We start from the raw sequence: 230686 nt of genomic DNA on the forward strand, positions 1-230686 counted from the left end.
TCAAGACTACCTTTTAGGAGGCAGTTTTGGCACGTGGCGATTTGAGCGATGCAGAGTGGCGGATCATCGAGCCACTTTTACCGAGGGAACGCGGGCGCAAGTCGCGCCCGTTGCATGATAATCGGTGCTTTTTGAACGGGATGCTTCACGTGCTGCGGGTCGGTTGTCCGTGGCGCGATATGCATGAGCGATACGGCAAGTGGAATTCAGTTTACGTGCGTTTCCGACGTTGGGCCGAGCAAGGCGTCTGGGATGCCTTACTCGAGACGCTCGTCGAGCTGGGCCTGACAGACGATTGGCAGCATATGATCGATAGCACGACAGTCCGGGGCCATTCACAGGCTGCCGGCGCTAGGGGGGGACTCATAAGGAGGCTTTTGGTCGATCACGCGGCGGCTTTACGACGAAAGTCCACGCCCGCGCAGACGGTCAAGGACGCCCTCTTGGCTTTATCCTGACAGGCGGCGAAGCCTCCGATTACAGTGCCGTTCCTGGCTTGCTCGCGCTGCCAGTGGGTCGGCCCCGCCGCATGCTTGCCGATAAGGGATACGATGCGGACGCCATCCGCGAGGAACTTCTGCTGCATGGCACTCGTCCGATCATTCCGCCGCGATCAACCCGGAAGAACCCGCCACCTTGCGACTACCGCGCTTACAAGGATCGCAATCGCATCGAACGCATGTTCAACCGAATGAAGCAGTTCCGTCGCATTGCCACGCGCTACGACAAAACCAAAACATCATACGCTGCTTTCCTCGCTATCGCCGCCGCTAAGATCTGGTTGCCATACTTTGTCAACATCGCCTAGTCAATCTTGATATCGCATCAGAGATTTCGCAGGATTCTTCAGGTCAATTGACCTTCTTATGTTACCTTCCAAATACCGCAGGACCGCAGTTTGTTTTTTGCCGCATGGATCCGTCCGACTGGTCATTGCGTTTCACGCCCCTGCCAGAAAAGCCAATGCCACTGCAATGGTTTAGCCCAAATGGCACTTATGCGCTTGCACCCTATTTGGGCTCGCTTGGTCGAACACCAACCAAGGATGAGATCAACAAGGCGTGTCGTCGGCATAAGGGCACCCTCGAACTCTGGCAAATAGATCAGCCCAAGCTGCTCACGCGTATCGAGACTAGAAAGGGAGTGCCGCCAGAGTTTGTTCAAAAGGTCGTCTGGGATGCCGATGGCTCCGGCTTCTGGACACAATTCGATCACTGGAAGAATCGCGAGAGAAGAGAGACCGAGTTCCGATGGCTCGGGCTTGATGGCACTTACTCTCCCGTCTTCAGCTTCGAACGCTTTAGTGGCAGGCTATCTCCCCCCGTTCATGAAATTGTTGATGTGTCGGATCTCCGACAGGTCGAAATACGCGTGTACTCAAATTCCGTCTATATTCGGCGGGATTGGCGGGAGGGCGAATCTTCATCCAAGCTGATCTACGAAAGTGAAGACGGCTTTCGTGAGAATACCGCTGTTTATCCGCCAGAAGCGCTAGTCAAACGCTTCCTAGCAAAATCCGAGTATCGGCATGTTGTCTCAGTCGAAGAGTTCTCGGAAGCTCCCATCGCGAACGCACTGCGAGCACTAGCCGATGACGTTCACGAGCGTTTGGCCGAACTTATTCAAGGGGATGTATTCGAGGTATCGTTCAAAGTCGGAAAGCGAACGATCACAGAAACGGCATTCTTCGAACGCTTGATAAAGGAGCCGTTGCCCGTCGTTCCGAACCTTCGATGTCTGCTGGTCAATTATCTTGCAGTTCAGCCTGCTGTCATAGAGGCGAAAAGAATTGGTCAGATATGGGGACCGGAGAACCAGGGAGCCCTTGCTCCCGCCATGCAGGCACTTTTGCTTCTTGACCCTAGCGCTCATGTCGTCTTTCGCGATTATCTCGCCAAACGGGATGGGGAGCACGAAGTCCATTCGACCGATGTCATCATGAAGCGCTACATCGAGAAATTCGGATGGCGCGACACGGCTATGATCTCTTTCGGCATCTACTTCGCACTGATTCGGCATAGAGACGGACGGATAGCGATGCGTGGCGAGCTTCTTGATGAATACGGCCTCCTTCGCGCGACTGCAAATATGAAAGAGCCGCACGAATTTGCCGCCCTGATCTCACAAGAGGTAGACCAATTCCTTACAAAGCCCGGACTGAGGCGCGGGTCCAAGGATGATCTTTATCGTGTACTCCAGCCCAGCCTGGAGACAACTGAATATGGTCGACGGGTGCTCTCGATTATTTCGGCTGAAATCGGGCTGACCTTCGAGAGAAGGACAGAAGAGCGTGGTTGGGATCCGGACCTTTTGAAGGCGATAGTTCAGCAAAGGGCTCACCGACAGCCCACTACCGTTTCGTGGTGGGGGCGGTTAGTTCAGAAGCTTACAACTTTGGTTCCGATGTCGCCTTTTTGATCCGTGGAGATCGGGCCCTGAAGACTTCGGAATTTTGAAGCTTCCTGAATCCACCCAAAATGATGCGAGAGCAGGAAATCCGAATTGCGACTCGCTTGTGGAGGCCATTTGCCCACGTTGCCGGGACGCGACGCACTTCGCGATAGCGTCTCCAAAATCCATCTTTCCAATGCTCGGGTACTGCTAGTCCGTTTCCCATGCGGCTGTCGACCGGGACCACACCTCGGACCTAATCGAATAGCCGTTTGTCTGGCAAAGGCGGCTGCTGCAACAACGCCGCCATCAGAGACGATATTGTCCAGAGAACGCCTATCACGCCGGACACAAAGCATAGTTGAGAGATGCCTGCCAAGAAATTAGCCCTGTTCGGCGCAATGAATTCGTACAGCCAGGGAATACCCGCGCCGACAAAGGGGGTTGCGATCCAGGCCAGCCATCTGACGCCGAGCCGAGCGGCGACATATTCAATTGGCGCGAAAATGAACACGGACATCCCGATTGCAGGCACCACGAGAAATAGGGCCACTACCCAGACCAGACCGCCACCTGCCAACGGAACGAGCACCAAGCCAAATAGCAATATGAGGGCTACTCGCCCGAAAAGTCCGCCAAGCGTCATGTTCGATCACCTCTCCTGCATCACTATTATCCCAGGTGGAGTTGCAATCGCATTTCGTGCACGCGTAAAATGCGAACGATCCGGCGAATGTTAGGGAGATCATAAGGCGTATGGGACTGTTCGACTTTCTAAAGCGCAGGAGAATGCCAGCTACAATCGAAGACGCCATTGCCTCTCAGGCAGCGGATTTTGTGAATGCGTTCTCTCGCCCCGGAGCACCCATCGATGGACCGAAACTCGATTACTCAGAAGACTCGTTGAACCTGGTGGATCAGGTCCTACAGGACTTCTACCAAAACCAGGCACAGCTCCCTGACGACCTGCATTTCGTAGCCTCTGCTTATGTTTTCGAGACTGCGCGACGTCGGTTTGGCGGACGCTATCTTCGCGGCGATCAAGACAACCCATTCGTGCTGGTTGTCGGCGAACCGGATTGTCGTATCGGCGTAATGGTAATGGGAAAAATCAGAGGCCGGACTACGAATGGACCGGAAGACAATATTCCATTCTTCTTTGCAGGGATCGCTCCGCTGGTTGAAAGGCGTAAGGACGCAACGCTCGAATAGGGAGCACTGCGCCACCCGATTTCGTGCCGACCGTGAAACGGATGTCAGCGAAGTTTCACAACACTCATCCCGCACGTACGCATCGGCACATAGCCGCTCGTCGCGACACATCTCATGGTTTTATGACTCTTCAAGGTTTCAGGTGTTAGCAATGAGGACCTGAACCTTTGATTGAGTGAAAAGATGAAACACATCGTATTCCTGCGTGTCCTTTCCTTCCTTGCGATATTCGCCATGTCGTGGACTTCTGCCTCAGCTGACCAGCTAGCCGATGAATTCAGAGCTTCCAAACTCAGTATCTACGGTACGGATTTTGGATACCTCGACAGGGAGAGCGTTAACGCAATGAAATCCAAGCAGTTGATGGTGAGCATTGGCGGCAAGTGGGTGATGCTTGACCAAATTGATGTAAATCAGGATAAGATTGAGAAGGCATGCAAAGAAAATGCGATAATATTTACAGTATTGGACGAATATTCTTTCTCTCGATGCTGGAGCAAAGAAGAAATTTCCGATGTATATGTAAACAAGGCAGGTAGTTTCTATAGCATAAGAGGAGCTTATAAAGCACGTATTGATGGTAGGATTGCTGCATTGGACGCTACCGGCAAATCCGTTCCCTCAAGAATAAAAGAACAAGCCGTTTCATCAATTTTGCGCTACGCAGACCGGGAAAGCGTTATGGTCCCGTACAGTCCAAACGTCTTATTGGAAATCAGCATGAGCGATGGCTTCCCACTACTTTACGGAAGGTGTTCAAAGTAGGCTGCGGCAACTGCTTTTCCCATGCGGCGAATGGTATTTTTCAAGGCGACTTCCATCCTTTGAAACGATTTCCCGATGGCGACGCCTTCACCATCGACCGCGAGGCGAGGTGCGGCGGACCTTGTGCATCCCTTTGTAATCCGACCGCCAAGTGAAACGCGGGTTCGACTTAAGTAGAACGGTGAGTGCGAAAAATTCTGGGAGCGTTTTGTGCGGAAAGTCGCAATGGGACGATGATCATCGTTGAAGGAACGTCCGATCTTCCCTTCGACCGCAGGCTTGTTGCAAAGGTATATGCTCCCGGCAAAGAAGTGCGAGAGGTTGCCGCCATCAAAGACAGGCCTCATCCGCCGTCTCTCGCGCTCACCTCGAACTAAGGATTTCTTTTAGTCGGAATGGACAAATTCAATCTGGAAGACGGTACCCTGGTTGAGATCAGTTGCCGAGCCACTTAGCCACGGCATCCGTGGCACGTCAAAATCCGAGAGGACGGTCTCTTCACCGAGCCTACTGCCCCACTTTCGATCCCAACCCATTTTGCCCAACCCGGGGCTCCATTCCGGCCAGTAACCGCTGAATATTGGCGCGGTGACGGGCGATCACGTATAGGCCACCTGCGACCACCAGTAGCCGGTAAGGTAGCGGTTGCTCGACTATGAAGACGACCACAACTGCGGTTAAAGCCGCGAAGATCGAGCTGAGAGAAACGATTCGAGAAGTCGCCAGCACAACAACCCAAACCGCCGCAGCACCTAAACCAACGGGCAAAGACATCGCCAACAATAGGCCCAGCCCCGTTGCAGCGGATTTGCCGCCAGTAAAATTCAACCAGATCGACCGCCCGTGTCCCAACAAGACCGCCAGGCCCGATAGGCAAACAGCCCACGGCACCAAGGTTTCCAAATCAAGCGTTGTCGGTGGCAGGACGAATGGCAACGTGGACAACCAAGGATAAAACCAGCGAGCAAAGAGAATTGCGGCGACGCCTTTCAGCACATCAACGAGAAGCACGACGAAGGCAGGCCATTTGCCCAGAGTTCGGAGTACATTCGTTGCCCCTGTGGATTTGGAACCATGCTCTCGGATATCGATTCCCCGAAGCAATTTCCCCAGGAGGTAGCCGGTCGGAACGGAACCCAAGAGATAAGCGATTATCAAACCAAGGGAACTTCCGATCCAAAACGTCATCAGGCCCACCTTCCCTCTAAGATTATCGCCATTTTGTTCCCCTTGTAGGCGCAAATTCCTCTGGCCAGCATCAAAGTCAAGCGCGTACGCCGCCGAAAAATAACCGCTGTGGGCTGTGTCTGTTGATTCAGGATGGCGATTGAGATCGGGAGGCGTTTCGTCCGACCAGACGGCTCAAAAGCAGCCAAACTAAAGCAAAAAGATAACCAATGGTTATGACTGCTGTTTCCAGCAGTACTGGAAGCAGCAAGAAACCATCGCCAGGACCTGGCTCCTCGTCGGCGGCTAACTTGGGCATTCCAACCAGGTAGAAGGTGTATACCGACACCAGTACCCAGAAAAACGCGAGCGTATGCGGCAGCCACTTCCGGCGCTCGGCAGCCCGAGCACGACGAAATGCCGCAATGGGCACGAGGATGTTCAGAACAAGAATCAGCGGCAGCGCTATAAGGGGCGGCAGAAGTGTGGGGTAATCTGGGTCATAGTACACAATTTTCTCCCTGCGGCTGCTCGTCCAGCTTGAGCTGTGCCACACGTAAGACAACGGTTCAACCTGCCTATCGTAGGCTCTGTCACTTCGGATCGAAGGCAAAGTGGAGAAAGTTATCCCATTGTTTACAGAGCGCTCGGTAGCAGCTTGGAGGCTCTCGCCTTTGTGCACCGTTCCGCCGGAAAGCAGTTCGTGAAAGGCACTATCGAGATCAATGAAACGCCCGTCGACGCCGCGAAGCACGAACTTTGGGAAGAGAGTGGGCTTGCCCCACTCTCTTGGCTGGCAGGCTCGACGAGGAACGAGACCCTTATTCGAGCTTGCGTAATGGCGGAGGGAAAGGTCCTCATCGGCGACGTCCTACCAAACTATGGCGACTGGTTCCGTTTCCATGGCTGAGGTTTTGCATGCTTCCAATAGATCGATGAGGCAATACGCTCTCAAATCGTCGGCACTGAATTTGTTGCGATAGTGATCCAAGCAGTCAGTAAACGGGGAAATCAAGTTCGCCGCGTCTTCTGGAGAAATCAAGATATGATCCCGAGCATCGTCGATTGAAGATATTATACTCCGGATGATCCTTGTAGTATCGACATTGCGAGCATGTGCGGTCACTTCGGCCAGGACTGTTTCGAACATGGTTCCCGATTTGTCATCGCCTACGAACGAACCGCAATAAATATTGATCCCGCCCATGATTGGCCTTCCAGATTGTGTAGTTGCATTAAGGCTTGGCAGGCTGCGGATCCGCTATTATCAAAGAGCAAGAATGAAGCCCGATCCGCTTTCGGCCAGCTACTGCTGCGGCTACCCCCTCATCGCATCCAACACGCCTCAGTCGGATGATTAGGACAGCGCCCATTCCATCAACGCGTTCTGTGCATGAAGTAGGAATTCCTTGGCCGGGCGGCTTTGGCAGGCTCGGTGTAACATGGCATCGGCCGCCACTTCCTTACCCCGCGCGACTGGAGGGCACGGCAGAAAGATCGCATCTTTTCGTCCGCTGTCGAGAAGAGAAGCCGTCACCTGGTAAGGCAAAAACTCGTTCTCTGTCCCGTCACTGGGCCAGGAATCTGTGACGATCACGTCGGCTTCCGAGACGTCGCGTATATCGGTGCTAGTCTGGAAATTCTCGTTCAGCAGGTCGGGATCGGTAACGTGCCAGCGTTCTGGATAAACCTGCGTGACGTGAATAGGCATGACCTTCGATGCCTCGACCCAAGATCGAAAGATGTTGGCATCCGCAGCAACTCCGACAACCTTCAGACCGTCCAATGTTCCTCTGACACTCTTGATATAGGCAAGATCGCCGAGCGTCTCACAGGGATGATTGGTCTTTGTTCGAGCATTGATGACAGGCGCTTCGGCTATGAAAGCAAGCTCTCGCAATGTGGCAAGCTCCTTCGTCCGGATGACAAGAAGGTCGAACCAGTTGTCGAGGTATCCAGCAAGATCGACGGTGATTTCGCGGACATTGAAGCTGATTGGAGACTGAACGCATATCCCGCCCATCGCCTTCGCGCCAAGATCGAACGCGGTCGTATTTCGCCATCCTGTGTCATCGACGACAACGCCAACACGCTTTCCCAGCAACGACTGTGGCATGGTGCGCTCGTGCCAATGCGTCGTAAGCTGGCCTGCTCGATCAATAACCACAAGGATGACGTGCAGCGGCAAGGAGTGTAGTTCAAGAAAATCCCTGTTCAGTGTAAGTTTCATAGTACTTCCGGGATGGAATTCGACGGGTTCCGAGTAATGGAGGTTCGGCGGCTACCTTAGGGAGTTTTATGCGCTGCGCAATGACCCCACCTTGCGTGTTCGGTCAAAGACTTAGCCTCCGCCCGGATTACGGCGATGGCGTTACCCCGTTTCGTCATGGTAGGCCTGCGTTGGTTCGGCAGGGCGAACCACAAGGAGACAGCTGCAATGAAGTGCCTTCGCATCTATGCCACTCCGGATGGCGAGTCACATTTCGACGAAGTTGAGTTGCCGACAACGAAGGTGTCGGTACATCCCGATGCCGTGCCGTTCGACGTTACGGCCAGTTACCCGGCGTCCCGCGTCCGCCTTACCCACATCCCCGCAGGCATGCGAGAGGTTGCTTGGCACAATGTCCCCGAGCCGGTGCTTACGGTTAGGCTGGATGGGTCGGTTGAATACGAGACGAGCGACGGAGAGGTGCGCCACGTACAGGCGGGCAGCTTTGTGTTGGTAGAGGATACGCACGGCAAGGGCCATCTGTCGCGCCATTCCCCAGCGGCGCAGACTGTCATCTGGATTTCGCTACCCAACGGACTTCAGTTGCCGCCCGCATAATCTGTCTGCCTGCTCGCGGCTCATGTCACTCGGTTGAATGATCACTCCTGGAGCAAGGTAGCCAAGAACGCTAGCACCACGGTCGGTGGCATCCGCTCCAGAATTCCTGAAGAATCTTGTACCTGCAATTGCGGCGCTGGACCTTCCGAGACGTCGTGGCGATGACCTTACGCTGCTAGCCCCATCTTTTGGCCAAATGGCCAAGGCAGAACCTCATCCCAAATAGAATGGGGAGCGTTTCCCTAAAGGGAAAGAGGACCAAGCCTGAATCAAACCAGCTTCGCCAAGCTATGTCGCATCGGGCTGAGGTAGCGGCCGACTGATCCACAGGTGATTTCCTCTCAAAGGTATTGAGCCTCGCGAGCACAGCTTTCGACCCGACGAAGGCTTCAGCTGAGCGCACTCGCGGCGGGCCATTGTTGGTGTTCAATTAGGCCGGGCCGTAACGATCCATATTGCGGCGGCAAGGCGTGTGCTGACTTGGTCGCCGAGACTCTCCAGAGCTTTTCGCAGCTTGGGCTCCACCGTAGACTGGATGGCCGGGTTCTCCCGGACAATTTTACCAAGCGGCCCTACTTTGAGCAGTACCCGCGTCATTGCTTCCACGTCACCACTGGTGACGAGTTCTTTGTGAGGTCTGACCTCAACGGCGTCGAACCCGGCGGTAGCGAGGACAGTTTGAACATACTGTGGGTCAGAAAGACTGAACGGTCTCTCGTCGGCGGCTTTAGGAAACCCCGCTGCCTCAAGCGGAAAGTGATCTAATTCGTTCTCGTGCAGAGCCTGCCAACAACAAAAGGCGAGCCGACCGTCAGGCTTCAGAATCCGGCGAAAATTCGAGAACGCAGCAACTGGGTCATTGAACGACATCACGCCAAAACGAGAAAATACGGCGTCGACGCTGTGAGACGGTAAATCAAGGATCTGAGCATCGGATTTGATCAGCGTCACATGACCAAGATGCGCGGTCCTTCGCGCGGCGACTTCGAGCAGCCGCCCAGCGATATCCACACCCAAAACGTGGCCGTTGCCCCCAACGCGCTCTGCCAGTTGCAGAAGTGTTTGCCCAGTGCCGCAGCCGACATCGAGCACCGTCTCGCCGTGAACCAGTTGCAACTCCTGCATGGCTATCAGCCCGAGCGAGGAAAACTGGCGATCAACGAGCTCGTATTCTTCAGCCCATGCCTTTGCGTGCAAATATTGGGGATCGGGTTCGATGGCGTTGTTATCCGTCATACCTGCATCCACATTTTCGTCGACGCTATCTTCAACGGCATGGCCATTTCAGCGGTAGAGCGTCGAGTTGCAGAACCAAGGAGAGTTGTCCTACCCAAGTTGAACAGGATTGCAAAGACTGCGGATGGCGCAATACCGAGAGTTTATCGCCTCCTCAGCCGACAGACATCTTCATTCCAGCGTCGCTATGAGGGCCACGATTGTTGAGTTCCGCGAGGTTTTGACCTTGAATGCCATTTTACGCCGACGCGCCTAGACAGATACAACGCCTTGAAAAGATAGATAGTTCGAATTCTCGGTAGGGTCGTTGCCAAACGCAAAACTGGGTTAAATCACCACGGAAATCAAAACGCACCGATATACGATAGCAGCTCCTCCGATTCTGACTAAATTGCGAACTGTCGTTTTGCCAGAGCATGTTTTGCAGCATTTGCTGCCCATCTGTCAGATAGGTCCTGACCTTCGATTTCGACCTCTGCGATCGGTGTCACGCGGATCAACGGAACCGAGCCGAAGGGCAACCCTTCGATCTGAGCACTATCATGGCTGAGAATGATCTGGGTCATTGGGCTGTGCTCGTCTGTCAGACGACAAAACAGAATTGCGCCGTATTTTTTTACGTCCCCTGCCACACCATAGCCATCCGCCACAAGATCTCCGATGCTGATCAGCAAACGCGCCCAATCATTGATTTTCTTGTCGTCCACCGTTGTGACATCGAACTCCATGAACAGTTCACATTCCACGCCATTTTCCTGTTCTGTTACCCCTGCCCACGGCGTGGAAAGCCCGTCGGTAGCAAGCGTTAAGCTTGAGCGAGTCCTAACGGCAATAACCCGGTGATGCGGTCCGAACCATTTCGTCTGGTTGTGGATATTGACTTCGCCTCGTTCAGCAGCAAAGTCGTTGGCCACTTCGCCACGCGCCTTCCAGAAATTAAGCCTCGCGACGGCGGCGGCCTCGTAAACCGGGCTATCAGGACCGCGCGGCACGATCGCTTCGTCGAATATTGTCTCGACCGTTACGCGTGCCCGCAAGAACGGCATTTTCTTCTTCGTCCAACGGACGATGACCTTGTTGAAAGGCTGTGTTTGCGATGTTTCGAGCTTCTCGACAACGTCCCTAATGATCTTGTGTGGAGCCGTGTAAACGGCAGCACCTTTGATGTTCTTGTAGGTGCCCGACTGCGAGGAAAATCCAGCTTGTGTCGTGGTAGCGACCCATTCTCCAATGACCGCCTCAGGTGGTGCCCTGTCTAAGATAGGGCGTAAATCCCTTATCGCATCAGAAATCGTATATCGCATCACACTGTTCCCGAATTTACTGCCTGTACTTTCTTTTTTGCCCGAAGGTTTTCACCATCCGAGCGCAGCTCTCATCAGCCTACGAGACGGTAGAGCGTCTGCAGTGAATTTGCTACTAACGGTACATGCGAAAAGAGCCCAACGTCACTCTCCTGCCCCTAGCGGAATTCGAACGCCAACGTTGGCTGCTGGAACTCCGTCTGAAGGCCGACCTCGGGGAGGAGGAACGAGCAGATGAAGTCACCGGCTCGCTCTATCATTTTACCGACGAACGCGGCCTGAGAGGAATAATTGAGGGCGAAAGCTTTTGGTGTACGGACTATCGACATTTGAACGATCCAACGGAACTCTTCCATGGGGTTGATGCGGCAATTTCGCTAGCCAAGTCGCTTCCTTGGCCGAGAACAGCGCAAACTGCCGAATTTCTGGATGTGCTTCTCGACCTGTTCAAAAGCGAAAACCTCGCCGCTGGTCATCTGCGATTTTTCATATGCAGCTTCAGTGAGCACCGTGATTATTTAGATCAATGGCGAGCATATGGTGATAATGGGCGCGGATTCGCGATTGGGCTGTCACCAAAGCTTTTTGCCGTCGAGGAGCGGATAGGACCGGCCAATGAAAGGGTCTTCGTAGGGCCTGTGCGCTATGAGCCAAAGGCGGTTCGCCGCCGTTACGCCCAATCACTACAACACGCGCTAGATACAATCGTTGCCGCCGCAGAGTCCGAATGGTTTCGTCAGCTGCCGCAGCCAGCTCGCCTCCTCTTCTATCGCGAGATTTCACTCGAACTCGCCGCAACAGCCTGGATATGGAACTCATTGACATCGAAACACGACGCCTACCAAGCCGAGCATGAGGTTCGCCTTGTGATGCTGGGCACGCCCGACGCGCTAAATCCATATATAAAAGCGAGAACGCGGGGCACCGAGACAATTCCCTATGTTCCATATCGAATGCCGCTCAAGGAAGACGGCTCCCTCATGGAAATTGTTATCGGGCCAACGGCCGATAATGATGCAGAACGGAGAATTAAGGAGATGCTCAGACACCTAAAGGTCGAAGGCGATGTGAGAATAATTCGGTCTACGATACCATACCGTTCCTTCTAATGGTTCGCGCCAATCGCCCCCTATAGGTGACGATACTTGCCGTTGTTGCGTAGATCGCGACCGGCTCTTCTGCAGCAGCTCTCGTCTTGGTATGACAGATCCCACAAACAAGAGAAACCTGAATGCCCTACGACTTTCTCGTCACCGGCCCTGAAGACGCCAAGATCACGATCGTTCTCGCTCATGGTGCGGGCGGTGCAATGGACACGACGTGGATGGAAAATATGTCCAAAGCGCTTTCCGAGAAAGGGCTACGGATCGTCCGGTTCGAGTTCGATTACATGTCGGAACGACGGTCTACCGGAAAACGGTCGCCGCCCCCTCGCGCCGAACTTTTGAGGCAGGAATACGAAGCCGTGACAGACGAACTCGCTTGGCAGGGAACGCTTGTGATCGCGGGGAAATCCATGGGCGGACGTGTGGCCAGCATGATCGCGGACAACCTCCGCGCCACCGGAAAGATCTCCGGACTGCTCTGCCTAGGCTACCCGTTTCATCCGATTGGAAAGCCGGACAGTTTGCGGACCGCTCATCTCGCAGAAATGAAGACACCTACCCTCATCTGCCAGGGGACGCGTGACCTATTCGGATCGCGAGAGGAGGTCTCCGGCTACAAACTGTCTAAAATGATCGAAGTTCTCTGGCTGGAAGATGGAGATCACGACTTTCGGCCGAGAAAGGCCGTCTCCGGACGGACGGCTGCAGCGCATGTCACGACTGTCGCCGATCACATAGCTGAATGGGTCTCTCAGCTACATTAGGCCCCGGAAACCCGTGTCGGAACGATGGAGCTTGGCCTTGACGGGTGATCGAGTAGCCGCACTTTACACTCGGGCAGCCGAAGGTAGCAGCCAATGAGGTCCCGTATGCCAAAACGTGCTAAGATGGAACCAAGTAAAATTGCATGGCCTGACGTAGAGGTCGGAGACTGGAGCGGCGAGTTTGCAAAACGCCCGTCCGGCTCCATCGGTCAGCACATTCAGCCCGGCCCCCCTCCAATGTCCGTAGAATTCACCTATCTCATCGTCGGTGCAGTTGTGCTCTCGCCACGCACAAAAATGCGGTGGCCTGCAGCCGTGTCGTTCTGGGTACGCACGCCATTTACCCCAGAGCGAGTTGAGGCTGGTTTTATGTTTAAGTCGGAGAACATACCCTCCTTCAACCTCGGGCTTGAGGTGACACGGCAGCAGTTCACTGAGACGGCGTGGCTCTTTAAGGAGAAACTGCTGAACAACTTGCATTTCACTGTTGGCCAAGGGCGCGACGACCATTGGCCAATTACCAGCTGGGGTGCCAGCTTTGAGTTATAGCTTGTTCGCAACGGCTGTTCGGCGGCATTGTCAGATATCGCATTCCGCCCATCTCCTTCTCAAAGCGCTGATTCAACCCGTGAAAAATGTGCCGTCGGCTGCTATAATCAGAGGCGGGCATCTTCTACTGGGAGGCAGCCACGTCCGGGAGAAAAGAACAAGGCCGCTCTAATATCGTCCCCATCCGAGGGTATCGCCTTCGCGCGAAACAGGGACGGCAATTTCGTGTCCTTCAGCGAGCCAATCGCCAGGTCACCTTGATGGCGGCGGCCGTTATTATCCTGTTCTTTGTGGCTATCGCAGTGCAAGCCGTACTCTCCTAATTTCCAGGTCTAGGACAGATCTAGGCTGTGAACTCATAAATCGTATTGGCCGCGATCGTTGACAGAATGAGCCAGTCTCCTCAATAGCTCAGATGGAGCCAATAGTTCGGCTCCGTTTCGAGGATTTTCATCAGCTCCAAGTATCTCGACCTTGCTTCAGAATCATCCGGTGCTGCGTTCCTCCACAGCGTGAAGTTGGCTGGCCTGAGAAGCTGGTCGCCCTCATAGTCGCGTATTTCGATGCTCGGCAAAGACGTTAAGATCGCGGCGATCATACGATCTGGTCCATGGCGTACGGCGTCCCATGCTGGATGTTCAAAACCTTCGATGGTTTCAACTACGATATTCAGGCTCATCTTTGTTTCCTGCTGCTGCATCCGCAGCATAAGCTGGTTCAACGTCCGTAAGGAAGAAGGCTTTCCTGTCGCTGTGAATTATAATCCAGGCTCCGCATGAACAGATATGACCTGACCGATTTCGAATGGCGCGTGATCGAGCCACTGTTGCCCCACAAGCCGCGTGGTGTGCCTCGTGTTGACGACCAAAAAGTCTTGAACGGCATTTTCTGGGTTTTGCGATCCGGTGCACCATGGCGCGACATGCCGGAACGATATGGCCCCTAGCCCACGATTCTCAATCTACTGAAACCATCTTCTCAAAAAGCTTTTGATCGAACTGGGTACGGGCTGACTTCCACGCGCCTTTTCCTGTTCAAACGGAACAACCGAAGGCGCAGATTCGACGGTTCTGTAGTATCCATATTCAGATGGCTCACCGTCATCAAAAGGTGACCAGCCGTATTCGGCCCGAAGCAATTCATCGACGACATAACTATTCACCATTGTATCGTCAGCAAGTATGCCGCTCGTTACGTGGCGGAAGAAACGTCGTTCGTCACCGTCTTCGAAACCTTCATCAATAATCTCCTGATCTGTTAAAATGGCCGGTTGCCATTTTTCTTCGACGGCGAGCGGTGTGCCGTTTTCGACGTGCCCTTCATGTACCGTGTACAATTTGCGTCGGAGTAGTTCCCCATGCGCAAAAGCGGAATATCCATACGAGCCACCAGAATCGTAAAGACAGAAGAAGATCATCCTATCGACGGTAGGGAACTCTCTCGAAAGCACATGGTAGGAAGTGAGGTCATTTTCGAATAAAAGATCATCAGCGACCGCCGCGTTCATAATACAAGTATGTTCATCCCCGAGATTTACGATGAAATCTCCCTTGTTTCTGGGGTCAAATCTCGGTTTTGTATCCGGATAGAACTTCCCTTCTATTTTCTCCAAACGGAGCGCAAAAGCTCTATTCAACATTGAAACGTCGAAATCCTTTATAGGATCGAAAATAACTCCACTTACTGCAATACCCATGTCATCTCCCTGCGCTTCGGAGCAACGTTGACCACCCGATCTTTTCTATAAACGACTTACGGAAGAGATCGGTAAACCGTATGTAGCTTTGCTCAGAAGCAAACGAGACAGTTAGCACCGGGGTTTGACGGGGACCTGGGCACGAAAACGGTGCGCCGGTCAGGGCCAGATCGCGTTGAGCAGCTCGGCGAAATGATGCCCACCCAAAGCCAACTGCTGAGCCTGAATGTCCGCAATTTTTTGAGCATACGGGCTCGCTTTTGCATCGACCGGCCAATGGTGCGGTCCGGTTTCTGGCTCGACTTTTAAGACTTCTAAATTTGCTCTAGCGGCATCGATCGTCTGCGATGCCCATATGGCGGCCCAGTCGTTCAGCGATCCCACGGTTGGAGCAATATCGGATGCAGGTACGGATTTTGCCCTCGTAATTGTTGCGTCCGAAACGTCATCCCAGATCGAATGAAGGTTTTTTGATGCGACGAACATAAAGTTCCCTCCCCGCGTGAACGCTGGATCAGAATCGTCGCCTGACGTCGCGGGCGTTTCGTGTCCATCACCGTCAAGATAAATCGCGCCGACGTGCAGCGGCTGATGAAGATCTCCGACCAGATGTGCGAGCATCAACAAACCTTCGCGTTGATCCATGCTATCGGCGAATGGTTTAGGCGCACGGTTTCCTTGGAGGACCGCAATCGCCGCGTCAATCGCCTGGACTACGTCGTGATCGTTGGTTCCCGGCTCACCCAACTTATAGGCCGGGTTCACGGATGAGATATCGACGTCAGCGAAGTGGTATTGATCGTGGCATGGGTTTCCATCGCTCCAGGGGGTACAGTTGTCCCAGTTCTTTTCGGCGAAGGCGACCATCTGCTGCTCTGCATCAGCGGTCCAGAAAACGGAACAACCTTCGGCGTAACGCTGGTCCTCGACGTAATGCAGTGAACCCTTCGAGCCCTTGATGTCCTTTACGCAATCAAGCCACGGCCCGGCCTGTTCCAAACTCATCCCGATGAGGGATGCGACCATTGCCCTGGCGTGCGGATTGAGATTCGAGTCTGCAATCGCTCCGACGGCCTGATGCCCCTTGGCCCCCCAGGCGAACGCATGTGCAGGCAAGATCACCAAAAGCAATGCGAATATGGAGGTAAGTGGGCGCATGTCAGGTCCTCTTCAATGTGTCACGAGGAGATCTAGCCAGACTTTCTCAACGCTCGTATGAAAATCTCGAAACTCGATAGCCACTTTTGCGAGCATACTTCGATTATGTGGTTTTGGGAAATGGTCCAGACCACCGAAGTGCAAAGACTAGAATTTTAGCGAATCCCTTATCGGGACAGCAATTCCGGTTTGCTAGGTCAAAAATACAACCTCATCTTGGTACTCCCGTGTCGATTGAAGTTATCGAAGAGACTGTAAACGAACGCAGCGCATCGGCGCGCGATCGCTACAACGCGTGGTTCAGCCAAGTCGATCGCGAGACACTGAGCGACGCCAAGAAGAAGATCATGCGTACTCGTGCGAGGATGACTAAAGCGATGTTCGAAATGTTCGAAATCGCGGAAGCTTTCAGAGCTGAAAGCGGCATCCCAGCACAGCATATAGATACCTGGCTGCACGAGGAATGCGGCCTTGAACACGACCAGATTTCGGTCGCTCAGGCGCACAAGAAAATGTCCGAGGAGGCCCAGGCGACTATCCGCGTTCGTTGCGTTCCTTTCGAAACATTGAAGGCGCTAAGCCGGGCGGGTGGCAAGACACAAAGAGAAGCTCTCCTTAGGATTGAGGACGGTCAAGTCATTGATGCCACGGAAATTCGGCTAATCTCGAAGAAATTGGCAAACCGCGCGGCTTCCGACTGGAGAGAAAACTTCAAGCTTCGCAAAAGGATGGTCGACCGGGCGGTCCGCCAACAAGGAACGCTTGCGATAAGGGAACTGGAAGATGTCGTTGGGCGCCTTCATGATCGCCTATCGGAATATGTCAACAAACGCAACCGGCGCGCTTCCGCCGAAGGGAACGAGGGTCTAAGAGGCGGTGGCCCAGATATTACATGGATTATACAGGATGCTCGGGACGCGTGTGATTTGTTTACGGCGCTCTTTCCTGGACCTTATGGAGCCGAAGAAGATATCGGAACTCTGCTCATCGACGATTTCGAGAACGGTGTGAAGTCAGCCTGTTTCTATGCCCTGGATGATTTAGCCAACGGTGACTTCTATGTGGAAGACGGCATCCTAAAACTCGGATGCGAGATCAGTCCCGGCACAGTCACTACTTTCCTCTCCCGGAACAAAGCGCACGGCAACCAGCTTACCCGCTTTAGTGTTAGACCGGTAAAGACGCTCCAGGCCATCGAGTTGTGCGCCGGTGCGGGCGGAGAAGCAATCGGCTTGTGCGCCTCCGGCTTCGAGCCGGTGCTGCTCGTCGATAATGGTCTGCGTGCAAGCCAGACGCTGAAGGCTAATCGGCCAGACTGGAACGTCAGCCGCCTAAACCTGAAGACCTGCAATATCGAGGAAGAGTTTGCGAAGTACAATGGCAAGGTTGACCTAGTTTCGGGCGGGGTGCCCTGCCAGCCCCTTTCCAGAGCCGGATCGCGGGAAGGCGAATTGGACAAGCGCAATCTGTTTAACGAGGCCATCGAAATTGTCGGTGCCGTGCGACCACGCGCATTCTTTTTCGAGAATGTGACCGGCTTAAATGACGATGACCACATTAAAATGCGGCTTGGAAACTACAGTCAGCTGAAAGATCTTGGCTATTTTATCAGCACGTTTGTAATCAACGCGCTGGATTGGGGACTTCCGCAGAACCGCGAACGGGTCATCACCTACGGTTTTGCAAGAAGCCACGATTTTGCTGCCTTCGATGTGCCCACGCCGGTCGACGGACTCTCGCAAGCAACATTTGAGACGGTTGCAGATGTTCTGTTCCCCTATTTATCAGGTGCACCCTGGTGCAAGCCAGACGGCGAGGAATTCAGCGAAGAGGCACAGGAGCAGTACGATCGCTGGGCGAACGCGTGGCTTGGCGAATATAAGGCCAGGCACACGCCCACTGTTGTGAACTGGCCGATCCGCCGCAAACCAATATTGAAGCAGTGGGAAGAACGAGGGATTGCGTTCAACGACCTTAGGCCAAGTCCCCCACGCCCCGGCGAAATAACGAAAGCCGATATCAAAAAGCCTTTGGTGCCAATCACGATATCGCTGCTCAAACGACTACAGGGTATTCCCGACGATTGGGAGTTTGCGCCCGATGCAGGCTTGGCGGCACAAGCGCGCTTGATAGGGAATGCATTCCCGCCAGTGCTTGCGAGAATGATCGGTCATCGGATCCATGCTGTTCTTTCCGGTGAAGAAATCAGTCTCGACGAGGCAATGAAAGACCAGGTTCGAAAACCAATGGCGAGAGCAGCGCCGGACGGAACGGTGCAATTTCCCAATGATCCCCGCCGACAAAAGGCAGAGGAGTCTCGCCAACGTCTGAGGGAGCGAAACCGAGCGATAGCGGAAGAATATTACGCCAGCTTCGAACTTAGTGATAAAGATCGATACCATCTGGACGATGGCGACGACGACCATCCTGACGATTCGAGCGTCGAGCAACTCGAACGCGTCGGAGCAAGCATGAGAAGGGCGTTCGAACGAAAGCGGACCGAAGCCGATATTAAATTCGACGCTTCAGGCTTGGAGAGTATTCGAGCCCGTAATGCTTAGCGATCAAGGCTCCGATTTCCCAGGTTGAACGCGCAGGCGCTTCGCCGACCGCCATGTCGTCGACGTAGAGCTTCGCCGTCTTCCCAAATTCCATCCTGTATTGGCGCTTTTCGCGGTCTCTGAACGCGAAGCTTTCGACGCCATTGGCATCTCGTTGGGCTGCAATGTGCGCGCCGAATTTAGTCGACGTCACTTCCTTGATGATCTTGTAGGCTTTGGCGAACTCGACGTTCTCGGTACGACATTGCTGAGGCACGTTTTCAGGAATAGGTGTTTCGACGATTTTCTCCGCGAGACAATCGATGATCGCGCGCAGCGACAGGTCTCCAAGTTCGATTCTTACGCTGTCGTCGGCGTGTTCGAGGCAAAGCCAGTCATTGTCACCGAAGTAAATCGGCGTGGCCTTGCAAATATCCATCTCGGCCCGGGTCCATCTGGCCTCCTTTGATCTTGCGACTGTCCTGGTCGGAAAGCTGACGGTCACGGGGCTTTCCCGTCCCTCGTATCGGTCGATGAAACGGATAACGGTACAATCGCTGATATCGCACACGTCAATTTCCAACCCCCTTGCCCGAAGAACTGGCGCGAGCGCTTCAAGCTCCTTGAGCCTTGGAGCGAGGTAAGCCTCTGCGTCTTTCGCCCGCCTGGCTTCCACTCGACTTTTGAGATTTTCAAGCACCCTGGTCATCCGCAGTCTCCAGTTTCTTGGAATGCCCGAAGAGTGAGAGGATTGAATGCAAGGAACTACCGAAGTCGGCATACCCGTCGCACGACAGCAGCTGTTAACCATAAACTAAGAAATCTATTAAAATTCTTGGTAAATGTCCCGAAATGGTGCAGTTTTGACGCATTGTAAGCGCTCGGAGGGCGTCGACGTGTCAGAGATACGAATATCCCGTTAACTCTCGGGAGACGACGCAAAAGCCGGATTCCGGCCACCAAGGGTATTTGCCGCCCCCTCCCGGCTCGATCATCAAAATGATCCCTCGGTTGGAGCTTTCAATGACGCGCTTCAAATTCGACTTCATGATTGATCTGAATGGCGACGACATGCTGTTTCGACAGCACTCGATATCGTCAGATGTTTCTTAGCCAATCCCTGAGAATCTTGCAGTCCGAACCCTGTCCGAACCCTGTCCGAACCCTGTCCGGCAGCGGTTTTTCGGCTGGGCACCCTGACGCGGTCGGTTTTTTGAGCCATGTAATTGCTCAGGCGAAGAAAAGATCGTGAGAAGATGATGGCAAAAATCAAAAATGCAAACACAGACAAAATCGCGCCTATGCTGCTGACCGCAACAGAGACTGCGGCACGTCAGTCACCGAAGTTGGCGATGAATCGAATAGAAGACCTCTTCGATGGCCGGACCTGGCAGCCACTTGGCGCGCCGGAAGATGTCTACATCGATAATAGATCGGCCTTCATAAGCAATGCCGTCGAAGAGCTGGTCTCGGCGCTGAGCTCTTAACCCTTCGCAAAATTGAACTGGAGTTTGCTGTGCGTACACAGAACCCTTTCGCATGCCGTTTTTTCGGCGACCGTCGCACTTCCTGTGAGGCGTCGCTCGCCGATATCGATTATCAAGACCTCCAAGCGCTCCTCAAACCTTTGATCGCTGAAGCTTTCCCCTCCTCACAGCGTGTCGAAATTTGGCAGAAGCTTTGTGCCGCTTTCGAGGCGGAACAAGCTGCGGCGCGACGCTGCTCAACACTTAGAGATTTGCGGCGGAACCTTACTGGTCTGTCCGGCCGTCGGATCGACAAATGGCGGCGCGAATTCTGCGGCACTTCGCAGATTGTCATCTCGCGCGGGCTCACTGCCCGTCTTGGAAATTCGGCTGCTGTGGCGGTGAAATTAGCACCGGTGTGGCGATGCTAGGCCACGAGCATGAAACTCGCTCTCGCGTAGTGCCAACCGGCTAACCCGCGCGAGCCTCCCCTTTATCCCGTCTGCCGAGCTCTTGGGTCACCCAGAGCTATGGCGAAGCTATGCCTTCAATTGTGGAAACTCAACTCATGGTTACCTCCGACGCAAGCAAGCGCTTTTCCACTTATCTCGTTGCAAAAAAATCCTCGCCCAGAAATGTCGAGCACGACCGACCCGTCTTCGATTCCAGCAAAGTCTGGGAGAGCACAGGCTATCAGATCATTGAGAACACCTGGGCTCCGATTGCTGCAGAACGCAAGTTTGCCAAGCTTAGCTCCATTCCGTTCGTCGTTCTGAAGGAAACTAGAGCTGCCACTCCCCGTCACGCGTCCTCGCGTCGCTAGTCGGAGGCAGCTCTATGTCCAGCCTAATTTTCGGGAAAGAAGTCGCACGCATGCTTCGCCGCAAAACGGCACGGCTCGGCTTTCTTGACGATCGTCCTTCGCTCCACGGCAAGCGCTATGTCCCTCCGCCCATCGTGGCCCGGAGGGACCTACAATGTCGCCCCGGCGGACCGAGGCGGGTTGTTGGTTCTTCTTTGAAAAACCTCCGCAAGGCGTGAGCCAGCCACACGGAACGCCGAAACGTCGTGAAATCGGTTTGTTCGCAGAAGCGTCACGCGGGCGCAGTCGTGTCCGTGAGCGGAAACTTACCTCCTACATGCGTGAAACGGAGTTCCGAATGCGTCCCGAACACTTCATCAAGCAGCATATGCTTAACCGCCAAAACGGCATCGAGGTAGATTTCAGTATTCCTGACGCAACTGTTTGGGCAAATCCGACGTCGCCGCGCGGCTACGCGCCTGTACTGCCGTCGCTTGGCAACCGTAAGCCATCGCCGAAGTCGCCCTTCAACTATCGTGGCAATCAGCCGAGCCTCGACGGCCAACGCATCATGTATTTCGAGAGCTCCGTCGAGCTGAAGGCTGGGCGCATCTTTCGCGCATCACGCGACGTCCAGGAGTTGCGGGAGCAGTGGCCAACGGTTGACTACCTCGGCCACGACGGCCAGCGGCATAAACATACGTTCGACTACTGGGTTCGGCGCGCAGATGGCAAGCGGGTCGCGATCGCTGCCAAACCGTTCGAGAGACTTCTGGAGCTCGGCACCTTACGCATTCTCAGACAAATCCAGCGGATGGGCATTCCCCAGTATGCTGACTCTGTCAGCGTCGTCACAGAAGCGTTCGCGAATGACGACGACGACGCCAATGCCGGTTGGATCCTCGTATCCCGTGAGAATTACAATGAGGGCGAGTACCTCGCTGCACGGGAGCTTGTAACCAACATCACGGGTGCCGTCCGCTTCTGGGACCTACTTCGTGGGGCTCCCATCCCCGGCCATCGCCGAACGGCAATCTGGAACCTTATCGACGAGGGGCTTCTGCAGCCCCTCGAACGGGGTCGCATCACTGACGTCTCACTTCTCGTCCCTGCTAAGACCAACGAGGTCACGCCATGAACCAGCTCGTCTCACCAACCAGCGGTTTCCGCAGATCCATTCCGATTTATTACTATGGTCAGAATGATCGCATCACAATCGACGACCGTCGACACATGACCGTCGTCACCCAGAACACCGACGGAACAGTCCTTGAGGACGCCAACGGTCGTCACGAACGTTTCACGCGCGAACAGATCTATCTGATGACGGTGGAGCGGCGCATCAAAGTCGATCGCGATTACCACAGCCGCGAGAAGTCCGTCTTTGCCCTGAAGTACGGAAACTTGAAAATCTCGGACTTCGCGGACCACAAGGTTCAGAAGGCACTGTGGGATGAAAGCCTGATCCAGGAGTACATTCGGTTCGAGGAGATCGGGAAGAAGCATCCAGTCCTTCAGGTAAAGGGTTTCAAGCAGCGCAAGGTCTCCTTGGGCACTAAGTGTCTGAAGTTTCTTCTGCCTGTCCTGAAATCCATCGTTGTCGAACGGTGGAGCGAGGCAAACAGCGGAAAAGAGCTGTCCTATAAGCTTCCGAGCCCGCGACACTTCCGACGGCTCCATGATGTATACATCGAGAGCAACTGCGATCCGCTCGCACTCGTAAGTCTCAAGACCGGTCCGAAATCGCGCACGCTCTGCCATCCAGACGACCTTAAGCTCTGGCTGGAATACGCCCACAGTTATGCAGACCGGAAACGTCCGTCGATGCGAGAATGCTACCTGGCTCTCGAAGCTCGGATCGAGGAACTGAACGAGGACCGCTCGCGCACCGGACAGCGTCTTCACCATAGGCCATCGCGAAAATGCTTCGAGAAGCTCATCAAGGAAATGGGCGCGTACTACCTGATGGCGAAACGCCACGGCGAGGAGTATGCGCGACGGAAGTACGCGATCGTCCACGGCGGCCTGATGATCGAGCGCCCTGGCCAGATCGTCGAGATGGACGAGTGGAAGGTCAACCTCGCAGTTCTCCTCACCCATTTGCGCGTGTGGAACCAGCTCTCGGAAAAGGAGCGGGAGGCGGTAAGTCGCGCCCGGCTCTGGCTCACCGTCGCAATTGATCGCGCGACTAAATGTATCCTGGCCATGCATTTCAGCCGCCACGCCCCATCCTCACGGTCTTCGCTCGCTGCTCTGGAAATGGTTGTCACCGATAAGACACTGATCTCGTCGGTCGTCGGCGCGGGCGATCCCTGGGAATACGGGCTCAAACCTGAGACGATCTCCACCGATGTAGGGGCAGCCTTCACAAGCACAGAATTCCGCGCGGCCGTCGCAGCGCTCCGCTGCACGCAGGTGTTTCCGCCAAGTGGAAAGCCAGCAGCGCGCGGAACAATCGAGTCCTTCTTCCGGACCTGCGAACTTCGCTTTATGCACTACTTCGAAGGCCGGACTTTCGCGAATATCCTCGAAAGGGGCAAAGTAGACCCCCACGGTTACGCGGCCATGAACCTGGACGAATTCAATCGCGTCTTCGTCCGGGCAATCATCGACATCTATCACAATACGCCGCACTGGGGGCTAGGGTACGAAACTCCTGCAAATGCATGGCGTCGTCTTTCACGCGACTGCGCCATCATGCAGCCACTCAACCCGGATGAACGTTGCAGGATCTTCGGCACCGAGCTTGAGCGCACCATCACCGACAAGGGCGTCGCATCGACGGGAATCCACTACGACCACACGAATCTTCAGCGACTTCGTTTCGAGCAACAGGCGATTCCGGGCGCTCCAGCGCCGAAGGTCAAGATCCGCGTCAGCCGTCTCGATCTAAGTTCCGTATTTTTCAAGTACGGTAATGAGTGGGTCGAGGCGAAGGCTGTCATCGGCATCCCCACTGGAACCACCCTTTTCGAATGGGTTGCTGCTCGCAAGGACTGGCTGGGGAAAAACAACGCAAACACGAACGCGAAACTGTCGACGTTGCTGGCAGCCGTTCGCGACGTGCGCGCGGCCGGTTCGACCGCCGCCCTTTCCGCCGGTCTGGGCGTCGATAAGCTCGTAGCCGCCAATTACGATCAGATCGAGCGCGAATACTTCAAGACTGCAATCGTCGACGATCTCGACGGTCAGGTCCACGAGTTGGTGGCGCTCGCAATCCCACACAATCCGCTCGAAGTCGGGGTCGAGGCCTTCGACCACATCTTCGCAAGCGAAAACGTGATGTCCGAGCCGGAGACGGTGCACATGCCCGAAGACAGCTCGGCGTTCGTGGCGATCAATCCGGACGACGACGGCATCTTTTTCGAAGATCTATAAGGAGTACACACCTTGTCTAACAGCAATTATTCCGAGCATTTTCGCGAAGCTGCCCAGGCAGTGTTCGACAGCCTTGGTCCGGAGCGTCAGCGCCGGGTCGAGATCATTGGCCGCATGAATGCCTCCTATATCGGTACTCCGCGTGACCCGCTTCTTGACTTGATGTTCGATGATCTGCTCGAAAACGTGGCGTCCGCACTTTTCGGCAAGGCAGCGAAGCGCCGGGCCATCTTCATTGTCGGAGAAAGTGGCTCCGGGAAGACTACCGCAGTAGAGCGACATATCGCGAAGCGCCCTGAGTTCGCCCCGCGCATCGCGGCCGACGGTCAGACGGTGCGCCCGCTCGTCGGCTTCGAGGCGCCGAAGCCTTTGACTCTGAAGGGAGTGGCCCGAGCGGGCCTGGGGGCACTGCACTATCCGATCAACACCAGTCGCGTCACAGAGCAGGAGTTGTTCGATCTGTGGAAAGAACAATTGCGTGAAAATCGCGTCCTCTTTCTTTGGATCGACGAAATGCAACATGTTCTGCGCGGTAACACGACCAAGGAAATTCAGAACGTTGCGGACGTTTTGAAGAGCCTGGTACAAATCGACGGTTGGCCACTGCATCTCATCTTGAGTGGTGTGCCCGCTCTGGCCCAATTCGTCCATCAATTCGCAGATACTGACAGACAGCTCAAAGAGCGAAGCAATCTCGTCGAATTGCGGACGATGTCCTATCCGGCGGATGCCGCTATCGTCCGGAAGATCGTCACGAAGATTGTCACGGGTGACGCAAGCCTCACTGCCAAAGGACTCGATCCCAGTGATTTCATCCCTCGCCTGATGCACGCATGCAATGGTGCCTTCGGCTCCACGATCCAGTTAATTCGAGCCGCGTGTGTATATGCGCTTCGAACTGGATCGGCTTCGGTCGATCTCGATCACTTCGCGATCACCTATGCTCTTGCGAGCGGCTGCCGCCTGGAGGGGAACGTTTTCCTCTCGGAGAATTGGCAAAATATCGTTCCAGACAACTCGCTCGGCGACCTGCTTGCTAACGCCGCGCTGAATCGGGCGGAAGTGGCAGCCAAAGCCACCTCAAAAGCAACTGGCCGGAAAAAGGCGAACTAGTTTGGCTCATATTCTCATCATAAACGATTCCGAACCTTTGTTGAATTTCGTCTCCCGTTATGCACACTTCCGTGGTGTTCCCATGAATGATTTCATGCAGCACACGGGGACGCGAGTTTGGCGGAACAAGGATTTCGATCTATCAGTAGCACGGCTTGCAAGGATCAGTGGAAACGATCCTCAAGTCCTGACAGCGCATGCATTTCGTCTTCAACCCAGCAGACATCACGCTTTTCTGGGCGAAGTCGTCGATCCAAAAATGATCTATCGAAAAGCAGCGCGATACTGCTCCCATTGTGTGATCGAGGACTCATGCGTTTCTGGATCGAAGAAGTTGAGCCACGTGCATTGCAGGGCAGCATGGCTCAATCCGTTTCTGACGGTGTGCCCGCAACACCGTATTGCGATCTCGACAATTTCCGCAGATTACATCGACGACAGGCGTCCAGACTTCACGCGAGCCCTAATGGAAAATTGGGCGGAGGTGGTCGATGCTGCAAACAATGCGGTTGCGGCACCGTCGTCGGAATCTGATCGATATTTCCATGATCGGCTGAACGGGCAAGCCGTGCATAGTCGGGTTCTTGATGATCTCCCCTACTATGGTGCCCTTGAGATTTGCGAAATCGTAGGGGCAATGGAGCTTGAGCGGCCGCCTCGCGGCCGCCGTCAGAATATGGCGGCGGCCGCGAGAGAGACCGTTCAACGTGGGTTCGAACTACTTCAGTCCGGCTACTCAGGCTTGCGCAGTTGGCTTGAAGCCATCGATCTTCGGGGCATCAAGTGGAGCAATCCAGTGTTTGGAATACAGCTCTATGGCCCCCTATACGGCTATCTGAAATACCGTGTGAGCGATCCTGAGTTTGCACCTATCGTGGCGTTCGTCCGTGATCACGCTATCCGCGCTCGAAAGGTTGGCCCGGAAAATGACTTTCTCGGCCAAAAAGGCTTTGGACGGTTCCATAGCACTCGCAGTGCTTCTGCACGGCACGGAATTCCCAAAAACACAATTTTCAGGAAGCTGAAGGTTGCCGGTCTGCATACCGAAACGGGAGGGGGTAGTGGTGTTCGGACCTTGATCGACGCAAAGCAGATGGACGAGTTTGCAGCGCGGCTGAAAGATTCCGTCTCGAAAACCTACGTCAAGAGGCGCTTAGGCGTATCGGAACAGACGATTGATCGGTTGCGGGAAGCGGGCCTCCTTGCCGTAACAAAGTTAGCCAGCGATCCCAACGGGAGAAACTACTATTCGTCCGCGCAGCTCGAAACGCTCATCGGCCGTCTGGAGGAGCGCGCGCGAGTAGGTGGCAATGTAAATGCCACAATCCCTCTCTTAAAGGGCGCGCATTTTCTGAGCTTCGATAGGATGATTGTGCACGCACTAAAAGGCGATCTTACACTGGGGATCAAAAAGGAGGCTCACGAGGCGACCGTCCTTTCCCACTTTCTGGTCGACACACAAGAGCTTGCCCGGCTAGCTCCCAAAAGTGTCGCACCCGCTCATCACTATTCTTGCTATGCGACCTTCAATAGGATGGCGGTTTCGGCCGACACGGTTCGTTCACTTGGTGAGCTCGGAGTATTGAAGACCGTCGAGTACACGGAACAGCGAGTAGTGCATACTGCCTATTCAATGGCATCCGTTCGAGCATTCTTGCTCCATCACGTCGCCTTTCGGAGACTGGCGGGGTCTAAGTCGAACTGGGAAACGACGGAGCGACGGGTTTCTGGCATTACGCCAGCCTTCGATTTCGGCGGCGTCGAGCGGATTTATCGAAGGTCGGACCTAGGCTTCAATTAGTCAATTTCCGCTACAAACACAGCTCTCATAACCCGCTTCGGCGGGTTTTTTGTGCTCTCTGCTCTGAGCTCCAAAACTGACAATGACTCTTTTTAGGCGCCAAGTGGGCCATTCTTTCGGTTGCAGCCGAATTGGCCCTCTGAAATCACTGGCTTTTCTGAGAAAAAGTGACTTTTCTGACGAACCCATGCAATTGGCTGGCACGCGGATTTCACCGTTGCGTACGGCCCAGACATGCCCTTCGACAAGCGCTCGCTCTTTAATCTGAAGAGCGATCTTGCCTTTGCTCGATACCGGATCTCCTCCTCTGAAAGAGGCGATCCCTGCGGCGGCCGGCCAATTGGGATAAACAATTCCCTTTATAATCTATAAAAATAGTTTGTTATTTCTATCAATCACCCCGCCCTCTTCGCTAGGCTTTGCTCATTGCACTCAGGGAACCGCCGGAAATCGTGATCCGGCCAAGGGGACGAATATGAACTTCAAGCAACTGATCGCTGCGGCCGCATTCGGTCTCGCTAGCATTTCGACGGCCGTCACTGTAAACGCGGCCGACAAGAAAGTGACCGTCGGCTATCAGACCGACGCCTTGCCTTCCTCGGTGGCCATCGCCAACGGTGACTTCGCCAAAGCGACCGGATACCAGATCGACTTCCGCAAGTTCAATTCCGGCGCGGAGATCTTTGCAGCCATTGCGTCTGGCGATGTGCAGATCGGCTATGTGGGCTCGAGCCCGTTCGCCGCGACGGCATCGCGCGGCCTCGAAATCAAGGCCTTCTACCTCTCATCGATCTCGGGCATCGATGAGGCGCTTGTGGTGCGCAACGGCTCCGGCATCAACACGCTCGCCGACCTGAAGGGCAAGAAGCTCGCGGCGGCGCCGGTTTCGACCGACCACTACCAACTCCTTGCCCTCATCAAGTCGCTAGGTCTCACGGAGAAAGATGTGCAGGTCTTCGCCGTCCCCCAGCCGGAAATCGTCGCCAGCTACAATCGCGGCGATATCGACGGCGGCTTTGTCTGGGATCCGGCGCTGACCGAGCTGAAGAAGAACGGCAAGGTGCTCGTCACCTCCAAGGATGTCGCCGATAAGGGCGCTCCGACCTTTTCCGCATGGGTGGCAACGTCGAAATTCGCCGCCGACAACCCGCAGTTCCTGAAAGCCTACACCTCCGTCATCAGCAAGTACTATGCCTCATTCGCAGCGGATAAGGCCGTATGGGGACCGGATAGCGACAATGCAAAGGCGCTCGCCAAGCTTCTTGGCGGTACGGCGGATCAGCAGGCGGCGGCCTTGAAGAACCTCACGCTGCTGACACCCGATGTGCAGGCATCCACAGACTGGCTCGGCGGCGGCGAGAAGTCGGGCGCGGCCAAGATTTTGAAGGACACCGCGACCTTTCTGAAAAGCCAGGGCAAGGTCTCCGAAGTTCTGCCGAATTACGGTGCCTTCGTCACCGCCGATGCACTTGTAAACGCCAGCAACTGATCCTCCCTGACGCTGGCGCACATGTTGCGCCGGCGTCGAACCTTTGAGAGAAGACATGCTTCAAGTCGATCATGCCAGCGTATTCTTCGTAGCGCGCGACGGGCGAGCCGTCCATGCGCTCGATCGCGTCTCCTTCAACATTCCCGAACGCGGCATCGTCGTTGCCTTGGGAGCTTCGGGCTGCGGCAAATCCACCCTGCTCAATGCGATCGCCGGGTTCCTGCCGCTCTCGGAAGGAGCAATCACCCTCGATGGCCGACCGGTCTCCGGTCCCGGCTCGGATCGCGGTGTCGTCTTCCAGAAGGATTCGCTGCTGCCGTGGAAATCCGTCGTCGACAATGTCGGGCTCGGGCTGCAGTTCGCTGGGCTGGGGCGGCGGGAACGGCGCGAACGTGCCTTCGAATTGCTGCGGCTCGTCGGGCTGACCGAGTTTGCAAATGCATCACCTTACGAGCTCTCGGGCGGCATGCGCCAGCGCGTCGGCATCGCCCGCGCGCTGGCGACCGATCCGGATATCCTGCTGATGGACGAACCCTTCGGCGCACTCGACAGCCTGACGCGGGAACAGATGCAGGAACTGCTCGTCTCCGTCTGGGCGAAAACCGACAAACGGATCTTCTTCATAACCCATTCGATCGCGGAGGCACTGTTTCTGGGCACCGAGGTTCTGGTGATGTCGCCGCGACCGGGCCGCGTCGTTGCCCGCTTTGATCTTGATTTCGTCCGTCACTTTGCCGCCGGCAGCGACGCGAAGTCGATCGTCTCATCTCCCGAATTTGCCGATCTCAGAGAGGAAATTCGCACGATCCTCCACAATGCTGAAAATTTCAGGAGCGCGGCATGAGCGACATTACCGGAACACGCGCCATCGCAGCTCAACCACAAGAAACGAAAGCAAAGCTCGTCCAAATGCCGGGGTTCGGCGTCGGCACCAAGCCGACGATCGCGATCAGCATAGCAACGGGAGCCGCCTTGATTGGCATATGGTGGCTCGTCTCGAAGCTCGGCCTGGTCTCCCATCTTTTCCTACCGCGGCCCGACGAAGTGTTGACGCAGGTCGGTGTCGTCTATCGCGATGGCTATGCGGGTGCTTCGCTGTCCGAGCACATAGTCGCAAGCCTCTTTCGGATCGTTGTCGCGGCAACCATCGCGATCGCGGTCGGTATTCCGGTCGGCCTGCTGATGGGGCTCAGCCGCTGGGCCAAGGGCGTTCTCGACACGCCGATCGAGTTCTATTGGCCCCTGCCCCCTTTATCCTATCTGCCGTTGATGATTATCTGGCTCGGTATCGGCGAGACCTCCAAGATCACCCTGCTTGTGCTCGCCATGTTCGCGCCGATCTGCCTTTCCGCTCAGGCAGGCGTCCGCTCGCTTCCGCTTGAGCGCGTCAATGCGGCGCGTTCGCTGGGTGCAAGCCGGCTGCAGCTCTTTTTCTCCATCGTGCTGCCCTCTGCTTTGCCGGAAATCCTGACCGGTGTCAGGATCGCGTTCGGCATCGGCTGGGGTACGCTGGTGGCCGCCGAACTTATCGCCTCGACGCGCGGCATCGGTTTCATGATCATGTCGGCATCGCAATTCCTTGCCACCGATGTCGTCTTCGTCGGTATCGGCATCATCGCGATCTGCGCTTTTACATTCACGGCGGCGATCCGCATTCTCGAGACGGTTCTCGTTCCGTGGAAGGGCAAACTCTGAACCCGCGTGATCGAGGTGGGGCACGCTCCGGTCTCATCAAGGAACTCTATCGAAGTCATGCAGGCACAGTCATGAGCAGCAACAGCGAATTTCTCTGGTACATTCCCAACGACACCAAGCCTGGCCATCGGGGCGATTCTACAGTCGTGAACCATAATAGTCTGGAAACGCTGACGAGCCACGCCCAAGCTCTGGAGGAACATGGATGGAAAGGCGCGCTGATCGGCACCGGCTGGGGCCGGCCCGACACATTCACCGTCGCCGCAGCTCTTGCCGCCCGCACCACCACTTTCGAGCCACTGATCGCAATTCGCCCCGGCTACTGGCAACCCGCCCAATTCGCCTCCGCCGCTGCTACGCTGGATAACCTGAGCGGCGGCCGTGTACGCGTCAACATCGTGTCGGGCAAGGATAATCTCGCCGCTTATGGCGACAGCGAGGGCGACCAGGCGCATCGATATGCCCGCACCCGGGAATTCATGCGGCTGGTTCGCAGGCTCTGGACCGAAGAAAACGTCACCTATGAGGGCGAGCACTTTCGCGTCGGCAACTCCACTACGGCGCCGCGAATCCAGCACCATGGCGAGCGCCGGCACCCCAAGCTCTATTTCGGCGGCGCTTCCGAAGCTGCAGAAGGCGTTTCCGCCACGGAAGCGGACGTCCAGCTCTTCTGGGGCGAGCCGCTGGACGGTGTCCGCGAGCGGATCGAGCGCCTGAAGTCGTTGAGCAAAAAGCTCGATCGCGATCTTGCTCCGCTGGAGTTCGGATTGCGGATCACCACGCTGGTACGCGACACCACGGAACAGGCATGGGCCGATGCCGAGGCAAAGGTCGCTGATATGGCCAGGAACAACGGAGCCGGCTGGCATGATCATCGGCAATCCATTGCCGAGGGACAGAGGCGATTGTTCGATCTGAACGCGCGCGGTGACGTCCTCGACGACAATCTCTACACAGCGCCGGGCAAAGTCGGTGGTGGCGGAGCCGGCACCACCTGGCTGGTGGGATCAGCGGCTGAAGTTGCCCGTTCTCTGCGTAAATACCGAGATCTGGGCGTCACTCATTTTATTCTCTCGGATACGCCCTATCTCTCGGAAATCAGGCGACAAGGGGATCAATTACTGCCCCTTCTGCGCAACTGATCGGCTAAACCGAAGTTAGCTATACCCACAGAACATCGACAGCACCCGGCTTTCCAAGCCGGGCTTCGCGGCAGCCATCTCGGCTCCTTCCCATTGAGGCATGCAGCTTTTGAAATGAACGGCCAAGGCCGGATTTTTCTCATTTAGGAACAAAAAATCGCGGCCGATCAGGCCGCGATTTCAGATTTTCAGATCGACCAATTGCTCATTGGCCGTTGCGCCTAAGCAAGATTAAAACTCTTCCCAGGACGCCGTTGCCGCCGCCGCTCCACCGGAGCCTCCGAAGGAGCCGGCAATCCTTGCCCGAAGCGAACGCGCCGGCGAAGCGGCGGGGCTGGACTGCTCCGTCACAACGGCTGGCCGAACCTGGCTGCGGCCGCCTTGAAGCGCGAACTGACCGAGGAGGTCATTCAAGGCCGTCACTTCCTTGCCGAGGCTGTAGCTCGCGGCAGTGGATTCCTCGACCATGGCGGCATTCTGCTGCGTTCCCTGATCGATGGTGTTGACGGCGGTGTTGATCTCCTGCAGCCCGGTCGCCTGTTCGCGCGCGGCTTCGACGATCGCGCGGACATTGCCGTCGATCTCTTCCACCTCTTTGACGATCTCCTGCAGCGACTGCCCCGTTCTCGTGACGAGATTGACGCCGCTGACGACCTGCTGTCCGGAGGTTGAAATCAGCGCCTTGATCTCCTTCGCCGCCGTGGCAGAACGCTGGGCAAGTTCGCGCACTTCTTGGGCAACAACGGCAAAACCCTTGCCCGCTTCACCGGCGCGCGCCGCTTCTACCCCGGCGTTGAGCGCGAGCAGGTTCGTCTGGAAAGCAATTTCGTCGATGACGCCGATGATGTTGGAAATTTCGCCCGACGATTTCGAGATTGCTTCCATGGCGGCGATCGCCTCGCGCATGACCTCGCCGGATTTCTCGGCGCCGATGCGCGCGCGGCCGACCAGCGAGCTTGCCTCTTCCGCTCGCCGGGTGGAATCCTTGACCGTCGTGGTGATCTCCTCAAGCGCTGCGGCGGTCTCTTCGACGGAGGCTGCCTGCTGCTCGGTGCGCTTGGAAAGGTCGTCGGCGGCCGAGCGGATCTGGCTGGCCCCTGCTGCAATAGCCTGGCCGCCCTGGCCAACGGCACGCAACGTTTCCTCGAGCTTTGCCATCGATGCGTTGAAATTCGTCCTCAGCTGGTCGAGATGAGCCACGAAGGACTTCTCAATACGATAGACCAGGTTGCCGTTCGAAAGCTCGGCCAGACCGCTCGCCAGGCTGTCGACGGCGAATTGCGCATCTGCAGCGTCCTTGGCCTTCTGCGCTTCGCGCTCGAGCCTTTCCTTCTCCGAAAGGCTCCGGCCGGCGGCGGTTTCCTGCTCCAGCCGGATGCGCTCGATCGCGTTGTCACGGAAGACCGAAACGGCCGCGGCCATCTGGCCGACTTCGTCTCGGCGTCCGATGCCCGCGATCTGCTCGTCTGTGTTGCCATTGGCCAGAGACACCATACGGGCGCGCAGCCGCTCGATGGGAGCGGTGATGCCACGAGCGGACACGAGAATTGCGATCAGAATCGCCGCGGCAAAGACGATTGCGAGCCCAATCAGCGTCTCTGTAATGGTGCTTGATGCATGCTCGTCGAGCAGGTCGCTCTTGGCACCGATGCTCTTATTGAACGTATCGAGCCACTCGCGAATCGCGACAACCTCGGCATTGATCTGCGGGTCTGCCTGCTTCAGGAGCTTGGTGGCTGTGTCATTGTCATCGACCATTCCAGCTTTTACGGCCCGGTCTGTTAACACAATAATGTCATTGGCCTTCGCCGCCAATTTATCCACGGCGTCCGCTTCCGACGGCATCAACTGCCTGACGTTCGCCAGACGCTGTGAAAGAACTTTCTTGTTCTCCTCATAGTCTTTCGAAAACGTCGCCATCTCCGGATCTTTCGAGCTGTAAATCAGGATCTGATAGGCGTTGTAGCTCAAAGCAGTCACCCGCTGGCTAGCTCTGGACATCTCCACCGCCGCCATCTCATCCGTCGAAATAAATTTCGAATAGGTGGCGACGCTGTCCTTATATTGGCTCGATATAAAGAAGACGCCTGCGATCCCGATCAGGCAGATCGGAATCATGATGGAGAGCACCTTCGTCCTGATTTTGGCATTCTGCAGAAATGACATGATGTGCCTGCTCTTGGTGAAGAGCCGACAATCGCGTGCACGCCGCAATGAGCGCCCGCGCCGATGATTGCCTGCCGTGGGATCGGGAGCATCGCAGATGAAGAGCGTCCTGCTCACCGCTGACAGCGCTGCAATGCGACAACAACACAATAGCCTGACAAAAAAGTTAATATGATTAAATATTACATAAATTCATTTATGACAAAAATTGAATATTAAAAGAAACAAATAAACAATAATCACTAATTGTGCTAACTTAAATTCGCAATCATTGCGCTAGATATCCGGATAATCCGATAAAATACTATAATACTAGAGGTTACATTCCGCAACAACAACACAAATGTAGATATTTATACTACATTAAAACTCAATATAACTTTACTTTTCCACTCACCCATTGAGAGGCAGGATCGCTCAACTTGCGCCTTCGCATAGCCGAGCACTCTCTTCCGCGTTCGACGATCGCGCCGAAGATTAGCCACAACTCTCAATAATGGCCTGTTGACATAAATTTAGCCTAAGCTATGTTTTCTTGACGAGCTGGAGAAGCCCCATGACAGACTCGCTTGTCCGACAGACCCTGTCGGAACGTACGGATACGCAGATCAGAGAAGTTTTGGCGGGACGGCGCAAAGGTTTTCGGTCTGCCCTTCTCTTTGCTGGTCCGGCGGTCATTGCCTCGATCGCCTATATGGATCCCGGTAATTTCGCCACGAATATCCAGGCTGGCTCCGGCTATGGCTATTCCCTGCTATGGGTGGTGCTGGCGGCAAACCTCATCGCTATGCTCTTTCAGGCACTCTCGGCAAAACTTGGCATCGTCACCGGCCGCAATCTTGCCGAGCTCTGTCGCGACCAGTTTTCGGCGCCCGTTCGCTACGCGATGTGGGCCGTCAGCGAAGTCGCGGCAATGGCGACGGATCTTGCCGAATTCCTGGGCGGCGCAATCGGCCTGTCTCTGCTGTTCCACATGCCGCTCATCGCCGGCATGACAGTTACGGCAGTAGTGACCTACGGCATCCTTTTGATGGAAAAACGCGGGTTTCGACCGATGGAACTGATCATCGGCGCACTCGTCGCGATCATAAGCCTTTGCTACATCGCGGAGATGTTTATCGCGCCGGTCGCCTGGGGACAGGCAGCCATCGGTACGATCCTGCCATCGATCCCTGATTCCACGGCATTGACGATCGCTGTCGGCATCATCGGTGCTACCGTCATGCCGCATGCCGTTTACCTGCATTCCGGCCTCACCCAGCATCGCGCGCCCGGGCGGAACGACAATGAGCGGCGTAAGCTCGTGCTCTTTTCCAATTGGGAATGCGTGATTGCGCTTGCCGTCGCAGGCGTGGTCAACATGGCCATGGTGATCATGGCTTCAGCCGCCTTCCATGCCGGCCATTCCGACGTTGCAGAGATCGAGAGCGCCTATCATACCCTCACCCCCCTGCTCGGCGGAGCCGCCGCAACCATCTTCCTCATCTCGTTGATGGCCTCCGGCATCTCATCGTCGGCGGTCGGCACCATGGCCGGGCAGATGATCATGCAGGGCTTCGTCGGTTTCCGCATTCCGGTCTGGATGCGCCGGTTGGTGACCATGCTGCCGGCATTCGTCGTGGTTCCCATGGGCGTTAACACCACCCAAGCGCTTGTCTATAGCCAGGTCGTCCTATCCTTCGCGCTGCCGATTCCGATGGTCGCGCTCGTTCTGTTCACCCGCAATCGCGCCATCATGGGCAATTTCGCCAACGGCCGGCTGACAGATATCGCCGCCATCGTCGGGACGATCGTTATCCTGTGCCTGAACGCGATCCTGCTCCTGCAGACGTTCGGCATCCCGATCCCGGGTCTTAGCAACGGCTGATCCATGTCGCGCATTGGGGTTTCATAACGGTGTTGCATTATTTATAGGCGAGGCTAAATATCATCACGCGACTCTTAATCTTGTGAAGGTATACCGCCTTGGCGAAATCCCCTGCCCCCCCTGAAAGCCGTCTTGCTTCGACAGAGGTCGAGACGCATGTGGAGGCGTTTCAGAAAAGCCGTGATGATCGACGTACGGAACTCATGGAGGATTATGTCGAGCTCATCGCCGATCTGATAGAACATGCCGGCGAGGCGCGCCAGACCGATATCGCACAACGACTGGGGGTAACCCAGCCTACGGTCGCCAAGATGCTCAAGCGGCTGGCTGAGGAAAACCTGATCACCCAGCGCCCTTATCGCGGGGTCTTCCTGACGGACGAAGGTCACCGCCTGGCCATGGCCACGCGCCGCCGCCACCAGGTTGTGGAGGCCGTTCTCTGCCGTCTCGGCGTCGATGCCGACACGGCAAGAAATGACGCCGAGGGCATCGAACATCATGTCAGCGAGAAAACGCTGGAAGCCTTCGAGCGCTTTTTGAAAACCTGACGCCGAGGCATCAGAGGTGAAGCGCCATTTTTGGCACATTTCCAGCAAGAATGAATTGAAAATAGCGCGCCGGCAACTGTCTGGCTTGACCGATCAGCCCCTATCAACGCAAGCTTTACAAATCTTCGCTAAGCAGAATTTAGCGAACCGCCGGTCGAGTGTTTGGCATACTGATTTTATTGCCGGCGTAGGGAATCATGATGAACGCCCAGGAATTCAGTTCCACCATATTCGACCTCGCCCCCGTTGCCATGTGGCTGGAGGACTTCAGCGGCGTCAAAGAGCAGTTCGATCTCTGGCGGAGCGAAGGGGTAACGGATTTACGTTCCTTCCTGCTTGCAGATTTGCAGCGCGTCGCAGCCTGCTCGCAGAAGATCAGCGTTCTCGCCGTCAATGCGAAGACGCTGGAACTGTTCGAGGCGCAATCCTTCGAGACGCTGGTTGGGGGACTCTGCAATATCTTCCGTGGCGAGATGCTCCAAAGCCATGTGAACGAGCTGGTCGCGCTTTGGGAAGGAAGGACGGAATTCTCGGGTACGGCGATCAATTATACGCTGGGCGGCCGCAGACTGGACATTCAGCTTCGCGGCGTCGTCCTGCCAGGGCACGAAGCCTCTTGGGACCGGTTGCTGCTGACCACCGAGGACGTGACCGCACGCGAGGAAGCGAGACGACAGGAAGAGCGCCAGCGGCGCTACGCGGAAGGAATGTTCGAGCATTCGCCCGTGTCCCTATGGGTCGAGGATTTCAGTCGCATCAAGATCTTGCTCGACGGAATCCGCCACCGGGGCATCGTCGATTTCCAGGTCTTCCTCGATGTGCATCCAGAGTTCGTCCAGCAATGCATGAGCGAGATCAGCGTGCTCGATGTCAACCAGGCGACACTCGACCTGTTCTGCGCGCCGGATCGGCAAACGCTGCACCAGCGCATCGGCGAAGTGTTTCGCGACGATATGGAGAAGCATTTTCGCGGACAGTTGGTGGAACTTTGGAACGAACGGCTCTTCCATCAGCGCGAAGTGCTGAACTATGCGCTCGATGGGTCCGAACGCCACGTCCTGCTGCAATTTTCCGTCTTCCCCGGCCACGAACATGACTGGTCGCTGGTGCAGGTGGCGCTGACCGATATTACCGCCCGGAAGAAAGCGGAAGCCTATCTCGAATATCTCGGCAAGCACGATGTCCTGACCAGGCTCTATAATCGCGCCTTCTACATGGACGAGATCAACAGGCTGGAACGCAAATCCCTGCGGCCGGTTTCGGCCATCATCATCGATCTCAACGGCCTGAAGGAGGCCAACGACGAGAGCGGGCACGATGCCGGCGATTCTTTGCTGCGCCGTATGGGAGAGGTGCTGAACAGCGTGGTATCCCAGCCAAATCACGCGGCCCGGATCGGTGGTGATGAATTTGCCGTATTGATGCCTGGCGCAGATGAAATCGCAGCCTCCGCCATGGTCGATACCATCAACGAGCTGCTGAAAATCAACAATCAGTTCTATTCCAGTTCTCCGCTAAGCGTTGCCATCGGCGTCGCGACCAGCCATCAGGGGGAAACCATCGAAGCCATGGTCAAGCGGGCGGATCTTGGAATGTATGAGCACAAGAAAGCCCATTATGCCGCAACCGCCAGCGTCGGTACGCTTCACGCAAAGCATGGTGTCTGACGGCTGAGCCCTATATTTCTGTCGCTACGGCTGACTGAACAGGCCATCCCGGAGCGTATGCCAAGCGGGAACAAAAGCTGCGGCTTCTCATTTGGCTTTCCGGAAAAGATGGAGTTTTGAAATGGAAGATCAAGCGACCAACGTCGTCATCACCACTCGAACCGCACTGGATCAGGCCTCCGCACTTGCGGTTCACTATGGCTTTACAATCCTCGGCGCGATCACTCTCCTAATCGGCGGCTGGATCCTCTCCAGCATCGTCAGCCGCTCGGCCTATCGCGTCATCTCTCGCATCCGTGGCATTGACGAAACACTGGCAAGTTTCTTTCAGAATGTCTTGCATTACAGCTTGCTTATCCTGGTGTTCATTACCGTCCTCGGGCAGTTCGGCGTCCAGACAACCTCCATCATCGCGGCTTTCGGCGCTGCCGGCCTCGCAATCGGCCTGGCGCTCCAGAGAACGCTTCAGAATATTGCCGCCGGTATCATGCTATTGATATTGCGGCCGTTTCAGGTCGGCGAATATATCGAAACGACCAATGCCACAGGCTTCATCAAGGAGATTGGGCTCTTTGCAACGGAGATGAGGACCGCGGACGGCCTCTATCTCATGGCGCCGAACTCGACGCTTTGGAACACGCCTATCCTCAATCACAGCCGCGAGCCCGATCGCCGGCAGGAACTTTCGATTACCATCGGCAACAGTGCTGACCTGGAGCTTGCGCGCAAGACCATTCTCGACGTGATCAAAGCGGATGAGCGCGTCAAAAGTGACCCAGCGCCCGTCGTCTATCCGGACGATCTCTCAGCCGACCAGGCCGTGTTGAAGATCGAATATTGGACGGCAACCTCGTCGTGGACGGACGCCCGTCGTGACGTCATCTCAAAGCTGCTGACCCGGCTTGCCGAGGCCAGTATCCCGATCAAGTAACGGGCACACCCACGGGTTCATGCTGACAGCCGTTTGAAATGCGATAAGGCCTCACGTCCCGCCCTACCATCTGACACGATAGTCGACACGCAGATTACCGGCCGGCACCAGCGTCTGCGGATCCGTGAGGGAGACGGAAAAATTGAGGTGCGGCGAAAGCGGCCGCTGGAACGAGATCGTGCTGGAGAACATGCTGCCGGTATGTTTGAGGTTGCCGCTGGCAGATAAGGATGTCCCGGCCCAGGGAACGGCAACCGTCGCGGCCTGCGTTGCCGTAATTTGGGTCGGTTCGTTTCTTCTGCCCTGTCGTTCTGTCACTCCACTCGAAGCCCGGCCTTTTTCAGAAGCGGGAGCACCCGATCGCAGAAATAGGGCAGTTCCTGCGTGTAGTTGACGAATGACAGAGCGATGCCGGCATAGCCTTGTTCGGCGATCGCAATCATCTCGTCCGCAATTCTTTGTGGCGTACCGATCAATGGGTAGCTTCCCGCCCCTCCGGCAAAGCGCTGCCGATAGCGGTCATAGGCGTCACGATCATGAGATTGCGAGAATTCCTTCTTGCCGGCCATATGCTGCTCGACGGCGGCGTGGTCAGCCATGGCGACGGCATAGCGGGTGTAGTAGTCCTCTGCCTCCGCCTGCGTTTCGCGGCAGACGACGTGGCACACGGTGTAGACTCCGACCTGCCTTCCGTTCTTTTCCGCCCGCTCGCCGATATCGGCGACATGCTTTCCAGCCTCGGCGATCTCGGTAAAGGTCGTGAAGAGATAGTCGCAATGACCTGCGGCGAAATCGCGGCCGGGACCACCAAATGCTGCGTTCATTGTCACGGGACGCGGCGCCTGCAGGCTGGCCGGCCGGCTGACGGCTTCCTCCAAATTGTAGTAGGTTCCGGCATAGTCCAGCGGCTCGTCGGAGGCATAAAGCCTTTCGACGATCTCAAGCCATTCCGCCGCCTGGTCATAACCCTTTTCGACCAAAGGCACGCCGAACATGCCGAACTCCTTCGGGTTCCAGCCGCAAACGATATTGAGCCCTGCCCGTCCCTGGCTGATGTGATCGACCGTGGCGAGCGACTTGGCCGCATAGAGCGGATGGACGAGCGGCACATGCACCGTCATGAACAGGCCGATACGATCGGTCGCCGCCGAAAGGGCTGCGGCCCAGGTGAAGGTTTCGAACGACCATTCGCGCACGCGGTTCTTGCCGCCAAATCCGCGCCAGCGGGCGATCGGCAGGAAGAATTCGAGACCTGCACGGTCGGCGATCTGTGCCGCCGTCAAATTATCCTGCCAGCCGGCCGTCCAGCGCTCCGGCACGTCGGTGATCGCCAGTCCACCATCCGCATTGGCGGAAAAAACACCGAGCTTCAGCCGGTTCGGTCCCTTCAGCGGATGCGTCTTCATGGTGGCTTGCTCCTCCCCGAGTTCACCCTGCCTTTTGCTGCATCAGAGATGCAGCAACACGATACGAGAATGTGTGACGCTCGCGAGAAAGAATTTCAAGCTTAAAATTTATCAATCGGCACTAGGCTGCCGACGATTGAGGCGTAACCTCTCTGAGAAGCCAATTCTGAAACAATGTCGCCGTTTCGTTCGTCTGCTTCTTTTCCGGCATGACGATATAATAGCTGTTCTCGGTCGGCATCGGCAGATCGAAAAGCGGCAGAAGCGTGCCTGCGCTCAGTTCCTCCTCGATCAGATAGGTGGGCAAAAGCGCAACGCCAAGCCCAGCTATGGCTGCGGCAATGATCATGGAGAACTGGTCGAAGCGCGCGCCGGGATAGGCATTCTCGCTTGGCAGGTCCTGCAGATCGAACCATTGAGCCCAGAGCTTCGGACGTGTCGTCAGATGAAGCAGCGGCGCTTCCGCCAACTCCTCCGGCGAGTGCATATCAAGCCGCCCGGCAAGCGCCCGGCTGGCGACGGGAAGAACGGTCTCGTTGCAAAGGAAGGTCGCGACAGCGCCGGCCCAAGCCGGTAAGCCGTAGTGAATGGCAAGATCGAAATTATCCTCATCGAAGCTGAAAGGCTTGGAGCGCGATTCCACCGTAACGGCGACATCCTGGTGTTCGTCGAGAAACCGGCCGAGACGCGGCACCAGCCAGCGCGTGCCGAAAGTCGGCAAGGTTGCAACCTTCAGCGACAGCTTCATCTGGCCGGCCGCAACGGCGCCGATCATCAGCCGCTCAGAACGCAGCAGCAGATCCTTGACCTCCGGCAGCAGCCGAAGGCCGGCTTCCGAAAGCACGACGCGCTGCCTCACGCGCTCGAAAAGCTTCAACCCGGTCTGCTGCTCCAGATCGCTGATCTGACGGCTGACGGCGCTTTGCGTCAGATTGAGTTCTTCGGCGGCGCGCGAAAAGTTCTGATGGCGCGCGGCACATTCGAACGCCTGAAGATTGACGATGTCGGGGATGAGGCGGCGACGCATAGTCATTCCATTTCAGCATCAAGTTAGAATTTTCTGTCACAAGACCTGCCGAAAATCAAGGTATATTCTGCGTTATAGGAATGATGTAGCCTTTCAGGAAGAGATTACCATGAAGTCCGATCACATCTCGACCAGCGATATACGCAGCGCCTTTTCGGCCGCTATGTCCGCCATGTATCGTGAAGAAGTACCCGCCTATGGCACGCTCATGGAGCTGGTTGGTCGCGTCAACGACGAAACGCTGGCTGCTCGGCCGGCCTTGAAAGAGCGCCTGCAGGCGACCGACTATCTCGATCGCATTTCCGAGGAACGGCATGGCGCGATCCGGCTCGGAACGGCGGCGGAGCTTGCAATGATGGCGCGCGTCTTCGCCGTCATGGGCATGTATCCCGTTGGCTATTACGATCTTTCGACGGCGGGCGTGCCGGTACACTCCACGGCATTCCGTCCGATCGGCGATGCCGAGTTGAAGCGCAATCCTTTCCGCGTCTTCACTTCGCTGCTGCGGCTCGACCTGATTGCCGATGAAGATCTGCGCGAGGCATCCGCACAGATTCTCTCGAAGCGCCAGATCTTCACCGAAGGCGCGATCGCCCTCACCGAAAAGGCCGAACGTAATGGCGGTCTCGGCAAGGAGGATGCTCAGCATTTCGTCAACGAAGTGCTTGAGACCTTCCGCTGGCACGATGAAGCAAACGTCGATGCCGCCATGTATCATCGTCTGCACGATGCTCATCGCCTGATCGCCGATGTCGTGTCGTTCAAGGGGCCGCACATCAACCATCTGACGCCGCGCACGCTCGACATCGACCAGGTTCAGTCGCTGATGCCCGAATACGGCATTGCGCCCAAGGCCGTCGTCGAGGGCCCGCCGACGCGCGCCTGCCCGATCCTGCTGCGCCAGACTTCGTTCAAGGCGCTCGAAGAGCCCGTCTCCTTCCGCAATGCCGACGGCGTCTGGGAAACCGCGTCGCATACCGCACGCTTCGGCGAAATCGAGCAGCGCGGCATCGCCCTGACGCCCAAGGGCCGTGCGCTCTATGACAAGCTGCTGGACAACTCGCGCAAGATCGTGCGGCCTGCGGCCGACGGATCGAACGCGCGCGATTATGAGGCCGCGCTTGCCCAGAGCTTTGCCGAGTTCCCCGATGACTGGTCGGCTATCCGCGCCGAGAGCCTCGGCTATTTCACCTATTCGCTGACGGCCAAGGGCAAGGCCGCAGCAACGACCCGCGGCGATATCGAAGCGCTGATCAATCAGGGGCTCGTTCAGTTCGACCCCATCGTCTACGAGGACTTCCTTCCCGTCAGCGCCGCAGGTATCTTCCAGTCCAACCTTGGTGACGGCGCCCAGCAGGAGTTTGTCGCAAGCCCGAACCAGAAGCGCTTCGAAACCGATCTGGGAATGAAGGTGCTGAACGAATTCGACCATTATGCCGGCATCGAGCAGGCATCGATCGACGCCTGCCTGCAGGCGCTGTCCAAACAAGACGCAGCCGAGTGATGCGACGCGGCCCGAGCGCCGCTCGCACCTTCGATCAAAGACAAGTGGAGTTTCAAAAGATGAACATCGCAGCAAAGAACATTTCCGTCGCAGCCGAAGCTGCCGCCATCCTCGAAAAGCTCGGCGTCGACAAAGCGCTCTACACACAAGGCGACATGCCGTCCTATTCTCCGGTTACCGGCGAGAAGATCGGCAACCTCAAGACCGTTTCGGCAGCTGAAGCGGCCGAGCGGATCGAGAAGGCGCATGCCGCATACCGCGCCTGGCGTCTCGTGCCCGCTCCCAAGCGCGGCGAACTGGTCCGTCTGCTCGGCGAAGAGCTGCGCGCTGCCAAGGACGATCTCGGCCGCCTCGTCTCGATCGAAGCCGGCAAGATCCGCTCCGAAGGCCTCGGCGAAGTCCAGGAAATGATCGATATCTGCGATTTCGCCGTCGGTCTCTCTCGCCAGCTCTACGGCCTGACGATCGCCACCGAACGTCCGGGCCACCGCATGATGGAAACCTGGCACCCGCTTGGCGTTGTCGGCATCATCTCTGCCTTCAACTTCCCGGTCGCCGTCTGGTCGTGGAATGCAGCGCTCGCGCTGATCTGCGGCGATTCCATCGTCTGGAAGCCCTCTGAAAAGACACCGCTGACGGCGCTGGCCTCGCAGGCAATTCTCGACCGTGCTCTTGCCCGCTTCGGCGATGCGCCGGAAGGTCTGTCGCAGCTGCTGATCGGCGACCGCGCCATCGGCGAAGTTCTGGTCGATCACCCCAAGGTGCCGCTCGTCTCGGCAACAGGCTCGACCCGCATGGGCCGCGATGTCGGACCGCGGCTCGCCAAGCGCTTCGCACGCGCCATCCTCGAACTCGGCGGCAACAATGCCGGCATCGTCTGCCCGTCCGCCGATCTCGACATGGCACTGCGCGCCATCGCTTTCGGCGCCATGGGCACAGCCGGCCAGCGTTGCACGACGCTGCGCCGCCTCTTCGTTCACAAGAGCGTCTACGATCAGCTCGTGCCGCGCCTGAAGAAGGCGTACCAGAGCGTCTCCGTCGGCGATCCCCTGCAATCTTCCGCGCTCGTTGGCCCGCTGATCGACAAGGCAGCATTCAACGACATGCAGAAGGCGATTGCGGAAGCAAAGTCGCATGACGGCACGGTGACCGGCGGCGAGCGCGTCGATGTCGGCCATGCCGATGGCTTCTACGTCAAGCCGGCACTTGTGGAAATGCCGAAGCAGGCCGGCCCGGTCTTCGAAGAGACCTTCGCGCCCATCCTCTACGTCATACCCTATGACGACTTCGATGCAGTCCTTGAGGATCACAATGCGGTAGCCGCCGGCCTGTCCTCGTCGATCTTCACCCGCGACATGCAGGAATCCGAGCGCTTCCTCGCGGCAGATGGCTCCGACTGCGGTATCGCCAACGTCAACATCGGCACGTCGGGCGCTGAAATCGGCGGCGCATTCGGCGGCGAGAAAGAAACCGGTGGCGGCCGTGAATCCGGCTCGGACGCCTGGAGGGCGTACATGCGCCGGGCGACCAACACCGTCAACTATTCCAAGGCCCTGCCGCTGGCTCAGGGCGTTTCCTTCGACATCGAGTAAGCTCCATGACGATCGCCACCACCATCGAGGAAGCGGGTTTTAAGCCCACTTCGCGCATCGCCTCCATCGGCGTGTCGACAATCCTGCAGATCGGCGCACGCGCCAACGCGATGAAGCGCGAAGGCCTGCCCGTCATCATCCTTGGCGCCGGCGAACCGGATTTCGATACGCCTGACAATGTCAAGGAAGCTGCGAAGGCCGCCATCGACCGCGGAGAGACGAAGTACACGGCTCTCGACGGCTCGCCCGAACTCAAGAAGGCGATCGCCGGCAAGTTCCTGCGCGAGAACGGCATCGACTACGCCGTCGACGAGATTACGGTCGCCGCCGGCGCAAAGCAGATCCTGTTCAATGCATTTATGGCGTCGATCAATCCGGGCGACGAGGTCATCATCCCTACGCCGTACTGGACTTCCTATTCCGATATCGTCGAGATCTGCGGCGGCGTGCCCGTGCTTATCCCGTGTGACGCCGCGGCCGGCTTCCGTCTCAAGGCGGACCAGCTTGAAAAGGCCATCACCCCGAAGACGCGCTGGCTGTTGCTCAACTCGCCGTCGAATCCATCGGGCGCGGCCTATTCGGAAGCAGATTATCTGCCGCTGATCGAGGTCTTGCTGCGTCATCCGCATGTCTGGCTGATGGTCGACGACATGTATGAGCACATCGTTTATGACGGCTTCCGTTTCACGACGCCCGTTGCAATCGAGCCGCGGCTCAGGAGCCGAGCACTGACCGTCAATGGCGTCTCCAAGGCCTATGCCATGACCGGCTGGCGCATCGGCTACGCCGGTGGCCCGAAGGCGCTGATCAAAGCCATGGCCGTCATCCAGAGCCAGGCAACCTCGTGCCCCTGCTCGGTTAGTCAGGCAGCCGCCATCGCAGCACTGAATGGCCCGCAGGATTTCCTCAAGGAACGCACTGCAAGCTTCCAGAAGCGTCGCGACCTCGTCGTCAGCCGACTCAACGCCATCGAAGGCCTGGATTGCCTCGTGCCGGAAGGCGCCTTCTACACGTTCTCGGGTTGCGCAGGCGTTCTCGGCACGACGACGCCATCCGGAAAGACCATCGCCACGGATGCGGATTTCTGTGCCTATTTGCTTGATGAAGCGCATGTCGCCGTCGTACCCGGCTCTGCCTTCGGATTGTCACCGTATTTCCGCATTTCCTATGCGACATCGGAAGCCGATCTCGTCGAAGCTCTCGATCGCATCGAAAGGGCCTGCGCAGCTCTCCGACGCTAGGGCAATTCCCGTCAAAGCGCAAAGCGGTTATGCGTCCGGAATTGCGCGAAAACAAAGAGATAGAGTATTTCCATAATTCTGTTTAGAAAACGGAATGCTCTAGTCATAGCGTAGAACGCCGGAAGCCTTCGTACCATGATACCACGCCTCGTTTCGGCGAAAGACAGTTTGCAACACCAGATCGGCGCCTTCGCGCGTCGGCTGGCTGCACTCGGCTTTTGCGGCGACGTGGAGATGGATGAAGGTGCCCGGACGGTCGCTTCAACCGACAACTCCATCTATCAGCTTAAGCCCGCCGCCATTCTTTATCCGCGCGGCGCCGACGACCTGAAGATCATTGCAGCAGCAATGTCGGAGCCCGCTTTCTCCGACATCACGATTGCACCCCGCGGCGGCGGCACAGGAACGAACGGACAATCGCTGACCTCAGGCGTCGTTGTCGACTGCTCCAGACATATGAACCGGATTGTGGAGATCGATCCAGTTCGAAAGATCGCCCGCGTCGAGGCTGGTGTCGTCAAGGATCAGCTGAACAAGGCGCTCAAGCCGTATGGGCTATTCTTTGCGCCTGAGCTTTCCACTTCCAACCGCGCCACGATCGGCGGCATGATCTCCACGGATGCCTGCGGCCAGGGTTCGTGCCTGTACGGCAAAACGAGCAACCATGTTCTCGGCCTTCGCGTCGTGCTCTCGGACGGCAGCGACTGGTGGTCACGTCCGCTCAACGGCGCTGCACTGGAAGAGATCAAAGCACGGCCTGATCGGATTGGCGAGATCTACCGGGCCGTCGACCGGATCGCGAATGACAAGCGCGACCTCATCGAGGCCACCTTCCCGAAGCTCAATCGCTATATGACCGGATATGATCTCGCCCATATCAGGCGCGAGGATGGCCGCTTCGATCTCAACGCGATCCTCTGCGGCTCTGAAGGCACGCTTGCCATGATCGCCGAGGCCGAGCTCAATGTTCTGCCGCTTCCGGCGCAAGCCGCGCTCATCAACATCCGCTACGACGATTTCAACACGGCGCTCGAAGATGCCCGGCTGCTGGTGGCGATGAAGGTCGCCTCGGTCGAAACGGTCGACGAAAAGGTGCTAGGTCTCGCAAAGGCCGACATCGTTTGGACCGGCATTGCCCGCTTCTTTCCCGAGGATCCATCCGGCCCGGCCAACGGCATCAACATCGTCGAGGTGCTGGCCGACGACCATGCGGAATTGGAGCGCAAGCTCGCCGAGGTGACAACGGTTCTCGACGCCGGTGCGCCTGCCCGCCATAAGGGCTACACCATCGCCCGCGAACGGCCGGAGATCGAGGCGATCTGGTCGATGCGCAAGCGGGCTGTCGGCCTGCTCGGCAATGTGGAAGGGCCGGTGCGCCCCGTGCCGTTCGTCGAGGATACGGCCGTCCCGCCCGAGCATCTAGCAGCCTATATAAGTGAATTTCGGGCCCTTCTCGATGCCGAAGGCCTTGAGTACGGCATGTTCGGCCACGTCGATGCCGGCGTGCTGCATGTACGTCCGGCCCTCGACCTCACGCGCGACGACCATCAACCACTCGTTCGCAAGATCAGCGACGGCGTCGTTGCTCTCACCCGCAAATATGGCGGCGTGCTCTGGGGAGAGCACGGAAAGGGCGTGCGCTCGGAATATGTACCCGACTACTTTGGCGACCTCTATCCGAGCCTGCAGGAGATTAAGCGCGCCTTCGATCCCGGCGACCGGCTCAACCCGGGCAAGATCGCCTCGGGCTCATCGCGGCCGCTCCTCAAGATCGACGAGGTGACGCTGCGCGGCGATCTCGATCGCATTATCGGCAATGACATCCGTGCTGCCTTTGACAATGCTGCCTACTGCAACGGCAACGGCGCCTGCTTCGATTTCGACGCCGCGAGCCCAATGTGCCCGTCCTTCAAGGCGACGGGCGACCGGCGCTTTTCGCCGAAGGGTCGCGCAGCGCTGATGCGCGAATGGCTACGCCTCCTTGCGGAACGACGTGTCGATCCCCGACGCGAAGCTGAGGCGCAGCGTCGCGCCAACCGCTTTGCCAACCTTTTCCGACGGGTGATCAACTCACTCAATCCGGCGAACCGAGACGACTTCTCGCATGAGGTACGGGCGGCGATGGACACCTGTCTCGCCTGCAAGGCCTGCGCGGGCCAATGTCCAGTCAAGGTCAGCGTTCCCGCCTTCCGGTCGAAGTTTCTGGAGCTCTATTACGGCCGCTATCTCAGGCCGCTGAAGGATCCGATCGTCGCCGCCATCGAAACGACCCTGCCACTGATGGCGCGCTTCAAGCCCGCCTACAATCTATTGACCGGTTCCGGTGCCGGCCAGGCCCTGATGCGACTTGCCGGTCTCACCGCGCTTCCAGCCATGCCCGCGATCTCGCTCGAACGGGAAGCCGCTCGTCTCGGCGTTAAGAGCACTACTCCGGAGCGGCTGGAGAAGCTCTCGTCGGAGGAGCGCGCGCGCGCAGTCGTTATCGTCGCCGACGTCTTCTCCACTCATTTCGACCCGGCCGTCGTCATTGCCGCGCTCAAGCTCCTTCGGAAAATGGGCGTGAAGCCCTGGCTCGCCACCTCGCAGCCGAACGGCAAGGCCCTGCATGTCCATGGTTATCTCGGCCGTTTCGAAAAGGAGGCGGCGAAATCGCGTGACTATCTCGACCGCATCTCGCAAATGGGCATTCCGCTCGTCGGCATCGATCCATCGATGACGCTGACCTATCGCAGCGAATATGCCGCCCTGCCCTCTGCCCGGCTGCAGGCACCGGTGCTGCTGCTTCAGGAATGGCTCGCGGCCAATCTGGAACGCCTGCCACAACCGCGAACCTCCTTCCAGGAGCGCTTTACGCTGCTGCCCCATTGCACAGAGCGGACGAACGCGCCTGCTGCCCTCAAACAATGGTCTTTGCTGTTCCAGAAGTTGGGCATCAAACTCGATATTGCCGATGTCGGTTGCTGTGGCATGGCCGGTACCTTCGGCCACGAGGTGCGCAATCGGGCCATATCGGAAAAGCTCTATGCCATGAGCTGGCAGGACAAGATCACCGAGAAGAGCGACCAAAACGTGGTCATGGCGACAGGCTTTTCCTGTCGTTCGCAGGTTGCCAAAATGGATCGCCAAACCACCCCACATCCCATCGAGATCCTGAACGGCTTGATCGGCTGAAACGCCGCGCAATCTTTCAGATTCAGCCTTGCGCTTAGTTCCTGGTTTTACTCATATCACTATCGCAAGCGCTCGCTTCTGTGCGCCATGCTTTAGCAACCGCAAAACAAATGTGGCGCCCAATGGGCGCCACATGCAAATGATCATATGCAAGCGATGCTTAGCCTGCTTCTCTCATGCGAATCTTTTCGAGGCTATAAACCTGGCCGAAGCGATTGGCGAGGAAATCGGCAAGATCGATTTCTTCCTGGCAGACGAAGCCCTTGGCCGGAAGCTTGCCATTGGCAAGCAGGTCGAGCACGGTCGTGATGCCGGCAGCCGTGGTGATCTGGATGGCGCTCATCTTCTTGCCGGCAACGATGCCCGCATAGACCTTGTTGGCATAGGTTTCCTGCATGTAGCGACCATCGCGCCAGCCGCAGACCGTTACGAAGACAACGACGACGTCCTGCATGGTGGCGGGCAGTGCATTTTCGAACAGATCCTTCAGCACATCGCGGCGGTTCTTGAGGTTCAGGTCGTTGAGCAGCGCCTTGATGATCGCCTGATGGCCGGGATAGCGGATCGTGCGATAGTTCATCGTGCGGACACGGCCGGAGAGTGTCTTGGCGAGCGTGCCGAGGCCACCGGAGGTGTTGAAAGCCTCATAAGTAACGCCGTCGAGGGAGAATTCCTCGCGCTCTTCCATAGCCGGCACGGTGACGAGTTTGCCTTCAACGATGGCTTCGCACGGCTCGATATATTCGTTGATCAGGCCGTCCGTGCTCCAGGTCAGATTGTAGTTGAGCGCATTGGACGGATACTGCGGCAGCGCGCCGACGCGCATGCGAACGCTGTCGAGGCTGTCGAAACGCTTGGCGAGATCATTGGCAACGATGGAAATGAAGCCCGGTGCCAGACCGCACTGCGGAATGAATGCAGTCTTCGCGTTCTGAGCCAGTTCTTCCACCTTCTTCGTCGTCGCGACGTCTTCGGTGAGATCGAGGTAGTGAACGCCTGCTTCGAGCGCCGCTTCGGCGACAAGGCCGGTGAGATGGAAGGGAGCTGCCGACAGAACGGCGAACTTTCCGCTCAAAACATCCACCAGTGCCGCGCGGTCGGTAATATCGACAGCTGCGGTCGAAATCGCGGCGTGGCGGTCGATCTTGGCAAGCTGCTCGGGGCTGCGATCGGTGACGACGACCTTGTAATCGCCGGTTTCGGCAAGCATCAAAGCAATCGCGCCGCCGATTTTGCCTGCGCCAATGACCACTATGTCTTTCATATTATTCCCCTGCGTTTCATGAATAAGATTTTTATAAGTGTAGGCAGCGGCTGAACGATTCATAGCGACAAAAAACGCATTTCGTTGTATAAAATTGCGCAATATGACGATCATGTTTTGCAAAATGCAGGAACTATCATGCAGGTAACAGGCAAGGACCGCGAGCTGCTGGCGTTGCTGGGCCAGAATGCCCGCATGCCGGTGGCGACGCTGGCCAAAAAGCTCTCGCTATCACGAACGACGGTCCAGGCCCGGCTCGAGCGACTGGAACGGGAAGGCGTGATTGCGGGCTATGGCGTGCGGCTCTCGGAAGCCTATCTTTCCGGCCTTATCCGTGCGCATGTTCTGATCACTATTGCGCCGAAGGCGCTGTCTGCCGTGACGGCTTCGCTGGACGCGATCCATGCCGTGACGACGCTTCACTCCGTCAGCGGCTCCTTCGACCTGATCGCCATCGTCGCAGCGCCATCAATTTCCGAACTGGATCAGCTGATCGATGAAATCGGCAAGATCGACGGGGTCGAACGAACGTTGTCGTCCATTATCCTCTCGACGCGAATCGCCCGCTGAAAGCAATTTCGTTCAGGGCGGAATTGACCCTCCCTCGATGTCGAAAACGAGCAGGTCGCTGACCGCGGATGATCGGAATTGTGCGTCGCCAGCGCTTAATTTGTCACCGACGCGGCTCCTCACCCTCGAGCTGAGGTTTCGACCCAAAAATGGGCCGACACTGCGCGCAATATATATGGCTCCCGCCTATCGAAAGTCTTAGAAGAATTACGTCACAGCTTTTTCATAAGGGCATAATTCCATGACGAGATTTCGCTTCGCCTTGGCGGGGTCGGCAGTGTTCTTTTGCCTTACGGGCGTAGCAAATGCCGAAGACCTGGTCTTCACGCTCAAGAATGGCACCAAGTCCGTTCTCACCAACTTCTACACCTCACCGGTCGGCGTCAACAATTGGGAAGACGATGTCTTCGGCAAGCAAGTACTAAGCCCCGGCGAGAGTGTTGAAATCACGATCGGCGACGGCCGGGCCGTCTGCAAATACGACATGAAGTTCGAGTTCGAGCAGGGATCCAATCTCGACACGACGACCGACACCCAGAACCTGTGCGAGCTGGGCAACTACACCATCCACGAATAGGGCGGGCCGGAAGATGCAGACACCGCGGCGTAAGACGTCGTGGCGTCTCCTCTTCCTTACAGCGTCTCCTTCATCAACAACCTGCTGTATGGATCAAAGAGTATCATGCGACGAGCCCTTGGACTGATACTCGCAGCTTCCCTTGCAACCGCAGCACATGCCGATCCGCTGGCAGATCTCGCTGCGGCGCAAAAGGCCACGGTCGAGGCCTGGAGCAAGGTTCCCTTTTCGCAACAGAACGTGGTGTTCGTCTCCCAGACATCCGATGGCTATGGCGTCTACAAGGAGCGCGACTCGAAGGTTTTCAAGCCCGGCGAACCGATCATCACTTATGGCGAACCGATCGGTTATGGCTGGAAGCAGCTGCCCGGCAATCTCTATGAAATGCACCTGATTGCCGATCTCGACATTGTCGATGCCGGCGGCGAGGTCCTTTGGGGCAAGCAGGGCTATATGGATACACGCCTGCAGAGCCACAAGCAGAATATGGAGTTCAAGTTCGACATGACCTTGACCGTGGATGGTCTATCCGCCGGAAAATACAAGCTTCATTACACGCTGCATGACATGACCTCGGGCAAGACCTCGTCCTTCGATGAGGATTTCGAGATCGCCTCGGGCAGCTGAAATCGGCGACACCCTTTCGGCCGCCATGACAGCGGCCGGCAACCACGTCAGGCCCTGCACCCAAGGGGATTGACTTGAAACCATAGCTCACGGACGAATTGAGGCCCCCATGAAAAAGATAGTACTTCTCGCCGCTGCACTCGTGGCATTCCCGATGCTTGCAAATGCCAAGACGCTCGCCTTCCCGAGCGACGCGCCGGTTGCCAGCGTCACCGTTCCCGATAGCTGGAAGCCGAAGGAAACCGAATCCGGTATCGACGCGAACTCACCGGACTCGGCCATCTATTTTGCACTCGATGTTGCAAGCGGTGACAACGTCGAGAAAGTCGTCGGCGATGCCATCAGCTTTCTCGACAAGAACGGTGTCAAGGTCGATGACAGCACCCGCAAGGACGACGACAGCAACGAAGTCAACGGGATGAAGCTCTCGATCCTGAACTGGCAGGGCACCGACGAAAACGGGGCAGTCAACATCAATCTTGGCGTGCTTTCTCCGGCGCCGAACAAGATCCTCGTGCTAACCTATTGGGGCTCCAAGGAGGACCAGGACAAGCATAAGCAGGAAGTGCTCGACATCATCGGCTCCATCAAGCCCGCGAAATAACGACCTTCAGCCGGAGGCTGCGGCGCAGCGGCCTCCAAGGCTACAATATTCTAGGCCCGCTCAATTGCGGGCTCTTTTTGTTTGGAGGTAGGCTGGAGGCGCAGGCGAGATACCTTCACCGCGCTTGTATCCCCGGTCGAAATCATGCGATGAGATAGGCTTGAGCGAACCAAGCACTATGGAGTGGGCCTATGAAGAAGATCGGTTTCCTTTCATTCGGCCACTGGACACCCTCACCCCAATCGCAAACGCGCTCTGCCTCCGACACACTTCTGCAGTCAATCGATCTCGCAGTCGCCGCCGAAGAACTCGGCGCGGATGGCGCCTATTTTCGTGTGCATCACTTCGCGCGCCAGCTTGCTTCGCCATTTCCGCTGCTGGCGGCGGTCGGCGCCAAGACCAGCCGCATCGAAATCGGCACCGCCGTCATCGACATGCGCTACGAGAACCCGCTCTACATGGCGGAAGATGCCGGCTCGGCCGATCTGATCGCCAGAGGCCGCTTGCAGCTCGGCATCAGCCGCGGCTCTCCCGAACAGGTGATCGACGGCTGGCGGCATTTTGGTTACGAGCCGACCGAAGGCGAGAGCGACGCCGACATGGGCCGGCGGCATGCGGAGGTGCTGCTCGACATCCTGCGCGGCGAAGGTTTTGCCCAACCCAACCCCCGGCCGATGTTTCCCAATCCGCCCGGTTTGCTGCGTCTAGAACCGCATTCCGAGGGTCTGCGCGACCGAATCTGGTGGGGCGCAAGCTCCAACGCAACAGCCGCATGGGCGGCGAGGCTCGGCATGAACCTGCAGAGCTCGACGCTCAAGGACGACGAGACCGGCCTGCCGTTCCATGTCCAGCAAGCCGATCAGATCAGGGTCTTTCGCGAGGCATGGAAAGAGGCCGGCCACAAGCGTGAACCGCGTGTCTCGGTGAGCCGCAGTATCTTCGCGCTGGTCAACGATCTCGACCGCGCTTATTTCGGCAGCAGCGGCAAGGATGCCGACAAAGTCGGCTTCATCGATGAAAAGACGCGGGCCATCTTTGGCCGTAGCTATGCCGCCGAGCCGGATGTGCTGATCGAGGAATTGGCGAAGGACGAGGCCATCGCGGCAGCCGACACGCTGCTTTTGACGGTCCCCAACCAGCTCGGTGTCGAATACAACGCGCATGTGATCGAGGCCATCCTCACCCACGTCGCTCCCGCGCTCGGATGGCGCTGAGCAATCGAAGCGAAACAAGCTTGTCAGGCGATCATTGTAACTGCCCGCAAAATTTACATTTGCGGGCAGCGTCTGACCACGCTCTCGGTTTGGATGGGATCGACAACACGCCGCAACGACAATGGGAGCTGTTGCGCTTTATCCATCTGCCGACTCTAAGCTTCCCATGCCAAACGCTCCACGGCGAAATAAGTGGTGATGTGAATCAGCCTTCGGCAGATCGAGTCAAGCCGGACAACGATGCACCGAGCCGCCTAAGCGCCGACGGGTGCGCGGAAATGCGCAGGGTCGAGACGCGAAAACAACCGCCGATCTAATAAATTTTTAACCATGACTGTGCCCTAACTGCTTGTAATTTCTTCATTGGAGCAGATCATGGTGCGTGCATCGAAAATGAACGAGTTGGACGACCGGCTCGACTTCGTGGGACTGGGGCAAGATGCCCGGCAGGCCCTTACGGAGTTGCAACCGATTATCGAACTTGCCGTCAAAGGTTCTCTCGACGTCTTCTACGAGAAGATCGTCAAGCATCCGGCAATGTCGAAGTTCTTTTCGTCGCAGCAGCATGTGGCACATGCGAAATCCAAGCAGCAAGAGCATTGGAAGACGATCGCATCAGGCAAATATGGCCCGGACTATGTCGAAGCGGTCTCGGCCGTCGGCCGCACTCATGCGCGCCTCGGGCTTGAGCCGCGTTGGTACATCGGCGGCTATGCCGTGATCCTTGAGGGCATGGTGCGCGCAATCGTCGCACAGCAGCTCAAGGGCATGCTGCAGCGCAAGCATGAACAGGCACTGTCGCGTCGCCTGTCGGCTATCATCAAGGCAGCCCTCGTCGACATGGATTACGGCATCTCCGTCTATCTTCAGGTGCTGGCCGACGAACGAGACCGGGCGGAAAGCGAGCGGGCGGCAGCACAACAGGAACAGGAGCGCGCGCTCAACGCGCTCGGCGTCGCGCTGAACGGCTTGGCAAACGGCGATCTGACGGCTGATATCACAGAAGCGCTCTCCGCTGAGTTCGAAATTCTCAAGAGCAATTACAACGCATCGCTCGGCTCTCTCGGGACAGCAATGCAGCGCATCGAGGATTCGGTGACCCGCGTCCGCGACGAAGCCGGATCGATCTCTTCGGCCGCCGACAACATGGCGCGGCGTACGGAACAGCAAGCGTCCGCGCTGGAGGAAAGCGCGGCGGCCATCGAACAGATCACCACGATCTCCGAACAGACGGCCGAGCGGACGCGCGAAGTGCAGGCGATCGTCAAGGAATCGGCGTCCGAGGCCGAACGCTCCCGGCAGGTCGTCCAGGAGGCCGTCTCGGCCATGGACGATATCGAAACCTCTTCGCGCAAGATGACCGATATCATCTCCGTCATCGACGACATCGCCTTCCAGACCAATCTTCTGGCATTGAATGCCGGCGTCGAGGCTGCCAGAGCGGGCGAACAGGGCAAGGGCTTTGCCGTCGTCGCCCAGGAAGTGCGTGAACTGGCCCAGCGTTCGGCCAGCGCCGCAAAGCAGATCAAGGACCTGATCGACCGGTCGTCGAATGACGTCCGCCGCGGCGTCGAGCTGGTCAATCGCACCGGCGAGGCACTGGCGCTCATCGGCGACCAGGTTGCCTCCATCGACAGAAATGTCGGCGCCATCGCCCGCTCGGCACAGGAACAGGCCGTCGGCATCAGCGAGATCAACTCCGCCGTCCGCAACATGGATCAGATGACTCAACAGAATGTGGCGCTGATGGAAGAGACGAACGCCTCGACCCGCCACCTTGCCGATATCAGCAACGAACTTGCCGGTCTGGTCGGCCGTTTCAAGACGGTGCGCTCGGGCGCACGGACCGGCGCCGTGAGGCTCAAGCTCGCCAGCTGAGGCGGCTGCTACGCACCAACGCCGGTCGTTTGAAGGCTAACCACACTTCAAGGGCTTCGGATCGAACGGCTCCAGACGCAAGTCTGGGGTCGTTTTCGGCTGCGTGCCCTATCCCGGCATTTCCTCGATTTCCGCAAGCAGCCACTGGCGAAACGCCTTCATCGATGCTGTTTCCGCCCGCGATTTCAGCCGCGTCAACCAGTAGCTTCCGGTCATAGCTGTGATCCGGAACGGCTGCATGATCCTTCCGGCTTCGATGTCATGCGAAAACATGGCAACGGGGACGAGCGCGACGCCAACGCCGCGTGCCGCGGCCTCGACCAGCGTCAGCGACGAATCGAACATCCAACCCCGGAGATGAGGAGGCGGCAAGCCCGCGGCCCTGAACCACAGCGACCATTCATCGATCCGGTAGGATCGCAACAGTTCAACATCGGCAAGATCGGCAGGCGTGCGCAATCGCTCGCCAATAGCAGGCGTGCAAACAGGCGACAGCGGCGCATCCATCAAATGGATCGCCTCGGTCCCATGCCAAGCGCCGTCGCCGAAACGCAGGAAGAAATCCAGCCCGTCGAGCACCATGTCGGCGCGGTTGTTGTTGGTCTTCAAGCGCAGGTCGACATGCGGATGCTGCGCCTTGAAGCTGCCGAGGCGCGGCAAGAGCCAGCCAATGGCGAAAGTGCCGACGACACCGACCGTGAGGATCTCGGCAAAATTCCCCTCCTCCAGCTGGCTGAGCGTGGCGCTCATGCGGCGAAACGCATCGGTCAGCACCGGCAGTAGCGCATGTCCCTCGTCGGTCAAAGCAAGGCCGCGAGGCAGGCGTTTGAAGAGCGTCACTCCCAGCACGTCCTCCAGCGCCTTGGCCTGATGGCTGACTGCGGTCTGAGTTACCCGAAGCTCCAACCCCGCCCGTGTGAAACTGCAATGTCGCGCCGAGGCCTCGAAGACGCGCAGGGCGTTCAGCGGAAGCTGTGAGATGTCCATTGTGTCCTAAGCCCAAGTTTTTCTCATGCCTAAGCCCAAAATTGATCGTTTGTCTAGGGCACGAAGCAGCGGCATAGTCCGCCTCGCAAGCTGATTTGCAAGGTCCCAATGACATCCGCGGGACCTGATATGCAGGCTTCTGCTCAACATGAATCGAAATGGAAACAAGATGACGATCTTATTGTCACGCCGGCAAAGCCTTGCCGGCAGTTTGCTTGCGCTCCCTGTTTTGGCGGGGATAAGCGGGATTGGGCGCGCCTCGGACGATAATTCGGGTGAAGCGCAGCTTGCGGCACTCGAAAGCAAGCATCCAGGACGCATTTGCGTCAGCATTCTCGACATGGGAAGCGGCAAGCGCATCGAGCACCGCGCCGGCGAGCGCATCCTGATGTGCAGCACTTTCAAGGCGCTGGTGGCAGCTCTGGTGCTTTCACGCGTCGACAAGGGCGAGGAAAAGCTCGATCGGCGCATTCACTACACGAAAAGCGACCTCCTCGGTAACTCGCCAGCGACCGAAGCGAATGTGGGCGAGACAGGAATGACCGTCGCGGAACTCTGTGCGGCGGCCGTGACGCTCAGCGACAATGCGGCAGCGAACCTGTTGCTTGCCAGCTTTGGCGGCCCGAAGGAATTGACCGCCTTCTGCCGGAGCCTCGGCGACGAGATCACGCATCTCGACCGTATAGAGCCCGAATTGAACTACCACGACACGCCGGACGACCAGCGCGATACGACGACAGCCGCCGCCATGCTGGAGAACCTGCGGCGGCTCTTGTTTACCGATGTGCTTTCGCCGGCATCGCGATCGCAGCTGGCTGCATGGCTGATCATGACCAAGACGGGAGATGCCCGCCTGCGCGCCGGCCTTCCGAAAAACTGGCTGGTGGGCGACAAGACCGGAACAAGCGACGACAAGGTCGGCAATGCCAACGACATCGCAGTGCTGTGGCCTTCAAACCGCGCCCCCATCATCGTTACGGCCTATTGCGAGATACCTGGAATTGCCGCGGACGAACGCAATGCCGTCATCGCCGAGATCGGCCGCATTGCCGCCTCGATCTGAAACTCACGCATTCGACGACCGCATTCTCCTTTGAACATTACCAACAGCGCCATGCCTGCCAGGCCATGTCATACGGCAAGGCCTGTTATCACAATGAGGATATCATCTTGAACACGCATTTCATTCCACTGCGAAAGCTCGGTATCGTCGCCGGCTGCCTCGCCTATGGCGCTACTGCCAATGCTGCTGATGGCGGTAACCAGGGCCGCTTGGAGCGGGCGGTCGACGCAGCTATCCGCCCGCTCATGACAGAAAATGACGTCCCGGGACTTGCGGTTGCGATTAGCATCAAGGGCAAGCGCTACGTCTTCAACTACGGTGTTGCTTCGAAAGAAACCGGCCAAAAGATCATGAACGACACGATCTTCGAGGTCGGCTCCGTCAGCAAGACCTTCACGGCCGCGCTCGCCTCCTATGCTCAGGTCAGTGGAAAGCTGTCCTTCTCCGACAAGGCGACGAAATATATGCCTGAACTCGCGGGGGGCAGCTTCGACAAGATCAGTCTCCTCGATCTCGGCACCTACACCGCCGGCGGCCTGCCCTTGCAATTCCCGAAAGACGTGACCGATCAGGACAAGATGGTCGCCTACTATCGCAGCTGGCACCCCTCCTATGCTCCCGGCACCTATCGGCTCTACTCCAACGCCAGCATCGGCCTGTTCGGCTATCTGGCGGCGCGGGCCATGGGCCAGCCGTTCGATACGCTGATGCAGGACAAGATCCTCGCCGGTCTCGGGCTCAAGCACACCTATATTCACGTCCCGGCAGGCGAGATGCGCAATTATGCCTATGGCTATTCGAAGCAGGGCAAGCCGCTGCGGGTAGGCCCCGGCGTTTTCGACGCGCAGGCCTACGGCATCAAGACGACGGCCTCTGATATGCTCAGCGTCCTCGAAGCCAATATGGATAGTTCGGGGCTGACAGACGGCACCTTGCAGCGCGCGATCGCTGCAACCCATGTCGGCTACTACACCGTTGGGAACACGACCCAGGCCCTGGGCTGGGAGACCTACGCCTATCCGACGACGCTTGCCCGGCTGCTTGCCGGTAATTCGTCCGATATGGCGCTTGACCCGCATAAGATCGAGCCGCTGAACCCGCCACAACAGTCGAAAAAGGACGTCTTGCTCAACAAGACCGGTTCGACCAACGGCTTCGGCGCCTATGCGGTCTTCATTCCCGGGCGGCAGATCGGTATCGTGCTGCTGGCGAACAAGAACTACCCGAACGCAGAACGCATCAAGACCGCATACAAGATCCTGACGGTGATCGAGAGCCTTCCAGGCTCTGGCGGCGCGCAATAGCAGGCCAAATTCCGGCTCTTGCTTGATCCGCTAAGCGGCCGACCTTCGAGAAAATTCGAGGGCCGGCCGTCATTCTACCTGTTGGATTTCTATCGGCTGTTGGGCGCCTGGCGCAGGGCAGCATCGGCTTGGGAGGCTTCTGTCCCGTTGAGGAACTCCTGCAGGAGCCGGCTAATCCGCTCAGGCGGAGTACCCTTGGCATATTCTTCCTGCATCCGGCGTCTGACTAACATTTCCAAGACTGACATGTCTTTCACCTCATCATTCCGGCGCAAGACAAATGTCGCTCTCATTGGAACGCGGGGCAAGTTACAGTTTTTTCATGGTCTTGGCTGCCATGCCTGAAAATATCGCGCTCGCTTGGAGGCCGCAGGAAGATCTTAGCATCTAACTCAAGCGTGATCATCTTCCCGCTTGCAAATGCGGACACATTGTAGAATTGAAAGCGGCCGGTCGGTCGGTTGTTTGCACTTCGTTAACCTCCGTGCTTTAGCGGGCCACACCCCGGCCTTTGGATAAGGTCGCATGCAAGGAATGAATAATGCCCGTAAAGAAAAATTCTGCCTCCGATGTTTTCCAGCGCAAGATTTCTGATTTCTGTGATCTGAGGCTCGCGCCGCTGCTGCAACCCCGCAGCTTTGAAAATCTCAAGGGCTTCATGATCGGGCTCATCGTCTTCCAGTCGCGTCCCCCGCTGAGGGCCGGACGCGTGGACTTTCAGGAAATCGCAACGCTCTGCGGAATGGATGCTGAAATGAGCCCTGAGGTCAAACGGGCGGCCCAACCCGGCTTTGACGCGATTCTTCGCTGGCTGGGAGTGACCAAAGGCAAAAAGGCAACCATCTCCCCCGCCGTTTCCAAAAGCCCGCTGCGCGTCGTCGGCAAGACGGGCATAGCCGTGCGGCCGGAGCGCCGGGCAGCCGCCTCGTAAGAACCTCCTGCCACCTCCTTCTGCTCCAGCATCGATACCGCTATCTCAACGACCAGCCAGGAAAATGCCTACCGAAGTGTTCATGGTGCATTCAATCGTGCCGTTCCCACGACCGTCGGAGCCTCCTTTTTCTTCGCTGCCAGCAGCGGCGGCGTGAAATGGGGCTGGCGTCAGCCGTCATGATCATCGGCGCTCTGCCGCCAGCGCTCCTCGGCCTCGTGATGTACCTGCAGCTTTCCGGCCCGATGACCGCAGGAGCGGTCAAAGGCTAGCGTCCGCGGATCTCGCAATCCGACACATGGTCCGAACCGGGATGCGCAGAAGGGCGCAAACAATATTCAGCTCTCCGTATCGCCGCCCTACGAGGCGGCGTTACTCTCATCCGCGACCGGTTTCGGTTGCAGCTCGACTGCCGATCGTCGCCGAGGCATGTCACCGAAAATGCCGCCCGGACGCACCAGCAGGATAATGCAGAGCATGACGCCGATTGCCACGATTTGCAGGGAAGCGGCGCGCGCTTGTTGTTCGGGCGAAAAGAGGACACTCGTCAGCGCGCCGGACCCGGCCCAAATCGCCCAGACCAGAACACTACCGGCGATGGCGCCCTTGTTGCTGCCCGAGCCACCGACAATCAGCATGACCCAGATCTGGAAGGTCAGGATCGGGACATAATTGTCCGGCGCGATGAAGCCGATGAAATGTGCCTGGATGGCACCTGCAAGCCCCATGATCGCACCGCCGACGGCGAAGGCCTGAACACGATAGAAGCGGGCGCTCTTGCCGAGCGAGACGGCGGCGCGCTCATCCTCGCGCAAAGCCTTCAAGACGCGGCCCCAGGGACTTCGCGCCAGATGCTCCAGCGCGAGGTAGACGATCAGCAACACGACGACCACGACGCCGAGATTAGCGAAGTTGAAAAGCAACGGCGTCTCGGCAAGACTTGCGAAAGGACGCGGAATGAAACCGATGCCGAAGGGACCGCCGGTCAGCTTTTGCGCGTTCAGAGCGACAAGCTGAACGACGACGGCCACACCGAAGGTAGTGATCGCCAAATAATCGGATTTCAATCGAAGCGTCGCCACGCCGATAATGGCGGCGGCAAGACCGGCCACGACCATGGCACCCAGCCAGCCGACAAGGATCGGCAGATCGAATCCACCAAAGCGCCCTGTCGTATCAGGCGTCGTCAGCAAAGCCGACGTATAGGCTCCGATGGCGACGAAGCCGGCAAGACCGACATTGAAGAGGCCCGTCAGCCCCCATTGCAGGTTCAGACCCAAAGTTATGAAGGAGAAGACCAATGCCGTAGTCAGGAAGAAAGCGCCGTAGCCAATAATATCCATCATCGCTCTCTCACTCCGAAAAGGCCGATCGGCCGGATGAACAGCACCGCCATCAGGATTATGAAGGAGATGGCGGCGCGCCATTCCGCACCGACAAGCTGAACCGCAACCGCTTCGGCAAGGCCGATGATCAGGCCGCCGAGAACCGCGCCCGGCACGCTGCCGATACCGCCGAGAATGGCGGCGGCAAACATCGGCAGCAGCATGTCGAAGCCCATCAGCGGGCGGATCTGCACGAGAATTCCGATCATGACGCCGGCGACGCAGGCCAGCCCTCCGCCGATCAGCCAGGTGACGCGCACGACCTTGGCGACATCGATGCCGACGACGCGGGCAAGCGCCGGATTTTGACTCAGCGCCTGCATGGAACGGCCCGTCTGCGTCCTCGTCATCAGCATATGCACGCCGAAGACAAGCAGCGCCGTGACGATCAGAAGCGCGATCTGATCGGGCGTGATGCGAATGCCGAAACCAACGGGCATGGCGATCTGGATGGCGCGGCTGAAATAGGCCGGGCGCGACGTGAAGAGGAATTCGAGCAGGCTGCGCAGAGCCATGGAAGCGCCGAAGCTCGCCATGACGACGATGATCGACTGGCCCTTGGCTCTCAGCCTGGAAAACAGGACTTTATCGAGCGCAAGAGCAAGAACGCCGGTAAAACCCATTGCGGCGATAACCGCGACAATCAGCGGCCAGCCGAACGAAAGCGGACCGATCGGCGCAACCTTGCCGAAGATCGCCCCGATGGCGCTGACGACGGCAAGCGTCGCATAGGTGCCCCAAGCCATGAAATCGCCATGAGCGAAGTTCGAAAAGCGCAGGATCGAATAGGTCAGCGTCACGCCGATGGCGCCAAGTCCGATCATAGACCCCGTCAGCAACCCGTCGACGATGAATTGCAGGTTCATGCCGTACCTCCTGTTCTAGGGGTCGCAGGTCGCTGGCCGAGATAGAGCTCGGCGACGACAGGGTCGTTCCAGAGCTCGGAGGCCACGCCTTCATGCCTGTCCTTGCCTTCAACGAGCACATAGGCGCGGTCGCCGATGGCAAGCGCCGCTTTGGCATTCTGTTCGACAAGCAGAATGGTGACGCCAGATTTGCGAATATCAGTCAGCATCTCGAAGACCATTGAGACGAATTTCGGGGAAAGACCCGCCGAGGGTTCATCGAGGACAAGAAGCTTCGGGTGAACGATGAGGGCACGCGCAACGGCGAGCATCTGCCGCTGTCCGCCGGAAAGATTGCCCGCCGCAATGCGGCGATGACGGGCGAGATCCGGAAAGGTCGCATACATTTCCTCAATGCGAGCGGGAACCTCCTTCGGCTTCAGAATGCCGCCTGCCACCTTCAGATTGTCCTCGACGGACATCAGCGGGAAGACATTCTCCGTCTGCGGCACGAAGGCGAGGCCGAGCCGCACCATGTTGTGCGCCGGCGCGCGGGTGATATCCTTGCCGGCCAGCTCCACCTTGCCGCTTTCGACCGGAACGAGACCGGCAATCGCCTTGATGAAGCTCGATTTGCCGGCGCCGTTGGGGCCGAGGACGACGACGATCTCCTTTTCTGCCACGTCGATCGAGGCACCGCGCACGATCGGGACGCCGGGCTCGTAACCGGCGACGAGATTGCGAACGCTCAAGACCGGTTCGCTCATGCCGCGCCTCCAAGATAGGCTTCGATGACACGCGGATCGCGGGCAACCTCTTCCGGCGTACCCTCGCAGAGAATCTGGCCACTCGCCATAACAAGCACGCGGTGACAAAGACGCGTCACCATATCGATATTGTGCTCGATGAGCAGAAAGGTGACGCCGCGCTGATTGATATCGCGGATACGGTCGATGATCGTCTCGAGAAGCGTGGCGTTGACGCCGGCCGCCGGTTCGTCGAGCAGGATGAGGGCCGGGTCGGCCATCATGACGCGGGCAAGCTCAAGAAGCTTGCGCTGGCCGCCTGACAATATTCTTGCAGGCTCATGCGTCAGGTGCGTCAGATGGACAAGCTCGAGCAGTTCCATCGCCTTTGCTTGAGCGACCCTTTCTTCAGCAGCCACTCTCCACGGACGCAGGAAATTCGACAATAGCCGCTCGCCGGCCTGGTTCTGCGCCGCAAGCATCACATTGTCGAGGAGCGACAAGTTAGGGAAAGGCCGCGGGATCTGAAACGTCCGGCCGAGACCACGACCGATACGGCGATGCGCCGCCTCGCCCGCCACCGGCATGCCATTCAACGTGATTTCGCCGCTGCTGGGCGCAACGCTACCAGCCAGCAGATCGAACATCGTCGTCTTGCCGGCGCCATTGGGGCCAATGAGCCCGAGAATCTCGCCTCGCCGTACGTCGAACGAAACGTCGCCGACGGCGGTGATGCCGCCGAAACGGCGCACCACGTTCTTTGCGGTCAGAACCGGCCGGGCTTCCTCCCCATGCCGTTCAGTGGTCGTACTCATGAGATCCCTCTGGCCGGAAAGCGATCGTTGCCGCTTTCCTGATTATTTGATTTGTGATCACACTTGCATTGATCACGCTAATCAGCTTTAATCCACTCTGCAAGCCGAAAAAAGGGATTTCGAATGCAAAAGGCCACCGCCGAGAAGAGCGATCCGATTGCCGCACAGCTTGCGCCCGTGGGCCGCGAAACGGTTCAGGACCGGGTCTATTCCGAGCTGCGCCGCGCGCTGATCGGCGGCCTGTTCGAGCCCAGCCAAGTGCTGACGATCCGCGGCCTGGCTGATGCGCTAATGACCAGCACCATGCCGGTCCGCGAAGCACTCGGCCGGCTCATCACAGAGAAGGCACTGGAAGCGCTTCCCAACCGATCCGTTCGCGTGCCCCCGATCACGCTCGAGCGCATGGATGATCTATTGCGCGCTCGTATCCTCATTGAGGGCGAGGCGATCGCCCTCGCCGCAACCCGTATGAATTCGCGCCAGATCTCCATCATCGAGAGCATGCTCGGCGACTGGGATGAGATGCGCGCACTGAAGCACAAGAAGGACGTCGACCGCGAAGTCACGCTCAACCAGGCCTTTCATTTCGAGATCTACCGGGCCTGCGGCTCGGCCGTGCTGATCCCGATGATCGAAAGCCTGTGGCTGCAGTCCGGCCCCTGTATCCGTGTCGCCATCTACGCCTTCTCGGACGCGGGTGAGGTCGACACGGCCCATTATCACCGCACGATCGTCAAGGCGATCGCGGCACAAGATGCAAAGGAAGCGCGGGATGCACTGGTCGCAGACATCAGCCGGCCGTTTACCTTCCTGCGCAGCAAACTGGAAGCCGAAGCCAAGAGGGGTATGTCCGCATGAGCCAACGCGCCATCAAAATCTCCGAACCACGTTCTGGCCTCAGCGTCTTTGCGCCGCTACTGGATGCCAAGGCGCCCGACAATGTTGCCTTTCTCTGGACCTATCTGAGTGAACAACGCGTGGTCGGCGGCATTCACGCCATGTGGACCGGGCCGGAAATCTCCTGCCCTATACCGCCGGCACATCTGAAGGGCGCCTCCTATGCCGCAGCCCTGCCAGCCGAGAATGCGACGCTGACGCCGCAGCCCGGTGATATCGTGCTGAGCTATGTGCCGCCGCGCATGTGGGGCGGCAATCCCGACGCGATTTTCGATATCGGACTGTTCTATGGATCGGGCGCGCGCCTGCTGTTCCCGATCGGCTGGCTTGCCGGCAGCGTCGTTGCGCAAGTACGCGCAGAAGAACGCGAGCAATTCGCTGCAGCCTGCGGCGTCATCCGGCGCAACGGTGCCTGCGACGTCACATTCGAGCGCGCGGAGATCTGAGATGACTGCTGAAGCCGATGACAGTTTCGAGCTTTTCGACCTCAGGGTCGAGGCCGTCATTCCAGAGGGCAAGCCGATCTACTGCGGCGCCAAAGCCGGCGACTATTTTGAACTCAAGGGCGAAATGCTGTCCCTGCCATCAGGCCAGGGCTTTTCGATTTACTCCATTTCAGCCGTCCTGCCGCTGCTTGCGGCCAAGCAACGCCCAACCCACAAGAACGACTGGATGACCTCAGACGCGGAAATCGCCTGCCCCGACCCGAACTGCGCAAGCAGACTGCGGATCGTCAGAACGGGGAAGCGGCGATTCAGCCATGCCGAAACGACGGCCGTGCCGTTGCCTGAAGGAGAATGAACCGCATGACCGCCAAGACTTTTGAGCTCAGCCCTGGATACAAGATTTCACGCGTCATCCGCGGTGGCTGGCAGCTTGCCGGAGGACACGGCACCATCGATAGCGCCCAGGCCGTGACCGACCTGATCGCCGCCTTCGACGTTGGCATTCGGACCTATGATTGCGCTGACATCTATACGGGCGTCGAGGAGTTGATCGGCGAAGCGCGCGAACGGCTTCGCAACAAGCGCGGCGCCGAAGCTGCAAGCGCGATGAAGGTGCATACGAAGCTCGTGCCTGATCTGGAGAAGCTCGCAACGATCAGCCGCGACTATATTCGCGGCATCGTCGACAAGTCGCTGCGCAAACTGAAGACCGAGCAACTCGATCTGGTCCAGTTTCACTGGTGGGATTATTCCCTGACGGGCTATCTCGAGGCCCTGAGCTGGCTCGATGAAATGCGCCGCGAAGGCAAGGTGCGCAATGTCGGCACGACGAATTTCGACACGCCGCATATTGCTGAGATCCTCACCGCTGGCATCCCTCTGGTCAGTCAGCAGCTGCAGTATTCGGTTCTAGACCAACGCCCAACGCATGGGCTCGCGCAACTGGCAGCCAAAAACGACGTCAAATTCCTCTGCTACGGCTCGGTGGCCGGCGGTTTCCTGAGCGACAAATGGCTGGGGCAGCCTGAACCGGACATGCCACTCGAAAACCGCTCTCTGGTCAAATACAAGCTGATCATCGATGACTTCGGCGGCTGGGACTTGTTCCAATCGCTGCTCGGCGTGTTGAAGGCCATCGGCGATCGCCATGGCGTCGATATCGCCACGATCGCCAGCGCCTGGGTGCTGGAACAGCCGCAGGTCGCCGCCGTCATCGTCGGCGCCCGCAATCAGGCGCATGCGCTCGCTAATGCCAAGATCATGGATATTGCATTCTCGGATGAAGACCGCCAGCAGATCGCCGGCATCATCAGTCAAGGTCCGGGTCTGCAGGGCGACGTCTATACGCTGGAGCGCGACCGCACCGGCAGACACGGTTCGATCATGCACTACAACCTCAATGCGGGGAAGGTATGAGCCAGGAATCGCCCCTCTTTCGGAAGGCCAGCGCCGAGGTCATTGATTTCCATCGCTTCTTCGAAGCCTGGTACGACGCGGCAACCGCCGACGACACCGATTTCAGCCGCTGCGAGCGCGCCTTCGGTCAAGCTTTTCACATGATCCCGCCGACCGGCCGCATCTTCGGCCGCGCTGAAACCATCGAGCTGATCCGGGCAAACCGGGCGAGCTTTCATGGCGATTTCACCATCGAGATTTCGGATATCCGCGTGAGCTTCGAAACCGAGGACGTTATTGTCCTGGCCTATGTCGAAGCCCAGTCCCGCGCCGGCACATATAGCCGTCGTCAGGCGAGCGCGCTTTTCACCGCAAGTTCATCGGCGCCCAACGGCGTCGAATGGCAGCATCTGCATGAAACCTGGCTGCAGATGCCGGAGACCCGACAGGTTCCTAAAAACCAGAAATGAAAATCGTTGACCGAACAAGGGGAACAAAGATGAAGAAGACGATATTTCAAATCACCGCGGCTCTGGCCCTTCTGGCCGCAGCCGGTGCTGCCAATGCCGCCGACTGCAAGGTAACGGTCGGCCTCGTGATGGAACTGACCGGCCCCGCCGGCGAATATGGCCAGGCAGGCGCGAAATCAGTCGAGATGGCCTTTCGCGACATCAACGCCGCCGGCGGCGTTCATGGCTGCGATCTGGCAACAGATACCCGTGACAGCCAGAGCCAGGGCAATGTCGCCGTCGACGCCGCCACTCAGCTCGTGCAGGTCAAGAAAGTGCCGGCCATCATCGGCGGCATCATTTCCTCGGTGACGATCCCGATCCTGACCTCGGTCACCGCACCGGCCAAGATCGTTCAGGTGTCGCCGGCCGCCTCCTCGCCGACGCTGACTTCTCTCGGCCGAGACGGGAAGACCAACGGCATCTTCTTCCGGACCATCACTTCGGATTCGCTGCAGGGCATCGCGGCGGCCAAATATGCGATCGACAAGGGCTTCAAGAAGCTGGCGATCATCCACGTCAACAACGATTTCGGCGTCAACATGGTCGCCGAATTCTCAAAGGCCTATAAGGCGCTCGGCGGCACGATCGTCTCGACGACGCCTTACAATGAGAAGCAGTCGAGCTACGCATCGGAAGTCACCGCCGGCATGGCTGGCAGCCCGGATGGCCTCTATCTCGTCAGCACGCCGGTCGACGGCGCGACCATCGCCCGCACCTGGATCTCGCAGGGCGGGCCGCAGAAGTTCCTGCTCAATGACGGCATGAACAGCCCGGACTTCATCGATTCCGTTGGAGCCGACTACCTCAAGGAAGCCTACGGCACTTCGTCCGGCACGACGCCGACGCCGTCGACCGACTACTTCAACAAGAACTACAAGACGTTCTCCGGCATCGAGCCTTCCAATCCAGCCGCAGACCGCGCCTATGATGCCGGCGCGATCGTCGGTCTTGCTCTGGCCATTACCGGCAACGACACCTCCAAGCTGAAGGAGGCGATCTTTAAGGTCGTCGACCCTAAGGGCACGCCGATCTATGCCGGCAAGGAAGAGTTCACCAAGGCTCTCGGCCTGATCAAGGAAGGCAAGCCGATCCGCTACGAAGGCGTCATCGGGCCGGTTTCCTTCGATCAATATGGCGATATCACCGGTCCCTTCCGCCTTTGGAAGATCGCCGACGGCAAGGTTACGACCGATGGCGAGCTGAAGATGGAAGACGTCTCGGCTCTCAAGGACAAGATCAAGTAAACAGTAATTCTACTCTGAAAAACTGCGAGGCGCACCGATCGGCGCGCCTCGCGTGAAAACATCCTGGCGCAACCCCATCAGCGGCTGACCTGTCGTGATAGCCATCTGGCATAGTTATTGAGAGATCGTCCGCTGATGCCCAGCAGTGCTGCCCGCCCCACCAACCCGACCTTGTGGACGTTGACGGCCGGCCCTGCCCCCGAACTTTCGCGTGACCCGCCTTCCCGTTGCGACGTCGTTGTGATCGGCGGCGGCTTCACCGGCCTGACCGCAGCCCTTCATCTTGCCCGCGCCGGCCGCTCGGTCACGGTCATCGAGGCCGGGCGATTGGGCGCAGGTGCGAGCGGCATGAACGCCGGCTTCGTGGTTCCGAATTTCGCCAAAGTCGACCCGGCTACTGTTCGCCGGAAGCTCGCGCGCGATAAGGCCGACGCCCTGCTGTCACTCGTCGGCGCGGGCGCCGACCAGGTCTTTGCGACCATTGCAGAGGAGAATATTTCCTGCGACGCCGCGCAGACCGGCTGGCTGCAGCCAGCCTATGGCGACGACATGGCAATGATCCTGCGCCAGCGGGCAAAGGATTGGGCGGAACTCGGCCGACCGGTCGAGTTTCTCAACGCCGGCGCTATCCGAGCCGAAACGGGCATGGACATCTACTCAGGAGGATTGCTCGACCATTCCGGCGGCACCATCCATCCATTGAATTATCTCTACGGTCTTGTGCGCGCGGCAACGCAGCGCGGCGGTGTAATCCGCGAGAACAGCACAGTCGGGCGCGTCGTACGAGATGGCGGCGGCTGGCGCGTCGGCTTCGCGGATCACGAAATCGAGACGAATGCTGTTATTCTCGCCACCAACGCCTTTACCGACGGCATAGCCTCGCGCATGGGCCGAACCGGCGTGCCGCTCAGGGTCTATCAGGTGGCAACGAAGCCTATCGATGCCGAGACCGTTGCGCGCATCGCACCGCATCGGCGTCCCGTCGGCGATACGCGCTCCAACCTTTTCACCTACCGGCTCGATCGCAACAACAGGCTGATCAGCGGCGGCATGGCGATCAATCCGATCGGCGCCTTCGAGCGTGTCGGCCGCGCCGTCGTCGACCGGCTCGTATTCGAGCTCCGATTGCCGCGCCATCCGGATATCGAGATCGTCTGGACCGGAACGGCAATCATGACGCCGGATTTCCTGCCGCGCCTCTATCGGTTCGGCGAAGGTTTCTTCGGAGGTATCGGCTGTAACGGCCGCGGCATAGCCATGACGGCGCAACTCGGCCGGACCCTTGCGAGACTGGCACTGGGCGAACCGATGGAGTCTCTGCCGATCCCGCTCCAATCGAGCCGACCGCTGCCGTTTCATGGGTTCACGCCCTTCGTCGCATCGCTTGCTCTGGCGCATGCCCGCTTTGAAGACTGGCGTACCGGACGCCGTTAGCGGGCAAGCGGAGCCAATCATCAATCATGTCGGCAGCAATTGCCCATTAAGTCTATAGATAAAGAAATTAAGAAGCGGCCGCATCCGCAAAAACGAAATGCCTTTTCTCGCGACTGGGCTTTGAATGCTGCATCGTGCGCGAAATGAAATCGGAGCCCGCCCATGAACGCGCAATTGCATCACATCAACACCAAGCAGCCTGAGGCGGCCTTGCTTGAGAGCGAGCAACATGCGCTCGCCGTCGCGCAGGAGTTTGCCGCACGCTTTGCCGCGACCGCCTCGGAGCGAGACAGCGAAAGGCTGCTTCCGTTTGACGAGATGGATGCGCTATCGCAATCCGGCCTGCTCGCGATTACCGTCCCGGAAGAATATGGCGGGCTGGACGTTTCGAATGCAACGCTGGCAGAGATCACCGCGATCCTGGCGCAGGCCGATGGTTCGATCGGGCAGATCCCGCAGAACCATTTCTATATTCTCGAGGCTCTGCGCATCGACGGTTCTGAAGATCAGAAGCGCTACTTCTTCAGTCGCGCTTTGGCGGGCGATCGTTTCGGCAATGCGCTGTCCGAGCGCGGCACGAAAACAGTCGGGCACTACAATACCCGCATCACTCGCGACGGTCCCGGCTATCGTATCAATGGCCGCAAGTTCTATTCGACAGGCGTTCTCTTTGCCGATTGGATCACCGTCTTCGCGCTGGATGAGGCCGATAAGCTGGTCATGGCTTTCGTTCCAAAGGGTACTGAAGGTGTCGAAATCGTCGATGACTGGGATGGTTTCGGGCAACGCACCACCGGTAGCGGCACCACGGTCCTCAACAATATCTATGTGAACGCCGACCATGTCGTCCTCCACCACAAGGGCTTCGAGCGGCCGTCGACGATCGGCTCGGTCGGTCAGATCATCCATGCCGGCATCGATCTCGGCATTGCCAGAGCCGCCTTTGCCGAGACGCTGGATTTCGTGAAGGCCAAGGCGCGTCCCTGGATGGATAGCGGCGTCGAGCGCGCTAGCGACGATCCGCTGACAATCGCCAAGATCGGCCAGATCGCCATCCGGCTGGAAGCGGCAACCGCGACCATCGAGCGTGCCGGACGCAAGGTCGATGCGGCGCAGGTCGAAACGACGGAGAAGAGAGTGGTCGAGGCAACGCTGGCCGTTGCGGCCGCCAAGGTGCTGACGACGGAAATCGCCATCGAGGCGACGAATACGCTGTTCGAACTGGCCGGAACGGCCTCGGTCAAGCTCGACCTCAATCTCGATCGCCACTGGCGCAATGCCCGTACACATACATTGCACGACCCCGTCCGCTGGAAATATCACGTCGTCGGCAACTATCACCTGAACGACGTCATCCCGCCGAAGAACGGCGCGCTCTGACGGAGACCTAAACGAGGCCTCGCCGACCGGCAGGAATGAATGGCCATCGGCATGAGAAAACGGCTTGAAAGCATCTGGGCGCTCTCAAGCCGCTATCTTTGGGTATTTGGCGTCAGTGGGCTTCCGCAGGGACGAGCGGAACTTCCGCACCCTTGGCGTCATAGAGCCTGCCATTCAGGAAATGGTCGCCATCATGGAGAACGGCGATGTCCTGATACCGGATCAGGCGCTCAGTTCCGGCGACAAACACCGACTGCTGATCCGAATTGCCAGCCGTCAAGTGGTTGAACAGCAGGTTTAGCGTTATTGCCATCAATGCTGCCGAGCTGATGCCGGAGTGGAAAATGGTGATGATCCATGCCGGAAAATGCTCATAGAAGGTCGGCGACGCGATCGGGATCATCCCGAAGCCAGTGGAAGTCGCCACGATGATGAGATTCATATTGTTCTCATAATCGACCTTGGCGAGGGTCCTGATCCCGCTGGCAGCCACCGTCCCGAACAGGACGAGGCCCGCTCCGCCGAGGACCGAGCTTGGAACCGCGGCCACGACACGGCCCACGACCGGCAGCAATCCCAGGGCAACGAGAAAGAGCCCGCCGGTTGCGACGACAAAGCGGCTCTTGATCCCGGTGACCGCGACGAGACCCACATTCTGCGCAAAGGCGCTTTGCGTGAAGGAGCCGAAGACGGGAGCCAGGATACTGGACAGCATGTCCGCGCGCAAACCATCGCCGAGCCGGCGTGCATCGACCTTGGTTCCGACGATCTCGCCGACAGCAAGGATATCCGCGGAGGTCTCGACCAAGATCACCATGATGACGATGAACATCGAGATGATCGCCGCTGCGTCAAATATCGGATAACCGAAGTGGAAAATCTGCGGCAAGGCGACGAAAGGCCCGTTCGCCACGCGCGAGAAATCGGTCATGCCAAGCGCATAGGCAATGGCTGTTCCGATGACGATGGCAAGCAGGATCGAGAGCCTCGATATGGCTGCGCTGCCCACTTTGCTGAGCAGCAGGACGATCGCGAGCGTCACGGCGGCTAACAGAATGTTGGCCTGGCTGCCGAATTCCGGTGCGCTCCTGTTGCCGCCCATGGCCCAGCCCGCTGCAACCGGCATGAGCGTGAGCCCGATGGTCGTGATAACGATGCCAGTGACGAGCGGCGGAAAGAAGCGGGTGATGCGCGAAAAGACCGGCGTGATGGCAAGCCCGATGAATGAGGCTGCGATGACGGCGCCAAGGACAACCTGGATACCACCATGTCCGGTGATGGCAATCATCGTCGCGACGCCGGAAAAGGACACACCCTGCACGAGAGGGAGGCGGCTGCCGAAGAAAGGGATTCCGATCGTCTGCAGGATCGTCGCCAGGCCTCCGGCAAACAGTGACGCCGTTACGAGCAGAGCGATGTCGGTCGGCGCAAGGCCCGATGCCTGGCCGATGATCAGGGGAACGGCTACGATGCCGCCATACATTGTGAGAACATGCTGAAGGCCGTAGGCCAGATTTGCGCCAAGACTGAGCTTTTCATCTTCCGGGGATAAGTGGGCGGTCGTTTCCTCTGCGGTTACTGCCAAGGTAATCTCCTCCATACCTTTGCGTTTCTCATTTCCTCCAAATGAGAAACGCAGACTACGGCGTCCGACCTCGGATGACTTTATAGAAAAATGCGAAACACCTTATGAAAGACACCGTTCCGCATACCGATACCCGATTGGGATGTCAGCGGGTGTCAACAGCCCCGGCGGCCTAGCTGTAGAGGCTGACCTCCGGGATCTTGCCGTTGAGAACGAATTCTCCGACTTCCTTGGCCTTGTAAAAGACAGGGTCGTGCAAGGTATGGGTCCGGACATTGCGCCAGAAACGGTCGAATCGGTATTTTTCGGCCGTCGAGCGCGCGCCGGTGAGTTCGAAAACGCGCGATGTGATATCCAGCGAGACATGCGTGGCATTGACCTTGGCGGCATAGGCCTCGGCAGCAGCCTCGCCGCGTTCACGCGCGGTTGCCTTGTGTCCTTTCGCAAGAGCAGCCTGAACGGTCGCCGCAGCACTGTCGGCCAGAGCGGCGGATGCCTTCAGCGCAGCGGTGAATTCGCCAACCCGCTCAAGAATGTAGGGGTCGTCTGCTGCCTGTTCGACACCAGAAGTCACCCACGGCCGCGTCGTCGTCCGCACATAGTCTATAGCCTGCTGCAGTGCGCCTTCGGCCGTACCGAGATAGAAATTCACAAAGACCAGCTGAATGAGAGGGGTGTTGAAAGTCGCAAGAACAGGCGCCTCCCCGCCAATCGACGCCGCCTTATCCAGATCCTCCTCGTAGACAGGGAAATCATGGAATTCAACGCTACCGCTGTCGGAAAGACGCTGGCCGAAATTGTTCCAATCGTCATTCGCCTTGTAACCAGGCCGGTTGGTCGGAACGGCAAAGCCTACGATCTTGTCATCGAGCGCGGCGTTGGCGTTGATGTAATCGGAGACATGAGCAGCGGTGGAGAAGGACTTGCGGCCGTTCAGAACATAGCCGTTGCCGCGGCGCGTCAAGACAAGGCCCGGATCACGCGGATTGACGGCAGCACCCCAATAGAGGCTGTTGGCAACGGTCTTGCTGCCGAGCTCCTGCGCCCGCGCCTCGTCGAAGGCCCAATAGACATATTGGCTGTTGACATAGTGGTAGCCGAGAAGTTGCCCGATAGAGCTTTCGCCGCGCGCCAGAATGCGCACCAGCCGCAGGCCATCCACCCAATCGAGACCGCCGCCACCGACCTGCTGCGCGTGCAAGACATTCAACAAGCCCGCATTCTTCAGCTTGACGATTTCGCCGAGGGGCGGCTGACCTTCACGATCAAGCTCTGCGGCGTGCTTCGAAAGATCTGCGGCAATCTCTTCCGCTTTGGCAAAAAGATCTTCTCGCGTGGTGTTTCGACTGGTTGCGAAGACGACGTTGGACTGGCTCATGATGTGAACTCCGGTTCTTTAGTGTGATCCGGCGGACGCCTACGCGCCCGCCGATAGATCGAGATCGGCAGCCTAGAAAAGCTTCTGCGGTATCCAGCTCGCAGTCACCGCGTCGCTGGCATTGAAGGCCGGAACCTTCTGTGCAAGTTCCTCGATCGTTTTAACGCCGGCGGCGCGCAATCCCTCCTGGGTCAAGAGCGTCGGTTTGACGGTGATCTGATGTGGAACCTCCTGCCCTGCAACCTGCAAGGCTGCGGCTCGGATGGAGACGGCGCCGACAACGGCCGGATTGGTCGCGACCGTCGCAACCCAGGGGCTGCCAGGCTCGGTGATCTCCTGGATATCGGCAGTCGAGACATCAGCCGAATAGATCTTCAGCTTGTTCACGATGCCGAGATCCGTCGCGGCAAGCTTCACGCCGCGGGCGAATTCATCATAGGGGGCGAAGATGACGCCGATGTCGGGATTAGCCGTCAGCGCCGCCTTGGCCTGATCGGCCGTCGAGGTTGCCGTCGTATCGCTGACATTGCCGAAGCGCGCCTTTTCGACGACGCCGGCATTCTGCTTCTTGAACGTCTCCCAGACCTCGTTGCGCCGGTCGAGCGGCGCAAAGCCGGCAACATAGACATAGCCTGCCTTGAAGCTATCGCCATTGTCCTTGAGTGCCTGTTTCAAGGCGAGCTCGGCAAGCTCATGATCGCTCTGCTCGACTTGCGGGATCTTCGGGTTGTTGAGATTGACGTCGAAAGCGACGACCTTGATGCCCTTGTCTAGCGCCTGCTGAACGACATCGCCGAGCGATTCCGGCAGACCGTGGTCAATGACAATCGCGGAGACACCGAGATTGATCGCCTGCAATATCTGTTCACGCTGCGCGGCTGCGTCCTGACGACCGGGAAAGACACGCAGGTCGATATCAAGCGCCTTGGCCTGGGCTTCGGCCCCTGCCTGATAGGCCTGAAAGAAGTCACCGGCGGAAATGTAGCTGACCAGCGCAACCTTCACGCCACCCTTGTCAAAGGGTGCGGGAGCACCGTTCACTCCACCGGCCATTGCCGTGTGGGTCAATAGAAAGGGAATGGCGGCGGCTGACAGGGCAAGCCGTAGAAGGGACTTCATCGTAGCGAACCTCGCAATCAATCTGGAGCGCCGTCTGACGGAACATCCCGCGACGCATACAATTATTAGATATAAACTCTATGTTTTTAGTAGATTAAATCATCTGATTTTGGCGAGCTTCGGAGATTCTTTGTTCGTCGGGCGAAGCCTTGGCGGCAAGCGCTTACCTCGAAAACAAGCAGCGTACAGAGGCTGGTGTGCGCAGATGGCGGGCAACTACCTAGTCCGCTGCGGTAATTATCTGGAAACACCGATCTGTACGCATGACCAACGGCTCATGGAAATTCCCCACTCCGATGCGGTTTTGGAAAATTGTTTCTCTTTAAACATTAAAATCTATCTATTTTATAGCCTATTGGCTTTGTGGATTGCTGGAGAGGATGCTTCATGACCAACGGAAACACGACCGGCCTTGGACGTCGGGATATTTTAAAACTGACCGCCGCCGGCGCAGCATTGGCGACCGCCGGGCTTATCTCGAACAAGGCAGCGGCAGCTGACGATGCCCTGTCCCTAAAAGGCAAGCGTATCGCCATCAGCGCAACCGGAACCGATCACTATTTCGATCTGCAGGCTTATAACGCCCAGATCGAAGAGGTGAAGCGGTTGGGCGGCACGCCGATCGCAGTCGATGCCGGCCGTAACGACGGCAAGCTGGTATCGCAACTGCAGACGCTGATCGCGCAGAAGCCGGACGCGATCGTCCAGATTCTCGGCACGCTGAGCGTCATCGATCCCTGGCTGAAGAAGGCGCGCGATGCCGGCATCCCCGTGTTGACAGTCGATGTCGGCTCCACCAATTCGATCAACAACACCACGTCAGACAATTGGGGTATCGGCAAAGATCTGGCGTTGCAGCTCGTGTCGGATATCGGGGGCGAGGGCAACATTGTCGTCTTCAACGGCTTCTACGGCGTGACACCCTGCGCGATCCGCTACGATCAGCTCGTCAACGTCGTCAAATACTTCCCGAAGGTGAAAATCATTCAACCGGAACTTCGGGATGTCATTCCCAACACGGTTCAGGACGCCTTCACCCAGATCACCGCGATCCTCAACAAATATCCGGAAAAGGGTTCGATCAAGGCGATCTGGTCGGCCTGGGATATTCCCCAGCTCGGCGCCACCCAGGCGCTTGCCGCCGCCGGCCGCACGGAAATCCGCACCTATGGTGTCGACGGAAGCCCGGAAGTGCTGCAGCTGGTTGCCGATCCAAACTCGCCGGCAGGAGCAGACGCCGCCCAGCAGCCGGCGGAAATCGGCCGCACGGCCATCCGCAATGTCGCCAAGCTGCTGGCGGGACAGACGCTACCGCGTGAGACTTACGTGCCCGCACTCCTCGCCAACAAAAGCAATGTTGCCGACATCGTCAAAAAGCTCGGCATTGGCTGACATCTAAATCGGCGATGCGGCTTTAGCCACATCGCCCGCTTAATGCGAGGGCCTTTTCCAATGACAGCAACCGAGCCAGCGTTTGCCGCTGACAACAAAGAACAGGTTGTCCGCTTTGACCGCGTCGTTAAGCGTTTTGGCGGCGCGCAGGCATTAGCCGGCGCCTCGCTGACCGTACGACGCGGCACCGTGCATGGGCTTGTCGGGCAGAATGGCGCCGGCAAATCGACGTTGATCAAGCTTCTCGCCGGCTTGCATAGGCCGGATGAAGGCCGCATCGAAATCGAGGGCCGGCAATATGATCGGCTGACGCCGCATCTGTGCGAAGAACTCGGCATTCATTTCATCCACCAGGACCGGTTACTGGTCCCCACCTTTACGGTGGGCGAGACGCTATTCCTCGGCAGGGAGCTGCGCCTCGCCGGCACTCCCTTCCTCGATCGCCGCGCGATGCAACGCCGAGCTGAAGAGATCCTCGCCAATTATTTCGGAGTGGATTTGCCGCGGAATGCCTTGATCAGCGAGCTTTCGACAGCTGAGCAGCAGATCGTTCAGATCACCCGGGCGCTGCTGCACCAGCCGAAGCTCCTCGTCTTCGACGAGCCGACGGCTGCTTTGGTGCGGCAGGAGGCAGATATGCTTTTCTGCCTAATCCGCCGCCTGCGCAGCGAAGGCGTGACCATCATCTATATCTCGCATTATCTCAACGAGATCGAGGCGCTGTGCGATGACGTGACGGTGCTACGCAACGGCGTCGATGTCGCCTCTCTGCCCATGAGCGAGACGTCTGCCAATGGGATAGCAACCCTGATGGTCGAGCGTGATATCGGGGAGATGTTCCCGAAGCGGCAGGTGGAATTCGGCGCCGAAATCCTAAAGGTTCGCAATCTCTCCGCAGCCAACCGCTTCCACGATGTCAGCTTCACGCTGCACCGCGGCGAAATCCTCGGCATCACCGGGCTGCTCGGCTCCGGGGCGAAGGATCTGGTGCGGACGCTCTTCGGACTGCAGGCAGCGACAAGCGGAGAGATCGATATCGAGACGCAGGCCTTGAAGCCCCGCAGTCCGGTGGAAGCCGTCAATCATCAACTAGCGCTGGTGCCGGAGGATCGTCGCGGCCACGGCGTCGGCCTCGATCTCAGCGTGCGCGAGAATATCACGCTGTCGAGCCTTTCCCGCTACACGCGCTTCGGCTTTCTCAACCGCAAACGCGAGACAAGCGATACCGACGATCTGATCAAGCGTCTGCAGATCAAGACAGCTGGGCGCGAAGCCCTGGTCCGCACGCTTTCGGGCGGCAATCAGCAGAAGGTGGCAATCGCCAAATGGCTGAGCCGCCAATCGGAAATCTATCTGCTCGACGAGCCGACCGTCGGCGTCGATATCGGTTCCAAGGTCGAGATCTATTCGCTTATCGGCGAGCTTGCCACCCGCGGCGCCGGCGTCATCGTGCTGTCGTCGGATCTACCCGAACTCGTCGGCATTACCGACAGGATCCTCGTCCTGTTCCGCGGCCGCCTGGCGCGCGAACTGATCTCCTCACAGACCACAACGGATGAAGTGCTGTCGGCATCGACCGGCGCCGTGGAAGGATTGCGCCATGTCGGCTGATGTCCAGTTTGCCTCCCTCCCCCAGGCTGCGCGCAAGCCCGCGCTGCCTTCAAGCGGCAAGCTCGCCGCCGCAACCCTGCGCTTCGGCTCGCTGCTCGCCTTCCTGTCGATCCTGGTGATTTTTGCGCTGACCGCACCCTACTTCCTGAGCGTCGGCAATATCGGCAATGTACTCGGCCAATCGGCCATCTCCGGCGTCCTTGCCATCGGCCTGACGATCGTGTTGATCGCCGGAGGCTCAAATGTGGTCACAGGCGGCATCGATCTATCGCTTGCCGCCAATATGGGCCTGTGCGCCGCGGTTTACGCAACGCTGATCCAGCTGGGCTTCAACGACCTTGCAGCAGGCGCGGGTGCGCTTGCCGCAGGATTGGCGATCGGCGTCGTCAACGCTCTGGCGATCGTGCTGGCGGGTATCGTGCCCTTGCTGGCGACGCTTGCCGTGATGAATGTTGTCGCCGGTCTGGAGCTGGTCCTGACCCAGAATACTGTCCTTCCCGCTGCGACAAATTTCCTGACCACGCTTTCCGCATCGGACGGCTTCGGCATCCCTGTCCTCGCCTACATGCTGATCGGCTTCACGATCATTGCCGCTGCCATCGTGCAATATACCCCACTCGGTCTACGGCTCTACGCCGTCGGCGAATTTCCCGAAGCGGCGCGGGCTGCCGGGCTTCCATTGAAGAAACTGGTCGCGGGCGCTTTCGTCGCCAGCGGGCTTTGCGGCGGGATCGCCGGCATCCTGTCGGTATCCTATCTCAGCGGCAGCACGACCGGCTCCGGCGAAATGCTGCTTCCCGTGGTCGTAACCGCCCTGCTCGGCTCGGTCTTCTCGCGCCGTCTGGTGCCGACGATTGGCGGAACGCTGATCTCGACCCTGTTTATCGGCTTCCTCATCAACGGTTTCCAGCTTCTGAACCTGCCGAGCACGCTGGTAAGCGGCGTTCAGGGCCTGCTGATCCTGATCGTTGTCTCGGCGACCACCTTGCTGCGCAAACGGGAGATCTGATCGTGTCCACCGCCGTTGCTTCAGGGCGACCTCTCGCCGGCCTTGCCCGCTATGGCCTCATCATCGCGCTTGTCGCCGTCTTTTCGCTGTTCTCTACAGTCGCGCCGACGTTCCTCAGCGCCGGCAATCTGCAGAGCATTCTCGTCAACAACTTCACGCTGCTCGCCATCGTCTCGATCGCCATGACCTTTGCCGTTGCCGCCGGTGGCATCGATCTTTCGGTTGGCACTGCCGTCGATTTTGCAAGCTTTGCTTTCGTCTCGACCATTTTGGCCGGCGCGCCCGTGCCGCTGGCGGCTCTGGCCGGGCTCGGCGCAGGGGCGTTGGTCGGCTCGTTCAACGCGGTTTTGATTTCAGGCATCGGCGTATCGCCATTCCTGGCAACGCTCGGGACGCTGTTCATCGGCCGCAGCATCCAGCAGCTACTGACGGGTGGTGGCAATCCGGTCTATCTACCGCCCTCCGGCGTTCCCGAGGCATTTCGATTTATCGGGCACGGAACGATCGGCAACATTCCCGTACCGCTCCTGATCGCAGCCGTCATCATCGCCGCGGCCGCGTTGCTCTTTGCGCGGATGCGCTTCGGGCGCGTGGTTCTGGCAATCGGCATCCAGCCGCGCACCGTGCGCTATTCGGGAATTGCGCTTCGGGCGCATGTTGCCGCCACCTTCATTCTCGCCGGTATCACAGCCGCCTTTGCCGGCCTGATCCTGACAGCGACGGTGACGGTCTATATCCCCTCCTCCGGCAACGGCTTCATGCTGAACGCGATTGGCGCCACCTTCATTGGCACGACCTTCTCGCCGCTTGGCCGACCGAACGTCGCTGGCACGGTACTCGGCGTTCTGCTTCTGAGCATCGTCGCCAATGGCCTGCTGCTGACAGGCCTGAACTTCTACTGGCAGCAGGTCGGCACCGGTCTGCTGATCTTCGCCGTGCTCGCCTTCAGCTTCGTCAACAAGAAAGCCGTCGGCGCCTGAGCGCCGGCTGATCGAAATCATGCAGGAACAGCAAAGATGACCCGTCAAATCAGGCTCAACGCCTTCGACATGAACTGCGTAGGACATCAGTCACCCGGGCTTTGGCGCCATCCGCGCGACAAATCCTGGACCTACAAGGACCTCGATTATTGGGTCCATCTGGCAAAGACACTGGAGCGCGGCAAGTTCGACGGGCTCTTTATCGCCGACGTGCTCGGGGTCTACGACGTGCTGAACGGCAATGTCGACGCGGCGCTGCGCCATTCCGCGCAAGTACCGGTCAACGACCCGCTGCAGCTCATTCCGACAATGGCCCATGAGACCGAGCATCTCGGCTTCGGCCTGACTGCGTCGCTCTCCTTCGAGCATCCCTACACCTTCGCACGGCGCATCTCGACGCTCGACCATCTGACCAAGGGGCGGGTCGGCTGGAACATCGTCACCTCCTATTTGAACAGCGGCGCGCTCAACATCGGCCAATCGGCGCAGACGCAGCACGATGACCGCTACGGCCTGGCGGAGGAATATCTCGAAGTCTGCTACAAGCTCTGGGAAGGCAGCTGGGAAGACGATGCCGTCATCCGCGACCGTGAGAAGGGCATTTTCACGCGGCCGGAGAAGGTTCACCCGATCCGCCATTCCGGGAAGCATTTCACCGTCCCCGGAATTCATTTGAGCGAGCCGTCGCCGCAGCGCACGCCGGTGCTCTATCAGGCGGGCTCGTCCAGCCGCGGCAAGGATTTCGCCGGTGCGCATGCGGAATGCATCTTCGTGGCGGCACCCTCCAAGGCGGTGCTGAAGCGCTATGTCGCCAATGTTCGCGAAGCCGCCGAGCGCGCCGGTCGCAATCCCCGCGAGATCCTCTCCTTCAACCTGCAGACCGTGATCCTCGGCGAGACCGACGCCGAAGCACAGCGCAAGTTCAACGAATACCGCCAGTACGTCTCCCTCGAAGGTGCGCAGGCGCTGATCTCGGGCTGGACTGGCATCGACTTGGGCCAGTTCTCTCCTGACGAAGTCCTTCGCCACCGCTATACCAACGCGGTTCAATCTGCCGTCGAGACTTTCACCACGATCGACCCGAGCAAGCAATGGACCGTGCGCGAGATGGCGGATTGGGTCGGCATCGGCGGCTTCGGCCCGGTCTTTGTTGGATCACCACAGACCGTTGCCGACCTCATGCAGGAATGGATCGAAGATACCGATGTCGACGGCTTCAACCTGGCCTATGCCGTGACGCCCGAAAGCTTCGAAGACGCGGTTGACCTTCTGGTGCCTGAATTGCAGAAGCGCGGCGCCTATAAGAGCGACTATAAAGCGGGAACGCTACGCGAAAAACTCGGCGGTAGCGGCCCACGGCTGGCCGCGCCGCACCCGGCAGCGGGCTATCGCAATCTTCGTGATGTCGTTGCACGGGCTTCTTAGGCTCGGCTCTATGACCGGCTTCGGCAGCTTTCAGAGCTCAGGCAAAAGGCTCTGAAAGCATCGCCTCGAGATCGGCCCTCGCCCGGGGCGATAGATAGGGGCGCAGCAGGCTCGCGACCTGGCTCAGCCCCCAATGAACATGCTGCGGGCCGAGATCGTGAACGCCTTCCTGCAGTCCCAGATAGACGGCCCAATAGGTCGAGACGATCCACATATTCGTCAGCAGCGTTTTGCGGTCCTCCGCAGCGACGCTGATCAGATCGGCATCTTCCATTCGCCGAAAAATGACGTCGACGGAAAGACGCATGCCACCACTGACCATCAGGATCGGCGCTCTCAAGCCCGGTGCGATTGCCAGCAGGCCCGGAATGTCGCGAAACAAGAAGCGATGGATCCAGACGAGCGAGAACCATTTGCGCAGAAAGCCGGCATAGGCTTTCGAATCCGCTCCCTGAACGGCCTCGGCTTCCTTGACCAGCGTTAACGCGTCGGCCTCGAAACGGGAAAACAGGGCCAGCACCAGAGATTCCTTGGTGCGGAAATGATAATAGAGATTGCCCTGATTGATGTGGACGGCTTTTGCAATCTCGGCCGTTGTCACCGCCTCCGGGCCTTTCTGATTGAAGAGCGACAGCGTCGAGGCAAGGATCCGTTCGCGCGTGCTGGGTTGCGCCACCGGGTCCGTTCTCTTGCCTTTGTTGTCCGACACGCTCATTACCCTCTTGAAGCTCTAAGGCATTCACCTTATTTCTCTAAGGCAAATACCTTAAAATCGATCTACAGGCATTTGCAGCGCTGGACAAGGAGACTGAAGGATGAATGCAAGCGTCAACACGGCTGATCTGGCGCCAAGCGAATTTCCGCTTACGCCGCGCTCGATGCCGCGTGTGCTCCTTTCGTTGATCCGCAACCCCCTTGATGCGCTACCGCCCCAGATCTTCGAAGAGCCGTTCGTTTTCACGCGGATGGCCGGAAAACTGCGGGTCTATCTCGCCGATCCCGAACTGATCTATCAGACGCTCGTCCGCAATTCCGATGCGCTCGGCAAGGGCGAAGATGTCCGTCGTCTGCTCGGCCCGGCGCTGGGCGATGGCATCCTGACCTCCGACGGTGCGCATTGGAAATGGCAGCGTCAATCCGTGGCCGGCGCCTTTCGCCACGAAAAGCTGGTGGAACTTCAACCAGCCATGATCGCGGCCGCCGAACGCAGACGCGATCTCTGGCTTACGCACAAAGGCAGCTCCCTCGACCTCTGTCAGGAAATGATGCGCACGACCTTCGACATTATCGTCGAAACGATGATGTCGGGCGGCGACGGCATCGACGTCGACAAAGTCGAGCGCAACATCACCAACTATCTCAAGCCGACCGGCTGGAAATTTGCTCTAGGACTGCTCGGCGCGCCCGATTGGATGCCTTACCCCGGCAAGGAGAAGGCAAAGGCGGCCGTAACCTTCCTGCGTGCGACGCTCGCCAAGGTAATTGCCGAACGGCGGCGCAGCGGCATCGAACGCAGCGACCTTGTTTCCATGCTGCTGAGTGCAGCCGATCCGGAGACGGATCGCATGATGAATGATGAGGAGATCATCAACAATTTGATGACCTTCATCACTGCAGGACACGAAACGACGGCGCTCGGCCTAGCCTGGACGCTGCATCTTCTCGCCCGTCATCCGGATTGCCAGGCCCGGCTCTTCGACGAGATCGTCAGGGTGACCGATGGCGGCCCGCTGCTTGCCGTGCATGTCGGCAAACTCACCTATGCCAGACAGGTCTTTTCCGAATCCATGCGGCTTTACCCGCCGGCACCGGTCATATCGCGCATGGCCGTGCGCGAATTCACCCTTGGCGCCTATGCAATCCCAGTCGGCACGATCCTCTATGTCCCGATCTATGCCGTGCATCGCCACGCCGCCCTATGGGAGGACCCGCTCGTCTTCGACCCCGAGCGCTTTGAGCCCGAGGCGGCAAAAAACCGCCATCGCTTTGCCTTCATGCCCTTCGGCGCTGGGCCGCGCGTATGCATCGGCAACGGCTTTGCCATGATGGAAGCCGTCGCGATCCTCGCTGTCCTACTTCAGAAGTTCCGTGTGACCGGCGCGAGCGAGCCCTCGCCCAAGCCGGTCATGAAGGTCACATTGCGGCCGATGCATCCTTTGCCGATCAATCTGATCGCGCGATAGACGAACCGGCCTCTTACTCTGCCTCAGGCCGAAAACGCGGGAAACCGTCCCGTCTCAGCCGCCCCAGGTCTGTTCGAGCACGCGGACCCAGTTTTCATGAGCGATCTTTGCAAGCGCCTGATCGTTGAAACCATGCGCGCGCAGGGCGTCGATCAGCTTCCGCAGGCCGGCGGCATCGCCGAGCGCCTGCGGAATGGTTGTGCCGTCGAAATCGGAGCCGAGGGCGACATGTTCGATACCGATCCGATCGGCGATGTAAGCGACGTGACGCACGAGGACATCCAGCGGCGTATCCGCGTTCTTCACCCCATCATCGCGCAGGAACAGCACACCGAAATTGATGCCGACCAGACCATTCGTCTCACGGATCGCATCGAGCTGCTTGTCCGTCAGATTGCGGCTGTGCGGGCAGAGCGCATGCGCATTGGAATGCGAGGCGACGAGCGGCGCGTTCGATAGCCTAGCGATATCCCAGAAGCCCTTCTCGTTCATATGCGAGAGATCGATCATGATCCGCAGCTCGTTGCAGGCGCGGATCAGATCCTTGCCGGCGTCGGTCAGGCCGGCGCCGATATCCGGCGTCGAGTTGAAGCGGAAAGGCACGCCGTGGGCAAAGACATTCGACCGGCTCCATACGGGGCCGAGCGAACGCAGGCCGGAATGATGAAGAACATAGAGCGCGTCGAGATCTGCTCCGATCGCTTCCACGCCTTCGATGTGAAGAACAGCGGCAAATCGGCCCTCTGCGATCGAGCTGCGAATGTCGGCGGCCGAGCGGCAAACCTTCACCGCACCATCCGACTGAGCTTCGATCGCAAAAAGGAGCCGGGCCATCGCCAGGGTTTCGTTCAGCGCGTCGGGCTGCGAAGGCGTTGCAAAATCGACGTTTTCGGCACGAGGCTGATCCGGAGAAGGGACAAATATCGCGCAGAGCCCGCCGGCGAGGCCGCCACGGCGCGCGCGCGGCAGATCGATATGCCCGGCGGTCTCGCCCTGCAAAAAGGCGTTGACGGAATTCGAGCCGCCACGGCGCAACCGCAGCAACACATCATTATGGCCATCAAAGACGGGAACTAGCGAAGATTGGGTCATATCTCATTCCAAAATTGTTATTGATACCTGCCTAGGCAAGCTTGCCTGGCCGAGCAAATGCAAACCGCGCATAGGCTCTGCGAAAAACGGAATTAGTCGCTCGCAAGTGGCGCTGTTAAAGAACCGGGCGAAAATACGATAGCGGCCGAGCCGTGCCAAGCCTTGTCTGCTTGCCACTGAGCTTCTGCCGTAAGAGTGAAAGGGGATTTCGCATGGTTTCCAGACGCCAGTTTCTCATGGGCAGCGCAACGCTGCCGTTCCTGTCCTATCTCGATCTTGCAGAATCGGCATTTGCCGCGACGCCGAAAGATGTACTCGTCGTTGCCCAGCAGCTCGATAATATGACGAGCCTCGACCCGCATGAAAGCTTCGAAGCCGTCGGCGGCGAAGTGATCAGCAACATGTACCAGAAGCTGGTGCGCCCGAACACCGATGATCCCTCTAAGGTCGATCCGGTGCTGGCCGCATCGTGGGCTGCCGATGCGGATAGCAAGGTCTTTACCTTCAAGCTTGCCAAGGCAAGCTTTGCAAGCGGCTCTCCTGTCACGACCGAAGATGTCGCCTTCTCGCTGCACCGCGCGATCAAGATGAACAAGGGTGCGGCCTTCATCATCAATCAGTTCGGCTTCACCGCCGAGAACGTTGAAAGCCGCATCATCGCCAAGGATGCTGAAACGCTGACGCTGACGACCGAAAAGCCCACCGCGATCGCCTTCCTGCTCTATTGCCTGTCGGCCAATATCGCCGCCGTGGTCGAGAAGAAGGTCGTGCTGGCTAACGAGGCGAATGGCGACATGGGCAACGCCTGGCTGCAGAAGAACAGCGCCGGCTCCGGCAGCTTCCAGCTGCAGTCCTGGAAGGCAAGCGAAGCCATATCGCTGACCCTCAATCCGCATGGTCCCTACAAGGGCAATCTGAAGCGCGTCATCCTGCGCCACGTCGCCGACCCGGCTTCGCAGCTGCTGATGCTGAAGAAGGGCGATGTCGATATCGCCCGTGACCTCACCTCCGAGCAGCTGCGCACCATCCAGAACGACGCCGATTTCACGCTCGTCACCAAGAGCATCGCCGGGTTGGTCTTGATCTCGCTCAATCAGGGCGTGCCGAATTTGGCAAAGCCGCAGGTCTGGCAGGCCGTGAAGTGGGCGCTCGACTACAAGGGCATGCAGGAAAACATCGTGCCTTTGACCCACAAGATCCACCAGAGCTTCGAGCCGGAAGGCTTCCCGGCAGCGATCAGCGACACGCCGTTCCAGAAGGATGTGGCAAAGGCGAAGGCACTGATGGCCGAAGCCGGCCTCGCAGACGGTTTCGACGTGACGATGGATCACTACGCCGCCCAGCCTTATCCGGACCTCGCTCAAGCGATCCAGGCAAACCTTGCCGAAATCGGCATTCGCGTGAAATTGCAATCGGCCGAAAACCGTCAGGTGCTGACGAAGATGCGGGGCCGCCAGCACGAGATGGCGCTTTCTGCCTGGGGCACCGATTACTTCGATCCGAACTCCAACGGCGAAGTCTTCACCATCAACAAGGACAATTCCGACGACGCAAAGAGCAAGCCGTTCCTGTGGCGGTCGCGCTACAAAAACGACGATTTCGCCGCCAAGGCGGAAGCCGCGCGCGACGAGAAGGATCCGGCCAAGCGCATCGCTCTCTATGAAGAGCTGCAGCGCGAGCACATGCAAAACAGCCCCTTCGCATTCATGTTCCAGACGGTGAAGACCGCGGCGTGCCGCAAGGCCGTATCCGGCTTCCAGCTCGGTGCTCTTTCGGAAGCTAATTCCTATCAGGAGACCAGCAAGGCTTGACCCGTCGGATCAAATCCTTCTCCGCCATTCTGAGCAGCGTCGTCCTGACGCTGCTCGGACTGTCGATCGTCACCTTCCTCATCGGCCGCGTTATGCCGGTCGATCCGGTCATAGCCGCCGTCGGCGACAATGCGCCCGAGGCTGTGGTCACACGCGTGCGGGCGGAAATGGGCCTTGATCAGCCCCTTCCCGTGCAGTTCCTGCATTATCTGAACCAGCTTCTCCATGGTGACCTCGGCATGTCGGTTCTGACCAAGAACCCGGTGTCGCAGGATATTGCCCGCTTCTTCCCGGCAACCTTCGAGCTGGCGACCGCAGCCCTTATTCTTGCCGCGATCATCGGCATTCCGCTCGGCGTCTGGGCTGCCGTGCGGCAGGGAACCATCACCGATCAGGCGATCCGCGTCGTCTGCCTCGCCGGCCACTCCATCCCGGTCTTCATGCTCTCCCTCATCTCGCTGCTGGTCTTCTATTCGGCGCTCGGCATCGCGCCCGGGCCTGGGCGGCAGGACATCATCTATGACGGCATGATTACGCCGGTTACCGGGCTGCTTTCCGTCGATACGCTGCTTGCCGGCGATCTCGGTGCTTTCTGGGATGCGCTCGCCCATATGGCGCAACCGGTCTGCATCCTCGCCTATTTCAGCATGGCCTATATCGCCCGCATGACACGCGCCTTCATGATCGATGCCCTGAAGGGCGAATTCGTGATCACCGCGCGCGCCAAGGGCCTGTCGCTCAGCCGCGTCATCTGGGGGCATGCCTTCCCGACTGTCGCCGTGCAACTGGTGACGGTGCTGGCATTGACCTATGCCGGCTTGCTGGAAGGCGCCGTGGTAACCGAAACGGTCTTTTCCTGGCCCGGTATCGGTCAGTATCTGACCGCCTCGCTCATGAACGGTGACATGAATCCGGTTATCGGCACCACCCTGCTGATCGGCATCATCTATGTGGGGCTTAACCTCATCGCCGATCTTTTCTATCGCCTGCTCGACCCAAGGGTGCGCTGATGCTTGCAACCTTTCGCAATTGGGCACTCGACGAGTCCCCCACTTCCAGACGCCAGGCAGCCTGGGGCGATCGCTATCGCATCTGGCTCGGATTGAAGGGCAATGCCCTCGGCATGATCGGCCTTTCGATCATCGTGCTGTTCATCCTGCTTGCAATTTTCGCGCCGTGGCTTGCCACGCATGATCCCGCTGCCCAGGATCTGGCAAACCGGCTCGCGCGTCCGAGCGCTGCTCATTGGCTCGGCACGGACGAACTCGGTCGCGACATCTACTCCCGCCTGCTTTATGGCGGTCGAGTCACCCTCGGCATGGTCATTGCCGTCGTCGTGCTCGTCGCGCCGATCGGTCTCGCCATCGGCTGCATCGCCGGCTATTTCGGCGGCGTGGTCGATACGGCGCTGATGCGCCTGACCGACATCTTCCTCGCCTTTCCCCGCCTGGTGCTGGCACTTGCCTTCGTGGCGGCCCTAAAGCCCGGCGTGGAAAGCGCCGTGCTTGCGATCGCGCTCACCGCCTGGCCCCCCTATGCCCGACTGGCTCGTGCCGAAACGATGACCGTGCGTGGCGCCGATTTCATCGCCGCCTATCGCCTGACGGGCGCCTCCTCCTGGCGCATCATCATGCGGCATATCGCGCCGCTCTGCATGCCCAGCCTGATCGTTCGCGTTACGCTTGACATGAGCTCCATCATCATCACCGCAGCCAGCCTCGGCTTCCTCGGCATGGGCGCTCAGCCGCCTTCGCCGGAATGGGGCGCGATGATCGCAACGGCCAAGCGCTTCATCTTTGAACAATGGTGGGTCGCAACGATCCCCGGCATCGCCATCTTCCTCGTCTCGCTCGCCTTCAATTTCCTGGGCGACGCGCTGCGCGACGTGCTCGACCCGAAGGGGAACTGATCCATGCTGGTCGAGATCGAAAATCTGCGCATCGGCTTCAAGACGCGCACCGGTTTTGCTCCTGCGGTCAAAGGCGTTTCACTGCGCCTTGGCGCCGAGAAGCTCGGCATCGTCGGCGAAAGCGGCTCCGGCAAGAGCTTGACCGCACGCGCACTGATGAAGCTTTTGCCAAGGCAGACCCGCATCGAAGCCGACAAGCTCGCCTTCGACGGCATCGACATCCTGTCCGCCAGCGAAAAGCAGATGCGCACCATCCGTGGCAAGCGGGCAGGCTTCATCCTTCAGGATCCGAAATATTCGCTGAACCCCGTCAAGACCATCGGCAATCAGGTTGCCGAGTCATGGCGCACACACAAGGGCGGCAACCGCCGGGAAGCAGCAGAAGCCGCCGCCAATCTGCTCGAGCAGGTCAAGATCCGCAATCCGAAGACCGTCGCCGCCTCCTATCCGCATGAAGTCTCAGGCGGCATGGGTCAGCGCGTCATGATCGCCATGATGCTGGCGCCGGACCCCGAACTACTCATTGCCGACGAACCGACAAGCGCGCTGGATGCGACCGTGCAGGCCGAAATCCTGCGGCTGATCGAGGAGCTCGTCTCCGAGCGCTCCATGGGGCTGCTGCTCATCAGCCACGACCTGCCGCTCGTCTCGCACTTCTGCGACCGGGTCGCGGTCATGTATTCCGGGCGCGTCATGGAGGAACTCAAGGCTTCCGAGCTGCTTTCCGCCGCTCATCCCTATACGCGCGGCCTGCTGAACTGCATTCCTTCGCTTACCCATCCTAAGGAACGGCTTCCCATTCTCGAGCGTAACCCGGAGTGGTTGAAATGACGATAGAGATCGATAATCTGCGTATCCGCTTCGGCGAGCGCGAAGTCGTCAAGGGCGTTTCCTTCCAGGTGGAAGAGGGCGGTAGCTTCGGCATCGTCGGCGAAAGCGGCTCGGGCAAATCGACCGTATTGCGCGCGATGGCCGGCTTGAATACCAGCTGGCTGGGGCGCATCGCCTTCAACGGCGAAGCCGCGCCGCAGCATCGAACCCCGGATTTCTTCCGCAAGGTGCAGATGGTCTTCCAGGACCCTTATGGCTCGCTGCATCCGCGCCAGACCATCGACCGCATCCTGAGCGAGCTGCCGCTCGTTCACCGCATGGGCGACATCGATCGGCGCATCGCGTCAGCGCTTTCCGATGTCGCCCTGCCCCAAAGCGCCCGTTTCCGCTATCCGCACCAGCTCTCGGGCGGCCAGCGGCAACGCGTCGCCATCGCCCGCGCGCTGATCGCCGAACCGAAGATCCTGCTGCTCGACGAGCCGACCAGCGCGCTCGATGTTTCCGTCCAGGCCGAGATCCTCAACCTGCTTTCCGATCTGCGTGCAGAGCGGAAGCTTACCTATGTGATGGTCAGCCACAATCTCGGCGTGATCGCCCACCTCTGCACCCGGGTCGGTGTCATGATCGATGGTCAGATGGTCGAACAGGTTTCGGCCGAGAATCTGCGCCGTGGCAATGTCGCCCACCCTCACACCCAGGAACTGCGCCGTCTGAGCATCGAGTTCGAGGAAGCGGAACCAGTCTAATCTGCATTTGCGAGGCATGCATGTCTGAAATGGGAAACTGGAAGGCCGCGCAGGCATGCGCAGCGGGATTCACGCAGAACTGGAACGGCAACGAGCCAGGCGGCGCCGTCATCGGCTTCGATGCGCATGGCATCCGCTTTGCCGAAGCCGGCGGCGTGGAAAGCCTCTCGACGCTGGCGCCCTTTACCGCTGCAAGCGTCGTTCGCTATGCCTCGGTGACGAAACATGCCTTCTGCGCCATGGTGCTCGCGCATTCCGACAAGATCGGTCTTGACGATCCTTTGGGCCAGCATTTGCCCGAACTGCAGGCACCCCTTCGCGATGTCACTGTCGGCCGCGCGCTCGACATGAGCGGCGGCTTGCCCGACACGCGCGAATGCCTGTCGCTGCTTGGGCTTTCCGTCTACACCGAAACCAAGGCTGGCCTGCTGCTCGATTTCCTCGCACGCCAGACGCGATTGAACTACGAGGCCGGCACCGAGATTTCCTACTCCAATACGGGCTACCGTCTCGTGGAAGCCGCACTCGAACGACAAGGCGTGTTCTTCCGCGATTACGTCCGCGAGCTCGGCGCACAGGCCGGTGCGGTATTGGATGCGCCCGATGTCTGGAACGACCCCGTCATCGGCCTGGTTCCCGGCTATTGGCTCGATGGCCAGCGTTGGCAGCTTTCGGCCGCCGGCCTGCATATCTCCGCCTCCGGCAGCATGACTGGCAGCGGCGAGAGCCTTGCGAAGTGGCTGATCGGCCTCCTCGACGGCAAGGGGTCTTTCGACGGAATACTGGAACAATTGTCGGCTGCACGGCCACTTGCCGATGGCCGAATGAGCGGCTACGGACTGGGCCTGCGTCAGAGCCCGCTCGGCAGCCGTTCTTTCATCGGACACGGCGGCTCTCATCCCGGTTACAAAAGCTATTTTCTGCTCGATCCTACCCAGAAAACCGGCTTCGTTGTGGTGTCGAACCGCGAAGATACCAACGGCTATAAGATCGCCCTGGAATCCATGGCGGCATTGACCGGCGAAGCCTTGCCGCGTCCCTCCTCTGCTCTCCGCGACGGCACCTATGTCACCGAAAGCGGGCCATGGTGGATCAAGGTTGCCGGCAGTACGGTCACCTATCTCGATGCCGACGAAACGGTTTATGAGGATGAGGGATCCTGGGTTTCCTCGCGGTCGCCCTCCTCGCCGATGCACCTGACAATGCAGGGCGAAGACATCGTCGGAGAGGTCGGGCATGCCAAACGTCGGTTCCTGCCGGTTAAGGAACAGGACGTGCCGGGATCCCTGTCGGGCGTGTGGAACTCCTCCGAAGGTGCTCGCTTCGAGATTGAAAATGGCAGCGTCATCATGGGTATAGGTCCGGTGCGCCATAGTATGCCGCTGCGCGCATTGGGTAACGGACGCTTCCTGTTCACCCTCGTCGATGGCCCCTGGACCAAGCGGGTCTGCCTCAATCTCCTCGGCGCGGATCGACTGGAATTGGTGCTCGCCCGGGCAAGAATGATCGAATACCGTCGCGCCGGGTGATTGCATTCCCGGCTCATTCAGGCCAAGGAGAACCCGGCTTTGACAGCCGGTTTCTTTCGGGAGCTTCGAGTGGAAGTCAAATGGCTTGAAGATTTTCTGGCGCTGGCGCGGACACTGAACTTTTCAAAGGCCGCCGACGAGCGCCATGTGACGCAATCGGCCTTCAGCCGCCGCATCCGGCAGCTGGAGGGCTGGGTTGGGACGAGCCTGATCGACCGGGCAACCTACCCTTCACGTCTGACCGCGGCCGGCGAACGTTTTGTGCCGGTGGCCGAGCAGAGTTTGCAGGTGCTCTACCAGGCGCGCCGCAATCTCCAGCATGAAGATGGCACCGACGCACGCACGGTGACCCTGACGGCGCTGCACACCCTATCTTTCACCTTCTTTCCAGATTGGCTGAGCCGGCTCAACGCACGCATCGGCCCGATCGTTTCGCATTTGCGCGCCGATTCCGGCACTATGGAAGAAAACCTGAATTCCCTTATCGATGGGGAATGCGATTTCCTTCTCACCTACCAGCATCTGCATGTGCCGATGCTGCTGGATCCGCAATTCGAACATCACACGCTTGGCCGGGAAACCATCCTGCCTGTCAGCGCCCCAGGCACGGACGGCGCGGCGCTGCATCGCATCGAACCCGGCTTCAACCATGTCAGCTACCAGAAGACATCCTTCTTCGGGCAATTGGTGGCCGGCACCATCGGCAAGCGCCTGCCAGCCGAAAACCGGGTGCATGTCGGCAGCATGTCCGTCGGCCTGAAGGGAATGGTTGCGGCTGGATTCGGGCTGGCCTGGATCCCGGAAAGCCTTGTCAAAGCGGAACTTGCCGATGGCCGGCTGGTCTATGCCGCCGATCCCGAATGGAACATCGACGTTGAAATCCGCGTCTATCGCTCCCGCGAGAACCGCCGTCCGATCGTCGGGCGCATCTGGTCGATGCTAGACAAACCCTGACGATCGGGTAGTCGTTGCGGCAGCTCAGATCGCAGTACGGCGCGCATTCTCCATGTAGAGCGCGCGCAGACGCTTGAACATCGGGCCAGGTGTCCCGTCACCGACGGCAACGCCATCGATATCAGTAATGGAGACGATGAAGTTCGAGGCGCTTGTCAGCCAGGCTTCAGCCGCGGCCTTTGCCTCTTCGACGGAGAACGGCCGTTCTTCCAGCACCATACCAGCTTCCCGCGCCAGATCGAGGATTGCGAGCCGCGTGCATCCCGGCAGGGTCGCATGGCTGTTGGCGCGTGTCACGATGCGGCCGTCGCGCGTCACGATATAGCCTGTCGACGAGGCGCCCTCCGTCACCACGCCGTTTTCGACCAGCCAGGCTTCATCGAAGCCTTCTGCCTTGGCGGCGCGTTTCGCCATGACCTGCGGCAGAAGACAGACACTCTTGATGTCACGCCGCGCCCAACGCTGATCCGGCATGGATTTTACCTTGAGTCCCTTCTCGACAGCGGCAACATGCTCCAGCGTCTTCGCCTGCGTGAAAATCACCAGGGTCGGCTTCAGATCCTCCGAGTAGAAGAAATTACGGTCCTCCGCACCGCGCGTGTACTGGAGATAGACGACGCCCTCAGTGAGCTGGTTTTCCGCCACAAGGCGCTTCTCGATCGCCACGATCTCGTCAGTCGTAATGGGCAGGTGGCCGCCAATCTCGCCTACGCTGCGTTCCAGCCGGGCCATATGCAGGGCACTGTCGATCAGCTTGCCATCCAGGACGGCGGTGACTTCATAAATGCCGTCGCCGAACAGGAAACCACGATCGAAGATGGACAGATGTGCCTCGTTTTCGGGCAAGAAGGCGCCGTTCAGAAAGACGGTGCGGATCGTCGGGGCAGACATGGAAACTCCGTGAAATGCGAAATGGGGGAATGAAAATCAGCGATGAGCTGCGTGAGGGAGGCTGATGGCGCTGACTGTTGAGCCTTTGCCGGTTGCGGCATTAAAGCCCCGGGTCTCGGTTGCCATGGCAAGCGAATTGAGGATGGCCTCCTCGGTGGCTTCGATTGCGGCTTCGAAGAGCGGCGACACGGCGTCGTTGCCCAATGATGGAACCGCACTTACACCCTTGCGGCGCTCGGGGGTACGACGCACGGCCTCGGCCGTCGAAAACGCCAGCGCATAGTCGCCCGAGCCGTTGCTCAATGCCGCGCCGGTGCGCGCAAGGCCACCGAAACAGCGGCGCGCCAATCTTTCGAGATTGCGCGAACAGAGCGGAGCATCGGTCGCAAGCACAATGACGATGGAACCGTCCTTGTCATGTTCCGCCAACCTCGCATAGTCGCGACCGGCAACGATGAGATGACCGCCGTAATTCGATTGGACAAGCACGCCGAGTCGATAGGTTTCTCCGCCGACGGGCACGAGGCGGGAGCTTGTCCCGATACCGCCCTTCAGGCCGAATGCGACCGTTCCGGTTCCGGCGCCGACCCCGCCTTCCTCGACTAGCCCCGATGCCGCGCTGTCGATCGCCAGCGAAATTTCATCGACGCTCGGACGCGCAGCGCGAATATCGTTGAGGCGTGAATCGTTGGTTTCGCCGACCACCGCATTGATCGACACCACCTTGTCATTGCCCGGCTGGGCGAGCGTGTGGCGGATGATAGCCTCGATGCCTCGCCCGACGGCCAACGTGTTGGTGAGGACGATCGGCGTCTCGATCTCGCCAAGTTCGACGATCTGGGTCGATCCGGCAAACTTTCCGAAGCCGTTGAGGACGGCAAAACCGGCCGGGACCTTGTCCTGAAACAGATTGCCGCCATGCGGCAAGATCGCCGTCGCGCCCGTGCGCGTGCGCTCTCCCTCATGGCATGTGACATGTCCGACGCGCACGCCGGCGACATCGGTGATCGCGTTCAGGAGACCGGGTTCGAAATGGCCCGGCGCAAAGCCAAGCTCGCGGATTCTATGGCGCTTCTGGTCCATTACTCATGCCTCATAAAATTGTCGCAACATTACTCTGCCGCGCAGCCGGAAGGCACAACAAAAACGGAATAGTTTCAGACCGGCTTTGCAAAGGAAGAGGATGCGCGTTGCGTCTCAAGACAACGGCTAACGCCGATACGAGCGCGGCGACCTCTATCTAGAGGAAGCGATTGTTGCGCAGCCATTGCTCCCACCAGGCGGGCCATTCAGCGCTTGGTGTGCCCGGCTTTCCCATGCCGAAGCCATGACCGCCGCTCGGCAATCGGTGCAGATCGACCGGGACGCCTGCCTTTCGACAGGCTTCGGCCATCATGACTGTATTTGCCGGATCGGAGATCGGATCATCCTTGGCCTGCACCAGGAAAACCGGCGGGCAGCCCGAGCGGACATGCGTTTCGACAGACCATTCCACACTGGCTTTCGCATCCGGCTGCGCGCCGATCAACGACCGGCGAGTGGAGGTATGGTCATAGGGCGGCTCCAGCGTGATGACCGGATAGATCAGCGCCGCCAGGTCGGGACGGGCGGATTGGCCATCGATCGCATCTGTTGCCTGGTAGGAGGCGAAGGCGGAGCGGGTTGCCATCAGGCCCATCAAATGACCGCCGGCGGAAAAGCCGAGGGCGCCAATGCGCGACGGATCCAGACCTCGATGCGTGGCGTCGGCCCGGATGAGGCGCAATGCACGTTGCGCATCCTGAAGCGGCGCCAAGGGACCGTTGCTCCATCCTTCCTGCGGCAAGCGATAGGTCAGCACGTAAGCCGTGACGCCCCGTGCAGCCAGCCAACGAGCCGCAGGATAGGCTTCTTTCTCCAACTCGATACGCTTGTACCCGCCTCCGGCGGCAATCAATACACTGGCACCGTTCGCGCGTCCGGGCGCAAAGACCTGCAGACTCGGCGCGGCGATATTGCTGACCGCGCCCTTGCCGCTCTTCTGCAGCGTGCCGGACGGTCCGCCGCCGCCCGGAGGGTGTCCTGGCCATAGCGGCACGCTGGCGTTCGATGCCGCCGCCCGCGCTCTTGTGGAAAGCATGGCAAACGTCGTGGCGATCAAAAAGGAACGTCGATCCATCGTCATGATTCAAAAGGCCTCGCATACGGAGGATATGAAGCAACGATCCCGATATGGCTGCAATGTGTTTTTCGACGCGCGATACAGCTGCCGGAACAGACCCGCCTTCGGGATACTCCAAACCCCGCGGACGCGCCTGTCTTGTTGTCATCTTTTGGGACAAGCGCCGCCGTAACGACAGGTTGAGCAGCCGCCAGACTTGCCTTTTCAAAAAGGCGCTGCAAATGAACGCCTTAGCATGTTAGAAATACGAAAATAGGCATGAGTCACGAGCTTCCCTCCTCCCATAGAAGAGAGGCTTTTCGCCCTTTCCTATTGAAGCAGGGGCGTTGTCTTCTGCCAGAATGATGGACGAAGATATGACGGCGATGCTCTTGCTCTGTCCTGACGGTATCTGAGGAGACCAGATTGCCTGACTTTCGACGCGAAGAACCATCCACGTCTGTGGAGATCATAGCGAAAGATGACGTGGGTAGCGAGGACAGCAAGCCCGCGCAGACCGAACGGCGGCGTTTTCCGCGTTCGACAAAGACAACCGCCGAAGACCCCCGCCCGCAAGCGCCGGCTTTGAAGCCGTTGCTGTTTTCCACGCGGCATCTCGAACCTCAGGCGCAATTTGCAGCCTGGCAGACCTATGTCGCTCCCCTCATCGACATACGACTGCCGGACCAAGTCTCTCCGGAAGCGGGATTTGCTGCCGACCATATCGCCTGGAATCTCGGCGGGATGCTGATCGTCCAACACACTACCCCACCTCACAGCTACATGCGCTCGCAGGCGAAGGTGAAAGCGAATTTTGTCGACCATTGGCACATTTCCGCGCTGCGCAGCGGCAGGACGTGGACCGAGGTCGATGGGCTGGTCTCGGAAGGCGAGCCGGGCAAAATGGAATTGCGCTCTCTAGAGCGCCCCTTTCGAGGCCGTTCCACGGAAGCGAAAACCCTGTCGCTTATTTTACCGCGCACATTGCTGTCCGACGCTCCTGCTTCGATCGAGATCAGAAACAATATCGCCCTCTCGGGAATGCTGACCAAACTCCTGATCGAATATCTGGATATTATCGAAGTCAATCTCCCGAGCTTCATCGCGGCGGATCTGCCGCATGTCGTCCAGACATTGCGCGACATGATCCTGGCGTGCGTTTCGTCCTCGGCCGAGCAATCGGCGGGCACGGAACATCACAGCATGATTACCGTAACGGAACGCGTGCGGCGGTTCGTGGAGAACAATCTCGCCTCGAGCGATCTGACGGTAGAACAGATATGCCGCCAAGTCGGCACATCCCGCACCAGGCTCTATCAGATCTTCGAACAGGAGGGCGGCGTTCACCACTATATGCAGCGGCGGCGTCTTCTTTCCGCGCATGCCGCGCTCAGCGACCCTTCGAATCGGCAGCAGATCATCGACATCGCCTTTGCGGTCGGCTTTTCGTCGGCGGCGCACTTCAGCCGGGCGTTCAGTAAGGAATTTGGCTACAGTCCCCGCGAGGCGAGAAACCTCACCACCCCGCACTATCGCGGGCAAGCTGCATCACCGGTATCGGCCGATGGACCCCAATCCTTCGAGGAATGGCTGAGGACGCTCAGCCACAACCGCTGAGAAACACCGACAGCCCCACCATAGCTCTAAGGCGCAGCGGGCGATCGTTCGCGCAAGCCATGAGGTGTGCCCTGCGCCTTCCATGCAATGGCTCCTACTCAAAGTTCAACAACTGCGAAAATGGACGCTGCTGCAAGTTTCCGGATGCGTGGCTAACGACACTCAACTCGTAACTTATTAAAAATGAAATGAATAATCGCGCCAGTGTCCAAGCCTTGATGTGGCGAAACTCTCTGTCCACCAAGGCATTTTTGAGGGAGCAAATCGATGGTATCGACCCGGCAGACAATAGAGATCACCAAGCCACAGCATTCCGCCAACGATGCGTACCGCGCAGTCGAGCGCGAGGAAATCCTGGAGGTGGCGTTTCGGGATTTCGTGCGAGCGGTCGTCGCTGCCGGCTGGAGCGAGTCCGAGGTCGCCCTGACCTTGGCCGATATCGCAGATGACTACGTCATGGCCCTCGCTGGAAGAGTTGCCGGGAAATAGTGTTGCGTACCGACGGTGCTCCGCAGGGGTGAGCACGAGAGGTTATCGGCAATTCCTGGCGATGTCGCCGGTGCCACCGCTCGCAAGAAGGCGGTTCACCGGCGACATCGGTTTTACCGGACAGATGGGCACGGTCTTTGAGCCCCGCGCTGTCCGGATAAGGTCATGACGACCAGCAAAACGATGCAAATCGGGCAACATCTCCCGTTTCGGCAGGATATGGAATCCGTAATCGAATTCTCTACGAACTGATCCTTGGCTCGGCGACCGGTCGGGTTTCGAACATCCTGATCAGCGATCCGAGCGATCCGGCCGGCAGCGTTAAGTTTGCGGTCTTCCCGCGCGCAACTCCGTCCACGAATACATCATAGAGTCGCGGACTAAGGATATCTGTCCCCGCGATACCAGCTCACAATGCTCGATTGGCCCGACTTCGATAGGAACATCATTGCGGCTAGCGCGTAGAGCAGCAGGATGATGGCCGCTTCGACGATCAGCGGCAAAAACGCAAAACGCGTTCCCGGGGGCTCCTCTTCGTCAGGAAACAGTTCGGGCAGACCAAGGATCATAGCGATCAGAGGCGAAATCGACACAATGAAGACGGCGATCGCGTGAAATGCCAAGTGCCAGCGAGGGAATTTTCCGGCAGCCCAAAAGGCGGCGAACAGCGCGATAACGTTGCTTATCAAGCCAAGTACCGCAGCAACCGCCGCCGGCAGGATCGAATCGCCGTACATGTGTCCTCGTTCTCTTTTCTACCCAGATTAGTATTATGACAAGAGAATGACAACCGTTCCACATGGCATCCGCCATCTGCCCATGGCGGAAATCCTCGGTGGCAGGATTGATGGCGACGGGCGCTCGCACCTTCGAAGCACACCGCGAAGGTCAACATCCGGCGGTAACGCAAGTTACGCCCGGAGTTTTATTTGACCGTGAAGCCGACCGATTCCATCGGCTTGCCGTTGACCGAGAATTCGATCTTGTAAGTCCCGACCGGCCAGCCATTGTTCGGCTTAGTCATCGCCGAATTGACGTGATTGATCATGGAGGTGATGTCCAGATTGACCTCATCAATTTTGTAGTTTGGAGGTGCAGCCCCTCCGGTGTCGACAGCAATCCAGGAGATATTCACCTTGCTTCCCGACGGCACCTCTTCGGTAAGCTCGGCCGAAACAAAGATCTTCGGCGTATCCTTGGCAAAGCTATCTTGCGTCGTGTCGGCATCCGTCTCCGCCGAAACAATAATGTTTTCAAAGCCGGCAGCCCATACACCTGATGAAACGGCTGTCAGGGCGGTTACGGCGAGAGTGAAAAGCAATTGGGGGCAACGCATTCTCAAATATCCTCCACGAGAGAAAATGACGTAGAGCCGGTGTCGCCATCAATCTAGCGAAGACTCACACAACACCCGCATTCAAAGGTATTGATAGCATGCAACGCACTGACGGCCATCGGGTTGCTGCAGATTATGGCAACCGACCACGACCAACGTTGGCCTCGATCGTCGCGTGACAAGACTGCGCCAGGTACCAAGTGATATGGACCAGTTAGCCGAAGGAACCCCTCCGGTCGATCGGCTGCATCATTCTATCCGTCGATTCCGGTAATCACCGGCTCAAACGCCACCGTCTTTTGCCCGGAAACCTGATCAGCTGCCACCGCCTGCCGGACCAGCCGGGCTGCAGCCTCCCCCATGGCGCGCCTTGGCGAACGGGATGTCGCGATCGGTGCCGGCAGGGAATTGACGAGATCCAGCCCGTTGAACCCGGCGATCAGAATCTTTTGAGGGACAGAAACCCCGAGCTCCATGCAGGCAAACAATCCGCCGCTGGCCATATCGTCATTGGAGTAATAGATGCAGTCGAGATCCGGAATGGCCGCGAGCATAGCAGTTGTCAACTGCTTGCCCAAGGCTATCGAGGAAAAGGCATCATCGAGCCGCTGATCCACGAAGTGCAGGCCGTGAGTGCGCAAGACGCTTTCGAAGGCGGCTTTGCGCTTGCCGGCTCGCAAATCCCTGTCAAGCGCGCTACCGACATAACCGAACCGCCTGCGGCCGGCCGCGACAAGCTTACTTGCCATGGCCGCGCCCGCCTCACCATGCGATAACCCGACATTGAAATCGATCGGCGTGCCATCGAGATCCATAAGCTGGATGACCGGGATGTTTGCCTGCCGGAGCAATTGCACCGTTTCCTCCGGCTGATCAAGCCCGGTGACGATGATGGCGCAAGGCTGCCAGGAGAGCATGTCGCGGATGATCTCGCGCTCCTTTGCCGTGTCATAGTCGGATATGCCGAACACAGCCTGCATGCCGGAACCGTCCAGGCCCGCGGAAATACCGGCAAGCACTTCGGGAAAGACGATGTTCGACATGCTGGGGACGACGACGGCGACCAGATTGGTGCGCTGCGAGGAGAGCGACAGCGCCAGCCTGTTGCCCACATAGTTCATTCGCGTTGCCGCCTCGATGACCCTATCGCGCGTCTCGCTGGAGACGTCGGCAACACCGCGCAAGGCACGCGATGCCGTCATCTTGCTGACACCAGCTTCGATCGCGACTTCTTCCAGAGTGGGTTTGCGCATCCCCAAGCAACCCTCGATGAACCATGACGGCCGACACATTGCCGCCCTTCTTCATAGAATGTTTCCCCGAAAAGGCAAACGCCAGTCTATTGACAATTACCGGCAAATTGAGGCTTGTTACCGATACCGGTATCGGTAACATAGCAAAAATCGTAGAGGTAATGCCGTGCAACATACGAGGAAGGCCGCCGTCATCGGCCTGGGATCCATGGGGTGGGGCGCGGCCCTATCTCTACTTAGGGCGGGTTTTGCCGTCCGCGGCTGCGATGTTCGCAGCGAGGTCCTTATGCGCTTTGCCGAAAATGGCGGCACACCCTGCACGACGCCGGCGTCTGCGGCGAAAGATGCCGACATGATCCTCGTCTATGTCGTCAACAGCAGGCAGGTCGAAGATGTCCTTTTCGGGCAGAACGGTGCGTTGGAAACTGCGCGGCCTTCGACCGTATTTTTGCTCTGCACCACCATGGCGCCGAGTGCCACGACCGCCATCGCCGAAAGGCTGGAAGCAGCCGGCATGCGCGTCATCGATGCCCCGGTTTCCGGCGGCCATGTTCGCGCGCTATCAGGCGAGATCACCGTCATGGCGTCGGGCATGCCTGCGGCTTTCGATCAGGCATCCGAGGTGCTGGACGCCATCTCGGCCAAGGTGTTCCGGCTCGGCGATCGCCCCGGCGCCGGCTCGCAAGTCAAGATGATCAACCAGTTGCTTGCCGGCGTGCACATCGCCGCGACAGCCGAAGCCATGACGCTTGCCGCCAAGGCCGGCATCGATCTGAAGACGCTCTATGACGTGATCCGCGTTTCCGCCGGCTCATCCTGGATGTTCGAAAACCGCGGCGAACACATCGTATCTGGCGATTATACGCCACGGTCGGCGGTCAATATCTTCGTCAAGGACCTCGGCATCGTGACTTCGGAGGCAGGCAAAGCCGGAGCCGTCACCCCGCTCGCCGCTGCAGCGCTCGACCTCTTCATGGAAGCATCGCAAGCAGGTCTGGGTCTGGAGGATGACGCCGCAGTTGCAAAGATTCTGGCCGCCAAGAGCGGCGTCCAACTGCCCGGCCTAAAGGACTAGGCCATGACGCTCCTGCTTGGCTGCATTGCGGACGATTTTACCGGGGCGACCGATCTTGCCGCGCTGCTTGCTCGCAGCGGATTGCCCGTTTCGTTGCGGATCGGCATACCGCGGGAGAAGCGCCATCGGAACGAGACGGCCGCCTTCGAGGTCATCGCCTTGAAATGCCGGACGTCACCGGTCAACATTGCGGTCGAACAGGCACGTCAGGCGCTGGCATGGCTGAGGGAAGCCGGTGCGAGCCGTTTCTTCTGGAAATATTGCTCGACATTTGACAGCACGGCCAAAGGCAATATCGGGCCGGTCGCGGAAATGCTGATGGCGGAAATAGGCGCGAGGCAGACGATCTATTGCCCAGCCTTTCCGGAGAATGGCCGCAGCGTCTTCATGGGCCATCTCTTCGTCGGAGAGCAGCTTTTGTCGGAAAGCCCGATGAAGGACCATCCGCTGACGCCGATGCGCGATTCGAGCCTCCTGCGGCTTCTGACGCCACAAGTGGCCAGCGTAGTCGGCCTCGCCAACCGCAATATCGTCTCGAAAGGTCCGACAGCACTGAGAGCAAAGTTGGCGCAACTCAGTGACGACGGTATGCAGCATGTGATCGTCGATGCCGTTTGCGACGATGATCTCGGCACGATCGCCGCCGCGTCGTTCGACATGCCGCTGCTGACGGGCGGCAGTGCGATCGCCGGCCAACTGCCGCGGCTTTACCTGGAACAAGGGCTGGTAACGCTTCCGCGGCGGCGACAGATATTGCCAAAGGTTGGCGGCGGCCCGATCGTCCTATCGGGCAGTTGCTCCGCGATGACACGCAGGCAGGTCGCCAATTATGCGGGACAGGTCGTAAGCTTGCGGCTGGACCCGATCGCGCTCGCCGAGAAAGGTGCGGGGCCTAGTTTGGAATGGCTGCGTCAGCAATCTCCCGACGCGCCGAAGCTCATCTATGCCACAGCCGAGCCCCATGAAGTGCGGCGAGCACAGGAGCGGTTGGGCAGAGACAAGGCAGGCCAGGTGGTCGAAGAGGCACTCTCAGAGATTGCCCGTGACGCCTTCGATCACGGCACGCGCCGCTTCGTCGTCGCTGGTGGCGAGACGTCGGGCGCCATCACGCAGGCGCTCGGCGTGACGCATTTGACGATCGGGCCGGAAATCGCGCCCGGCGTTCCCTGGACCTTCGCAACCATCGACGGAGAGACGATTGCTCTCACCCTGAAATCGGGCAACTTCGGCGATGAATCCTTCTTCACCGATGCTTTCGACCGATTGGAGGTCGCATGAGCGAGGAAGCCGAACTGCGCGAACATATATGCATGATGGCCAAATCGCTTTACGATCGAGGCCTGACCGCCGGCTCATCCGGCAATATTTCCGCGCGCCTCGGCGATGGGCGTCTGCTGGTCACGCCAACGGGCAGCTCCTTCGGGCGCCTCGATCCCGCACGCCTCTCGCTGTTCGACAGCGAAGGACGCCTGATCGGTGGCGATAAGCCAACGAAGGAAATGCCGCTACATGCGGCCTTCTATGAGACGCGACCGAAAAAGACTGGCGCCGTCGTCCATCTTCATTCCAGCCATTCGGTTGCGTTCTCGATTTTGCCCGGCGTCGATGCCGACAACATGTTGCCGCCGTTGACCGCTTATTCGATCATGAAGCTCGGCAAGGTGAAGCTTCTGCCCTATTTCATGCCGGGCGATCCGGCAATGGGCGATGCCATCCGCGGCCTTGCCGGCAAGCGCAGCGCCGTGATGCTGGCAGCGCACGGACCCGTCGTCTCGGCCAAGGATCTGGAAGCGGCGGTTTACGCGATAGAGGAATTGGAGGAGACGGCAAAGCTTGCCATGCTGACGCGCGGGGCCAATCCTTCCCTGCTGACGGATGCGCAGATCGCCGATCTCGTTCGCACTTATGATGTGGAGTGGGACTGAATATGCTCACCTTTTCCGCCAATCTCGGGTTTCTCTGGCAGGAGCTTTCCCTTCCCGACGCGATCCGCGCCGCGAAGGCTGCCGGCTTCGATGCGGTCGAATGCCACTATCCCTATGACATCCCGCCCGAAGCCGTGCGTCAGGCGCTGGTCGAAACCGGTCTTCCCATGCTCGGCCTCAACACCGCCCGCGGCAATGTCGCGGCAGGTGACAATGGTCTCGCCGCCATTCCGGGACGGCATGACGAAGCACGCCACGCCATCGATCAGACGATCGATTATGCGGCCGCCATTGGCGCGCAAAACGTGCATGTCATGGCCGGCAAGGCTGCCGGTGATGAGGCTCAAGCCGCCTTCATCGCCAATCTGCGCTATGCCTGCAAACGCGCCGGCAAGCTCGGCGTAACCGTGTTGATCGAGCCGCTCAACCATCGCGACGCGCCGGGCTATTTCCTGCAGACGACGGATCAGGCGCTCGACATCATTGCCGCAGTGGGCGCGGAGAACCTCAAGCTGATGTTCGACTGCTATCATATCCAGATCATGCAGGGCGACCTAACGCACAGGCTGAAGGCGCATATGGCCGCAATCGGCCATATCCAGATTGCCTCCATTCCGGATCGCCGCGAACCGGATCACGGAGAGATCGACTACCGTCACATTCTGCAGTTTCTGGAAACGCTTGGCTATAACAAGCCGATCGGCGCGGAGTATCGGCCGGCGACCACGACAGACGCCGGACTGACGTGGCTGCGGGCATATAGATGAAAGAGCGGCCGGCATCCCGGATGCCCGACGGCCGCCGAAAACATTCGCTCGGGAATTCTCCCGAAGACTGACACCCGCCTATTGGGAGGAAAATCCGATATGCATGTATTGATCCTGGGCGCTGCAGGTATGATCGGCCGCAAGCTCGTCAACCGCATCGCCGCCGAGCCGGCTGTTCTCGGACGAACCATCGATCGCCTGACACTGGCCGATGCCTTTCAGCCGCCGGTACCGGAGGCGCTGAAATCCCTATCGAAGGCCCTGACTGTGGACCTTGCGACATCAGGCATTGCCGCCAAGCTCATCGAAGATCGCCCGGATATGATCTTCCATCTTGCCGCCGTCGTCTCCGGCGAGGCCGAGGCCGACTTCGACAAAGGCTATACCGTCAATCTCGACGGCACGCGGGCGCTTTTCGATGCTATCAGACAGCAGGGCCTGAAATCCGCCTATGCCCCGCGTGTCATCTTTGCCTCCTCCATTGCCGTGTTCGGAACACCCTTCCCTGACGTCATCGGCGACGAATTCCTGACCGCGCCGCTGACGAGCTATGGCACCCAGAAGGCAATCGCAGAACTCCTGCTCGCCGATTATTCGCGACGCGGCATTTTCGACGGCATCGGCATCAGACTGCCGACCATCTGCGTTCGGCCCGGCGCCCCAAACAAGGCAGCCTCCGGCTTCTTCTCCAACATCCTGCGCGAACCGCTTGTTGGTAAGGAGGCCATTCTGCCAGTCAGCGATACGGTGCGGCATTGGTTCGCAAGCCCCCGTTCCGCCGTCGGCTTCTTCGTGCATGCCGCGACCCTCGACACCGCGAAAGTGGGGCCGCGGCGCAATCTCACCATGCCCGGACTTTCAGCGCTCGTTTCCGACGAGATCGATTCGCTGCGCCGTGTCGGCGGTGACAGGGCCGTTGCCCTCATCCGCCGCGAACCGGACCCGATGATCGAGCGGATCGTCGCCGGCTGGCCGACCCGGTTCGACGCAGAGCGCGCCTGCGATCTTGGCTTCAAAGCCGAACGGAGCTTTGATGAGATCGTGCAAGCGCACATCGAGGACGAACTGGATGGGAGAGTCGCATGACGGAGATTTCATCGAACACAAAGAACGCGATCGCGATCGTGACCGGCGGCGGCACGGGTATCGGCCGCGCCATCGCAAAAGCCCTTGGCTCGGCTGGCTTCAAGGTCGTCATCTCGGGGCGTCGGTCTGACGTTCTCGAAAAAGCCGCCCGCGAGCTTTCCGCGGAAACCGGAGCAGATTTCCTTCCGGTAGTAGCCGATGTCAGCGAACCCACATCGGTCCGTAGCCTTTTCGATGCTATTGCCGATCGCTATGGCCGCCTCGACCTTCTGGTCAACAATGCCGGCATTGGCTTGCCGGCCGTGCCGATGGAAGAACTGAGCTTCGAGCAATGGAATGCTATTGTCGGCGCGAACCTGACCGGCGCATTCCTTTGCACGCAGCAGGCCTTCCGCCTGATGAAAGCCCAGGTGCCGCAAGGTGGCCGCATCATCAACAACGGCTCGATCTCGGCGACGACGCCGCGTCCGCATTCCGCACCCTATACGGCCACGAAGCACGCAATCACCGGACTGACGAAGTCGACGGCCCTCGATGGCCGTCCCTTCGACATCGCCTGCGGCCAGATCGATATCGGCAATGCCGCCACCGACATGACGGCGAGGATGAGCGCCGGCGTATTACAGGCGAATGGCGAGACCGCAGCCGAACCGACAATCTCGGCAGACCATGTCGCACGCGCCGTCGTTTACATGGCTACGCTACCGGTTGATGCCAACGTTCTCTCCATGACCGTCATGGCAACGAAAATGCCGCTCGTCGGCAGAGGGTAACAAGCAATCGGCAGCGTCGGGGTACGGCGCTGCCGACAATTTGATGTGGCGCAACGACTTAGATAGCCCGTCGTGCCGAAGGCTTCACTTGCTTGCGCTCGATCAAACCACCAATGCTGAAGATCAATACGTCGATCTCCGTGTCGATCTTGTCGCCATCCAGCAGCCTGACGACATCGTCTATGCCTGACACTGCGTGGCCATCGATGGCAAGCAGATAGTCACCCTCCTGGAGGCCGCCTTTTTCGGCAGGACTGTCCTTCTCGACACGGCGCAGCCGCACGGCCGTCGAATGCGTGACGCCAGCCTCCAACGCAATGCGCCGATGTAGCTCGACCGTATCGGCCGCAATGCCGATATAGGCGCGCCTGACGTGGCCGAAACGCAGGATCTCGGAAACCACATGCTTGGCCGTGTTGGAGGCGACCGAAAAGGCAATGCTCTGCGCGCCCTGGATGACGGCGGTATTGACGCCGATCACCTCGCCGGCGGACGAGACCAAAGGACCGCCGGAATTGCCCGGATTGAGCGCGGCGTCCGTCTGGATAATATCTTCCATCAGCCGGCCGCTAGCCGCACGCATCGATCTGCCAAGCGCAGAGACGATACCGGCCGTAACAGTCCATTCGAAGCCAAGCGGATTGCCGATGGCAATCGCGATGTGACCACGCTTCAGCGATTTGGAATCTCCAAGCCTCGCCCAATCGCCGGGCCAGTCGTTGGCACGAATGAGTGCAAGGTCGGTATCCGGATCGCGCCCGAGCACCCTTCCCTCGACGATTGCCCCTTCCGGGGTCTTGATGCGCACGGCCTTTGCGTCATCCACGACATGATTGTTGGTGACGACGAGGCCGTCCGGCGAAATGGCAAAGCCGGAGCCATGCCCGGCGCGGCCGCCCAATCGCTCGATCCGGCTGACCGCCGGCCCAACGAGGTCGACGGCACTCGATACCGTTTGGGAATAGGCATCCAGCAACCCGGCATCGGATGACGGCTGAATGCCACGATCAATGAGGCCCATGGAAACTCCTCCGACGCGGAAGCGTCGCTATGAGGACCGGCAGCAACTGTTGGAAGGCAGGAGGCTGTCAGTTCGACAGATTGGAACAATTGATATTGAGATGAGGAGGCGTCGCCTCAAGTTCAAGGGCCGCGCATGTGCGACCACCCGGAAAGACTTGCGCGTCGCCCCCGCTCGCCAAAATCAGCTTTTTGCTCGCTGCTGGAGCCGTTCGAGTTCCCGTTCCTGCATGCCGATGGCCTCGGTTAGAAACCGCAGGATGATCTGCTTTTCCGTCTCGGAGAAATGCTCAAGCATCCGCACGCCAGCTTCCTCGATCGGACCGTAAATTTCCTTGGCGACCTCAACGGCCTCCTCCGATGGTGCGACCAGAATCCTGCGCCGGTCTTTCGGATCCGCGATGCGATGGACGAGGCCTCGCGCCGTGAGGATCGACCAATGCAGTCACCGATGGCGGCGCAAGACCTATGGCCTTGGCCACGACATTGGCGGGCTGAGGCGCCCCTGCCCGACAATCGCGTTTCGCCCTTCACCTCGTTCCTCCATCCATCCGCAAGCTATTAAGACCATCAAGACCAGGGGCCTGCTCGCGATCTTCAAATGCGAGTGCGATCAAAACCTTCCGCATCCAATAGTGGCAACAGGGCCTTTACAGCTGCAAGACCAGGCATAGTTAGCTGGGATGATTGGAAACGGAGGCTCCAATGACGATTTCGAAAATCGCCCTGACAATGCTGATCGGCAATCTGTTTGCCTTACAGGCCGTGGCTGCGGGCATTGATTGCAAGAAGCCTTCCTCGACAAGCGACCATCTGATTTGCGCAGACCAGTCGCTTCGAGCGCGGGATGCGATGACAAGCGATCTCTATGCCGCGGCCCTGAAAACGGATGATGCGAGCAAGATCAAGCAGCGGCAGCAGCGCTGGGTAAAATCGCTGCAATCATGCCAGGATGCCGCGTGTGTCCGACAGGCATATGATGATCAGATCGGCTACCTTTTGACGACCAAGGGCGGGCGAAGCGTCTCCACCAACTTTACCGCGGAAAATGCCAACGGCAACGAGGGCAATCTTTCCATATTCGGTCCGGTCGATGGTCTCGCCGCAGTCTCAGTCGCTTCGACCTTTGTCGGCCCTGGCGGTGTCGATGCCGGCGACGTGAACGCGGACGGCGTCAGCGGCGTCATTCCTCTCAAGGACGGACACGGAAAGCTTTCCGCAGACAATTGCTCCATCGGCTTTGATCGCCTGAACGCCCAGACCTGGCGCGTCTCACAGACGGGAGCATGCCAATTTGCCGACGGCGTGACCATGCAGGGCACCTATCGGCGGGAGTAAAGGGATGTCGTGGAGAGACAAAGAAACGCTGTGATGCAGCAAAGCACATCACAGCGTTTCGATAGCAGCAATTCGCCAGCTCCCAGGCAACCAGAGGCGTCCGGGATTTTTGTTCAAAAGGCCGCGGTCAGCGATCAGCCGCCAACGGCATCGGCCGTGCACTTCTTGACGAAACTCGTCTTGGCGGCGCCTGCGAGCTTCTTTGTGGCGGCTTGAGCGTCGCAGGAGCTTGCCGCATCCTTTGCGCACTTGTTGCTAAAACTGGTCAAAGCTGCGCCCGCCAGTTTCTTGTCGGCTGCCTGAGCCTTGCATGTGGCATCGGCGGCCATCGCACCAGTGGCGAGGCAGGTAGAAAAAATCGCGAGTCCGAGCAGTCTGATCATCGAAATCCTCCAGGACAAACCTCAACAAAAGGCCGAGGTAACCGGAGTCTAACCGAACGTCTGCCATAGTAAAGACTTCCTCGATCGCCGACGGAACAGAAAGATTCCCTGTAGATGCAAAGCTTTGGCTCATTGACCCCCAATAGCTTGAACCGATAGACAAAAGGATGGAAAGTAACCACGCGAGGGCAATGACAGCACAACTCGCCCCTCCCGTCGTGCGATAACGGCGTGACAACAACAACGCCAACCGAACGCTGCTTCAGGAATTCCCAATCCTCCCATGAAGACAATTTCAGGCACGAATCTCGAACAGGCCAAATCGCATAACCGGCGTGTCGTGATCGAGGCCATCCGGACCAACGGGCCGCTGTCGCGTGCGGCAATCGCGCGCATGACGGCGCTGACGACCCAGACGGTGTCCAACATCGTGGAGGAACTTGCACGCTCGCATCTGCTCATCCCGATGGAGGCGCAGAAAATCGCCCGCGGCCAGCCGATCATTCCCTATACCATCAATCCCAGCGGCGCTTATTCCATCGGCCTCGAACTTGGTCGCCAGCGTGCGGCCGGCGTGCTGACGGACCTATCTGGAACGGTCTGCGCCCGCATCGATCGTCATGTCGACAGACCGGGGCCGACCGAAGCGATGCCGGTCTTTGCCGCCATCGTCAGGGATTTGCAGGAGGCCTTTTCCTTCGACCGGGATCGGCTGCTCGGCGTCGGGATCGCCCTGCCCGGACGCTACGCGGATGGCGGTGTGACGTCGCTTAGTCCGCTCAATCTGCCGGGCTGGCAGGATTTTCCCGTGGCCAGAGAGCTTGAGCGACTGATCAACTTGCCTGTGCTCGTCGAGAATGATGCGACCGCAGGCGCAATCGGCGAGCGGCTTTACGGCGTCGCGCGCGGCCTCGGAAGCTTCGTCTATCTCTTTCTTGCGGGCGATGGCGGCATCGGTGCCGGCATGTTCCTGGACGGTCATCTCTACAAGGGCAGCCGTGCCAATGCCGGCGAAATCGGCCACATCATCGTCGAGCCGCATGGGAGGCTATGCACCTGCGGCAAGCGCGGTTGTCTCGATCGCTACGTCTCGCCATCCGTCGCCTACGAATGCCTCGGCATCGCGGATGCGCAGGAGCTGGATCCCGACGATCTGGATGCGATGATTGCAGCGAACAGCCACGGGCTGGAGACCTGGCTCGAACAGGCGGCTCAGCCGTTGCGGCAGACGATCGACTTTCTCGAGCTTGCCTTCGATCCGCAGACGATCGTACTCGGTGGCAGCGCGCCGACATCCCTGCTCACGCAACTCGCGGCCCGCGTGGAGCCGCTCCATATTCCCGTCAACCCGATGGAAGAGCGCAAGATCCCTCGCCTGATGGTCGGAGCGACCGGCAAGGACACCGCCATTCTCGGCGCCGCCGCTCTGCCGATCTTCTCGGAAACGAACCCGCAATTCGATGTTCTGCAAAAGCCGATCATCCACCGCGCTGCCCAACAGGCGGGATAAGCGGCCGAGGCGTTCGAACCTGCAAGTCATTGAACACAATCAGGCGCGGCAAACGTGCCGCGCCTGAGGACCATGCATCAAGCTGTCAAAATTGATGCAGGCCGTATAGCAGCGGCATCGTGCCGGCAAGCGCCTTGAACCGCTCCCAGGATTTCGCCGATGGCTTCGTCCAGCCTGTCTCCGCAAGTGCGGACAGGCGCGGGAAGACAAGGCGGTCGAAGATAGCACGATCGGTCATCGACTCCGACCAAATGCAGGCCTGAATGCCGCGGAGTTTTTCCTTCTGTACATCCGTCCAGCCGCCGACGGGATCGAAGGTGTAGATCTTCTCCGCATCGGAATAGCCAGCCCAGCTGCCGCCGGGCTCGTCCCAATCCGGACGCATCGCCATGTCGAGATAGTAGACCTGCCCGGGGCAGACGACGATCTCATACCCGCGGCCGGCAAGTTCGGCCGCCACCTCGACATTGCGCCAGCTGCAGAGATAGCTCTTGTCCTTGTCAATCCGGTCACCATGGGCAGCCTCTTCCCAGCCACCGGTGACGCAGCCCTTCGAGGCGAGGAATGCCTGAATGCGCTCCAGGAATTCCGCCTGGAGAACCGCGGCACCCGAGCCATGGATATCGTCGGCGCCATGCGTATTAGTGATCACGTTCAGACGCTTGGCATGCGCCTCGGCAACGTCATCGCCGGCAAGCTCACGCAGCCGGGCAAGCGCTTCCGGCGAACCGGACCATGCACCAAGCGGCACCTCGTCGGCACCGATATGAATGGTCTTGAACGGGAATAGCTCGATGAGTTCGGACAGGATCGTCTCGATCACCTCATAGGTCTTTTCACGGGCCGGATTGATACAATTGTCCGGGAAGCCCTGAACCGAATAATAGCTGCCGGCCTCATTCGGATCGCGAAGCTCCGGAATTGCCTGTAGCATGGCATAGCAATGACCCGGCATGTCGATCTCCGGCAAAACCTCGATGCCAAGACCCTTGGCATAGCCGACAATATCGCGCACGACCGCCTTGGTGTAGTAACCGCCGGTGCGAGCCGGGCTGGAGCCGAGAAGCGGCGGCATCGGCAGGCCATGCCCACGCCATGCACCAATTTGCGTCAGCGCCGGATAGGCATCGATCTCGACGCGCCATGCTTCATCATCCGACAGATGCCAATGGAAGCGGTTCAGCTTGTTCCAGGCAAGCACCGCCATCAGCTTCTTGATTTCAGCGGAGCCATAGAATTGCCGCGCGACGTCGAGGTGCAGGCCGCGCCAGCTCATCGTCGGCTCGTCGATGATCTCGCCGGCCGCCGGGAAGTGGAATGCCTGCGGATGCAGACGCGCACCGCGCCAGATCTGGCCGATGGTAACGAGACCATAGACGAAGCCGGTCTGTGCGCTCGCTTCGACCGTTATCGTCTCTGGGGAAAAGGCGAGCCTGTAGGCCTCGGCGCCCAGACCTTCGACATGGCGCAATTCCACCGGCACGGCACCTTCCGCCTCGGAACGGATCAATCCTTCGGCCGAAAAGAGGTGCTCGACAAGGGCCGTAAAGCTTTCAGCGGCAGCTTGCGCATCCGGCGCCGCGGCCTTCAAGGCGAAGCCTGCCGGCAGTGGACGCCGGGAGGATACCGCTACGTGATTCGGCCACGGAATGATCGCTAGCGGCACCGGCGGATTTGACGGCACCGGATAGACTTCCGCGCCACGCTTCAACGGCGCATTGCTGGATGATGTGCGCGTCGGCTCGGTGCCAAGTGAAACCGTGGTGCCATCGGCAAATGCGAGATAGGCGCTGTTGGCGCCATCGTTCCAGTGACGAAACTGCCAGCTCAAGGCGCGAACCGTGATGGTCCACGTTTCGCCACCCGCCAGTACGAAGCCTTCCGGCGGCTGGAACTCGGTGAAGTTGGAAAGACGCTTGGAGATCGTCGCGCCCTCGACGATGCCGGCTGGGTCGACACGACCCGGGCCGCTGACACAGAGCGCGAAGCCGGAAAGCGGCTCCGACGAAAGGTTCTTCAGCCGCAAAACGTAGGAAAATTCCTTCTCGTCAGTCGGCGGGTTCCAGGTTGTTTCAAGCCGCAGAGCCAGGGATCGCGGTGTGGACATGAGCATTCTCTCTTCCTGAAGGGATTGTTCAAAGCTTGAGCATGCCGGCGTAGATGCCGGGTGCGGAATTGGGGATCTGCGTTGCGCCGACCGTTTTCTCGTAGAATTCGGATGGGCCGACATCGCCGATGATCGCATAGGCGTAACCCATGGCCTTCATGTCGGTGAGGCAGGCGAACAGCAACGCACGGCCGATGCCAAGACCTCGCACGTCTTCGGCGACGCCTGTCGGACCGAAGAAGCCGCGTGCGGTCGCCTCGTGGCATGCAAAGCCGACAAGCTCGCGATTGCGCGTGGCGATGAAGCAGGTCGGCGGTTGGCGCGTCATCGCTACCGTCGTTTCGCTCGCCCATCCCTCGCTGAAATGTTCGGCCACCCAGCCGGTGATCAGCCGCAGCTCCGGCGGCAGGGCACGTCGAATTGTAATGCCGCCATGCGCCATCCGTTCGGGCGACTGCGTGTCCGCGGGCAGCGTCGATAGATTGACCAGATAATCCAAGGTGAAATCCTTCTAGTTCGATGCGACGAGCGCACGCATGAAATGATTGGCGCCGACCTGCTCGACCGTGGTCGAGATCGGGCGCGTGAGCGCGCGGATCTTCTCCGCCTGCTCGAGAAAACGGGCGCTGCCGCCAGTCACGAACCTGCGGCCTCCATCCGGAACGGCCGACAGCAGGAGTTGCGTATAGGGATGCTTCGGCGCAGACAGCACCATTTCCGTATTGCCCCACTCGACCATCTGACCGGCAAACATCACGACGATCTCCTCGGCGACATGGGCGGCCGTGGCGATATCATGGGTGATGTAGAGCATGGCGAGATCGTTTTCCCGCTTTACCCGCGCCAGCAGATCGAGGATGTCCTTGCGGATCGACACGTCGAGCATCGATGTTGGCTCATCCGCCACCAGCACGCTCGGTGCGACCGCCAAGGCACGGGCAATGTTGACGCGCTGGCGCTGGCCACCCGATAGTTCGTGGGGAAACTTCTGCCGCGTCACCGCCGGATCCAGACCGACACTGACAAGAAGCCGGGATATGTCTTCATCCCGCTCGGCCTTCGACTTATCCCCCCCATGCAGTTGCAGCGGTCGAGCAAGGTGATGGTTGATCGTGAAAGCCGGGTTGAGCGAAGAGAACGGATCCTGAAAAACCATCTGGACGTCCTTGCGGTACATCCGCTCTTCCTTGCCCGAACCGCGCGCGCTGCGATCCTGTCCTCGGACCAGAATCTTGCCAGCCGTCGGCTTGTCGAGCCGAGCGATGATGCGCGCGCAAGTGGTCTTTCCGCAACCCGACTCGCCGACGAGAGCGAGCGCCTTTCCCGCAAATAGCGAGAAGGACACACTCTTCAGCGCGTGCACCGAGCCGAAATGACGCTGAACGTCCTCGAGCCGAATAACGGGTTCGGCAGTCACAGCCTGTATATGCAGTTTCATGCGAAAACTCCGGGGGCGTGGGCGCTGGCTGGAAGCTGCGGAATGGCGTTCCAGAGCTTGCGCGTATACTCATGAACGGGCGATTGGCTGACTTGAGAGACATCGCCGACCTCAACCAGCTCGCCTTTCAACATCACGCCGATGCGATGGCAAAGCTGCGCCATCAGATGCAGGTCATGCGTGATGAACAGCACGGAAAAACCATAGGTCTGCTGAAGATCGAGCACTTGCTCAAGGATCTCTCGCTGCACGACGACGTCGAGTGCGGTCGTCGGTTCGTCCATGATGATGAGCTCGGGTCGCAGCGCCAAGCAGATGGCGATGACGATGCGCTGGCGCATGCCTCCGGAAAACTGGTGCGGATAGTCGCCGACACGATGCACGGGAATGCCCACCAGTTTGAACATTTCCTCGGCGCGAGCGCGGGACTCCTGCCGTGAGCATCCGGTGTGGCGGTGCAGCACATCGTGAAACTGCGCTTCGACCCGCATCAGCGGGTTGAGCGAGTTCATGGCGCTCTGAAACACCATGCCGACCCGCTTCCAGCGGATCTTCTGCAACTCGGTCTCCGGCATCTTGAGCAGATCCTGGCCATCCAGACGGATGCTTCCGCCGCTGATCCACGCAGGCGGCTTGGAAAGCCGTGTGATCGCAAAAGCAATCGTGCTCTTTCCGCAGCCGGATTCGCCAGCGAGACCGAATATCTCGCCGCGGCCGATATTGAACGAGACATCTTTCACCGCCCGGAAGTCGCCCTTGTCGACCAGGTAGTCGATGTTGAGGTGTTCGATTTCAAGCAGATTATCGCTCATTGGCCTGACCTCATCATGCGATTGCGGGCTCGGGTCAGACGGAACCACCGGGTCAACGCCGATCCGGAGCGCAATTGCGGATTGGCGATTTCGTCGAAGGTGAAGTTGATCAGCGCAAGGCCAAGGCCAGTCAGTGCGATACCGGCGGCGGGCACTGCAATGTCCCACCAGGCGCCGACCATGATGGCCGAAGCGTTCTGGGCGTTGTAGAGCATCGTGCCCCAGGTCACTTTAAGCGGATCGCCAAAGCCGAGATATTCGAGCGTGGTCTGTGCAACGATCGCGTAAATGATGCTGCCGACCAGATTGATGCCGATCAGCGGCGTCAGGTTCGGCAGGATTTCGACGAAGATGATACGCCATGCCGGTTCGCCGATCATCTTGGCCGCCGTGACGAAATCGCGATTGCGCAAAGCCATGGTTTGCGACCGGGTCATGCGCGCACCCCACGGCCACGACGTCAAGGCGATGATGGTCATGATCGTCATCGGCCCGACCGTGCCCGCAAAAGAGGCCAGCAGGATGAGCAGCGGCATGTTCGGTATGACCAGCACCGCATTGGTGGCGAGATCGAGTACCGCGTCGGTCCTGCCGCCGGCATAGCCGGCGATGAGGCCGATGGCCGTGCCGATGACGGTAATGGCGATGCCGGTCGCAAAGCCTACCGAAAGCGAACTTCTCGCACCCCAGACAAACTGCCGATAGACATCGCGGCCCATCTTGGTAGTTCCGAAGACATGTTCGACCGACGGTGCCTGATGTGAACGGCCGACGCGCGCGCCGGGTTCGCCGGGTGCTATGATCGGCGCAAAAATCGCCATAAGGCACAAGGCGGCAACGATGATGAAGCCGATGAGGGCCTTCTTCTGGCTGAAAATTGATCGCAACGCGAAACTCATCGTACGCCCTCCATCAATCTCGGATCGACAAGGCCGTAGATGATGTCGACCAGAAAATTCGCGGCGAGGGTCGCGATCGTCATCAAGAGCAGTTGACCCTGAATGACGGGATAATCGCGCGCTACGCTGGCGGTGAACAGCGTCAGGCCGAGGCCAGGATAGTTGAAGACGATCTCGGTGACGATGGATCCGCCGAAGACGGCGCCAAGCATCAGCGCCAGATTGGTCAATACGGGCAAGAGGGCGTTGCGGGCGCCATAACTGAACATGACGGCGAAATTACTGAGCCCTTTCGCCCGCCCCATGGTCACATAATCCTCGCCCAGTATGACGATCATCGACGAGCGCATGGTCGTCTGGAATTCGCCGATGAGGAACGGCGAAAGCGTCAGCACCGGCAGGATGGCATGCATGAAGACGCTGCCGAAGAAGGTGAAATTGAAGCCCGGATCGAGATTGGGATCATAGGCATAGCCGACTGGAAACCAGCGCAGCGATACCGCGAAGACGAAGAGGATCGTCAGGGCGATGATCACGGGCGGTATGGAAAACATGATTACGGAGAGAGGCGACACGACCGTGTCAAACCGCCCGCCGCGGCGCCAGGCCGAGATCGCGCCGAGCACGACGCCAACGCACAGCGAAAAGATGATCGCGGTGACGACCAGGAAGACGGTCCACAGCGTGGCCCGGCTCAACACCTGGACCACCGTCTGCGGATAGTATTTGACCGAAACGCCGAGATCGAAGGTGGCGAGCCCTTTGAGATAGTCGAGGAACTGCATCATGATCGGCTGATCGATCTCGCCGAACCGCGCCTTGATCGCCTCGACGGCCGCGGGCGTGGCCCGCGGCCCAAGCTGGGCGACCATGGCGTCGACGGGGCTCCCCGGCATAAGCCGGGGAAGGATGAAGTTCACGACGATCGCGAAGGCCAATGCCACCGCGTAGACGCCCAGGCGCCGGCTTGAAATACGCATGTCTGCTTCCTTGGCTTGGGTCTTACAGGACCGGCTTGAGACGCAGCAGATGCATGAGGCGCATGCGATTGTTGTCGTGGTTTTCCGGGTTCATGACCGGATTTTTGTCGGTAACCCAACCCGTAAACCGCTTGCTGGAATATTGATACCAGGTCGGTCCGTTGAACACCGGCACGACCGGGAACTCGTCGGCGATCAGCACCTGAATATCGTTGAAGATCTTCTTGTGCTCGTTCTCGGAAGAGGATTTCCGGTACTGATCGAAGAGCGCATCGAGCTTCGGGTTCGAGTAGCGTGGCGCAGAAACGGTAAGCTTGCCGGCATAGTCCGTAGACAGGCTCTGGTAATAGCCCTGGAACGGCGTGGCGCTATCGGCGCGCGAGTTCATGACCACGTCGAAGCTGCCATCGAGCAGCTGCTTGCGCCACTGTTCATATTCAGGCGTCGCGACGGAGGCATTGATGCCCATGCCACGCAAGCCCTCGACGGCGATTTGCACGGCATCGATCCAGTCGGTCCAGCCGTTCGGCACGATGACCGGGAAAGCGATCGGCTTGCCGCTCGGCGTCGTGCGGAAGCCGTCGGCGCCCTTCTTGTAGCCGGCATCGTCGAGGATCTTGTTCGCCTTAGCGGTGTCGAAGCCCATGAAGGCATCCTTGTCGCCTTCGGCAGCCTTGTTGCGCCAGCTCTCGAAGCGCGGCGGCAGGCCGCTGGCATGCAGATTGACGACCGGATAGCCGAAGCCGGCAATATCGACCATCGACTTGCGGTCCATCGCTAGGCTGAAGGCGTGGCGGAAGTTGAGATCCTTGAAAGCCTCGAGATTGCCGGCATTGGTCGACTTGAAATTCATCTGGAAGGCGACGGTTTCTGCCGGCGGCTGCCAATAGCCATTGTGCTGGGCATCAAGGGCCACGAAGGTCTTGTCGATCTGCGGCAGGAACGAACCGATCCAGTCCACAGTGCCTTCCGGCAACAGCGCCAGCATCTGGTCGTTGCCCGAAATCTGCGGCAGACGCAGGCAATCGACATGCAGCGAAGCGGCATCCCAATAATTCGGATTGCGGCACTGCTCATAGACCTGCGGCGTGAAACGGCGCACCTCGGTCATCGGTCCGGAACCGATTGGCTTTTCGTTTTTGAAAGCAACCGGATCGGCCACACCCTTCCAGATATGCTCCGGCACGACAGCCAGATCGGCCAGCGATTGGGGAAACTCGGAATTCACGTCTTTGAGATTGATCTTCACCTGGGTCGGCGACGGCGCTTCGACGGAAGCGACCGTCTGGCCAGCGCCAACGGTATCGACAGCGGGATTCTTCAGCATCAGGTCGATCGTGTATTTCACGTCGGCTGAGGTCAGCGGCTGGCCGTCCGACCACTTCACGCCGGGGCGCAGATCGTAGGTAATCGACTTCAGATCGTCGGAGAACTTGTAGTTCGTGGCCAGACGCCAGACGGGCTTGCCGCCATCGTTGGCGTTGAAGATAACCAGCGGCTCATAGATGAAATCCATCGTGCTCTGGCGACGGCCGGCCAGATCGAAGGGATTGAAATTACTGACCCAACTCGTCTGCTCCTCGATGTGCATCGTCAGCACGGATTCGGCTGCCGAGGCGATCCCCGCACCGAATGCCAGCGATGTGCCGAGCGCTGCCGTTGCCAGCCACGACGTCTGTTGGAAGAGATTGCGCAATCTGCTTTTCTTCAGTTCCATTCTCTGCTCCCTCTCGTTGACCTCTACTAGTCAATCAAATTGATTTAATCGTGAGTTTGCGCGATCGTCAATCCGCTGATTGGAAATCAACAGGCGATGGTATGGGGGCGCGCGCACGTTCGCTGATGATGAAGCGGCGATCTGTCGCAATCGAAATCGCGAGAGGACTGGTGGCCATCAGGCGCACGCCGATAAGCGAAAAATCTATCCGCAGAGCAACCTTGGAACACGTCTTCTCCACCGGAACGGAGCATAGCCGGTGTTCGAATTCTGAAGGTCGCGCGAGGTGGGAAATCTAACTCGGCCCGAGCTGGAAAGGTATCGGGATCTGTCGCCAGCTTATGAGCTGCAGCGGCGCAGTCGAGTCAGAATGAAATGGCTCCGCTCTGAACGCAGGGCATCCGGAGCGAAGCCTTCAATAGTCACTGGGTATCGGTTCAGTCGAGCGGCTTGTAAGCGATAACGTCCATCTCGACCTTCACGTCCACCATCATCGGCGATTGAACGGTCGAGCGCGCCGGCGGATGATCGATGAAATGCTTCTGGAACACCGCATTGAAGCTCGAAAAATCGCGGGCATCGTCAAGCCAGGCATTGACCTTAACGACATGCTCAAGAGTGCAATCGGCAAGGGCAAGGACTTCCTTGATGTTGGCGATGACCTGCTCGGTCTGCGCGACAATATTGCCGACGATAACCTCGCCATTGACCGTCGGGACCTGACCCGAAACATAGACGTAATCGCCGGCGCGCACGGCCTTGGCGAAAGGACGGCGCTGGCCGCCAGCCTGATTATCGGCGATATCAAAACGGATCAGCTTGTTCTTGCTCATGATCTACTCGGCCTCTCATTGTTATCGAAATCTGCGGTCGCCAACATCTCAAAACGACGGGACGGGGCGTGCGACTCCTGTGCGCCCCTCAATATCCGCCATGGCACGGACGCGCCAGATCGTTTCACCGCCGCATGCCTTCTTCTTCGCGCCGGGCGGGAAATCCATTCGAAAGGGCACCTCCGCATCGCCCTATTGCTCTTGCGCTATGCGAAGCAGGATGATTTCATCATATGATTGTTTGAGGTTCAGGAGGAGACGTCATGACAGAACTCGCGCATTCCCTTGCTTCCATTCGCATTCCCGATCTCGCCGGCAAGCGTGTGCTGATCACCGGCGCTTCGACCGGCATCGGCGCAGCTCTCGTCCTCGCCTTTGCGGCACAGGGCATGAAGGTCGGCCTCCATTTCAACGCCAGCCGCGAGCCCGCCGAGCAGCTAGCTGCCAGGATCAAGGCGAGCGGCGGCACGGTGCATCTGGTCCAGGGCGATGTCTCTCAAGACGGCGAGACGGAACGGGTCGTCAATGAAGCCGCCGAAGCCCTGGATGGTTTGGATGGGCTCGTGAACAATGCCGGTGGCATGCTCGGCCGGCTTCCGACCGCCGCCATGACCGACGAGCACTATGAGCGCGTGATGAACCTCAACGCCCGCTCGGTGCTTGCTGCAACCCGAGCCGCCCACCCTCACCTCCGGAAACAAGGCGGCTTCATCATCAACACCACGTCGATTGCCGCCCGCAACGGCGGTGGCAACGGCGCCATCCTCTATGCCGCCTCCAAAGGTTTCGTCTCGACTATCACGCATGGTCACGCCAAGGAATTCGTCAACGACAAGATCCGCGTCAATGCGGTCGCGCCCGGCGTCATCGCAACGCCGTTCCACGAGCGCTACACCAATGACGAACAGATGGAACTGCAGCGCAAGACCATCCCCATGGGCTTCGTCGGCACGCCGGAGGATTGCGTCGGCGCCTATCTGTTTCTGGCGTCCCCGACATTGTCCGGCTACGTCACGGGCCAAGTGATCGAGGTCAATGGCGGCCAGTTGATGCCCTAAGCCGCTAGAGGTGATCGACTTTCCGCGCCGGGCAATGCTAGTCTATGCCCGGCGCGGCGTTCATGCCGCAGGAAGATGGAGCGCATGCGAATGGCAAAGACGCCCATTGAGAACCGGATCACCACCTCCGTTCAATTGACTCATCCTGAGCGGGTCTATTGGCCCGACGACGGTGTCAGCAAACAGGAACTCGTCGACTATTACGCTTTGGCCTGGCCGCGCATGGCGCCTTTCGTCGTCAATCGGCCTCTTGCGCTGCTGCGCTGTCCCGATGGCATAGACGGACCTCGCTTCTTCCAGAAACATGCCTGGAAAGGCATCAATTCCCATATCGTCGAGATCACCGATCCCCAGGACAAGGAAAGCGCCAAGCTCCTGAAAATCGGGGATTTCGACGGACTTGCAGCACTCGTCCAATCCGCGGCGCTCGAGATACATCCCTGGGGCACGACCATCGATCACTGGGAAAAGCCCGACATGATCATCATGGATCTCGATCCCGGCGAGGATATCAACTGGAACGAAGTCATCGCTGCCGCGAAGGAAATAAGGGAGCGCTTTGTCGCCCTCGGCCTTGCGTCATTCGTCAAGACCTCCGGCGGCAAGGGGCTGCATGTGGTCGCTTCCCTCAAGCCGGCGGCGGCCTGGCCGCAGGTCAAGGATACGGCCGAGGCAATTGCGCACTCAATGAGCGCTGACCATCCGGACCGATATTTGTCGGTCGCCAGCAAGGCAAAGCGGGCCGGCCATATCTTCATCGATTATCTGCGCAACGGCCGCGGCAACACGGCAGTTGCGCCCTATTCGACGCGGGCAAGGCCGGGAGCTGCCGTTTCGATGCCGATCGCATGGGAAGAATTGAACGGCAAGATCGGGCCGGCCTCCTTCACCGTCAGAAATGCTGCCGAGCGCCTCGGCAATTCCAGCACTGACCCTTGGGCCGACTTTTTTGAAGCCGCGTCGGAGCTGAAGAGCTGAGCTATATCAGAAATGGGACCAGAGCCGGCGTGCTGGCCTTGTAGTCGGCATAGGCACTGCCGAAGGTTTCGCTCATCCAGCTTTCCTCGATGTGAACGCGGCGCAGGACGGCATAGAGCACGGCGATGATGGCAAGCGCCGCGGCAATATCGCCACGCGCAATGGCCGAGCCGATGATGGCAAGCATCAGGCCGGAATAGATCGGATGGCGTACAAGGGCATAGGGACCGGAGCGGATCAGCGCATGATCCTCCTTAAGAGTGATGACGCCACTCCAGTTCCGGCCGATGTGGACGCGGGCCCACACCGCAAAGGCAAGGCCGATTAACGTCAGCGCCGCGCCGATGCCATAGGTCGTCCGATCATGCGGAATGATCGGAGTTTGCAGAGGGCCGAGCCAAGAGGGATGCGCCACTAGGAGAAAAGCGCCGATCCAGATCGGCGCGGTATTGCCAAGCCGCGATAGCGTATCCTCCTGCCGTACGGTCCTCTTGACCCGGAAAGAGGCGAAAAGCCAGATCAGCAGCCAGACGATCCAGCAGGCTGGAATGAACTGATAGAAAAGCATCGCTCACACCATATCTCTATCCAACTCTGGATAGCGCCGGAAAATGCCGTTCTCGTTGAAGGGAATGCGGCGATCGGATTGAAGATAGCGAGTAATGTTGGGCCGTTTCATGACAGCCGCGTGCAAGGCGTTTAAGTGCGGATAGCGATCAGGGAGATGCGCGGTGGCGCGTGGAAACGCATAGCGCAAGCCCTCGTAAACCTGGAAGAGCGATAGATCGACATAGGTCAATCCGCCGCCGAAGATATGGGCCGGCCCCTTCGGATTCTGTTGCAGGACGCGCTCGAAATAGCCGAGGTATTTCGGGATGCGGTTGCCGATGAACTCGGCAGCCCGTGCCTTGGCCTCCTCCTTCTGATCCTCGTAGTATTTCGAGGTGGCAATGGGATGATGCGTGTCGTGCACTTCGGCGATAAAATCGGTGATCGTCAGTTGCAGGCCGTTCAACACATGGCGTTGCGCTTCATCCTTGGGCGCCAGGCCGAGCGTCGGCCCAAGATACATCAGGATGTTCGCCACATGCGGAATGATGAGATCGCCATCCTTCAAGAACGGCGGCGCAAACGGAATGTCGGCATCGGATCTGCTCCCCATGATCGCCATCATGGCCGATATTCCCCGCCCCCTGCTTGTCGCGCCACGGCAAACATCGATGTAATCGGCACCCGCCTCCTCCAGTGCCAGCCGCACGAATTCGCCGCGCCCCTGAATACTGTTCCAGTAGTAAAGCTCATAAGGCATCTGGTCTCTCCGATGGGTGCATTTGCCGTCGTCGCAGGCCATACGTCAGCGACTGCGTGCCGGCTGCCGTGTTCCTTGGCGGCAGGACGACTCTGCTTGCCATTGTAGAAACTTATCATCGGCATCAAGGAACGGAAGGGTCAACCTACCCGACGAAACGTCTGAGAGAGGCAATGAAGGCCGGGGGAGGAAAGGCCCTTCCTGGCCGCCTTTTAGGAATGAGTGCGATGTTCATGGCGCTTGCGGGTCGAGGCCGCCTTCTTCGCCGATGCCGAACGCTCGGCGGCCGGCCGGTTTGCGGAAGCGCGACCGCCAATCCTGCCGCCCTTCTCCGATGATTCATGACTTTCCGGATGGCCGCGACCGGAGCCCGATTTTTTACCCCCGCCGCTTTCCTTGTTTACCGTTGCCCATGCGCGATGCTCGGCTTCATCATGGGAAACGCCGCGATCCTCATAACCTTCCTCGATATGTTCGGCTTTACGCTTCTGCTTGTCCGAATAGGCGGATTTGTCTCCACGCGGCATGATCTTTCTCCATATTGCGGATGAAAGACCAACCCGGCGTCACGGAAAAGGTTCCGATATCTGGCCGGGCGATCCGCGATTGATCGCCCCGAACCATGAGCGTCGGTCATGCCGGGGTGTGGCTCGGTGCCTGGCCGAAGCGGGGAAGAACAGTCCAACGGAGCGGTCGATGATCAGGATGAGGATCAGCGCCGCCAGAAGATAGAGGGCTGCGAGAACGAGGAGAGACGTCACCGCATTACCTCCGCTCGGTCGGCGAAGATGCAAGCTGCGACGATCGTCAAAACAACAAACTCCGGATCATCGATGTAGCTGTGGCACATGGTGGGGCTCCCTACCCGCTCCAATAGCACCGATGTGTGACAACTATTTTGTGCCTCAGGCCCAAGATACAGAAATTGCTGCAGATATCTCGATAGCAGCGGTCAAAAAGGGGCGGCTCGACGCTCATCATCGAACCGCCCTCGCCTCCGCCGCATCTCGAAAGGCAGGATTTATACTAGGCTTTAGCTTTGACAGTCTTTTTGGTGGTCTGTTTCGCAACGGGCTTGTCCGCTATCTCATCAACAGCGGCAGTCACGGTCAACTTCCGTGTCGCCTTGGATTTGACGCCAAGCTTACTTTCCTTGCCGACGCTCTTTTCAAGAGCAATACGTTCACTGTTTGCCTGCTGCCAATGCGTGACGTCGCGGCCGGAAGGATAGCCTTCTTCCTCCCAGATGGCATAGGCACGCTTCTTGATCCATTCGTCCCGAGATTCCAACATCTGCTGTTCTCCGTTCGCATCAATGAACATGGTTGGTGAACAATGCCCGTTCTTGAAACGCGGGCTTTCATGCCTCCCCCGAGCAACCAAGACCCGATGCTTCCACATGGACCTGGGGCTATTCCGTGAGTCTTGACGCTCGAACCGCAGGGGCGCTTCGCACTTGGAACACAAATTACCGTGGTGGACGGTAGCGAAGCAGCCGAAACGTGATCAATATGCGCGAGGCGGCAATCCTGTTCAATTAAAAATATCTAATAAAAGCGGTTTTCGCACTGAAAACGAATATGCCTTAAAGATTGTAAGGCAGCTGATTGCAGCTTTCGCGGTCGAATATATACTCCGCGGCATGATCGACCTTGTGGCTGCCCATTGGGGCCAAATCCTCGCTGTCCTCTCCATCGCCATGGGGGCAGCCGCCGCGATCCACGCAGCAATGACCAAAGAGGATGTTCGCGCTGCGATCGGCTGGGTCGGCGTCGTCATCCTGTCGCCCATCATCGGCGCGCTGCTATACGCCGTCGCCGGCATCAACCGCATCCGCCGCGCTTCCCTCAGTTCGCAGCGCGACGCGCTCTTTCGCGAGAGTGCGACAGGCGAGCTTGCCAGTTTCGACGCCAAGGACGAACAGGTGCGGCGGCTTTTCGGCGACCGGTTCGACTCGATGAAAACGCTCGGCGACCGCGTGGTGCGCTATACGATGAGCACCGGCAACACCATCGAGATGCTGACCAGCGGCGACGCTGCCTATGCCGCAATGAAAGCTGCCATCGACGGCGCCGAACGCAGCATTCTGATGGAAACCTATATATTCGACCGCGATCCGATCGGCTTTCGCATTGCCGACGCACTGATCGAAGCGGCCAAACGCGGCGTCAGCGTGCGCGTCCTCATCGATGCCGTCGGCGCCCGCTATTCCGTGCCGAGCATCATGGGCTATCTCAGCGAGGGCGGCGTCGACGTCGACGTCTTCAACGGTAATGTCATCATCGGACTCAGATTGCCCTATGCCAATCTGCGCACCCACCGCAAGATTCTGAGCATCGACGGGCGGATCGCCTTTACCGGCGGCATGAATATACGCCAGGGATTCACGCGCGAATTCGCACACGAGCATAGCGCGCGCGACATGCATTTCTGCGTGACGGGTCCGGCGGTTGCCGATCTCTTCAACACCGCCGCCGAAGACTGGCGCTTCACCACCGGTGAAGTTCTGGACGGAGGTGAATGGCGGATTGCGGCGCCCTCCAACGAGCCCGGAGCGCCGGTCTTCATGCGCGTCGTCGCCTCGGGCCCGGACCGTAGCCTGGAAACCAATCACAAGATGCTCGTCGGCGCGCTGTCGGTGGCGCATAAGACGATCCGTATCATGTCGCCCTATTTCCTGCCGGATCGGGAACTGATCAGCGCGCTGGTCACGGCGGCCAGACGCGGTGTCGAGGTCGATATCGTCGTGCCGACGGCCAACAATCTCGTGCTTGTGGACCGCGCCATGACGGCGCAGTTCGACCAGATGCTGAAGAACTATTGCCGTATCTGGCGGGCCGAAGGTCCGTTCAACCACTCCAAGCTGCTGGCGATCGACGGCACATGGGCCTATGTCGGCTCCTCCAATCTCGATCCTCGCTCGCTGCGGCTGAATTTCGAGGTGGATCTCGAGGTACTCGATCGCGGCTTCGCCGGCACGATCGATGCACATATCGGCGCGATCCTGGAAACGGCACACCCGGTCGATCTCGAAAAGCTCCGGGCACGACCCTTTATTGTGAGGCTGATCGAGAAGGTCCTCTGGCTCGGTTCGCCATATCTCTGATGGGCTGCCACATGGACAATCTACCCTTGTCGCAGCCTTTTTACATGACAAGGCCGAGGATCGCTTCTTATAATCCCAAACATGTACCCGACATGGTCTGATCAAGGAACGGTCGACGGATCGATGCGAAAAAAGAAAGAAAGCCTCGGTGCGAGCATTCTGGAAAGCCTGAAGAACCGAAAGAGCTCACATCCAACACCGGCAAGCAAGCCGGACCGTCCCGAAGGCACGCTGATCGCCTCCTACAATGTACACAAGTGCGTCGGCGCCGACCGCCGTTTCGATCCGGAGAGAACCAGCCGGGTCATTTATGAAATCGATGCCGATGTCATCGGCCTGCAGGAGGCCGATACCCGCTTCGGGGAGCGCACGGGGATCCTCGATCTGCGCCGGCTCGAACGCGAAACCGGGCTCATCCCGGTGCCGATCGCCGGCACCAGCAAGGCACATGGCTGGCACGGCAATGTTGTCCTATTCAAACAGGGCACCGTCCGCGACGTGCATCAAATCAAGCTGCCCGGGCTTGAGCCTCGCGGTGCACTGATTGCCGAGATAGAGTTGGCGCGCGGCGGAAGCATCCGCATCATCGCTGCCCATCTCGGCCTGCTGCATCGCTCGCGCGCCCAGCAAACGCGGCTGATCGTCGATCTCATGAATGACGGCAGCGAAATGCCGACCGTCCTGCTCGGCGATCTCAACGAATGGCGGCTGGGCGACCGGTCGTCGCTCAATACTTTCCAGGCGGCCTTTGGCCCTCTCCCTCCGGCAGTGCCGAGCTTTCCCTCGACGCTACCGCTTCTGGCGCTTGATCGCATCATGGCAAACCGGCGCGGCATGATCTCAGCGGTAGAGGTGCATGACTCACCATTGGCACGCGTGGCGTCGGATCACTTGCCGATTAAAGCCGTGGTCAGTCTCGAAGCATCCGAGATGGAAGCCGAGGTACGGTCGCAAACAGCCTAGGCTCAGAGTCTATTATTCGCTTGGTACGGCCGCCTGCCGCTCAGCAGCCTTGTTCGGATAAGGCGGATCCGCTCCAGAGTGTGCCCACAACCAGGAACACTATTGGAGCCATCAAACGGCTGACGAATGAGTTTGGGAAAACGATGTCATACCATAAACGCCTCTTGCATCGAGACCTGCATGCTGGGACCTTCTCGACAAAGGCGCGTTGGATGACGGTAACGCCCACGACAGCGCCACACGAGCAACTGTGCCCTGGCGTCTGGCGCGGCGGGCTGTTTATTGTCAAGCTGGGGCTTTCTCCCGCCAAGAGAGCAGGCTCCAGAATTCAGCAGGAGATTGCCCTACGGTGAACATCGTGTTCACGGCAACCTTGCGCCAAAAGCGGCCTTGGTCACGCTCCTGTCTCCTTGTGCAATCAACTGGAAAATTGCGAGGCTTGGGTGAACTGATCAGACCGGGACCAGTCCGTGGCGGAGCATGATCTCATTGACCTTAGTGAGGTCCGGTTTGCCGGGCACGTTCACCACCTCGGCAATTTCCTCGAAATAACGCCGTCCAATGGTACCCGGTGTGATGGTCGCCAAGACCTTGGCTGTGCCATCATGCAGGTTCTCGTGATGGTGCACCGCCCCTCGCGGAATGAATATGGCGTCGCCGGCGCGAATCTCGTGCGTTAGCCCATCGACGATCACAGTGAGCGTGCCTTCGAGGCCGTAGAGGAATTCGTCGGCATCCCGATGATGATGCGGAGCGGGGACGCGCGCCCGAGATGGCACTGTGAATTCGAACACCGTCGCGCCGACTTCACAGATGAGAAAACGCAGTTCGAGTTGCCCGATCCGCACAATGTCGTTTCCTACCGCTTCCATATGAGGTCTCCACAATGTAAAGTAACTTTACATCAACAAGTAAAGTGACTTTACATATATGTCAATCCTATCGCCCCAGAATTCAATTCCCGACGCGTTGCCCGGCCCGCCGTTCTTCGGCGCGCTGCTGCGCGTTGTCTGGCAGCATGTGCGAGACCGCATGCTGCAAGCCATTCACGAGGCGGGGTTTGCTGACTTCCAGGAGGCGCATTTTGCCGTGTTCTCGTTTCCGCTGCCGGATGGCATGAGACCGTCCGAGCTCGCGCGTCAGAAGCGGATGTCGCGACAAGCCGTGAACTATCTGCTCAGCCAGCTTGAAGACCTGGGCTATGTCGAGCGGCGCGCAGCCGACGGCAGCGATCGCCGACTGGTCTATCTAACACCACGGGGGCATGAAGTCGTCGCAGCCATTTTCGGATGTCTTCGGCAGTTGCATGAGCAATGGTCCAAAGAGGTTGGAAAGGAGCGCTTCGATGACTTCGTAGATGTGTTGAAGCAGCTGTCGACCAAAGCACAGGAACCGACAAACCGCTGAAAAACTCAACTTTGCGACGGTGATAAGGGTAGCCTCAGAACGGTTCGCGAACCGTACCTCCGAAGGTGAGCAGCCATTGGTGGCACTAACGACAGAAGGGCGGAAACTCGAGGCCAGCGGGCGTACTGCCCGATCACCTACTTCTGCGTATCAGGCTACGATAACGCTGCTGGCTGCCTGTCAAATGCAGCCGCATCGCCGCTCGGGCAGCCTGTTCGTCCCTGTCGGAGATCGCCTCGGCGATCTGACGATGTTCGGCCTGGATTTGGACGATGTAATTGGCGGCAGCGGCTTCATCATCGTGGTCGAGCAGGAAGGAGCGCGGGATCATCTTCTTGCCGGTCAGTTCCAGAAACTCCTTGAAGCGCGGATTGTTGGTCGCGTCGGCTATGGCCAGATGAAAGGCGAAATCGGCTTCCGAGGTGGCAATACCACCCCGCAGGGCGCGATCGATGTCCTTGCAGCGCTCGAGGATGGCCTCCTCCTGCGCCGGCGAGCGCCGAACAGCCGCAATCCCCGCCGCTTCCGTTTCGACTGCAGTGCGCAGTTCCAGCATCTCGATGATCGAGGAAATCCGAGCAGGATCGGTCGCCAGAAGATTTGCTGAAGGAAAGGATTGCGCGGCGCTCACGAAGACACCAACGCCATGGCGCACCTCGACCAGACCATCGGCGCGCAGCGATGCGATCGCCTCGCGGATGACCGTGCGGCTAACCTTGTAGCGCTCGGTCAGGCCGTTTTCGCTCGGCAGCTTCTCGCCAGGCGGCGATATGCCGCCGAGAATCTCCTGACGCAATTGCTGGGCAACATGATCGACAAGGTTACGCCGGCCGGATGGCTGCGCACTGCTCTCTCCCCTTTCGGTCACGTCCTCGCGCCGCATCCCACTCTTCCTCAATTTTGCCGGTCAATCCTACAGATATATGATGACTGGAAAAAGGGTATATTATAACCTGCCGACAACAGGATCGATCGGGAGACAATCATGCTGAAAACTCTGTTGCTGACCGGCGCTGCCGGCGGCGTCGGCCAGGCGCTCAGGCCGCTTCTGGCGCAGATCGCCGAGAACGTCGTCCTGTCCGATCTTGCTCCTATTCGCGACCTGCGCCCGAACGAGCGTTTCGTTGCCTGCGATCTTGCCGATCGCAGCGGTGTAGACACGCTGGTCACGGGGGTCGACGGCATCATCCATCTCGGCGGCATCTCGGTGGAAAAACCCTTCGACCTGATCCTGCAGGGCAATATTCTCGGACTATACAATCTCTACGAAGCCGCCCGCGCAGCCGGCAAACCACGTATCGTCTTTGCCAGCTCGAACCACACGATCGGCTTTTATCGCCGCGACGAGCGCATCGACAACAAGGTGCCCACGCGGCCGGATTCCCTTTACGGCGTTTCGAAAGTATTCGGCGAGGCGGTTGCGAGCCTCTACTTCGACAAGTTCGGCCAGGAAACCTTGTCGGTGCGCATCGGCTCCTGCTTTCCGGAGCCGCGCAATACGCGCATGCTGGCGACCTGGTTCAGCGTGCGGGATTTTCTGTCCCTCTGCGGCTGCGCTTTCGACGCGCCGCGCCTCGGCCATACCATCATCTACGGCGTTTCCGACAATGACGAGCAATGGTGGGACAACAGCAACGCTGCCTTCCTTGGCTGGAAACCGCAGGATAAGGCCGCTCATTGGCGGGCTGAAATTCTGTCGCGAACACCCCAGGACGATCCGAACGATCCGGCGGTCATCTACCAGGGCGGCGGCTTTGCCTCAGCCGCCCACCCGGAGGATTGACGGTCAAAGGCTGCTGCGGAAAAGCTTCCACCGGGTCGGCCTAAAAGCGATGCGATTGCGGTCGAGCGTATCCGCCTTGTTCGGCGGCAGCTCGATCTCGATAGGCTCATACTCGCTGCCAATGTTGATCTCGAGGTGGCGAGTACCCGCAACGCGGCGGCTGGCGACAAGCAGGCCGGCAATTGCGCCGCCGTCGCCGTCGCGAAGCTCGATATCATGCGGCCGGAAATAGAGATCGGCCTCGCCATCCGGCTCGTGCGGCGTGCTGAGCCCCAGCGGCTTGTCGTCGAACCAGATCTCGCCACTGGCGATGCGAACCTTGACGCGATTGGATTGGCCGATGAACCCATAGACGAAGGGCGAGTTCGGCTTGTCGTAAATCTCATCCGGCGTACCGACCTGCTCGATCGCCCCCTTGTTGAGCACGACGATGCGGTCAGCAAGCTCAAGCGCTTCTTCCTGATCGTGGGTCACGAAAACGGTGGTATGGCCGGTTCGATCATGGATCTCCCGCAGCCACTTGCGTAAGTCCTTGCGGACCTGCGCGTCGAGCGCGCCGAAGGGCTCGTCGAGAAGCAAGACATTCGGCTCCACCGCCATGGCACGCGCCAGCGCCACGCGCTGTCGCTGACCACCGGAAAGCTGGGCCGGATAGCGCTTCTCCAAGCCGTTCAGCTGCACAAGCTCCAGCAGCTCCAGCGCGCGCCGGCGAATTTCGTCGCGTGGCGGACGACGCGATGCCGAGCGGACTTTCAGGCCGAAAGAAACATTGTCCAACACCGTCATGTGTCGGAACAGCGCATAATGCTGAAACACGAAGCCGATATTGCGCTGCTGCACGGTCTTGCTCGAAGCATCGTCCTCACCGAAGAAGATCCTGCCTTCCGTCGGCGTTTCCAAGCCGGCTATCAAGCGCAGCAGCGTGGTCTTGCCGGAGCCGGACGGGCCGAGAAGCGCAATAAGTTCGCTCGAGCGAATATCCAGAGAAACATTGTGCAGCGCGGGAAATCGACCGAATTCCTTGCGCAGATTTTGAACGCGAACTTCCATCAAGAATTCCTTCAGTGACGCCGGCTGGCTGCGATCTCTTCGCTGTAGCGCATTTCCAGCAACGTCTTCAGTATAAGTGTGACCAGGGCAAGCAGGGCGAGGAGCGTAGCAACGGCGAAAGCCCCAGAAAAATTATATTCGTTGTAGAGGATCTCGACCTGCAGCGGCATGGTGTTGGTTTCGCCGCGGATATGGCCCGAAACGACCGAGACGGCGCCGAACTCGCCCATGGCGCGAGCATTGCAGAGCAGCGCGCCGTAGAGCAGTCCCCACTTGATGTTCGGCAGCGTGACATACCAGAAGGTCTGCCAGCCATTGGCCCCGAGCGAAAGTGCCGCCTCCTCGTCCGCGCTGCCCTGCTCCTGCATCAGCGGGATCAGTTCGCGAGCGACGAAGGGAAAGGTGACGAACATCGTTGCAAGGACGAGCCCGGGCACCGCGAACAGGATCCGTATGCCGTTGCTCTGCAGCCAGGGACCGAGCACGCTATTCGAACTGAACAGAAGCACAAAGACCAGGCCGGATATGACCGGGGAAACCGAGAATGGCAGATCGATCAGCGTCGTCAGGAACGCCTTGCCCTTGAACTCGAACTTGGCGATCGCCCATGCAGCGGCAACACCGCAGACGAGGTTCAACGGCACGCTGATACCAGCAACGATCAGTGTCAGCCGGATCGCCGCAAAGGTTTCCTCATCGACCAGGGCTTCGAAGAAGGCCCCGATACCCTTGCGGAAAGCCTCGACGAAAACGGCGGCCAGAGGCAGGAGCACCATCAACGTCAGAAAGGCGAGCGAGATCAATACGAAGGTGATACGCGCCACCCGGCTTTCGGTGATGACGGAATGACCGGTTTCGGCAGTGCCAGAAAGATCATGCGCCATAGCCATATCTCCTTCTGCTCCAGGCCTGAATGAGGTTGATGATCAAAAGCATGGTGAAGGAAATGATCAGCATCACCGTCGCGATCGCCGTTGCTGCGGAGTAATTATATTCCTCCAGGCGAATGACGATGAGCAGAGGCGCGATTTCCGAGACGTAAGGCTTATTGCCGGCGATAAAGATGACCGATCCGTATTCACCCGCCGCACGCGCGAATGCCAATGCGAACCCCGTTAGCGCGGCAGGCGCCAATCCCGGCAGCAGCACGCGTGTTATCGTCTGAAAACGGGAGGCTCCAAGGGTCGCAGCCGCTTCCTCGACTTCGCGGTCAATCTCTTCCATGACTGGCTGCGCAGTGCGCACCACGAAAGGCAGGCCGACGAAAATCAGCGCGATGACGATGCCGACCGGCGTGAAGGCGATCTTGATGCCGAGCGGCGTCAGGAACTGGCCGATCCAGCCGTTCGGCGCATAAAGCGTCGTGAGCGCAATGCCAGCCACGGCCGTCGGCAGCGCGAACGGCAGATCGACCATCGCATCGAGGATGCGTTTGCCCGGAAAGCGATAGCGCACCAGCACCCAGGCCAGGATGAGCCCGAGCACGGCATTGACGAGCGCGGCAATGAAAGCGCCGCCAAAACTCATGCGCAGCGCATAGAGCGTGCGCACATCAAAGGCGAGCGCCCAGAATTTCGACCAGCCGAGAGCGCTGCTTTTCAACAGCAGTCCCGACAGCGGAATGAGAACGATGAAGATGAGCCAAGCCAAGGTAACGCCGAGCGCCAATCCGAAGCCCGGAATGACACTCGGCTGCCGAAACCGCCACCGTTTGCGGGTTATGGAATGCATTCAGTCTTATTGCCCCGGCTTGTAGATCTGATCGAAGACACCACCATCATTGAAGAATTTCGGCTGAGCTTGGGCCCATCCGCCGAAATCGTCAATGGTCGCCAGCTTCAAGGCCGGGAAGCGGGCGACATCCTTGGGATCGGCCGCTTCCGGCTTGATCGGCCGGTAATAATGCTTGGCGGCGATCTTCTGACCTTCGTCCGAGTACAGGTAGTTCAGATAGGCTTCAGCGATCTTGCGCGTACCCTTGGTGTCGACATTGCCATCGACGACGGCAACCGGCGGATCGGCGCGGATGGAGACGGATGGGGTCACGATCTCGAATTTATCGGGGCCGAGTTCATCGAGCGAAAGATAGGCTTCGTTTTCCCAGGCAAGCAGGACATCGCCGAGGCCGCGCTGGACGAAGGTCGTCGTTGCACCGCGCGCACCGGTATCGAGAACTGGAACATGCTTCAGAAGTTGGGAAACATATTCCTGCGCCTTGGCATCGTCGCCGCCATTGGCCTGCTTGGCCCAGGCCCATGCAGCCAGAATGTTCCAGCGGGCGCCGCCTGATGTCTTCGGGTTCGGCGTGATGACCTCGACACCGTCCTTGACCAGATCCGACCAGTCCTTGACGCCCTTCGGGTTGCCCTTGCGCACCAGGAAAACAATGGTCGAGGTATAAGGAACGGAATTGTTGGGGAACTTGGTCTTCCAGTCAGCAGGGATCTTGTGCGTCGCCTTGGCGATCGCATCGATATCGCCTTCCAGCGCCAGCGTCACGACATCGGCATCGAGACCGTCGATGACGGAGCGCGCCTGTGCGCCCGAGCCGCCATGCGAAGCCTTGATGTTGATGCTTTCGCCGGTGTCCTTTTTCCACTTTGCCGCGAAGACGGCATTGAAATCCTTGTACAGCTCACGCGTCGGATCGTAGGAAACATTGAGAAGCGTCTTGTCCGCTGCCCAGGTCGGCGCAATCGCCGCAACCGAAAAACTACCGATCAAAACTGCTGTGGCGAAAAGCCGGGAAAGCCTTACCGTCTGCATGGATGAACCCCCTTCGTTTGTCCTTAAACCCTATCAACTTGGTCGTATAAAGTAACGAAGACCGTTCCCGTTTTAAGGAACTCTGGAGAACAGCATCCCATAGAATCCGGAAAAGTGAAATCACATTCCGGCACAGTCGCGAGGCGTCACAATCGCCGGTATCCGGCGATAGCATCAGACATGAAAGATGGAATAGAGTTCTTCGGCGCTCTTTGCCTGCTTCATCGCCGCCAGCACGCCCTCGGTTCTCAGTCGCCTCGCGATAGCCGCCAGCACGTTCAGATACTCGCTACGACCGCCCTCCCCAAAAAGCAGCACAAAGGCCCATTCGGTCGGGATATCGTCAATGGCCTCGAAATCCACCGGGTGGGAGAAACGGGCCAGCAGGCCACGCGGCCTCGTCATACCCGCAATTGCGGCGTGCGGAACGGCCACGCCATTGCCGATGCCGGTCGTTCCGAGCTTCTCGCGCGTTTCCAGCGCCCTCAGAACCGCAGCGCCATCGAGGCCGAAACAGCTGGCTGCCTTCGATGACAGCACCTGCAGCGCCCGCCATTTTGTCGGGGCTGGCACTCCGATGAAGACATGCTCTGGCAGGATGATGGTGGAAAGATCCATGGTCGCTCTTAGAGGTCGGACAATCGATAATGCTGGCGATAATGCCGGGGTGACGTTCATCGTGATGCCGATCAGGAAACGAATGTTCCTGATCGCAGCAGCGAATCCCTCATCTCATTCCGGCTCGCGAAGACGATAGCCGACGCCAGTTTCGGTGGTGATATAGTGGGGCTGATCGGGGATATGCTCGATCTTCTGCCTGAGCTGGCGGACATAGACACGCAAATACTGCACGTCCGCGGCTGGCCCCCAGATCTGCTTCAACAGGAACTGATGGGTCAGCACCTTGCCGGCGTGCTGGGCGAGCACGCGCAGGATATCATACTCCTTCGGCGACAGCTTGATCTCGCTGCCATCGACCCTGACGATGCGCTTGACCAGATCGATCGAGAGGCCGCCGGTCTGGAAGATCGCCTTTTCTCCCTGCTGCTGCAGTCGGTGGCGCAGGGCGACGCGAATGCGCGCCGCAAGCTCGTTGACGCCAAAAGGCTTGGTTATGTAGTCGTCCGCACCGCTTTCCAGTGCCTTGACGATGCCGGCCTCATCGGTGCGGCTCGACAGGATGACGACGGGGATCTGCATGCCGTCCTCGCGCCATTCCATGAGCAGGTCCTGGCCGGATTTGTCGGGTAGCCCGAGATCGAGCACGACCAAATCTGGTCGGTCCTCATCCACGGAGGCCTGCGCGGCGGCGGCATTCTGGGCCTCGTTGACAACGTAGCCCTGGGCACCGAGGCCGACACGCAGCAGTTTGCGGATCGGCGGTTCGTCATCGACGACGAGAATCTTGACGGCAGTCGTGTTCATTTCAATTCATCCAGCTTCGGGACATCCGTTGGTCTTGGCATACGGATGGTGAAAACCGCCCCTTGGCGATCCGTTCTATTGCCGGCGGCAATGGTGCCGCCCATGGCCTCGACAAAGCCGCGGCAGATGGACAGGCCAAGGCCGGTGCCCGCCCTCACCTGATCGCCCTTGCGCACGCGGTAGAACGTATCGAAGACACGCTCGAGATCGGCGGGCGGGATGCCGAGCCCCTCGTCCATGACCCGGAAGACGATATTGTCGATATCGGCCCAGGCCTCGAGACGAATAGCTGAACCCTCCGGGGCATATTTGGCGGCGTTGTCGAGCAGGTTGAACAGAACTTGCTCGAACAGAACCGGATCGACCTTCACCATCGGCAGATCGGCAGGTATCTGGACCTCTACGCGGTGGCGGCTGAGGATCTTCTCGGCGCGCCGAAGCGCGCTGCCAACGATATCGCCGCCATAATGCAGAGCATAATTGGGCTCCATCGCCCCGGATTCGATCTTGGTCATATCGAGCAGGTTGACGATGAAGCGATTGAGCCGTTCGGATTCGTCGATAACGGTCGACAGAAGATCAACACGATCCTCGTGCGGCAGCGTTTCCAAGTAATCGCGCAGCGTTCCCGCCGCACCCATGATCGCGGCAAGCGGCGTTTTCAGGTCATGCGAAATGGAGGTCAGCAGCGCGGAGCGCAGCCTATCCGCCTCGACGGCCAGCTTGGCCCGGTCGACGTCGGCCACCAACTGCACGCGCTCGATGGCAAGGGCTGCCTGATCGGCCAGGGCATCGAGTAGCCGCTGCTGCTCCGGCGTCAGGAGCGGCCCGTCGCGGCGGTCATTGTCGAGACCGATGACGCCGACGGCGGTGCGGCCCGTGCGCAGCGGCACGTATAGGCGCTTGGCGCCGGGCAAAGTATCGGCGCCGCGCCCGGCCGCATGATTGTGCTCCCATGCCCAGCGCGCCGCCGCGATATCGGCGTCGTCGAGCGTGTCATCAGGCGGATAGCCGGCCTTGACGGCAATGGTGCCGTATTCCGGCAGAAGCAGGACGACCCGCAATTTGAGCATCGAGGCAAGCTGAAAGGCCGTTGCCCACAGCACGTCGTCGAGCGTACCGGTGCCGGCGAGCTTCTTCGAAAACAGATAAAGGTCCTCGGTCGTTCGCGCCCGCTGGCGCGCGGCGGCCGCTTGCCGCTGCACCGTTGCCGTCAGATTGCTGGCGATAATCGCGACACCGAGGAAGAAGAAGAAGGCGAGCACGCTCTCGGGATCGCTGATCGTCAGCGTATAGCGCGGCGTCAGGAAGAAGAAATTGAAGGCGAGCGCGCCGAGAATACAGGAATAGAGCGCCGGGCGCAGGCCCTGCGTTACCGCGCTGGCCAGGACCGCCATCAGGAAAACGAGCGCCAGGTTCCGGACATCCAGCACCTGATCGAGGATGACGCAGAAGCCCAGCGCGATGGCGACATAGAGCGTTGCCAGAGCGTAGCCGCGCAACTGGAAAGGAGGCGGCGAAGGCGCCACTTTGACGCCGCGCCTTGTAGCCTCACCATCCGCATCGCTGCCGGAAATGACATGGACGCTGATGTCACCGGCCTTGCGGATGAGATCGTAGGAAACCGAACGGCGAGACCAATCGCGCCAGGACCCGATCTTTGGCGAGCCGATGACGATGTGGGTGACATTGTTGCTGGCCGAATGACGAAGCAGTTCCTCTGCCACCTCGCGGCCCGGAAGGGTGATAGCCTCGCCGCCGAGCTGCTCGGCAAGCCGCAGAGTCGCTGCGATCGTATCGCGCTGCGCCTCCGTCAGGTTGATCGACCGATTGGTTTCGACATAGACGGCAGCCCAGGGCGCGCGCAGACGCGACGCCATGCGCGCGGCATAACGCACCAACGAAGCAGATCGCGGGTGTTGATCGATGGAGACCAGCACGCGCTCGCCCGCCGCCCAAGGCCCGGAGATCGCATGGGCCTGCATATGGGTCAGAAGCTGATCGTCGACGCGTTGTGCCGTGCGCCTCAGCGCCAGTTCGCGCAGCGCCGTCAGATTGCCGGGTGTGAAATAATTGGTCAGCGCCCGCTCGGCCGTCTTCGATACGTAGACCTTGCCGTCGTGCAGACGCTTGATCAGGTCATCCGGCGTCAGGTCGATGATCTCGACGTCATCCGCTAGATCGATGATCGAATCCGGCACCGTCTCCCTGACGCGGATGCGGGTGATCTGCGAGACGACGTCATTCAGGCTCTCGACGTGCTGGATATTCAGCGTCGTATAGACGTCGATGCCACGCTCCAGCAGCTCCTTGACATCGAGGTAGCGCTTCGGATGACGGCTTCCGTGCGCATTCGTATGAGCCAGTTCGTCGACCAGCACCAAGCCGGGGCGGCGCTTCAAAATGGCATCGAGATCCATCTCCTCAAGCGCCCGGCCCTTGTAGTCCACTTCCACACGCGGAATGATTTCGAAGCCGTCGAGCAAGGCCTGCGTTTCGCGCCGGCCATGGGTTTCAACCACACCGACCACCACATCGACGCCATCGGCGACCTTCGCCTTGCCGGAGATCAGCATCTCATAGGTCTTGCCGACGCCCGGCGCTGCGCCCAGGAAGATTTTCAGCCTGCCGCGTGCCTCGGCATTCGCCTTTTCCAGAAGCGCATCGGGCGAAGGCCTGCTCATCATGTCCCGGCTGTCATCTGCCATCGGTGGGTTGTCTTTCCTGACGAGGTTGAGATGGCGCAAGCCGTCTCAACCTGCTCAACTTACTGTTTCATAGAAGCATCAAGTGCCTGATTCAATGCCAGTACGTTGACAAGGGGCTCGCCGAGAACACCGAGCTCTCTGGACTCGATGGAGGCATCGACGATCGACTTGAGCTTGGCCTGGTCCATGTTGCGCGCCTTGGCCACGCGCGGGATCTGGAAATAGGCGGCATCCGGCGAAATATCCGGGTCGAGACCGCTGCCCGAGGTCGTCACCAGATCCATCGGAACCGGCATGTTCGGGTTCTGCGCTTGCAATGTCGCGGCATCGCCCTTGATGCGGGTGATCAGGCTCGAATTGGTCGGCCCCAGGTTGGAGGCCCCGGAATTGGCGGCGTTGTAGGGCGCTGCAACCGATTTAGTCGGGTCATTCGGGTCTGCGGCGGTCGTGGCCGACGGGCGACCATGGAAATAGCCGTCGCTGGTGAAGTTCTGGCCGATGAGGCTGGAACCGATCACCTTGCCGTCCTTCTCCACCAGGCTGCCGTTTGCCTGATGGGAAAAGAGCGCCTGGGAGACACCTGTCATGGCGAGCGGATAGGCAAGGCCGGTCAGGACGGTCGTGGCGACGATCATGACGATAGCGGGTCTGATTTGCTTGAGCATGGTGCAAACTCCTTAGACGAGGCCGATGGCGGTGATCGCCATGTCGATGGCCTTGATGCCGATGAAGGGTACGATGATGCCGCCGAGACCATAGATCAGCAGGTTGCGGCTGAGCAGCGCGCCGGCGCCGATCGGCCGGTAGCGAACGCCCTTCAGCGACAGCGGGATCAGCGCAACGATGATCAGCGCATTGAAGATGATGGCCGAGAGAATGGCGCTTTGCGGCGTCGCAAGGCCCATGATGTTCAGCGTCTTCAGCTGCGGATAGAAGGCGATGAACATGGCCGGGATGATGGCGAAATACTTCGCGATATCATTGGCGATGGAGAAGGTGGTCAGAGCGCCGCGGGTCATCAGCAACTGCTTGCCGATCTCGACGATCTCGATCAGCTTCGTCGGGTCGCTGTCGAGGTCGACCATGTTGCCGGCCTCGCGGGCGGCCACAGTGCCGGTATTCATGGCGACGCCGACATCGGCCTGGGCAAGCGCGGGAGCGTCGTTCGTGCCGTCGCCGCACATGGCGACGAGCTTGCCCTTGGACTGCTCCTCACGCATCAGCGCCAGTTTCATTTCCGGGGTCGCCTGGGCGAGGAAGTCGTCTACACCGGCTTCCGCGGCGATGGCAGCTGCCGTCAGCGGGTTGTCACCCGTGATCATGACGGTGCGGATGCCCATGCGGCGCAGTTCGGCAAAGCGCTCGCGGATGCCGCCCTTGATGATGTCCTTGAGATGGATAACGCCGAGCAAACGACCGTCGCGAGCAACGGCAAGCGGCGTGCCGCCGGCCTTTGCGATCTCGTCAGCAATCGCCTGCAGTTCGCGAAGCATCTCGCTCGAGGTTCGCGAGATCACTGTCGTACCGTCGGTTCCGCCATTGGCGGCGCCATCCACATAGGCCAGCACGGCATCGACGGCGCCCTTGCGGATCGAGGATCCTTCCAGATCGACACCGCTCATGCGGGTCTGTGCGGTGAACGGAACGAAGGTCGCCTTCAGGCTCGTCATGTCACGGCCACGGATCGCATATTTTTCCTTGGCGAGCACGACGATCGAGCGTCCCTCGGGCGTTTCGTCGGCAAGCGAGGCAAGCTGCGCTGCATCGGCCAGATCCTGTTCGCTAATGCCGCGAACCGGGCGGAAAGCCGTTGCCTGGCGATTGCCGAGGGTGATCGTGCCGGTCTTGTCGAGCAGCAGGGTGTCGACGTCGCCGGCGGCCTCGACGGCGCGGCCGGACATCGCGAGCACGTTGAAGCGGACCAGGCGATCCATGCCGGCAATACCGATCGCCGACAGCAGCGCGCCGATGGTGGTCGGGATCAGCGTCACGAACAGCGCAACGAGCACGACCGTCTGAATCGAGCCACCGGCATAGGCGGCAAAGCTCGGGATCGTGACGGTCGCCAGCACGAAGATCAGCGTCATGCCTGCAAGCAGGATGTTGAGCGCGATTTCGTTCGGCGTCTTCTGCCGCTCGGCACCTTCGACCAGCGCGATCATGCGGTCGATGAAGGTCGAGCCGGCGGCAGCGGTGATGCGCACGCGGATCTCGTCCGACAGGACCTGTGTACCACCGGTCACGGCCGAGCGGTCGCCACCCGATTCACGGATGACAGGGGCGGACTCACCGGTGATGGCAGCTTCGTTGACGGAAGCGACACCTTCGATGACTTCACCGTCCGACGGGATGATGTCGCCGGCCTCGACGAGAACGACATCGCCGACCTTCAGGCTGGTGCCCGGCACCATCTTGTAATCGGTGCGGCTATTGCCGACGAGCAGCTTTGCCTGGGTTTCGGTACGCGACTTGCGCAGCGAATCCGCCTGCGCCTTGCCGCGACCTTCCGCAACGGCCTCGGCGAAATTGGCAAACAGCACCGTGAACCACAGCCAGATGTTGATCTGCAGCGAGAAGGCGAGATTGCCGCCGCCGGTGACGAGGTCGCGCAGGAAGAGGACGGTCGTCAGTGCCGAAACGACGGCGACCACGAACATGACAGGGTTCTTAGCAAGCGTGCGCGGGTTCAACTTCTTGAAAGAAGCGCCGATCGCCGGAACGAGGATGCGAGAATCCAGAATACTCGCTGATTTTAACTGGCTCATAAGAGGCTCCAGCGTGAAGAGGAAAACGTCAGATCGGAACGCTGCCGATCAGCCGATTAGAAATCCGAAGATGACAAGACCGAGGAACAGGGCAACCATCGCCAACAAAATGGCGTCTGAAGCGCAGGTTATTCCGGCCGGGCCACGCCCCCTGTCGAAGGGGCGTGGATCGATGACTTTTCGAAGCCTGGCCAAAAGCGGTTGGCTCATGACATCATTCCTTAAAAGGTCTGGCCTGCGATCATCGCCAAATGGTCTACGATCGGTCCGAGCGCGAGTGCCGGGAAGAAGGTCAGGCCGCCGACGATGAGGATAGTACCGACCAGCAGGCCGACGAAGAGCGGACCGTCTGTCGGGAAGGTGCCGGCCGAGGCGGGTACCGTCTTCTTGGTGATCAGCGAGCCGGCAATCGCAAGCGCGGGAACGATGACCAGGAAGCGACCGATCAGCATAACGAGACCGAGCGTGATGTTGTACCAAGGCGTATTACCGGACAGGCCACCGAAGGCCGAGCCGTTGTTTGCCGCCGCCGAGCTGTAGGCGTAGAGGATTTCCGAGAAGCCATGCGGGCCGGAATTGCCGACAGAGGCGACGGCGGAGGGCAGCACAGCGGAAATGGCGGTGAAAATCAGCATACCAAAGGGCAGGCAAAGCACGGCAAGCATTGCCATCTTCACTTCCTTGGCTTCGATCTTCTTGCCGAGATATTCCGGCGTGCGGCCGACCATCAGGCCCGCAACGAAAATGGCGATGATGACGAACATGATGATGCCGTAGAAACCGGCACCAACGCCGCCGATGATGACTTCACCGAGTTGCAGGTTGATAAGGGGGATCATGCCGCCAAGTGCGGTGAAGCTGTCGAGCATGCCGTTGACCGCACCACAGGACGCCGCGGTGGTGATGACGGCGAACAGTGAGGAGGCAGCGATGCCGAAGCGGACTTCCTTGCCTTCCATATTACCGCCCTGAATGCCGAGCGCATGAACGAGCGGATTGCCGGCAGCTTCTGCCCAGTAGGTGACGATCACACCTGCAATGAACAGCGTGCCCATCGCAGCCAGAATGGCCCAGCCTTGACGCTGGCTACCGACCATGCGACCGAACACGTTGGTCAGCGCCGCACCGATGACGAAGATCGTCAACATCTGGATGAAGTTGCTGAGCGCATCGGGATTCTCAAACGGGTGGGCGGAGTTAGCGTTGAAGAAACCGCCGCCATTGGTGCCGAGCATCTTGATGGCAAGCTGCGAGGCAACCGGGCCGACGGCGATCGTCTGCTGTGCACCTTCAAGCGTCGTCGCATTGACATAGGGCCCGAGCGTCTGCGGAACGCCGAGATAGACGTATACCACCGTCAAAACGATACACATCGGCAGCAGGACGTAGAGCGTCGCGCGGGTCATATCGACCCAGAAATTGCCGATCGCCTTGCCCGAGGCGCGCGAGAAGGCGCGAATCAAGGCGATGGCGATGGCAATACCGGTCGCTGCGGACACGAAGTTCTGCACCGTCAGGCCGGCCATCTGCACGAGGTAGGACATCGTGCTCTCGCCACCATAGTTCTGCCAATTGGTATTGGTGACGAAGCTGGTCGACGTGTTGAAGGACAAGTACGGGTCGAGCGAAGTCATGCCGGCCGGGTTGTACGGCAGGCTGCCCTGCAATCGCTGAAGGAGGTAAAGCACGATGAAGCCGGCAAGGCTGAACAGCAGCATGGAGACCGAATAAGTCGTCCAGTGCTGCTCTTCACGTTCGTTCGTTCCGGACAAACGATAAAGCCCCCGCTCCACCGGACCGAAGACGTAGGAAAGGAGTGTGCGCTCGCCCGTAAAGACACGCGTCATGTAACCGCCAAGCGGTTTGACGAGCAGGAGAAGGATCCCGATGAAGATCAGGATCTGAAGCCATCCGTTGAGGGTCATGGAAGTAACTTTCCCTATCCAGCGCCGTTAGAAGCGCTCGGGACGAATGAGAGCGTAGATCAGGTAGGCGGTGAGAAAGAGCGTCACGCCGCCACCGAGAATGTAATCGAGAAGCATTGCCGTCTCTCCGATTAGAGGCTGTCGCAGGCCTTGGTGTAAGCGACGCAAAGGAGGAAAAATAAGACGCCGATCCCGACAAGAATTATGTCCATCATTGATCGCGATTCCTTGATTGTTATTGTTGACTGCAGAAACGACGAGGGAGCGCTCTCGGTGAAAGCGCCTCTTTCATTCTGCCGAGGTGAAGCGCACTTCGCGTGCATCTTCGACACGCAATATGCGACCGAACGGCATTAAGGTTCGAGACGGCCGGAGAACGGAAGATATAAAAATCTTATAAATGCCGGGGCGGACCGGCATGGCAGGAAGCGGTCTTTGTACGCCACCCCGGGCCCGGCGGCTTCGATCAGCTGATCGAGCGCGATTCAGCCGGGCCTGCCCGCGATTGACGCGGGCAGGCATCCGCAAAGCATGGCGCAATTGCATTCAACCGCATGACGTCAAGCAAGGCTAGGGTCGAACGATAACCTTGATCTCGCCCGATAGCGGGGCGCTGCCGACAACCTCGGCGACATCCTCAAGACCTATGGTCTTCGTCACCAGGGAATCCAGCTCCAATACGCCGCTTGCCACCATCGCCGCAGCGCGCGAATGGGTAAACGGGTTGAGATAGGCCGGCCTCATCTCGACTTCGTTGACGAGCAGATCGAAAGGCAGAACAGGCACTTCAAGTCCAGCCGGCGTCACGCCGAACAGGATAAAAGCGCCGCCACGCCGCACCATCCTGACACCGGTCTGCAAGGTCTCGGGAACGCCGGCACATTCGATGACGACATCGGCGCCGCCATGGGTACGCTCCCGTACCGAAGCGACGGTGTCCGAGGCAGCCGGATCGAAGGCATGCGTAGCACCTAAACGCAGCGCGGCTTCGCGCCGCGATAGCTGACGCGTGATCAGGATCACCTCACCGGCACCGGCCTGTCGCGCCAGCTGCACCATCAGCAGCCCGATCACCCCTCCGCCGAGGATCGCGATGGCATCGCCTGGGCGAATCCGCGCCTTGTCGATGGCGTGAATGCAGCATGCCAGCGGCTCGCAAAAGGCGCCGTGGACGGGATCGAGATCGGGCGGCAGCACGAATGCCTGGCTGCTCGGCACCGCCGCATATTCGGCAAAGCCGCCATCCCGGGTCACGCCGATTGCGTTCAGGTTCTCGCAAAGGTTCGGTCGCCCGCGCCGGCAGGCCGCGCAAGCGCCACAAGCGATATTCGGGTCGACGGTAACGAGCTCGCCGCCATTGAACGCCGAAACGCCATCGCCAACCTCCTCCACAAGACCGCAGAATTCATGGCCCAGGGTCACCGGGATCGCCGTCGGATACTCGCCCTTGAACATATGACGATCCGAGCCGCAGATGCCAGCGGCCAGCACCCGGACAACGAGCTCGCCCGGTCCGGCGCTTGGCCTTTCAACGTTGCGCATGGTCATGGACCCGACCGCTTCCAAACGTACTGCCCTCATTCTCCTCCTCCGATTACAGCGCCCGACGAGTTGACGTCGCAGCACCACTCCCTTCGGCATACTATAGCGTGATACCCGGCGGCGTGAAGAACCCGGCCCGCGAGACAGATGAGAAATGCATCTCCTTTGCCTCAGCCAGAAGAACCGACCTGACGGAGATGCCAGCGGTCGCAGCTGCCTTCAGAGGCATTGCTGGCCTTGAAAGAGGCGCAGATAATGAGCGGGACGGGTGCGGTATCATTTCCACACCCGTCCCGCTCAAGGGTTCCGGAGAATATCAGAACGGTCGTCAAGACCGGCGGCAAATGCCGCTTGAATGCAGGGATGCGGGCCGGCAAAAGGAACATGATCGGCTAATTGCCCCCAGACATATCGAGGAGCAATCTCTTTACCGAAGACGGGTTCAGCCGTGGTTGGATTCCGTTCCCTGGATCGCCGAAAGTATCCAGTCCGCGCCGGACTTGCGCACGAAAGTCCAGAGCTCGACCGTTTCCGAGGGGTTGCGATCGTCACCATTAACGAGCTTGCCCGTCGTGCGATCAAGCATGGCATCGATGCTGGAATAGCGCATAGCAAGCGTCGCATACTCCGCATTGTCCTCGCGCCAGGCCTCGGCAATATCGCCCTGCAGCAGACGAACGTCGGAGACGCTGTTGCGCACGCCGTTGGTGGCGTTCTCCCCAAGCTCCTCTGCCAGGTAGGACATTGCCTCCGGCGTGGTCAGCCGGCGCAACGTCGCATAGTCTTCCTTGCCATAGGCTGTCTGGACTTCGGTGAGAAGCCGCTCGAAGCGATCAAGATCGGCTTGCTGCAGCCCGATCTCGTCGCTGGCCTGCCGCGTTTTATGCGCGGCGGCTGCCGTCCCGCCGCCGATTGTCGGGATGGAAAAGGAAGGGCGCGGCGACGCACCGGCATTGTTCATCGGGTTCGTATTGTAGGACTGGCCCGACCCCGGCGCCGCATATTGCCCGCGCTGGCGATTTGCGAAGAACCGCATGGCAAAGCTGATCAGCAGCACGATCAGGCCGATCTGCAGCAACATGCCAAGGAAGCCGACACCTCCGCCGAAGCCATGGCCGAGCAGCATGCCGAGAAGACCACCGGCGATCAATCCGCCGATCATCGATCCGCCGAAACCACCAAAGAAGCCCGGGCGCTGCTGGCCGGCGATCGGCGGTTGCGTGGCGGTTTGCGGCTGCTGCGGCCTGGGTGTCATCGTCCGGTCGATCGGAGCGGCTTGCGTCGGAGCCGTCCGCGTTGTGGCAGGCGCGTCGAAAGTCCGCGTTCCGCGGCTGCCGAACCCGCTGGAGCCGGCACGACGTGCGTCGGCAACATCGAAGGTCGCTAGAGCAGACGCGGCAGCGAGCACGACGATGGCTGCGATCTTGGCAAAACGGGGACCTACCCTGAGCATTTGCTCTCCTGTGATTGAGCGGAACAACGATTTTGGCTGGATATGGGGATGGCGGGTTGCGATTGTAAGTTGGTGCGCCTTCAAATCTCAAACCACAGCGCGCTTTATATTAGCCGGCTCGATGAATTTCGCCTCGAACGCCCCAGAAACATTGAGCTTTCCGGCCTCGGGGGATCGGTTAGCGGCCTCGCCGTCAAAACCTAATTTTCCTCGACGCCCTCGAGCAACCCGTCATAGACCTCCATCAGCGCATTGGTGATCGCCTGCCCAAGTGTATTGCCGGCCGCGCGAACCTCGTCGTCCGTACCGTCGCGCGCCGCCCTGGCCAGCTCGAAGCCTTCGCCGCTGACGATCTGCTTTGCCACTTCGATGGCCCAGAGGCCGAAGTCGCCACGATTGTCGATCTTGATCGGGTCTTCCATTACCTGTCCTATTCACTGGTCTTCGTTCATCGCTGTCAGGCTCTATACGCTCAAGCTGAGCAAAGCGAGCATTGATGCGCGGCCAAGACATCGCGCTCGATCAGATATGGGGCATTGTAGCGACTGTCCACTCCGGAAGCGCGCTTCGAGGAGGCTCTGAGTCTGATGCCAAAGGCGGATCGCCGGAGCCGTGGCAGGAAGCGCTCATACTATCGCTGAGGCCATCAATGCCGCCGCACCACCCGGGATCGGGCGGCTGCAAGGGCGAAAGAGGCCATCGAAACGTTGGAAATTGTGGAAATGCGCCTTTCTGAGCCCTCAAAGACCAAGAGCCCCCGTGACAATGACCGGCTGCAATGGAAATGATTCCGCTGTAACCATTGCGGGGAAGCATCATGACCACCACCAATGAAATCGCAGACAAGATTGCCGCTGATCACAAGCTGACCAAGGCTCAAGGCAAGGCCATCGTCGAAGCCGTTTTTGCGTCCATCGCCGGAGCAGCGTCTTCCGGCGCCGAGACCTCCATTCCAGGCTTCGGCAAATTCAAGGTAAAGGACACGCCGGAGCGTGAAGCACGCAATCCGGGAACGGGCGCAACCATCAAGGTTGCTGCGGCAAGGAAGCTCGCTTTCACGCCCGCAAAGGCGTTGAAGGATGCGCTCAACAAGTAGTCCTTTGCCTTGAGCCATCGAGGCTCGATGCATCGAACGGCCGGCCTTGAGGGGTGAAGCCGGCCGTTGGTGCGCGCAAACTCATCAAGATGGGGATGCGCTCGCCATGAAGCACAATATTGTCCGCCGCCCGCGCGAGGCCTCGCCTAGCTTGCCCGGCGGCTATCGAGATAGGCTCTCAGCGCTGCGGCTTCGTCCGTCTGGATCGCGGAGATGCCTGCATCGATCAGGCGCCCCCAGATCGCTTCCGGATCCTTCAGCGCCGTGGAATCGGTAAAGCCTGCACAAGAAACCGAGTCGAGCGTGTTGACCCAAAGCGCGATGCCGGCCTTCCGGAAAAGCGCCTGCCGCTCTGCGACCTGTTCCAGCCTGTCGAAATAGATTTCGCAGAGGAACGGGTTCAGTTGGAACAGAAGATCCAACTGGCTGCCGACATCCGGAGCCTCGAGGCGTGTCTTGGCCATGAAGGGAACGGCCTGCGCCGACACATTGGCGCGGATCCATGCGAGATCCTCACCCGTCTTTAGATCGCCCCAGAAATCGACTTGCTGATCGACGCCCATCGCACGGGCGCAGGCGATCACATCCGGGATCATGTGCCTGCGTTTGACGTCGAGATGGATGAAGATACGACCTCGCGTCAGATCGAAGACATCCTTCAGGCTCGGCAACTTTTCCTCTGTCATCGGGTTCGCCTCGCCGCCATCCCGATCGCGCAGGCTAAGACTGGATAATTGCTGCAGTGTCAGCGCCTCGGGCTCCTGATCGCGGCCCGCCATCCGCTCGAGCGTATCGTCATGCAGAAGGAAAAGTTCGCCGTCGTTGCTGCGCCGCACGTCGATCTCGACCACGTCGTAACCGGCTGAAATGGCCCGCTCGATCGAAAGCAGGCTGTTTTCCGGTGCTGCGCGCCAAATGCCGCGATGAACGACGATTGCGCAGTCGCGTGCCGGATCGGCGATATAGTCGATATAGTTCATGATGCGCCCCTTTCTCGCCGTGGACGCTTGCACGGCTCTCTCCGCAACCGGACGTCTCGTTCGGGGCTATCACAGGACTTTGTCAGATCTGCAAAGCGCATTGCGAGCTGCAGCGGCTATGACATGCACGTTCAAGACATCAATCGCAGCCGCGCGGCTACGATTGGAAACGCACGAGCCGTGCCAGTCAGCTCGTAGTCGGTCGAGATCTTAGAAGTCCCAGTCTTCATCCTCGGTGGCGACCGCCTTGCCGATGACATAGGACGAGCCGGAGCCGGAGAAGAAGTCGTGGTTCTCGTCGGCATTGGGCGAGAGCGCCGAGAGGATTGCCGGATTGACCTTGCAGGCTTCTGCGGGGAAGAGGGCTTCATAACCGAGGTTCATCAGCGCCTTGTTGGCGTTGTAGTGCAGGAACTTCTTGACGTCTTCCGTCAGACCGACGCCATCATAGAGCGCCTCGGTATATTTCGCCTCGTTGTCATAGAGTTCGAGCAGCAAGTCGAAGGCGAAATCTTTGATCTCCTGCTTGCGCTCTTCCGAAAGCCGCTCCAGCTCTCGCTGGAACTTGTAGCCGATATAGTAGCCATGCACCGCTTCGTCGCGAATGATGAGGCGGATCATGTCGGCGGTGTTGGTGAGCTTGGCGCGGCTCGACCAGAACATCGGCAGATAAAAGCCCGAATAGAACAGGAAGCTTTCAAGGAAGACGCTGGCAACCTTCTTCTTCAGCGGATCTCCGGAGACATATTGCTCCATGATCAGCGCCGACTTGCGCTGCAGGAACTCGTTCTCCTCCGACCAACGATAGGCATCATCGACATCGGGTGTCAGGCAGAGCGTCGAGAAGATCGACGAATAGGAGCGAGCGTGCACGGCCTCCATGAAGGAAATGTTCGACAGCACCGCCTCTTCATGCGGCGTGACAGCATCGGCCATCAGCTTGACGGCGCCGACGCCGTTCTGGATCGTGTCGAGCAGGGTCAGGCCGGTGAAGACGCGGATGGTGAGCTGCTGCTCCTCCGGCTTGAGTGTCGCCCAGGAAGGGATGTCGTTCGACAACGGCACTTTTTCGGGCAGCCAGAAATTGCCGGTCAGGCGGTTCCAGACCTCGAGATCCTTGTCGTCGTCGATGCGGTTCCAGTTGATGGCGCGGATGCGGCTTGCCGGCTTGAATTGCATGTTCACGGGAATGTCCTTCTCAAACCGGAAATCAGAGGGCGCAGGAAACGCAGCCCTGCACCTCGGTGCCGGACAGCGCCATCTGGCGAAGACGGATGTAGTAAATGGTCTTGATGCCCTTCTTCCAGGCGTAGATCTGGGCCTTGTTGATATCGCGCGTGGTCGCGGTATCGCGGAAGAATAGCGTCAGCGATAGGCCCTGATCGACATGTTGGGTGGCCGCCGCATAGGTGTCGATGATCTTTTCCGGCCCGATCTCGTAGGCATCCTGATAGTAGTCGAGATTGTCGTTGGTCATGAAGGCGGCCGGGTAATAGACGCGGCCGATCTTGCCTTCCTTGCGGATCTCGATCTTGGAAACGATCGGATGGATCGAAGAGGTCGAGTGGTTGATGTAGGAGATCGAGCCAGTCGGCGGTACGGCCTGCAGGTTCTGATTATAGAGACCGCCCTTCATCACGGCCTGCTTCAACTCCGCCCAATCTTCCTGCGTCGGGATGGCAATGCCGGCCGTTTCGAACAGCTCGGCCACACGCTCGGTTGCCGGCTTCCATGCCTGACCAGTATATTTGTCGAAATATTCGCCGGATGCGTATTTCGAATTCTCGAAGCCCTTGAAGCTCTGGTCTCGTTCGACCGCGAGCAAGTTCGAGGCGCGGATGGCGTGATAGGTCACGGTGTAGAAATAGATATTGGTGAAGTCGACGCCTTCTTCAGAGCCGTAGAAAATGCGCTCGCGGGCAAGATAGCCGTGCAGGTTCATCTGACCGAGGCCGATGGCGTGACTGTCGTCATTGCCCTTCTCGATCGAAGGCACCGACGAGATGTGGCTCATGTCGGAGACTGCCGTCAGCGCGCGGATCGACATCTCGATCGTCTTGCCAAAATCGGGGCTGTCCATTGCGGCTGCGATGTTGAGCGAGCCGAGATTGCAGGAGATGTCCTTGCCCATATGCTTGTAGGAGAGGTCGTCGCTATATTCGCTGGCTTCGCTGACCTGCAGGATTTCCGAGCAAAGATTGCTCATGGTGATGCGCCCGGCAACCGGGTTGGCGCGGTTCACCGTGTCTTCGAACATGATGTAGGGATAGCCGCTCTCGAACTGGATTTCGGCGATGACCTGGAAGAAGTCACGCGCCTTGATCTTCTTCTTGCGAATGCGGCTGTCGGCCACCATCTCGCGATACTTTTCCGTGACCGAGATTTCCGTGAACGGCACGCCGTAGACGCGCTCTACATCATAGGGCGAGAACAGGTACATATCGTCGTTGTTCTTCGCGAGCTCGAAGGTAATGTCCGGAATGACGACACCGAGCGATAGCGTCTTTATGCGGATCTTCTCGTCGGCGTTCTCGCGCTTGGTATCGAGGAACCGCATGATGTCCGGGTGATGGGCGTTGAGGTAGACCGCACCCGCACCCTGCCTGGCGCCAAGCTGATTGGCGTAGGAGAACGAGTCCTCGAGCAGCTTCATCACCGGGATGATGCCGGATGACTGGTTCTCGATGTGCTTGATCGGCGCACCGGCCTCGCGGATGTTGGTCAGCGACAGGGCGACGCCCCCACCGCGCTTGGAAAGCTGCAGCGCGGAATTGATGGCACGGCCGATCGACTCCATATTGTCTTCGACGCGCAGCAGGAAGCAGGAGACCAGCTCGCCGCGCTGTTTCTTGCCGGCGTTGAGGAAGGTCGGTGTCGCCGGCTGGAAGCGACCCGAGATGATCTCGTCGACCAGATCGCGAGCAAGCTGCTCACTACCCCGCGCCAACGTGAGCGCCACCATGCAGATGCGATCTTCATAGCGCTCCAGATAGCGCTTCCCATCAAAAGTCTTCAGCGTGTAGCTGGTGTAGTATTTGAAGGCACCAAGAAAGGTCGGGAAGCGGAACTTCTTCGCATAGGCATGGTCGAAGAGATCGCGCACGAAATTGAAGGAATACTGGTCCAGCACCTCCTGCTCGTAATAGCCTTCAGTCACCAGGTAATCGAGCTTCTCCCGCAGGTTATGGAAGAAGACTGTGTTCTGGTTGACGTGTTGAAGGAAATACTGCTTGGCCGCCATGCGGTCCTTGTCGAGCTGGATCTTACCCTGCTCGTCATAGAGGTTCAGCATGGCGTTTAGGGCGTGATAGTCGAGCGCCGCTTCCATTACCTTTGCTGGCCGGTCGCTTGTGGGATGAGAGAAAGCGTTTAGCGGCTTCTCGCCTGCATCCCGCGACAAAGAAGGGGTTAACGTGTCCAAAATCGTTCCAATCCGTGTCTGACATTGGCGACATCCTCCTCCGTTCCCAAGAGCTCGAACCGATATAGAAACGGCACCTTGCATTTGGTGGAGATAATGTCGCCGGCGATACCGTAGGTCGCCCCGAAGTTGCTGTTGCCCGCGGCGATGACACCGCGGATTTTCGAACGGTTATCCGCATCGTTGAGGAAACGGATCACCTGCTTGGGCACGGCGCCCTTGCCCCCTTCGCCGCAATAGGTCGGGACGATGAGGACATAGGGACGGGCAGCTCGAAGCTCTTCTCCCGCGCCGAGCGGAATGCGAGCGGCCGACAAGGCAAGCTTGGCAACGAAACGATAGGTGTTTTCAGATCTGCTGGAGAAATAGATGAGCTCGCCCACCGCTTGGCTCCTCAGGCGAGAGCGCTGATCATGTCAGGGCGAAAACCCGCCCAATGCTGCTCGCCGGCGACAACGACGGGGACCTGACGATAACCAAGACCCTGCACCAGCTCATAGGCTGCGCTATCGGTGGACACGTCGATGATCGTGTAATCGATGCCCTGGCGGTCGAGCGCGCGCGTGGTTGCTGTGCACTGGACGCAGGCGGGCTTGCTGTAGACGGTAATGCTCATGAGATATCCTCGTATATTATAGTCATGCAAAAGCGTTCGTGCACCGAACAATGCCCGCAGTGGCAGATGAAAATGGAGGCAGCCGCGACTGGTAGCCGGCCGCTTAGACGACCGTCATTCCCGTAGCCTGTTGTGGGTACTCGAAAACATGGATTCACCCCGAAGTTGTTCATGCGGGGCACTTGCGGCAGCGAAGGCGGCGGCAATCATGCCGCACGAGTCCTTGCTCGCCATACGGACACCCCGCCCGTGGACGCTATGCTCGAGGCAGGTCTCCTGGCTCGCGGGTCGCAGCTCTCGATCTCACCTTCCCAAGACGCATGCGTCTCAGTGGCCATGTCGATCGAACGCTCGCCGCTCACAGTTGCGGGGGCAGCTACGGCTTGGCGATCATCATGCTCGCCGACCATATTCCCATCTTAGCCTCCAATCCTTGCGAATCGAAGGAACCTCGAACACTATATATAGTATCTGAGACTAAGAATGCGTCAACTGGTTCTCCGTCCCGAGATCCATTTCAACATTAATAATATGTGGGCAGCACCACCAAACCCTGCATCTTCTGGGCTCCCTTGCAAGTTTGCATCAGGCAAAACGGGCCGGAAACATAGCCTTGTAGGAAGCTTCAAGATGCCGCCTCAGCTCATAAAGCAGCGCACAGATCACAAGCGTGGCAACAGCGATCGGGATAAAGAACGAGACGGACATGAGTCCCATCTGGTCCAGAGCATAGGCAATCAGCAGCATGACCGTCTGATGTAGTACGTAATAGGTCAGGATTGCCCTGTTCAGATAACGGATGACAGCATTCTCGGAATTGCACCAGATTTTTGCATAACCGAGAATGGCGACAATGGCGCACCACTGAAAAGTGCCTGCGAGGATTCTTCCCGCCAGCGCCTGCACCCCTTCGGGCTCGACCGCCGGCAGGGCTGGAAAGAGCAATGTCATAGCCACCGCGCTTGCCACTGCCAGGATCAGCGCAGGCCTTCGCATATTGACGATTGCATCCCAATAGTCATTGCGCATCGCCATCGCCGCTGCGACAAAGAACGACGTGACGTAGACGGCGTGGCTGTACCAGTCGTCCAGCATATTGGGCGTCGGCGGGAAGGCCGGCCGCAGCACCAGCCTCAGGACCACGAAATACAAGGCAGGGAGTATCAGGATCCATTTTCCCGTCAGCCAGATCGCCAGCCGATCGCCTGCGTTCGTCAGCAGCCGCGGCCACGCCGACAAGGCAAGCGTCAGAAGCGCGGTATAGACCCATAGATAGGCGAGATACCAGAGATGCTGCATTCCTGCGAGTTCCACATAGCCGCCATCCGGCAGTTGAACCGGCGTCCAGGTCACATAGTGCCAGAAGACATCATAAAGGCTGATATTAACGCCCAATCCGGCATTCAGGGAAATATACATCTGCGGCGGTATCAGAAATAGAAGACCCAGCAGCAAAGGTATCAGCAATTGCCTTGTACGCGCACTCCTCAGCTCATCCGGAGATTGCCGAGTCAGCAAGATACCCGTCACGGTGCCCGAAATGATGAACAGGAGGGACATTCGCCAGGGATGCGTCCATAAATGAATCATGTCGAAGAGAGGAAAGGTCTGGGGTGCCTTCAGCAGGAACTCTTTCGAGTCATAGATCAAGCTGACATGATAGATGATCAGCAGCATGAAAGCCGCAACCCTGACAAAATCTAGATCATATCGACGCGGCGTCCTCTCCATAATTTAGCATATTGAACTTTACCCCTTAATGGACCGTCAAAAGGGGAATGCAATAAATCATAGCGCGCGAGATTAAGCTCCGTTTTTGACGACTCCAGACCCAGCATGAAGGTCATCAATATCCTGTAATTGCGGCATTTTTCGTCCACCGACCCATCTCAATCCGATCGTCCGCATCGCCGCGCTCAAGGGAAGCAGCGGCCTTCCGAGACGTCGGCCGCCTGCCCTCAAATGACCCGGCTTTCGCGGATGCGATCGGCGAGGTCCAGAAAGTTCTGGCGCAAGCGGCGCAGCGTGAAATCAAGGCCAAAGAGACGCCCGCTTTCGCGGAAGCCGATCGACTGGGCAGCTTTCGAGTTCTGAAACGCTTCGAAAGCGGCTTCCAAAGCGCTATCGGCTTCGGACAGGCGCTCGGAATCGATCTCGCTTCCGTCGCGAAGGGCTTTCCCACAAGCCTGGGCAAAATCGGCCTGAGAACGTACGACCTGTGCAGCCTGCGGCCCGAGCGCCGCAACGACCTCGGCCGGAAACGGGGCTTCGAGCAGATGGCTGACATAGGTCATGTCATTGCGGATGCGCCATAGGGAGCGTGGAATAGCGTCGGAAATTCCCTGCCTTGCGAGCCACAGGGCGCGCTCGCGCTGCGCATCGGTCAACAGTGCCTCCGCAGCCACCAGGGATTGCCGCAGCCCGATATTGGCCTCCGTCGCCGACACCGCCTCTCCCTTCTCGGCGGCTGCCGCCAAAGTGCGCAATATCTGCGCCATCACGTCGAGCGCCGAGGCGAAGCGATCGAGCACCACCGTCCGCGATCGCGTCGGCAGGATGACGAGGCTGGCAAGCACCCCGATGACGCCTCCCAGCGTGATCTCGGCAATCCGGTCGATCACGAAAACTTCCACAGGAACCGCCTGGGAATGCGTGAGCATCACGATTGCCGCAGTCAGCCCGGCATTCCGCAGGCGCGGCGCGCGCATGGAAACGAAGCTGGTAATCCCGACGACGCAAATCAGTGCGATCCCGATTGGAAGCGGCTGATGCGGTGTCAGGAAGACTGCAACGCCGCCAAGCACCGCGCCAGCGACCGTCGCCACCAACCGGTCGACGGCCATGCCAGCCGTTGCGCCGACCGAGTTCTGCATGACGATCAACACCGTGAAGACGGCCCAATAGCCCTGCTGGAGATTAAGGAGCTGTGAAAGGCCATAGGTAACCGTGCAGGCAATCATGACCCGCAGCGCCTGTATCGCCGCGCGCTTGGTCTGGATCGAAGAGGTTTTCGGCGGAGCCGGAGGCTCACTTCGACGAGATGCTGTCTCGGTCATCGTGCCGCTTTCCGGATGGAGATGTGTGTTGACAATGGCCGTTCGGGTCTTGCCCCTCCCTCTCCTGCGGTGCCGGCGCTATCGACAGCTCCTTTCCAGACAATGGCAGCATTCTTGCTGATGGGAAAGAAGCGCTGCGAAGCGGATCCGCAACGCCATGCCCTTTCAAACCATTGCGATATCGAAATCCGGGCAATCGCTGTGATTGCCCGGATTTCGATAAGCTAAGGATATTACGACTTGTTGTCAGACCGTCGCTGATGCTGTGACCGAGCCGGGAGATGGCGTAGGTGTGTCGTCGAGAAGCGCCTGTCGCAGCCGCGCCTCCTGCTCCGGCGAGAATGAGGTGCGAAGGATCCTCGCATGCTCGCCTTTGAACTCCGCCAGTACCTTTTCGGGCTGGACCTTGCGGATCAGCAGGAAAAGGGCGGAGCTGTTTGCGGGAATGGTTTCAGCCAGCTTCTTGATGAGGTCGTCGTCGATGCCGTAATCCACCATCGATCCTGCCAGTGCGCCCGATCCCGCGCCAAGTGCACCGCCGACGACCAGGCCCGCCAGAGGGTTCAGAAACAACAGACCGACCAGAGAGCCCCACAAGGCACCGGAAAGGCCGCCGCTGGCCGCGCCTGCGGCGGTCAGATTGACGCTCTGCTTGAGACGAACCTTGCCACTCTCGTCTCTGACCGCGATGACCGCGTCTTCCAGGTCGATCAGATATTCCTTCTCAAGCTGAACGAGACGGTTGAGAACAGTATCTGCCTTGTCTGCATTATCAAAACCAAGCACCACGAGTTCAGACATCGAAAATCCTCCGGGGTCGTATCGACGTGGCAGCAGATAGTGCACTGCAGCGATTAGTGAACAGCGGTGCTGATCAATCGATATGGATGGGTGGCTTTGAACTGCGAGATGACCTCGGCGGCCTGCTTAAGTACTTCGTCCGCACTTTCCGGATCGTCGCGGGCCAGCTCATCGGCGTTGACGCGGATCGCCTCGGCCATATTGCTCGAAAACGCCGCAAACTGCTTGTCGCCCTCGACCAATGCCTCGCGCGCCGCACCTTCCAACGTCAGGGCGACATCGATGAGGATTTCTTCGCGTTCCTCGACGCTCAATTCTTCGATTACTTTCGTTCTGTCTTCCATTTTGATCACTCCGAATAGACGTGATTGCGACCGAGCTCGCAAAGCCTCGATCAATAAACACCTAAGAACGGAGAAATTCGGATTCAAGATCCTCAGATCTTTAGCCGATGTCAGGGCAAAGTCGGATCGACCAGCCGGCACATTCTACGTCGAGGAAATCCAGCTCGCGCTCGAGCCTGATCGCGACCTTGCGGTCGAGCTGTCTTGCGCGCAGCTTGCGAACGATCTCGCTACATTCGGAATGAGTGGACGTGCGCCGGCGCATGGCCAATCGGCTATTCTTCCCACTCCTCTTCGCCTGCCGAAAGCAGATCAACCAGGATGGCTACCATTCCCGCCGGCAAGTGCCGGCCCTCGCCGATCATGGCTTCGTCGCTATTCACCCAAGCCCATGCTTCCGCAAGTTCGGCCGGTGTCGCACCCGTCGCGATGATGTCGGCCGCAAGCGTTTCATCCGTGGGTCCAAGGACAGAAGTAACGTCCTGCAACGTCAATGTCATGTCTCGCTCCCTACCGCTTTCTCGATTGGACAGAGAATAATCCCGATATAGAAGCCTACTGGCGAAATTCCACCGCCACGGCGACAAGTTGCGTGAGCCCTTCGATTCCGGCGAGACAATTTGCTGCGGAATTGCTTCAGCCCCCTTCTGGAAATGCAGCAAGCGGAACAGGATCGGGCCGGCATACGCCTGCTTCTGCCGGGTGATGCACCTGGCCACCTGCTGTCTCAATGCTGAAGAAGGTCTGACTCGTCAGAACCCCGGGCCGGCAGGACCGCCCTTCAGGGTGAAGTAAGCAAAGGCCGCTATGAAAAACGCGACGACGGCGACGATCGTCAGCAAACGCTTCAGCCAGGGCGGCGTTTGTCGTGGCGGTTTCGGCTTGGGACGGCGCTCAAATTTGACAACATTATCTGACATGCTAACCGCTTAGCGAAGATTGAACACTTTGCCAATCCAGTATGAGCGCCAGCGAGGCAACCTTTCTGCAACCAACGAAGTCGCTCAACCCAGTTCCCGATCCGATCTACGACACACCGGGGGCGTGCAAGTAGGTCGCTGTCAATACCCGCAGTCAAAGCAAATGTGCCAGGCTCAAATCGCGAGTGCGTGGCCCGGCATGAGAACAAAATCCACTAAGCTCCCGAAGGTATCTTCTTGAATATACTCAATTCAATTCGCCCTTGGACCGCCCAACAGCGTGCCTTGATCGTCCCATTCCCCGCAGAGCAGGACCTCGCAGAGCGCAAGTCTAAGGCGAATGCCGCCGATGGTCCGGTGGTTGCATTTTTTACCGAGGGCAGCTTTTACGAACAGGAAAGTAAGCGCATGTCCCGCTCGGCCGAACGGCTCGGCCTCAAGGTACATGCCACGGCATTGCCGAGTGCCGGTAGCTGGGTGTTGAATGCCGGCCTGAAGCCCGGCTTCCTGTTGCAGGAAAGAGCAAAGCTGCGCGGACCGTTGCTTTACGTCGACGTCGATGCCGTCTTCCATCGCAATCCCTGGCCGGAACTTCGCAAGCTCGATTGCGATATCGCCGTCTATTACGAAGCCGCCGGCCGTCTGGTCAGCGCGACCATCCTCCTCAACGATACACCCGCGACGGCGCAGCTTCTGGAGCTTTGGCGGCAGGGATGCCTTGCCAATCCTGACATGTGGGACCAGCTCGTTCTCGAAGAGATCATTGCCGAGGATGAGAAAAGCGCCAATCCGCAGTTCCGCGTCGTGAAGCTACCCGTATCCTTTTGCTGGATCTTCGATCGTGTTGAAAATGAAGAGGTCCGTGAGGTCTTCATTGAGCAGCTTCAGGCCAGCCGGGAGGCAAAGAAGCGCAAGCGCTGGTTCGGCCGCATCGGCAAGCGCTTGAAACGCCGTCGCGACCGGATCGATGACATAGAACGGATCTTGGACAGCGGGAGCTGACGGGGTTGTCCTTCGCTTCGAATAGCGCTTGAAGCCAGCACTCAATCGCGATCCGACCGCTGCGCGATCACAACATGTCGCCAAGGGACCAATGGTTGCTCCAGCGGGCATCGATCTCGTCTTCGACATTCTGGTAACGGATGTCGGTGGAAAGACGCAGCCGCTGCCGCTCGTCCTGGTTGGTCGTCGAGGCGTGGATCATGAAGGGCGAGTGGAGCATGATGTCGCCCGCCTCGTAGCCGGCGATCAGCCAGCGGGTATCGAAGCGCTCCGCCATGTCGGGCAGATCCTTCGAAACCCATCCGCCTTCCGTCATGTTGCGATTATAAGCGCTCACACGTTCCTCGGGACTGAAATCCTTGTTCTGTTCGGCGAATTCACGCTCCATTTTCGCGCCGATCGCGTGGGATCCCTCGAGATAGGTCAGGCCGCCCATTTCGACGGGAATGTCTCCGATGGGAATCCATGTGGTCACGACCCGGCTTGTCCCACCGCGCAGATAGACGAGATCATAATGCGCAGGCGTCGCGGTTGTCGTTCCGGGCCGGACATGGCGCATGATCTTGCGCTTGTGCAGATAGGAAATGCCTTTCAGAAACTCATCCATGAAACGAGCCATGCGCGGCTGCGCGCAGAAGCCCTCGTAGGCCACCGAGCGCACCAATGACATCAAACAGCGGTCCACGACCCTGTTATCGGGGGCGATAGCGGAGGCGATCCCATCGCGCGGATCCGTGCCCGGTGCAATCAGACCAGTGGCAGCCATGTGGCCGAACACCCAGCCGCGGAACTCGATGACCTCGTTTCGCGGCAAAAACCCTTTCAACCAGACATATCCATTCTCTTCATAGAGACGACGGATCGCCGCAACGCCGATGCTCGGATCGGTGGGCGTGAGATAACCGAGCCGATTTGGCGCCGTCGACAGGACCTTTTCATTTGCAACAAGGCCAAGCTTCTTCTTGTCAGTCTGCACCGTCTGCACTGAAATCGACATTTCACTCGCCCGAGATTTGAGTTGATGACCCGTTGAATCTAACGAACGAAGCTGCTTTCCTACATGGAGGAAAATAATACTGGACTTTTCGCTCACCATGAAAACGACAGATGCAATCTATCGATCACCTCTCGCCACCATGGGAGGATTGGTGGTCACCGGCAGCGGGAAACAGTATGTCATGCATTCGGTGAAGGCTCGGAAGCTGCCGAGCTATGCGGCCGTTCTGGTCGAACATGGCCAAGGTTTTCTGGAAACCGATGCAGGCGGTCGTCAAAGCGTGAACGGCCCTGCCCTTTTCTGGCTTTTCCCAAATCGCCAGCACTCATACGGCCCCGATGCCGACGGTTGGAGCGAGCGATGGGCGCTATTCGAAGGCTCTCTTGTGCGTGACTTCCTGCGCTTGCGGCTGATCAGCGAGCAGGATCCGATCACGCCTCTTCGCAACCTCGATCGTGCGCAACGCCTCTTCAGCAACCTTCACGCCGACCTGCTCGAGGATACGCCCCTCGCCAGAGCTTCGGCCGCGTCGACACTCCATCAGATCGTCGTCCTATCGGCACAGCAAACGAGCCGGGCCAAGCCTTCGCCGCAGGAGGGCCCTGACATTGCAGGGATCATCGATGCCCTTCGCAGGCGAGCGATGGAGCCGCTCGATATGGTGGCCTTCGCCGCCGAGCATGGCATATCGCCCGCAACACTGCGCAGGAAGGTCGTTGCGGAAGTCGGGCTGTCACCAAAAGGCTTTCAGCTGCGGCTGCGTATGGATCACGCCAAGGAGCTGTTGGCCACGACGGATGACAAGATCGAGATCATCGCCGCCAAGGTCGGCATCGATGATGCGTTTTACTTCTCACGGCTGTTTCACGAGCGGGAAAACTGCACGCCGCGCGAGTTCCGCGCGCAATTCAGAAGAAGCTGAGCTGCCGTGGAATTGGAACTATCCTCACCATGGCCTCATCGAAACCTGTCGCTCACGCTTCGACATTTCCGTCAGTGGGGTTCCGCTCCAAATTCCGCCGTCGCCAGGCTGCCGGTGCCTCTCCGATCCGCTTGCGGAAGAAACGTGAAAAATAGGCCGGATCTTCAAAGCCCACTTCCCGGCCGATATCCTCGATCGAGCGGATGGTGAACATCAACAGCCGCTTGGCCTCAAGCAGCCGCCGCTCAAGCAGCAGCTCCTTGACGGTGAGCCCGAAAATCTCGCGCGCTGCCTTGTCAAGCAGATGCGGGGTCGTAGCGAGCAGCTCGACGTATCGGCCGACCGGCCAATCGCTCCTGTAGTGACGATCGACAGCGCTTCGCAGCGACAGGGCAAGAGCGAGCGTCGGCGAGGCTGCCGGCAATGCAACGCTGCCGCCAAGGCGGCCCATCAGCGAGAGCACGACGCCGATCAGTCCCAGCATGACCTTTTCGCTCTGACCACCGCGATCTGTATATTCGGCGCTCACCATTTCCAGCAGGGCATCGACCCGCTTCCACGACGGATCTTCGGGTCGACCCGTCAGAAAAGTCGGCGTATCGAGGCTGAGATCCACCTGAAGTGCAAGCGCCTTCAGCGTATCGTCCGAGACGGACACGACGATAGCATCCGACTGATCGTCAACGTCGAATCCGTGGATGATATTGCTCGGCACGAAGCTGATGGTCGGAGCGGAAAAATTCCAAGTACTGTCTTCGATGCGATAATGGCCGCCGCCCTTGAACCAATAGGTAATCTGCCCCATCGACGGATGCTTGTGCGACGCAACATGCCCGAAATGCAGCGTTTTCCGGTCCATGACCGTTTCAACATGCAAGAATCCGACATCAAGCACGCGGCTGGGCTCACCGTAGACAAAGAAATTCGGGATCTCGTTCTTCTGCGACATGCCAGAAAAAGTACCAGCGAATTGCCTCCTTTGTCCATGGCTGCAATTGCGGCGGCGACGTAGCATCAGCCATGATCTCAAGGGAGGAATACGAGATGCGAGCTGAAGACCACCGCGGCGACAAGACCCGTCCTTTTACCGGCGCCGAGTATCTGCAAAGCCTGCGCGACGGCCGCGAAGTCTATATCAACGGCGAACGCATCGTCGATGTGACGGCGCATCCATCCATGCGCAATTCCGCCCGCTCGATCGCGCGGATGTATGATGCGCTGCACGACGAAAAGACCAGGGAGCGGCTGACCGCGCCGACCGACACCGGCTCGGGCGGCTACACCCACAAATATTTCCGAGTGGCAAAATCCTCCGCCGAACTCGTCGCGCAGCAGGGCGCCATCGCCGATTGGGCGCGCATGTCCTATGGCTGGATGGGCCGCACCGCCGATTACAAGGCCGCCCTCATGAACACGCTCGGCGCCAATGCCGACTGGTACGGTCCGTTCAAGGACAATGCGTTGTCCTGGCACAAGCGCGCGCAGGAATCCGTGCTGTTCATGAACCACGCGATCGTCAATCCACCGATCGATCGCCACAAACCGGCCGATGCCGTCAAGGATGTCTTCGTCCACATCACCAAGGAGACCGATGCGGGCATTTATGTTTCCGGTGCCAAGGTGGTGGCGACGTCCTCGGCCCTTACCCATTACAATTTCCTTGCCCAGAGCTCGGCAACAGTCACGGAAGATCCGTCGCTGTCGGTCATGTTCATCGTTCCGATGAATGCGCCTGGTATCAAGATGTTCTGCCGCGTCTCCTATGAGCAGACCGCCAATACTGTGGGACAACCCTTCGACTATCCGCTATCGTCACGCTTCGACGAAAACGATGCCATCCTGGTGCTCGACAATGTCTTCGTGCCCTGGGAAGACGTGCTCGTGCTGCGCGATGCGGCCAAGATCCTCTCCTTCCATCCGGCCTCCGGCTTCATGCATGGCTATTGCTTCCAGGGCTGCACGCGTTTCGCCGTCAAGCTCGACTTCATCGCCGGACTGCTAGCGAAAGCACTGCGCGCGACCGGCGGCGATGCCTTCCGCGGCAATCAGGCGGCACTCGGCGAGGTTATCGCGCTCCGCCACATGTTCTGGTCCTTCTCCAACGCCATGGCCTACAATCCGCAACCTTGGGCGAATGGCGCAGTGTTGCCGAACATGGAAGCCGCCCTTTCCTATCGCACCTTCATGTCGGAGGCCTATCCGCGCGTCATCGAAACGGTGCGCAAGGTCGTCGCCTCCGGCCTCATCTACCTGCCGTCCTCCGCCAAGGATTTCGGCAATCCGGAGATCGACCGCTATCTCGCGCAGTATGTACGCGGCTCCAACGATATGGGCCATATCGAGCGCATCAAGATCATGAAGCTGCTGTGGGACGCGACCGGCACCGAGTTCGGCGGGCGGCACGCTCTCTATGAGCTCAACTATGCCGGCGCGCCGGAGGAAGTCCGCCTGCAGGTTCTGAAAGGTGCCGAGCGCGGCGGTCGGCTGAAGGAAATGGAGGCGCTCGTCGATCGCTGCATGAGCGATTACGACGAAAACGGCTGGACCGGTGATACCTGGCTTCCGCCGCTTGGGCAAACCTCCCCTATCCGCAACGCTGCCGAGTGAGGCCGTTGCCATGGAGGAGCAACTCTCGAAAACCGAATTCCGCAACGCGATGGCCAGGGTCTGCGCACCCGTCAACGTCATCACCACCAACGGCCCTGCCGGTCGCGGCGGCTTCACAGCGACGGCCATGTGCAGCGTCACCGACGAGCCGCCGACGCTGCTGGTCTGCATGAACAGCCGCTCGATGCAAACGGCGCTCTTCTTCGAAAACCGTCGCTTCTGCGTCAATGTCCTGACGCAGGAGCACAAGGAGCTGGCCGGCTATTTCGCCGGTCAGCGCGCCGACATGGAAGAGCGCTACGCCGCTGCGGAATGGATCAACTTCCGCTCTGGCAGCCAGGCGCTCTCCGACGCCATTGTCTCCTTCGATTGCCGACTGACGGAGGCTCGCCTCGTCGGCACCCATCATATCTTCATCGGCGAAGTGATTGATATCCGCAGCCGCAGGGATGGGCATGCCCTTCTCTATTTCGACCGCAACTATGTGCATGTGCCGACCCAGACGGGCAGCTTCGGCGGTTAAGTGCCGGGATGGGGACGTTGCCGGAGCGCGCGGAGGACGGCTGACACGCAATGCCGACCGTTGATCGCCCAATAGCGACGACGCGCTTTCCTTTCTGCAACGTCTGAAAGCTGCTAAGATCGACTCCACGGGATGGAGGCGCCGATGAGCGATCTGGTTCTGAACACTTTCGATTGGGTTCCCGAGAAGCCGCGCGGTTATGTCCGTGACCTGCGCGTCCGTTGGGCTATGGAAGAGGCCGGGCTCCCCTACAGCGTCAGAGGCGTGCCGTTTCGCGATCGGGATGCCGAGCATTTCGCCCACCAGCCTTTCGGCCAGGTGCCGTGGCTGACCGATGGCGACATCTCGATCTTCGAGAGCGGCGCGATCCTGCTTTACCTCGGAGAGCGCAGCGATGTGTTGATGCCCTCCGATCCGCATGGCCGCAGCAAAGCGCTGGAGTGGTTGTTTGCCGCCCTCAACTCGGTGGAAATGGCAAGCCTGCCCTGGTCGATCATGATGTTCTCTGGCCACACCGATGACACGCCGGCCTGGAACCGCTTGCAGCAATTTCTCACTGCCCGGCTCCAGCGTATGGAGCCGGTATTGGCCGCACGCGAATGGCTGGCGGGCACCTTCTCCGTCGCCGACATTCTCATGGCGGATGTGCTGCGTCTCGTCGACCGATTCGACGGATTGGCGGAATATCCCGCCTGCCGCGATTATGTGGCGCGCGCCCTTGAGCGCCCTTCATTCGCGAAGGCACATGCGGACCAAATGGCACATTTCGCGGCCGGAGACAGCGCCAGACATTGACGGTCACGTGACCGTCAGGCCGCAGCATCTCCGAGATAGAGACGATGCAGATGCGCCGGATCGCCGGCGAGCGTCGCGCAATCGCCATCATAGACGATCACCCCTCGGCGCAGCACATAGGCGCGGTCGCCGATCGCAAGCGCGAGCGCCGCGAACTGTTCGACTAGAATGACCGCCATGCCGGCATCGGCCAGTTGCCTAACAGCCCGCATCAGGCGGCTGACAATGACAGGCGCGAGACCAGAGGACATTTCGTCGATCATGATCACCTTCGGCCGTGTCAGCAGCGAGCGGGCGATGACGACCATCTGCTGCTCGCCGCCGGACAACATGCCGGCCTTGATGTCACGGCGCTGACGCAGCTCCGGGAACAGCTCGTAAGCCTCCTTGAGATCGTCGGCGGAATCGAGCGCGACCTTGAGATTTTCCTCCGTGGTCATCTCCGGAAAGACGGTTCGTCCCTGCTCGACGTGGCTGATGCCGGCGCGGGCGCGCAGACCGGCGCGCAGCTTCAGAAGCTCCGAGCCGTCCATGGTGACCGAGCCGGCCGCGGCTGGGATGATGCCCGACAGGCTTTCGAGCAGCGTGGTCTTGCCCGCACCGTTCGAGCCAAGCAGCACGCTGATCTCGCCGCTCGACACGGCAAGATCCACGCCGCGAACGACCGGGATACCGGATCGGTTGACGACGAGGCCGTCAATGGAAAGTGCGGTCATTCGGCGGCCTCTTCAAGTTCGATGCCCATGTAGGCCTTCTGGACGATCGGCATGGCAAGCACGCTTTGCGGGGCGCCGTTGGCGATCACGCGTCCGAAATCGAATACCGTGATCGCCGAGCAGGCCCGCCGCACGAGATCCATGTCGTGCTCGATCAGAAGCACGGCACTACCGAAGGTTTCGGGGATGGCGGCGATGCGCTCACCAAGCTTGACGGCATCGGCATAGGATTGGCCGGCGGCTGGCTCATCGAGAAGGATCACGGGCGGCCGCGAGGCGACAACGCCGGCGACATCGAGCAGACGCCGCGTACCCGCATCGACCGATGCGATCGGCGCATCGGCCGGCGGACAATCAAACCATTGCAGAATAGCGGAAAGTTCGTCATCGCTGATGGCGCCTGCGGCGAGCCGGACATAGCTTCCGACGCTGAGCTCCGGCGCAATGCGGGTCGTCTGCCAGGTGCGGCGGATGCCCAATCGAGCCCGACCCGTCGCGGAGAGGCCTTCGAGGGGCTTGCCGTTGAGCTTCACCGAACCGTCATAGCGGCCGATGAATCCGGCGATCGCATCGACCATGGTCGACTTGCCGGCACCGTTCGGTCCGACAAGGCCGACAACAGTGCGCGCGGGCACCTTGAGATTGACCTTGTCGAGTGCGACCACAGCACCGTAGCGGACGGTCAGATCGCTGACCTCGAGCGCCAATCCCTGTTCGTGCGCCGCAGTCGCCGGCAGGCGGCCGGCTTCTCGGTGAGCGGAAGCTTTTCTGCTCCCCGGCAGCACCTTGCCGGCAAGCCGCGTCCATGTCTCGCTGATCGTCTCGCCCGACGAAAGGGCGTGCACCGCACCGATGGCAAAGAAGACATTGCCGACATCCTGCGGCAGATTGAGCCTGCGTAGGAGTTCCGGAAACAACGTGATTAAGATGCCGCCGATGACAGCGCCGAGCGTGAAATGCGCGCCGACCATCGTCGCCACGGCAAAGAGTGCCAGCGACTGCATCATCGAGAAGTTTTCAGAAACCAGCGTCCCCAGATAGCCGGCGAGCAGGCCGCCCGACACGCCGGAAATGAAGGCGCTGATGGCGAAGGCGCTGAGCTTGGCGCGCGGTATCGAAACGCCATGAGCCGCCGCTGCCCGCTCCGAATGCCGTACCGCAAGCCAGGAAGCCCCAAGCCGCGAACGGCTGACGAATTCGAGGCTAACGGCAATTACACCATAGGTAAGAAGCACGAAGAGGAAGAAGCTGCGGTCGCTCTCAAAAAGTTCCGGGCGCACGACCTGCGTGAAGGTCGTTTGGCCGGGAAAGGTGATCGTCGCCAGCACGGTGTCAAAGGCAGCCGCGAAGCCGAGGGTGACGATTGCCAGATTGATACCGCGCAGACGTAACGCTGGCAGGCCGATGGCAATACCGACCGGCACGGCCGCAAGACCGCCAATGATCATCCAGACGATAAGACCGCCAGGCGCCTCGATGACATTCAGATATCCCGTGACCCAGGCGCCGACGCCGGCAAAGGACATCTGACAGAGCGAGATCATGCCCGTGCGGCCGGCGACGAGACCAAGGCTTTGCAGGGCAATGCCGGTGATGAAGACGGCTGTGAGCAGAAACACCCAGTATTTGGGCAACAGCAAAAGAATGATTGCACCGACTGCGGCAAGCGACAGGGCTGTGACGGCGGCGGCGCGGAAACTAGCGTGCTTCATCCCAGCGGGCTCCTCTTTGCGACCATAGGAGGACGGCAAGAATGACGATGAATGGAACGGTGCTTCGATACTGGCTTATTAAATCGATGGTGCTGACCGCACCCTCCAATACGCCGATCGTCACGCCGCCTAGAAGGGCAGCGCGGAAGCTGGCGAAGGCGCCGATCAGCGCAGCAGCCAGAGCGGGCACGACGAGGAGGCTCAGCGACGAGAAATCGGGGGAGCGCACCGGCGCGATAATCATCAGCGCGAAGGAGGTCACGCCGCCGGTCACAGCCCAGACGCCGAGCGCTAGCAGCCGTACGCGGATGCCGATCAGCTCAGCTGCCATCGGCCGCTGCGACAGGGCTCGCAATTGCAGTCCTATCCGAGTGCGCGCGAGGAATTGCTCCGTCAGCACGGTGAAGACGACGGAGAGAAGCAGTGTCGTGACGGCCGCCCAGGTGACTTCGACGCCGGCAAGGCGGAAGGCCGATCCGGGGATCAGTTCGGGGAAATAGTGCGGGTGCTGGCCGCCGGTCAGGCGCAGGCCGATGGCGATGATGCCAACCAGAAGCGCCGCCGTTACCGCCGCTTTGGTCGATGCGTTGGCGTTGGCAAACCAGGTTGTCATGACGAGCCCTATCAGGACCCCGGCCAAGGCGCCGGCCGCAATGCCCAAAAGCGTTGCCGGCAGCAACGGCATGCCGGCCTCGTGCAGCGCGACCATGATGAAAGTACCCGTGGCGCCGATCGCGGCACCGGTAAAGTTCACCACGGCCACCAGGCGGTAGGTGAAGATCGCGCAGACGCCTAGGATGGCATAGGCCCCGCCTGCAGAAAGACCAGCCACAGCGGCTGTAAAGAGAGCGTTCATTACGGAACTCCGGAAGCGGGCATTGCCGCCTCACCAGATCAGATCATCGTCACGGCTCGATACCCGGCCTTGCTCCGATGTGGATAAGGCCGGGCAAGTAGCCATCTTACTTGGCCTTCGCCAGCGTGTACCAATCCGGCGTCTTGACGGTCCACTTGCCATCGACAAGCTGCATGACCTTGGTCGCCTTCATAGGCGAATGAGCCCTAGCTTCGCCGAAGACATAGGGGCTGCCGGCGAGCGAATATTGCATTTCCTTGCCTGCCTTCAGCGCCGAGGTGACGGTTTCGCGCGTCACTTCGCCGTCAATGCCCGAGATCGTGTCAATCATCACCTTGGCGGCGAGATAGCCCCCTTGCGAGAAGGCGGTCTTTGCGAGGCCAGCCTTGTCCATGGTCTTGGCCCAGTCGGCATTGGCGGCGGTGTTTTCGGTATAGGGCTCCCATTCCGTGCCGACGTAAACGGGCTGCTTGCTGTCGGCCAATGCCTTGGCAACGCCCTCAGTATAGCCGGGTGCGAGGAAGAGCCAGTTGATACCCGAAATCTTCTGCGCATCCGCAGTCTTCACCCATTGCACCACGCCCGGCTCGACCTGATTGGTGAGTACAGCGTCGCAGCCGGCATCGCGCGCTTTGATGACGTAAGGCGTGAGATCACCCTGCGGCGGCAGAGTCATGTCGACAAGACCAACCTTGTTGCCGCTCAGTTTCTGCCAGGCTGCAACCGCGTTGCCATAGGCTTCCTGCGTGCCACCGAGGATCAGGAAGAAGGCGCAAACCTTCTTCGCTCCGAGGTTCTTTGTCGCATAGTCAAGCATGACCGTGGTCAGCGTGAAGGGGCCGACATTGACAGGAGAAATGCTCGGCGCATTGAAGCAGAGTGGATCGACACCGACGCCCTGAACCGCGAGCACATCGTTGCGGTTGTAGGTACCGGCATTGACGGCGCAGTCGAGCAGGCTTGCACCACCTGTAAGAGCCACAACGCCCTTGTTGTCGATCAGGTCGCGTGCCGCCTGGGCAGCCACTTGCGGGTCGCCCTTGTCGTCGGCCAGCGAATAGTCGATCTTGCAGCCGTTGATGCCGCCGGCATCGTTCAGCTGCTCGAAGACAGCCTTGGTGGCCTTCGGCGCATCGGAAAAGTCGACTACGCCGGTGACGGTCGAGACGGCGCCGATCTTGATCGGCCCACTCTTGCAGGTCGGCCCTGCGGCAAAGGCGGACGAACCGGTAAATGCCAGACCGGCAGCGGCCAGGCCAACGGCGATGAGTGTGGATGTCAATTTCATTCTCTTCCCTTCCCTCCGTGTAATTTGCGGCGTTTCCTCTTCGCCGCGCCAGCTAGCGCTGGTAGACCGGCTCGCCCGCGAAGTATGTGGTGAGCACCTTGGTGTCGGCGATTTGATCGGCCGGCACTTCGAAGACATTTTGATCAAGCACGATGATGTCTGCGGATTTGCCGGCGACAAGCGAGCCGGCTTCATTGTCCAGCCGCATCGCCTTTGCCGAATTGAGCGTGTAGATTTCGATTGCCGAGGCGAGATCGATCGCCTGCTCTGCCCAGAGCGAAACACCCGGGAAGGCGCCGGACGGGTTCTGCCGCGTCACCATGCCTTCAATCCCGTTCCACGGATCCGGGATCGGAATGACGGGCCAATCGGAACCGCCCGCCAGCAATGCGCCGGTGGCCTTCATGCTCGCGATCGGCCAGAAACGCGTTGCCCGCTCCTCGCCCATCACTTCCTTATGACCTTCCAGGAAGGTCGTCGGATACCAGATCATCGGGCAGAGATCGGCGACGACGCCGAGTGCCGCGAAGCGGCTGATATCCTCGTCGCGCAGATAGCTCGCATGAGCGATGTGATGCTTGATATCGGTCGGACCGTTGAAATGCCGGACGGCTTCGACCGCATCGAGCATTTCGGTCACGGAATGGTCGCCCGCGCAGTGGATCTTCAACCCCATGCCGAGCTTTTCGGACTTGTCGATTTGGCGGACGAGATCGGGATAGCTCACCAACACTTCGCCGCGATAGCCGTGCGGATGTGCGGCATCCGCGACATAGGCGTCATGGAAAGCCGCCGTGCGCGCGCCGGGAACGCCATCCAGAAAGATTTTCGTGAAATTCGGCTTCACATGCTCGGTGCGATATTCGTCGCGCAGCGCCAGCAAGGCGTCGCCCGAAAGGCCGAACATGAAGCTCGGCTCGATCAGCGGCAGCGAGGTAACGGCCCAGGCCGTCAACCTGCCCTTTACATCCAGATTCTTGAGCGCCTTGAGGATCGGCAGCACCGAAGCCGCGTCCTGGAAAGCGGTCACACCATAGGAATTGACGGTCTCGATGGCGCGGGCCACGGCAGCCTCGCCCATTTCCTCGGTGAAGGCCTCGGCCGCGGTCCGCTCGACGATACCAGAGGCGGATTCGACCAGCAAACCGGTCAGCCTGCCGGTGACGGGATCACGGCCGAAGGAGCCTTGCGGCGGATCGGGCTGGTTGTTGGAAATGCCGGCAAGCCGCATCGCCTCGCTGTTGACCCAGCGGTTGTGCATGGTCTCGTCGCGCAGAAGAACGGGATGCCCGAGGCTCGCCTCATCCAGCTTCCCGAGCGAAGCCTCGCTGTTGATCGCCGTAATCATATCGGCGCCCCATTGATTGGCGACGATCCACTGCCCGTGCCGTGCGATCTCGGCCTGCTTGCGCACATGAGCGCAGATCGCCTCGATCGAGGCGCCGGCGGGAATCTGCGTTTCGAACAGCTCGGCTTGTCCGCCCATCATGATGTGATTGTGGACGTCGATGAAACCCGGCATCGCCATCTTGCCGGCGAGATCGACAACACGTGTTTCCGGCCCCTTCAACGCTTCGATGTCAGCGCGATTGCCGACGGCCAGGATGCGGCCGTTCTTGATGGCGAGAGCCTCGGCCCAGGGCTGGCTCGGCTCCACAGTATAGATTCGTCCATTGATAAGAATGAGATCGGCAAAGCCGAGCGAAGCCGTCATGTTCAGTTCCCGCTTAGATTCATTATTTGAACCATTTATTCAAATATTGAGAGTGATGCAGGGCTCAGCGTTTGTCAATATAGTTCACACGTTAAATATATCGACGTGAGTACCATCAGCGCGAGCAACCTCAGAATTTCGCGCACGGGATATCGGTCGCTCGCGAAGCATTTGCTTCCGAGACGGTGGAAGCCGGCGCGCTTTCGCGCCGGTCGTTTGCTGGGGACTATCGCCTCAGAGCTGAATCCAGGCGGTTTTCAGATCGACATATTTATCGAGTGCGTGCAGCGACTTGTCATGGCCATTGCCCGACTGCTTGACGCCACCCAGCGGCACGCTGTTGTCGGCGCCGCCATAGGTGTTGACGTGCACGACTCCAGCCTGGATCCCGCGAACCATCCGATGGGCCCGCGACAGGTTCGACGTCCAGACGGCCGAAGCAAGGCCATATTCGGTGGCATTGGCGATCTGCAGGGCTTCAGCCTCGGTCTCGAACGGAATGATTGACAGGATCGGCCCGAAAACCTCTTCGCGCGCCAAGGTCATGGACGGCGTGACATCGAACACGGCCGGCCGCATATAATAGCCGCCGGTCTCCTCGAGGATACGTGAACCGCCTGTGCGCAAGGAAGCGCCCTCGGACAGGGCCTGCCCGACATAGCCGAGATCCTTCTTCAGCTGTATCTCACTGGAGATCGCACCGGCTTCGGTCGATAGATGCAGGGGATCACCGACCTTCATCGCATCGGCGATACGTGCAACTTTTTCGGAAAATGCCTCGTGGATCGATTTCTCGACGAGCAGGCGGGAGCCGGCGACGCAAACCTGACCGGAATTGCGGAATATGCCGTAGGCCGACACCTTGGCAGCCTGATCCAGATCCGGCGCATCGGCAAAGACGATGTTCGGAGACTTGCCGCCGAGTTCGAGATAGACGCGCTTCAGGTTCGACCGCGCCGAATATTCCAGAAGCCGTCGCCCGATGGGACCAGAGCCGGTAAAGGCCAGAACATCGACATCCATGTGCAGGCCGAGAGCCTCGCCGCTGACGGCACCGCGACCGGTGACGACATTGAAGACCCCTTCGGGTAGTCCCGCCTCGGCACAAAGCTCGGCAAGCCGCAGCAGCGTCAAGGACGCGCCTTCAGCCGGTTTCAGCACGACGGAATTGCCGGCCGCAAGAGCCGGCGCGATCTTCCAGGCGCCGATCATCATCGGAAAATTCCACGGCACGATGGCAGCGACGACGCCGATTGGCTCGCGGTGAACAAGGCCAAGAACGTTGCTAGCTGTCGGCGCGATCTCGCCATAGACCTTGTCAATCGCCTCGGCATAGTAACGGAAGGTGCCTGCAGCGCTGCCCGGCTCCGCCTTCAAGGCCATGGAGATTTCCGTGCCGTTGTCGCGCACGCCGAGTACGGCGAGTTCAAGCGCATTCTTCTCGATCAGCTCGGCGATCTTCAGCAGAACCTTTTTGCGCTCGGCGGGAGCCGCTTTCGACCAGCTACCCTTTTCGAAGGCCTCACGCGCAGCCTTGACGGCGAGATCGACATCCTCCGTGCCAGCGTCGGCGATGGTGGTTAGCCTTTTTCCGTCGATCGGCGAGATGACGTCCATGACACTGCCGCTAACCGACGGATGCCAAGCGCCACCGATGAACAGCGATTGCGGGGAAACGGACACCGTCCGAAGCTGATCGATCTTATCCTGCATCTCATTTTCTCACAAAAATGGTGGCGGGTTTGCCCGCCACCGCGATTGGAATTGCTTTAGGCTTCCTGTCCGGCACCGAGGCGCGCGAAGCCGTCGGCATCCGCCGATCTCAAACGGGCCGCGGCGGCAAAGCCGATGACCCCCGCGATCAGAACGAGGCACGGCAGCAGAACCGCAAGCACGCCATTCGCTCCGGCGATCGCGCCGAAGTTCGCGGAAATGTAATAGACAAGCGCCAGAAGAATAAGCCCCGTCAGGATCGGCAGTACCTTCACCGCCAGCACGTTGCTTTCAAGCCCAGGATTACGGCTGAAGAAGATGACTATCGCAAAGGCGGTAAAGGCCATCAGAAGAATGATTGCGAGCGTTGCGACATTGGTCAGCCAGGAGAAGAGCCCCAGCACGGGATCCTGACCGGTCGCAGCAAAGAGCGCCACGACGAGCACGGCAATAACGGTTTGAATGATCGAGCCGACATGCGGGCTCTGGAAAACCGGGTGCGTGACGCCGACCGATTTCGGCAGCAGGCCTTCGCGACCGGCGACATACATGTAGCGCGCGACGCCATTGTGGAAGGCGAGGATGCCGGCAAATAGGCTGGTGATGAAGAGAACACTCATCACGATGGTGATCCAGTGGCCGACATAGCGCTCGGCAAGTCCGAAGAGGAACGTAGTCGGATCGGCAAGACCCTGCAAGGTGGGGACGAGCTTCTCGACGCCAGCCCCGGCCACCATCAGCCAGGAGGTCAGCATATAGAAGAGCCCGATGATCAGCACCGAGATATAGGTCGCGCGCGGTACGGTCTTGTGCGGCTCGCGTGCTTCTTCGCTGTAGATGGTCGTCGCTTCGAAACCGATGAAGGCGGCAAAGCAGAACAGGAGGCCGATTGCCGGCGTTCCGCTCCAGAAGGCGGTTGGCGTGAAGGGTGCGGCAGAAAGGCCGGCATCGCCGCCCTTGACGAAGATCGCGCCATCGATGACGAGGACGACGAGATATTCGAGAATGACGAGCACCGTCAGTACCTTCGCAGAAAGGTCGACACGGCGATAGCCGAAGACGGCAACGAAGGCGATGCCGATATAGCTCCAGACCCACCAGGGAAGGTCCAGGCCAAGCTGTTCGGCAAAGAAGCCCTTGGTCGCCGCGCCGAAAAGCCCTAGAACGCCGATCTGCATGGCGTTATAGGCGAGAATGGCGATCAGAGCGGCCGCACCGCCCATGAGACCGCCGAGGCCTCGGGCCGTATAGGCATAGAAAGCACCGGCGTTGCGGATATGGCGGGCCATGGCCACATAGCCGACCGCAAAAAGCAGCAAAATGCCCGTCACCAATAGAAAGGTCAGCGGAATGCCAGGCCCGTTGCCGAGCATCATCGATAGCGGCACGCCACCGGCAACCGCCGTTAGCGGCGCTGCGGCCGAGACGACCAGGAAGGTCACGGCGCCGACGCCGAGACTGTTTTTGCGCAGCTGATTCTCAGCCGCACCTTGCGAATTTTGCGTGTTCATCTGCGTTCGTTCCCCTTGTTGAGAGCATCCGATCGTCGCTGCGATTTCCCGCAAACGACCTCCACCAGAACCGGACTGACGAGCGGGGGCTTGAGCTTTTGTTGATTTTGCCGCCATCAGCGCTTGTGGTTCATTATTTGAACCTCAGCTTCAAATATAGACTTGCAAACATTCCCGGCCTCTGTCAAGTTATTTCGCATGTTAAGTATCTTGGGCCGCTGCTATCGTGCTGCGGCGCAAGGTCAACGAGCTGATTTGACGCAAGCTCCGGCTGGACGCACAAAACAGACGCTGACCAACCCAAGAGGAGGAACGATGAGCACGATCGGAAAGGCGCTTTCATTGCTGGATACCCTGTCACGGCTGGATAAGGAGGCGGGTCTGACAGACATCGCCAACCTGTGCGCGCTCGACAAGGCAACGGCACGACGCTTTCTGGTCGAGCTGGAGAAACACGGTTTCGTCGAGCAGGATCCAGATACGCGCCGATATCGGATCGGCTCGGCGCCGGTTCGCCTCGCCCGCATCCGGGAAGCGCGTTTCCCATTTCTGCGCATTGCCATTCCCTTCATCAAGACACTCGCCGAATCGTCGACCGAGACCGTGCATCTCTCTGAATTCTCAGGTGGGCAGCTCTCGACCATTTACGTGGAAGATTCGCCACGCGCGCACCGCATCATCGTCGATGTCGGCAGCCTCCTGCCCTTCCATGCCACGGCATCCGGCGTCGCTTTCCTGGCCCTCTGCCCGCGGACAAAAATCGATGAAGCTCTAAAGAAGCCGCTCGAGAAATTTACCGACCACACCGTCACCGATCCGCAGCTAGTGCGCGCCATGCTTAAAGAGACGGCAGCGCGCGGCTTTTCCATCAGCCATCAGGGCCTTGAGGCTGGCGTTATCAGCACGGCCGCGCCGGTGCGCACGCCGAGCGGCCATCCGATCGGCTGTGTGGCGATTGCCGCTCCGCTCTCGCGCACCACGAATGCTGCCATCCACGAATTCGGCGCACAGGTCGTCGCAGCGGCCAATGCGATCTCAGAAAAATACTACGGGTCGGAAAGACCCATGGGAACCATTGCAAAATGAGGAGGACAGATTGATGAACCCAACGGCTCCCTCGCCAAGAATTCTCGTCATCGGAACCGGTGACACCAAATCCGACGAACTGCAATTCATGGCATCCGTCATCGAGGACGCCGGCGGCAAGCCGGTCATGGTCGATGTCAGCATTCTCGGCGATCCGCCCTATGTCCCAGATTACTCCAGACATGATATCGCAAAAGCCGCCGCGACCACGATCGAGGCGATCGCCGAAAGCGGCGATGAAAACAGCGCCATGGCCGGCATGGCAAAGGGTGCCGCGGCACTGACGAAACGTCTCTACGATGACGGGCTGGTCGACGGGGTCATCGTCCTTGGCGGCTCCATGGGAACCGATTTGGCGCTCGACGTCGCTGCCATCCTGCCGCTCGGTGTGCCGAAATTCGTGGTTTCGACCATCGCCTATTCCCACCTCATTCCGCCCGAACGCATCGCGCCCGACCTGATGATGATTCTCTGGGCCGGCGGTCTTTACGGCCTCAACAGCATCTGCAGCTCGGTCCTGTCGCAGGCCTGCGGCGCCGTGGTTGGGGCAGCAAAGCATGGAACCAAGTCCGATCGCAAGCGTCCGCTCATCGGCATGACCTCGCTCGGTTCGTCCTGCCTGAAATATATGAAGTTTCTACGGCCCGAGCTGGAAAAGCGCGGCTATGACGTTGCCGTGTTCCATTCCACCGGCATGGGCGGGCGTGCCTACGAAGCGATCGCTTCGCAAGGGGGCTTTGCCGCCGTCTTCGACTTCTGCATTCAAGAGGTCAGCAATCATCACTACGACACCGTGGTTACCTCGGGACCGGACCGGCTCGAAAATGCCGGACGCGCCGGCATTCCGCAGATCGTCGCACCCGGCGCCGTCGACATGGTCGATCTTCAGGCATGGCGACCCTTGCCGGAGATCTTCGCCGAGCGCCCCTATCACGCGCATAACCGGTTGATCGGATCGGTGACGACATCGCCCGAAGGGCGGCGGGAAGTCGCCCGGCTGATCGGACGCAAGCTCGCAAGCGCCGACGCGAAGGTCGCCTTCCTGCTGCCGACCGAAGGCATCCAGGAATGGGACAAGCCGAACGAACCGCTGCACGATCCGGAGGGGCTTGCCGCCTTCGTGGAGGAAATGCGCCGTGCCGTGCCACCTTCCGTCGCCCTGCAAGAGGTCGATGCCCACATTAATTCTCCAGCTTTTTCAGCGGCCGCTCTCGCCGTCTTCGACCAATGGGTAGCTGAAGGCGTCATTCCGGAAGGAAGACCATGACATCGGAACGCGCTCTTATCCTCGATTTCGGCGGCGTCGTCACTCGTACGCTGTTCGAGACGCACGATATTACCGAACGTACGCTCGGCCTTCCAAAGGGGTCGCTGACATGGCTCGGACCGTTTGACACAGCCACGGATCCGCTCTGGGTGTCGATGCAGAACCGCGAGATCACCGAACGCGACTATTGGCTGACGCGGGCCGGAGAAGTCGGCAAAATGGTCGGCGAGACCTGGACCGACATGCAGACATTCGTGCGCCGTGCACGCGGTGCCGAGCCTGAGCTGGTGTTGCGTCCGGAAGCACGCGACGCCATCCTGCGGGTCAAGGAAGCCGGGCTCAAGCTGGCGATCCTGTCGAACGAGCTGGATCTCTTCTACGGCGTCGAGTTCCGCGAGCGTTTCCCGCTGATCGACCTTTTCGACGTCATCGTCGACGCCACCTACACGAAGGTCCTCAAGCCCGATCCCCGCTCCTACGAGCTCGTTCTTGCCGAACTCGATCTGCCACGCGAAGCCTGTGTCTTCGTCGACGACCAGAAGAAAAACATCGAGGGCGCCGAAGCCGTGAAACTGCCTCACGTGCAGTTCGACGTTACCCGCCCCGCCGAAAGCTATGCCCAAGCACTTGCGATGCTGGGACTCTGAACCAAGAGGAATTTAACATGCGCGAAACCAATTTCATCATTGAAAACAACGCCCGGCACCTTTGGCACCCGATGGCTCACCCGGCCGAAATGCAGGCGCATCCGCCGCGCATCGTTAATGCCGGAGAAGGCGTCGAGATCGTCGACATTCAGGGCAAGAAGGTGCTCGATGCGGTCGGCGGTCTTTGGAACGTCAATCTCGGCTACTCCTGTGAGCCGGTGAAGAAGGCGATCCGCGACCAGCTCGAGGAGCTGCCCTATTACTCAACCTTCCGCGGCACGACGAACTCGCCGCTGATCGAGCTCTCCTACGAACTCGCCGAATGGTTCAAGCCGGACGGTCTGAGCCGTTCCTTCTTCACCTCGGGTGGTTCGGATTCGGTCGAGACCTGCCTGCGGCTGGCGCGCCAGTACCATAAGGTCAACGGCCAGCCCGAGCGCACCAAGTTCGTCGCGCTGAAGAAGGGTTATCACGGCACGCATTTCGGCGGGGCCTCCGTCAACGGCAATCAGAATTTCCGCCGCAACTACGAGCCGCTGCTTCCCGGCGTCATCCACCTGCCCGCGCCCTTCCCCTATCGCAACCCATTCAATATCACCGATGGCGCAGAGATCGCAGCGGCGATCGGCAGGCTGTTCGAGGATGAAATCGCCTTCCAGGGTGCCGACACCATCGCGGCCCTGATCGTCGAGCCGGTGCTCGGCGCAGGCGGCGTCATCGTCCCGCACGAAACCTTCCTGCCGCTGATGCGCGAAATCTGCGACCGCCATGGCATCCTGCTGATCGCCGACGAGGTCATCACGGCTTTCGGCCGCACCGGCGCCTGGACCGGATCGCGTCTCTGGGGCGTCAAGCCGGACATGATGTCGACGGCAAAGGCGATCACCAACGGCTATTTCCCCTTCGGTGCCGTCATGATCTCCGACAAGGTCGCCGAGGTCTTCGAAAGCAACAAGAACTCGGTCGGCAATATCGGCCATGGCTACACCTATTCCGGCCACCCGGTCGGCGCCGCCGCAGCGCTGGCTACCTTGAAGGAAACCAAGCGGCTCGACGTGGCTTTCAATGCCGCTGCCCGCGGCGAAGAGCTCCTGGCCGGCCTGAAGGCGTTGCAGAACAAGCATGAACTGATCGGCGATGTGCGCGGCAAGGGCCTGATGTGCGCTCTCGAGCTCGTCAGCGACCGTGCGAAGAAGAGTGCGGCCGCCAAGGACGTCGTCCAGAAGGTCCATGATGCCACTTACGATGCCGGCGTGATGGTCCGCACCTCCGGCGCCAATGTCATCATGTCGCCGCCGCTGATCGTGACGGCCGCGGATGTCCAGACCATCCTGACCGCGCTCGATGCCGGCCTCTCTGCAGCGGGAGCCTGATCATGTCCGACAACGCAGTCCTCATCGCGCGGCGCGAGCGGCTTCTCGGCCGGAACATGTCGCTCTTCTATGAGGATCCGGTCCATCTGGTGCGCGGCGAAGGCGTCTGGCTCTGGGACGCCGACGGGAGAAAGTATCTCGATTGCTACAACAATGTGCCACATGTCGGCCATTGCCACCCGCGCGTGGTCGAGGCCATCACGCGCCAGGCGTCGACGCTGAACACGCACACGCGCTATCTGCACGAGGGCATTCTCAACTATGTCGAGCGGCTGACGGCGACTTTCGACAAGAGCCTTAATGCCGCGATCCTGACCTGCACGGGCAGCGAAGCCAACGACGTAGCGCTGCGCATGGCGCAGGCAATGACCGGCAAGACCGGCGTCATCGCTACCAACCACACCTACCACGGCAATACGACCGCCGTGTCGCAATTGTCGACGCGCATGCCGCCGGTCGGAGGTTTCGGTGGCCATGTCCGGCATGTACCCGCACCGGACAGCTATCGTCCGCTCGGTGGCGAAGGCGGCGACGCCTTTGCTACAGCTTTCGCAGCAGAGGTCGAGAAGGCGATCGCCTCACTTCAGGACAGCCCGCACGGCTTTTCCGCCATCATCATCGATCCGTTCTTCGCCAACGAAGGTTTCCCGGATCTGCCGCCGGGCTTCCTGGACAAAACGGTCGCCGCCGTACGGCGGGCGGGCGGTCTGGTTATTACCGACGAGGTGCAACCCGGTTTCGGTCGCACTGGCACACATATTTGGGGGCATCAACACGCCGGCATCGTTCCCGACATCGTCACCCTCGGCAAGCCGATGGCCAACGGCCATCCGGTCGGCGGCGTCGTTGCCAATGCCGATACGGTGAATGCCTTCCGCAAGGCGTTCCGCTACTTCAACACCTTCGGCGGCAATCCAGTCTCCTGCGCGGCAGCGATGGCGGTTCTGGACGTTATCGAAGATGAGAACCTCATCGAAAACGCCCGCAAGGTCGGCGAATACACGCGCGTTGCCTTCCAGAAGCTCGCGCAAAAGCATTCGATCATCGGCGACGTGCGCGGAAGCGGCCTCTTCATGGGGACGGAATTCGTACTCGACCGCGCGACCAAGGAACCCGCGCCGACACAGGCAACCCGGATCGTCAATGAAATGCGCGAGCGCGGGGTGCTGATGGGCAAAATCGGCATTCATCAATGCGCGACCAAAATCCGGCCGCCCATGCCCTTCACCACAGAGAATGCCGATTTCATGCTGTCGATTTTCGACGACGTGCTGTCGGGCTTGTGAGGCTGATATGGCTGACGAATTGCCGCAGGCCATACGGGATGCCCTGCAGAAGCGAGCGCTAGAGGCGCTCAACCATTGGGCGGTTCAGGCTCACGAACCGGTACTGATGAAATATCGGGAGAATGCCGTCTTTCGCATCACTCTCGACGACGGACAGTATGCCGCCCTGCGGCTGCATCGTCCGGGCTATCACGACGAGACGAGCCTGCGCTCGGAACTGCATCTGATGGCCGCACTCCGGCTCGGCGACCTCAACGTGCCGAGCCCTATTCCCACAAGCGACAGGCAAAGCCTTGTTCGGCTCCCGGCCAACCGGCAATTTTCCGAGCAGCACGCCGATATCGTTAGCTGGATCGACGGGGCGCCGCTCGGCCAGAGCGGCACACCGCTATCGCAATCGGCCGAGAAGCAGGTGGAAATCTTCTTCCGCGTCGGTAGCTCGATGGCGGCCATGCATAATCTCGCCGATGCCTGGGCGCCGCCGGAGCGGTTTCGCCGCCCGGCATGGGATGTAGAGGGCCTCGTTGGCGAAAAGCCGCTGTGGGGGCGATTCTGGGATTGCCCGGGCCTCTCGCACGGCGACGCCGCGGCGCTGACGGCATTGCGGGGCCAGCTGCGCCAGGCGCTTGAAAAGGTGCGGGAGCGCGGCCTCGACTATGGGTTGATCCATGCTGATCTCGTGCGCGAGAACATCTTCCTCACGGACAACGAAAGCGATGTCGCCTTCATCGATTTCGACGATGCCGGATATGGCTTCCGTCTTTTCGATCTTGCAACGACCTCGTTGAAGAACCGCAACGAACCTGCCTATCCGGAAATCGAAAAGGCGCTGATTTCAGGCTATCGAAGCCAGCGTGAGCTTACCGACGCCACGCTGGAATTCCTGCCGCTTTTCATGGTTCTGCGCAGCCTGACCTACATCGGATGGCTCGCCGAGCGGGCCGAAATTCCGAACGCCGCCCCGCGCCTGGCTCGCTACGTCAACGAAAGTCTGGAGTTGGCAAGAAAGCTCGACTCCATCGCTTGACTTCTACCGGAAATTTATTAACGTGTTAAGTAAATAAGAAATCGGGAGGACGTATGCCACATCTCGCCATCGAGTATTCGGCCAATCTTGACGGTCGCCCCGATATCGACGCGCTTTGCGAAAGGCTGCTGAAGACCGTGCTGGAAACCGGTCTTTTCGAGATCGGGGCCGTGCGCGTTCGTGCATTCCGCGCCGATCACTATGCCATCGCAGACAAGCTGCCCGAAAACGCCTTTGTCGATCTGAATTTCCGCATCGGCAAGGGTCGCACGGCTGATGAAAAGAAGCGCACCGGCGAGGCGATCTTTGCGGCGGCAACGGAGGTTCTAAGCCCCCTCTTTGCGACACCACATTTCGCACTGTCGCTGGAGATTCGCGAGATCGATGCGGAACTCAGCTGGAAGAAGAACGCCATCCATCCGCGGCTTCGCGGCAAGTGACCACGCCCGCCCGACGGGACGACATAACATCAAGGAAATAGACGATGTCCAAATTGCAGGAAAACATCGCAAAGGCCGAAAGCTTTCTGGCCCGGTTCAAGGAACGCGGTGTTCTCAACCGCATCAACGGCGAGGATGTCCCTGCCGACGACGGTTCGACCTTCGAGACCATTTCGCCGGTCGATCTGAAGCCGCTGGCCACTGTTGCCCGTGGCAAGGCGACCGATATCGATCGCGCCGCCAAGGCTGCAAAGGCCGCTTTCGCCGAATGGGCTGCCATGCCCGGCGACGCACGCAAGAAGCTTCTGCACAGGATAGCCGACGCGATCGTCGCACGCGCCGAAGAGATCGCCTTCGTCGAATGCATGGACACCGGACAGTCGCTGAAATTCATGGCCAAGGCCGCATTGCGCGGCGCCGAGAACTTTCGCTTCTTCGCCGACCGGGCCCCCGAAGCCCGCGACGGCAAGACGCTGCGCGCCGAAGGCCAGGTGAACGTGACGACACGCGTTCCGATCGGCCCGGTCGGGATCATCACGCCCTGGAACACGCCTTTCATGCTGTCGACCTGGAAGATCGCGCCGGCACTTGCCGCCGGATGCACCATCGTCCACAAGCCGGCCGAATTCTCGCCGCTGACGGCGCGGCTGCTGGTGGAAATCGCCGAGGAAGCCGGCCTGCCGAAGGGCGTATGGAATCTCGTCAACGGCTTCGGTGAGGATGCCGGCCGTGCACTGACGGAACATCCTTTGATCAAGGCCATCGGCTTCGTTGGCGAAAGCCGCACCGGTTCGATGATCATGAAGCAAGGCGCCGACACGCTGAAGCGCGTGCATTTCGAACTTGGCGGCAAGAACCCGGTCGTCGTCTTTGCCGATGCCGATCTTGAGCGCGCGGCCGATGCTGCCGTCTTCATGATCTACTCGCTGAATGGCGAACGCTGCACCTCCTCCTCGCGCCTGCTGGTCGAGGAAAGCGTCTACGACAAGTTCACCGCGATCGTCGCCGAGAAGGCCAAGCGCATCAAGGTTGGCCATCCGCTGGATCCGGAAACGGTCGTCGGCCCGCTCGTCCATCCCGTGCACGAGAAGAAGGTGCTGGAATATATCCAGATCGGCAGGTCCGAGGGTGCAACGCTTGCCGCCGGCGGCGAGAAGGTCAATGGCCCGGGCGGCGGTTGCTATGTCTCCCCGACCCTCTTTACCGGCGCCAACAACAAGATGCGCATCGCCCAGGAAGAAATCTTCGGGCCGGTACTAACAGCCATTCCCTTCAAGGACGAAGCCGATGCGCTCGCCCTCGCCAACGATGTCCAGTACGGCCTGACCGGCTATCTCTGGACCTCCGACGTCACCCGCGCATTCCGTTTCACCGATCATCTCGAAGCCGGGATGATCTGGGTGAATTCGGAAAACCTGCGCCATCTGCCGACCCCTTTCGGTGGGGTCAAGAATTCCGGCATCGGCCGCGACGGCGGCGACTGGTCCTTCGATTTCTACATGGAAACCAAGAACGTCGCCTTCGCCACCAAGCCGCACGCAATCCAGAAACTCGGCGGCTAAGCCGACCGCACGCATAAAGAGGAGGAACAAATGCCCCTGCCGAAACCCAATCTCTATCCGCCCTTCAACATCGTGCGCCTCAGCCATGTCGAATTCGGCGTCACCGATCTTGCCAAGTCCCGCGCCTTCTATGTCGACACGCTCGGCCTGCAGGTGACGGACGAGACGGCCGACACGATCTATCTGCGGGCGCTGGAAGAGCGCGGCCATCACTGCATCGTGCTGAAGAAATCCGACAAGGCCGAGGCCCGCGATCTCGGCTTCAAGGTTTTCGACGATGAGGATCTCGACAAGGCGGCGCATTTCTTCAAGGGCAAGGACCTGCCGGTGGAATGGGTCGAGCGCCCCTATCAGGCACGGACCTTCCGCACCCGCGACCCGCATGGCATACCCCTTGAATTCTATTCGAAGATGGATCGCCTGCCGCCGATCCATCAGAAATACGCGCTTTACAAGGGCGTCAAGCCGCTGCGCATCGACCACTTCAACTGCTTCTCGACCAATGTCGACGAAAGCGTTGCTTTCTATAACGAACTCGGCTTCCGCGTGACCGAATATACGGCGGACGAAGAAACCGGGCGCCTCTGGGCAGCGTGGACGCACCGCAAGGGCGGCGTCCACGACATCGCCTTCACCAACGGTCGCGGCCCGCGCCTGCACCACACCGCCTTCTGGGTGCCGACGCCGCTCAACATCATCGACCTGCTCGACCTGATGGCGACCACCGGCTGGGTTTCGAATATCGAGCGTGGCCCGGGCCGCCACGGCATCTCCAACGCCTTCTTCCTCTATATCCTCGATCCGGATGGCCATCGCATCGAGATTTACTGCTCGGACTACCAGACCGTCGATCCAGATCTGGAGCCGATAAAATGGGACCTCAAGGATCCGCAGCGTCAGACTCTTTGGGGCGCGCCCGCTCCCAAATCCTGGTTCGAACATGGTAGCCTGTTCGCTGGCGCAGTAGTCGCGGAACCGGAACTGAAGGCACAGCCGATTATCGCGCCTTAAGCGTTACCCTTGAGAGTGGGCGAAAGTGCGCGCTCTTTTCAACGTTATCCAGGCGAGGAGATAGTCATGAAATTGAAGGACGCAACGCTGTTCCGGCAGGCTGCACTGGTCGGCGGCGAGTGGATTGAAGCCGATCCATCCAATGCAATCAAGGTCGACAATCCGGCAACAGGCGAGATCATCGGCCTGGTTCCCAATCTGGGTGCTGCCGAGACCAAGAAAGCGATTGCCGCAGCCGAGGCGACCCAGAAGGAATGGGCCGCCCGCACCGCCAAGGAACGTTCCGGCATCCTGCGGCGCTGGTTCGAGCTGATGATGGAAAACCAGGATGATCTCGGACGCATCCTGACGGCCGAACAGGGCAAGCCGCTTGCCGAAGCCAAGGGCGAGATCGCCTATGGCGCAAGCTTCATCGAATGGTTTGCCGAAGAGGCCCGTCGCGTTTACGGCGACATCATCCCCGGCCACCAGAAGGACAAGCGCATTCTGGTCATGAAGCAGCCGATCGGTGTCGTCGCGGCGATCACCCCCTGGAATTTCCCGAATGCGATGATCACCCGCAAGGCCGGGCCTGCCTTTGCTGCCGGTTGCGCCATGGTGCTGAAGCCTGCCTCGCAGACACCGTTCTCGGCGATCGCCATCGCCATTCTTGCCGAACGCGCCGGCCTGCCCAAGGGCCTGTTCAGCGTGATCACAGGCTCGGCCCGCGCCATCGGCGGCGAGATGACCGCAAGCCCCATCGTGCGCAAGCTGACCTTCACCGGCTCGACCGAAGTCGGCGCCGAACTCTACAAGCAGAGCGCGCCGACTATCAAGAAACTCGGCCTTGAGCTTGGAGGCAATGCACCCTTCATCGTGTTCGACGATGCCGATCTCGATGCCGCCGTCGAAGGCGCTTTGATCGCCAAGTTCCGCAACAACGGCCAGACCTGCGTCTGTGCCAATCGTCTCTATGTACAGGATGGCGTCTACGATGCCTTTGCCGAGAAGCTCGCCAAGGCCGTCGGCACGCTCAAGACCGGCAACGGTTTCGACGAAGGCATCAATCTCGGCCCGCTGATCGACGAGGCAGCCCTTGCCAAGGTCGAGGAGCATGTCGCCGATGCCGTCTCCAAGGGTGGCCGCGTCATCTCCGGCGGTCATCGCCATCAGCTCGGCGGACGCTTCTACGAGGCAACCGTGCTGGCCGATGTCACCCCGGCCATGGCCGTTGCCAAAGAAGAGACCTTCGGACCGGTGGCTCCCCTCTTCCGCTTCAAGGATGAGGCCGATGTCATCGTTCAGGCCAACGACACCGAATTCGGTCTTGCCTCCTACTTCTATGCCAAGGACCTCGCCCGCGTTTTCCGCGTTGCGGAAGCCCTGGAATACGGCATGGTCGGCGTCAATACCGGCCTGATCTCGACGGCCGAAGCACCGTTCGGGGGCGTCAAGCTCTCCGGCCTCGGCCGTGAGGGTTCGCGCTACGGCATCGAGGAATTCACCGAAATCAAGTATGTCTGCCTCGGCGGCGTCGTCTGAGGTCAAAAACCAAGGCCATGAAAGCATGACCCATCCAAGATTCCTGTCCTTTTCGAGAAACGGCCGTCATGGTTACGGGCTTGCGGTCGACGGCGGTGTCGTCGACCTCTCCGCCCGCCACAGCGCGACATGGCCGACTTTGCGCGAAGTGATCGAGGCCGGTCGCCTCGTTCAGCTCGCGGAGGAAGCCAAGACGTTGAAGCCGGATTTCGCGCTCGACGACATCCGCTTCGAAATTCCCATTCCGTCGCCGGAAAAGATCATTTGCGTCGGGGTCAACTTCCCCGACCGCAACGAGGAGTACAAGGATGGGCAGGCTGCCCCTTCCAACCCCTCTCTCTTCATCCGCTTTCCACGTTCGTTCACCGGGCATGACCAGCCGCTGATCAGGCCGCCGGAAAGCCCGCAGCTCGACTACGAAGGCGAGATCGTCATCGTCATCGGCAAGGGTGGCCGACGGATTTCCGAAGCCGATGCCTTCAACCACATCGCGGCTCTTTCGCTTTGCAACGAAGGCACGATCCGTGACTGGGTGCGGCACGCGAAGTTCAACGTCACACAGGGCAAAAACTTCGACAATACCGGCTCGATCGGCCCCTGGCTGATCCCCTTCACCGATGCCGCCCAGCTCGACGACATCGAGCTTAAGACCCGCGTCAACGGCGAGGTGCGCCAGATCGACCGCACCAGCCGGATGATCTTCTCCTTCCGCAAGATCATCAACTACATCTCCACCTTCACCACGCTCGTCCCCGGCGACGTCATCGTCACCGGTACTCCGACGGGCGCCGGCGCCCGCTTCGACCCGCCGATCTGGCTGAAACCCGGCGACGTCGTCGAAGTCGAGGCCGATGGCCTCGGCATCCTGAAAAACACCATCGCCGACGAGGTGCTGTGATGCTGTCGCATGATGAAATCCTGGCCGCAGCCGAAAGCCTCGATCAGGCCGAGCGCACTCGTGTCCAGACCGGGCTGCTCTCGCTCAAGCATCCGCAAATAACCATGGACGATTCCTACGCCATCCAGAGCGCCTGGGTGCAGAAGAAGATCGCCGCCGGCCGCAAACCGATCGGCTGGAAGATCGGGCTGACGTCGAAGGCAATGCAATATGCCCTCAACATCGACATCCCCGATTCCGGCGTGCTCTTCGATGACATGGTCTTCGAAGACGGCGCGACCGTGCCGGCCGATCGCTTCATCCAGCCGCGCATCGAGGCCGAGATTGCCTTTGTGATGAAGGCGCCGCTCAAGGGGCCGAACGTCTCAATCTTCGATGTACTCAACGCCACCGACTATGTAACCCCGGCCCTCGAAATCCTCGACACGCGCATCCTTCGCGTCGATCCCGACACGAAGAAGGCGCGCACCATCGTGGACACCATTTCCGATAACGCCGCCAATGCCGGCATCGTCACCGGCGGCCGCGCCGTGCGGCCCGACCAGATCGACATGCGCTGGATGGGGGCGATCGTCAGCCGCAACGCCGAGGTCGAGGAAACCGGCCTTGGCGCCGGCGTCCTAAACCAGCCCGCACGCGGCATCGCCTGGCTTGCTAATCGCCTGTCGCAATATGGCGACGGCATTGAAGCCGGTCAGATCGTTCTTGCCGGTTCGTTTATTCGCCCGATCGAGGCGCGGCACGGCGATACGATCACGGCCGATTTCGGTCCTTACGGATCGGTCAGCCTGTTCTTTGCATGAAGGAGTAAGACATGCCTGCGCCCAAGAACCTTTTTAAACAGGCATTGAAGGAAGGGCGGGCGCAGATCGGCCTCTGGCAGGCCCTCGCCAATGCCTACACGGTCGAAATCTCAGCGGGCGCCGGTTACGATTGGCTCCTGCTCGACGCCGAGCACGCGCCGAACGACGTGCCGCTCCTCGTCTCGCAACTGCAGGCAATGAAGGGCACGGCGAGCCACGCGATCATTCGTCCGCCGATCGGCGAGACCTGGATCATCAAGCAGATGCTCGACATCGGCGCTCAGACCCTGCTCATCCCGATGGTCGACAGCAGGGAAATGGCCGAGACCATGGTCAAGGCGGTCAGATATCCGCCGCATGGCGTGCGCGGCGTCGGTGCGGCCCTTGCCCGCGCCTCCGCCTTCAACCGCATTCCCGACTATCTGCCGACGGCCAATGATGAGATCTGCCTGCTCCTGCAGGTGGAAAGCCGCGCAGGGCTTGAGGCGCTCGACGCCATTGCCTCGACCGAAGGCGTCGACGGCGTCTTTATCGGCCCCGCCGATCTCGCCGCCGACATGGGCTATCTCGGCAAGCCGGGCGCGCCGGAAGTGCAGGCGGAAGTCGAAAAGGCGCTTGCGAAAATTCAGGCTCATGGCAAAGCGGCTGGCATCCTGATCGGTGATCTCTCGCTGGCCAAGCGCTATCTCGAACTTGGTGCAACGTTCGTGGCGATCGGCAATGACGTCACGCTTCTCGCCAATGCCACCACGAAGCTTCTGGACGACTTCAAGAAGGCTGAAGCAGCAAAACCGCCTGCTGACGTGAAGGTTTACTGATCTCCGCGGACGCCTCTCGCAGATAAGCGGGAGGCGTCTACCAATCTCGCGGTGGAGGAGCCGTGCGATCAGACGCATTGTGCACGCTCAGTCAAAACGGACTGCACAGCTGGACGCGACGCCTGCGAACGCATCGGCCATGATGCTCGAGAAATCCAAGAGGAGGAAACATGCGTTTCAAGAACAAGACGGCCCTGATTACGGGTGGCGGCACGGGTATCGGCGCAGCGGTCGCGCGCCGCATCCGCCAGGAAGGCGGCAATGTCGCGCTTGTAGGGCGGCGTCCCGAGCCGCTTAGAAGCGTTGCCGACGAGATCGGCGCGACCATCGTTGCAGCCGATGCCGCCGATGGTGCCGCCATGAAGGCTGCCGTCGAGAAGGTCGTCGAGACGCATGGCGGGCTCGATATCCTGATTGCCAATGCCGGCGGCCACGGTGTCGGACCGACGGTCAGCATGTCGGATGAGACATGGGATCTCGCCGTTCGTCTCAACCTCAATACCGCATTCGTCAGCGCACGCGAATCCCTGCCCCATCTCATCAGGAGCAAGGGCAACATCGTCGTTCTCGCCTCGATCGCCGGGCTCTTTGCCGGGCCGGATGCGGCGGGCTACGTCACCATGAAGCACGGCTGTATCGGCCTCGCGAAATCGCTGGCGCGCGACTACGGCCGCAAGGGCGTTCGCACCAACACCGTCTGCCCCGGCTGGGTCACGACCGCCATGGCCGACGAGCAGATGGAGTTCATCGTCGAGAAATACAAGCTGAACAGCATCGAGGAAGCCTACGCGCTCGTCACCAAGGACGTGCCGCTTGGCCGGCCGGCAACCGCCGAAGACGTCGCCAACGCCGTCTGCTTCCTCGCCTCGGGCGAAGCTTCAATGATCAACGGCGCGGTCCTGACCGTCGACGGCGGCGCCGGCACGGTCGATCTGCCGACGCTGGCATTTGTGGAATAAGGGGGAGGAAATAGCGATGAACCAGAATCCAAAGGATTGGAAAACTTACGACCAATTCGCCTATGGCATCGACACAAACCGCCTGCCGGCGACGGATGCTCTTGCCGGCTCGTCTCACAAGGTTGCCTTTGATGATGGCCGCAAACTGGAGCTTGCCTTCGGCAAGGAGGACGTCAAATGGTCCGATGGCAAGGACAGCGCCACCGACAAGGCCGAAGTGATCGAAGTCGCGCCGAATACCTATTTCGTCGAGGTTGTCTTTGCCGGACGTTCCAAGGAAGCGGAAACGCTGATCCTCAACGTTGAGACGCGTCGCGCCCTGTCGATCTACTCGATCGTTCGCGAGCTGAAAGATTCGGTCGGTGAGCCACAGGTGGCACAGATCTTCCGTCCCGGCATCATCGAGGGCGGTGTTGTCAGCGGCCAGGCTCCGGCGGAAAGCCGCGACCTGATCGGGCTCAGAGCACATTTCACCTACAGCCCGAACCACGTTTACGAGCACACCTATCTGTCGTCGCAGCGCTATGCCTGGCAATGCCTCGTCGGCGTTCAGCGCGGCCATGGCGACGTCGACCTGACCACCACCTACAAGTTCGACGAAAACCACTACATCTTCACCTTCCGCGAATTCAAGATCGCGGTCGCATCGACATTCTTCTACAATTTCAACGACATGCGCTCGACGGGCAAATTCCTGGGCATCACCGGTGACGGACGCATCCAGAACAGCCCGGCCGGCGCTTTCATCCGCAAGGCCTCGATGACCTATTACCTGCCCGGCCAGGAACCAGTGTGAAGGATGGCACTATGCGAACAGCTTTCGATATCGTGAAGGCGCATTACGACGCCAACCTCCGCCGCGACATGGATGGCATGCTCGCCGACATCGCACCCGATTGCCGCTGGACCGAGATGGATGGTTTCCCCTGCGCCGGCACCTATGTCGGCCCGCAGGAAATCTTCAAGAATGTCTTTCAGGCACTCGGCCAGTCATTTGACGGATACACCTTCACGCTGGAACGCCTACTCAATGCCGGCGACGACGTGGTCGCCGTCGGCGAATATACCGCCACGAATAAGCAGACGGGCAAATCTTTCAAAGCCCGCGTCGTACACGTCTGGGGCGTAGCACAGGATAAGATCCGTCGGTTCGAGCAGTTCACCGACACACTTCGGGTGGCTGAATCGATGCGTTAATCGGTCGAGGCGGCCCAGCTCCAGGCCGGGTCGCCTCTCTATGCGATCCCAGCCCGACGCCATTGCGACGGCGAAACGCCGAAGCGATTGCGGAAGGCCCTGGAAAAATGCGCGCTGGATGAAAAGCCGAGTGCAAAAGCGATTTCAGATATTTCGCCGGCATAGCCTCCGGCTTCGCGCAGCTGTGCGGCAGCCTTCTGCAGACGCAAATTCCAGATATAGTCCGATGGCGTCAGGCATTCGACCTCGAATGCCCGATAGACATAGCGTACCGAGCAGCCCATGCGGCGCGCGATCATGGTGATGGTCAGGTCCGGCCGCTCGACATTGCTTTCGATGAAGTCCTTGATCCGCTGCAGCAGCAGATCAAGCGGATTTGCAACCGGCCTTGCCGGCTGTGAATCTGCGCCGATCACGGTGCGAACGAGATCGATCATGGTCTGGCCGATGCCGGCGCGCCGGGCTTCATCGAGGTGGCCGATCTCATGCATGGTCGATTCCATCAACGACAACAGGATGCGGCACATACCATCCTGCTCCGCATGCGCGGTGAACGGTGTCACCAGCCGCTCGATGGCGCGGTGCGAGAGCGCATGCCGCGGCAATTGTAGCAAAAGCTGGCGCACGGACGTGCTGTTGGTCAGCACGTAGGGCCGACGTGGATCATAGATGACAAGAGCATCGGTGTGGACCGGCGCATGCTGTCCGCCCTGCAAGAGCGAGGCTGTCCCTTCCGTCTGCAGGATCAACTTGATCGCATCCGGATCATCCGGCCCCGCCGTGACGCGTTCGCCGAAAACGACATGCCGATCCGCCTCCAGGCGGGTCAGCCGGCATGCGCCGAGCATCGCCGACACCATACGGCTCTTGTTCTCGTCAGCTGCGCCGAAATCAAGCCGGACATTGCCGAAGAGATTGCGGGCCAGCCCGGCAAAGTCTCGCCCTCCGGCGATGTCGACATGACGTTGAAGCGCGGCAGCCATGATAGACCCCTCAAGACGTGAGATATCCGCCATCGACCGGCAGGCAGGCGCCCGTCACATAGCGAGCCGCCTCCGACGAAAGGAAGACGATCGCATCGGCGATTTCCTCGGCAGCGCCCCATCTGCCGGCAGGAATGCGCCGGAGAATAGGTCCGCAAGCAGCCTCATCGGCGAAAAGCGCTCGGCTAAGCGGCGTGACGATCCAGCCGGGAGCAACAGCGTTGACGCGGATTCCCGCTTGCGCATACTCCAGCGCCAGCGATTTCGTCAGCTGCACGATCGCTCCCTTGCTCGCCGCATAGGCCGGACGGTCGGCGGCGCCGAAGGTCGAATACATTGAAGCGATGTTGACCATCGCCGAGCCGGCCTGCATGCGCGGACGCGCGAGCCGGCAGCAATCCATGACCGATGTCAGGTTGATCGCCATCACCTCGTCGAACACAGCCTTCGCCCATTCACCGCGATCGCGACTGACGCCGGTGCAATTGACCAGGACATCGATCGTTTCGACAGATGCGAAGAAAGCTTCGAGCGCCCCTGGCACGAGCACATCGACTTCATGGTTTTCGATCCGAGGTCCGGCGGGCGCCTTCGATGCGCCGAGGCCGCAACTCACAACACGGGCACCAAGCTCGGCAAAGCGCTGCACGCTGGCAGCACCTATGCCCGATGTGCCTCCGGTGACGACGATCGTTCGTCCGGTAAAAAGATCGGAGGAAAACGTCATGGCAGCTCCTTCCTATCAGCTGGCGAGATAGGCGCCGTGGAGAATGTCCGGCTGCGCCTTCAAAGTGGCGGCGGAACCGTCGAAGACGAGGCGTCCCCGCTCCAAAACAAGCGCTTGATCGGCGAGATCGAGAGCGAGGTTGGCGAACTGCTCGATCAGGAGAACGCCGATACCGCCGGCGGCGGCGATCTTCAGCGCCTCGGCCAGCCGCTTGACGACAGTAGGCGCCAAGCCGAGAGACAATTCATCGACGATCATGAAGCGGGGCTTGGCGACGAAAGCCTGCGCCATCGCCACCATCTGCTTCTGCCCGCCGGAAAGATCCGATGCCGATTGGCGACGGCGCTCGGCAAGTTCAGGAAATATTTCGTAGGCGCGCTCCAGCCCTTGCCTGCGGGCATTGGCCGACGGATCGAGAGCGGCAACAAGGATATTGTCCTCGACGGTGAGCTGCCCCAGCACGCGATGACCTTCCGGAACGAGCGCGAGGCCCGCACGACGAATACGATCGGGCGCAAAGCCATCGAGCACACGACCATCGAGACGCACCGAACCGCCGCGCGGCAAGGCGCCCGCGATGGCCATGACGGTGCTCGACTTCCCAGCGCCGTTGGCGCCAAGCAGCGTCGTCACCTTGCCGGCGGTGACCGAGAAGGAAACATCGTGAACAACGCGCTTGCCGCCACGCTCGACGACAAGATTTTCGACGCGGACTTCGGACGTGCCGGTCATCTCAGAATTCCCCCAGATAGGCGCGACGCACGTTGGGATCCGCAAGCACGGCATGGGTCGGGCCGAGCGCAAGAAGCTTGCCGTAGTCGAGCACCATGGTCTCGCTGCACATGGAGCGGATGAGGTCGACATCGTGATCGATGATCAGCACCTGTGCCCTGAATTCCGCCGGGATGCGGAGAACCAGTTCGCGAAATGCCTTGCCCTCCTCCTCAGTCAATCCGGCGGCCGGTTCGTCGAGCAGGATGAGCTTCGGGTTGCCGATCACACATTTCGCAAGCTCGACGAGACGACGCTGAAACAGATTGAGCGACTGACCGAGCCGATCGGCAACTGACGTCAGACCGACAAAGGAGAGAGCCTGGTCGACGGCGCCGGAACGATGTCCCACGGGTACGACATGGTCGGCGATCGCAGCGATATTACCGGAAACCGTCAGGTCTTCGACGACCTGCTCGGTCTGGAACGAACGCCGCAGGCCCGCACGCACGCGCTGAAGCGGCGACATCGGCAACAGAGCCCGTTCGCCCAGCGAAACCGCGCCCTGAACCGGCCTGACGAAACCGGAGAGCACATTGAGCAGCGTGGTCTTGCCCGCGCCATTCGGGCCAATGAGGCCGGCCACCGGAGCCGTCAGCACCGCGCTGAGTTCATTGATCGGCCGCACGCCGCCGAACTGAACGACGAGATTTTCGATCTTGATCATCGCTCCCTCCCCGGGAAAAGCCTATCTCCGATCCAGGCGATCACGCCCGATACCTGACCGGCAATGCCCGTCGGTGCCGTTGCCAGCGCGTGGAACAGCGCCATGCCGAAAATCCCGATCGTCACATAGCCGTCGATGCCAAGGTCGGTCAGCAACGCCGGCACGGCACGCAGCAGTAGCCCGGCAATCAGGGCGCCGTACCAATTGAACACACCGCCGACGATGGCCAGCGCAAAGAGATTGAGGCTATCGAAAGCGCCGAAGGCGCGCCCGTCGAGCTGGCCGACATTGCCGGCGAGCAGGCCGCCGGCAAGACCGGCCAGAAAGCCGCTCAGCGCAAAGGCCCATGCCTTGTAGATCAGAACATTGACACCGCTTGCAACGGCGACGGTCTCGCCCTTGCGGATCAGTGCCCAGGCGCGGCCCGGACGAGCAAGTTTGTGCCACTGCGCAATCAACAGGCCGATTGCCGCCGCCGCGCAGACATAGAGGAAGTAGGCAACCTCACCATCGGCGATCAGAGGCCTTGCCAACATCTGGCGCCCGGAACCATCTGCCCGCCCGAGGAAGCCCGGACCGCCGTCCGGAAAGCCCCAGGCGCTGATGACGATCTGGAACGCGCCGGCCAGCATCAGCGTGACAAGCGCCAGATAAAGGCCGCGCAGCCGCAACGCCGGCACGCCGAACGCCAGCCCCACCACCGAGGCAACGATCCCGCCGGCAAGCAGGCTGACCTCGAACGGCGGATGAAAGCCATGACCGACACGAAGCGTCACCCAGCCGCCGACGCCGACGAGCGCAAACTGGCAGAGGGAGACCAGGCCAAGCTGGCCGTAAAGAATGGCAAGCCCGGCAACCGAGAGTGACAAGGCGACAGCGGATGTTGCAGCCGAGAGCCAGAAGGAATTGGCAAGGAGAGCGACGATCATCGAGAAGATCGCCATCGTCACCGGAACATGCAGAAGCTGCTTGGGCAAGCGCACCATCGATATGCCTTCGGCGTTGGAGGCGATTGTCTGGTCCTGAACGGTCATCGGTCTTTCAACGCGGCTCTCGCCGTGCCTCCCAGGATCGTGACTGCAACGAGCGCGATGACGAAGGGGGCCGCCGCGCGATAGGGCGATATCCAGGGGATCGGCGTCAGCACGGCTTCAGCGATACCAATCAGAATGCCGGCAACAGCGGTTTCCCAAAGCGAGCGCAATTGGCCAAGGATCGCGGCCGCGATCGCCGGGATGACGAGCAGGGTCAGGAACGTTCCCTGCAAGCGGACGAGGTCGGCGAGCAATAGGCCGGCAAAGCCGGAAAAGATGCCTGTGATGATCCAGGCGGCGGTTTCCGTATAGAGAATACGCACACCAAGGACCGCACTGAGATCACGGTCATTCGCAAGAGCTCGCATATCGAGACCAAGCCGGGTGCGGTTCAGCAACAGCGTGATGGCGACGACCATGGCGGCGGCCAGGATGATGGCGATGATGCGCGTGTAGGTCAGGCGAACGGCGAAGAGAGAAACGAACATCTGGTCGGTGGGAAACTGCAGGCGGCGCGGCAGCTCGCCCCAGATGACCCCCATGATCGCGATCAGGAGGAGAGCCGGCGCCAGCGTTCCCACCGCACGTACGACGATGTCGCGATGCGACAGCATGGGTGCGAAAATCCGACCATATAGAAAGCTGATCGTGGTGGAGACGGCAACGGCTGCCAGAATAGCAGCAACGAGCGGCATCTTCCACTCAAGCAGCTGCCAGGCACAGTGGGCGCCGATGGCACCGAAAGCACCGAAGGCAAAATTGAGAACGCCGGTCGCTCGAAACAGAACGACAAGGCCGACGCCGGACAAGGCATAAACGGCACCGATTCCCAGCCCGGAAATGACGAAGGGTAGAAAGTTCATGGATCGATCCTCTCGGGTCGCTCGGTTCCGCAGCGTTGCAGCCGCGGAACCGATGGCAAGCTTCAGGACTTAGTTGAGGCCGGCAGACTTTTCGAAAGCACGGATGTCCTTCAACTCCGGATCGGGCGACGGTGCGCAGTCGGAGACGACCTTCCACTTGCCGCCTTCGGCAACGGCCATGCTCGTCGTCGAATTGGCATTGTGACGGGTCTGGCCATCACCGAAGTACCAGGGAGCGCAGAAGATATCGCTCTTGAAGTCCTTGATCTGCTTCACGGCGGCGGACGCGGTCTCACGGTTGATCTTGGCCGGATCGAGCGTCATCAGCGCCTTTTCGGCGACGCGCGCCGCCAGATAACCGGCCTGAGCGAAGGTATCGCGCGGGTCGGACTTCTGACCGTACTGATCCATGACGGCAAGCCAGTTCTGATTGTCCGGCGTGGTTACCTCGAGATCATTGAACTCCATGTTGACGTAGAACTTGCCATCCCAACCCGAGCCGATGGTGGATGGAACGGAGAGGTCATAGGCAGAAGCGGCGCTCAAGAAGGTAATCGACTGGTTCAGGCCCTGCTCTTCGGCTGCCGTTAAAAGCGGCACCGCAACACCCTTGGAAAGGCCGAGAACGATAACGTCAGGCTTGCTGGCAGCTGCCTGCAAGATGACGGATGTCGCATCGGCAGAGCCCGGATCCATCAGGATCGTCTGTGCGGCAAAGCCTTTTTCCTTGGCGAGCAAAGCGACGCCATCACACGACCAGGTACCGACATTCGGGATGTTCGGTGCGATGCAGACGACCGATTTGGCATGGAGCTTGTCAAGCGCATAGCCCATCGCACCCAGCATGGAGACGCGCGGTCCGGCGTTGGTCGGCGCGATGTTGTCGGCAAAGAAGCATTCGCGCGGCACGCCGACACCGGCCAGGACCAGAATGCCAGCCTTCTTGTAGAGCTCGGCATTGGCGCCGCATTCGACATAGCTCGAATTGCCGACCATCAGCACGGCCTTCTGATCATTGACGAGCTTGGCTGCCAGCTGCGCGGCGATCTCCGGGTTCCACTGGTCGTCCTCGATCAGATATTTGACCGGCCGCCCCTTGATGCCGCCATTGGCGTTGAGGCAATCGAAATAGGCCTTTGCCGATTTGGTCGAGTTCGAGAAATCGTCCGGACCGGTCTTGCCGGTGATGGCCCCGATGATGATCGGCTCGCCGGTTGCCGGCTTGCCGGTGTTGTCGCCGCAGGATGCAGCCGCATGCGCGCTGAACGCCGAAACGAGCGTCAGGAAAAGGCCGATCGCCAGCCCTCTGAGATTGATAGGCATTGTCTCCTCCAGTTTGTTGTCCCGCTCCCCACGGGATCTTTGCTTCAATGATCTCCGGCTCAGCCGGAAATCGCCTTTCCTGTCATGAAGGCCGCAGCCTTCGCCGCAATCATCATCGTCGGCGCGTTGGTGTTGCCCGAGACCAGGGTCGGCATGACAGAGGCGTCGCAGACCCGCAGGCCTTCGATGCCGCGCACCTTCAAGTCCGGTCCAACCACAGCATTGGGATCGTCCGCCCGGCCCATGCGGGCCGTGCCTGCCGGATGGAACACCGTCTTGCAGGATTGGCGGATGTAGTCCCGCAGGGCGTCCGGATCCTCCTCAACACCGGGCTTCGGCAGCACGCGGCGCTTGACCAGCGTGGCAAGGGCCGGTGCATCGAGGATGCGGATCGCCGTTTCGACGCCGCGCACCAAGGTCTCGACATCGGCGGGGTCGGAAAGCAGATTGGCGTTGAAATCCGTCTGCTCCGTCGGATCGGCACTCTTCAACCGAATCCAGCCGCGCGACCTTGGCCGCAGATAGCAGGGCCCGATGCTGAGGCCATGTCCGGGCTCCGGATCACGATCGACAAAACCGATCAAGACTGGCAGCACATGGAACTGCACGTCCGGCTGTCCCGTGCCTGCCGTGTCGACAAAACCACCGCACTCGACAACGTTGGAGGACAGCAACCCGCGATGCGACGTCAGATAGCGCAACATGTGGCCAGCGGCCCGCAGACCCTTGTCATGACCTAGGATCGAGATCGGCTCATGGGTTTCGCCCTGCACCGGCACTTCCAAGTGGTCCTGATAGTTGGCGCCGACGCCCGGCAGGTCGGCGACGACCTTGATGCCAAGTGACGAAAGATGCCCGGCGTCGCCGATGCCGGATAGCTGCAGGATTTTCGGCGTGGCGATCGCGCCGGCAGTGAGCGCGATTTCACGCTGTGCCTTGAAGATCGTACCGTCGAGCAGTTCGACCCCAACGGCCTTTTTTCCTTCGAACAGGATGCGAGCAACCTTGCGTTGCGTCAGCACAGTCAGGTTCGGCCGCTTCTCCGCTTCGCGCAGGAAGGCCTGGGCGGAGCTCCAGCGACGGCCGCCATAGGTCGTGCTTTGATAAAAGCCGACGCCAGCCTGATCGGCGCCGTTGAAATCGTCATTGTGCGGAATGCCGATTTCGGTCGCAGCTTTGATAAAGGCCTCGCTCAGCGGATGGCGATGACGCGGATCCGAAACGTGCAGCCCGCCTTTACTGCCATGAAAATGGCCGTTCAGTCGCTCGTTGTTTTCAAGCGAGCGGAAGGCAGGCAACACGTCGTCATAGGACCAGCCCTGGCACCCCATTTGCGACCAGGTATCGTAATCGTTTCGATGACCGCGAATATAGATCATCGCGTTCACCGAACTGCCGCCGCCAAGCACGTTGCCCTGCGGAGTGATGCTCGGACGCCCGTTCAAGCCCCTGTCGGGGTTCGAGGCATAGGGATGGATATCGATCCCCTTGCCCAGCACCTTGAAGAAGGTTGCGGGAATATGGATCCAGGGATCGGCGTCCCGCCGGCCGGACTCGATCAATAGAACCTTGTGCGCCGGGTTTTCCGAGAGCCGGTTCGCCAGCACGCAGCCCGAGGATCCGCCACCGACGATGATGTAGTCATAGGTCGCCATGGCTTAGCTCAACACCGTCTGGATCGTCGTGAATTCCTTCAATCCTTCGGCGCCGAACTCGACGCCCATGCCGGACTGCTTCACGCCGCCGAAGGGCGCGTTGGGCTGAATAGTGCCGTGCTTGTTGATCCAGACCGAACCGCATTCAAGCTGCATCGCATAGCGCTTCGCCTTCTGAGCATCCGCCGACCAGACAGAGCCGCCGAGGCCTGCGGGATTCTGGTTGGCGCGCTCCATCACCTCATCGACATCGCTATAGCGGATGATCGGCAGGGCCGGACCGAACTGCTCCTCGTCGACCAACCGCACACCATGATCGACATCGGCAACAAGCGTGATCGGATAAAAATATCCGGGCCTATCCATCGGCGCGCCGCCAGTCAGGATGCGGCCGCCATTGGCGCGCGCGTCGTCGACAAGTTCACGCACCTTGTTGAACTGCATTTCGTTCTGCACGGGACCGAGAATGCTCGCCTCGTCCAGCCCGTCACCGACGGCGATCTTGCCGGCATAATCGGCGAGCCCGCTGCAGACCTCTTCATAGATACTGTCATGCACATAGAGGCGCTTCAACGCCGCGCAGGTCTGGCCATTGTTGATGAAAGCGCCCCAGAAAAGCCCCTCGACGATGGCCTTCGGGTCGGCATCCGGCAACACGATACCCGCATCGTTGCCACCGAGTTCCAGCGTCAGCCGCTTCAGGGTCGCGACCGCTGAGGCCATGACCTTCTTGCCGGTTTCCGTCGAACCGGTGAAGGTCATCTTGGAAATACCCGGATGGGCGGAAAGTGCCGCCCCGATGCTGTTTTCGCCGGTAATGATGTTGACGACGCCGGGCGGAAGAACCTCATTCATGATTTCGACGAGGCGAATAGTCGACAAAGGCGTCAGCGGCGACGGCTTGATGACCACGGTATTGCCGGCGCGCACAGCCGGCACGATATGCCAGCAGGCGATCATCACGGGCCAGTTCCAGGGCGTGATCGAACCGACGACGCCGATCGGCTTGCGATGCAGCTCGACGCGGCCTTCATTGTCGTCCTGGAGCACCTCGACCGGCAGGTCGAGTTCGGCGGTATGCCGCGTCCAGGCGAGCGCGCCGCCGATTTCGAAGCGCGAGCCGAGGCCGTTGAGCGGCTTGCCCTGTTCCCGGGTCAGGATCTGGGCAAGCTCTTCGGCATGGTCGTTGATCTTCTCTGCGACCGCGCGGCAAGCGATCGCGCGCTCTTCGTTCGAAACCTGCGACCATATCTTGAAGGCTTCCGTAGCCGCGGCAACCGCCCGGTCAAGATCCGCTTCGCTGCCGAGCGGCATGTAGCCAACCACGTCGCCGTTCGACGGATTTGCGACCGGTGCATGATGGGACGTGGCAACATGCTCGCCGCCGATAAGCAGGGTATACTGCTTCACGATATTCTCCTCCCGTGACTTTCGAGAGGACTATGACTTTTGCAGAAAGACCCGTCTTGGGGAGAAACGCGCCTCGTCTTGGACTGGAGCGCAGACTGCGCTCAGTCCAACCTATGAGCCGGCTCGGCGGAGCGCAGCAGCTCGCTCGGGGCGCAATCGAACAGCTCCTTGAAGCTGCGATTGAAATAGGAAATGTCGTTGAAACCAGCCGAATAGGCGACTTCGGCTATCGTTGTCGGGTTGCGCCGCTCCTTGAGCTGCTCGATCTTTTCGCGGGCAAAGCGCAAGCGCTTGTCACGGATGACGGTCGTGCAGGTCATTCCCATGCCCTGGAAATCCTGTTGTAGGGTGCGGATCGACACGCCAAGCCTGGTCGCCAGCCATTTGGCGTTGAGGTCCGTATCGGTCAGGTGCTTGTCGATCAGAATATCGACCATCTGCATGCGCCTGCTGGCGCTGTCATGCAGCGAATTCAAACTCGTCGCCTGGACGCTTGTCGACAGAAAGGCCTGGCGGGTCGTATCGAACATCAGCTGACGCAGATGCGGAGAGGCCACATCGCTTTCCGGTGTGGTCATCATCTTCGCAATCAGCGCCCGCAGCATCATCGCCATCGGATCGGATGCGACAAGCTTGCGAGCGACGTCAAAATCGATCCTGCTGTCCGAGTACATCAATTGCCGTGGCAGATGCAGCGACAGATGATTGGAGAAATGCCCGCGAAAATAGAAGGTGGTCGGTCGGGTGGAGTCGACGAGGATGCATTCGCCGACATCGAGAATGTTCTGCTGGCCGGAGTGTTCGACGCCGCAAACGCCCTCGAGCTGCAGGATCAGGAACAGGTGCTCGTTCGCATCGCGCCGGATGTCATCCCAATCGCGATGGACATAATCGAGGTCGTTGGAGACGTGGGCGAACTCCATGCCGCAGACATCGATGCGGCTCGCCGTGCCGATGACGCTATCGCCGCGCCGCATCACATGCGGGTTGAAATTCCCGCAGATGCTTTGAAGGTCGTCCACCCATTGATCATAGGGTATCGGCGACCAGGTCCGTTCGATGAGGCTGCGATTCTGCAACAGATCCAACTCTGCCTCCCAACAGTGTCAGCGCTGATGGAGACTGCTATAGATCCTCGGTCCCGTCAATTAAATACTTAACACATTAATAAATGTGGGGAAATACTTACTCTTCCCCAACCGAGCCGTTCTCCAGCTTCAGCGATGCCAGTTCCTCCAGCATGTCCAAAAGCTGTTCCACACGCTGCACGCCGAAACGCGCGTCGATATCGGCATAGACCTTCAGGCTCTCCGGCATGACCTCCGTTACGATCCCCTCCCCCGCCGGTGTGATCTGCAGAAGCACCCTGCGGCCATCCGCTTCGTCCTTGTGCTTGGTGATGAAACCACGCTCCTCAAGCAGCCGTATCATCCGCGTCAGGCTCGGCGCCAGAATGGATGCCTTGTCGGCCAGTTCCGTCGCATCGAGCTTGCCGGCCTCGTAGAGGACGCGAATAACACGCCATTGCTGTTCGGTAACGTCATGCGCGGCCAGGATCGGCCGAAAATGGCTCATGACCGCTTCGCGGGCACGCAGAAGCCCGATAGCCAGGGAACGACGGGGTTCTCGCAGCGATCGCTTGGGCTTTGCTGCTGCAGTATCGGATGCTGATGGCTGTTTGGCGTCGCTGTCTGTTTTATTCTGCATCGGTTTCGTATGTTCGCTGAGACTACTAATCTCATTGATTAACATGAGAATCACTCAAAGCAAGATGATCGGGTGACATCGATTGAACTCAGGGGACAACGGTCGCCGCATCGCAGCGACCTTTCCAATTGGTGACGAGCGGCCCGATAGGCTGACATCGAATTTGGACATGGACCAGCCCGGATGGCAATCCGAGCTCAACCTGTCGCCCTCCAGCCTCACATGATCGAGAAGAGCAGGATTGCCGCTGACGACGGCTTTCGCCTCGCCGCCGGGCTGATAGCGCACGGAAGCCGGTATATCGATTGCCAGGCTGCCGTCCGAGTTGAAGGGCAGGATGATCTGCTGTTTACCCGACCCTTGCGAACCGCAACTGAATTGCGCGCCATCCCACCAATACCTTCTGCATGCCGACGACGCAGCAATTACCGCTGCGGCGGAGATCGAGGAAATTCGCTGGGTATCGCCCGCTCATCCGGGCGCCATAGCCATGGCGCCCCTGACTGAACATCATATCCTGCCGCTTCACCGGCAGTGAAAGTCCCTCTGGAGAACAGGGCTGGTCGTTGAGACCAGCCAGCATGCCGTAAGGGATTGCGATCAAAACCTATAGGATCTCGGCGGTATTAGCATTGACGGTAATCGCGCGACCGGCAAACCAGCCGTTGATGGCAGCGCAAAGACCGAGCAGGACGAACAGAACGGAGCACCAGGCAAAGCTACCCGTCCAGCCATGGATCATGCCGACAATGAGCGGGCCGATGGCTGCAAGCAGATAGCCGACGAATTGCGCCATACCGGAAAGATGCGCGGCGATATGCGCATCCGGGGAACGCAACACGATGACGGTCAGCGCCACGGCGATCAGTCCGCCCTGCCCGATGCCCTGGAGTACCGCCCAGAACCAGACCGTCCAAAGCGGAGCAAAGAGCAAGCCAAGCAACGCAACGACCGCGATCGCGCAGAGGATGACATTGATGGCGCGCTGATCCTTACCCTTGACGGCGATATGGGGGGCAACCAGGCAGGCGGCGGCCTGTACCATGACCGAGGCGGAGACAATGGCGCCAGCTGTCACGCCATCGAGGCCGCGTTCGCGCAAAATGGGGACGAGCCAGCCGAAGACGCAATAAGCGAGCGCCGATTGCAGCCCCATGAAGAGCGTCACCTGCCATGCGATGGGATCGGTCCACAGGCCCGTTACGCGAAAGCCGCTGCGGCGAACCTGGTTGCGCGTTCCGATGACCTGCGGCAGCCAGAGAAGCCCGACCACCACAGCCGGGAGAGCCCATGCAGCCAGCGCACCGCCCAGCGATCCGCCAAGCGCATGTTCGATGGGAAGCGTCAGCCCCGCCGCACTCGCCGCGCCGGCACACAGCGCCATCGTGTAGCAGCCCGTCATCAGGGCTGCCTTGTCCGGGAAATCGCGCTTGACGACGCCGGGTAAAAGCACATTGCCGATCGCGATGCACGCGCCGGCCAGCGCAGTTCCGAAGAACAGCATGGGAATCGACGAGAAGCCGCGCAGCGCCGTGCCTAAAGCGAGCAGCAGGATCACACCAAGCAGGACGCGCTCCGTTCCCAACCGCTGCGCGAGCCTAGGCGCAAGCGGTGAAAACAATCCCAGGCAGACCACGGGCAATGTCGTGAGGATGCTGGTGCCGGACGCAGACAGGCCAAGCCCGGTCCGGATCTCCGGCAGCAGCGCCGATGCGCTGGAAAAGACCGGCCGGAGACTGAATGCAATCAGGACCAGGCTCACGCCAAGAATAAATCTGCCGATCGGCGATTTACCCCTGTGAGGCTGCGGCGGCGGAATTTCATCGGCCTCGGCGTCGATCATTTCGAGGGAGGCGGCATTTTGCGGAGACATGGTCATGACATCAGTAACCGATCAAGTGTGGCAATAACGGGAGCCATGAAGCGGCGCACTGCGGCATCGGCCGCATCAGGATTACCGGACGCAATGGCGTCGACGACGGCGACATGCGCCGGCATGTCCGGCTCCGGAACCTCTTCCCCGAGCGTCGCCTCGATGGTTTCCGCGATCGACATGGAGAAGAAATCGTAAATCTCGACCAGCGCCAGGTTCCGCGAGGCGGCAACGACCGCCTTATGGAAGGCAAGATCGCGCTTGATGAAGCCCGCCTTGTCTTCCCCGGTGTAATTTCCTCGCGCAGCAAGCAGCGCGCGCAATTGCGAAATCACTTCCGGAGTATGGCGCAGAGCAGTCAGCCGTGCGGCTTCGACCTCGAGAGCCAGTCGGGCTTCGAATTGGTCCCTCAATCCGGCGCGACGTGCCACGTCGAGCGGACGACCGAAATCAGCCGTCGAGCGCACATAGGTGCCAGACCCCTGCCGCGTCTCAAGATAGCCCTGCGAAGCCAGCACTCGCACAGCTTCGCGGATCGTGCCGCGACTGACGGAAAGCATCGAGGAAAGAGCGGCCTCATTCGGCAGCTTCTCGCCGACACCCCAGCGTTGGGCAATGATTTCGCTGCGAATTGCCTCCACGGCAGTATCCGCGAGCGTCGTTTTGGTCAGAGCGCGCATGATTGAATTTCATCAAGTCATCAGATGACTTTACAACTAGCTGAATACCATCCGTTCGTCAACGGATGTTCAGGTCCGCAGCGAATCGTCGGAAAAGGCTCGTGATATCCCTATCGGCGCCGTCTCACGCCGTCGCAGTAGAGCAGCATGGCGAGCCCCGACAGTCCGGCGAAAGCGCCGATAATTGCTGTTCCAGAATAGCTGCTCACGGCCGTTCCAAGCGCAAAAAGGAGCGCGCTCAGGCCGGCGCTCAAGAAAATATTGACCGAAATCAAGGCGCTGCCGAGCCCAGGGCGCTCGGCAATCAGGTCCTGCAGGTATGTGATCGGAATACTGATAAGAGCCGCCGCCCCGATGCCGCTGACCAGCGTCAGGGCATACATATGCCACGGCGCCGATGCCAGGCCGAGCAGCAGCAGATAAATCACATAGATCACCGTGCCGACCGCGAGCGCAGTGACGTGGCTCATGATCCGCTGGGCGCGTCCCCATACGACGATGAAGATGACTTCGAGAAGCGCGACGATCCCGACGAGAACCCCGATGTCGGCGACGGTTCCATGCGCCGCGCCGGTGACGACGAGAGGCAGGATAGCGCCATTGACGTGAAGCGTGCTGCTGATCAACGCCACTGCAATCACACGCACGAATACGGGCGGCGAGATGACCTGCCCAAGTGCCGCAAGATAGGAGAGATGGCGCGTTGCCGCTGCATCGGTGCCGTTCTGGCGCGGAAGGAAGACGGCAATCAATCCGAAGCAGGCGGCACAGGCTAGGCCTGCAAAAAGATAAGCGGGCAACATGCTCTCGGAGTTTACAAGCAATGCTCCGGTAATTCCCGGGACGAGGACCCAGGAGAGCGAAATCATCGCCCGGACGCCCGAATTGACAGTCGCGACATCATTGCGCTCCATCCCCCTCGTCGCAACCCTGACATTGGCAAAGAGCAGCGAATTGAGGGAGCCGTAAATCGGGAGGAGGAACAATGCGCTGAGAACGAAGGTCGCCTGCGCCGGCACGATATAGACTGCGCCATAGCCCAGAGCGCCGAAGATGGCGACGGTCAGCATCATCGTGCGATATTCGCCGATCCTATCCGCCAGATTTCCGAGGAGAATGCTGACGACGACATTCACCGCAGCCGCACAAAAGATTAGCGCCGAATATAATCCATTGCTCAGACCAAGCTCGCGGATACCCACGACGGACTGATAGGGAGAGGTCGCCGCTCCGGCAAAGCCGAAGGCAAAAATGGCAAGCATGCTCACCCGGATCGTCGGGTCGCGGAAAACGTCAGGAAGGAGGCGGGTCATCTGTGATGTCGAGGGTCTGGCAAATCACCCGGTAGCTGGGCACAGGGCTTTTAACAGGTTTGGGATTGTCCGAAACCTACCGAAGCAAAATAATGGCAGCACCATGAAGAGGCGGCGCGCTACCGGATGACGCCGCGGCGCGCCATGATCGCCAAGCCGACAACGGCCACCAGCGAGAACGCCGCGGGCAGGTAGAAAACATTCGGAAGGCCAAGGTATGCGACACCGATGCCGCCGACACCGCCGCCAAGCGCCATGGCCAGCGCAGAAGAGCTCATGAAGATGGCGGAGGCGGTTGCGACGGCATTGGGAAGAAGACGCTGGGCAACGATCAGCCCCAGCACCATGTAAAGCCCCCAGACGCCGCCCATCAGCGTCTGCCCGGCAAACATGCCGACGGCGCTTGGCCATGCAGCAAAACACAAATTGGCGACGACGCCGAATGCCGCCGCGATGCACATCAGCCAGAGCGTGCCGATCCGTCGGGCCAGCATGACGCTGAACGGCATCAGAATAAGCTCGATCAGCGGCTGCGTTCCGATGACCGCACCGCGCACGCCAGGATCGATCCCGAGGTTCTCCTCCATGTAAAGCAAAAGGAAGCCGTATTTGATGGGCTCGCCGGCATAGACGAGCACATAGAGGCCGGTGAAGGCTAGAAGCGGCGCCATAACTGACCAGCTGAGCGAGCCGGCTGTATTGATCGCATGCGTTGTTTTTGGCTTAGGGCTCGACGAGACGCTTAAGGTTCCCAGCGGCACGATTTGCGCGACGAAACAGATGGCCGTTGCCCAGAACATGGTGCGCAGACCCGTTTCTGCCGCCAGCCACGCGCCGATAAACGGGCCGACGATCCAGCCTGCCGTCAACGCCATCCGGATGAGTGCGACCACGCTTTCGTTCGCGCCCGCCGGGTTTCTCTTCAGATCGTCATGAATGGCCGTGAAAAGCTGCGATGTGGCGGAGCCGGAGAACGCCAGGACGACGGCGCCGATAACGAACGGCATCCAGGCTGCATTCGAAAGTGCAAAGCCCATCCATCCGAGAAAGCCGGCCATCGCACATAGTCGGAACAGGCTGAGGCGTTTGCCTGTTCGGTCGGAGTAGCGGCCGACCAGATAGCCGGCAACCGGCGCAGTCAGGCCCGTCAGATAATAAAGCCCGGCCACAGGCATCGATGTCCCAAGCTCCTTCACCAGGAAAACGACGATCTGCGGCAGCGAAGCCGAGGTTCCCAGCCCCGAGAGAAACAGAGCAAGCGTCGCACCGCGATAGAGCGGTGAAGCCCATACCTGCTGAATTGCCGTGGTCCTGCTCGAGCCTTTCAGGGATTGCGCGTCCATTCCATCTCAATCCGTAGTAGCCGGTTGCCTATTTAACGTATTCCGGTTCGACGTGCATGGTCGCCCTGATCGACGACAGCCAAGATCAGCCTGTCTAGGCGGATGGAATCACGATTTCGCCCCGGATAGCAGGGATCCTGCCGCCAAAGCCGCGTGTGACGCAAATGTTTGCTTGGAGACACAACCTATCCGGCTATGATTTCCACAATGAATATCTCGGCTGCGCCTTCAGCTGGGAATCGCTCTGGAATAGGCGGCCAGGATGAACCGTTCGGCTTGATAAAGATATTTCTCCAGCGCTTCGGCTGCGCTCGCCGTTGCCCCCTCCTCAAGATGGGACAGGATCGTGGCGTTCTGCCCCACATAGGGGGCATGGAGGTACTCGGGATCGCGTATCAGACCGAACACCAGGCGCAGCTCGAGCGAGATTTGCGCGTAGAATGCCGAGAGCCGCGGGCTGTCAGCCAGCTCGACGATAGCGGTATGAAAGGCAATATCTGCGCTGCCGACGTTGAGCCATTCTCCGAGGTCACGATACCGGACCGCGGCGTCCACCGCCGCCCGCATTTTGCTGACGCTCGGATGACGATGATGGGCGCCGGCAAGCGCCGAGCACTCTATCAGCCGGCGAATATGGAAGATGTCCATAATGGTCGACATGCTCGGTGTGGTGACAAACACGCCGCGGTTGGCCTCGTGGCGCAGCACGCCTTCCTTGGTCAGCAGCCGAAAAACCTCGCGCAGCGTATTGCGTGAAACCTGCAACTCCTCGCACAAGGCCGCTTCGGAAAGGTGGCTGCCCGGCGACAGCGTTCCGCTGATCACCCATTCGCGGATCCGCGCCGCAGTCAATTCCGTAACCGTCTGTCCGGCTTCCGCCGTACCCGATGTCGGCTCGATGCTCGCGAGATTTGTCTGCTTCATTTGCTCTCCTGGCGCCCGAGGGCAGATCAGCTGCAGGTGCCTGTCCACGCCCTGCGCTTTCCGCCAGGCTATGCATCGCTGCGACGGCTCGCAAGCAATCGGATTCCTGACCACGACTATTAATTCACATCTTCGACGACACCGGTCCGTTGGACGATCTGGCGCGACTTCCGTCCAATTTTCCGCGCACATCACGAAAATTGTTCAACAATGTAGACCAGATTGTTGCTTGATGCTATCTCATGCCCTAACAAATATGGTGGGAACGCGGATATAGACGATCGTGAGGCGCCTGCTTTGGAGGAAAAAGTCGCTTGGCTTTCCAGAATCAAAATGGTTGCGGGTGGCAACATGCCATTGTCCAATCCAAGTGGCGATCTCGGAGAGAACTCCAGCGCGTTCACGTCAAAGAACGATATCGTTGCCGTCTGGGATAGAGTGAGAATGGAATTGCAGATCGCGCCTATCAATCCGCAGAATTCCGGAAGCTTCAGGAGCAACCCACCCAATACCGAGGTGAGTATATGACAATGGCGACGGACACGAACAAGCCGCTTCTGTCAGTCTCGGATTTGACGGTACGGTTCGGTGAAAATCGGGTCGTGGAAGGCCTTTCCTTTTCCCTGGCACCCGGCCGGACACTCGCTGTCGTCGGCGAATCCGGCTCGGGAAAATCGGTGACGTCGCTTTCGATCATGCGGCTTGCCGACATGATGGGCGCCCGTCTCGAGACCGGCAGCATCACTTTCAGCGGCAAAGACCTTCTCAAGGTTTCGCAGAAGGAAATCCGATCCATCCGCGGCAAGGAGATCGCCATGATCTTCCAGGAGCCGATGACCTCGCTCAATCCGGTCTTCACGATCGGCGACCAGATCTGCGAAGTCCTTCTGCTGCATGAAGATATCGGCAAATCCGCCGCGCTGGCCGAAGCGTGCCGCCTTCTCGAAATGGTGCGGCTGCCCGATGCCGAAGCGCTGCTGAAGCGCTATCCGCATCAGCTCTCGGGCGGCATGCGCCAGCGCGTCATGATCGCCATGGCGCTGGCCTGCCGTCCCAAGCTGCTGATCGCCGATGAGCCGACGACGGCGCTCGACGTCACCATCCAGGCGCAGATCCTGAACATCATGCGGGAGCTGCAGAAGGATCTCGGCATGGGCATGATCTTCATCACCCATGACATGGGTGTCGTCGCCGAAATGGCCGACGACGTGGTTGTCATGTGGAAGGGAAAAAAGGTCGAGGAAGGGCCGGTTCGCGAGATATTCGCCAATCCGAAGCATCCCTATACCCGCGCCTTACTCGCAGCTGTCCCGAAGCTCGGCAGCATGGCCGGCGAGGACTTTCCCAAACGTTCGCCCCTCATCGTTCTCGAGGGCGGCGAACCGAAGATCGTCGGCGAGGAGCGGATTCAGAACACCGCTCGCTACGATCAACCGCCGCTATTGTCGGTACGCGACCTCTTCGTGCGCTTCGACATAAAAAAGAACATATTCGGCCAGGTCACGCACCGCTGCAATGCCGTCCAGAAGGTCGGTTTCGACATTCATCCGGGCGAAACCCTCGCTCTGGTCGGAGAATCCGGCTCCGGCAAGTCGACGATCGGCCGCACCATCCAGCAATTGCAAAAGGCGCGGGCGGGCGAGATTTCCTTCGACGGCAAGAACTTTGCCGCGATGTCGGCGGCGGAGCGTTTCCGCATGCGCCGGGACGTGCAGTATATTTTCCAAGATCCTTTCGCTTCGCTCGATCCACGCAAAACGGTCGGCTTTTCGATTGCCGAGCCCATCAACACGCATGGCATCATTTCCGGATCAAAGGAAGTTCGCCGCCGCGTGGACGAGCTTCTGGAGCGCGTCGGCCTGACATCGGCCCATGCCGAGCGTTATCCGCACGAATTCTCCGGCGGCCAGCGCCAGCGCGTCTGCATCGCCCGCGCGCTTGCCTCCGACCCCAAGCTCATCATCGCGGATGAAGCGCTGTCGGCGCTCGACGTGTCGATCCAGGCGCAAATCATCAACCTGTTCATGGATCTGCAGGCCGAACGCGGACTTGCCTATCTCTTCATCAGCCATGACATGGCGGTGGTGGAAAAGATAAGCCATCGGGTCGCCGTGCTCTATCTCGGACAGATCATGGAAATGGGCAGCCGCCGGCAGGTCTTTGAGACGCCGATGCATGATTATACCCGCCGCCTGCTTTCCGCCGTGCCCGTCGCCGACCCCACTGTCGAGCGTAAGACCGCGCTGATCGAAGGCGAAATTCCAAATCCCGTTCGCCGTGTCGGCGATGAGCCGCCCATTCTTACTCGCGAGGAAATCGGTGCGGGTCATTTCATCGCCAAAAGCGCCTGAACGACTGCTATCTTTTTGCAACGATCTGAAGAGGAAACAGGTTCGATGAAAAAAATGAAATGGGGACTGAGAACCGCTCTTGCGGTGCTCGCCTTGTCGGGCGTCACCGTCAACGCCGCCCCCGCTCTTGCCGCCGGCAAGATGACCGTCGCCTCGCCACAGGATCCCGGCAGCTGGGATCCGATCGACACGTTTCTCGTGGCCTGGGCGGCAGTTTCGACCAACATTTTCGATGGACTGACCTATCGCGGTCCCGACCTCAAGCTGGTGCCGGGCCTTGCCGAATCCTGGGAAGAGCTCGATCAGGGCAAGCGCATCCGCTTCAAGCTGCGCCACAATGTCAAGTTCCATGACGGCGAGCCCTTCAATGCCGAGGCGGTAAAGTTCACCTTCGATCGCCTGCTCGGCGAACAAGGCGCCAAGGGCCCGCAGCGCTCGAACTACACGTCGATCGAAAGCGTCGACGTCATCGACGACTACACGGTCGACATGAAGCTGAAGACGCCCGATCCGGTCCTCTTGACGAAGCTTGCCGGCTACGGCGCCATGATCGTCCCGCCGAAGTACATCAAGGAAAAGGGCGAGGACTATTTCAATCTCAACCCGGTCGGCACCGGCGCGTTCAAGTTCGTCTCCTATTCGCCGAAAGTGAATATCAAGCTCGCGGCCAATCCCGACTACTGGGGTGGATCGCCGAAGCTCTCCGAACTCGAATATCGCTTCATCAGCGAGCCCGCGACCGCCGTCGCCGAGCTTCAGGCCGGCCGCGTTGATCTCGTCATTCCCCCGATCATCCCGATCGGCATGCTCCCGGTCATCCAGGGTGATTCCAAGCTGGAGGTCGCCAGCGTTCCCGGCCCGACGGTCGACGCGCTGCGCTTCAATACCCGCGACGGCATTACCGCTGATCCGCGCGTGCGCAAGGCGATCATCATGGCCGTCGACCGTACGACGATCGTCAAGTCGATCCTCGTCGGCCAGGGCGCAGAAATCACCAGCTTCCAGAGTGCATTGTCCTTCGGCTACGATCCCTCGCTGAAGCCGCTTCCCTATGATCCGGCAGGTGCCAAGAAGCTGCTTGCCGAAGCCGGCGTTAAGCCAGGCGCGACCATCCAGATTGACATTCGCGGCAATGACGCAACCATGAACGAGGTGGCTCAGGTCGTCGCAAGCTACCTGCAGATGGTCGGCCTCACCGCCACTCTGAAGCCCTATGAAACCAACGTCATGCTCAACGACATCATCCCGCAAGGCAAGACCGGCGCGATGTTCCAGGAGAAGTGGGGCGGCTGGACCTTCGATTTCGACAATACCGCCTATGCGATGTACCACTCCGGCGAAAAATGGAATCCTTACGAAAAGGATGCGACGCTGGACAAGCTTCTGGAATCCCAGCGCCCGCTCACCGATCGCGCCGAACGGGAGAAGATCCTCCGGGACATCGGCAAGTATGTCGCCGACAAGGCGCTGGAGCTGCCGCTCTATAATTCCAACGCGATCTACGGCATCAGCAAGCGGGTCAAGGGCTTCGTGCCTGCGCCGGACACCCGCATCAAGCTGAACGAAGTCACGGTCGAGTAATCGTCAAGCGTAACGCCGCCGGTATCACCGGCGGCGTCCATTCTGGAAACTTCGGAAAAAGAACGTGGCCGGTTTTCTCATCAAGCGATTGTTGCAGGCGATTTTCGTCGTCATCGCCATCACACTTCTCGTCTCCTTCGCCATTCGCCTCACTGGCGATCCCGCCGTGATGATGTTTCAGGGCGGTGGCAGCATAACGGAAGACGATCTGGCGCGCATCCGCGCAGCACTCGGCACGGACCAGCCGTTCATCGTCCAGTATATGACCTTCCTGAAGGGTCTGCTGACGCTGGATCTCGGGCGTAGCTTCACCGGCGGCACGCCTGTTTCGCGGTTGATCGCCGATGCCCTGCCCGCCACCCTGCTGCTTGCCTTCATCGCAATGGCAATATCGATCGTGCTTTCCATTCCGCTCGGCATCAAGGCCGCGACGGCGCGTGGCAAGACCGCTGACCAGATCATCCGCGTTCTCTCGCTGCTTGGGCTTTCTTTCCCGAATTTCTGGCTGGCGCTGATGATGGTGCTGTTCTTTTCGATCACGCTTGGCTGGCTGCCGCCAAGCGGCATGGTCGGGGTTGCGAGCTATGTCATGCCTGCCTTGACCATGGGCGTCATCCTGACGGCGACGAATGTGCGACTGGTGCGCACCGCCATGCTGGAAACGCTGCAGTCGCAATATATCATGGTCGCGCGCGCCAAAGGCCTCAGCGAGAGCAAGGTGCTCTACAAGCATGCCCTGCGCAACTGCGCGATTCCGCTGATTACCTATTTCGGCATCCAGTTCGGCGGACTGCTCGGCGGCATTGTCGTCATTGAGCGGGTCTTCAATTGGCCGGGTCTTGGAACCCTGGCCTTCGACGCCGTTGCCGCCCGCGACTATCCGTTGCTGCAGGGTGTCATCACTGTGCTGGCCCTGTTCATCGTCGGCGTCAATCTGCTGGTCGATATCGCCTACGGGCTCGTCGATCCCCGTATCCGCACGGAGTAACCGCCCATGGCCGCCACGACATCAAGCCGTTCGCGCTTCCACAGCTTTGAATTCATCGTCGGAGCGTTGCTTACCGTCGTCATCTGCCTTGCAGCCATATTCTCGGACATCATCTTTCCGGGTGGAGCCGAGAAGATCGATCTGATGGCCCGGCTTGCAAGACCCTTTGCCAGCCTCGCTCATCCGTTCGGAACGGATCCGCTCGGGCGTGATGTTCTTGCCCGCGTCGTCGCCGGTGGCAGAATATCGCTGCTGGTCGGCCTTACCTCAGTCATCGGTGGCGTCGTTCTCGGCGTACTGGTGGGTCTTGCCGCCGGCTACTATCGCGGCATCTGGGACATGATCCTGATGCGCTTTGCGGATATTCAGCTTGCCATGCCCTTCATTCTGCTGGCGATCACCTTCATCGCCATCGTCGGCGGCAGCCTCACCAACACCATCATCCTGCTGATCGTGTCGCAGTGGGTGCAATATGCCCGTCTCGTCCGCGGATCGGTGCTGACCCTGCGCGAACGGGAATTCATCCTCTCTGCGCGCGCCATCGGCGTGAAAGACTGGCGCATCATCTTCCAGCATCTGCTGCCAAACCTTCTGGGACCGGTGATCGTGTTGATGACGCTGAACATCGCCAACAATATCCTCCTCGAAAGCAGCCTCACCTTCCTCGGGCTCGGCGTCGATCCCACGATCCCGAGCTGGGGCGGCATGCTGGCCGATGGACGCACCTATCTGCAGACGGCCTGGTGGGTCAGCCTTTTCCCGGGCCTTGCCATCCTTCTCACCGTGCTCGGCCTCAATCTCCTGGGTGACTGGCTACGCGACAGCCTCGACCCAACTGGCAGAGCGACAAGGTAAGACATCATGACCATGATTTTCGAAAGAAGTTTCGAGCGGACGCTTTCGCGGCTCGTCGCGGATGCCAAGGCCGGCCAGGAGTTCGAGGCGTGGACCTTCGACGACCGGCAGAGCCGTCGCGACGCGGAACTCGAACTTGCCAAGAAAGGCGTGCAAGCGCGCATCCGTAGCGCTTATAAGCCCCTCGTCCATGCGTTTCTCGAGGAAATCGATCTGCAGGACGTGGAAGCAATCGAGATCCACTATCCCGTACATGCGAACGCGCCCGCCAACCGCTTCCGGCTGGAAGCCTATCCGCTTGCGGCGATGGTCGGAAATCGCGATATCACCTTCGTCGCGAGAGCCGACAGCGATTTCCATTATGACGTTCTGTTGAAGAGCAATTCGGGCGGCGAGCGCAGGGGCAAAGTATTGGTACCCAATCGCGTCCATATCGACGTGGCCGGTGAAACGAGCGTTTCCCCAACCGGCTGGCTGGTGCGGGACGGCAACGCGACTGGCGAACGGCTGATCACGGACTACGAACAGCTTTTCGAAGAGACCATCGCTGCGATTACGCAGTTCGACTGGGGTGCAACCGAGCCCTATTTCGAGGAGCTCAATATTCGCGTTGCACTACCGGCGGCCGACGAGGCCTTGCCTGTCGGCGACGAAGTCATGAGCCTTCGGGAAGCGCTGCACGAGGACTTCTATTTTTCGCTGCTCGAGTTTTTCCAGAAGAAATCCGGCCGACCGCTTGGCGACCGTGGCCTGAAGCCGGGGCAGATCGTCCCGCAGATCCTGCAATCCCTCGGCGAAATCTCCGCCAAAGTCGAAACGCGGCCGTTGACCGCGGGCTACTGGGACTGCGCGCAACAGCAGATCGAGACGGCTACAGAGCCTCTGGCCGTGCAGCAGATCGGCACCGAACTCGACAAGGTCGGCGGCAACGCGTTTGAAGCTGTCGCACGCTCCGGACGCGCGGTCAGGGCGCGTTATATCAAGGGCCGCGATGCGGCCGTGATGATCAGTGGCGGGCAACACGCCAATGAGACGACCGGCGGTGTCGGTGCGCTGCGCGCCGCGCAACGGCTCGCCGCGATCGAAGGCGCACATTTCACCATCTCGCCGCTGGAAAATCCCGACGGCTATGCGCTGCACCAGCGTCTGCGCAAGGACAACCCGCGCCACATGTATCATGCCGCGCGTTACACCGCGCTCGGCGACGACCTCGAATATCGCACCGAGGACAATGCCGGTCCGTATCTCTACGAGAAGAAAATCCGCTTTCAGGCGGAAAAGCTGAGTGGTGCGCAGCTGCATGTCAACCTGCATGGCTATCCGGCGCATGAGTGGACCCGCCCGCTTTCCGGCTACGTGCCGCGCAACTTCGCCATGTGGACATTGCCGAAAGGCTTTTTCCTGATCGCCCGCTTTCATCCCGGCTGGGCGGTGCAGGCAGAACAGCTTCTGGAGAGAGTTACCAAGCATCTCGGCGCTATTCAGGGGCTGCTGGACTACAACAATAGACAGATCGCGCTCTACGAAACACATGCCGGCGAAACAGGCTTCCGCATCATCAACGGCTTCCCGTGCCTTGCAGATACCGACGATCGCCACACGGTGCCGGTGACGCTGATCACCGAATATCCGGACGAGACAATTTACGGCGCCGAATTTGTCGCCGGTCACACTGCGCAGATGGAAACGGTCCTCTCGGCATATAGTGCCTGGCAGGACATCATGGCTTCGAGCTGAGCGGAACGGATTTCAATCGCACCATATCGAGAAATGCGGTCATCGCGCTCGATGTGTAAGCGTCCGAGCGACGCACGAACAGCGTATCCACGAGCGATCGTTCCGGCGGGAGCTCGTGAACCGCGACCCTGCCCTCCTGCCATGCGGAGGCCACGATGCCCTTCGGAAGAAGGGCGATGCCGACGCCTGCCGACACGCAGCTTATGATGGCGTCCAGTGAGCCGAACTCTAAAGGCTTTGCGGTGACGATGCCCATCTCCGCTAAAAGCGCTTCCAGTCGCTGGCGATAGGAACAGCCGATCTGGAAAACGATGGTCCTGAGGTCGGTGATCTCTACCAGATCATCCATTGAGCGGACGGAGCGGGAGGTAACGAGAACGAGTTCCTCCTGAAATACTACCTCGTGCTCCAACTCCGGATGGCTGACCGGCCCCGCTACGAAGGCACCCTCAAGCTTGCACTCCAGTACTTCGTCAAGAAGCCGGCGCGTCGTGCCAGTGGTGACAACAAGGCGAACTTCCGGATAAGTCATGGCAAAATGGCTGAGTAGCGGAGATAGTCGCAAGGCGGTTGTCGTCTCCAGGCTGCCAAGAAGCAGCGCTCCACTCGGCGAGCCATCGTCCTGGGCGGCATTGCGCGCATCTGCGAGAAGCTTGGTAATGCGTCCGACGAATGGCAGGATGCGCTGCCCGGCAGGCGTGGTCGACACGCCGCGGGCGTGCCGTTGAAACAGGCTGACGCCCAGCTCCTCTTCCAATGTCCGGATGCGCGCCGTCACATTCGATTGAACCGTATGCAGCTCCTGGGCTGCCCTGTTCATGCTGCCGTGCCGGGATACTGCCTCGAAGACCCTAAGATCCGATATGTCCATGCTTAACCTATCTCCATTTGAGATAACTATTCTCATAATAAATCAATTTTAATGATATATCCAGCGACGTATTATCTCAAGCAGTGATAGCTAAGAGAGTTCACATGACTAGGATTGCCGCTCCCGAAATCGATCGCAGTCATTCGACAGCAAAAACCGCCTGGCGGGCCGTCTTATCGGCATTTTGCGCCAGCCTCATCGGCATTGGGCTGGCGCGTTTCACCTATACGCCGCTTTTGCCGGCGATCGTCGATGCGCATTGGTTCGACCAGTCCGCTGCAGCCTATCTCGGCGCCGCGAACCTTTCCGGCTATCTGGCGGGCGCATTGCTCGGACGCCCGATGGCAGCTCGTATTTCTATTGTCTCCATGCTGCGGATCATGATGCTTGCGGCAACGGCGGCTTTCTTTGCTTGTGCTTTCCCCATCGACTTCGCCTGGTTTTTCGCATGGCGCTTCGCAGCTGGTTTTGCCGGCGGCGCTTTGATGGTGTTGGCAGCGCCGACCGTGCTACCGCTCGTCGCGCCTTCCCGCAGAGGCCTTGCCGGCGGCGTGATCTTCATGGGCATAGGCGCGGGTGTCGCGCTATCGGGAACGCTGGTGCCGTTGCTCTTGCAACAAGGCCTGCGCGAGACATGGCTCGGCCTCGTCGCGCTCTCGCTACTGCTGACCGCTATAGCATGGACCGGATGGCCGCGGGACGGCGCGGCATCGCCCGCACCAATCCAACATCACGCCCAAGTGCCCGCCCGGGGGACGCTACGTGCCCTCTATATCGAATATGCATTGAACGCTGCCGGCTGGGTGCCTCACATGATCTTTCTCGTCGACTTCGTCGCCCGCGGATTGGGAAAGGGCCTGCAGGTGGGCGCTGAATATTGGGTTCTGTTCGGGATCGGCGCGACAGTCGGGCCGATCCTCGCCGGCCATCTCGCGGATCGCACCGGCTTTGGCGCGGCAATGCGATTTGCCTTTCTGCTTGAAGCAGTTGCCGTTGCCATTCCCGCCTTCGGCCTTGGGCAGTCATGGCTCATCGCCTCGAGCCTTGTGGTCGGCGCCTTCGTGACCGGAACCGTGCCCCTGATGCTCGGTAGGATCGCAGAATTGCTGCCGCACCATCCGGCACAGCAGAAAGCCGCCTGGGGCATAGCGACGGTCTTCTTTGCATTATTTCAGGCTGCTGCTGCCTACGGGTTCTCCTTCATCTTCGGCCGAACCGGCGGAAACTACCAGATGCTTTTTTTCATCGGGACGGCCGCTATGATCCTGGCACTGGCAATCGACCTCACGGCTGCGGTGTTCTTCCGCACGCCGCAGCAACAAGACGATAACCAGGATGCAACAAAATCCGGCTCCGTCACCACGAACTGAAGCGAAGCACCAAGCGTGGATAAGCCACTTGGAAGAATCTGCGGAGCGTCGCCGGCGCGCGATTTTACTCCTCGCGTCATATCGTGCCCACTTGGTGCCAAAGTTTCGCGCGACTGAAGATTCATGAAGCAATTTCTGCTTTCTCTAGCCGGCCTGTTTGCCATCTGCCTGGTGTCGATCGCGTCACCGGTGCAGGCACAAGGATTTGTACGGGCCGACCACAAGCAAATCGTCGATACCAAAGGTAATCCGCTGATCTTGCGCGGCCTCGGCCTTGGAGGCTGGATGGTTCAGGAAGGCTATATGATGGGCCTGTCCAACTTGAAAGCGCAGCATATCATTCGCCATCGCATTTCCGAGATCATCGGCAGGAAGAAGACCGAGCAGTTCTATCGCTCCTGGCGCGACAATGCCGTGACGAAGGCCGATATCGATGCGATGGCCAAATGGGGCTTCAATAGCGTTCGCCTGCCGATGCACTGGAACCTGTTCATCAAGACGATGCCCGGCCACAAGACGAATGGCCGTATGGTCTGGAACGAGGAAGGTTTCCGGCGCGTCGATGCGCTCGTTGGCTGGCTGAAAGCCAACGGCATGTATCTGATCCTCGACCTGCATGCAGCGCCCGGTGGCCAGGGGCACGATATCGCCATTTCAGATCGCAATCCGAACAGCCCTTCGCTCTGGGATAGCCATGTGAACCAGGCGGCGATGATCGCGCTGTGGAGCGAGATCGCCCGACGCTACAAGGACGAGCCGACCATTGCCGGTTACGACCTCCTCAACGAGCCGAATTGGGGCTTTCAGGACAGCCACGATAAAGGCGGCTGCCGTGAAACCGGCAACGCGCCGCTACACGATCTCTACGAACGCACCATAAGAGCGATCCGCGCTATCGACAAAAATCACATGCTGATTATCGAAGGCAATTGCTGGGGCAACAATTACGCCGGCGTGCTGCCGATCGCGGACAGCAATACGGCGCTGAGCTTCCACAAATACTGGACGCCAACGACGCAGGAATCCATCGAGCCTTTCCTGAAGCTGCGCGAGCAATACGACATGCCGCTTTGGAACGGCGAATCCGGTGAGAATACCAATGACTGGTATATCCGCGCCGTCGCGCTGCAGGAAAAGAACGGCATCGGCTGGTCGTGGTGGCCGCTGAAGAAGATCGGCCGGGGCAATCCCCTCGAAATCAAGGAAAACGCAAATTATCGTCGCCTGACCGCCTATCTCCACGGAGAAGGAAAAAAGCCTTCGGCGAAAGACGTTTTCGCGGGATTGATGCAGCTGGCAAGAGACAGCCGCTTCGACAGAAATATCCACCATCAGGGTGTTATTGACGCCTTGCTCGGAGCCTCCCGTGTATCAGGCGCTCCGAACTAGATACCCGCGTGATACACTCGGAGCTTCTCGAAACGACCCATTGCACGGAGCTCAGTATCATTTTCAGACCGATGGCCTTTTGGCCTAAGCCCACAGCACCTGCCACCGATAGGCATCATGCTCTAAGCGGCGGCCGCAGTCTCTCGATCATCAAACTGGCATCCCTTTCTTGCCGAACCTGCTGTTAGTCGATGAAATGTTCCGCAACGATAGCGACGCAATAGCTGCGGGGGAACTCGCAAGGTTGATGCTTAACTTATTGCCAGCAGCAGTCTGGCAACTTGCATCGTGCAAATGGGAGTGCGGTATATTGACGGAAGTCCGTGATAACGACGTTCGTTCTCTGCGCTATCATCTCGGAAACATCCGCCTTATCTAGCCTGCTCTTCGTGCCGGACTATATCTGCGTAAACTCTATTCGTTCATCCCTGCATTGAGAACTCGACGGGTAGTCCGTGCTGATGAACATCGCGATCAACTGATGCATCCCGATATCCCAAGCGAGCTCATAACCATGTTGGTAGGATCGTTCGATTTTATGCGTCGCGCATATGAACATTATGACCGATGTCTTCGGACGGCATGCTCTGGTGGTTTAAGTAACGACCTCAAAAGAACGGCGCCCAGCAATCTAGCTGAGCGCCGTGGACGCCGATGAAATAGTTGAGGCCTGCTGGAATAGATAAAGCCCGCACGAGGCGGGCTTTATTCTTACCCGGCGGCGGCTTCAGCCTTTGGCTTGCGGCCCCGCTTCGGCTTCTCTGCCTCGGCAATTGCTGCAGGAGCAGCCTTCGCCTTAGTGACCTTCGGGGAGGATTTGCTTGCAGCTGGCTTCGCCGCAGCCGGTTTTGCCTTTGCCTTGGAAGCGGCCGTATCGTCACCCGACTTGGCTGCTTTCAGCAACGCGACACGACGCCTACGGTTCTGCTCGAGCGCCTGCTGAAAGCCCGCATCCTTCTCCGCGTGAAAGGCCAGATCCTCGAGAAACTCTGCCACTTCCTTGACGGATTCGACGACGATATAGCTCAGCCCGGCACCGGCATTGACCGAGTCGCGACCAACCGTGACGCCGAAACCGCCGGGGACGCGCTGGAACCAGGTGGAACGCCACTTCTTGAAGCCGGCGACGTCCTTCTCATACTCTTCCAGATATGCTTTCTGCTCCGCTACTCTCGCTCGAAAGGTATCGACTACATTCCGCGCTCCAGCCTTGGGCTTTTCAGCCTTTTTCGAAGACCATTTCTCCAGAAAGTTTGCCATTGTCCGTTTCTCTTCAGGTTAGCGTTTCGTCCAGGCGGCCGTTTGTTCGGAAGCGATAACCGAGCTGTTCCACATGGATAACGACATATATGTATAAGATATGTGTATAATGGCAACATTATCTGTCATCATCGTTAGTAGATGCGCTTCAGCGTCTCTGCAATTTCCAACTTCCGGTCTTGATGAAATACTAATCTTGCGGGGCCGAGCACTCATGTTGATCGGCTCTTGCTAATGCCTGGATGGGAATATCCAGCCGCCTTTAGCTGAAATAGAGCGCGTGACTAGCGGATGCTGCAGTGCAACAGCACTCCTTCATCTACGTCGCCCCTTGCGAGGATAGGGCGATATGAGCTGCATTGCCGATATGTTGCCGGCATTTCGTTGTCCGGCAAACTCGCAGCAGTTGCTCAAAACAACGCTGGGAACCGGAGGATCTCTCCGCGTTCCCAGCGCCAAGCTCATTTCTGTTAGTAAAGGTTCATGCGCGGCTTCTGCCCGCTCATGCAGCGTTCAGTTCTCCATGCGGATCGAGAACAAACTTCGTCGCCGCACCCTGGTCGAAGCTCTCATAGCCCTGTGCGGCGTCTTCGAGCGAGATGATCTTGGCATTGACGATATCGGCAATCGGCAACCTGTCATGCAGGATCGCCTGCATGAGTTGCCTGTTGTATTTGATCACCGGTGTCTGGCCAGTATGGAAAGACTGCGCCTTCGCCCAGCCGAGGCCGAAGCGTAGCGACAGGCTGCCATGCTTCGCGGCAGTATCGACCGCACCCGGATCTTCGGTAACGTAAAGACCGGGAATGCCGATCGAGCCCGCCGCACGCGTGATCTCCATCATCTGATTGAGCACGATAGCCGGCTGTTCGCCACCGGAATGACCTCGGGCTTCGAAGCCGACAGCATCGATTGCGCTGTCCACTTCATTGGTGCCGACGACTTCGGCAATCATCTCGCCGAGGCGATCGCTCTTGGAGAGATCGATCGGCTCGAAACCAACCTTGGCCGCGTGCGCAAGGCGGTCCTTGTTGAAGTCGCCAATCATGACGACGGCAGCACCCAGGATGCGGGCGGAAGCAGCCGCGGCCAGACCGACGGGGCCTGCCCCTGCAACATAGACCGTCGACCCCACGCCGACGCCGGCGCGAACGGCACCGTGGAAACCGGTCGGCAGGATGTCGGACAGCATGGTGAGATCGCGGATCTTCGCCATCGCCTTATCGCGATCCGGGAATTTCAGCAGGTTGAAGTCCGCATAGGGCACCATGACATAGCGCGCCTGACCGCCAATCCAGCCGCCCATGTCGACATAGCCGTAGGCACCGCCAGCGCGTGACGGGTTAACCGTCAGGCAGACGCCCGTATCCTGCGATTTGCAGCAACGGCAGCGGCCGCAAGCCACATTGAAAGGAACCGAAACAATATCGCCGATGTCGAGCATCTCGACATCAAGACCTTTTTCGATGACCTGTCCGGTAATCTCATGCCCGAGCACCAGGCCCGGCATGGCCGTCGTGCGTCCGCGCACCATGTGCTGATCGGATCCGCAGATGTTCGTGGAGATCACCTTCAGGATCACGCCATGCTCAATGCGCCGGCCGTCCGGTGCTTCCAGTTTCGGGTCGTCGATATCGCGAACCTCAACCTTGCCGGGCCGCAAATAGACAACGCCTCTGTTCCCAGTCATGCCATCTCCTCCTTGGTTTAACGCTGATCGTCGTTACTAGCGATCGCTCGCAAGCGCCTTCAGATCGGCCCGCTCCTCAACGGGCTGAACAGCAGCAAAACGGGCACGGATGCCGCGATTTTAGCGACACCCCTGTCCGGAATAGGTATAACCGACCGGACGAGAAGCAAGAGGTGAACGGAGCTTTCCATTCGCCCCCAGATCACTCACCGCGATCAGTCAGGCCTGTCGTCAAGGCTGATGTCCGACTGCGAACTTGCCCAATGGCACTGTCTCGACGGCTTCCGGCCCGTCGGCCAGCACTGTGTTCGAGACACTTAGTCCGATACCATATACGGGACAGCGCCGACCTGCGGCGTGTTTCCCGACTATCCATCGAGGACATCTCGATGGCACCTTGACCACTGCTAGAAGATCACGCCTAGGGGTATGGCGCGCACGGGAAAACGACATCGGTACCCTGCAAGACGACATGGTGCGCTTTCGTCTCCGATCGCGGTCAGAGCAAATGCAGGTTCAGTTCATAATATCCGCGCAGGACGGCGGCACCGAAGAATTGACAGGCAAGACGACGCTCGCTGCATCGCCTGCGTCGAAGATCAGAACCGTTTTCCGGCAAGCCCTCTCCCGGAGGCAAGTTGCCGATGCGACGGCAACTTGCCTAGATCATCGCGCAATCAATTACTTGATCGCCGCATCCTGGGTCGACTGAATCCAGATCGCCACGTCGGCCGGCGCAACACTTCTGCCGCCGACGAGGAAGGTCGCATCAGCTGCGGCAGGTGCGCTCGCGGTGGCACTGCCGTAGTTGAAGGCGAAATGCAGCTTGCCGCGTCGCGAAAGACGCAGATCGCCGAGATCAGGCAGGCTGCCGACATTCGCCCAGGCGAGCGTGTCGCCCATCAGCTTCAGCAGGAATTCGTCGCGCGGAAGCGTTGCGCAGTAGCGCGCCTTTTCATTGCCGATCAGAGCCGGTGAATCGGGGCGATAGTCTCCTTGGAACGTTGCCAGCACTGTTTCCGTCGTCCGGATCGTTTCCCGCCATCTGGTCGTCTGATGGCTGGTATTGCCATAGAGCACGGTCTCAGCCTGAAACGCCGGCAGGGATTCGACACGCGTAACCCGGAAGTCGAGAAGATCGCCAAGCACGCCCGGCGGCAAATCGCCCGGAATATGCATGTCGCGCGTCTTGCTACCGCTGCGGGGACCGAACAGAACCTTCACGTCCGATGCCTTGAGCCGGGCAATAAAGTCCGCATCGGGGATGACGAGATCCGGCGCCACCACCAGTCTGTATCCATCGAGATCGCAATGTTGCCCGATGAAATCGACATCGACACCGAGGCGCGAGATAGCGGAATACCAGTCAAGCGCAATGGCGGAGGCGGCATAGTCACGCCCCTGCGGCAGGGCACGAGTTGCGAAACGTGAGTCATAATCGAGCAACAGCGCGACGGAAGCCTTGCCGCGCTTTTCGCCCTTCGGCAGCCGCTTCATCTCCGCAATGACCTGCGCCACTTCCTTGAAGCCCTGATCCTCTTCGCTGTTGGGCAGAAGAAGGCCGGCATGGAATTGCTCCTGCGCAAACGGCGCCTGCCGCCAGCGGAAATATGACACCATGTCGACGCCGTGCGCATAGGCGAGCCATGTCCAGAGCCGCACCATGCCATCTGCCGGCGACTGATTGTGCGAAGCCCAGTTCACCGGTCCCGGCTGCTGCTCCATCACCCAAACGCGACCACGGCCGACTGCACGATAAAGATCGTGGTTGAAAGCAGGCTGATCGGGGTCGCCGACCCGCAGATAGCGCTGCTTTTCCTCGGCACTCAGCCGGCCATTGATAAGCCCGCCCATGGGATAGACGTCCCACGAGGCGATATCGATGTCTTCGCCGACCTTGTAGTGATCAAAGTCGGTATTCTGCGACATGAAATTATGCGTCACCGGCCGGCCAGGCGAATGGCGGCGAATGATGTCGACCTGCGCCTTGTTGAAGCTCTGCACCTGATCCGAGGAGAAGCGGAAGTAATCGACGAGATGCGTCGGGGTCGGCTCCTCGACCAGATTGTTGGGCAGATCCACCTCGTCGAAGCTGTTGTAATGCATGCTCCAGAATGTGGTGCCCCAAGCGCGGTTCAGCTCTTCCACGGTGCCATATCGTTCGGCAAGCCATTCGCGGAAAGCGTGAAGGGCCGCCCTCGAATAGCTGTGAATCGTGTCGTGATCGCCGTACTCGTTGTCCGTCTGCCAGGCGTGGACGAAGGGATGCGCCCCATAGCGCTGCGTGACCGCCTCGGTGATGCGGGCAGCCTCCAGGCGGTAGCGCTGGCTCGAAAAGCAATAGTGCCGGCGTGCACCGAATTTGCGCACGACGCCACGCGCATCGACGGGGAGGATATCGGGATAGCGATCCACCAGCCACTTCGGAGGCGCGGCCGTCGGCGTGCCGATGATCACCTTCAATCCCGCCTTGCCGAGGACATCGACCGCCTCGTCGAACCATTCCCAATGGAAGACGCCGGATTGCGGCTCGATGCGCGACCAGGCGAACTCGCCGATGCGTACCCAGGCGAGCCCGAGTTCCACCATGCGAGCGGCGTCCTCTTCCCATTTCGCCCGTGGCCATTGCTCCGGATAGTAGCAGACACCAAGCTCCAGCATGCCGGCCTCCTGCCGGCTTGCATCGAAATTGTTCTGTCTGGCGAGCGGCTTGTGCACTGTCTTGTCCTTCATCATTCAAGTCGCCGAACGTCGGGCATTACCCTTGTCGCAGTCGAAATTTAAACGTTTATATCGCCGCCGAAGCTTTCGCGGCTTGATCTCTATTGTGGGGCTGAAGCTTAGCGCGCCGGCAGGCGGGACAAGGTCTCGTCCAGCGCCCCCAGGAACCGATCGCAATCTTCGGTGCTGAACGGTGCCGGCGGCTTCACCTTCAGCACGTTATGGTGCGGGCCTTCGCTGCTGAGCAGGACGCGATGCTTGCGCTTCATCTCCGCGATCACGAAGTCCAGCTCGGCGGCTGCGGGCTCCAGCGTTTCGCGATCACGGACGAGCTCGACGCCGTTGAACAGGCCGTGGCCGCGCACATCGCCGATGATCTCGTGGCGCGCGGCGAGCGCGCGCACACCGTCCATCAATCGGTCGCCGACGACACGGCAATGGTGCATCAGTCGCTCGTCGCGGATGACATCGAGAACGGCAAGACCGATCTCAGCCGAAACAGGATTGCCGCCGAAGGTGTTGAAATACTCCATGCCGTTGGCGAACGAGGCTGCGATGGCTTCCGTCGTCACCACAGCGGCCATCGGATGACCATTGCCGATCGGCTTGCCCATGGTGACGATGTCAGGCACCACGCCCTGCAACTCGTGCGCCCACATATGGCGACCTACACGGCCGAAACCGACTTGCACTTCGTCGGCCAAGCAAAGGCCACCAGCCGCCCGAACATGGGTATAGGCGTCCTTCAGATAGTTGTCGGGAAGGGTCAGTTGCCCACCGGTGCCGAGGATACCCTCGCTGAAGAAGAGAGCCGGCCGCCGACCTTCCACGGCCAAAGCCGCGACCTGGTTGCGCACGTCCTCCGCATATTTGCGGCCGGCATCCGCATCGCCATAGCGGAATCGGCCACGATAAAGATCGGGCATCTCGGCGACGCGAACATGCCGCGGACGCCCTTCTCCGCCCTTACCGTCAAACTTATAGGGGCTGACATCGATCAGGCTCGACAGATGCCCATGATAGGCATGATCGACCGTGATGATATCGTGGTTACGGGTATAGGCGCGCGCCAGCCGGATCGCGAGATCGTTCGCTTCGCTGCCGGAATTGACGAAGAAGCAGACATTGAGCGGATCGGGAAAAAGGCTTGCCAGACGGCGCGAATATTCCACCAGCGAGTCATGCAGATAGCGCGAATTGGTATTGAGCTTGCCGATCTGCGCCTGTGCCGCCTTCACCACGCGGGGATGGCAATGGCCGACGTGGCAGACATTGTTGACCATGTCGAGCCAGCGGGTGCCTTCCTCATCGATCAGATAGGCTCCCTCACCGCCGACGATTTTGAGCGGCGTCGCGGAATAGGCGATGCTGAGCGAACGGCCAATGCGACGATGACGCTCTCGCACCAGAAAATCCTTGTCCCTCGCGACGACGACCGAGGCAGGCTTAGAGAAACCGAAGACCACGCTCGGATCGGGGCTGATGGCCCGCCACACCTGCCATTGGTCGCGCACGCCGACGCCATGCATCTGCGCACCGAGACCGAGATGATCCGTGACGATCTGGAAATGCAGATGCGGGGACCAGTTGCCGTTTTCCGAAGCCTCGCCGAGGGTACAGAAAGCCTCGCCCTTGCCGATCTCCTGCCCCACTGAAAGCTCGATGATGCTCTCACGCGAAAGATGGCCATAGAGGGTCCAGAAGACATCCCCATCATTCGTGCGATGTTCGAGCAGCACCGTAGGGCCAAAGCCGAACTCGACTGCATCATCGTAAATGAAAGTAGCCGTCCCGGCGAAAGGCGCATGCACCGGCTGCTGCGCCCGCCCGAAGAGATCAATGCCAAGATGAATGGTCCGGCGCTGACCAGCCGTCGGCGTCTGATAGGCATCGCTTTTGTAGATGTTGCGATCCTCTCCATAGAGACCGATCGCAAAATCGGCTCCAGCCTGTTCGGCACGCTCTTCGATCAAGCGAGCCGCGCCAGTGGCATCGAGTGACGCCCAGGTGTAAGCATCCGGTCCCGCCGCGGTCAAATCGAGCGCCAAGACCTTCGGCCTCACAATCGACGGCTTGAAGATCCTGGCAAAGTGATGAGCGTTTCGTTCCAGCCAGCGCTCGATGCGGGTGCCATGCGGAATCGGATCGAAGCCGCAGGCATCGCGGATGCGGGCAATCGCCAGCGAGCGGTTTTCCCGCCACAGGCGCTGCAGCTCGCGCCAGACATCCTCCTGGCTCACCAGAAGGTAAGTGTTCTCCGGATTGTCGCGGATCTGCTTTGCCGCCATGCAGATGCTGACGGCATAGCGCGTACAGGTGAGATCGAAGATCAGCTCAGCTTCGATTTCGCTGATGGGATTGACCGAATGATACGCGCCTGCAAGCCGCGCGATTGTATCCACCGGATCTTCCGTACCGATCAGCGCATAGGCGCCGGCAACCGCGATTTCGATGACCCGCCAAGTCTCGACCATATCGCCGAAATCGAGCAGGCCGCTAGCGGCACCGGTCTCGTCGAGCAGGACGTTGTAGTCATTGGCGTCGTTATGGATGACCTGACGCGGGCATCGCTGCAGCCGTGGCAGCACCTCGTTGGCGAAGCGCTCGAGGATAGTCCCGACAACCTCCCGCTTGTCTGCATCGCTGATGAAGATGAGATTTTCCAGATGCATGCCGGCGCGGCCGATATCCCATGCATAAGAGCGTTTGGCGCCCGGGTGGCTGAAGCTTTCGAGGCTGCGATCCATCTCACCAAGCAAGCGGCCGAGCGTAACAACGCTTTGCCTGCCGCGTGTCGGCGATTTCGCCCAGACGCTGCCAGTCAGCCATGTCAATAGACGAGCGGTACGCTTACCACGCAGTTCTGCAGCGATCGCCGTTGCACCGCTTCTATCCGCCAGCGGGCGCGAGATCGGAAGCTGCGGAGCAGCGCGAGCGAGATGATCGAGCACGGCAATTTGCATCTCGAGGTCCTCCGCCTCGGCGGGGGCATGCAGCTTGAGCAGAAAGCGCGCTCCATCCTCCGCCTCGATGCAATAGTTGAGGTCGTGCTCGCCGGGCAGTGCGGTGATCTTGCCCGAAATGCCATAGCTGTCGCGGAGAAGCGCGCCGATCATTTCGATCTCGCCGCCATGTTTTCCGTTCGCGTCGGTCATTGCCCCACCCTTTCTCTTACCAGGATACAGTCCGGCCGTCATAGGCCCGGAAACTGCCGCTGTCGGCCATCGTCGCCGTGTCGATCAGGCCTTTCAGACCCTGCGCACTTTGCGCGATGTCGACGACTGCATCCGGACCGCCCATGTCGGTGCGGATCCAACCCGGATGCAGTGAAATCACGGCAATGCCCTCACGCTGAAAGTCCTGCGCGAGCTTTACCGTCGCCATGTTCAACGCGGCCTTCGAACAGCGGTAAGCATAATCGCCGTCGTCGTCATCCAGTGTCCCCTCCGCAAGCGAGCCGGCGCGGCTGCTGATGTTGACCAACAGCTTGCGCCGTCCCGCGAGGAGATTTGGCTTGAGGGCCTGCGCGACCAGCAGCGGCGCCAACGCGTTGATCCGCATGACCTCCATGAAGTCATCCGCCCGCAGCGACATCAGCCCGCCAGTATCGCCGCGAACCGCCGCGTTGTTGATCACGATGTCGATCGCGGTGCCTTCGAGTATCTTTCCCAAAGTTTCGATCGATACCGCATCGCTGACGTCGAGAGGATAGGGCAGCATCGAAGCGGCCGCTCCCGGCAGCTGCTGGCGTGCGCAAGCCAGCACGCGCCAGCCGTCACCGGCATAGAGCTCCGCAAGCGCCTTGCCGAGACCGCGAGAGGCGCCGGTCACCAGAACCGCACCCAGTTCCTGCGGCCGTGGAGAACTGTTAGCGGTGCTTGACGTCATATTTCTTCTCGATAAGGCTCACGAAGCTTGCGGCAGCAAGCGTCAGCAGGATGTAGAGAACCGCTGCGGAGTTATAGGGCGCAAAGGGCAGGAAGCTTGCCGACTGGAACTCGCGCATGCGCTGCGTGATGTCGCGGATCGACAGGATCGACAGAAGCGACGTGTCTTTCAGAATGGCGATAAGTTCGTTGCCGAGCGGCGGAATGATGATGCGGAATGCCTGCGGGATGATAATCAACCGGGCAGTCTGCCAGCGGTTGAGCCCGATGCTTGCTGCAGCCTCGATCTGGCCGACAGGAATGGCGTTGATGCCGGAACGGAAAATTTCGGCGAGATAGGCCGAGTAGGCCAGTGCCATCGCCACGATGCCGCGCATCAGGTTCGGAGGATCGAACACGCCCTGCGTCGCATCCTTCAAGGCACCGCTCAACGGAAGGCCGACATAGAGAACGATGACCAGCATCGGAATGCCGCGGATCGTATCGACAATGAATTCCGAACCGATCGACAACGGATGGCGACGATGGAGAAAACCGCCAAGGGTCAGGAGGCCGATCACGATGGCAACGACCGAAAAGGTTATTCCGGCGGCGCGGTCGCGATCGTTCAACGCCCGCGTACGCCAGATAACCGGCCAGTCGGACGGAACCGATGCTTCGGGCAGCAAGGCACCGCTGACATCCTGTTTCTTGCCGACAGCCTCGATGGCCTGCGGAGGAGCGACGAAGGTCCTGAGCGGTGTTTCCGTCTTTGGCGCACCCTCATACTGGCCGAAGCGCACTGCGCTGGTCAGCCCCGATGGCGTGTTGGTGACGATGCCGATCTTGCCGCCAAGCGTACCTGCCAGAACGTAGTTGTCACGCGGCTGCAGCAGGAACCAGGTGGAAAGAGCAGCAAGACCAAACGTCATCGCAACAAAGAGGATCAGGCTTGAGCGCGTATAGCGCAGCTTCTGCAGACCGACCCAGAGCAGGCCGAGGACTGCCGCCAGAAGATAGGCCGCAATGGCGGCGCGGATCGTGGTGGCAAGACCGGACGCGAAAGCGATATAGGCAATCAGGAAAACAAAGGCGAGGCCGGCACCGTTGATCACGCCAAGGAGCCACGCACCTGCCCGGCGCACTGCGCTTTCAGCCGGAACCGAGGCACGATTGCCAACGGCAAGCAGGCTGAGGCCGCCCACGAGCAGCACGGCATAGGCCGGCCAGATCCAGGCCTCCACTTGTCGCACCATCACATCGGCCGTCGGCGTCAGCTGACGAGGCGTCACGCCCTTTACCACTAAGTCGGACTTGAAGGGATCGACGCTGTTGGCGACCACCGAGGCAATGAAGGGATGGACCATATCGCCTGCAAGGATCGCAGCGGTCGCGATGAGGCCAAGAAGCGTCACGGTGATGGTCAGGCGCGGCCGCGCAACTTTCGCCCGCGACAGGAAAAGGACGGCAATACCGGATCCGAACGCGGCGGAAAGCAGTAGGAATCCCGGCACGAAAGCCGAAGATCCGGGCTCCACGCCGAGGATGGCCTGCAGCGAACGCTGATAGTCCGGCGAGGATGCGAACAGATAAACGATGAAAGGCAGCGCCGCGAGAATGATCAGGTTGCTGGGCCGCACGCTTTTGATGAACAACATTCCGGCCTCCAGCGCCAGATCGAGCAGATGGTGCCGGGAGCGCGGCGGCGCGCTCCCGGCAAAAACTTACTTGAGGCCCCAATATTTGGCGATGAGCTTGTCCAGCGTGCCGTCCTTCTTGATCTCCTGCAGGCCTTCATTGAAGGCAGCAGCATTCGCGTCGCCCTTACGGAAGACGAGACCGATCGGATCGGATTGCAGTCCCTTGATGGCCGCTACCAGCTGGCCGGCAAATTCGCGCTCATAGGCTGCGGCATTCGCACCGTTGATGACGACGCCGTCGACATCCTTATTCTTGAGCGCGATGATCGCCGCGCTGAACGTGTCGTAGGCACCAACGTTTTCCTTGCCGACGAGACCCTCTGCTACCTGGGCATCGGTCGTATTGGCCTGCGCCGAAAGCTTGCGCCCCTGCGCCTTGAACTGCTCGAGCGTCATACCCTGATCTTCTGCGCGCGTCAGGATGACCTGGCTGTTGACGATACAGGGATCGGAGAAATCCATGGCCTTCTTGCGCTCGTCGGTAATCGACACGCCAGAGGCCACGAGATCGAAATTGCCCTGATCGAGCGCAGCGAAGATGCCATCCCAGCCCGTCGTCACGAACTCGGCCTGGCAATGGATCTTGGTGCAGATGGCGTTGACGACATCAAGGTCGAAACCGACGATCTGGCCGCTCGCCGGATCGATGCTCTCCATCGGCGGCGAAGTTGTATCCGAGCCGACCTTGAGCAGCTTGCCGCCGAGATCGGCGGCCTGAGCAGCGCCCGCGGCCAGCATGGCAAACGCAAGCGTCACGACAAATTTCTTCATTTCTTCCTCCTCAACGTCGGCACAGCCATCCAGGCAGGGCGCGACAAACCCCTAATGAAGATCCCAACTCCCCGGTGCTACCAGTCCGATCTTCGTTTCTCACTCCGACTTCCTAACAAGGAATATAAACGTTTTCAATATCAATATAAACGTTTTTATTTTAAATCCACAAAGCCATGAAAGAGACCGCATGGAACAAAAACCCAGAGCAATACCGCTCTGGATGTCTGGAAGACATGCCGGATATCGAGGGGCGCGATATGGAAAAAGCGGTGGGATCAGCCGCGAGGCATCAGGCGATCGTCCGAACGCTCGATCAGCTTCGGCATGATGAGGACCTGGAGGCTTTCCGGAGACTCACCTTCCATGCGGCGCAAAATATAGGTCCCAAGCAGTTCGCTCGGCTCATGAATCGGCAGAAAATAGGTGGTGATCGGAGGAGCGAAATATTGGCTCACATTGAGATCATCGGTCGCGTTGATCACAGCGTCGCGTCCGTGCACCAGACCGCGTTCATGGAAGCCGGAAAAGGCACCGAGCGCTGAGGCTTCATTGGCGCAGATATAGGCCGTCGGCGGATCAGGCAGACGGGACATCGTCAGCACGCTTTCCCGACCAAATGCGGGCGTCAGCCGACCGTGAACGACGAGTTCGGGATCGAAAGGGAGATCCGCGATTTCGAGCGCAAGCCGATAGGCATCGAGCCGGGTGATGGCATAGGTGAGATCGGACATTGGATTGACGAGCGCGATGCGGCGATGGCCACGCTCGACAAGCCGTGCGACCGATCGGCGGATCATCTGCTCATTGTCGGCATCCACATAGGCGTGCGGATCGTTGTGGATCGTCGTGCCATAGGTGACGAACGGAAAATCGGCCTCCTGCATGATGCGGACGCGCGGATCATCAGCATGCGTGCCGGAAACGATAATGCCATCGGCCTTCTTCAGCGAGACGATCTGCCGGATAGCGGCCAGGCTCTCTTCGAAAGAGCGCACGGCATAGAGGGAAACACGATAGGGGCTTTCTTCGAGCGCCCACGAAATGCCGCTGAGGAGCTGGGCGTATTCGACACCTTCCCATTCCTGCTGCTTTGGTCCGGGCGCCGTCATGATGGCAGCGACCTGATAGGTCTTGCCGGTTCGCAGCTGCACGCCGTGCATGTTCAGCTCATAGCCGACACGCTCTGCAGCGGCCACGACGATCGCTCGGGTTTCCGGGCGAACCTGTGGCGAATGCTTCAAAGCTTTCGATACGGTGGCGATCGAAAGGCCCGTTTCCTGCGCGATAGTCTTGATCGTCGGTCTCTGCATGCAGTTCGGCTCGCTACGACTGATTCCTGCCAAGGGAGGCGGCCAAGAGGATATAGATCGCGGATGCCCAAGCGAAAGCCCGGTCGCGCAATCCTCTCCTCCGACCAAGCATCGGAGTTTTCGGCCATATCGCTTTTAGAGCCGGGAGAACAGAACTTTTCCGCGATTGTCCGCGCTATTTCTATCTCTCCTTGCCGACACTTCGGTTCGAACTCACTGGCGCGCGTCGCGTTCAAGGGTGTTTTGCAAGGCTCCGGCATTCTTGACACCAGCTTGAGAAATCCGAAATGGAGCGGGGATTTGTGCCGGCATTCGAGGGAGCAGCACGACATCTGCAGACCATGCGCAGACTATACATGAGGGAAGCCTGGCCGGCGATTTGCCGCCGGCCAGGCTTATACTTGTCAAGCGGCTCTCTTCAGCGCATCGCCGACCACGGAGACGA

The 230686-nt window shown here is 59.4% G+C and carries 213 protein-coding genes, 3 pseudogenes and 1 riboswitch (1 of these 217 cut by a window edge); of the genes and pseudogenes, 106 read left to right on the forward strand and 110 right to left on the reverse strand.

Translation table 11 applies throughout. From position 1 onward, the window contains the following. Nucleotides 1–26: 26 nt before the first annotated feature. Both GA0061102_RS34015 and GA0061102_RS03985 read left to right on the forward strand, forming a co-directional pair. A pseudogene (locus tag GA0061102_RS34015) lies at nt 27–808 on the forward strand (IS5 family transposase). A 104-nt stretch (nt 809–912) separates the two neighbouring features. After that, nucleotides 913–2418, forward strand: coding sequence for a hypothetical protein (locus GA0061102_RS03985; RefSeq protein WP_139115022.1), 1506 nt, complete (start codon nt 913–915; stop codon nt 2416–2418). Between the two features lie 229 nt (nt 2419–2647). On the opposite strand, the gene GA0061102_RS03990 is transcribed toward GA0061102_RS03985, so the two are convergent. After that, entirely contained in the window at nt 2648–3037 is a 390-nt protein-coding gene (locus tag GA0061102_RS03990; protein ID WP_092844275.1) for a hypothetical protein, read from the reverse strand. A gap of 110 nt (nt 3038–3147) precedes the next feature. Between GA0061102_RS03990 and GA0061102_RS03995 the strand changes: the two genes are divergently transcribed. After that, on the forward strand, nt 3148–3603 hold the full coding sequence (locus GA0061102_RS03995; protein WP_092844277.1) for a hypothetical protein: 456 nt from the start codon (nt 3148–3150) through the stop codon (nt 3601–3603). 183 nt (nt 3604–3786) lie between these two features. Continuing rightward, the gene (locus GA0061102_RS04000) at nt 3787–4368 is read left to right on the forward strand and encodes a hypothetical protein (protein WP_092844279.1); all 582 of its coding nucleotides are present in this window, start codon (nt 3787–3789) and stop codon (nt 4366–4368) included. On the opposite strand, the gene GA0061102_RS32515 is transcribed toward GA0061102_RS04000, so the two are convergent. The 3 genes from GA0061102_RS32515 to GA0061102_RS32520 all read right to left on the reverse strand — a co-directional run bounded on the left by GA0061102_RS32515 (nt 4347) and on the right by GA0061102_RS32520 (nt 6046). Then, nucleotides 4347–4715, reverse strand: coding sequence for a hypothetical protein (locus tag GA0061102_RS32515; RefSeq protein ID WP_139115023.1), 369 nt, complete (start codon nt 4713–4715; stop codon nt 4347–4349). The genes GA0061102_RS04000 and GA0061102_RS32515 overlap by 22 nt on opposite strands. Before the next feature lie 160 nt (nt 4716–4875). After that, nucleotides 4876–5556 (reverse strand): glycerol-3-phosphate 1-O-acyltransferase PlsY, encoded by a 681-nt coding sequence (gene plsY / locus GA0061102_RS04005; protein WP_092844281.1) that lies wholly within the window; start codon nt 5554–5556, stop codon nt 4876–4878. Nucleotides 5557–5683: 127 nt separating this feature from the next. Then, nucleotides 5684–6046: a hypothetical protein gene (locus tag GA0061102_RS32520; RefSeq protein WP_139115024.1), complete on the reverse strand. Its 363-nt coding sequence runs from the start codon at nt 6044–6046 to the stop codon at nt 5684–5686. A 165-nt stretch (nt 6047–6211) separates the two neighbouring features. Here GA0061102_RS32520 and GA0061102_RS32525 point away from each other — a divergent pair, with 165 nt between their 5' ends. Further along, a complete protein-coding gene (locus GA0061102_RS32525; protein WP_280949790.1) occupies nt 6212–6445 on the forward strand; it encodes an NUDIX domain-containing protein in 234 nt (77 codons plus the stop codon). A gap of 447 nt (nt 6446–6892) precedes the next feature. On the opposite strand, the gene GA0061102_RS04020 is transcribed toward GA0061102_RS32525, so the two are convergent. Continuing rightward, nucleotides 6893–7765, reverse strand: a complete 873-nt coding sequence (locus tag GA0061102_RS04020) for a Rossmann-fold NAD(P)-binding domain-containing protein (protein ID WP_092844287.1) — start codon at nt 7763–7765, stop codon at nt 6893–6895. A 207-nt stretch (nt 7766–7972) separates the two neighbouring features. Between GA0061102_RS04020 and GA0061102_RS04025 the strand changes: the two genes are divergently transcribed. After that, nucleotides 7973–8362 (forward strand): cupin domain-containing protein, encoded by a 390-nt coding sequence (locus GA0061102_RS04025; RefSeq protein WP_092844759.1) that lies wholly within the window; start codon nt 7973–7975, stop codon nt 8360–8362. Between the two features lie 426 nt (nt 8363–8788). On the opposite strand, the gene GA0061102_RS04030 is transcribed toward GA0061102_RS04025, so the two are convergent. After that, nucleotides 8789–9598 carry a class I SAM-dependent methyltransferase gene (locus GA0061102_RS04030; RefSeq protein ID WP_092844289.1) on the reverse strand — a complete coding sequence of 270 codons (810 nt, stop codon included), beginning with the start codon at nt 9596–9598 and terminating at the stop codon, nt 8789–8791. A 386-nt stretch (nt 9599–9984) separates the two neighbouring features. Continuing rightward, nucleotides 9985–10905 carry a hypothetical protein gene (locus GA0061102_RS04035; RefSeq protein WP_092844291.1) on the reverse strand — a complete coding sequence of 307 codons (921 nt, stop codon included), beginning with the start codon at nt 10903–10905 and terminating at the stop codon, nt 9985–9987. 122 nt (nt 10906–11027) lie between these two features. Here GA0061102_RS04035 and GA0061102_RS04040 point away from each other — a divergent pair, with 122 nt between their 5' ends. The 3 genes from GA0061102_RS04040 to GA0061102_RS04050 all read left to right on the forward strand — a co-directional run bounded on the left by GA0061102_RS04040 (nt 11028) and on the right by GA0061102_RS04050 (nt 13321). Further along, nucleotides 11028–12011 (forward strand): DUF2971 domain-containing protein, encoded by a 984-nt coding sequence (locus GA0061102_RS04040; protein WP_092844293.1) that lies wholly within the window; start codon nt 11028–11030, stop codon nt 12009–12011. 122 nt (nt 12012–12133) lie between these two features. Beyond that, nucleotides 12134–12772, forward strand: coding sequence for an alpha/beta family hydrolase (locus tag GA0061102_RS04045; RefSeq protein WP_092844295.1), 639 nt, complete (start codon nt 12134–12136; stop codon nt 12770–12772). 105 nt (nt 12773–12877) lie between these two features. Further along, a complete protein-coding gene (locus GA0061102_RS04050) occupies nt 12878–13321 on the forward strand; it encodes a hypothetical protein (RefSeq protein WP_092844297.1) in 444 nt (147 codons plus the stop codon). A 403-nt stretch (nt 13322–13724) separates the two neighbouring features. On the opposite strand, the gene GA0061102_RS04055 is transcribed toward GA0061102_RS04050, so the two are convergent. Next, nucleotides 13725–14000 carry a hypothetical protein gene (locus GA0061102_RS04055; RefSeq protein ID WP_139115026.1) on the reverse strand — a complete coding sequence of 92 codons (276 nt, stop codon included), beginning with the start codon at nt 13998–14000 and terminating at the stop codon, nt 13725–13727. A 96-nt stretch (nt 14001–14096) separates the two neighbouring features. Between GA0061102_RS04055 and GA0061102_RS04060 the strand changes: the two are divergent. After that, a pseudogene (locus GA0061102_RS04060) lies at nt 14097–14264 on the forward strand (transposase); the annotation flags it as partial. Between the two features lie 18 nt (nt 14265–14282). Here GA0061102_RS04060 and GA0061102_RS04065 read toward each other — a convergent pair. Both GA0061102_RS04065 and GA0061102_RS04070 read right to left on the reverse strand, forming a co-directional pair. Then, nucleotides 14283–15017, reverse strand: a complete 735-nt coding sequence (locus GA0061102_RS04065; protein ID WP_092844301.1) for a hypothetical protein — start codon at nt 15015–15017, stop codon at nt 14283–14285. Between the two features lie 159 nt (nt 15018–15176). Then, nucleotides 15177–16175: a S1/P1 nuclease gene (locus GA0061102_RS04070; RefSeq protein WP_092844303.1), complete on the reverse strand. Its 999-nt coding sequence runs from the start codon at nt 16173–16175 to the stop codon at nt 15177–15179. Nucleotides 16176–16402: 227 nt separating this feature from the next. Between GA0061102_RS04070 and GA0061102_RS04075 the strand changes: the two genes are divergently transcribed. Further along, a complete protein-coding gene (locus tag GA0061102_RS04075; RefSeq protein WP_092844305.1) occupies nt 16403–18736 on the forward strand; it encodes a DNA cytosine methyltransferase in 2334 nt (777 codons plus the stop codon). Here the strand turns inward: GA0061102_RS04075 and GA0061102_RS04080 are convergent. After that, on the reverse strand, nt 18687–19424 hold the full coding sequence (locus GA0061102_RS04080) for a hypothetical protein (protein ID WP_092844307.1): 738 nt from the start codon (nt 19422–19424) through the stop codon (nt 18687–18689). The two genes, GA0061102_RS04075 and GA0061102_RS04080, sit on opposite strands and share 50 nt — an antisense overlap. A 547-nt stretch (nt 19425–19971) precedes the next feature. On the opposite strand from GA0061102_RS04080, the gene GA0061102_RS04085 reads away from it, so the two are divergent. The 11 genes from GA0061102_RS04085 to GA0061102_RS04130 all read left to right on the forward strand — a co-directional run bounded on the left by GA0061102_RS04085 (nt 19972) and on the right by GA0061102_RS04130 (nt 31601). After that, nucleotides 19972–20202, forward strand: coding sequence for a hypothetical protein (locus GA0061102_RS04085; protein ID WP_139115027.1), 231 nt, complete (start codon nt 19972–19974; stop codon nt 20200–20202). 29 nt (nt 20203–20231) lie between these two features. Next, nucleotides 20232–20612, forward strand: coding sequence for a hypothetical protein (locus GA0061102_RS32530; RefSeq protein ID WP_139115028.1), 381 nt, complete (start codon nt 20232–20234; stop codon nt 20610–20612). A gap of 137 nt (nt 20613–20749) precedes the next feature. Then, on the forward strand, nt 20750–21004 hold the full coding sequence (locus GA0061102_RS04090; protein ID WP_092844311.1) for a hypothetical protein: 255 nt from the start codon (nt 20750–20752) through the stop codon (nt 21002–21004). A 337-nt stretch (nt 21005–21341) separates the two neighbouring features. Continuing rightward, nucleotides 21342–22121, forward strand: coding sequence for a hypothetical protein (locus GA0061102_RS04095; RefSeq protein ID WP_139115029.1), 780 nt, complete (start codon nt 21342–21344; stop codon nt 22119–22121). Nucleotides 22122–22216: 95 nt separating this feature from the next. Continuing rightward, on the forward strand, nt 22217–24361 hold the full coding sequence (locus tag GA0061102_RS04100) for a DDE-type integrase/transposase/recombinase (protein ID WP_159432141.1): 2145 nt from the start codon (nt 22217–22219) through the stop codon (nt 24359–24361). A 12-nt stretch (nt 24362–24373) separates the two neighbouring features. Further along, the gene (locus tag GA0061102_RS04105) at nt 24374–25474 is read left to right on the forward strand and encodes an ATP-binding protein (RefSeq protein WP_245297919.1); all 1101 of its coding nucleotides are present in this window, start codon (nt 24374–24376) and stop codon (nt 25472–25474) included. 1 nt (nt 25475) lies between these two features. Then, nucleotides 25476–27275, forward strand: a complete 1800-nt coding sequence (locus GA0061102_RS04110; protein ID WP_159432142.1) for a TniQ family protein — start codon at nt 25476–25478, stop codon at nt 27273–27275. A gap of 475 nt (nt 27276–27750) precedes the next feature. Then, nucleotides 27751–28764, forward strand: coding sequence for a taurine ABC transporter substrate-binding protein (tauA, locus tag GA0061102_RS04115; protein ID WP_092844319.1), 1014 nt, complete (start codon nt 27751–27753; stop codon nt 28762–28764). A gap of 55 nt (nt 28765–28819) precedes the next feature. Then, nucleotides 28820–29608 (forward strand): taurine ABC transporter ATP-binding protein, encoded by a 789-nt coding sequence (locus tag GA0061102_RS04120; RefSeq protein ID WP_092844321.1) that lies wholly within the window; start codon nt 28820–28822, stop codon nt 29606–29608. Continuing rightward, nucleotides 29605–30459, forward strand: coding sequence for an ABC transporter permease subunit (locus GA0061102_RS04125; RefSeq protein WP_092844323.1), 855 nt, complete (start codon nt 29605–29607; stop codon nt 30457–30459). Before GA0061102_RS04120 ends, GA0061102_RS04125 begins: the two co-directional genes overlap by 4 nt. A gap of 71 nt (nt 30460–30530) precedes the next feature. Then, nucleotides 30531–31601, forward strand: coding sequence for an LLM class flavin-dependent oxidoreductase (locus tag GA0061102_RS04130; protein WP_092844325.1), 1071 nt, complete (start codon nt 30531–30533; stop codon nt 31599–31601). 231 nt (nt 31602–31832) lie between these two features. On the opposite strand, the gene GA0061102_RS04135 is transcribed toward GA0061102_RS04130, so the two are convergent. After that, a complete protein-coding gene (locus GA0061102_RS04135; RefSeq protein WP_092844327.1) occupies nt 31833–33767 on the reverse strand; it encodes a methyl-accepting chemotaxis protein in 1935 nt (644 codons plus the stop codon). 556 nt (nt 33768–34323) lie between these two features. On the opposite strand from GA0061102_RS04135, the gene GA0061102_RS04140 reads away from it, so the two are divergent. The 4 genes from GA0061102_RS04140 to GA0061102_RS04155 all read left to right on the forward strand — a co-directional run bounded on the left by GA0061102_RS04140 (nt 34324) and on the right by GA0061102_RS04155 (nt 38780). Then, nucleotides 34324–35634, forward strand: coding sequence for an Nramp family divalent metal transporter (locus GA0061102_RS04140; RefSeq protein WP_092844329.1), 1311 nt, complete (start codon nt 34324–34326; stop codon nt 35632–35634). Between the two features lie 98 nt (nt 35635–35732). Then, nucleotides 35733–36182 (forward strand): manganese-binding transcriptional regulator MntR, encoded by a 450-nt coding sequence (mntR, locus tag GA0061102_RS04145; protein ID WP_092844331.1) that lies wholly within the window; start codon nt 35733–35735, stop codon nt 36180–36182. Between the two features lie 197 nt (nt 36183–36379). Further along, on the forward strand, nt 36380–37849 hold the full coding sequence (locus tag GA0061102_RS04150) for a sensor domain-containing diguanylate cyclase (protein WP_245297920.1): 1470 nt from the start codon (nt 36380–36382) through the stop codon (nt 37847–37849). Between the two features lie 121 nt (nt 37850–37970). Then, on the forward strand, nt 37971–38780 hold the full coding sequence (locus GA0061102_RS04155) for a mechanosensitive ion channel family protein (RefSeq protein WP_092844335.1): 810 nt from the start codon (nt 37971–37973) through the stop codon (nt 38778–38780). A gap of 63 nt (nt 38781–38843) precedes the next feature. Here GA0061102_RS04155 and GA0061102_RS04160 read toward each other — a convergent pair whose 3' ends face one another. From GA0061102_RS04160 to GA0061102_RS04170, 3 genes are all read right to left on the reverse strand, one after another. After that, the gene (locus GA0061102_RS04160) at nt 38844–39098 is read right to left on the reverse strand and encodes a hypothetical protein (protein ID WP_208858605.1); all 255 of its coding nucleotides are present in this window, start codon (nt 39096–39098) and stop codon (nt 38844–38846) included. Next, on the reverse strand, nt 39095–40186 hold the full coding sequence (locus tag GA0061102_RS04165) for an LLM class flavin-dependent oxidoreductase (protein ID WP_092844337.1): 1092 nt from the start codon (nt 40184–40186) through the stop codon (nt 39095–39097). Before GA0061102_RS04165 ends, GA0061102_RS04160 begins: the two co-directional genes overlap by 4 nt. Nucleotides 40187–40307: 121 nt before the next feature. Next, nucleotides 40308–41219, reverse strand: coding sequence for a LysR family transcriptional regulator (locus GA0061102_RS04170; RefSeq protein ID WP_092844339.1), 912 nt, complete (start codon nt 41217–41219; stop codon nt 40308–40310). Between the two features lie 103 nt (nt 41220–41322). On the opposite strand from GA0061102_RS04170, the gene hglS reads away from it, so the two are divergent. From hglS to ydiJ, 4 genes are all read left to right on the forward strand, one after another. Further along, a complete protein-coding gene (gene hglS / locus GA0061102_RS04175) occupies nt 41323–42717 on the forward strand; it encodes a 2-oxoadipate dioxygenase/decarboxylase HglS (protein WP_092844341.1) in 1395 nt (464 codons plus the stop codon). Nucleotides 42718–42776: 59 nt separating this feature from the next. Further along, a complete protein-coding gene (amaB, locus tag GA0061102_RS04180; RefSeq protein ID WP_092844343.1) occupies nt 42777–44309 on the forward strand; it encodes an L-piperidine-6-carboxylate dehydrogenase in 1533 nt (510 codons plus the stop codon). A 5-nt stretch (nt 44310–44314) separates the two neighbouring features. Beyond that, the gene (locus GA0061102_RS04185; protein ID WP_092844345.1) at nt 44315–45550 is read left to right on the forward strand and encodes a pyridoxal phosphate-dependent aminotransferase; all 1236 of its coding nucleotides are present in this window, start codon (nt 44315–44317) and stop codon (nt 45548–45550) included. Nucleotides 45551–45685: 135 nt separating this feature from the next. After that, nucleotides 45686–48721, forward strand: coding sequence for a D-2-hydroxyglutarate dehydrogenase YdiJ (gene ydiJ / locus GA0061102_RS04190; RefSeq protein WP_092844347.1), 3036 nt, complete (start codon nt 45686–45688; stop codon nt 48719–48721). A gap of 160 nt (nt 48722–48881) precedes the next feature. On the opposite strand, the gene GA0061102_RS04195 is transcribed toward ydiJ, so the two are convergent. Further along, on the reverse strand, nt 48882–49985 hold the full coding sequence (locus GA0061102_RS04195) for a saccharopine dehydrogenase family protein (RefSeq protein WP_092844349.1): 1104 nt from the start codon (nt 49983–49985) through the stop codon (nt 48882–48884). 138 nt (nt 49986–50123) lie between these two features. Here GA0061102_RS04195 and GA0061102_RS04200 point away from each other — a divergent pair, with 138 nt between their 5' ends. The 6 genes from GA0061102_RS04200 to GA0061102_RS04225 all read left to right on the forward strand — a co-directional run bounded on the left by GA0061102_RS04200 (nt 50124) and on the right by GA0061102_RS04225 (nt 55455). Continuing rightward, nucleotides 50124–50555: an Lrp/AsnC family transcriptional regulator gene (locus GA0061102_RS04200; protein ID WP_092844351.1), complete on the forward strand. Its 432-nt coding sequence runs from the start codon at nt 50124–50126 to the stop codon at nt 50553–50555. Nucleotides 50556–50796: 241 nt separating this feature from the next. Continuing rightward, on the forward strand, nt 50797–51132 hold the full coding sequence (locus GA0061102_RS04205; protein WP_092844352.1) for a hypothetical protein: 336 nt from the start codon (nt 50797–50799) through the stop codon (nt 51130–51132). A gap of 105 nt (nt 51133–51237) precedes the next feature. After that, nucleotides 51238–51759, forward strand: a complete 522-nt coding sequence (locus GA0061102_RS04210; RefSeq protein ID WP_208858606.1) for a hypothetical protein — start codon at nt 51238–51240, stop codon at nt 51757–51759. 109 nt (nt 51760–51868) lie between these two features. Then, nucleotides 51869–52363: a histidine kinase gene (locus tag GA0061102_RS04215; RefSeq protein WP_092844353.1), complete on the forward strand. Its 495-nt coding sequence runs from the start codon at nt 51869–51871 to the stop codon at nt 52361–52363. Between the two features lie 191 nt (nt 52364–52554). Continuing rightward, entirely contained in the window at nt 52555–53577 is a 1023-nt protein-coding gene (locus GA0061102_RS04220) for an LLM class flavin-dependent oxidoreductase (protein WP_092844354.1), read from the forward strand. Nucleotides 53578–53952: 375 nt separating this feature from the next. Then, a complete protein-coding gene (locus GA0061102_RS04225) occupies nt 53953–55455 on the forward strand; it encodes a globin-coupled sensor protein (RefSeq protein ID WP_092844356.1) in 1503 nt (500 codons plus the stop codon). Nucleotides 55456–55563: 108 nt separating this feature from the next. Here GA0061102_RS04225 and GA0061102_RS04230 read toward each other — a convergent pair whose 3' ends face one another. Continuing rightward, nucleotides 55564–56442 carry a LysR family transcriptional regulator gene (locus GA0061102_RS04230; protein WP_092844358.1) on the reverse strand — a complete coding sequence of 293 codons (879 nt, stop codon included), beginning with the start codon at nt 56440–56442 and terminating at the stop codon, nt 55564–55566. A gap of 169 nt (nt 56443–56611) precedes the next feature. On the opposite strand from GA0061102_RS04230, the gene bla reads away from it, so the two are divergent. From bla to GA0061102_RS04255, 4 genes and pseudogenes are all read left to right on the forward strand, one after another. Next, nucleotides 56612–57505, forward strand: a complete 894-nt coding sequence (gene bla / locus GA0061102_RS04235) for a class A beta-lactamase (protein WP_092844360.1) — start codon at nt 56612–56614, stop codon at nt 57503–57505. 122 nt (nt 57506–57627) lie between these two features. Beyond that, nucleotides 57628–58809, forward strand: coding sequence for a class C beta-lactamase (ampC, locus tag GA0061102_RS04240; protein WP_167667908.1), 1182 nt, complete (start codon nt 57628–57630; stop codon nt 58807–58809). Nucleotides 58810–59350: 541 nt separating this feature from the next. After that, nucleotides 59351–59740 (forward strand): hypothetical protein, encoded by a 390-nt coding sequence (locus tag GA0061102_RS04250; RefSeq protein WP_092844364.1) that lies wholly within the window; start codon nt 59351–59353, stop codon nt 59738–59740. 93 nt (nt 59741–59833) lie between these two features. Then, nucleotides 59834–60012 (forward strand): annotated as a pseudogene (locus GA0061102_RS04255) (carbohydrate ABC transporter permease); the annotation flags it as partial. A gap of 87 nt (nt 60013–60099) precedes the next feature. Here the strand turns inward: GA0061102_RS04255 and GA0061102_RS04260 are convergent. The 4 genes from GA0061102_RS04260 to GA0061102_RS04275 are packed head-to-tail and all read right to left on the reverse strand — an operon-like array spanning nt 60100 to nt 63531. Then, nucleotides 60100–61086 carry a branched-chain amino acid ABC transporter permease gene (locus GA0061102_RS04260; protein WP_167667896.1) on the reverse strand — a complete coding sequence of 329 codons (987 nt, stop codon included), beginning with the start codon at nt 61084–61086 and terminating at the stop codon, nt 60100–60102. Beyond that, nucleotides 61083–61991 (reverse strand): branched-chain amino acid ABC transporter permease, encoded by a 909-nt coding sequence (locus tag GA0061102_RS04265; protein ID WP_092844366.1) that lies wholly within the window; start codon nt 61989–61991, stop codon nt 61083–61085. Before GA0061102_RS04265 ends, GA0061102_RS04260 begins: the two co-directional genes overlap by 4 nt. After that, on the reverse strand, nt 61988–62737 hold the full coding sequence (locus GA0061102_RS04270; protein ID WP_092844368.1) for an ABC transporter ATP-binding protein: 750 nt from the start codon (nt 62735–62737) through the stop codon (nt 61988–61990). The genes GA0061102_RS04265 and GA0061102_RS04270 overlap by 4 nt, the downstream gene beginning before the upstream one ends. Then, on the reverse strand, nt 62734–63531 hold the full coding sequence (locus GA0061102_RS04275) for an ABC transporter ATP-binding protein (RefSeq protein ID WP_092844370.1): 798 nt from the start codon (nt 63529–63531) through the stop codon (nt 62734–62736). Before GA0061102_RS04275 ends, GA0061102_RS04270 begins: the two co-directional genes overlap by 4 nt. Nucleotides 63532–63654: 123 nt before the next feature. On the opposite strand from GA0061102_RS04275, the gene GA0061102_RS04280 reads away from it, so the two are divergent. From GA0061102_RS04280 to GA0061102_RS04315, 8 genes are all read left to right on the forward strand, one after another. Next, on the forward strand, nt 63655–64389 hold the full coding sequence (locus tag GA0061102_RS04280) for a GntR family transcriptional regulator (protein ID WP_092844372.1): 735 nt from the start codon (nt 63655–63657) through the stop codon (nt 64387–64389). Continuing rightward, the gene (locus GA0061102_RS04285; RefSeq protein WP_092844374.1) at nt 64386–64874 is read left to right on the forward strand and encodes a DUF3830 family protein; all 489 of its coding nucleotides are present in this window, start codon (nt 64386–64388) and stop codon (nt 64872–64874) included. The genes GA0061102_RS04280 and GA0061102_RS04285 overlap by 4 nt, the downstream gene beginning before the upstream one ends. A 1-nt stretch (nt 64875) precedes the next feature. Then, complete coding sequence (locus tag GA0061102_RS04290) at nt 64876–65229, forward strand: TIGR04076 family protein (protein WP_092844376.1); 354 nt, start codon at nt 64876–64878, stop codon at nt 65227–65229. Between the two features lie 5 nt (nt 65230–65234). Further along, nucleotides 65235–66290, forward strand: coding sequence for an aldo/keto reductase (locus tag GA0061102_RS04295; protein WP_092844767.1), 1056 nt, complete (start codon nt 65235–65237; stop codon nt 66288–66290). Beyond that, nucleotides 66287–66739 (forward strand): DUF4440 domain-containing protein, encoded by a 453-nt coding sequence (locus tag GA0061102_RS04300; RefSeq protein WP_092844378.1) that lies wholly within the window; start codon nt 66287–66289, stop codon nt 66737–66739. Before GA0061102_RS04295 ends, GA0061102_RS04300 begins: the two co-directional genes overlap by 4 nt. 29 nt (nt 66740–66768) lie before the next feature. Further along, nucleotides 66769–68025 (forward strand): ABC transporter substrate-binding protein, encoded by a 1257-nt coding sequence (locus GA0061102_RS04305; RefSeq protein WP_092844380.1) that lies wholly within the window; start codon nt 66769–66771, stop codon nt 68023–68025. A 135-nt stretch (nt 68026–68160) separates the two neighbouring features. Then, on the forward strand, nt 68161–69459 hold the full coding sequence (locus GA0061102_RS04310) for an NAD(P)/FAD-dependent oxidoreductase (RefSeq protein WP_092844382.1): 1299 nt from the start codon (nt 68161–68163) through the stop codon (nt 69457–69459). A gap of 162 nt (nt 69460–69621) precedes the next feature. Further along, complete coding sequence (locus GA0061102_RS04315; RefSeq protein WP_092844384.1) at nt 69622–70839, forward strand: SfnB family sulfur acquisition oxidoreductase; 1218 nt, start codon at nt 69622–69624, stop codon at nt 70837–70839. Between the two features lie 112 nt (nt 70840–70951). Here GA0061102_RS04315 and GA0061102_RS04320 read toward each other — a convergent pair whose 3' ends face one another. From GA0061102_RS04320 to GA0061102_RS04330, 3 genes are all read right to left on the reverse strand, one after another. Next, complete coding sequence (locus tag GA0061102_RS04320) at nt 70952–72424, reverse strand: nucleobase:cation symporter-2 family protein (protein ID WP_092844769.1); 1473 nt, start codon at nt 72422–72424, stop codon at nt 70952–70954. Between the two features lie 172 nt (nt 72425–72596). Beyond that, nucleotides 72597–73802 carry an acyl-CoA dehydrogenase family protein gene (locus tag GA0061102_RS04325; protein ID WP_092844386.1) on the reverse strand — a complete coding sequence of 402 codons (1206 nt, stop codon included), beginning with the start codon at nt 73800–73802 and terminating at the stop codon, nt 72597–72599. Nucleotides 73803–73874: 72 nt separating this feature from the next. Beyond that, nucleotides 73875–74921 (reverse strand): substrate-binding domain-containing protein, encoded by a 1047-nt coding sequence (locus tag GA0061102_RS04330; RefSeq protein ID WP_092844388.1) that lies wholly within the window; start codon nt 74919–74921, stop codon nt 73875–73877. A gap of 387 nt (nt 74922–75308) precedes the next feature. Between GA0061102_RS04330 and GA0061102_RS04335 the strand changes: the two genes are divergently transcribed. Genes GA0061102_RS04335 through GA0061102_RS04355 form a run of 5 tightly spaced genes read left to right on the forward strand, consistent with a single transcriptional unit; the run spans nt 75309 to nt 81338 of the window. Next, on the forward strand, nt 75309–76313 hold the full coding sequence (locus GA0061102_RS04335; protein WP_092844390.1) for a sugar ABC transporter substrate-binding protein: 1005 nt from the start codon (nt 75309–75311) through the stop codon (nt 76311–76313). Nucleotides 76314–76373: 60 nt separating this feature from the next. Next, the gene (locus tag GA0061102_RS04340) at nt 76374–77924 is read left to right on the forward strand and encodes a sugar ABC transporter ATP-binding protein (RefSeq protein ID WP_092844392.1); all 1551 of its coding nucleotides are present in this window, start codon (nt 76374–76376) and stop codon (nt 77922–77924) included. Beyond that, nucleotides 77914–78933, forward strand: a complete 1020-nt coding sequence (locus GA0061102_RS04345; RefSeq protein WP_092844394.1) for an ABC transporter permease — start codon at nt 77914–77916, stop codon at nt 78931–78933. Before GA0061102_RS04340 ends, GA0061102_RS04345 begins: the two co-directional genes overlap by 11 nt. A 2-nt stretch (nt 78934–78935) precedes the next feature. Continuing rightward, nucleotides 78936–79913, forward strand: coding sequence for an ABC transporter permease (locus GA0061102_RS04350; protein ID WP_092844396.1), 978 nt, complete (start codon nt 78936–78938; stop codon nt 79911–79913). Between the two features lie 36 nt (nt 79914–79949). Then, the gene (locus tag GA0061102_RS04355; RefSeq protein WP_092844398.1) at nt 79950–81338 is read left to right on the forward strand and encodes an LLM class flavin-dependent oxidoreductase; all 1389 of its coding nucleotides are present in this window, start codon (nt 79950–79952) and stop codon (nt 81336–81338) included. A gap of 37 nt (nt 81339–81375) precedes the next feature. Here the strand turns inward: GA0061102_RS04355 and GA0061102_RS04360 are convergent, their stop codons facing one another. Then, nucleotides 81376–82047, reverse strand: coding sequence for a TetR/AcrR family transcriptional regulator (locus GA0061102_RS04360; protein WP_092844771.1), 672 nt, complete (start codon nt 82045–82047; stop codon nt 81376–81378). Between the two features lie 106 nt (nt 82048–82153). On the opposite strand from GA0061102_RS04360, the gene GA0061102_RS04365 reads away from it, so the two are divergent. Continuing rightward, nucleotides 82154–83521: a cytochrome P450 gene (locus GA0061102_RS04365; RefSeq protein WP_092844400.1), complete on the forward strand. Its 1368-nt coding sequence runs from the start codon at nt 82154–82156 to the stop codon at nt 83519–83521. Between the two features lie 54 nt (nt 83522–83575). Here the strand turns inward: GA0061102_RS04365 and GA0061102_RS04370 are convergent, their stop codons facing one another. Next, nucleotides 83576–84613, reverse strand: a complete 1038-nt coding sequence (locus GA0061102_RS04370) for a dipeptidase (protein WP_092844402.1) — start codon at nt 84611–84613, stop codon at nt 83576–83578. 212 nt (nt 84614–84825) lie between these two features. Between GA0061102_RS04370 and GA0061102_RS04375 the strand changes: the two genes are divergently transcribed. From GA0061102_RS04375 to GA0061102_RS04405, 7 genes are all read left to right on the forward strand, one after another. Next, nucleotides 84826–86424, forward strand: a complete 1599-nt coding sequence (locus GA0061102_RS04375) for an ABC transporter substrate-binding protein (protein ID WP_092844404.1) — start codon at nt 84826–84828, stop codon at nt 86422–86424. Then, nucleotides 86421–87434 carry an ABC transporter permease gene (locus tag GA0061102_RS04380; RefSeq protein ID WP_092844406.1) on the forward strand — a complete coding sequence of 338 codons (1014 nt, stop codon included), beginning with the start codon at nt 86421–86423 and terminating at the stop codon, nt 87432–87434. The genes GA0061102_RS04375 and GA0061102_RS04380 overlap by 4 nt, the downstream gene beginning before the upstream one ends. After that, a complete protein-coding gene (gene nikC / locus GA0061102_RS04385) occupies nt 87431–88333 on the forward strand; it encodes a nickel transporter permease (protein WP_092844408.1) in 903 nt (300 codons plus the stop codon). Before GA0061102_RS04380 ends, nikC begins: the two co-directional genes overlap by 4 nt. 3 nt (nt 88334–88336) lie before the next feature. Continuing rightward, nucleotides 88337–89164, forward strand: a complete 828-nt coding sequence (locus GA0061102_RS04390) for an ABC transporter ATP-binding protein (RefSeq protein ID WP_092844410.1) — start codon at nt 88337–88339, stop codon at nt 89162–89164. Beyond that, nucleotides 89161–89910 carry an ABC transporter ATP-binding protein gene (locus GA0061102_RS04395; RefSeq protein WP_092844412.1) on the forward strand — a complete coding sequence of 250 codons (750 nt, stop codon included), beginning with the start codon at nt 89161–89163 and terminating at the stop codon, nt 89908–89910. The genes GA0061102_RS04390 and GA0061102_RS04395 overlap by 4 nt, the downstream gene beginning before the upstream one ends. Before the next feature lie 20 nt (nt 89911–89930). After that, nucleotides 89931–91439, forward strand: coding sequence for a serine hydrolase domain-containing protein (locus GA0061102_RS04400; RefSeq protein ID WP_092844414.1), 1509 nt, complete (start codon nt 89931–89933; stop codon nt 91437–91439). A 69-nt stretch (nt 91440–91508) separates the two neighbouring features. Then, nucleotides 91509–92393, forward strand: a complete 885-nt coding sequence (locus GA0061102_RS04405; RefSeq protein WP_167667910.1) for a LysR substrate-binding domain-containing protein — start codon at nt 91509–91511, stop codon at nt 92391–92393. Nucleotides 92394–92417: 24 nt separating this feature from the next. Here GA0061102_RS04405 and GA0061102_RS04410 read toward each other — a convergent pair whose 3' ends face one another. The 3 genes from GA0061102_RS04410 to GA0061102_RS04420 all read right to left on the reverse strand — a co-directional run bounded on the left by GA0061102_RS04410 (nt 92418) and on the right by GA0061102_RS04420 (nt 95442). Next, nucleotides 92418–93284: a D-amino-acid transaminase gene (locus GA0061102_RS04410; protein WP_092844416.1), complete on the reverse strand. Its 867-nt coding sequence runs from the start codon at nt 93282–93284 to the stop codon at nt 92418–92420. A 36-nt stretch (nt 93285–93320) separates the two neighbouring features. Continuing rightward, the gene (locus GA0061102_RS04415; protein ID WP_092844418.1) at nt 93321–94367 is read right to left on the reverse strand and encodes a P1 family peptidase; all 1047 of its coding nucleotides are present in this window, start codon (nt 94365–94367) and stop codon (nt 93321–93323) included. Nucleotides 94368–94524: 157 nt separating this feature from the next. Further along, complete coding sequence (locus GA0061102_RS04420; RefSeq protein WP_167667901.1) at nt 94525–95442, reverse strand: alpha/beta hydrolase; 918 nt, start codon at nt 95440–95442, stop codon at nt 94525–94527. Nucleotides 95443–95850: 408 nt separating this feature from the next. On the opposite strand from GA0061102_RS04420, the gene GA0061102_RS04425 reads away from it, so the two are divergent. Next, the gene (locus GA0061102_RS04425; protein WP_425348511.1) at nt 95851–97041 is read left to right on the forward strand and encodes an AraC family transcriptional regulator; all 1191 of its coding nucleotides are present in this window, start codon (nt 95851–95853) and stop codon (nt 97039–97041) included. Nucleotides 97042–97308: 267 nt separating this feature from the next. Further along, entirely contained in the window at nt 97309–97530 is a 222-nt protein-coding gene (locus tag GA0061102_RS04430; protein WP_092844422.1) for a hypothetical protein, read from the forward strand. A 380-nt stretch (nt 97531–97910) separates the two neighbouring features. On the opposite strand, the gene GA0061102_RS04435 is transcribed toward GA0061102_RS04430, so the two are convergent. The 3 genes from GA0061102_RS04435 to GA0061102_RS04445 form a co-directional block, all read right to left on the reverse strand. Next, complete coding sequence (locus tag GA0061102_RS04435) at nt 97911–98267, reverse strand: hypothetical protein (RefSeq protein ID WP_092844424.1); 357 nt, start codon at nt 98265–98267, stop codon at nt 97911–97913. A 188-nt stretch (nt 98268–98455) separates the two neighbouring features. Further along, the gene (locus tag GA0061102_RS04440; protein ID WP_092844426.1) at nt 98456–98866 is read right to left on the reverse strand and encodes a hypothetical protein; all 411 of its coding nucleotides are present in this window, start codon (nt 98864–98866) and stop codon (nt 98456–98458) included. A 254-nt stretch (nt 98867–99120) separates the two neighbouring features. After that, a complete protein-coding gene (locus tag GA0061102_RS04445) occupies nt 99121–100119 on the reverse strand; it encodes a LacI family DNA-binding transcriptional regulator (protein ID WP_092844428.1) in 999 nt (332 codons plus the stop codon). Between the two features lie 166 nt (nt 100120–100285). Here GA0061102_RS04445 and ltnD point away from each other — a divergent pair, with 166 nt between their 5' ends. From ltnD to GA0061102_RS04475, 6 genes are all read left to right on the forward strand, one after another. After that, entirely contained in the window at nt 100286–101194 is a 909-nt protein-coding gene (gene ltnD, locus GA0061102_RS04450; protein WP_092844430.1) for an L-threonate dehydrogenase, read from the forward strand. Between the two features lie 3 nt (nt 101195–101197). Further along, on the forward strand, nt 101198–102472 hold the full coding sequence (otnK, locus tag GA0061102_RS04455; protein WP_092844431.1) for a 3-oxo-tetronate kinase: 1275 nt from the start codon (nt 101198–101200) through the stop codon (nt 102470–102472). Further along, the gene (gene otnC / locus GA0061102_RS04460; RefSeq protein WP_092844433.1) at nt 102469–103119 is read left to right on the forward strand and encodes a 3-oxo-tetronate 4-phosphate decarboxylase; all 651 of its coding nucleotides are present in this window, start codon (nt 102469–102471) and stop codon (nt 103117–103119) included. The genes otnK and otnC overlap by 4 nt, the downstream gene beginning before the upstream one ends. A 2-nt stretch (nt 103120–103121) precedes the next feature. Continuing rightward, the gene (locus GA0061102_RS04465; RefSeq protein ID WP_092844435.1) at nt 103122–103886 is read left to right on the forward strand and encodes a hydroxypyruvate isomerase family protein; all 765 of its coding nucleotides are present in this window, start codon (nt 103122–103124) and stop codon (nt 103884–103886) included. Nucleotides 103887–103985: 99 nt separating this feature from the next. Beyond that, the gene (gene denD, locus GA0061102_RS04470; RefSeq protein ID WP_092844437.1) at nt 103986–104972 is read left to right on the forward strand and encodes a D-erythronate dehydrogenase; all 987 of its coding nucleotides are present in this window, start codon (nt 103986–103988) and stop codon (nt 104970–104972) included. Next, nucleotides 104969–105745, forward strand: coding sequence for an SDR family oxidoreductase (locus GA0061102_RS04475; protein ID WP_092844439.1), 777 nt, complete (start codon nt 104969–104971; stop codon nt 105743–105745). The genes denD and GA0061102_RS04475 overlap by 4 nt, the downstream gene beginning before the upstream one ends. A 58-nt stretch (nt 105746–105803) precedes the next feature. On the opposite strand, the gene GA0061102_RS04480 is transcribed toward GA0061102_RS04475, so the two are convergent. Beyond that, nucleotides 105804–106766, reverse strand: a complete 963-nt coding sequence (locus GA0061102_RS04480) for a S1C family serine protease (RefSeq protein ID WP_092844441.1) — start codon at nt 106764–106766, stop codon at nt 105804–105806. A 704-nt stretch (nt 106767–107470) separates the two neighbouring features. On the opposite strand from GA0061102_RS04480, the gene GA0061102_RS04485 reads away from it, so the two are divergent. Further along, on the forward strand, nt 107471–108103 hold the full coding sequence (locus GA0061102_RS04485) for a lysozyme inhibitor LprI family protein (protein WP_092844443.1): 633 nt from the start codon (nt 107471–107473) through the stop codon (nt 108101–108103). A 134-nt stretch (nt 108104–108237) separates the two neighbouring features. On the opposite strand, the gene GA0061102_RS04490 is transcribed toward GA0061102_RS04485, so the two are convergent. Beyond that, a complete protein-coding gene (locus GA0061102_RS04490) occupies nt 108238–108486 on the reverse strand; it encodes a hypothetical protein (protein ID WP_037191599.1) in 249 nt (82 codons plus the stop codon). A gap of 283 nt (nt 108487–108769) precedes the next feature. Here GA0061102_RS04490 and GA0061102_RS04495 point away from each other — a divergent pair, with 283 nt between their 5' ends. Continuing rightward, a complete protein-coding gene (locus GA0061102_RS04495; RefSeq protein ID WP_092844445.1) occupies nt 108770–109996 on the forward strand; it encodes an ROK family transcriptional regulator in 1227 nt (408 codons plus the stop codon). A gap of 85 nt (nt 109997–110081) precedes the next feature. On the opposite strand, the gene GA0061102_RS04500 is transcribed toward GA0061102_RS04495, so the two are convergent. From GA0061102_RS04500 to GA0061102_RS04535, 8 genes are all read right to left on the reverse strand, one after another. Further along, complete coding sequence (locus GA0061102_RS04500; RefSeq protein WP_208858607.1) at nt 110082–112109, reverse strand: beta-N-acetylhexosaminidase; 2028 nt, start codon at nt 112107–112109, stop codon at nt 110082–110084. A gap of 22 nt (nt 112110–112131) precedes the next feature. After that, the gene (locus GA0061102_RS04505) at nt 112132–112602 is read right to left on the reverse strand and encodes a GNAT family N-acetyltransferase (protein WP_092844447.1); all 471 of its coding nucleotides are present in this window, start codon (nt 112600–112602) and stop codon (nt 112132–112134) included. Between the two features lie 12 nt (nt 112603–112614). Then, the gene (locus GA0061102_RS04510; RefSeq protein WP_092844449.1) at nt 112615–113541 is read right to left on the reverse strand and encodes an ABC transporter ATP-binding protein; all 927 of its coding nucleotides are present in this window, start codon (nt 113539–113541) and stop codon (nt 112615–112617) included. Further along, nucleotides 113538–114353, reverse strand: a complete 816-nt coding sequence (locus GA0061102_RS04515; RefSeq protein ID WP_092844451.1) for an ABC transporter ATP-binding protein — start codon at nt 114351–114353, stop codon at nt 113538–113540. The genes GA0061102_RS04510 and GA0061102_RS04515 overlap by 4 nt, the downstream gene beginning before the upstream one ends. Then, nucleotides 114350–115252: an ABC transporter permease gene (locus GA0061102_RS04520; RefSeq protein WP_092844454.1), complete on the reverse strand. Its 903-nt coding sequence runs from the start codon at nt 115250–115252 to the stop codon at nt 114350–114352. Before GA0061102_RS04520 ends, GA0061102_RS04515 begins: the two co-directional genes overlap by 4 nt. Continuing rightward, the gene (locus GA0061102_RS04525) at nt 115249–116232 is read right to left on the reverse strand and encodes an ABC transporter permease (protein WP_092844456.1); all 984 of its coding nucleotides are present in this window, start codon (nt 116230–116232) and stop codon (nt 115249–115251) included. Before GA0061102_RS04525 ends, GA0061102_RS04520 begins: the two co-directional genes overlap by 4 nt. A 22-nt stretch (nt 116233–116254) precedes the next feature. Beyond that, complete coding sequence (locus GA0061102_RS04530) at nt 116255–117949, reverse strand: ABC transporter substrate-binding protein (RefSeq protein WP_092844458.1); 1695 nt, start codon at nt 117947–117949, stop codon at nt 116255–116257. 437 nt (nt 117950–118386) lie between these two features. Continuing rightward, nucleotides 118387–118782, reverse strand: coding sequence for a RidA family protein (locus GA0061102_RS04535; protein WP_092844460.1), 396 nt, complete (start codon nt 118780–118782; stop codon nt 118387–118389). Nucleotides 118783–119045: 263 nt separating this feature from the next. Here GA0061102_RS04535 and GA0061102_RS04540 point away from each other — a divergent pair, with 263 nt between their 5' ends. Further along, complete coding sequence (locus tag GA0061102_RS04540; protein WP_092844462.1) at nt 119046–119840, forward strand: SDR family NAD(P)-dependent oxidoreductase; 795 nt, start codon at nt 119046–119048, stop codon at nt 119838–119840. Between the two features lie 90 nt (nt 119841–119930). Further along, the gene (ligD, locus tag GA0061102_RS04545) at nt 119931–120818 is read left to right on the forward strand and encodes a non-homologous end-joining DNA ligase (RefSeq protein WP_092844464.1); all 888 of its coding nucleotides are present in this window, start codon (nt 119931–119933) and stop codon (nt 120816–120818) included. A 1-nt stretch (nt 120819) separates the two neighbouring features. Here ligD and GA0061102_RS04550 read toward each other — a convergent pair whose 3' ends face one another. The 5 genes from GA0061102_RS04550 to GA0061102_RS04570 all read right to left on the reverse strand — a co-directional run bounded on the left by GA0061102_RS04550 (nt 120820) and on the right by GA0061102_RS04570 (nt 123420). Beyond that, nucleotides 120820–121386: a methyltransferase family protein gene (locus GA0061102_RS04550; RefSeq protein WP_092844466.1), complete on the reverse strand. Its 567-nt coding sequence runs from the start codon at nt 121384–121386 to the stop codon at nt 120820–120822. Between the two features lie 3 nt (nt 121387–121389). Continuing rightward, nucleotides 121390–122127, reverse strand: a complete 738-nt coding sequence (locus GA0061102_RS04555) for a glutathione S-transferase (protein ID WP_092844468.1) — start codon at nt 122125–122127, stop codon at nt 121390–121392. Between the two features lie 212 nt (nt 122128–122339). Beyond that, a complete protein-coding gene (locus GA0061102_RS04560) occupies nt 122340–122654 on the reverse strand; it encodes a plasmid stabilization protein (RefSeq protein WP_092844470.1) in 315 nt (104 codons plus the stop codon). Nucleotides 122655–122693: 39 nt separating this feature from the next. Continuing rightward, on the reverse strand, nt 122694–122888 hold the full coding sequence (locus tag GA0061102_RS04565; RefSeq protein ID WP_092844471.1) for a hypothetical protein: 195 nt from the start codon (nt 122886–122888) through the stop codon (nt 122694–122696). A gap of 265 nt (nt 122889–123153) precedes the next feature. Then, a complete protein-coding gene (locus tag GA0061102_RS04570) occupies nt 123154–123420 on the reverse strand; it encodes a DUF2934 domain-containing protein (protein WP_092844779.1) in 267 nt (88 codons plus the stop codon). A gap of 349 nt (nt 123421–123769) precedes the next feature. On the opposite strand from GA0061102_RS04570, the gene GA0061102_RS04575 reads away from it, so the two are divergent. After that, nucleotides 123770–125233: a phospholipase D-like domain-containing protein gene (locus tag GA0061102_RS04575; protein WP_092844473.1), complete on the forward strand. Its 1464-nt coding sequence runs from the start codon at nt 123770–123772 to the stop codon at nt 125231–125233. Between the two features lie 123 nt (nt 125234–125356). Further along, on the forward strand, nt 125357–126196 hold the full coding sequence (locus tag GA0061102_RS04580; protein ID WP_092844475.1) for an endonuclease/exonuclease/phosphatase family protein: 840 nt from the start codon (nt 125357–125359) through the stop codon (nt 126194–126196). Between the two features lie 452 nt (nt 126197–126648). Here GA0061102_RS04580 and GA0061102_RS04585 read toward each other — a convergent pair whose 3' ends face one another. Beyond that, the gene (locus tag GA0061102_RS04585) at nt 126649–127068 is read right to left on the reverse strand and encodes a cupin domain-containing protein (RefSeq protein WP_092844477.1); all 420 of its coding nucleotides are present in this window, start codon (nt 127066–127068) and stop codon (nt 126649–126651) included. A gap of 58 nt (nt 127069–127126) precedes the next feature. On the opposite strand from GA0061102_RS04585, the gene GA0061102_RS04590 reads away from it, so the two are divergent. Continuing rightward, on the forward strand, nt 127127–127603 hold the full coding sequence (locus GA0061102_RS04590; RefSeq protein ID WP_208858608.1) for a MarR family winged helix-turn-helix transcriptional regulator: 477 nt from the start codon (nt 127127–127129) through the stop codon (nt 127601–127603). Nucleotides 127604–127736: 133 nt separating this feature from the next. On the opposite strand, the gene GA0061102_RS04595 is transcribed toward GA0061102_RS04590, so the two are convergent. Next, nucleotides 127737–128486 (reverse strand): FadR/GntR family transcriptional regulator, encoded by a 750-nt coding sequence (locus GA0061102_RS04595; protein ID WP_092844481.1) that lies wholly within the window; start codon nt 128484–128486, stop codon nt 127737–127739. Nucleotides 128487–128588: 102 nt separating this feature from the next. Here GA0061102_RS04595 and GA0061102_RS04600 point away from each other — a divergent pair, with 102 nt between their 5' ends. Next, nucleotides 128589–129386, forward strand: a complete 798-nt coding sequence (locus GA0061102_RS04600; protein ID WP_092844483.1) for an NAD-dependent epimerase/dehydratase family protein — start codon at nt 128589–128591, stop codon at nt 129384–129386. 3 nt (nt 129387–129389) lie between these two features. Here the strand turns inward: GA0061102_RS04600 and GA0061102_RS04605 are convergent, their stop codons facing one another. The 14 genes from GA0061102_RS04605 to GA0061102_RS04675 all read right to left on the reverse strand — a co-directional run bounded on the left by GA0061102_RS04605 (nt 129390) and on the right by GA0061102_RS04675 (nt 145442). Then, nucleotides 129390–130436 (reverse strand): sulfate/molybdate ABC transporter ATP-binding protein, encoded by a 1047-nt coding sequence (locus tag GA0061102_RS04605; protein ID WP_092844485.1) that lies wholly within the window; start codon nt 130434–130436, stop codon nt 129390–129392. An 11-nt stretch (nt 130437–130447) separates the two neighbouring features. Then, nucleotides 130448–131320, reverse strand: a complete 873-nt coding sequence (cysW, locus tag GA0061102_RS04610; protein WP_092844487.1) for a sulfate ABC transporter permease subunit CysW — start codon at nt 131318–131320, stop codon at nt 130448–130450. Next, a complete protein-coding gene (cysT, locus tag GA0061102_RS04615) occupies nt 131310–132167 on the reverse strand; it encodes a sulfate ABC transporter permease subunit CysT (RefSeq protein ID WP_092844489.1) in 858 nt (285 codons plus the stop codon). The genes cysW and cysT overlap by 11 nt, the downstream gene beginning before the upstream one ends. 6 nt (nt 132168–132173) lie before the next feature. Further along, a complete protein-coding gene (locus GA0061102_RS04620; RefSeq protein WP_092844491.1) occupies nt 132174–133202 on the reverse strand; it encodes a sulfate ABC transporter substrate-binding protein in 1029 nt (342 codons plus the stop codon). Nucleotides 133203–133376: 174 nt separating this feature from the next. Continuing rightward, nucleotides 133377–133820, reverse strand: coding sequence for a PTS sugar transporter subunit IIA (locus GA0061102_RS04625; protein ID WP_092844493.1), 444 nt, complete (start codon nt 133818–133820; stop codon nt 133377–133379). A 114-nt stretch (nt 133821–133934) separates the two neighbouring features. Beyond that, entirely contained in the window at nt 133935–134627 is a 693-nt protein-coding gene (locus tag GA0061102_RS04630) for a response regulator transcription factor (protein WP_092844495.1), read from the reverse strand. Further along, a complete protein-coding gene (locus tag GA0061102_RS04635; RefSeq protein ID WP_092844497.1) occupies nt 134624–137335 on the reverse strand; it encodes a sensor histidine kinase in 2712 nt (903 codons plus the stop codon). The genes GA0061102_RS04630 and GA0061102_RS04635 overlap by 4 nt, the downstream gene beginning before the upstream one ends. A 59-nt stretch (nt 137336–137394) precedes the next feature. Then, the gene (locus GA0061102_RS04640) at nt 137395–138000 is read right to left on the reverse strand and encodes a K(+)-transporting ATPase subunit C (RefSeq protein ID WP_092844499.1); all 606 of its coding nucleotides are present in this window, start codon (nt 137998–138000) and stop codon (nt 137395–137397) included. 12 nt (nt 138001–138012) lie between these two features. Next, nucleotides 138013–140100 (reverse strand): potassium-transporting ATPase subunit KdpB, encoded by a 2088-nt coding sequence (kdpB, locus tag GA0061102_RS04645; protein ID WP_092844501.1) that lies wholly within the window; start codon nt 140098–140100, stop codon nt 138013–138015. Nucleotides 140101–140321: 221 nt separating this feature from the next. Further along, entirely contained in the window at nt 140322–142025 is a 1704-nt protein-coding gene (gene kdpA, locus GA0061102_RS04650) for a potassium-transporting ATPase subunit KdpA (RefSeq protein WP_092844502.1), read from the reverse strand. Between the two features lie 27 nt (nt 142026–142052). Then, nucleotides 142053–142142, reverse strand: a complete 90-nt coding sequence (gene kdpF, locus GA0061102_RS04655; RefSeq protein ID WP_034509905.1) for a K(+)-transporting ATPase subunit F — start codon at nt 142140–142142, stop codon at nt 142053–142055. A 453-nt stretch (nt 142143–142595) separates the two neighbouring features. Then, nucleotides 142596–143606 carry a zinc-dependent alcohol dehydrogenase family protein gene (locus GA0061102_RS04660; protein ID WP_092844504.1) on the reverse strand — a complete coding sequence of 337 codons (1011 nt, stop codon included), beginning with the start codon at nt 143604–143606 and terminating at the stop codon, nt 142596–142598. 403 nt (nt 143607–144009) lie between these two features. After that, nucleotides 144010–145020 (reverse strand): Tim44 domain-containing protein, encoded by a 1011-nt coding sequence (locus GA0061102_RS04670; protein ID WP_092844508.1) that lies wholly within the window; start codon nt 145018–145020, stop codon nt 144010–144012. 200 nt (nt 145021–145220) lie between these two features. Further along, nucleotides 145221–145442 carry a hypothetical protein gene (locus GA0061102_RS04675; RefSeq protein ID WP_092844511.1) on the reverse strand — a complete coding sequence of 74 codons (222 nt, stop codon included), beginning with the start codon at nt 145440–145442 and terminating at the stop codon, nt 145221–145223. A 395-nt stretch (nt 145443–145837) separates the two neighbouring features. On the opposite strand from GA0061102_RS04675, the gene GA0061102_RS04680 reads away from it, so the two are divergent. Next, nucleotides 145838–146116, forward strand: coding sequence for an HU family DNA-binding protein (locus GA0061102_RS04680; RefSeq protein WP_092844513.1), 279 nt, complete (start codon nt 145838–145840; stop codon nt 146114–146116). Nucleotides 146117–146262: 146 nt separating this feature from the next. Here the strand turns inward: GA0061102_RS04680 and GA0061102_RS04685 are convergent, their stop codons facing one another. From GA0061102_RS04685 to GA0061102_RS33100, 12 genes are all read right to left on the reverse strand, one after another. Further along, the gene (locus GA0061102_RS04685) at nt 146263–147129 is read right to left on the reverse strand and encodes a glycerophosphodiester phosphodiesterase family protein (RefSeq protein ID WP_342588025.1); all 867 of its coding nucleotides are present in this window, start codon (nt 147127–147129) and stop codon (nt 146263–146265) included. 177 nt (nt 147130–147306) lie between these two features. Continuing rightward, the gene (gene nrdF / locus GA0061102_RS04690; RefSeq protein WP_092844515.1) at nt 147307–148281 is read right to left on the reverse strand and encodes a class 1b ribonucleoside-diphosphate reductase subunit beta; all 975 of its coding nucleotides are present in this window, start codon (nt 148279–148281) and stop codon (nt 147307–147309) included. Nucleotides 148282–148306: 25 nt separating this feature from the next. Then, entirely contained in the window at nt 148307–150424 is a 2118-nt protein-coding gene (nrdE, locus tag GA0061102_RS04695) for a class 1b ribonucleoside-diphosphate reductase subunit alpha (RefSeq protein WP_425348512.1), read from the reverse strand. Between the two features lie 80 nt (nt 150425–150504). Then, nucleotides 150505–150900, reverse strand: a complete 396-nt coding sequence (nrdI, locus tag GA0061102_RS04700) for a class Ib ribonucleoside-diphosphate reductase assembly flavoprotein NrdI (protein ID WP_092844519.1) — start codon at nt 150898–150900, stop codon at nt 150505–150507. 11 nt (nt 150901–150911) lie between these two features. Next, on the reverse strand, nt 150912–151133 hold the full coding sequence (gene nrdH / locus GA0061102_RS04705) for a glutaredoxin-like protein NrdH (RefSeq protein WP_092844521.1): 222 nt from the start codon (nt 151131–151133) through the stop codon (nt 150912–150914). Between the two features lie 249 nt (nt 151134–151382). Continuing rightward, nucleotides 151383–151602: riboswitch (cobalamin riboswitch) on the reverse strand. Between the two features lie 116 nt (nt 151603–151718). After that, nucleotides 151719–152864: an acyltransferase family protein gene (locus GA0061102_RS04710; protein WP_092844522.1), complete on the reverse strand. Its 1146-nt coding sequence runs from the start codon at nt 152862–152864 to the stop codon at nt 151719–151721. A 227-nt stretch (nt 152865–153091) separates the two neighbouring features. Beyond that, on the reverse strand, nt 153092–154189 hold the full coding sequence (locus GA0061102_RS04715) for an FUSC family protein (protein ID WP_092844523.1): 1098 nt from the start codon (nt 154187–154189) through the stop codon (nt 153092–153094). 246 nt (nt 154190–154435) lie between these two features. Next, a complete protein-coding gene (locus GA0061102_RS04720) occupies nt 154436–154990 on the reverse strand; it encodes a DUF1269 domain-containing protein (RefSeq protein ID WP_092844524.1) in 555 nt (184 codons plus the stop codon). Nucleotides 154991–155043: 53 nt separating this feature from the next. Beyond that, nucleotides 155044–155334 carry a hypothetical protein gene (locus GA0061102_RS04725; RefSeq protein ID WP_092844525.1) on the reverse strand — a complete coding sequence of 97 codons (291 nt, stop codon included), beginning with the start codon at nt 155332–155334 and terminating at the stop codon, nt 155044–155046. 100 nt (nt 155335–155434) lie between these two features. Then, a complete protein-coding gene (locus GA0061102_RS32890) occupies nt 155435–155599 on the reverse strand; it encodes a hypothetical protein (RefSeq protein ID WP_159432143.1) in 165 nt (54 codons plus the stop codon). Between the two features lie 10 nt (nt 155600–155609). Then, nucleotides 155610–155834, reverse strand: coding sequence for a hypothetical protein (locus tag GA0061102_RS04730; RefSeq protein WP_092844783.1), 225 nt, complete (start codon nt 155832–155834; stop codon nt 155610–155612). A 252-nt stretch (nt 155835–156086) separates the two neighbouring features. Continuing rightward, a complete protein-coding gene (locus GA0061102_RS33100) occupies nt 156087–156254 on the reverse strand; it encodes a hypothetical protein (protein ID WP_092844526.1) in 168 nt (55 codons plus the stop codon). Between the two features lie 408 nt (nt 156255–156662). Here GA0061102_RS33100 and GA0061102_RS04740 point away from each other — a divergent pair, with 408 nt between their 5' ends. After that, the gene (locus tag GA0061102_RS04740) at nt 156663–157256 is read left to right on the forward strand and encodes a putative nucleotide-diphospho-sugar transferase (protein ID WP_092844785.1); all 594 of its coding nucleotides are present in this window, start codon (nt 156663–156665) and stop codon (nt 157254–157256) included. A gap of 67 nt (nt 157257–157323) precedes the next feature. On the opposite strand, the gene GA0061102_RS04745 is transcribed toward GA0061102_RS04740, so the two are convergent. Then, nucleotides 157324–158253, reverse strand: coding sequence for a phytanoyl-CoA dioxygenase family protein (locus GA0061102_RS04745; protein WP_092844527.1), 930 nt, complete (start codon nt 158251–158253; stop codon nt 157324–157326). A gap of 97 nt (nt 158254–158350) precedes the next feature. Between GA0061102_RS04745 and GA0061102_RS04750 the strand changes: the two genes are divergently transcribed. Next, a complete protein-coding gene (locus GA0061102_RS04750; RefSeq protein WP_092844528.1) occupies nt 158351–159175 on the forward strand; it encodes a helix-turn-helix domain-containing protein in 825 nt (274 codons plus the stop codon). A 52-nt stretch (nt 159176–159227) separates the two neighbouring features. Here GA0061102_RS04750 and GA0061102_RS04755 read toward each other — a convergent pair whose 3' ends face one another. Then, nucleotides 159228–160124, reverse strand: coding sequence for a helix-turn-helix domain-containing protein (locus GA0061102_RS04755; protein WP_092844529.1), 897 nt, complete (start codon nt 160122–160124; stop codon nt 159228–159230). A gap of 95 nt (nt 160125–160219) precedes the next feature. Here GA0061102_RS04755 and GA0061102_RS04760 point away from each other — a divergent pair, with 95 nt between their 5' ends. From GA0061102_RS04760 to GA0061102_RS04770, 3 genes are all read left to right on the forward strand, one after another. Next, nucleotides 160220–161782, forward strand: a complete 1563-nt coding sequence (locus GA0061102_RS04760; RefSeq protein ID WP_092844530.1) for a 4-hydroxyphenylacetate 3-hydroxylase N-terminal domain-containing protein — start codon at nt 160220–160222, stop codon at nt 161780–161782. 10 nt (nt 161783–161792) lie between these two features. Then, complete coding sequence (locus GA0061102_RS04765) at nt 161793–162305, forward strand: flavin reductase (RefSeq protein WP_092844531.1); 513 nt, start codon at nt 161793–161795, stop codon at nt 162303–162305. Nucleotides 162306–162449: 144 nt separating this feature from the next. Beyond that, a complete protein-coding gene (locus GA0061102_RS04770; RefSeq protein WP_092844787.1) occupies nt 162450–163100 on the forward strand; it encodes a glutathione S-transferase family protein in 651 nt (216 codons plus the stop codon). 14 nt (nt 163101–163114) lie between these two features. Here GA0061102_RS04770 and GA0061102_RS04775 read toward each other — a convergent pair whose 3' ends face one another. The 7 genes from GA0061102_RS04775 to GA0061102_RS04805 form a co-directional block, all read right to left on the reverse strand. Beyond that, nucleotides 163115–163816 (reverse strand): ABC transporter ATP-binding protein, encoded by a 702-nt coding sequence (locus GA0061102_RS04775; RefSeq protein ID WP_092844532.1) that lies wholly within the window; start codon nt 163814–163816, stop codon nt 163115–163117. After that, the gene (locus GA0061102_RS04780) at nt 163813–165528 is read right to left on the reverse strand and encodes a branched-chain amino acid ABC transporter ATP-binding protein/permease (protein ID WP_092844533.1); all 1716 of its coding nucleotides are present in this window, start codon (nt 165526–165528) and stop codon (nt 163813–163815) included. The genes GA0061102_RS04775 and GA0061102_RS04780 overlap by 4 nt, the downstream gene beginning before the upstream one ends. After that, nucleotides 165515–166384 carry a branched-chain amino acid ABC transporter permease gene (locus GA0061102_RS04785; protein WP_092844534.1) on the reverse strand — a complete coding sequence of 290 codons (870 nt, stop codon included), beginning with the start codon at nt 166382–166384 and terminating at the stop codon, nt 165515–165517. The genes GA0061102_RS04780 and GA0061102_RS04785 overlap by 14 nt, the downstream gene beginning before the upstream one ends. 106 nt (nt 166385–166490) lie before the next feature. After that, the gene (locus GA0061102_RS04790; RefSeq protein WP_092844535.1) at nt 166491–167672 is read right to left on the reverse strand and encodes an ABC transporter substrate-binding protein; all 1182 of its coding nucleotides are present in this window, start codon (nt 167670–167672) and stop codon (nt 166491–166493) included. A 52-nt stretch (nt 167673–167724) separates the two neighbouring features. Next, nucleotides 167725–169386 (reverse strand): amidohydrolase, encoded by a 1662-nt coding sequence (locus tag GA0061102_RS04795; protein WP_092844536.1) that lies wholly within the window; start codon nt 169384–169386, stop codon nt 167725–167727. A gap of 234 nt (nt 169387–169620) precedes the next feature. Beyond that, entirely contained in the window at nt 169621–171099 is a 1479-nt protein-coding gene (locus GA0061102_RS04800; RefSeq protein ID WP_092844537.1) for an aldehyde dehydrogenase, read from the reverse strand. A gap of 56 nt (nt 171100–171155) precedes the next feature. Continuing rightward, nucleotides 171156–172610, reverse strand: coding sequence for an APC family permease (locus GA0061102_RS04805; RefSeq protein ID WP_092844538.1), 1455 nt, complete (start codon nt 172608–172610; stop codon nt 171156–171158). Between the two features lie 315 nt (nt 172611–172925). Here GA0061102_RS04805 and GA0061102_RS04810 point away from each other — a divergent pair, with 315 nt between their 5' ends. From GA0061102_RS04810 to GA0061102_RS04885, 16 genes are all read left to right on the forward strand, one after another. Further along, nucleotides 172926–173696 (forward strand): IclR family transcriptional regulator, encoded by a 771-nt coding sequence (locus tag GA0061102_RS04810; protein ID WP_092844539.1) that lies wholly within the window; start codon nt 172926–172928, stop codon nt 173694–173696. A gap of 13 nt (nt 173697–173709) precedes the next feature. Then, on the forward strand, nt 173710–174963 hold the full coding sequence (locus GA0061102_RS04815) for a Tm-1-like ATP-binding domain-containing protein (protein ID WP_092844540.1): 1254 nt from the start codon (nt 173710–173712) through the stop codon (nt 174961–174963). After that, a complete protein-coding gene (locus GA0061102_RS04820) occupies nt 174960–175610 on the forward strand; it encodes an HAD-IA family hydrolase (protein WP_092844541.1) in 651 nt (216 codons plus the stop codon). Before GA0061102_RS04815 ends, GA0061102_RS04820 begins: the two co-directional genes overlap by 4 nt. Before the next feature lie 17 nt (nt 175611–175627). Then, nucleotides 175628–176983, forward strand: coding sequence for an aspartate aminotransferase family protein (locus GA0061102_RS04825; RefSeq protein WP_092844542.1), 1356 nt, complete (start codon nt 175628–175630; stop codon nt 176981–176983). Nucleotides 176984–176985: 2 nt separating this feature from the next. Next, nucleotides 176986–178269: an aspartate aminotransferase family protein gene (locus GA0061102_RS04830; RefSeq protein WP_092844543.1), complete on the forward strand. Its 1284-nt coding sequence runs from the start codon at nt 176986–176988 to the stop codon at nt 178267–178269. Between the two features lie 7 nt (nt 178270–178276). Continuing rightward, nucleotides 178277–179296 (forward strand): homoserine kinase, encoded by a 1020-nt coding sequence (locus GA0061102_RS04835; protein WP_092844544.1) that lies wholly within the window; start codon nt 178277–178279, stop codon nt 179294–179296. 53 nt (nt 179297–179349) lie between these two features. Continuing rightward, nucleotides 179350–179736 carry a 5-carboxymethyl-2-hydroxymuconate Delta-isomerase gene (locus tag GA0061102_RS04840; protein WP_092844545.1) on the forward strand — a complete coding sequence of 129 codons (387 nt, stop codon included), beginning with the start codon at nt 179350–179352 and terminating at the stop codon, nt 179734–179736. 44 nt (nt 179737–179780) lie between these two features. Continuing rightward, nucleotides 179781–181298 carry a 5-carboxymethyl-2-hydroxymuconate semialdehyde dehydrogenase gene (hpaE, locus tag GA0061102_RS04845; protein WP_092844546.1) on the forward strand — a complete coding sequence of 506 codons (1518 nt, stop codon included), beginning with the start codon at nt 179781–179783 and terminating at the stop codon, nt 181296–181298. Nucleotides 181299–181328: 30 nt separating this feature from the next. Beyond that, the gene (hpaD, locus tag GA0061102_RS04850) at nt 181329–182309 is read left to right on the forward strand and encodes a 3,4-dihydroxyphenylacetate 2,3-dioxygenase (RefSeq protein ID WP_092844547.1); all 981 of its coding nucleotides are present in this window, start codon (nt 181329–181331) and stop codon (nt 182307–182309) included. Nucleotides 182310–182375: 66 nt separating this feature from the next. Then, nucleotides 182376–183830 carry an NADP-dependent succinate-semialdehyde dehydrogenase gene (gene gabD / locus GA0061102_RS04855; protein ID WP_092844549.1) on the forward strand — a complete coding sequence of 485 codons (1455 nt, stop codon included), beginning with the start codon at nt 182376–182378 and terminating at the stop codon, nt 183828–183830. 25 nt (nt 183831–183855) lie between these two features. Next, complete coding sequence (locus GA0061102_RS04860) at nt 183856–184728, forward strand: fumarylacetoacetate hydrolase family protein (protein ID WP_092844789.1); 873 nt, start codon at nt 183856–183858, stop codon at nt 184726–184728. After that, nucleotides 184728–185531, forward strand: a complete 804-nt coding sequence (gene hpaH, locus GA0061102_RS04865; RefSeq protein WP_092844551.1) for a 2-oxo-hept-4-ene-1,7-dioate hydratase — start codon at nt 184728–184730, stop codon at nt 185529–185531. The genes GA0061102_RS04860 and hpaH overlap by 1 nt, the downstream gene beginning before the upstream one ends. Nucleotides 185532–185542: 11 nt before the next feature. Then, the gene (hpaI, locus tag GA0061102_RS04870; protein ID WP_092844553.1) at nt 185543–186349 is read left to right on the forward strand and encodes a 4-hydroxy-2-oxoheptanedioate aldolase; all 807 of its coding nucleotides are present in this window, start codon (nt 185543–185545) and stop codon (nt 186347–186349) included. A gap of 170 nt (nt 186350–186519) precedes the next feature. Continuing rightward, on the forward strand, nt 186520–187308 hold the full coding sequence (locus GA0061102_RS04875; protein WP_092844555.1) for an SDR family NAD(P)-dependent oxidoreductase: 789 nt from the start codon (nt 186520–186522) through the stop codon (nt 187306–187308). Between the two features lie 16 nt (nt 187309–187324). Continuing rightward, the gene (locus tag GA0061102_RS04880; RefSeq protein ID WP_092844557.1) at nt 187325–188104 is read left to right on the forward strand and encodes a MoaF C-terminal domain-containing protein; all 780 of its coding nucleotides are present in this window, start codon (nt 187325–187327) and stop codon (nt 188102–188104) included. Between the two features lie 11 nt (nt 188105–188115). Then, nucleotides 188116–188505: a nuclear transport factor 2 family protein gene (locus GA0061102_RS04885; protein ID WP_092844559.1), complete on the forward strand. Its 390-nt coding sequence runs from the start codon at nt 188116–188118 to the stop codon at nt 188503–188505. A gap of 38 nt (nt 188506–188543) precedes the next feature. Here the strand turns inward: GA0061102_RS04885 and GA0061102_RS04890 are convergent, their stop codons facing one another. From GA0061102_RS04890 to GA0061102_RS04975, 16 genes are all read right to left on the reverse strand, one after another. Next, the gene (locus GA0061102_RS04890; RefSeq protein WP_092844561.1) at nt 188544–189488 is read right to left on the reverse strand and encodes an AraC-like ligand-binding domain-containing protein; all 945 of its coding nucleotides are present in this window, start codon (nt 189486–189488) and stop codon (nt 188544–188546) included. A 10-nt stretch (nt 189489–189498) separates the two neighbouring features. Further along, complete coding sequence (locus GA0061102_RS04895) at nt 189499–190215, reverse strand: SDR family NAD(P)-dependent oxidoreductase (RefSeq protein ID WP_092844563.1); 717 nt, start codon at nt 190213–190215, stop codon at nt 189499–189501. A gap of 15 nt (nt 190216–190230) precedes the next feature. Next, the gene (locus GA0061102_RS04900; protein WP_092844565.1) at nt 190231–190947 is read right to left on the reverse strand and encodes an ABC transporter ATP-binding protein; all 717 of its coding nucleotides are present in this window, start codon (nt 190945–190947) and stop codon (nt 190231–190233) included. Between the two features lies 1 nt (nt 190948). Next, the gene (locus tag GA0061102_RS04905; RefSeq protein ID WP_092844567.1) at nt 190949–191653 is read right to left on the reverse strand and encodes an ABC transporter ATP-binding protein; all 705 of its coding nucleotides are present in this window, start codon (nt 191651–191653) and stop codon (nt 190949–190951) included. After that, nucleotides 191650–192687, reverse strand: coding sequence for a branched-chain amino acid ABC transporter permease (locus GA0061102_RS04910; RefSeq protein ID WP_092844569.1), 1038 nt, complete (start codon nt 192685–192687; stop codon nt 191650–191652). Before GA0061102_RS04910 ends, GA0061102_RS04905 begins: the two co-directional genes overlap by 4 nt. Next, nucleotides 192684–193550 carry a branched-chain amino acid ABC transporter permease gene (locus tag GA0061102_RS04915; RefSeq protein ID WP_092844571.1) on the reverse strand — a complete coding sequence of 289 codons (867 nt, stop codon included), beginning with the start codon at nt 193548–193550 and terminating at the stop codon, nt 192684–192686. The genes GA0061102_RS04910 and GA0061102_RS04915 overlap by 4 nt, the downstream gene beginning before the upstream one ends. A gap of 69 nt (nt 193551–193619) precedes the next feature. Next, nucleotides 193620–194873, reverse strand: a complete 1254-nt coding sequence (locus tag GA0061102_RS04920; protein ID WP_092844573.1) for an ABC transporter substrate-binding protein — start codon at nt 194871–194873, stop codon at nt 193620–193622. Nucleotides 194874–194932: 59 nt separating this feature from the next. After that, nucleotides 194933–196528: a GMC family oxidoreductase gene (locus GA0061102_RS04925; RefSeq protein WP_092844575.1), complete on the reverse strand. Its 1596-nt coding sequence runs from the start codon at nt 196526–196528 to the stop codon at nt 194933–194935. 3 nt (nt 196529–196531) lie between these two features. Further along, nucleotides 196532–197938, reverse strand: a complete 1407-nt coding sequence (locus GA0061102_RS04930) for an aldehyde dehydrogenase family protein (protein WP_092844577.1) — start codon at nt 197936–197938, stop codon at nt 196532–196534. Between the two features lie 101 nt (nt 197939–198039). Beyond that, nucleotides 198040–199026: a helix-turn-helix domain-containing protein gene (locus GA0061102_RS04935; protein WP_092844579.1), complete on the reverse strand. Its 987-nt coding sequence runs from the start codon at nt 199024–199026 to the stop codon at nt 198040–198042. Nucleotides 199027–199123: 97 nt separating this feature from the next. Next, complete coding sequence (gene hpaR / locus GA0061102_RS04940) at nt 199124–199645, reverse strand: homoprotocatechuate degradation operon regulator HpaR (protein WP_208858609.1); 522 nt, start codon at nt 199643–199645, stop codon at nt 199124–199126. A 607-nt stretch (nt 199646–200252) separates the two neighbouring features. Continuing rightward, complete coding sequence (locus tag GA0061102_RS04955; protein ID WP_092844583.1) at nt 200253–201524, reverse strand: CynX/NimT family MFS transporter; 1272 nt, start codon at nt 201522–201524, stop codon at nt 200253–200255. Further along, nucleotides 201521–202198, reverse strand: a complete 678-nt coding sequence (locus GA0061102_RS04960) for a FadR/GntR family transcriptional regulator (protein WP_092844585.1) — start codon at nt 202196–202198, stop codon at nt 201521–201523. The genes GA0061102_RS04955 and GA0061102_RS04960 overlap by 4 nt, the downstream gene beginning before the upstream one ends. Nucleotides 202199–202308: 110 nt before the next feature. Further along, nucleotides 202309–203511 carry an MFS transporter gene (locus GA0061102_RS04965; RefSeq protein WP_092844587.1) on the reverse strand — a complete coding sequence of 401 codons (1203 nt, stop codon included), beginning with the start codon at nt 203509–203511 and terminating at the stop codon, nt 202309–202311. A 119-nt stretch (nt 203512–203630) separates the two neighbouring features. Next, nucleotides 203631–204854, reverse strand: a complete 1224-nt coding sequence (locus tag GA0061102_RS04970) for an MFS transporter (protein WP_092844590.1) — start codon at nt 204852–204854, stop codon at nt 203631–203633. Nucleotides 204855–205082: 228 nt separating this feature from the next. Then, complete coding sequence (locus tag GA0061102_RS04975; protein WP_092844592.1) at nt 205083–205778, reverse strand: GntR family transcriptional regulator; 696 nt, start codon at nt 205776–205778, stop codon at nt 205083–205085. 524 nt (nt 205779–206302) lie between these two features. Between GA0061102_RS04975 and GA0061102_RS04985 the strand changes: the two genes are divergently transcribed. The 5 genes from GA0061102_RS04985 (at nt 206303) to GA0061102_RS05005 (ending at nt 213290) form a co-directional block, all read left to right on the forward strand. Then, nucleotides 206303–208129 carry an ABC transporter ATP-binding protein gene (locus GA0061102_RS04985; protein WP_167667903.1) on the forward strand — a complete coding sequence of 609 codons (1827 nt, stop codon included), beginning with the start codon at nt 206303–206305 and terminating at the stop codon, nt 208127–208129. 54 nt (nt 208130–208183) lie between these two features. Next, a complete protein-coding gene (locus GA0061102_RS04990; RefSeq protein WP_245297930.1) occupies nt 208184–209710 on the forward strand; it encodes an ABC transporter substrate-binding protein in 1527 nt (508 codons plus the stop codon). A gap of 64 nt (nt 209711–209774) precedes the next feature. Continuing rightward, nucleotides 209775–210698 (forward strand): ABC transporter permease, encoded by a 924-nt coding sequence (locus GA0061102_RS04995; RefSeq protein ID WP_092844600.1) that lies wholly within the window; start codon nt 209775–209777, stop codon nt 210696–210698. A 6-nt stretch (nt 210699–210704) separates the two neighbouring features. Then, nucleotides 210705–211553, forward strand: a complete 849-nt coding sequence (locus GA0061102_RS05000) for an ABC transporter permease (protein WP_092844602.1) — start codon at nt 210705–210707, stop codon at nt 211551–211553. Nucleotides 211554–211559: 6 nt separating this feature from the next. After that, nucleotides 211560–213290, forward strand: coding sequence for a M14 family metallopeptidase (locus tag GA0061102_RS05005; RefSeq protein ID WP_092844604.1), 1731 nt, complete (start codon nt 211560–211562; stop codon nt 213288–213290). Here GA0061102_RS05005 and GA0061102_RS05010 read toward each other — a convergent pair. Then, a complete protein-coding gene (locus GA0061102_RS05010) occupies nt 213274–214161 on the reverse strand; it encodes a LysR family transcriptional regulator (protein WP_092844606.1) in 888 nt (295 codons plus the stop codon). The genes GA0061102_RS05005 and GA0061102_RS05010 overlap by 17 nt on opposite strands. Nucleotides 214162–214265: 104 nt before the next feature. Between GA0061102_RS05010 and GA0061102_RS05015 the strand changes: the two genes are divergently transcribed. Together GA0061102_RS05015 and GA0061102_RS05020 are read left to right on the forward strand one after the other, a co-directional pair. Then, entirely contained in the window at nt 214266–215531 is a 1266-nt protein-coding gene (locus tag GA0061102_RS05015; protein WP_092844607.1) for a YbfB/YjiJ family MFS transporter, read from the forward strand. 123 nt (nt 215532–215654) lie between these two features. Next, nucleotides 215655–216920: a glycoside hydrolase family 5 protein gene (locus tag GA0061102_RS05020; protein WP_092844609.1), complete on the forward strand. Its 1266-nt coding sequence runs from the start codon at nt 215655–215657 to the stop codon at nt 216918–216920. A gap of 711 nt (nt 216921–217631) precedes the next feature. Here GA0061102_RS05020 and GA0061102_RS05025 read toward each other — a convergent pair. The 9 genes from GA0061102_RS05025 to aptA all read right to left on the reverse strand — a co-directional run. Beyond that, the gene (locus GA0061102_RS05025) at nt 217632–218180 is read right to left on the reverse strand and encodes a hypothetical protein (RefSeq protein WP_092844611.1); all 549 of its coding nucleotides are present in this window, start codon (nt 218178–218180) and stop codon (nt 217632–217634) included. Nucleotides 218181–218682: 502 nt separating this feature from the next. Next, nucleotides 218683–219870 (reverse strand): formaldehyde dehydrogenase, glutathione-independent, encoded by a 1188-nt coding sequence (fdhA, locus tag GA0061102_RS05030; protein ID WP_092844613.1) that lies wholly within the window; start codon nt 219868–219870, stop codon nt 218683–218685. A 681-nt stretch (nt 219871–220551) separates the two neighbouring features. Beyond that, nucleotides 220552–222588 (reverse strand): beta-galactosidase, encoded by a 2037-nt coding sequence (locus tag GA0061102_RS05040; protein WP_167667912.1) that lies wholly within the window; start codon nt 222586–222588, stop codon nt 220552–220554. A gap of 122 nt (nt 222589–222710) precedes the next feature. Then, nucleotides 222711–225746: an aminotransferase class III-fold pyridoxal phosphate-dependent enzyme gene (locus tag GA0061102_RS05045; RefSeq protein ID WP_092844617.1), complete on the reverse strand. Its 3036-nt coding sequence runs from the start codon at nt 225744–225746 to the stop codon at nt 222711–222713. A 16-nt stretch (nt 225747–225762) separates the two neighbouring features. Further along, a complete protein-coding gene (locus GA0061102_RS05050) occupies nt 225763–226479 on the reverse strand; it encodes an SDR family oxidoreductase (protein ID WP_092844619.1) in 717 nt (238 codons plus the stop codon). Further along, on the reverse strand, nt 226460–228115 hold the full coding sequence (locus GA0061102_RS05055; protein WP_092844621.1) for an amino acid ABC transporter permease: 1656 nt from the start codon (nt 228113–228115) through the stop codon (nt 226460–226462). The genes GA0061102_RS05050 and GA0061102_RS05055 overlap by 20 nt, the downstream gene beginning before the upstream one ends. 66 nt (nt 228116–228181) lie before the next feature. Further along, nucleotides 228182–228928 carry a transporter substrate-binding domain-containing protein gene (locus tag GA0061102_RS05060; RefSeq protein ID WP_092844623.1) on the reverse strand — a complete coding sequence of 249 codons (747 nt, stop codon included), beginning with the start codon at nt 228926–228928 and terminating at the stop codon, nt 228182–228184. Between the two features lie 278 nt (nt 228929–229206). Then, nucleotides 229207–230241 carry a LacI family DNA-binding transcriptional regulator gene (locus GA0061102_RS05065; protein ID WP_092844625.1) on the reverse strand — a complete coding sequence of 345 codons (1035 nt, stop codon included), beginning with the start codon at nt 230239–230241 and terminating at the stop codon, nt 229207–229209. Nucleotides 230242–230645: 404 nt separating this feature from the next. After that, nucleotides 230646–230686, reverse strand: the 3' portion of a protein-coding gene (gene aptA, locus GA0061102_RS05070) for an omega-aminotransferase AptA (protein ID WP_092844627.1). The gene runs 1294 nt beyond the window's last position; 41 of the gene's 1335 nt are visible here — the last part of the coding sequence; its start codon lies off the right edge, out of view — the gene reads right to left on this strand; the stop codon is at nt 230646–230648.

The sequence above is a fragment of the Martinezella miluonensis genome, from assembly GCF_900094545.1.
Lineage (GTDB): Bacteria > Pseudomonadota > Alphaproteobacteria > Rhizobiales > Rhizobiaceae > Rhizobium > Rhizobium miluonense.

Excerpts from the sequence above, each read along its gene's own strand:
- cysW (WP_092844487.1), bottom strand. The coding sequence starts at position 131,320 with ATGGCGCATGATCTTTCTGGCACTGCCGAAACCGGTCATTCCGTCATC.
- GA0061102_RS04070 (WP_092844303.1), bottom strand. The coding sequence starts at position 16,175 with ATGCGCCCACTTACCTCCATATTCGCATTGCTTTTGGTGATCTTGCCT.
- GA0061102_RS05005 (WP_092844604.1), top strand. The coding sequence starts at position 211,560 with ATGACCATGATTTTCGAAAGAAGTTTCGAGCGGACGCTTTCGCGGCTC.
- GA0061102_RS04295 (WP_092844767.1), top strand. The coding sequence starts at position 65,235 with ATGACCGCCAAGACTTTTGAGCTCAGCCCTGGATACAAGATTTCACGC.
- GA0061102_RS04905 (WP_092844567.1), bottom strand. The coding sequence starts at position 191,653 with ATGATCAAGATCGAAAATCTCGTCGTTCAGTTCGGCGGCGTGCGGCCG.
- GA0061102_RS04725 (WP_092844525.1), bottom strand. The coding sequence starts at position 155,334 with ATGGAAGACAGAACGAAAGTAATCGAAGAATTGAGCGTCGAGGAACGC.
- GA0061102_RS04770 (WP_092844787.1), top strand. The coding sequence starts at position 162,450 with ATGAGCGATCTGGTTCTGAACACTTTCGATTGGGTTCCCGAGAAGCCG.
- GA0061102_RS04465 (WP_092844435.1), top strand. The coding sequence starts at position 103,122 with ATGCTCACCTTTTCCGCCAATCTCGGGTTTCTCTGGCAGGAGCTTTCC.
- ligD (WP_092844464.1), top strand. The coding sequence starts at position 119,931 with ATGGCAAAGACGCCCATTGAGAACCGGATCACCACCTCCGTTCAATTG.
- GA0061102_RS04500 (WP_208858607.1), bottom strand. The coding sequence starts at position 112,109 with ATGCTCATGTCCACACCGCGATCCCTGGCTCTGCGGCTTGAAACAACC.
- GA0061102_RS04595 (WP_092844481.1), bottom strand. The coding sequence starts at position 128,486 with ATGCGGCGCGAGGACGTGACCGAAAGGGGAGAGAGCAGTGCGCAGCCA.
- GA0061102_RS04080 (WP_092844307.1), bottom strand. The coding sequence starts at position 19,424 with ATGACCAGGGTGCTTGAAAATCTCAAAAGTCGAGTGGAAGCCAGGCGG.
- hpaD (WP_092844547.1), top strand. The coding sequence starts at position 181,329 with ATGCCCCTGCCGAAACCCAATCTCTATCCGCCCTTCAACATCGTGCGC.
- GA0061102_RS05015 (WP_092844607.1), top strand. The coding sequence starts at position 214,266 with ATGACTAGGATTGCCGCTCCCGAAATCGATCGCAGTCATTCGACAGCA.
- GA0061102_RS04670 (WP_092844508.1), bottom strand. The coding sequence starts at position 145,020 with ATGCTCAGGGTAGGTCCCCGTTTTGCCAAGATCGCAGCCATCGTCGTG.
- GA0061102_RS04785 (WP_092844534.1), bottom strand. The coding sequence starts at position 166,384 with ATGAACGCTCTCTTTACAGCCGCTGTGGCTGGTCTTTCTGCAGGCGGG.
- GA0061102_RS04580 (WP_092844475.1), top strand. The coding sequence starts at position 125,357 with ATGCGAAAAAAGAAAGAAAGCCTCGGTGCGAGCATTCTGGAAAGCCTG.
- GA0061102_RS04040 (WP_092844293.1), top strand. The coding sequence starts at position 11,028 with ATGCGAAAAGAGCCCAACGTCACTCTCCTGCCCCTAGCGGAATTCGAA.
- GA0061102_RS04390 (WP_092844410.1), top strand. The coding sequence starts at position 88,337 with ATGCTGGTCGAGATCGAAAATCTGCGCATCGGCTTCAAGACGCGCACC.
- GA0061102_RS04515 (WP_092844451.1), bottom strand. The coding sequence starts at position 114,353 with ATGAGCGATAATCTGCTTGAAATCGAACACCTCAACATCGACTACCTG.
- GA0061102_RS04100 (WP_159432141.1), top strand. The coding sequence starts at position 22,217 with ATGACCGTCGTCACCCAGAACACCGACGGAACAGTCCTTGAGGACGCC.
- GA0061102_RS04085 (WP_139115027.1), top strand. The coding sequence starts at position 19,972 with ATGATGGCAAAAATCAAAAATGCAAACACAGACAAAATCGCGCCTATG.
- GA0061102_RS04480 (WP_092844441.1), bottom strand. The coding sequence starts at position 106,766 with ATGGGCCTCATTGATCGTGGCATTCAGCCGTCATCCGATGCCGGGTTG.
- GA0061102_RS04395 (WP_092844412.1), top strand. The coding sequence starts at position 89,161 with ATGACGATAGAGATCGATAATCTGCGTATCCGCTTCGGCGAGCGCGAA.
- GA0061102_RS04755 (WP_092844529.1), bottom strand. The coding sequence starts at position 160,124 with ATGTCGCAGAAGAACGAGATCCCGAATTTCTTTGTCTACGGTGAGCCC.
- GA0061102_RS04220 (WP_092844354.1), top strand. The coding sequence starts at position 52,555 with ATGAAGAAGATCGGTTTCCTTTCATTCGGCCACTGGACACCCTCACCC.
- GA0061102_RS04335 (WP_092844390.1), top strand. The coding sequence starts at position 75,309 with ATGACCAACGGAAACACGACCGGCCTTGGACGTCGGGATATTTTAAAA.
- GA0061102_RS04900 (WP_092844565.1), bottom strand. The coding sequence starts at position 190,947 with ATGACCGGCACGTCCGAAGTCCGCGTCGAAAATCTTGTCGTCGAGCGT.
- GA0061102_RS04525 (WP_092844456.1), bottom strand. The coding sequence starts at position 116,232 with ATGCGTATTTCAAGCCGGCGCCTGGGCGTCTACGCGGTGGCATTGGCC.
- GA0061102_RS04575 (WP_092844473.1), top strand. The coding sequence starts at position 123,770 with ATGATCGACCTTGTGGCTGCCCATTGGGGCCAAATCCTCGCTGTCCTC.
- otnC (WP_092844433.1), top strand. The coding sequence starts at position 102,469 with ATGAGCGAGGAAGCCGAACTGCGCGAACATATATGCATGATGGCCAAA.
- GA0061102_RS04170 (WP_092844339.1), bottom strand. The coding sequence starts at position 41,219 with ATGACTATGCGTCGCCGCCTCATCCCCGACATCGTCAATCTTCAGGCG.
- GA0061102_RS04375 (WP_092844404.1), top strand. The coding sequence starts at position 84,826 with ATGGTTTCCAGACGCCAGTTTCTCATGGGCAGCGCAACGCTGCCGTTC.
- GA0061102_RS04550 (WP_092844466.1), bottom strand. The coding sequence starts at position 121,386 with ATGCTTTTCTATCAGTTCATTCCAGCCTGCTGGATCGTCTGGCTGCTG.
- otnK (WP_092844431.1), top strand. The coding sequence starts at position 101,198 with ATGACGCTCCTGCTTGGCTGCATTGCGGACGATTTTACCGGGGCGACC.
- GA0061102_RS04745 (WP_092844527.1), bottom strand. The coding sequence starts at position 158,253 with ATGTCGATTTCAGTGCAGACGGTGCAGACTGACAAGAAGAAGCTTGGC.
- GA0061102_RS04635 (WP_092844497.1), bottom strand. The coding sequence starts at position 137,335 with ATGGCAGATGACAGCCGGGACATGATGAGCAGGCCTTCGCCCGATGCG.
- GA0061102_RS04200 (WP_092844351.1), top strand. The coding sequence starts at position 50,124 with ATGCAGGTAACAGGCAAGGACCGCGAGCTGCTGGCGTTGCTGGGCCAG.
- GA0061102_RS04760 (WP_092844530.1), top strand. The coding sequence starts at position 160,220 with ATGCGAGCTGAAGACCACCGCGGCGACAAGACCCGTCCTTTTACCGGC.
- ydiJ (WP_092844347.1), top strand. The coding sequence starts at position 45,686 with ATGATACCACGCCTCGTTTCGGCGAAAGACAGTTTGCAACACCAGATC.
- GA0061102_RS04305 (WP_092844380.1), top strand. The coding sequence starts at position 66,769 with ATGAAGAAGACGATATTTCAAATCACCGCGGCTCTGGCCCTTCTGGCC.
- GA0061102_RS04050 (WP_092844297.1), top strand. The coding sequence starts at position 12,878 with ATGCCAAAACGTGCTAAGATGGAACCAAGTAAAATTGCATGGCCTGAC.
- GA0061102_RS04475 (WP_092844439.1), top strand. The coding sequence starts at position 104,969 with ATGACGGAGATTTCATCGAACACAAAGAACGCGATCGCGATCGTGACC.
- GA0061102_RS04605 (WP_092844485.1), bottom strand. The coding sequence starts at position 130,436 with ATGGAAGTTCGCGTTCAAAATCTGCGCAAGGAATTCGGTCGATTTCCC.
- GA0061102_RS04590 (WP_208858608.1), top strand. The coding sequence starts at position 127,127 with ATGTCAATCCTATCGCCCCAGAATTCAATTCCCGACGCGTTGCCCGGC.
- GA0061102_RS04430 (WP_092844422.1), top strand. The coding sequence starts at position 97,309 with ATGGTATCGACCCGGCAGACAATAGAGATCACCAAGCCACAGCATTCC.
- GA0061102_RS04225 (WP_092844356.1), top strand. The coding sequence starts at position 53,953 with ATGGTGCGTGCATCGAAAATGAACGAGTTGGACGACCGGCTCGACTTC.
- GA0061102_RS04300 (WP_092844378.1), top strand. The coding sequence starts at position 66,287 with ATGAGCCAGGAATCGCCCCTCTTTCGGAAGGCCAGCGCCGAGGTCATT.
- GA0061102_RS04825 (WP_092844542.1), top strand. The coding sequence starts at position 175,628 with ATGCGCGAAACCAATTTCATCATTGAAAACAACGCCCGGCACCTTTGG.
- GA0061102_RS04270 (WP_092844368.1), bottom strand. The coding sequence starts at position 62,737 with ATGAGCGAACCGGTCTTGAGCGTTCGCAATCTCGTCGCCGGTTACGAG.
- GA0061102_RS04625 (WP_092844493.1), bottom strand. The coding sequence starts at position 133,820 with ATGGATCTTTCCACCATCATCCTGCCAGAGCATGTCTTCATCGGAGTG.
- GA0061102_RS05045 (WP_092844617.1), bottom strand. The coding sequence starts at position 225,746 with ATGACCGACGCGAACGGAAAACATGGCGGCGAGATCGAAATGATCGGC.
- GA0061102_RS04230 (WP_092844358.1), bottom strand. The coding sequence starts at position 56,442 with ATGGACATCTCACAGCTTCCGCTGAACGCCCTGCGCGTCTTCGAGGCC.
- GA0061102_RS04960 (WP_092844585.1), bottom strand. The coding sequence starts at position 202,198 with ATGCGCGCTCTGACCAAAACGACGCTCGCGGATACTGCCGTGGAGGCA.
- GA0061102_RS04210 (WP_208858606.1), top strand. The coding sequence starts at position 51,238 with ATGCGACGAGCCCTTGGACTGATACTCGCAGCTTCCCTTGCAACCGCA.
- GA0061102_RS04095 (WP_139115029.1), top strand. The coding sequence starts at position 21,342 with ATGCGTCCCGAACACTTCATCAAGCAGCATATGCTTAACCGCCAAAAC.
- GA0061102_RS04285 (WP_092844374.1), top strand. The coding sequence starts at position 64,386 with ATGAGCCAACGCGCCATCAAAATCTCCGAACCACGTTCTGGCCTCAGC.
- plsY (WP_092844281.1), bottom strand. The coding sequence starts at position 5,556 with ATGACGTTTTGGATCGGAAGTTCCCTTGGTTTGATAATCGCTTATCTC.
- GA0061102_RS04715 (WP_092844523.1), bottom strand. The coding sequence starts at position 154,189 with ATGACCGAGACAGCATCTCGTCGAAGTGAGCCTCCGGCTCCGCCGAAA.
- GA0061102_RS04150 (WP_245297920.1), top strand. The coding sequence starts at position 36,380 with ATGATGAACGCCCAGGAATTCAGTTCCACCATATTCGACCTCGCCCCC.
- GA0061102_RS05010 (WP_092844606.1), bottom strand. The coding sequence starts at position 214,161 with ATGGACATATCGGATCTTAGGGTCTTCGAGGCAGTATCCCGGCACGGC.
- GA0061102_RS04020 (WP_092844287.1), bottom strand. The coding sequence starts at position 7,765 with ATGAAACTTACACTGAACAGGGATTTTCTTGAACTACACTCCTTGCCG.
- kdpB (WP_092844501.1), bottom strand. The coding sequence starts at position 140,100 with ATGAGCCAGTTAAAATCAGCGAGTATTCTGGATTCTCGCATCCTCGTT.
- GA0061102_RS04510 (WP_092844449.1), bottom strand. The coding sequence starts at position 113,541 with ATGAAACTGCATATACAGGCTGTGACTGCCGAACCCGTTATTCGGCTC.
- GA0061102_RS04345 (WP_092844394.1), top strand. The coding sequence starts at position 77,914 with ATGTCGGCTGATGTCCAGTTTGCCTCCCTCCCCCAGGCTGCGCGCAAG.
- GA0061102_RS04805 (WP_092844538.1), bottom strand. The coding sequence starts at position 172,610 with ATGAACACGCAAAATTCGCAAGGTGCGGCTGAGAATCAGCTGCGCAAA.
- GA0061102_RS03995 (WP_092844277.1), top strand. The coding sequence starts at position 3,148 with ATGGGACTGTTCGACTTTCTAAAGCGCAGGAGAATGCCAGCTACAATC.
- GA0061102_RS04720 (WP_092844524.1), bottom strand. The coding sequence starts at position 154,990 with ATGTCTGAACTCGTGGTGCTTGGTTTTGATAATGCAGACAAGGCAGAT.
- GA0061102_RS04885 (WP_092844559.1), top strand. The coding sequence starts at position 188,116 with ATGCGAACAGCTTTCGATATCGTGAAGGCGCATTACGACGCCAACCTC.
- GA0061102_RS04250 (WP_092844364.1), top strand. The coding sequence starts at position 59,351 with ATGCCCGTAAAGAAAAATTCTGCCTCCGATGTTTTCCAGCGCAAGATT.
- GA0061102_RS04490 (WP_037191599.1), bottom strand. The coding sequence starts at position 108,486 with ATGATCAGACTGCTCGGACTCGCGATTTTTTCTACCTGCCTCGCCACT.
- GA0061102_RS04280 (WP_092844372.1), top strand. The coding sequence starts at position 63,655 with ATGCAAAAGGCCACCGCCGAGAAGAGCGATCCGATTGCCGCACAGCTT.
- GA0061102_RS04540 (WP_092844462.1), top strand. The coding sequence starts at position 119,046 with ATGACAGAACTCGCGCATTCCCTTGCTTCCATTCGCATTCCCGATCTC.
- GA0061102_RS04880 (WP_092844557.1), top strand. The coding sequence starts at position 187,325 with ATGAACCAGAATCCAAAGGATTGGAAAACTTACGACCAATTCGCCTAT.
- GA0061102_RS04660 (WP_092844504.1), bottom strand. The coding sequence starts at position 143,606 with ATGAGGGCAGTACGTTTGGAAGCGGTCGGGTCCATGACCATGCGCAAC.
- GA0061102_RS04030 (WP_092844289.1), bottom strand. The coding sequence starts at position 9,598 with ATGACGGATAACAACGCCATCGAACCCGATCCCCAATATTTGCACGCA.
- GA0061102_RS04800 (WP_092844537.1), bottom strand. The coding sequence starts at position 171,099 with ATGCAGGATAAGATCGATCAGCTTCGGACGGTGTCCGTTTCCCCGCAA.
- GA0061102_RS04990 (WP_245297930.1), top strand. The coding sequence starts at position 208,184 with ATGAAATGGGGACTGAGAACCGCTCTTGCGGTGCTCGCCTTGTCGGGC.
- hpaI (WP_092844553.1), top strand. The coding sequence starts at position 185,543 with ATGCCTGCGCCCAAGAACCTTTTTAAACAGGCATTGAAGGAAGGGCGG.
- GA0061102_RS04340 (WP_092844392.1), top strand. The coding sequence starts at position 76,374 with ATGACAGCAACCGAGCCAGCGTTTGCCGCTGACAACAAAGAACAGGTT.
- kdpF (WP_034509905.1), bottom strand. The coding sequence starts at position 142,142 with ATGCTTCTCGATTACATTCTCGGTGGCGGCGTGACGCTCTTTCTCACC.
- GA0061102_RS04415 (WP_092844418.1), bottom strand. The coding sequence starts at position 94,367 with ATGGACCAGAAGCGCCATAGAATCCGCGAGCTTGGCTTTGCGCCGGGC.
- GA0061102_RS03990 (WP_092844275.1), bottom strand. The coding sequence starts at position 3,037 with ATGACGCTTGGCGGACTTTTCGGGCGAGTAGCCCTCATATTGCTATTT.
- GA0061102_RS04910 (WP_092844569.1), bottom strand. The coding sequence starts at position 192,687 with ATGACCGTTCAGGACCAGACAATCGCCTCCAACGCCGAAGGCATATCG.
- GA0061102_RS04975 (WP_092844592.1), bottom strand. The coding sequence starts at position 205,778 with ATGAAGCAGACAAATCTCGCGAGCATCGAGCCGACATCGGGTACGGCG.
- GA0061102_RS04750 (WP_092844528.1), top strand. The coding sequence starts at position 158,351 with ATGAAAACGACAGATGCAATCTATCGATCACCTCTCGCCACCATGGGA.
- GA0061102_RS05065 (WP_092844625.1), bottom strand. The coding sequence starts at position 230,241 with ATGCAGAGACCGACGATCAAGACTATCGCGCAGGAAACGGGCCTTTCG.
- tauA (WP_092844319.1), top strand. The coding sequence starts at position 27,751 with ATGAACTTCAAGCAACTGATCGCTGCGGCCGCATTCGGTCTCGCTAGC.
- GA0061102_RS04520 (WP_092844454.1), bottom strand. The coding sequence starts at position 115,252 with ATGAGTTTCGCGTTGCGATCAATTTTCAGCCAGAAGAAGGCCCTCATC.
- GA0061102_RS04570 (WP_092844779.1), bottom strand. The coding sequence starts at position 123,420 with ATGTTGGAATCTCGGGACGAATGGATCAAGAAGCGTGCCTATGCCATC.
- GA0061102_RS04640 (WP_092844499.1), bottom strand. The coding sequence starts at position 138,000 with ATGCTCAAGCAAATCAGACCCGCTATCGTCATGATCGTCGCCACGACC.
- GA0061102_RS04185 (WP_092844345.1), top strand. The coding sequence starts at position 44,315 with ATGACGATCGCCACCACCATCGAGGAAGCGGGTTTTAAGCCCACTTCG.
- GA0061102_RS04915 (WP_092844571.1), bottom strand. The coding sequence starts at position 193,550 with ATGAACTTTCTACCCTTCGTCATTTCCGGGCTGGGAATCGGTGCCGTT.
- GA0061102_RS04325 (WP_092844386.1), bottom strand. The coding sequence starts at position 73,802 with ATGAGCCAGTCCAACGTCGTCTTCGCAACCAGTCGAAACACCACGCGA.
- GA0061102_RS04965 (WP_092844587.1), bottom strand. The coding sequence starts at position 203,511 with ATGACCCGCCTCCTTCCTGACGTTTTCCGCGACCCGACGATCCGGGTG.
- GA0061102_RS04600 (WP_092844483.1), top strand. The coding sequence starts at position 128,589 with ATGCTGAAAACTCTGTTGCTGACCGGCGCTGCCGGCGGCGTCGGCCAG.
- GA0061102_RS04925 (WP_092844575.1), bottom strand. The coding sequence starts at position 196,528 with ATGGCGACCTATGACTACATCATCGTCGGTGGCGGATCCTCGGGCTGC.
- GA0061102_RS04920 (WP_092844573.1), bottom strand. The coding sequence starts at position 194,873 with ATGCCTATCAATCTCAGAGGGCTGGCGATCGGCCTTTTCCTGACGCTC.
- GA0061102_RS04365 (WP_092844400.1), top strand. The coding sequence starts at position 82,154 with ATGAATGCAAGCGTCAACACGGCTGATCTGGCGCCAAGCGAATTTCCG.
- GA0061102_RS05055 (WP_092844621.1), bottom strand. The coding sequence starts at position 228,115 with ATGTTGTTCATCAAAAGCGTGCGGCCCAGCAACCTGATCATTCTCGCG.
- GA0061102_RS04265 (WP_092844366.1), bottom strand. The coding sequence starts at position 61,991 with ATGAACCTGCAATTCATCGTCGACGGGTTGCTGACGGGGTCTATGATC.
- GA0061102_RS04875 (WP_092844555.1), top strand. The coding sequence starts at position 186,520 with ATGCGTTTCAAGAACAAGACGGCCCTGATTACGGGTGGCGGCACGGGT.
- GA0061102_RS04810 (WP_092844539.1), top strand. The coding sequence starts at position 172,926 with ATGAGCACGATCGGAAAGGCGCTTTCATTGCTGGATACCCTGTCACGG.
- GA0061102_RS05020 (WP_092844609.1), top strand. The coding sequence starts at position 215,655 with ATGAAGCAATTTCTGCTTTCTCTAGCCGGCCTGTTTGCCATCTGCCTG.
- GA0061102_RS04495 (WP_092844445.1), top strand. The coding sequence starts at position 108,770 with ATGAAGACAATTTCAGGCACGAATCTCGAACAGGCCAAATCGCATAAC.
- GA0061102_RS04840 (WP_092844545.1), top strand. The coding sequence starts at position 179,350 with ATGCCACATCTCGCCATCGAGTATTCGGCCAATCTTGACGGTCGCCCC.
- gabD (WP_092844549.1), top strand. The coding sequence starts at position 182,376 with ATGAAATTGAAGGACGCAACGCTGTTCCGGCAGGCTGCACTGGTCGGC.
- GA0061102_RS04835 (WP_092844544.1), top strand. The coding sequence starts at position 178,277 with ATGGCTGACGAATTGCCGCAGGCCATACGGGATGCCCTGCAGAAGCGA.
- GA0061102_RS04140 (WP_092844329.1), top strand. The coding sequence starts at position 34,324 with ATGACAGACTCGCTTGTCCGACAGACCCTGTCGGAACGTACGGATACG.
- GA0061102_RS04560 (WP_092844470.1), bottom strand. The coding sequence starts at position 122,654 with ATGCCGCGTGGAGACAAATCCGCCTATTCGGACAAGCAGAAGCGTAAA.
- GA0061102_RS33100 (WP_092844526.1), bottom strand. The coding sequence starts at position 156,254 with ATGTCAGATAATGTTGTCAAATTTGAGCGCCGTCCCAAGCCGAAACCG.
- GA0061102_RS04795 (WP_092844536.1), bottom strand. The coding sequence starts at position 169,386 with ATGACGGCTTCGCTCGGCTTTGCCGATCTCATTCTTATCAATGGACGA.
- GA0061102_RS05050 (WP_092844619.1), bottom strand. The coding sequence starts at position 226,479 with ATGACGTCAAGCACCGCTAACAGTTCTCCACGGCCGCAGGAACTGGGT.
- GA0061102_RS04410 (WP_092844416.1), bottom strand. The coding sequence starts at position 93,284 with ATGTCTGCCCCGACGATCCGCACCGTCTTTCTGAACGGCGCCTTCTTG.
- GA0061102_RS04290 (WP_092844376.1), top strand. The coding sequence starts at position 64,876 with ATGACTGCTGAAGCCGATGACAGTTTCGAGCTTTTCGACCTCAGGGTC.
- nrdE (WP_425348512.1), bottom strand. The coding sequence starts at position 150,424 with ATGGAAGCGGCGCTCGACTATCACGCCCTAAACGCCATGCTGAACCTC.
- GA0061102_RS04155 (WP_092844335.1), top strand. The coding sequence starts at position 37,971 with ATGGAAGATCAAGCGACCAACGTCGTCATCACCACTCGAACCGCACTG.
- GA0061102_RS04135 (WP_092844327.1), bottom strand. The coding sequence starts at position 33,767 with ATGTCATTTCTGCAGAATGCCAAAATCAGGACGAAGGTGCTCTCCATC.
- GA0061102_RS04205 (WP_092844352.1), top strand. The coding sequence starts at position 50,797 with ATGACGAGATTTCGCTTCGCCTTGGCGGGGTCGGCAGTGTTCTTTTGC.
- GA0061102_RS04740 (WP_092844785.1), top strand. The coding sequence starts at position 156,663 with ATGTCCCGCTCGGCCGAACGGCTCGGCCTCAAGGTACATGCCACGGCA.
- GA0061102_RS04215 (WP_092844353.1), top strand. The coding sequence starts at position 51,869 with ATGAAAAAGATAGTACTTCTCGCCGCTGCACTCGTGGCATTCCCGATG.
- hpaR (WP_208858609.1), bottom strand. The coding sequence starts at position 199,645 with ATGCAGAATAAAACAGACAGCGACGCCAAACAGCCATCAGCATCCGAT.
- GA0061102_RS04400 (WP_092844414.1), top strand. The coding sequence starts at position 89,931 with ATGTCTGAAATGGGAAACTGGAAGGCCGCGCAGGCATGCGCAGCGGGA.
- bla (WP_092844360.1), top strand. The coding sequence starts at position 56,612 with ATGACGATCTTATTGTCACGCCGGCAAAGCCTTGCCGGCAGTTTGCTT.
- GA0061102_RS04775 (WP_092844532.1), bottom strand. The coding sequence starts at position 163,816 with ATGACCGCACTTTCCATTGACGGCCTCGTCGTCAACCGATCCGGTATC.
- GA0061102_RS04675 (WP_092844511.1), bottom strand. The coding sequence starts at position 145,442 with ATGGAAGACCCGATCAAGATCGACAATCGTGGCGACTTCGGCCTCTGG.
- GA0061102_RS04130 (WP_092844325.1), top strand. The coding sequence starts at position 30,531 with ATGAGCAGCAACAGCGAATTTCTCTGGTACATTCCCAACGACACCAAG.
- GA0061102_RS04485 (WP_092844443.1), top strand. The coding sequence starts at position 107,471 with ATGACGATTTCGAAAATCGCCCTGACAATGCTGATCGGCAATCTGTTT.
- GA0061102_RS04765 (WP_092844531.1), top strand. The coding sequence starts at position 161,793 with ATGGAGGAGCAACTCTCGAAAACCGAATTCCGCAACGCGATGGCCAGG.
- GA0061102_RS04330 (WP_092844388.1), bottom strand. The coding sequence starts at position 74,921 with ATGAAGTCCCTTCTACGGCTTGCCCTGTCAGCCGCCGCCATTCCCTTT.
- GA0061102_RS05060 (WP_092844623.1), bottom strand. The coding sequence starts at position 228,928 with ATGAAGAAATTTGTCGTGACGCTTGCGTTTGCCATGCTGGCCGCGGGC.
- GA0061102_RS04620 (WP_092844491.1), bottom strand. The coding sequence starts at position 133,202 with ATGCAGACGGTAAGGCTTTCCCGGCTTTTCGCCACAGCAGTTTTGATC.
- denD (WP_092844437.1), top strand. The coding sequence starts at position 103,986 with ATGCATGTATTGATCCTGGGCGCTGCAGGTATGATCGGCCGCAAGCTC.
- GA0061102_RS04860 (WP_092844789.1), top strand. The coding sequence starts at position 183,856 with ATGACCCATCCAAGATTCCTGTCCTTTTCGAGAAACGGCCGTCATGGT.
- GA0061102_RS04370 (WP_092844402.1), bottom strand. The coding sequence starts at position 84,613 with ATGACCCAATCTTCGCTAGTTCCCGTCTTTGATGGCCATAATGATGTG.
- nrdH (WP_092844521.1), bottom strand. The coding sequence starts at position 151,133 with ATGAGCATTACCGTCTACAGCAAGCCCGCCTGCGTCCAGTGCACAGCA.
- GA0061102_RS04985 (WP_167667903.1), top strand. The coding sequence starts at position 206,303 with ATGACAATGGCGACGGACACGAACAAGCCGCTTCTGTCAGTCTCGGAT.
- GA0061102_RS04730 (WP_092844783.1), bottom strand. The coding sequence starts at position 155,834 with ATGACATTGACGTTGCAGGACGTTACTTCTGTCCTTGGACCCACGGAT.
- GA0061102_RS04435 (WP_092844424.1), bottom strand. The coding sequence starts at position 98,267 with ATGTACGGCGATTCGATCCTGCCGGCGGCGGTTGCTGCGGTACTTGGC.
- amaB (WP_092844343.1), top strand. The coding sequence starts at position 42,777 with ATGAACATCGCAGCAAAGAACATTTCCGTCGCAGCCGAAGCTGCCGCC.
- kdpA (WP_092844502.1), bottom strand. The coding sequence starts at position 142,025 with ATGACCCTCAACGGATGGCTTCAGATCCTGATCTTCATCGGGATCCTT.
- hpaH (WP_092844551.1), top strand. The coding sequence starts at position 184,728 with ATGCTGTCGCATGATGAAATCCTGGCCGCAGCCGAAAGCCTCGATCAG.
- GA0061102_RS04530 (WP_092844458.1), bottom strand. The coding sequence starts at position 117,949 with ATGGAACTGAAGAAAAGCAGATTGCGCAATCTCTTCCAACAGACGTCG.
- GA0061102_RS04000 (WP_092844279.1), top strand. The coding sequence starts at position 3,787 with ATGAAACACATCGTATTCCTGCGTGTCCTTTCCTTCCTTGCGATATTC.
- GA0061102_RS04090 (WP_092844311.1), top strand. The coding sequence starts at position 20,750 with ATGGTTACCTCCGACGCAAGCAAGCGCTTTTCCACTTATCTCGTTGCA.
- GA0061102_RS04630 (WP_092844495.1), bottom strand. The coding sequence starts at position 134,627 with ATGAACACGACTGCCGTCAAGATTCTCGTCGTCGATGACGAACCGCCG.
- fdhA (WP_092844613.1), bottom strand. The coding sequence starts at position 219,870 with ATGACTGGGAACAGAGGCGTTGTCTATTTGCGGCCCGGCAAGGTTGAG.
- GA0061102_RS04895 (WP_092844563.1), bottom strand. The coding sequence starts at position 190,215 with ATGACGTTTTCCTCCGATCTTTTTACCGGACGAACGATCGTCGTCACC.
- GA0061102_RS04275 (WP_092844370.1), bottom strand. The coding sequence starts at position 63,531 with ATGAGTACGACCACTGAACGGCATGGGGAGGAAGCCCGGCCGGTTCTG.
- GA0061102_RS05025 (WP_092844611.1), bottom strand. The coding sequence starts at position 218,180 with ATGGCAAACTTTCTGGAGAAATGGTCTTCGAAAAAGGCTGAAAAGCCC.
- GA0061102_RS04440 (WP_092844426.1), bottom strand. The coding sequence starts at position 98,866 with ATGCGTTGCCCCCAATTGCTTTTCACTCTCGCCGTAACCGCCCTGACA.
- GA0061102_RS04125 (WP_092844323.1), top strand. The coding sequence starts at position 29,605 with ATGAGCGACATTACCGGAACACGCGCCATCGCAGCTCAACCACAAGAA.
- GA0061102_RS04445 (WP_092844428.1), bottom strand. The coding sequence starts at position 100,119 with ATGCGCAAACCCACTCTGGAAGAAGTCGCGATCGAAGCTGGTGTCAGC.
- GA0061102_RS04955 (WP_092844583.1), bottom strand. The coding sequence starts at position 201,524 with ATGACCATGTCTCCGCAAAATGCCGCCTCCCTCGAAATGATCGACGCC.
- GA0061102_RS04355 (WP_092844398.1), top strand. The coding sequence starts at position 79,950 with ATGACCCGTCAAATCAGGCTCAACGCCTTCGACATGAACTGCGTAGGA.
- GA0061102_RS04555 (WP_092844468.1), bottom strand. The coding sequence starts at position 122,127 with ATGCCTTATGAGCTTTACTACTGGAACAGTATTCAGGGGCGCGGCGAA.
- GA0061102_RS04790 (WP_092844535.1), bottom strand. The coding sequence starts at position 167,672 with ATGAAATTGACATCCACACTCATCGCCGTTGGCCTGGCCGCTGCCGGT.
- GA0061102_RS04890 (WP_092844561.1), bottom strand. The coding sequence starts at position 189,488 with ATGGCTGCCGCGCTTCAACGTCATGTCGACATCGCCGGAGGGCGAGAC.
- hglS (WP_092844341.1), top strand. The coding sequence starts at position 41,323 with ATGAAGTCCGATCACATCTCGACCAGCGATATACGCAGCGCCTTTTCG.
- GA0061102_RS05000 (WP_092844602.1), top strand. The coding sequence starts at position 210,705 with ATGGCCGCCACGACATCAAGCCGTTCGCGCTTCCACAGCTTTGAATTC.
- GA0061102_RS04830 (WP_092844543.1), top strand. The coding sequence starts at position 176,986 with ATGTCCGACAACGCAGTCCTCATCGCGCGGCGCGAGCGGCTTCTCGGC.
- hpaE (WP_092844546.1), top strand. The coding sequence starts at position 179,781 with ATGTCCAAATTGCAGGAAAACATCGCAAAGGCCGAAAGCTTTCTGGCC.
- GA0061102_RS04260 (WP_167667896.1), bottom strand. The coding sequence starts at position 61,086 with ATGATGGATATTATTGGCTACGGCGCTTTCTTCCTGACTACGGCATTG.
- cysT (WP_092844489.1), bottom strand. The coding sequence starts at position 132,167 with ATGCATTCCATAACCCGCAAACGGTGGCGGTTTCGGCAGCCGAGTGTC.
- GA0061102_RS04585 (WP_092844477.1), bottom strand. The coding sequence starts at position 127,068 with ATGGAAGCGGTAGGAAACGACATTGTGCGGATCGGGCAACTCGAACTG.
- GA0061102_RS04055 (WP_139115026.1), bottom strand. The coding sequence starts at position 14,000 with ATGAGCCTGAATATCGTAGTTGAAACCATCGAAGGTTTTGAACATCCA.
- GA0061102_RS04195 (WP_092844349.1), bottom strand. The coding sequence starts at position 49,985 with ATGAAAGACATAGTGGTCATTGGCGCAGGCAAAATCGGCGGCGCGATT.
- GA0061102_RS04065 (WP_092844301.1), bottom strand. The coding sequence starts at position 15,017 with ATGGGTATTGCAGTAAGTGGAGTTATTTTCGATCCTATAAAGGATTTC.
- GA0061102_RS04420 (WP_167667901.1), bottom strand. The coding sequence starts at position 95,442 with ATGGATCGACGTTCCTTTTTGATCGCCACGACGTTTGCCATGCTTTCC.
- GA0061102_RS32890 (WP_159432143.1), bottom strand. The coding sequence starts at position 155,599 with ATGCGCCGGCGCACGTCCACTCATTCCGAATGTAGCGAGATCGTTCGC.
- GA0061102_RS04315 (WP_092844384.1), top strand. The coding sequence starts at position 69,622 with ATGAACGCGCAATTGCATCACATCAACACCAAGCAGCCTGAGGCGGCC.
- GA0061102_RS04780 (WP_092844533.1), bottom strand. The coding sequence starts at position 165,528 with ATGAAGCACGCTAGTTTCCGCGCCGCCGCCGTCACAGCCCTGTCGCTT.
- GA0061102_RS04045 (WP_092844295.1), top strand. The coding sequence starts at position 12,134 with ATGCCCTACGACTTTCTCGTCACCGGCCCTGAAGACGCCAAGATCACG.
- GA0061102_RS04165 (WP_092844337.1), bottom strand. The coding sequence starts at position 40,186 with ATGAAGACGCATCCGCTGAAGGGACCGAACCGGCTGAAGCTCGGTGTT.
- GA0061102_RS04025 (WP_092844759.1), top strand. The coding sequence starts at position 7,973 with ATGAAGTGCCTTCGCATCTATGCCACTCCGGATGGCGAGTCACATTTC.
- GA0061102_RS03985 (WP_139115022.1), top strand. The coding sequence starts at position 913 with ATGGATCCGTCCGACTGGTCATTGCGTTTCACGCCCCTGCCAGAAAAG.
- GA0061102_RS04970 (WP_092844590.1), bottom strand. The coding sequence starts at position 204,854 with ATGGACGCGCAATCCCTGAAAGGCTCGAGCAGGACCACGGCAATTCAG.
- GA0061102_RS04680 (WP_092844513.1), top strand. The coding sequence starts at position 145,838 with ATGACCACCACCAATGAAATCGCAGACAAGATTGCCGCTGATCACAAG.
- GA0061102_RS04710 (WP_092844522.1), bottom strand. The coding sequence starts at position 152,864 with ATGGAGAGGACGCCGCGTCGATATGATCTAGATTTTGTCAGGGTTGCG.
- GA0061102_RS04310 (WP_092844382.1), top strand. The coding sequence starts at position 68,161 with ATGCCCAGCAGTGCTGCCCGCCCCACCAACCCGACCTTGTGGACGTTG.
- GA0061102_RS04815 (WP_092844540.1), top strand. The coding sequence starts at position 173,710 with ATGAACCCAACGGCTCCCTCGCCAAGAATTCTCGTCATCGGAACCGGT.
- GA0061102_RS04535 (WP_092844460.1), bottom strand. The coding sequence starts at position 118,782 with ATGAGCAAGAACAAGCTGATCCGTTTTGATATCGCCGATAATCAGGCT.
- GA0061102_RS32515 (WP_139115023.1), bottom strand. The coding sequence starts at position 4,715 with ATGAGGCCTGTCTTTGATGGCGGCAACCTCTCGCACTTCTTTGCCGGG.
- GA0061102_RS04120 (WP_092844321.1), top strand. The coding sequence starts at position 28,820 with ATGCTTCAAGTCGATCATGCCAGCGTATTCTTCGTAGCGCGCGACGGG.
- GA0061102_RS04820 (WP_092844541.1), top strand. The coding sequence starts at position 174,960 with ATGACATCGGAACGCGCTCTTATCCTCGATTTCGGCGGCGTCGTCACT.